Source organism: Mesorhizobium humile, from assembly GCF_033977215.1.
Taxonomy (GTDB): Bacteria; Pseudomonadota; Alphaproteobacteria; order Rhizobiales; family Rhizobiaceae; genus Mesorhizobium; species Mesorhizobium humile.
Map to the genome: position 1 here is coordinate 1 of NZ_JAVIIV010000012.1, position 196866 is coordinate 196866.

Genomic DNA, 196866 nt, shown 5'->3' on the forward strand with positions numbered 1-196866 from the left:
GCTTTAAGTGTTTGATTTTAAGCATGTCTTTGTCCCGAAACCGGGCCCACTTTCGGGAGACATGCTTTAGGAACTGAAAAACAAAATGGCCGGAAACCCGGCCATTTTGACGTTCTTTGCTTTCCAGCCCGCGTGTCAGTCGTCGCGATAAACCTTCTCGCGACGCTCGTGACGCTCCTGCGCCTCGATCGACAGCGTCGCGATCGGACGCGCGTCGAGCCGCTTCAGCGCGATCGGCTCCCCGGTCTCCTCGCAATAGCCGTAGGTACCTTCGTCGATGCGCTGGAGCGCGGAGTCGATTTTCGAGATGAGCTTGCGTTGGCGATCGCGGGCGCGCAATTCGATGGCGCGGTCGGTTTCGGAGGAGGCGCGATCGGCTAGGTCGGGGTGGTTGGCGTTTTCCTGCTGCAGGATTTCGAGGGTTTCGCGTGCTTCGCGGAGAATGTCGTTCTTCCAGGTGATAAGCTTTTGACGGAAGTACGATTTTTGCCGTTCGTTCATGAACGGCTCGTCTTCGGAGGGTACGTAATTGGCGGTTACGATATCGTTCATTCGACTCACCCAACAACCCCAAATTTGGCGCCTATATATTCGGGGATAAGAGCCTGCACAAGCGCTATCGGCTACAGTTTCACGCAATTGTTAGTCTCGCATCGGCCGTCCGAACGACGACTTTGTTTCAACCGCATAAAAACGAATTCGCACATGATTCGTTGCAGTTGCTGGCGCCGCCCATTGTGCATGACTTGGTTCTGGTGACTAATCGCGCTTTGCCAGGAAGGTGGCGCCATGGGGGTTCGGTTGAGTAGGCTTTATCTGTTGCGGCATGCCAAAGCCGGCTGGGCGATGCCCGGCGTGCGCGATTTCGACCGCCCGCTCGACGAAACGGGAATGGCCGATGCCGAAGCGATCGGAGAGGCCATGCGGGCCCGCAACTATGTGCCGGACGTCACCCTCTGCTCCAACGCCAAGCGGGCAAGGCAGACGCTGGAAGGCCTGGCGGGACGCGCCGACACCGGCCGGGTCCTGTTCTTCGACACGCTCTACAGCGAGGACGCGGCTGGCTATCTCGACATCATCCGTAAAAACGGCGGCGCCGGTCAGCTTCTGGTGATCGGCCACAACCCCATGACCGAGGATCTTGCCATGGCGGTGTCGGGCGACGGCGACGAGGCGGCGCGCGGGATGATGAACCACGGTTTTCCGACCTCCGGCCTCGCCGTGGTGCGCTTTCCCGGCAACCTTGCCGAGGCGGCGCAGGGCAACGGCTATCTCGAAGCCTTTCTCACGCCCGCCGATCTCTGAGCCCATTTCAAACGCGCAATCCAGCGCCTATATCGGGCGCTGACGCGCAACCAGAGGCCCGATTTGGCATCATCGCTGACCAGTTTCACCGACGAGGCAAGGATTGCGCTCGACACGCTGTCGGGCCGCGCCGCCGGGCTCTTCTCTCCGTCGTTGCGTCTTGGCGTCACCGGCCTTTCCCGCGCCGGCAAGACGGTGTTCATCTCCGCCCTCGTCCACAACCTCATCCATGGCGGGCGCCTCCCGCTGTTCGAGGCGCAGAAATCCGGCCGCATCGCCCGCGCCTTCCTTGAGGAGCAGCCGGACGACGCTGTTCCGCGTTTCCAATACGAGGACCATGTCGCGGCTTTGGTCAACGACCGCATCTGGCCGGACTCCACGCGCGCCATCTCCGAACTCCGGCTCACCATCGAATATGAGTCGGCTTCCGGCTGGAATCGGCTGTTTTCAGCCGGAAAACTATCCGTGGACATCGTCGATTATCCCGGCGAATGGCTGCTCGACCTGCCGCTGCTCGGCAAGTCCTTCGCCGACTTTTCGCGCGAGGCGGTCGAGCTGGCCGCCCTGCCCGTCCGTTCCGATCTCTCGCAAGCATGGCGCGAGCTGGCCTCGGCCATCGATCCCGATGCCGATGCCGATGAGATGACCACGCGGCGATTGGCCGAAAGCTTCGCCGCCTATCTCAAGGCCTGCAAGCTCGACGAGCGCGCGCTGTCGACGCTGCCGCCCGGCCGTTTCCTGATGCCGGGCGATCTGGAAGGCTCGCCGGCGCTCACCTTCGCGCCGCTGATGACGCTGGCGCAAGGCCGGCCGCGCTCCGGATCGCTGCAGGCGATGATGGAGCGCCGCTACGAGGCCTATAAGACGCATGTCGTCAAACCGTTCTTTCGCGAGCACATCACCCGCCTCGACCGGCAGATCGTGCTGATCGACGCCATGCAGGCGCTCAACGCCGGTCCGGCCGCCATGGCCGATCTGGAGCGCGCCGTGACCGAGATCCTGTCCTGCTTCAGGCCCGGACGGGGCAATTTCCTGACCGATTTCTTCTCGCGCCGCATCGACCGCATCCTGGTGGCCGCGACCAAGGCGGACCATCTGCATCACGAAAGCCATGACCGGCTGCAGGCGATCGTGCGCCGGCTGACCGACCGCGCCGTCGCGCGGGCGAATTTCAGCGGCGCCGCCGTCGACGTCGTCGCCATGGCCGCGGTTCGCTCGACCCGTGAAGGCACGGTGAAGCAAGGCCGCGAGACGCTGCCGGTCATCATCGGCACCCCGCTGAAGGGCGAGAAGATCAACGGCGAGACATTCGACGGGAAGACCGAAACCGCCATATTCCCGGGCGATTTGCCGGAAAAAGTCGATGCGGTGTTCGCCGGATCGCCGCCCGACAGCACCGAGCCGGCGATCCGCTTCGTGCGCTTCCGCCCGCCGAAGCTCGAACGCACCGCCGAAGGCGTCACGCTGTCCTTGCCGCATATAAGGCTCGACCGCGCGCTGCAGTTCCTGATCGGAGATCATCTGGCATGACCGTGCCCCGCAAACCGGCGGCCTTCCGCATCGAGCCCGAGGCGGAGCCGAGGCCGCAAGCGCCGCAGAACCGCATCGCCGAGGAACAACCGGCGCGCAGGCCGCGCGCCGCGCGGGCCGACGTAGCAGTCGTGATCCCCTCGGCAGTCGACGTCTTCGACGAGCCGGACATCGAAGCCGCGGCCCCGCCGCCGGCGACGGCGCCAAGAAAGCGTTCGCTGCTGGCCCGGCTGTTCTTCGGCGCTCTCGGCGTGCTCGTCTCGCTGGCGGTCGGCCTGTGGGCGGACCAGCTGATCCGAGACCTGTTCGCGCGCGCCGAATGGCTTGGCTGGCTGGCGGCCGGCATGGCGGCGATCGCGCTGCTTTCGCTGATCGTCATCCTCATCCGCGAATTCCTCGCCATCGCCCGCCTGGCCGAAGTCGAAAAGATGCAGAAACGGGCGCTGGATGCCGTGGCGCGCGACGATCCCAAGGCCGCACGCGCCCTGGTCGACGAGCTCTCGGCCTTCGTCGCCGCGAAACCCGAGACCGCGGCCGGGCGCCGTTCGCTTGCCGAACTGCGCGGCGAGATCATCGACGGCGCCAATCTGGTGCGGCTGGCCGAGACCGAAATCCTGTCGCCCCTCGATGCCCGCGCCAAGATCATGGTTCTCGAGGCGGCCAAGCGCGTGTCGCTGATCACGGCGGTCAGCCCCCGCGCGCTGGTCGACATCGCCTATGTCGTGTTCGAGGCTGGGCGGCTGATCCGGCGGCTCTCGGAACTTTATGGCGGCCGTCCCGGCACGCTCGGCTTCTTCCGGCTGGCGCGCGGCGTGCTCGCGCATCTGGCGGTGACCGGCTCGATCGCGGTGGGCGACAGTTTCGTGCAGCAGATCGTCGGCCACGGGCTTGCCGCGAAGCTCTCGGCAAAGCTCGGCGAAGGCGTGGTCAACGGCATGATGACGGCGCGTATCGGCATCGCCGCAATGGAAACCGCCCGCCCCTTGCCGTTCATCGCCGTGAAGCGCCCCGGCCTCGGCGATTTCCTCTCGGCACTGACCTCCTTCGCGACAAAGAAAGACGGTCGGACGGACCAATAGGGTAAACGCGAATGCCACCGCGAGTGACGAAGCATTAACCAATCTTCTCCATGGTCAGCCAGGTCCCAAGAATAGACTCTTTCGTGCCGGGTGTCGTCGATGAGAAGCGTAATCCTGTCCTGCGTCCTGCCTGCCACCATTGCGATTGCCGCGCCACTCGGCCTCGTCGAAAAGGCCTTTGGCGCAGAGCCGGACAAGCAGTTTTTCCGCTCCGTCGAAGGCAGATGGGTCGGCCCTGGCGAGATCATCGCGGGCAAGTACAAGGGCACCAAATTCACCTGCGATTTCAATGGCTCGACGCCCGCCAGCAAGCTCGGCATGACGCTTGACGGCGGCTGCAGGGTCGGCGTGTTCACGCAAAAGATGTCGGCCAGCGTCGAACGCAAGGGACGCGATGGTTATAGGGGCACCTTCATGGGCGGCTCGACCGAAAGCGGCATGGACATTGTCGGCGGCAATGTCGTCGACGCCCAGAAGGTCGTCTTCACCATCAACCGCAAGCAGTTGAACGGCGTCATGCAGGCGCGTGTCCCCGACGGCAATTCGATGACCGTGACGGTGGCCGTGCGCGTCAACGATCAGCTGGTCCCGGTGATCGGCATGAGCCTGAAGCGGATCGATTCGGTCGAAGTCGGCGCCATCGCCAAGAACTGATCGGGCGCTCGGTCGCGCAAACAAAAAGGCGGCGGCCACTTGGCCACCGCCTTCGCATTCATCGATGGTTGAGCTCAACCCTTGATGGTGGCGGTCAGCTCGTCATAGGCCTTGCAGGCTTCGTCGAGCGTCGTCGCGCCCTGATACTTCGTCGTCACGGCCTGCACCTTTGCGGTCAGGTCGGCCGCCTTGGTCGGATCCTTGGTGATGGCTTCCTGGAGCGCGGTGGCCATGTCCTGCGCCTTCTTGGCGGCCATCTCCTGCGTGCATTCCGGCGCCTTGGAGCAAGCGGAACCGGCCAGCGCCGCAACACCGACGGCAACGAGCAAAAACTTCTTCATGTCAATCATCTCCTCAAAAAAGGCAGCCGCCCATCGCGGCCGCCTCCAATGGCCGAAGCCGAACGTGCCATAACCGCTGATTGTGGCGGCACGCAACGAGCGAACCGCATAAACTTGTGTAACCAGGCTGCAATATCGCGGCGGACCGGAATTCAGTCCGCCGCGTCAGCTGGAGCAAAGTTCAGTCGCGAGGCTGCAGCAGCGCCAGCACCACCGTCGACACGGCAAGGATGGCGGTCAGGGTCAAGGGCCCCGTTGCGCCATAGGTGTCCACGACATAGCCGCCGACAACCGCGCCGGTGGTGATGGCAACTTGGAAAGAGACGACCATCAGGCTGCCCGCTGCTTCCAGCGCATCAGGCGCCGCGCGCGACAGATTGGTCGGCAGCACCACCGGCCCCATGCCGAAGGCCAAGCCCCAAAGTGTGACGAACCCGAATGCAACGCCGATGTGCACACCCCAAAGCACCAATGCCAGCGCCGCGAATGCCATCAACGCCGCAGTAACCACCAGAGCCACGCGGATATTGGCGTCGGCCATGCGACCGCCGGCAACGTTGCCGACCACGGCGGCGATGCCAAATCCGAGCAGGGCCAGCGCAATTGGCCCGGTTGCCAGGAGCGTCACCTGTTCGAGGAAGGGACGCACATAGACTGAGCCGGCAAAATGCCCCGTCATCAGCAGAAGAATGGCAAGCATGCCGAGTTGAATGCCGCGCCGCCGTGTCAACCGGAACACGTCCCCAAGACTGTTGCTGGCTGTTGCAGGCAAGGTCGGCAAGCTCAGCAACTGCAGCAGCCCGGCAACCACGGCCAGTCCCGCTGTCATGGCCATGGCGCTACGCCATCCCAGCCAGTCGCTGATCAACGCGCCCATCGACGGCGCGGCGATGGTGGCAAGCGAGACGCCGAGGGTGACGATACCCATGCCTCGACCTGTCGCATTGGCGCCAACGAGCCTTGCTACGACCGCAACCGAAAGGGCCCAGAAGGCGCTGATCGCAATTCCGAGCCCAGCCCGGCCGAGCAACAACAGCCAGAAATTTGGCGCCAGCGCCGCAAGAATATTGGAACCGACCGCCAAGGCGCTGAGGCCAACCAACACCGTCTTGCGGTTCAATCGGCCGATGAGGACATTGCTCAGCATGGCCGTCACGGCGCCGACGGAAGCGGTGGCGGTGACGACCTGCCCGGCCGTTCCCTCGCTGATGCCGAGATCGCGCGCCATCGGCGTCAACAGACCTGCCGGGAGGAATTCGGCGGACACCAGGGCAAAGCTGGTGGCGGCCAGCGAAATGACCGCGAACCAAGTGGTTGCGTTCCACGCGACTGGCGCGGCGGCATCAAGCTCCAGCGCCCCGTCTTCAAGCTGTAATGTTGTGTCTGTCATCAGAATATCTCCAAAGATTGGAGATACTCATAGACGAGTCCTTTCGGATGATATGTATCCTAAAATCCGAAATTCATGTCAATTCGTCCGGAAATTGTGCGACGCACAACGCCCGGCGAGACGTTGGTGATGCGCTTGAACGCGCGCGCGAAGGATGCCTCGGAATCATAGCCCAAACGGGTGGCGACCTCGGCGACGGACAAGCCGTCTTGGCCCAGCAACTCCCGGGCAAGCTGCATGCGCAGACGTGCGAGATAGCGTGCGGCACCCTCCCCCAACATCGCGCTGAAGCGCTCGGCGAAAATCGAGCGCGATTGGCCTGCCAGGGCTGCGAGGCTTTCGAGCGTCCAGTTGTGGCCGGGGTCACGGTGCATTGCTGCCAGAGCGCGTCCGATATGAGGGTCGCGGATGGCGGCGAGCCAACCTGTGGTCGAGGCTCCGGTGCAATTGACCCAGCAGCGGATAAGCCGGGCTGCCAGCAAGTCCGCCATGCGCGACAGAATAGTGGCGCTGCCCATCTGCGGTTGCGCGGCCTCGGCCGTCATGGCCGCCAGCAAAGGACCAACGACCGGGTCATTGCCAGCCACGTCGCACCCCTTGATGATCGGCGGCATCAACGGGATCAGCGGGTTAAGCGCACAGGCGCCCAAGGTCATGGAGCCGCAGAAAAGGGTGCTTGTCGCGCCCGTTCCTTGCCGCACCACCTCGCAGACATTGCTCCCCAACTTGGTCACCTGGCAACCTTCGAGCGAATCGCCAGCGACGTCTGGCGCACTGGCCAGCCGGTGGGCGATGCCTTGCGGCAGCAGCACCAGATCGCCATCGCGCAACTCCTGCCAGCCTTCCGCATCGGTATGGATCCAGCACGGGCCCTGGCCGACAAAGTGAAAGCGAAGCAACGGCTGTTGCGGAAACGCGATGCTCCATGGATGGCGCAGCTCGCAGCGGCCATAGTTGACGCCACTCAAGCGAAAGTCTTGCAGGACTTCGCTGAGCGCATCCATCGGGATATAAGTCGCCGGCGACGGCCGGGACGAATAGTCAGGCATTGGCGTGATATAGATGCCGAACGTCCGGCAGGCAAGCGGAGGCCGCTTCAACGGCCGCCTACCCGTCCTGGCAGGCCCGCTGCCCTTGCCTCCCGCTCCCGGTGCATGCAAGGAGTGCTTCGAGTAGAACAGGAAGGCAGGCATGGCGGTTGAAGGCTCGGGCAGCGATCTGGTGCAGGTGGTGGCGCTGCTCGCCGCGGGCGTCGTCGCCGTGCCGATCTTCAAGCGCATGGGGCTGGGTTCGATCCTCGGCTACCTCGCCGCCGGCGTGCTCATCGGCCCGTTCGGCCTGCGCGTCTTTTCCGAATCGGGATCGATCCTCCATGTCGCCGAGCTCGGCGTCGTCATGTTCCTGTTCATCATCGGCCTGGAGATGCAGCCGTCGCGGCTCTGGGGGCTGCGTCGCGAGATCTTCGGCCTGGGTGCCTTGCAGGTCGGCGTCTGCGCCGTGCTTCTGACCCTGGTCGGACTGGCCGGAGGCTTTCCCATCGCGCAGTCCTTCGTCGCCGGCGCCGGCTTCGTGCTGACCTCGACGGCGATCGTCATGCAGTTGCTGGAGGAACGCGGCGAGATCGCCGCGCCGAAAGGCCAGCGCATCGTCTCGATCCTCCTGCTCGAAGACCTGACGATCGTGCCGCTGCTGGCGCTGGTGGCGTTCCTCGCGCCCGGCGGCGCCGAAACCAGCCTTTCGGAGCGGCTGACCGAAGTCGGCATCGGCATCGCCGCGATCGTCGGACTGGTCGTGGCGGGCCGTTACCTGCTCAACCCGCTCTTCCGCATCCTGGCCGACGCCCGCGCCCGGGAAGTCATGACCGCCGCGGCGCTTTTGGTGGTGCTGGGATCGGCCCTGGCCATGCAGCTTTCCGGCCTGTCGATGGCGATGGGCGCCTTCCTCGCCGGCGTGCTGTTGTCGGAATCGACCTTCCGCCACCAGCTCGAAGCCGATATCGAGCCGTTCCGCGGCATCCTGCTCGGCCTGTTCTTCCTCGCCGTCGGCATGTCGCTCGACCTGGGCGTCGTGGCCCACAACTGGCGGCTCGTCGCCGTCTATGTTGTCGCCTATATGGTCATGAAGGCGCTCGGCATCTACATCGTCGCTCGTATTCTGAAGAGCGGCCACCGCGAGGCGCTCGAACGTGCCGTCTTCATGGCGCAGGGCGGCGAGTTCGCCTTCGTGCTTTATTCCTCCGCCGCCGCGGTCGGCATCATCGACGGGCAGGCCAACGCCACGCTGACCGCCATCGTCATCATCTCCATGGTGCTGACGCCATTGGCGATCATTGCGCTGCGTTACCTCACCCCGCGCGACGAGCAGTCCCTCGACGGCGTCGACATCGCCGACGGCCTAACCGGCAGCGTGCTGATCATCGGCTTCGGCCGCTTCGGCCAGATCGCCAGCCAGCCGCTCTTGCTGCGCGGAATGGACGTCTCGATCATCGACAACGAGGTGGAGATGATCCAGGCGGCGGCCGATTTCGGCTTCAAGGTCTATTACGGCGACGGCACGCGGCTGGACATCTTGCATGCGGCCGGCGCCGGGCGCGCCCGGGCCGTCCTGATCTGCGTCGACAAGCCGGACGCGGCCGTGCGCATCGCCCAGCTGATCAAGGCCGAGTTCCCTCTAGTCACCATCCTGGCGCGCGCCTTCGACCGAGGCACCGCGCTGCAGCTGGTGCGCGCCGGCGTCGACTATCAGATGCGCGAGACTTTCGAATCGGCGCTGGTCTTCGGCGGCTCCGCCCTGGAGGCGCTTGGCGTCGATCCGGAAGAAGTCGCCGAGGTCATCGAGGACGTGCGACGCCGCGACGAAGCGCGCTTCGAAACGCAACTGGCCGAAGGCGTGCGCGCCGGCCAGCGCTTCCTCAAGGGCAACATCGGCACGCCGATCCCGACGCCGCTCACCCAGCCGCGCCGTGCCGGCCGGGCGCTGAACCAGGAAACCGCGGTCGTGCTGAACAACGCAGAGACCAAGAACTGAAGGGCAACGCATGGCAGAGCTCGATCCGCGAGCGCTTTCCGTTACAAAATTCTGGCGCGATGCCGGCGAGGACGCCTGGTTCGAGAAGAGCGACGCCTTCGACGCGGATTTCCATCAACGATTTCTCGACCTGCATTACGCTGCCGCGCGGCGCGAATGCGACGACTGGAACGCGCACGCCGAAGGATCGCTGGCGCTGATGATCCTGCTCGATCAGTTCCCGCGCAACTGCTTCCGCGGCACCGGCCACATGTGCGCGACCGATCCGCTGGCCAGATACTTCGCCGACAGGGCGATCGCAGCGGGCCAGGATATGGAACTGGAAGAACTGGTTCGCGTCTTTCTCTATCTGCCCTTCGAGCATTCCGAATTGCTGGCGGACCAGGAGCGGTCGGTGCAACTGACAGCCGCCAAGGCGCCCGACTACCTGAAATATGCCGAGGAGCATCTCGAGATCATCCGGCGCTTCGGACGCTTCCCGCATCGCAACCGGATGCTCGGCCGCGCGACGACCGCCGAGGAGCAGGCATTTTTGGACGGCGGCGGTTTTTCCGGCTGAGCAGCCGGCTTTACCCAAGCCACCATTCGCGGCCGGACGGCAGCCGCTCGATGCCGGAAATATCGACGGCGCCGAGCCGTTCCGACACGCTCCTGCCGGCGACCGAAAGCCCCGGCGCGATCTCGGCCAAGGGCGCCAGCACGAAGGCGCGCTCCAGCATGCGCGGATGCGGCACTTCGAGCCCGGTCTCGTGGATCACCCGGTCGCCGAACACCAATATGTCGATATCGATCAGGCGCGGGCCCCAGCGCTCCTCGCGCACGCGCTTCAATCGCTTCTCGACATCGAGGCAAAGGTCGAGCAGCGCGCGTGGCGAAAGCGTCGTCTCGATCGCGGCGGCGGCGTTGAGGAAATCGGGTTGGTCGAGCTTGCCCCAGGGCGGCGTACGGTAAAGCGAGGAGACGGCGGTGACACGCGTCGCGTCGTCGCCATCCAGCATACGCAATGCCGCGCCCATGGACTTCGCCGGGTCGCCGAGATTGCCGCCGAGACTGAGGTAGACAGCGCTATTCTGGCCAGACAACGGTCACCTCGACGTAATCGAGCACGCCAGGCACCGGCGCGTTGGGTTTGCGCACGGTGATCTCGGCCTTCCTGATCTGCGAAAACCTGGCCGTCAGCGCCTTCGCGACCTCCAGCGCCAGCGCCTCGATCAGGAAGCGGCGATGTCCTGTCACGATCTTCTCGATGACCGCGAAGGCGACGCCGTAATTGACGGTATCCTCGATGGAATCCTCCGTCAGCGGACGGCTGGGTTCGACCGTCAGCTCGGCATCGACATAGAAACGCTGGCCAAGCGTCTCCTCCTCGTCCAGCACGCCGTGGCGGGCGAAGAAGGCGCAGTTCTTCATGCGGATGACGTACATGATCAGTGTCCGGGAGGAAGCTCGGTTTCGCGGGCAAGCATAGCATCGGTGACCGCCAGCGCATCCACGTTGATTGCGACATCGTGGACGCGAAACAGGTCGGCTCCCTTCAAGCGAAGGATGACACTGGTGGCCGCCGTGCCGGCTGCCCGGTCGGCGGGCTCGCGCCCCGTCGCGTTGCCTATGAAGCGCTTGCGCGAGGTCCCGGCCATCAACGGATAGCCGAGCGCCTGGAGCTCGGAAAACCGCGCCATCAGGTCGAGGTTTTCCTCCGCCGTTTCCTTGGCGAAGCCGAAGCCGGCATCGAGCACGATCTGGCTGTCGGCGACCTTGGCGGCGCGCGCGATCTCCAGCGATTTGCGCAGGAAGAGGAACTGGTCCTCGATCACGTCGGGCAGCTTCTGCCGTTCGCGCCCGGTATGCATGATGACGAGCCCGGCTCCGGTCTCAGCGGCGACGCGCGCGATGCCCGGCTCGCGCTGCAGCCCCCACACGTCGTTGACGATATGGGCGCCTGCGGCGACGCCAAGCCGAGCGGTGTCCTCGCGATAGGTGTCGACCGAAATCAGCGCCTCGCCGGAAGCGGCGAGCGCCGCGATGACCGGCAGCACGCGCGCCTGCTCTTCCTCGGCCGAGATCGGGGCGAAACCCGGCCGCGTCGATTCCCCGCCGACATCGATGACGGCGGCGCCCTCTTTCACCATGCGGCGCGCCTGCTCCAGCGCCTTTTCAGGCGCGATGAACAGCCCGCCGTCCGAAAAACTGTCGGGCGTCACATTGAGGATGCCGACGACGACCGCCTTCGGACCGAGGTCGAGATAGCGTCCATGCGCCAGCTGCCATCGCCTTGTCGTCATTGTCCATCAACCATGCGTGATCCGCGCGAAATCAATTTCGTTGCGCTGGCGACGGCCCTAAAGCAAGGTGCGTGAAGAGGCAATATGATGAAGCGACCCCTGCTCTGCGCTCTGATGCTCGCCTTGACCGCCATGCCGGCGGGCGCGGCCAATCTGGTCAAGACCTACAGCTATTTCAGCGTCGGCGGCCGCACGCTCGACGATATCCAGAACCAGCTGTCGAGGAACGGGCCCGAGGTGAAAAGCACCGGCTCGCGCCATCCCGGCGCCACGCAGATGGCGTTCACGACCCGCATCAGCTATGCGCAGAGCGCGCAGTCCTGCCGCGTCGCCGACGCGGCCGTCACCGTGAAGGTCAAGGTGATCCTCCCGGAGTGGCGGCGCCCGCGCAAATCCGATCCCGACGTCAGGCTGTTTTGGGACACGCTGTCGGCCGACATCAAGCGGCATGAGGAGCGCCATGTCGAGATCGCCAAGAACCATGCGCGCGCGCTCGAGGATGCGCTGAAGGCCGCTCCTGTGCAGAAGACTTGCGAACAGGCGAAGGTGAAGGCCGCCGCGATCCAGGTAGCCGAGCTCGCCAGGCACGACCAGGACCAGTTGCGCTTCGACCGGGTCGAGAGCGTCAATTTCGAAAGCCGTATCCTGCGGCTGATGCGCTACCGCATGGAGCGCGTCGAAGCCGGCCAACTGCCGCCGCCTTGACCTGCGGGAGCCCAAGGCCAATTTCACCCAAACATGGTGCCAGATCGCAGAAATTTTCGAGCGGCGGTCGAAATCGGCCTATATCGAACGACATATAGCGGTTCGAAACACCCCGGACCCTCATCCGCGATGGGAATGAACGGCGCGACCGGCCAAAGCCGTCTTGGCGCGCCAGGCATCAGCCTTTGAAAGAATGACGCATGGACCAGACCGTCGAAACGATGGCGACGAAAGCCGCGCCGATGAGCGAGAGCGAGAAGAACGCCATCATCGGCGGCGTGCTGTTATCGATGCTGCTGGCGGCCCTTGATCAGACCATCGTAGCTCCTGCCCTGCCCACGATCGCTCGCTCGCTCGGTCATGCCGAGTATCTGCCGTGGATCGTCACCGGCTATCTTTTGACCGCGACCGCCATGGCGCCGCTCTACGGCAAGATTTCCGATGTCTACGGACGCCGTCCCGTCATCTACGCCGCCATCCTCGTCTTCCTGCTCGGGTCGCTGGTCAGCGCGCTTGCTCCCAACATGCTGGTGCTGGTCATTGGCCGCGCCATCCAGGGCGCCGGCGGCGGCGGTCTCTTCGCGCTGGCCCAGACGGTCATCGGCGATCTCGTGCCGCCGCGCGAACGAGCGCGCTATGCAGCCTGGATCTCCGGCACCTGGGCGGTCGCCAGCGTCGCCGGTCCGCTGCTCGGCGGAGTCTTCGCCGAGCACCTGCACTGGTCGCTGATCTTCTGGATCAACCTGCCGATCGGCTTCCTGGCCATGGCCATCATCAACAATCCGCTGAGGAAGCTGCCGATCGCGGCCAAGAACCACCGCATCGACGGCCTGGGCGCGGTGCTGCTGGTCATCGCCACGTCGCTGCTGCTCCTGGCGCTCAACTGGGGCGGCAGCGCCTATCCCTGGTTCTCCCGCGAAATCCTCGGGCTGGTCGCCTGCTCGGCCGTGTTCTGGGCCTTCTTCGCGCTAAGGCTGCTGAGGGCAGCCGAGCCTTTGATCTCGCTGGAAGTCCTGAGCAACCCGATCGTGCTTGCCGGCACACTATCGATGTTCCTGCTGCAGGCCGCCAACATCGGCGCGTCGGTCTACCTGCCGGTCTATCTGCAATCGATCGTCGGGCTTTCGGTCAGCGAATCCGGCACCGCGATGCTCGGCCTCCTGCTCGGCACGGTCGCCGGCGCGACCTTCAGCGGCCGCATGATCCCACGCTTCGTCCACTACAAGCGCATCGCCATGATCGGCGTCAGCCTGGCCATTGTCTGCATTGGTCTGCTCAGTGCCATTGCCGAACACGCCTCGCTGCTCGAGGTGGAAATCCTGACCACTCTGATCGGCCTGGGCAGCGGAACCACATTCCCGGTTGCCACCGTCTCGGTCCAGAATGCCGTCGATCGCGCGCATCTCGGCGTCGCGACGGGCGTGCTGACCTTCCTGCGCACGCTGGGCGGCGCGCTCGGTGTCGCCATGCTTGGCGCGGTTGCGCTCGGCTACGGCCTGCCGCTCTCCGCAGAAGGCTCGCAGACGCATATTCAGCTGGCATCGGCGTTGCCGTTCGTGATGATCTTCGTCGCCGCCGGCATCACGCTCGTTCTGACGCTTGTCGCGCTCTTCCTGATGCCGGAAAAGGAATTGCGCGGCCGCGAAGAGCATGCCGCGCCCGTGCTCGCGGAGTAGACTCATCTGCGGCGTGTTGAGGTATGTCGAGATTCAGGTCAGGCCGAGTCGAGAATGGTGGCTTCCGAGAACCGGCCTACGCCGGCCGTAGCCTTCATAGAACGGAGACACTTATGAGGGCTTCGGCCGGCGAAGGCCGGAGCGGAGCGTACTTTAAGTACGTGAGCACCGGAAGCGCAGGAAGCTGCCGTTCGCAGGCCGGCCTCACCTGAATATCGGCGTACCTCAGTCGTGGACGCCGAGCTTCTTCTGCAAGCTGGTCGACGAGGTCGTGTACTGGAAGACTATGCGCTCGCCCGGGCTGACGATGCGCTTGGCGGCCTGCGCCATCAGCGCCACCTCGTGGAAGCCTGACAGGATCAGCTTCAGTTTGCCGGGATACCAGTTGATGTCGCCGACGGCGAAGATTCCCGGGACCGACGTCTGAAACTTCTCGGTATCCACCGGGATCAGATTCTCGTGCAGGTTAAGGCCCCATTCGGCGATCGGCCCGAGCTTCATGGTGAGGCCGAAGAATGGCAGCATGCGGGTGCACGGCACCTCGACGTCGCCGCCCGGGCCGCCCTTGATGGTCGCTGAAGCAAGCTGACCGTCGGCGCCGGCAAGGCCGCTGACCTGGCCGACCAGGAATGCGAGCTGCTTCATTTCCTGCATGGCATACATCTTGTTGACGCTGTCGGGCGCGGCCCGGAATTCCGGGCGGCGATGAACCAGCGTCACGCTTTTGGCGATCGGCTGCAGGTTGAGCGTCCAGTCGAGCGCCGAATCGCCGCCGCCGACGATGACGAGGTCATGGCCGCGGAATTCCTCCATGCGCCGGACGGAATAGAAGACGCTCTTGCCTTCATACGCCTCGATGCCCGGAATGGGCGGGCGCTTGGGCTGGAACGAGCCGCCACCGGCGGCGATCACCACCACCTTGGCTTCGAACATCTCGCCTTCGTCGGTCGCGACGCGAAAGGTTCCGTCCTCGAGCTTTTCCAGGCTCGACACCATGCGATTGAACGTGAACTCCGGCTTGAACGGATGGATCTGCTCCATCAGCTTGTCGACAAGGCCTTGCGCGGAGATCGTCGGCCAGCCGGGAATGTCGTAGATCGGCTTCTCCGGATAGAGCTCGGCGCATTGCCCGCCGGGACGGTCGAGAATGTCGATGAGATGGCATTTCATGTCGAGCAGGCCGAGCTCGAACACGGCAAACAGCCCGATCGGCCCTGCCCCGACAATGAGAACGTCCGTCTTGATGGTCTCACTCATGCGCTGCGCCCCTTTTTGGGAATGAAGCGAGACTGCATGAGCTATCGCCTGCTGCCAAGCAGCCAGCGCGAAAGAAAATTTGGAAGGTGATTAAGGTGTGTCGAGATTCAGGTCAGGCCGAGTCGGAGTCGAAGACGGGCGCGAAGCGACCAAACAAGGTGGGTTCCGAGAACCGGCCTACGCCGGCCGTAGCCTTCATGGAGCGGAGACCCTTATGAGGGCTTCGGCCGGCGAAGGCCGGAGCGGAGCGTACTTAAAGTACGTGAGCACCGGAAGCGCAGGAACCGGCATTTGCAGGCCGGCCTCACCTGAATATCGACGCACCTTAACCCTGGCGTTCGGGGACCCGAACGATTAGCCCATCGAGCGCGTCGCGCACCTTGATCTGGCAGGAGAGACGCGAGTTCGGCTGGACGTCATAGGCGAAGTCCAGCATGTCCTCTTCCATCGCCTCCGGCTCGCCGACCTCGGCCGTCCATGCTTCATCGACATAGACATGGCAGGTCGCGCAGGCGCAGGCGCCGCCGCATTCGGCTTCGATGCCGGGCACCGCGTTGCGGATCGCGTTTTCCATGACGGTCGAGCCGTTTTCGGCCTCCACGTCAAACCGGGTCCCGTCATGGGCGATGTAAGTCAGCTTTGTCATTAAGTCACCTGAGGAGTCGCAGCCGAGATAATCACTCCACCGGACAAGTCAACTGCGGCGCGAAAGCGCCACGAAATGACGTTTTTCAAAAAGATGGTGCTAGCGGCTGATCCCGGCGATGAAGTCGCGCACTTCCTCGATCAGCGTGCTGAGCCTCTTGAGCGCCCGGACGTCTTCCGGCTGACTTTCGATGATCGCCGCGCAATCGGCCACCGCAAAGGCGCCGATGCCGCGCGCCGAGCCCTTCAGGCCATGCGCCAGCAGCACCCTTTGCCTGGCGTCGGCGTCGGCGATCTGGTCGCGGACGGTGAGCGACTGGTGGACGAACAGCGCCAGCACCTCGCGTTCGAGGTCGCGGTCGCCCATCGTCTGGCGCGCCAGATGGCCGAGATCAACCGGTCGGGCTCCAGCCGTTCCGGAGGCATCTCCCCCCGGCATGGAAAACGCAATACCACTTTCGCCACGCATACGCACTGCAACTCCATAAAGCGGGCAGACGGGCCCAAGAAAATAGGCGACTCCGGTCGCCAACGGGTTAACGACTGCAGGCGAAAAATGTTGTCACGGAGGCAGTCGGATCACGTCTCCGTTAACCTTATATTTAAAGTTTTACGTATCGCCCGGAATGCATGTTTTCTTTACCCCTGTGTGTCATTACGATACGAAGGTCCATTTTTCAGCCTCCTGCTCGGGATAGACAAGCCAGAATCGGGCCAGAATCAGGCCAAAATCATAAGTCCCGCGGCAGCTAGTACAGGGTAGCGAAGGCATGGCTAAGAAACCAACGACGACCAAGTCTCTCGAGAGTGACGTAGCCGCGGAACTGGAAAAGGCGCTTGACCTTGACCTTGACGGCGACGACGGCGGCCTCGACATGGCGGCGTCGATGGAGGACCTCGAAGCGCAGATTTCGGCGGCAGCCGACGAGTTGGCGCGCGAAGGCCGCAGCCAGAGGACGGAGCCGGCAAACAATCCCCAGCCTGCCACCTCCCAGGCTCCCAAGGCGCCAGCGGCCAAGCCTGCCGAGTTGCGTCCGGTCGAGCCGCGCAATGGGCAGTCGACCGGCTTTACCCCTCCCGCAGGTTTCACGCCCGCCAATGACGACCGCCAGAAGGACTACAAGACGCTGCTGCACAGCCTCAACCGGCGTGCGTCGAGCACCGTCTACTGGGTGATCGCCTTTATCTCGCTGGCCTGGATCGCCGGCGCCGGCGGCCTGGCCAACCTGTTGTTCGGCCCCGGCATCTGGAAGATCCGTACCTTCGACCAGTTCTTCGCCCGTCCAGAGCTGATCGGCCTTGCGGTTGCCGCGATCGTTCCGGTCATCCTGTTCTGGGCGTTTGCCGCCATGATCCGGCGCGCGCAGGAAATGCGCATCGCCGCGCAATCCATGACCGAGGTCGCCTTCCGCCTTGCGGAGCCTGAAAACCTCGCCCAGGACCGTGTCATGATGATCGGCCAGGCCGTTCGCCGCGAGGTGGCGGCCATGGGCGAAGGCATCGAGCGCACCCTGGCCCGAGCGGTCGAGCTCGAAACGCTTGTCCACGGCGAAGTCAGCCAGATCGAACGCTCCTATTCCGAGAACGAAGCCCGCATCCGTTCGCTGGTCGATGGTCTCGGCAGCGAGCGCGAGGCGGTCGTCACCCATGCCGAGCGCGTGCGCGCCTCCATTGCCGGCGCTCACGAGACGCTGCGCGACGAGATCGGCGCGGCCAGCGACATCATCCGCGACTCGATCCTCAACGCATCGACCAAGCTGTCGATGACGATCAACAATTCCGGCGACACGCTGATCGATCGCATCAATGAAAGCTCGACGTCGATCTTCGATTCCGTGGAATCGCGCCTGGACAACATCACCGACCGTCTTTCGACCTCCGGCGAGGCTTTCGCGAGCCTCCTCGACACCCGTATCGCCAAGCTGACCGACACCACGGACGGCCTGACCCGTTCGCTGACCGACCTGCTCGACGACCGCACCCATGGCATGGTCTCGCTGCTCGGCGGCGCGGCGCGCACCTTGAACTCGGAGTTCGAGGCGAGCCTCAGCGGCATCGAACGGACGCTGGCCGAACGCGGCCAGGCGCTGATCAGCGAATTCCAGACCCGCGCCGAGGCGCTCGACACCGGCACGCAGAAGCTCAACGCCGCCCTCGAAGCGCGCGCCCGTCAGATCAACGAGACGATGGTGGAGCGCGCCAAGGAAATCGCCCACGCCTTCGCGGAGAGCAAGGACACGCTGTCGGCGATGATCGATCAGGGCAAGACCCAGATCGGCGCCGATATGGCCGACATCATCTCCTCGACCTCCTCCATGCTCGAAGCCCGCGCCACCGACTTCGCCGGGCGTATGGAAGCAGCCCGACATGTGGTGTCGCGCTCCTTCGATTCCGACATCCAGCGGCTGGCCGATGCCCGTGTCGGCATCGAGGAAGCCGTCGACAACCACAGCCGCGCGCTCTCGGAAAGCCGCGAACGCATGGCTGCCGCAATGCAGGAGGACCTGGCGAAATTCGCAGAGGGCCGCGCGGCGATCGATGCCGCCGTCACCAACCAGGTGCAGAAGCTGGCGGAAGGCCGCGGCCTGATCTCGCGTGCGCTGGAAGAGGATCTGCGCAAGGTCAACGAGTCGCGCGCCGCCATCGATGCGTCGCTGGGCAGCCATCTGGAGCAGCTCGAGGAAGGCCGCAACCGCCTGTCTCAGGCCATGAACGAAGACTCGGGCAGACTTGTCCAAGCCCGTACAATGATTGATGAAATGGTCGCCGGCCATGTCGGGAAGCTGGCCGAGGGCCGCAACATCCTGGCGCGCGCGCTGGAGGCCGATCTCGGCAAGCTGCAGGACAGCCGCGCCTCGATCGACGGCCTTGTCGCCGGTCAGGTCGAGAAGATCGCCGAGGGCCGCGCCGTGCTCGCCAAGGCGCTCGAAACCGACATCATCGGCATCCGCGGCTTGATCGAGACCCACTCGACCAAGGTCGCCGAGGACCGCGGCGAACTTAGCCGCGCGCTTGAAAGCGATCTGAGCGGCATCCGCGGCCTGATCGACAGCCACGCCGGCAAGCTCGCCGACGACCGCAGCCTGCTGTCGCAGACATTGGAAGCCGACCTCGCCAAGCTGGCGGAGAGCCGTTCCAGCATCGACGGGCTGGTCGCCGGCCAGGTCGAGAAGCTCGCCGAAGGCCGCGATATCCTCAAGCGCGCCCTGGAGGCCGACCTCAACACCATCAAGGGTGCCATTGCGGGACACTCGGACAAGATGCTGGAGGATCGCTCGCAGCTCTCGAAAGCGCTCGAAGCCGACCTGCAGGCCGTCAGCGGCGCCGTCGCCGATCACCAGAACAGGCTCGCGCAGGATCGCGCGACCTTGTCTAGCGCCTTGCAGGATGATCTGCAGAATGTAAGCGGCGCCATCGCCGACCATCAGAACAGGCTCGTCCAGGACCGTTCGGTGCTGTCGAAGTCGCTGGAAGACGATCTCGCCAAGCTGGCGGAGAGCCGTTCCAGCATCGACGGGCTGGTAGCCGGCCAGGTCGAGAAGCTCGCCGAGGGCCGCAATATCCTCAAGCGCGCGCTGGAGGCCGACCTCAACACCATCCAGGGCGCCATCGTCGATCATTCGCATAAGATCACCGGCCACCGCGCCGAGCTTTCGCGCGCCCTCGATGCCGATATGGCCAATGCCAGCGGCCTCATGCAGACCCATGCCGACCAGCTGTTGCAGAACCGCGCGACGCTGTCCAAGGCGCTCGAGGACGATCTTGCCAAGCTCGCCGAGAGCCGTTCCAGCATCGACGGCCTTGTGTCCGGCCAGGTCGAGAAGCTCGCCGAGGGCCGCGACATCCTCAAGCGCGCCCTGGAGGCCGACCTCGCCAAGCTTGCCGAAAGCCGTGCCTCGATCGACGGCCTTGTCGCCGGCCAGGTCGAGAAGCTTTCGGAAGGCCGCGACATCCTTACCCGCGCTCTTGAAGCCGACCTCGCCAAGCTCGCCGAGAGCCGCGCCGGCATTGACGGCCTTGTCGCGGGCCAGGTCGAGAAGCTGGCGGAAGGCCGCGATGTGCTTACACGCGCCCTTGAGGCCGATCTCGCCAAGCTGGCCGAAAGCCGTTCCGGCATCGACGGCCTCGTCGCCGGCCAGGTCGAAAAGCTCGCAGAGGGACGCGATATCCTCAAGCGCGCCCTCGAAGCGGACCTTCAAAAGCTGAGGGAAAGCCGCTCGGAGATCGACGACGTCATCGCCGGCCATGTCGGCAAGCTGTCCGAAGGCCGCGACATGCTGGCCAAGGCCCTGGAAGACGATCTCGTCAAGCTCGCCGACGCGCGCAAGGACGTCGATCGTTCGGTGTCCGGCCATATCGACCAGATCGCCGCCAGGAGCAGCGACATCTCGGCCGCCATTGCCGCCGACGTCGAGAAGATCGAGCAGGCCTTCAACCGGCAGACCGGTGTCATCGAGGAGCGCGCCGGCACCATGGAGCGTGCGCTGTCGACCGGCGTCGACAATGTCCGCGGCGTGCTGGAAAAGACCGCCGTGTTCGTGGCGGGCGCGTTGCGCGACAAGGTCATGGAAGTCACCAGCACCCTGCACGAGCAGGCCGGTGAGGCTTTCAGCGACGCCGACCGCAAGATCGCAGAACGCGCCGAGCAGACTTCCGCCGCACTGCTTTCCAGGGCCGAGGACATCGCCCAGGCCTTCGAGGCGGCGGACCGCCGCCTGCACGAGCGCGCCCAGGATACGTCCAATATGCTGATGGCGCGCGCCGACGACGCCTCGAACGCGCTGATGGCCCGCGCCGAGGAAACCGCCGACAAGCTGGCTGCACGCGCCGGTGACATCGCCAATACCTTCGATGCCGCCGACCAGAAGCTGGTTGCCCGCGCCGTCGAAACGGCGCAGTCGCTGGCTGCCCGCGCCGGCGACATCCTGCGCAACTTCGAGGGAGCCGACGAGCGGCTCTCGATGCGCATCACGGAATCGGCCGAAGCGCTGGCCGCCCGTGCCACCGATCTCGGCCGCATCTTCGACGGTGCCGACCAGCAGCTGATGGCGCGCATCGCCGAGGGTTCGGAAGCGCTTTCCGCCCGCGCCGGCGAAATCGGCCGAATCTTCGACGACGCCGACAACCGCCTGGTGTCGCGCATTGCTTCGACCAGCTCGACCATCGGCGAGCATGCCGACACGATCGTCGGTGCCTTCGCCGCCACCGAGCAGCGTGTCGCCGACCGTGCCCGCCAGACCGGGCAGGAGCTTGCCGTGCATGCCCGCGAGATCGAGCAGGCGCTGGCCGGCGCCGACGAGCGGCTGGCCGCAAGCGCCTCTGCCGCTGCCGCCCGCGTCGAGGACCAGGTCGCGAGCGTGGAAAACCGCCTCGCCTACACCGCCGAGACCATGGGCCAGAAGCTCAACGAGCAGGTCTCCAGCGCCGAGGCCCAGCTGATCGCGCGCGCCAACGTCATCGCAGAGACCTTCACTGCGGTCGGCCAGCATATTGGCCAGAGCACCAACGAAGCCGCCAAGACCATCGGCGCCAACACCCGCGAGCTCAACACCATGCTGGCGGCGCGTTCGGCCGAGATGGCCAAGATCCTCGACGAGACGGCCAAGCCGTTGGTCGAGCGCTTCGCCCAGGGCGGCTCCGAACTGCAGCGCAGTATGGAAGAAGTCACCGAACGGGCGGCCGAGAAGTTGCGCAGCGAAAACACGAACCTCGTCAACGCGCTGGCCAGCCGCACGGCAGAGACGCTTTCGGCCGTCGAAGGCGCCCGCTCCTCACTTTCCGACAGCGTGGCCGATCTCATCGGCCGCATGACGACCTCCAGCGCGCAGCTCGGCCAGTTGATCGAGCAGGCTGCCGTCAACCTTGGCCAGGTCGAGGAGCGGCTCTCGGGCAGCACGCAGAGCTTCGCCACGACCACGGAGAAGGCCGCACAGACCTTCGCCAGCTCGGCGCGTCTGGTCGATTCCAACACGACGCGGCTCACCGACCTGTCCTCGGCGACGCTGCGCGAGGTGGCCTCGATCGCCACCAAGTTCGACGAGCACAGCCGCCTGCTCTCCAGCGCCTCGAATTTGCTCAGCTCCGCGCAGAGCAATCTCGAGCACACGCTGGAGCGTCAGTCCTCGCTGGAAGACCTCGCCGTCGGCCTGGTCAAGAAGTCGGAAGACCTCGAGAAGGTGATGCGTTCCTTCGAAAGCCTCGTCGGCCAGACGATGCAGACGGCGGAGGGCCGCACGATGGAATCGGCGGAAAAGATCCGCACCGCCATCGCCGAGGTCGTCGATTCGGCGACGCGTCGCTTTGCCGACGCGACCGAGGAGATGCGTCGCACCGCTGGCTCGATCAAGAGCGAGCTCGACCTGACCCGCGCCGAGCTGAAGAAGGGCGTCATCGAGATGCCGGAAGAGGCCAAGGAATCGACCTCGGCCATCCGTCGCGCTGTCGCCGAGCAGATCAATGCGCTCAAGGAACTGTCGGATATCGTTGCGAAATCCGGCCGCAGCGGCTCAAGCGAACAGAGCGAACCGCGCGGTCTGCGCCCTGCTCCGCAGGCGCCGGCCCGCGCCACCGAGCCGCCGCTGCGCCGTCCGCCCGCGCCGCAGCCACAGCCGCAACCACAGCCAACGGCTCGCGCTCCGCAGGCGCCGCTTGCAGAGACCACGCTGCGCGGCACGCTCGACCTGGAACGTCCCGCCGAGGCGCCGCGCCGCGATCCGAACGGCAAGCCCCCGCAGGGTGGCTGGGTGCGCGATCTCCTCACCAACGCCTCGCGCGAGGAAGAGCTGCGGCCGGCAGCGCCGGTGGAGGCGCCGCGCGCGACGCCTGCCCAGCGCTCGCCGCTACATGTCATGGAGTCGCTCAACTCGCTCTCCGTCGACATCGCGCGGGCCATCGACCATGACGCCTCGATCGAGCTCTGGAACCGCTACCGGCGCGGCGAGCGCGACGTGTTCACGCGTCGCCTCTACACGCTGAAGGGCCAGCAGACTTTCGACGAGATCCGTCGCAAGTACCAGGCGGAGGCAGAATTCCGCGCCGCGGTCGATCGCTACTGCGAGGATTTCGAGAAGTTGCTCAAGGATGTCGCGCGCAACGACCGCGACAACATCATGGCACAGACCTATCTGACGTCGGACACCGGCAAGGTCTACACCATGCTGGCCCACGCCAGCGGCCGGTTGCACTGACGCAGCCAAGCAGAATCGGAACTAAAAAGGCGGGTCTCGACCCGCCTTTTTCATGTCCATAAGTTGGATTGTCGGCCTGGCCGAGAGGCTCAGATCGCCGAATCCGTCCAGCGGACGATGTCCTTCGCCGCTTGGCCGAAGGCGTTGTCCAGCGCGCCGACGTAAGCCGCGTTGCCGCTGCCGGAGACCGGTGCGCTCGCGGTGAAATTCTTCGAAGCGCGCACCTCGCCGTTGCGGTCGTTCAGGATGCGCACGAACAGCTCGACTTCGGCATGCTCGCCGCCATTGACGCGCACCTCGAAGGCGCGCACCTCGACGATGATCTGGTAGTCGATCGCCAGCCCCTCGCCCGGCTTGCCTACGCCGGCAAAGCTGCCGGAGCGCTGGAAGGTTTCGGCCAGCCTCGCCTGCACGATCAGCGGCAGCCGGTCCGCCCATTGCGCGCCCTTGAGGAACTGGATCGACTGATCGGACGGCCTGATGACGATGTTCTGGCTGTCCAGAGCCTTCAGCGCCGATGGCTGGGCTATCAGGATCTGGCGGCGGCTGTGGGCATGCACGTCGACCGACGGCGCCGACAACTCGAACGTGTCGAGCGGCGTCGGCTTGCCGCCGAGGGCCGCGCAGCCGGCAAGCGAAAGCACCAGCAACGCTGCTGCGGACAATCTCAAACGACCCGCTACCACCCTGACCGACTTCACGCGTGATCCCCGTTGTCCCCGGATCTTACGATCAACCCGCATTCACGGTTTATTTTCTTGGCGGTCGCGGCGGCCGAAGTCAACGCCGTGCCCTTCCATCGAACTGCCGGACCTCGCCGTCGCCGCCGGACAGAATGCGCTGGGGGTTGCGGCTGAGGTCGGTCACCGCTTCCTCGATGCGGTTGATCGAGCGCCGGCTGTCCTGCACCAGCGCTTCGACATTCTGCAGACCCTGGCCGGAGAAACGCGCCAGATTGTCGGTGATGGTGCCTAGCCGCGCATTCAGCGTGTCGGCCACCTGCTTGAAGGATTTCAACGTCGCCCTGGCATCGGCCATCACGCCGTTGGCCTCGCCGGAGCCGAGGAGCTTGTCGACCTTGGCCAGGATGCCGTCTACGCGCACCGAGGCGTCGTTGAGCCGTTGCGCAAGCTGGCGGGCATTCTTGATGGTGTCATTGATGTCGTCGGAGCGGTTGGCGATCTTGTCGGTCACCTTGGCGATGTCCGAGGCCGCCTTGTCGGCGCTGGCGCTGGCCTTCTGGATGTTGGCCAAGGCGGCCTTGACGTCGGCCGGATCGATGCCGTCGAGCACGCCGTTGACCTTGGCCAAGGTCCCTTGCGTCTGCTTGGCGAAATCGTTGATCGAGCCTACCGCCGTGTTGACGTTGCCGATGACCGTGTCGAACTGCTTCGAGGTCTCCTTCAGGTTCGCCGTCACCGTGTCGACATTGGCCACGATACTCTTGATCTGGTCCTTGTCGACGGAATTGAGCAGGCCTTCGGCGGCCTTCAGCGTGCTGTCGAGGCGACCCGAGACATTCTTCAGCTGATCGGAAAGCGAGCTGACGGCCGTCAGGAACTTGTCGATGCCGTCGGAATTCTTGGCCAGCGCGTCCGAGAAGGTCTCGACATTCTTGACCGTCTGCGTCAGCGGGCCGCGAACGTCCTTGGTGAAGCCTTCGAGCTCGCTCAGCACCTTGTCGGCGCGGGTGAAGATGTTCTGAGCCGTCTGGAGAAGGTTGGTGACCGCCGACGGATTGGCCGTTATCTCGGGGATCCTACCCTCTTTTTCCGCCTCGTCGAGCAGCTTCACTTCCTTGGGGTCGGCGCCCCGCAGCTCGATATTGGCCTGGCCGGTCAGGCCGGCGAGGCCGATATCGGCCTGTGTCGACTTGGTGATCGGCGTCAAGCGGTCGATCTCGGTATCGGCGATGGCCACCGTCGGATTGTCGACGTCGATGTAAACCCGTTTGACGTCGCCGACCTTGACGCCGTTGAACAGCACGAAACTGCCGCGGCCGAGGCCCGAGGCCGAACCTGGAATGCGCACGCGCAGCATTATCGTTTCGCCTTTGTCGCCGATCGCCGCGGTCCAATAGACGAAGGCGAAGGCCGCCAGGATCGCGCCGAGCGTGAAGATGCCGACAATTACGTAGTTGGCTCTTGTTTCCATCGCCTCACTTATGGCTATGCGCGCGCCGCAAGATCAAGTTGCCGGGCACGTTTTCCGCGGAAATAGGATTTCACCCACGGCTCATCGCTCTTCAGCATGTCGTCGATCGTGCCTTCGACCAGCACCTTCTTCTTGCCGAGCACCGCGACGTGGTCGCAAGCGGTGAACAGCGTGTCGAGGTCGTGCGTGACCATGTAGACCGTCAGGTCCATCGTGTCGCGCAGCTTGACGACCAGCTCGTCGAACTCGGCCGCGCTGATCGGATCGAGCCCCGATGTCGGCTCGTCGAGAAAGACGATGTCGGGATCGAGCGCCAAGGCGCGCGCCAGCGCGGCGCGCTTGATCATGCCGCCGGAAAGCTCGGAGGGAAATTTCCGCGCCGCGTCGGCCGGCAACCCGACCAGCTCGATCTTGAGCAAGGCGAGTTCGTCCATCAGCGCCTTGGGCAGGTCGAGATACTCACGCATCGGCACCTGCACGTTTTCCAGCACCGTCAGCGCCGAAAACAGCGCACCATGCTGGAAAAGGACGCCAAGCCGCATATCGATGCGCAGGCGGTCGGCGTCGCTTGCCTTGTCGACGTCGACGCCGAACAGGCTGATCGTCCCCGATTGCTTCGGCATCAGTCCCAATATGGTGCGCAACAGCACTGATTTGCCGGCGCCGGAAGCGCCGACGAAGCCGAGGATTTCCCCGCGCTTGATGTTGAGTGAAAGCTTGTCGAGGATCAGCTTGCCGTCGATGGCGACGGTGACGTCGCGCACCGAAAGCACGATTTCGTCGTCGTTCGTGTGCTCTGCTGCCGTGGCGCCGTTGCCGTTCGCCATTTCAGAACCCGATCGCTGCGTAGAACATGGCGAAAAGCCCGTCGAGGATAATGACGACGAAGATCGACTTCACCACCGACGCAGTCACATGCAGGCCGAGCGATTCGGCGCTGCCGCCGACCTTCATGCCCTCGACCGACGCAATGATGCCGATGATCAAGGCCATGAACGGCGCCTTGATCAGGCCGGCAAAGATGGTGCTGAGATCGATGGCGACGCGCAGCCTGTCGATGAACGCGGCCGGCGGAATGTCGGAATAGAGCCAGGCAGCGACGATGCCGCCGCCAAGGGCTGCGAAATTGGCGATGATGGTGAGGCACGGTAGCCCGATCACCAGCGCGACGAGGCGCGGAAAGACCAGCACGCCGATCGGATTGAGGCCGATCACCTTCAGCGCGTCGACCTCCTCGCGCATCTTCATGGAGCCGATCTCGGCGGTGATGGCGCTGCCTGAACGTCCCGCGAGCATGATCGCCGTCATCAGCACACCGAGCTCGCGCAGGATCAGCACGCCGACCAGGTCGACGACGAAGATGTTGGCGCCGAAATAGCTGAGCTGGTAGGCGCCCTGCTGGGCGACGATGGCGCCGACGATGGCCGACATCAGCACCACCACCGGTATCGCGCCGACGCCCATGCGGTCGATCTGGTTGAAGATCGCGGCCGGGTTGACCGCGTGGCCGCGGCCTAGCTTCATTTGCGCGCCGCGGATCGTAGCGCCGAGGATGTTCATCGAGGCGAAGAAATCGTCGCGCATCTCATAGACCCGCCGGCCGACCAGCTCCAACGCGCGCAGGATGATGTTGGGCGGCCCGGACGGGCCCGATTCGGGCTCCCGACGAACGGCGTCGCCGACCGCGCCGAGCAGGATCGAGGCGATTTCGCTCTGCCCCTGCAAATGGACCTCGACGCCCTTCTTCTCGAAGGCGCTGGCCAGCCGGTCGATCAGCCAGGCGCCGGCCGTGTCCATCTTTTCGATATGGGAAAGGTCGAGCATCAGCTGTTTTGCGCCGCTTTTTTGCTCGATCTTGCGCATGTCGGCATCGACCAACGCCACGGTTCGCGTCGTCCACACGCCGGAAAAGGCGCAACCCAGCACGCCTCCTTCCTCGCCCACGGCAACGCGCGGCCGGTGCTCGGCGTCCTTGGCCTCGCCGCTTGCTTCGCGTTTGCGGATGGTCAACATGGCGTCCTGTTTAGCGTGGCGGGACTTGCGTGTCGATTTGCCGGCAGACCGGTGTCGCACAGCCGGAGAAGAAAATTATGGCGCGTGTCATTTCGGTCGAAATGGAGCGATTCCCGATCGCCGGCACCTTCACCATCTCACGCGGATCCAAAACCGAGGCCGAAGTCATCACCGCAACGATCACCGACGGGGGACGTTCCGGACGCGGCGAATGCGTGCCCTACAAGCGCTACGGCGAGACCATGGAAGGCGTATACGCCGCTATCGAGGAGATGCGCGACCAGATCGCCGGCGGCATAAGCAGGATCGCGCTGCTTGATGCCATGCCGGCAGGCGCGGCACGCAATGCCATAGACTGCGCCCTGTGGGACCTGGAAGCCAAGCTGACCGGCACGTCGGTGGCGGCGACGATCGGGGCCCTTCCGGCCAAGCCGCTGGAAACCGCCTACACCCTGTCGCTCGCCACGCCGGAGGCCATGGCGGCGCAGGCGCGCGCCAATGCCGCGCGGCCCTTGCTCAAGGTCAAGATCGGCGGCGACAATGACATGGCCAGGATCCGCGCAGTAACCGAAGCCGCTCCCCAAAGCCGCATCATCCTCGATGCCAATGAAGGCTGGACGGACAAAAATGTCGAAGCGAACCTCGCCTTCGCCGCGCAGCATGGCGTCACGCTCGTCGAGCAGCCGCTGCCGGCGGGCAAGGACGACATCCTGCGCCGGATCGCGCATCCGGTGCCGGTCTGCGCCGACGAAAGCGTGCATGCCGCAAACGACCTCGATGCGCTGGTCGGCCTCTACGACGCCGTCAACATCAAGCTCGACAAATCAGGCGGCTTGACGGAGGCGTTGAAGTTGCGCGACCGCGCGCGCGACCTGGGTTTCGGTATCATGGTGGGCTGCATGGTCGGCACCTCGCTCGCCATGGCCCCGGCGGTGCTCCTGGCGCAGGATGCGGACTTCGTCGACCTCGACGGTCCACTGCTGCTGGCGCGCGATCGCGAACCTGGCCTTGTCTACCAGGGATCGGTCGTTTCACCCCCTGACAGGGTGCTTTGGGGCTGAGCGGGAAGCGAGGCCTATCAACACCATGCCGATGATCGCGATCGGGATCATCGCCCAGAAACCGTCGACGCCCAGGCGATCATAGAGCGGGCCCGAGGCGAGTGTCACCGCCGCCATGAAGAAGCCGTTGAAGAAATAGGCGATACCTTGCGCAGCACCGGTGCGCTCCTCGGAAACCGTCTCGCCGATCATCTTCTGCAGGCCGATCAACACCATCGCCACCGACACCGAATGCAGCGTCTGCACACCGAAGAAGCCGGCAACGCCCAGGCCGAGCGGCCAGACCAGCGGAAAGGCGATCCAGCGCACGATCGAACCGATACCGGCGATCACCATCACCCTGGCGACCGAGACGGACGCGAAGATACGGTTGAAAAACAGGAACATGCAGACTTCCGACACCACACCCCAGGCCCATAGCAGGCCGACGACGGAATCGCCGATGCCGATCGATTTCCAGTAGATCGAGACGAAGCCGTAGAGGAAGGCGTGGCTGGCGGTGATGATGCCAACGCCGAGCGTGAAATAGAGGAAATAGGCGTTGAACAGGCTCGGCGCCTTATGCTGCATCTCGGTGGCCGACAGCGGCGAGGCCTTGCGCGGCCGCCCCATGCGCGGCGCCGCCAGCGCCGCGACCAGGGCCACGCCGAGCGCGACGAAGATGATGACCGGAACCGCCTGGGGGCCTGTAGCCGCAAGGATGAAGCCGCCCACGACATTGGCGCCGAGATACGAGACCGAGCCCCATTTGCGCATCGCCGTGTAGTTCGAGCCGAAGCGGCGCACGCCCGAGAGCGCCAGCGAGTCGGCCATCGGCGAATGCGGCGTCCACGCGATCGTCAGCAAAAGCGACACGGCAAGCACGATGGCGTAGGTGGCCGGCAGGAAATAGCCGGCGGAGACGACCATGGACCCGGCGACCAGCGCGATATAGACGTCGGCGCGGTCCTTCGCGCGGTCGGCAAGCGCGGTCAGCATCGGCGTCGTCACGACGCGCAGAAACATCGGCGCCGCCAGGATGACCGCAATCTGCTCGGCATGAAAACCTTTCGCCTGCAGCCAGAGCGGAAAGTAAGGCAGGTGGGTGCCTTGCGACACGAACAAGGTCGCGAAGATCAGGCTCATGCGCAGTTCGAAATGGCTTGGCTTGACAAGCTGTTCGGGCGATAGCGGCGGCAGCGACATGAATCGATCCAATTTCGCTGCATTCTAGTCCATGCAACGTGTCCGATCCCTAACATGCGGCAAAGCGCGGCGGAACTGGCTGGACCAATCGATCAAGAGCAAAGTTGTTACGAACGAGGCCTGGGAGCGAGCGCGGCTCGCCTTTACATCAGCGCGACGAAGCCGGCAGGCTGAACCGGGAACAAGGCGGCTGCGTTCAAGCCGCCTGAGCCGCCCTGCCCTTGAGGTCGATGATATCGACCGGCACCAGCGCTTCATTGCCGGCCGAAGCCTCCGGCAGCACATGCGCCCAAGTCAGGATCTCCATGCGGCCGTCGAAATGTTCGACCACCGCCGTGCAGCTTTCCACCCAGTCGCCGGTGTTGATGTACTGCACGTCGCCATAGCTTTCGATCGCGGCGTGATGGATGTGGCCGCAGATCACGCCGTCGACATGCGAGCGCCGCGCTTCTTCCGAAAGCACGGTCTGGAACGAGCCGATGAAGTTGACCGCCTTCTTGACCTTGACCTTGGCCCATGACGAGAACGACCAGTAAGGCAGCCCGAGCAGGTGGCGCAGCCTGGTCACGACACGGTTGACCAGCATCGCCGCGTCGTAGGCATGGTCGCCGAGATAGGCGAGCCAGCGCTGGTTGTGCACCACCGTGTCGAACTGGTCGCCATGGATGACCAGCAGGCGCCGGCCGTCGGCGGTCTCGTGGATGGCGCGGTCGGCGACGACGATGCCGCCGAAATGCACGCCCTGGAACTGGCGGGCGAATTCGTCGTGATTGCCGGCGATATAGGTGATCGAGGCGCCCTTGCGCGCCTTGCGCAGCAGCTTCTGCACCACGTCGTTGTGGCTCTGCGGCCAGTGCCAGCTGCGCCGCAGCCGCCAGCCGTCGACGATATCGCCGACCAGATAGATGATTTCGGCGTCGTGATAGCGCAGGAAGTCGATCAGGAAATCGGCCTTGGCCGCTTTCGAGCCGAGATGCACGTCGGAAATGAACAGGGCGCGGAAAGTGCGGGGCTCTGGGTCTGACATCACGATTTTACCCTTGGCTTTCGCGTGCCTATGCCCCGATTCATGCAACAACCGTATGACGGTTGCGGTTGGTCCAGCCCAGGCGCTAGCTTGCGTGCAAGTCAATCAGGAGAAAACCGTCATGGATCTCGGCATTCGCGGCAAGAAGGCCATCGTCTGCGCTTCGAGCAAGGGACTTGGAAAAGGTTGCGCCGTGGCGTTGGCCGAAGCCGGTGTCGATCTCGTCGTCAACGGCCGCAACGCAGAGCTGCTGGCGAAAACCGCCGCCGAGATTCGCGAAAAGTTCGGCGTCAACGTGATCGAGGTCGTCGGCGACGTGTCGAAGCCCGAGGTGCAGAAGGCGATACTCGCCGCCTGCCCGGACCCCGACATCCTGGTCAACAACAATGGCGGCCCGCCGCTGCGCGATTTCCGCGAGCTCGACCGCGCCAAGATCCTCGAAGGCGTAACGCAGAACATGGTGACGCCGATCGAGCTGATCCAGGCAGTCATAGACGGCATGGCCAAGCGCGGCTTCGGCCGCATCGTCAACATCACCTCGCTGTCGGTCTATGTGCCGATCCCCGGCCTCGACCTGTCTTCCGGTGCACGCGCCGGCCTGACCTCGTTCCTCGCCGGCGTGGCACGTACCGTGATGGACCGCAATGTCACCATCAACAGCCTGCTGCCCGGCAAGCTCGACACCGACCGGCTGCGCGGCCCGCACGAGGCCGGCACGGTCGAGGATCCGGCGGCAGCCGCCGCGCGCAAGGCCCGCATCAGCGCCGACGTGCCGGCAAAACGTCTCGGCACGCCAGAGGAATTCGGCCAGATCTGCGCCTTCCTGTGCTCGGTCCATGCCGGCTACCTCACCGGCCAGAACATCCCGGTCGATGGCGGCCTCTACGTCAGCGCGTTCTGAGCGTCGCCAATCCAAAAGGCCTGAGGCTCACAGCCCAACCGGCTGGAATCGATTGATTATTTTCGCTCCGGCATTGTGAAGGCCGGAGCCCGCTATTTGCCGTCGCGAAAACGCTCCGACGCATGCTAAAAGGCTCCAAACCAGTATCGCAGGGAGGGGCCGCAATGGACGGCGAGAGCAAGAAAACGGCCCGGTCGGACCTCGACGAGGCCGCCCTCTTCTTCCACAAGCACCCGACGCCGGGAAAGCTTGAGATCCAGGCAACGAAGCCGCTCGGCAATCAGCGCGACCTTGCGCTCGCCTATTCGCCGGGCGTGGCCGCGCCCTGCCTCGAGATCCGCGACGATCCCGCCACCGCCGCCGACTACACCGCGCGCGCCAACCTCGTCGGCGTCGTCTCCAACGGCTCCGCCGTGCTCGGGCTCGGCAATATCGGTCCGCTCGCCTCCAAGCCGGTCATGGAAGGCAAGGCGGTGCTGTTCAAGAAATTCGCCGGCATCGACGTCTTCGACATCGAGATCGACGCGCCGGAAATCGAGCGCATGGTCGAGACGGTGGCAGCGCTGGAACCGACTTTCGGCGGCATCAATCTCGAGGACATCAAGGCGCCCGAATGCTTCGAGGTCGAGGAGCGGCTGAAGGCCCGCATGGGCATCCCGGTCTTCCACGACGACCAGCACGGCACGGCGATCATCGTTGCAGCCGCGGTGCTCAATGGGCTGGAACTGGCCGGCAAGGCGATCTCCGACATCAAGATCGTCACCTCGGGCGCCGGCGCCGCGGCGCTTGCCTGCCTCAACCTTTTGGTCTCGCTCGGCGCCAGGGTCGAAAACATCTGGGTCACCGACCGTTTCGGCGTCGCCCATAAGGGCCGCGTCGAGGAGATGGATCGCTGGAAAGACCCTTATGTGAAGGATACCGAGGCGCGCACGCTGGCCGACGTCATTCCCGGCGCCGACGTCTTCCTCGGCCTTTCCGCCGCCGGCGTGCTGAAACCGGAGCTGCTGCAGCACATGGCGCCGAAACCGCTGATCCTGGCCTTGGCCAACCCCAATCCCGAGATCATGCCGGAAGCGGCAAGAGCCGCGCGGCCGGACGCCATGATCTGCACCGGGCGCTCGGATTTTCCCAATCAAGTCAACAACGTGCTCTGCTTTCCTTACATCTTCCGCGGCGCGCTCGATTGCGGCGCCAGCGCCATCAACGAGGAGATGAAGATGGCGGCCGTGCGGGCGATCGCAGCCCTTGCGCGCGAGGAGCCATCGGATGTCGCGGCGCGCGCCTATTCCGGCGAGACGCCGATGTTCGGCCCCGATTTCCTGATCCCCTCGCCCTTCGACCCGCGCCTTATCCTGCGCATCGCGCCGGCGGTGGCGAAAGCCGCCTGCGACACCGGCGTCGCGACGCGGCCGATCGCCGACTTCCTCGCCTATATCGACAAGCTGAACCGGTTCGTCTTCCGCTCCGGCCTGGTGATGAAGCCGGTGTTCTCCTCCGCCAAGGCTTCAAGCGCCAAGCGCGTCATCTATGCCGACGGCGAGGACGAGCGCGTGCTGCGCGCGGCACAGGTGGTGCTGGAGGAAGGCATCGCCGAACCGACTTTGATCGGCCGCCCGCATGTGGTCGAGGTCAGGCTGAAGCGTTACGGTCTACGCATCAAGCCCGGCGTCGATTTTGCTCTGATCAATCCGGAAGACGATCCGCGCTATCGCCATTATGTCGACCTCTTGATCGAACTGGCCGGCCGGCGCGGCGTGACGACGGAAGCCGCCCGCACCATGGTGCGCACCGACAATACCGTGATCGCCGCGCTTGCGTTGAAGCGGGGCGACGCCGACGCCATGGTCTGCGGCCTCGAAGGCCGCTTCGAGAGGCATCTGCGCAATGTCAGCCTCATCATTGGTCCCCGCGCGGGCATCAAAGACAGGGACCTGTCGACGCTGTCGATGCTGATCTCGCAGCGCGGCATCATCTTCCTCACCGACACGCATGTGTCGGTCGACCCGACGGCGGAGGAGATCGCCGAAATGACGGTGCTGGCGGCGGAGGAAATCCAGCGTTTCGGCATCGAGCCGAAGGCAGCGCTGCTGTCGCATTCGGATTTCGGCTCGCGCGATTCGCCCAGCGCGCTGAAGATGCGCCGCGCGGCGGAAATCCTCGGCCGCATCGCGCCCGGCTTGCAGTGCGACGGCGAGATGCATGCCGATACAGCACTTTCGGAGCATCTGCGCCAGCGCGTCTATCCGCATTCGCGGCTGAAGGGCGAAGCCAACCTGCTGGTCTTCCCGAACCTCGATTCGGCCAACATCACGCTGACGGCGCTGCGCGCCATGATGGACGCGCTGCATGTCGGGCCGATCCTGCTCGGCACGGACAAGCCCGCGCACATATTGACGCCGTCGGTGACCTCGCGCGGCGTCGTCAACATGACCGCGCTTGCCGTGGTCGAGGCGGCGCACAAGGCGCAGGCGGTGGTCGAGTTGGGCTAGGTGGGACGCTAAGCTCTTCAGATAGGCGCGAAGCGAAAATGCCCCGTCCGCCTGAAGACAAATAGCGTATCCTCCTCGCGGGCGCCCTGGCCGATGTTGTGAATGACCAGCGGCCGTTCCGGCGCCTCGACCGAGCGATTGGTCGAGACGATGGCGATATGCGTCAGGTTGCCGGGCAGCATCTGGGTGACGAGATCGCCCGGCTGGTAGTCGGCGGAATCGTCGCTGACGGCGAGCGAAGCGCCTCGCCGTTCGAAGAACACGGCGAGATTGGGCACCCTGCGGTGGTCGATGTTCGGATCGGTCGACTTCAGGCCCCAGGCCTTCGGATAGGCGGCGAAATTGGCCAGCATGTCCTCATGCACCAGCTTTTGCAGGTCGAGCCGGAAGGCGTGGCGATAGGCGCGGATCACGACGTCCGTGCACACGCCCCGGTCCTGCGCGACATCCCCACCAGGATAAGGAATGCGGGTATATGTCGGATCGTAGAGCGTGGTGACGCCGATCTGCCCGCGCGCCGCATCGACCAACCTGAAGGTCCAATCGGGCGTGGCGCTCTTCGCCATCGCGGGCGTGGCTTTCCTGGCCACCGCGTCCGGCACCGCCAGGAACAGAAGTCCGAGTTGCAGCGCGCTCCGTCGTGTCATCGGGATCATGCATCGCCCCTCTCTTGCAAGCCGAATTCGTGGAATTAGTCCCGCGCGAAAGCGTCTTTTTTAGGCTCTCGGCGTTTTTGGGCCGGCGACGAAAAATTGTGTTCCGGTTGAAAATGCCTGGTGCCGAATTGTTCTGGGTCCGGTGGCGCCGACTCTGGCATAGTCGATTAACCACGGCGGCGTAGCTTCGGGTCGATCAAGCGATTTGGGCGGGCAATTGGGGTTTCGGATGAAGGGTGCTGCGTTGAAGCTGACCCATCTGTTGGCGCTGCTTGCAGCGCTTGCAGGCTCGGCCGTCGCCGTGACCCAATCCCAGGCCGCGTCTCGCGCGTGCAGGCAACTCGAAGCCGAACTCGCCGCAACGCGCGGCGGCGGAGGGCCGGGCATCGTGCGCAAATATGACGATGCCATCCAGCGCCAGCGCGAGCAGCTTGCCAAGGCCCGCGGCCGGGCGAGCGACGCCAATTGCGGCTTCACGCTGTTTTCGCGCAATGTCAGCCAGTGCGCGGCGATCAATGCCTCGATCCAGCGCATGAACGCCAATCTCGACACGTTGCAGGCCAAGCGCGAGCGCCTGGCCGCCGGCGGCACGCAGCGAGACCGTGGCCGCATTCTCGCGGCGCTCGATGCCAATGGCTGCCGCGACGACGAGATCGCGCCGCGCCGCGCGCCGCTTCGGGAGGCGGCGCGCGACAATGGCGGCGGCAATCTGTTCGAGCAGCTTTTCGGCCGCCAGGACCAGCAATTCGAAACGCCCGACGCCGCCAACGTCCCGGACGCGGCGGCTGTACCTGAAGATGATCCCAGCGTGCGCAACATCCGCCGTATCATCAACCAGCCGGACGGCATGGACCTGCCGCGATTGGGCGGCGAGTTCCACACCATGTGCGTGCGCACCTGCGACGGCTATTTCTTCCCGATGTCGAACGCCGCTTCCGTCGGCGATTTCGAGCGCGACCAGAAGAACTGCGAATCGAGCTGCCCGGGTACCGAGATGCAGGTCTTCTATTCGCGCGGCATGGACGACGACTCGGGCTCGATGACCTCGTCGGCGACCGGTCAACCCTACAGCGAGCTGCCGACCGCCTATCTCTACAAGCAGGCCAATTACTCTCGCCCGCCCACTTGCGGCTGCAACGCGCAGGCCAGCAATGGCAATTTCACGATCATCGGCGGCAACCCGTCCAATCCCGAACAGTCGCAGCCGGAGAACGAGGCAGCGCCCTTCATCCCGATGCCGGCGGTAAAGCCCGATCCCGGCGCAGATCCGGAAACACTCGCCAATGCCGAGGGCGGGCTGGACCAGGACGCGATCAAGCGGCTGACCACCAAGGCGCCGGTGTCGCCGGTCTCGGCATTGCCGCCGGACCAGCGCAAGGTCAGGGTCGTCGGGCCAGCGTTCCTTCCCGACCCATCAGCGGCAATAGATCTGAAAGCTCCGGCCCCGAAGTCCGCCCGGTAAGGGCGAGCCTCAGCGGCATGAACAACGGCTTGCCCTTGCGCCCCGTGGCTTCCCTGATCTTGCCGGTCCAGTCCTTCCACACCGTGCCGTTCCACGGTTCCTCGGGCAACAGTTCGAACGCCTGGTTGAGGAAATCGCGGTCCTCGCCGGAAAACTCGGCCGGCTCCTGCGGGCCCTCGCTCAGGATGCGCCACCAGGCGACCGCGTCCGACAGGCGGTCGAGATTGCCGCGCACCGCCATCCAGAAAGGCTCGGCCTTGTCGCCGGAAATGCCGAGCACCATCAGCCGGTCGCGCGCTTCCTCGAAGGACATATGGTGCATCAGCGTGCGGTTGAGCACGAAGAGCTCGTCCGGGTCGAATTTGGAGGCGGACTTGGACGTCGCCGCCGGGTCGAAATGGCCGGCAAGCTCGTTGAGGTCGTGCGCTGCCGTGACATTCTCCGACGTGCCGACGAGCACCGCCAGCGAAGCGACCGCCATCGGCTCGATGCCGTCCTCGCGCAGGCTTTCGATCGACAGCGCGCCGGTGCGCTTCGACAGCCCCTCGCCCGACACGGTGGTGAGCAGATTGTGGTGGCCGAAGACCGGCGGCTCGGCGCCGAGCGCCTTGAAGATGGCGATCTGCACGCCGGTGTTGGTGACATGGTCGTCGCCGCGAATGACATGGCTGACGCCCATCTCGATATCGTCGACCACCGAAGGCAGCGTGTAGAGATAGGTGCCGTCCTCGCGCACCAGCACAGGATCCGACAGCGAGGCGAGGTCGACGGTCTCCTCGCCGCGCACCAGGTCGTTCCAATGCACTTCGGTCCGTTCAGGCTGCAGCGGATCGCTGGTGAAATTGGGCAGCAGGAAGCGCCAGTGCGGGCGCCGCCCGTCTGACTGATACTCGGCCACCTGCTCGGGCGTCAGCGTCAGCGCCTCGCGGCCATAGACCGGCGGCAGGCCGCGCGTGCGGCGCACCTTGCGGCGCAGATCGAGTTCTTCCGGCGTTTCGTAGCAGGCATAGAGCACCCGCGCCGCCTTCAGTCGCTCGACCGCCGCGTCGTAAATCTCGAAGCGGTGCGACTGGTATTCGGTGACATCCGGGAAGATGCCAAGCCAGTGCAGGTCGTAAAGGATGGAATCGGCGTATTCCTGCTTCGAGCGGGCAATGTCGGTGTCGTCGAAGCGCTGGATGAAACGGCCCTTGTTGTTCATGGCGAAAAGCCAGTTGAACAGCGCGGTGCGCGCATTGCCGATATGAATGCGACCGGTCGGCGATGGGGCAAAACGTACAGTAACTGTCATGAGCGGGGCGTAACGGATGCTTTTGGTGTTGACAAGGCGCGCCCCCGCGCGAACGCAACAGATAGTGCAAGCCAGCTAAAATGAAAAGCCGACGCCCGACACGCTTCGCGGCAGATTGACAAACCGCGTCAAGTGCCTGCGAAGCCGAGCTTCCTGTGTCCCCGTTATCCACATATGTGACACACAAGATGTTGGGGTCACAAAAGCTACAAAAACGAATCCTTGACGGGTCGGACCGAGTCGCTTTTTATGGGCCATGCGCTCCTGTTGCGGGCGCGACCGGAGAGTTCTGAGGCCGGTCTTTTTTCCCGGATTTTGTGCGTTTTGCCCGAATTTCCGCCTGTTCACGAGGCTGGCGGAAGCGTTGGGATCGTTAGGGCTTGGGTGGGCGAAAGGGAGAATTGTCGGCCTGGAAAAAATGATCTGTTAACACTATATTTAGTGTTTGCAGGCAGGCTAGACGCCAGATAGTGTGAACCTCCCTCTACGGAGGGAATCGACAAAAGTTTCAGTTTAGGGACCCGTGAGGGTCGGCCTGCAGCCTCGGCAACGCTTGGGAAAGCGTTTTGCTGTCTGCGTGCCGGCACTTGCGACGAGGAGAGTGCCGGCGCTGCTCGCAATGCCGGCAAACGGCGGACTGCGCTTTTCGGCTGGTGGGGCAGAAATCCCCGCGGAGAAGCGCTATATATAGACACAAAGGGACCGGACCAATGCGCATCGAGCGTCGCTTCACCAAGGAAGGCCAATCTGCCTATGCGGAGATCGAATTCCGCAAGGCTTTGTCGGAGATCAAGAATCCCGACGGCTCGGTGGTGTTCCGCCTCGACAACATCGACGTGCCGGCGCAGTTCAGCCAGGTCGCGGCCGACATCCTGGCCCAAAAGTATTTCCGCAAGGCCGGCGTGCCGGCGCGCCTGAAGAAGGTCGAGGAGAACGACGTCCCCTCCTTCCTGTGGCGCTCGGTCGCCGACGAGGCCGAGCTCGCCAAGCTGCCCGAAGCCGAGCGCTATGGTTCGGAAACCGACGCCCGTCAGGTCTTCGACCGGCTGGCCGGCACCTGGACCTATTGGGGCTACAAGGGCGGCTACTTCAAGTCCGAGGATGACGCGCGCGCCTTCCGCGACGAGCTTGCCTATATGCTCGCCACCCAGCGCGTGGCGCCGAACTCGCCGCAATGGTTCAACACCGGCCTGCACTGGGCCTACGGCATCGACGGCCCGAGCCAGGGCCATTTCTATGTCGACCCCTTCACCGGCAAGCTGACCAAGTCGAAGTCCTCCTACGAGCACCCGCAGCCGCATGCCTGCTTCATCCAGGGCGTGCAGGACGACCTCGTCAACGAGGGCGGCATCATGGATCTGTGGGTGCGTGAGGCGCGCCTGTTCAAATACGGTTCCGGCACCGGCTCGAATTTCTCGATGCTGCGAGGCGAAGGCGAAAAGCTTTCCGGCGGCGGCCGTTCGTCCGGCCTGATGAGCTTCCTCAAGATCGGCGACCGCGCGGCGGGCGCCATCAAGTCGGGCGGCACGACGCGCCGCGCGGCAAAAATGGTCATCGTCGACGCCGACCATCCCGATATCGAGGACTTCATCGACTGGAAGGTCAATGAAGAGCAGAAGGTCGCCTCGCTGGTGACCGGCTCGAAGATCGTCAAGAAGCATCTCGAAGCCATCATGAAGGCCTGCGTCAATTGCGAAGGCCATGACGACGACTGCTTCGACCCGGCTCTGAACACCGCGCTGAAGCGCGAGATCAAGGCGGCCAAGAAGGACGGCGTGCCGGAGAACTATATCTACCGCGTCATCCAGTTTGCCCGCCAGGGCTACACCTCGATGTCGTTCAAGACCTACGACACCGACTGGGATTCGGATGCCTATCTCACCGTCTCCGGCCAGAACTCCAACAATTCGGTGTCGCTGAAGGACAACTTCCTGCGCGCCGTCGAGGCCGATGGCGACTGGCAGCTCACCGCCCGCAAGGACGGCAAGGTGCTGAAGACGCTGAAGGCGCGCGACCTGTGGGAAAAGATCGGCTATGCCGCCTGGGCTTCCGCCGATCCGGGCCTGCACTTCAACACGACGATGAACGACTGGCACACCTGCGCTTCCGCCGGTGCGATCCGGGCCTCCAACCCGTGCTCGGAATACATGTTCCTCGACGACACGGCCTGCAACCTCGCCTCGATCAACCTCCTGCCCTACCGCAATGCCGACGGCACGATGGACATCGCCGCCTACGAGCACACCGTTCGCCTGTGGACCGTCGTGCTCGAAATCTCGGTGATGATGGCGCAGTTCCCGTCCAAGGAGATCGCCAAGCTCTCCTACGACTACCGCACGCTCGGCCTCGGCTACGCCAACATCGGCGGCCTGCTGATGACCTCGGGCATCCCTTACGACTCCGACGAGGGCCGCGCCATCTGCGCCGCGCTCACCGCCATCATGACCGGCGTCGCCTACTCGACCTCGGCCGAGATGGCCTCCGAGCTCGGCGCCTTCCCGGACTATGACCGCAACGCCCAGAACATGCTGCGCGTCATGCGCAACCACCGCCGCGCCGCCTATGGCGACAAGGACGGCTACGAGAAGCTCGCCGTCAATCCGGTGCCGCTGGTCGCTTCCGACCTGAAGCAGCAGGCTTTGGCCGAGCATGCCCGCGCCGCCTGGGACCGCGCCATCGAGCTCGGCGAAGAGCACGGCTACCGCAACGCGCAGGCAACCGTGATCGCGCCGACCGGCACGATCGGCCTCGTCATGGATTGCGACACCACCGGCATCGAGCCCGACTTCGCCCTGGTGAAGTTCAAGAAGCTCGCCGGCGGCGGCTACTTCAAGATCATCAACCGCGCCGTGCCGGAAGCGCTGCGCACGCTGGGCTACTCCGAAAGCCAGATCGCCGAGATCGAGGCTTACGCGGTCGGCCACGGCAACCTCAACCAGGCGCCCGGCATCAACCCGTCCTCGCTCAAGACCAAGGGTTTCACCGATGAGAAGATCGCGGCGCTCAATGCGGCGCTGAAGTCGGCCTTTGACATCAAGTTCGTGTTCAACCAATGGACGCTCGGCGCCGACTGGGTCAAGGAGACGCTCGGCTTCACCGACGAACAGCTCGGCGACATCTCCTTCGAGATGCTGCCGGCTCTCGGCTTCTCGAAGAAAGACATCGACGCCGCCAACATCCATGTCTGCGGCGCCATGACGCTCGAAGGCGCGCCCTTCCTGAAGGCCGAGCACCTGCCGGTGTTCGACTGCGCCAGCCCCTGCGGCAAGATCGGCAAGCGTTCGCTGTCGATCAACAGCCACATCCTGATGATGGCGGCAGCCCAGCCCTTCATCTCGGGCGCCATCTCCAAGACCATCAACATGCCGAACGAGGCGACGGTCGAGGACGCCAAGAACGCCTACATGCTCTCCTGGAAGCTGGCGCTGAAGGCCAACGCGCTCTATCGCGACGGCTCGAAGCTGTCGCAGCCGCTCAACGCCTCGCTGCTCGCCGATGGCGAGGACGACGAGGACGAGGCGGTCGAGCAGCTGATCGCCGCGCCCGCCGCGCAGCGCGCCGTGCAGGTGACGGAAAAGATCGTCGAGCGCGTCATCGAGCGCCTCTACCGCGACCGCGAGAAACTGCCGAACCGCCGCAAGGGCTACACCCAGAAGGCCGTCGTGGGCGGCCACAAGGTGTATCTGCGCACCGGCGAATTCGACGACGGCCGCCTCGGCGAGATCTTCATCGACATGCACAAGGAAGGCGCAGCCTTCCGCGCGATGATGAACAACTTCGCCATCGCGATCTCGCTCGGCCTGCAATATGGCGTGCCGCTCGACGAATATGTCGAGGCCTTCACCTTCACCAAGTTCGAGCCGGCCGGCATGGTGCAGGGCAACGACGCGATCAAGAACGCGACGTCGATCCTCGACTACGTGTTCCGCGAGCTTGCCGTCTCCTATCTCGGCCGCCACGACCTCGCCCATGTCGACCAGTCGGACTTCGACAAGACCGCGCTCGGCCGCGGCATCACCGAAGGCAAGGCGACGCCCTTCTCCAAGGGCCTCTATCGCGGCGCCTCGCCGGTGAAGCTGGTGTCGGGCATCGGCTCAGAGCCGAAGGGCTTCGGCGGATCGGCTCCGACCACCGCCCCTGCCCGCGCCGCGCCGACCGCCTTCGTCGGTTCCAACGTGCTGGCGCTGAAGCCGGCCAGCGACGAGGCGCTCGCCTACAAGCGCGACTATGAGGAGCGCGCCCGGGAACTGGCCGAGGATATGGTGGAAGAGGAAGCCGAAGCCGCCGGCGGCACCGAGGCCCTCTTCACCGACGCCGCCGCCAACGAGGCTGCCGAGGCGAAGAAGCTCGCCGCGACCAGGCGCCAGCAGTCACTGCTGCAAGGCTACACCGGCAACGAATGCTCCGAGTGCCACAACTTCACCATGGTGCGGAACGGCACCTGCGAGAAGTGCGACACCTGTGGCTCGACGAGCGGGTGCAGCTGAGACTCAGGTGCCACCACCACCTCGGAAGCATGAAATGAGCGAGCCCGGCCTGACGCCTCTCAGAATCTCGCTCAACGTCAAGCTAGATCGCTCATTCGACACACGAAGTCTGCTCACCCCCGGGCGATAAGCCAAAAACCCAATCTCCCGGGCGCTTTTCGCGCCCGGGAATGCCAACAAGAACCCAAGTGCGCCTTGCGGCCAAGTCAAACGTGAGCGAAGGGACGATGCGCGACTTCGAGAGCGGGAAACGGCGGCTGCGTCCTGGAAGAGTTACCGCGATACGCCGAGCCCTTGAATTGGCCGACGTCCTGTTTACAGAACCTCATCTGTCACTTCACGATAGAAAAGCCGGCGCCCATCAGCGGAGGCGCGGGCTCGGTGTTGCACACCAGTCTGCGGTTTTTGAGGGGACGCCGCAGACACCTTTCCAACAATGGACCGCAGGCTCCAGTTCCCATCTTTCTGACGAAAAGGCCCGCCGACCGAGGCCGACGGGCAGATGCTGGTAGCCTGGGTGCGCAAAGTGGCAACGTGCGCAACAGGTTGTCCCGGAACAGCGCGACACCTTGCATTGTTCCCATAATCAATGTGCCTTGCCCGTCAGTCGCACATACGTGAGACGAAGGTCCCTGCCTTGCAACTCATAGGTCCCGACCGTGAAACATCTTCCCGAGATGAATCTTAGCATGCGCAGGCGAGCATAGTCCCTTCATCGCCAGTTCGTGGATGCCCACCATTTACCTGCGATGATGGTGGGCATCCGCTCCAGTTCGGTGCGGGAGGCCCTATTGCCAATTCCTGACAGCCTCAATGACCAAAATCTGAGGTTTGATTGTCCAAGATGCCGGCATCCGGTCATCCGCAAAGGCTCATGGTTCAAGGTCATAGCCACCTTTAGATGTCCGGGCTGCAAGGCGGCGCTGCGGCTTGGATATCCCGAAAAGTTGCGCATCTTCGAAGCCCACAAGCAACTGACCGAACGCGCAAACCAATGATGCAAAAAACCCTGGCGCCCCGACACCGCCGCTGAATAATCCGGACTGGCGCGATCGAGTGACACAGATCTTGTAGGCCGGACTACTCAGCGAAATAGCCTCGCCACCACATATTGAGCCCAAGCCAGAATATGAAAAGCCCGCCGCTTGAAGGGAGAAAGGGCGACGGGCAGGAGTGTGGATATGGTAGCTGCATCCTCGCAACAGGAACCGACCACTGTCCATAAATTCCTATCGCAATCGGTTTGTTCCGTAATGAGAAACGATTCGCCGCAAAATATCGCTCACCTGCGGTATGGATAGTGCCTTCGCCCTTAGCAGAGAGGACCGCCTTGGGCACTCTCCCGTCCAAGACGTTGCGATGGAAGAGATATTGGCTGCGGCGTGCATCGTCCACAGCATTCCCATCGCTTTCGATGCAATGACTGCCGATCGCACTGAAACACGGCTCCATTCATAGGGCGTGAAATGGTAGCGCTCGCCCCGACGCTTACATCACCGGACGTTCGCCAATCGATTGTCCGTTACCTGCTTGATCATGTCGAAAGCCCGAGCGTTTCGATGGCCGAGGCCATCCACGCCGTCAGAGAGCGGTTCCCGCGTTGCGAGCTGACGGATTGGGAACTTGGCGATTACATAGCGCGAAGCGCGATCGACGCGGGTTTCGCTGTGGAGTTCGATGCGGAGGTCCCCTGAGCTCCATCTTTTTTACCAGCTGCTTCGTTTCTAGACTAAGCGCCGCGCCGGCGAGGGAGATGGAGGGCTTTCACGCTATAGTAGCGCGCAGGTGACACACTTTCGCCGCCTCATCGCCGCCGACAACCGATAAGGCGGACACGTGGTCCGCCTTATTTCCTTCTGTTAGGCCGTGAGAACGAGTTAGCCACCCATCTTCTTAGCCATCGCGCAGAAATCGGCGTGCGCCTTGTTGAGCGTGGTATCGCCGCAGTCTTTCAGCACCGCAGTTCGTTCGTCAGGTTTCATCGCCATCCACGCCGTTTTGAAATCGGTTTCCGACCTCAGGGTTTTCATACCGGCATCGGTGAAAAACGGAGACATCTTGGCCGGATCATCGAGCGCAGACGTGCCTGTGGTGGACCCAGCCATCGCTGCACCACCCATCAGAGCGAGCGCAAGTGCGCCCATGCTGAGCGTCTTGATATTCATCGGACTACCTCCTTGCCTTCCAAATAATGACCCTGGAAACAGAACGTCCTCCTAATGAGAGAGTTCCAAACGCCGCTAACGACGGTGGTCGTTTGCTAGCGACCGTTCGGCGATGCCTGTTTCTCCCGGAAATTCTGGAGCGAAGATGCCTCAACTTAGCTCGCTGCGGGGGAATTTCACTTGGCCGGTAATGCCCAGCTTTACCCATTCGCCCTAAGAAACGGGTCGATCCTCGGATCTGCGCGCGTCGCTTCGTTCCTTGCTCCGCCCGTGGATGACGAAGGCGCGCCGCGGCCCGATACTTCAAAGGAGCGGCCTTCCCTGGAACACCCCTCATCCGGCCGCTTCGCGGCCACCACCCGGCCCTTCGCAGGCTCAGGGCATTCGACGCTCGAAAAGCCAAGCAATTGGCTTTTCGTCCGCTAACGCGGACCGCCTCTCACCCCACAAAGGGAGAAGGCAGAAGCACCTAATCCGCGTCGGCAACCATCTGCCCGCCGCCGCCCAGCCATGCGCGCCATTGCCGCTCGTCGCCATGAAACACGTTGAGGTCGATGCGGCCGCTCACGCCATGCGATAGGCCGGAGCCGGAATACTGCCAGAACACCCACTTGCGGCCCGGATAGACCTTTGACGGGTGCGCCGCCACAGCGCGCAGCCAGAACGGATAATCCAGGAAGGCGCCGCGCAAATTGTCGCGATAGAAATCGGGGCTGGTGTAGATGATGGGCCGCTGGCCGTAGTGGCGTTCCAGCTTGTCCATGAACACCTGCATCTTCTCCAGCACCTTTTCGCGCGAAGGCCGCCGCTTGCAGGAGGAATCGCCGTTCCACTCGACATCGATGACCGGCGGCAGCGCGCCGTCCATCTTGGGCACGTTGCGGATGAACCAGTCGGCCTGCTCGCCGGCCGTGCGGCACCAGTAGAAGAAGTGATAGGCGCCGCGCTTCAGCCCGGCGGCATCGGCATTGCGCCAGTTCTTCATGAACATCGGGTCGAGATGGTCGCCGCCGTCGGTCGCCTTGATATAGGCGAAGTTGGCGCCCTGGGCGCGCAGCTTCTCCCAGTTGATGTTGCCCTGCCAGCGCGAGACGTCGACACCGTGCACGGCGAGATGGCGAGGCGAAGAGCGGCCGAAATTGATCGGCTTGGCGTCGCGGAACGCAGAGCGGGTAACTGGGCCAGCGAGCATGGCGGGCGCCGCGCGCGACAGCCGCTTCGGCGGCGACACGAGCGCGGCCTCCTGCACCGGCGGCTCGACGCTGTCCGGCAGATCGGCCGCCGGGAAGTTCACTGTCTCCTCCTCGGCAAGGCCGAAGGGGCGCTGGTTCTCATCGTCGGAACGAGCGTTCTCTTCATCGAGCAAGGGCGCCGGCGGCTTGAAGCGCGAAGCGCTCGACATCGACGCGGTCGAGACGGTTCTTTCGGTTACGGCGGTTCGCACGCCCTTCGACACCGGCGCGCTCGGCCGCACGACCGAGCTCGTCGTCTCGTTGGACGGCATCTGCAAAGCATCGACGCCCGACGTGGACGAGCAGCCGGCAAGGTATAGCGAGGCGAGCACGAAACTGACGACGCCAAAAATCCGCATCTTTGACCTGTACGCAAAACAAAACAGACCGAGGCAGGAACAGCGCCGCCGGAACCCCCATTCCTAATGAGAAATTACCAACAAAGTTTGAATCAAAATTTACTTTTGGCGCGACCGGATGATTCGGAGCGGCGTCGAAGCAAGCTTGGCTAGCGCCTGAACACGCCGATCATCGGCCCGAGATTCCAGAAATCGTCGTTGCGGCCGATGCCGGGCGCATAGAGGCTCGAGATCGAGCCGTCGAGGAAGAGCGCGTTCGGGCAGCCGAGCTGGTCGCGGAACAGCCGCGCGAATTCGTGAAAGGTCACGACATCGTCCGAGATCGCGAAGACCGCGACGCCGTCGGCGCGCACGCCCACACCATCGCGGATCTTGCGCGAGGTGCCGTCTGCCTGGAATTTCGGATGCAGCTTGCCATCGATGACCAGCATCGGCCCGGACTGCGTGGCGTAATCGACGCGCGGCGGACGCTTGAGATAATCCTTGGTCGCGCGAACCCCGGCCTTGCCGCCGCTGAGATAGAAGATGCCGTTGGGCTGCATCGAGAAATTGCCGGTTCCCGACCCGATCTTCGCCGGCGTGACCTGCTCGCCGCGTTCGACATAAAGGCCGACCGGCGCGAGGTTCGGGTGGTACATGCCGGCATTGATGCCGAAGAGCATGGTGCGCCCCGTCGCCTGCTGCGCGCTGCGCAGATTATGCAGCGACCGATAGAGGTCGCCGTCCTTGTTCTTCCAGAACAGCTCGATGGAAAAATGCTTCGGGTCGGCTTCGCAGACGAGGTAGGCCGCGTTCTCGAAAGTCTGGTTGCGGCAAGGCGGCAACGCCGCCAGCCATTGGCCAAGGCCCATGCCGGCGCCAAGTGCCGCCGGCGCCGCCGATTTCACCAGCGTCGCCAGCAAAGGCAAAGATTGCAGCAAGCTAACAAGATCCATCGGCGCATCCGAGGGTCAGGGCGATATGGCGGATTAGGCCGCGCCCGCTAGGTGAGCCAGCCGGTGGCGACGCAGATTAGCAGCACCACGCCGAGCAGGCCGCGATAGATGACGAACGGCCAGGCGGAGAAGCGCTCGAGCACCCGCATCAGCCCCCAAATGGCGAAGAAAGCCGAGATCGAGGCGACGATAAGGCCGACGGCCAGGATCGACCAGCCATGCGCGTCGAGATGCACCTTGTGCAATTCCCAAAGTTCCTTGAGGCCGGCCAGCGCGATGGCCGGCAAGCCGAGCAGGAAGGACAGGCGCGCGGCCTCCGGCCGGGCGAAGCCAAGCCCCATCGCCGCCGTCAGCGTCGAGCCCGAGCGCGATACGCCGGGAATAAGCGCGCCGACCTGGGCGACGCCCACCAGCAGCGCATCCAGGATCGACGCCTGGCGCAGCATCAGCTTGTGGCTGGCGAAGATTTCGGCGAGCGCCAGAAGGATCGCCATGGCGATGCATGCCCAGCCGATGACGGCAAGCCCGCGCAAGGGCGAATTGCAGGCGTTGAGCACGCCGGAAAGCGCCAGGCCGGCAATGACGATCGGGATTGTGGCAAGCACGATGCTCATCGCGAGGCGGAAATGGCGGTCGCCGAAATCGCGGCGCGAGATCGCCGAAATCGATCCGAACAGCACGTCCCTGACATCGGTCCAGAAATAGCTGATCACCGCAGCCAGCGCCGCCAGCTGCATGGCGGCGGAGAAGGCCGAGCCGGGGTCCTGCCAGCCGAGCACGGCCGGCACGATGCGCATATGCGCCGTGGACGAGATCGGCAGCAATTCGGTGATGCCTTGCACGATGCCCAGAAATGCCACCTTGGCATAACCCAGGCCGACAAAGCCGGTGTCCAGTCCTTGAGTGCAGACGTCGGTCATACCGGTCCTTTCCCCGTGTCCCGGTCGTCATCCGGGCAAAAAGTGAATCGTCATCGAAAGCCCATCGAGGACAGGCTTAGCCTCACGATAGCGTGATTCCAACTCACGGATTTGTAAGGTGCCGCTAATCCTGCTTGACAACAGGTGTCATCATATTATTCTCTGCTAATCTTACACTGTAAGGCACATCGGAGGAGCATGCCATGTCGACCGCCGCCCTCTCGGAACTGCAGCCAGTCGTGCCGCCGCAAACGCACGTCCCGGACATCGCGATCGAGGAGGTGTCGCGCGATCTCAGCCGCGCCATCGAGCGCACCGAAGTCGCGGCCTGGCTTGATGCCTACGCAGCGGCGCCCGCGGATTTCGCGGCACGGCAAGGGCTGTCGATCGCGCGCGACGGCGACCTTGTCTGGACCACCTGCATGACGATCCCGTTCATCCATTTCAACTGCGTGAAGAATATCGGCGTCGATGGTCCGGCGACCGAGGAACAACTCGATGCGCTGCTCGCGCACTACCGCGCGGCCGGCATCATGCGGCCGTGGTTCTACAGCAATCCGCATACCGAGCCGTCGCGGCTGAGATGCTGGCTGGAAGCGCGCGGAATGCAGCAGCACGGCGGCTGGGAGCGCATCTATCGCGACGCGACGCCGCTGCCGGACAAGCCGCTCTTCCCGGCCGATCCGCTTATCCCGGTAGACGATCTGGTGGTCGAGGAGGTCACGCCCAGGACAGCTTCGGATTGGGCCTCTTTCATCGATGCCAGATACAGGCTGCCTACCTCTCCCTGGCTCACCGCGCTCGTCGGCCGCAGGGGCTGGCATCACTACATGCTAAGACGCAGAGGCGCCGTGGAGGCGGTGCGCTCGCTCTTCATCGGCCCAGACGGCGCCGCCTGGAGCGGCATCGACGCGCCGGTGCCGGGGATCATGGCCCCAAGCTTCGATCTTGATGCCATGCTTGGCGAAAGGCTGGTTCGCGACGGCATCGCCGCCGGCGCGAAACTGTTTGTCGCCGACATCGAGGCGCCGCGCCCCGACCGCGATGGACCGGCCTATCGCAACTACGACCGGCTCGGCTTCAGGCTCGCCTATTTGCGCAGCCACTACAGTTACTTACCCGCGAATTCTAGCTGACGGTCCCAAGGCTGCCTCAGCGATAGAGCCACTGCTTCAGGCAGCTTCTTGCCACCACATGGGCGGGCGGCACCGAAGCCTGGTCGATGCGGGAATCCTCGCCCGCCCTGTCGCGAGCCTTTTCCAGAAGCAGGCGAAGCTCGGCCGGGCGCACGCGGTCGCGCGCCATTACGAGCTGGACCATCGGGTCGTTCAAAAGCTCGTCCAGGGTGTTGATGCTCTCGCTCATCCGTCGCCTCCTCGATGCCTTCCCGCATGGCGCTTAGATAGGCAGCCAATGATGGCCCGCCAATGACGCTTTGCCGGCTATCTCGTGAATCGAAGATGAAATTTTTGTGCAGGCCTGCGTCGCAATGACTCAGGCCGGCGGCGCGCCTTCATATTGCGGCAGGCCATCGTCAAGCATCACCCAGGACTGCTTCGAGGCGGTCCAGAAATGCATGTCGGGCTTGAACAGCGACGGATCGTCGAGCGAGCCGGAGGTGACGCCGAGAATGCCCCTTGCGTCGCGGCGTGAGAACATCGTCGTGCCGCACACCGGACAGAAGCCGCGCTGGAGGTCGGGCGTGGAATTGATCGTCGCCACCGGCCCTTCGATCGTCACGTCGTCGATGCGGAACAGAAGTCGCGCGTTGAAAGCGGCGCCGATCGCCTTCTGGCAGATCCGGCAGTGGCAGACGCGCTCATTGATCGGCTCCGCCTCCGTACGATAGCGCACCGCGCCGCACAGGCACCCGCCCTGGTATTTCGTCATGACAATCACTCGGTTACTGGAGAACGCCGGCACGGTAGCGCCGGGCATCACAGCGTCAATCAAAAACCATTGATGGGTTATGATCGGCCGCCCTGATGTGGTGGCCCAATAACGGGGACTCGCCTGCGATTGACAATTGCCAGCCGCCACGCCCTGCTTGCGGTGTCCGACGGAAGGAAGAATGATGGCCGACATCGACACAATTGCGATTGCAGCCTTGTTCGGTCCGCCCTCGCCCGCCCGCGACCAGGCCGACGCCAGAATCATGGCGGCGGCCTCCGGCATCGGCTTCATGGCGATCCGCGATTTCCCGGGCGACGACTGGCTGACGCCGCAGAACCGGGCGCGGTTGCTGGCGATCTTTTCGCTGCCCGAGGCGGAAAAGCAGAGGCTCCTGCGCTGGAATTTCGACCCCACGCGAAAGAACGTCTATCGCGGCTGGTTTCCGCTGCAGCCGACTGCCGTCTCCTACAAGGAAGGTATCGACATGGGGCCGGACATTGCCGATGCGCGGGCCGCCCCCACAGGCCTCGATGCCAACGACCCGCTTTGCGAGGCGACACCGCTGCCCGCGGAGAACATCCTGCCCGGCTGGCGCGCCGCCGCCGCCGGTTACTACAAGGCCATGGGATCGGTGGGTAACGCCCTGCTGCGCTCGGTGGCGCGCGGGCTGGGTCTTACCGAGACAGTCTTCGACGCCGATTTCGAAAGCGGCATCTCGACATTGCGCCTGATCCGCTATCCGCTGCGCGATCCAAACAGCAGCGTCGACCTCTCCGGCCCCGACTTTTCAGTGATGCACAAAGGCGAGACGCGCACGATCATCGGCCGCGAGCATGCCGATTCCGGCTTCGTCACCTTGCTGGCGCAGGACGGCGTCGAAGGCCTGCAAGCCAAGAACCTCGCCGGCGAGTGGATCGACGTGCCGCCGGCCGATGGCACGCTCGCCGTCAATTTCGGCCAACTGCTGGAGCGCTGGACCGCTGGCCGGGTGCGCGCGACAATGCATCGGGTGATCGCGCCGAGAAAAGCGCGCTTCTCGATCCCCTTCTTCTATGAGCCGCGCGTAGACGCCGAGATCACGCCGTTGCCTTTGGCCGGCGCCGAACCTTTCGAGCCCTTCCTTTATGGCGACTATCTCTGGGATACGGCGACGAAATTCGTCGAGATGAGCGGCGTCAGGCACCTGCGCCAGCCACGGCGGGCGAAGGCTTCTTGAGCGAAACGAAGGATTAGTGGCGCTTGGCCTGGACGAGATAGGCGTCGATCTCGGTCTCGCCCAGCCATTTGGCCGCTTCCAGCCGGTGCAGGCCTTCGACCAGGATGTGACGCTTGCCGTCGTGGCGCACCTGGATCGGCGTCTTCATGCCGTTCTCCAGGATATCTTCGGCGAGATGGCGCACGGTTTCGGGATGCAGCGTCTTGCGCCGCGCCGTCGGCACGTAGATGTCGTCGACCTTGACCTTTTGCACACGCAGCATGTTGGCTCCCGCGATTGGAACATCGCCTGAAGCTGAATAGTCCGTTTGCCGGATATCGCCAAGCGCAAGCGCCTGCTGGCCCGATGCTTTCCATTTGACGCTTGGCCGGCCAATGGTCTCAATGACGGCCTCGTGATCTCAGGTGCTCCTTGACGCAACTGCCCACCGAATTCCCCGATTTCGGGCTGACGCCCGAGCAGCGCCGCGAAGCGGTGCGCGGCCACTATTACGAATGGCCGGGAATGGATGGCCCAAGCGGCGAGATCTGGTGCTACAGCGACCGTTTTTCCTATCGTCCGGGCGAGACGGTGACGCTCTTCGTCAGTTCAACCGGGCCGCAATTCAGCATCGCCATCGTCCGCGACGGCGCCCCCGAAACCAGGGTCTTCGAGAAGACAGGCCTGTCGGCGCGCTGGCAGGACACGCCCGACCAATGCTCGGTCGAAGGCTGCGGCTGGGAGGCTTCGTTCGCATTCCGCATCGGCGACGACTGGCCGTCAGGCGCCTATCGCGTGACGCTTTCGGCCGATGGGCGGGACGGCAAGCCCTTCCACAGCCATCACCTCTTCATCGTCGCGCCCCCGCCCGGCCGAAAAGCTGGCCGCCTGCTGCAGGTGGCGGCGACCGGCACATGGCTCGCCTACAACACCTGGGGCGGTTCCAACCACTATCAGGGCATCACCGGCCCGAACCGCGACCAGTACGCGACCACGGTGTCGACGCAGCGCCCCTGGTGCCGCGGCTTCGTGGTGCTGCCCAAGGATGCGCCGCGCGTGCCACTGGAAGTCGCGGTGCCGCCGAAGACCGTACCGCGCTATCCGCATATGGAATGGGCTTTCGCCACCGGACATTCGAAGAAATATGCCTCTTCCGGCTGGGCGAGCTATGACAGCCACTTCTTCCGCTTCGCCGAGCGCGCCGGCTACCAGGTCGATCTCGTCAGCCAGCACGAGCTGCATTTCTCGCCCGAAATCCTCGACGGCTATGACTGTGTCGTCTTCGTAGGGCACGATGAATACTGGACCTGGGAGATGCGCGACGCGGTCGACAATTATGTGACCCGCGGCGGGCACGCGGCGCGCTTCGCCGGCAATTTCATGTGGCAGACCAGGCTGGAGGACGAGGGCCGTCGCCAGGTCTGCTACAAATACAAGGCGCGCGCCGAAGACCCAGCATATCGCGGCGGCGACATCACCCGCGCCACCAATTCCTGGGAGGCGCCCGAGATCGGACGCCCGGGCAGCGCCACCTTCGGCCTCAATGCGACGCGGGGCGTCTATGCCGGCTGGGGCGGCTGCGCGCCGCGCGGCGTGCGCGGCTTCCCGGTGTACCGGCCCGACCACTGGGCCTTCGCCGGCACCGGCATCTACTATGGCGACCTGCTCGGCGCCGACAGCCATGTCTATGGCTATGAGGTCGACGGCCTCGATTTCGAGATCCGCGGCGGCCTGCCCTACCCGACCGCGACCAGCGGCGCGCCGGACGGCTTGCAAGTGCTGGCCGTCGGCATGGCGAGCCAGGTCGAGGAAAGCGCCGACATCCCGATCGAGGACCAGTTCCTCACCGACGAGGACGGCCGCTTCACCGCCGAGACCTTGTTCGGCGAGGCCAGCGACGCCAATCTCGACAAGGTCAAGCGCGGCAACGGCATGATCGTCAATTTCCCGCGCGGCAAGGGCGAAGTGTTCCACGCCGGAAGCTGCGAATGGGTCGCCGGCCTGCTAAGGCAGGACGCGATGGTCGAACGCGTGACCAGAAATGTTCTCGATCGCTATCTCGGAAAGTCCTGACATGTCGAAGTCCCAAGCCAAGCCCTCGCCCGAAATCGAAGTACGGCCGCCGTCGCATCTGTTCTATCTGTCCAGCCTGCGCCGGCCGCTCGTCGATCGCGCCGAGGGCATCTATTTCTGGACCAAGGACGGCCGACGCTTCATCGACGGTTCGAGCGGGCCGATGGTCGCCAATATCGGCCATTCCAACCGCAACGTGCTCGACGCCATGAAGCGGCAGATGGACAAGACCACCTTCGCCTACCGGCTGCATTTCGAGAACGAACCCGCCGAAGAGCTGGCGCGGGAACTGGCCGGAAAACTCCCCGAGGGCATGGACCGCATCTTCTTCGTCTCCGGCGGCTCGGAAGCGACTGAGTCCTGCATCAAGCTCGCCCGCCAATGGGCGGTCGCCACCGGCCAGCCCAAGCGCTGGAAGGTGATCACCCGCTTCCCTTCCTATCACGGCGGCACGCTGGGCTCGCTTTCCATCACCGGCGACGATGCGCTGGCCGAAACCTTCACGCCGATGATGCGGGTGATGCCGACGGTGCCGGCGCCGACCGCCTGGCGCGACCGCGACAACCTGTCGATGGAGCAGCGCGGTATCCGTTACGCCGATATGCTGGAGGAAAAGATCCAGTCCGAAGGACCGGAAAGCGTGCTGGCTTTCATCATGGAGCCGATCGGCGGCGCGGCAACGGCTGCCCTCGTCGCGCCCGACAGCTACTATGCGCGCATCCGCGAAATCTGCGACCGCTACGGCATCCTCCTCATTCATGACGAGGTGATGAGCGGCGCCGGCAGAACCGGTAAATTCCTTGGCGGCGATCACTGGAATTGCAGGCCAGACATCGTCGCGCTCTCGAAAGGGCTGGGCTCGGGCTATGCGCCGCTCGGCGCTCTTGCCGCGCCGATGCGGCTGGTCGAGCCGCTGCTTGCCTCGGGCGGCTTCCAGCACGGCCACACCTATGCCGGCAATCCGTTGGCCTGCGCCGCCGGCCTTGCCGTGCTTGGCGAAATGGACCGGCTCGATCTCATCGCCAACGCAGCCGCGATGGGCGACGTGCTGATGGCGGAGTTGAAAGGCTTGCAAAAGCGCTTCCCCTTCATCGCCGACGTGCGCGGCAAGGGCCTGCTCACCGGCGCCGAAATGGTCGCCGACCCGGAAACGTTGAAGCCGATCGACCCGGCCCGCAAGGCGACGCAGCGCCTGCTCGACCACGCCTATGCGCGCGGCCTGATCATCTATGGCCGCAAGGTCAAGGGCGGCGTCGACGGCGACAATTTCATGGTGGCGCCGCCGATGATCATCACTAAAGAGCAGATCGGTGAGATGATCGCCATCATCGGAGATTCGCTGCAGGCGTTGGCGGAGGAGCTCGACCTGCCGGTGGAAGGCTGACCATCGCGCAATGTGGTGCACCGTGGTGGACAGTCGCGGAGGAAACGCCGAAATGGAGAGGGTGCTCGTCTCGGCCTGCCTGCTTGGCAGCAAGGTACGCTACAACGGCTCCTACAGGCTCGACGGTCATCCCGTGCTCGCGCGGTGGCAGTCGGAAGGACGGCTCGTGCAAATCTGCCCCGAAGTTGCGGCCGGTTTCTCCACGCCGCGCCCTCCAGCGGAGATTTGCGGCACGGGCGACGGCCATGCAGTGCTGCACGGACAGGGCCAGGTTATCGAGAAAACCGGGAAGGACGTGACTGAGCTTTACCTTGAAGCCGGGCAGCTTGCGCTTGATCTGGCGCGTGAAACGGGTTGCCGCTTTGCGGTCCTGACCGACGGCAGCCCATCCTGTGGCAGCAGCTTTGTTTACGATGGGAGTTTTTCAGGAAAACGCGTGGCGGGCCGTGGCACGACCACCGCGCTGCTCGAAGAGAACGGCGTTCGTGTCTTCTCGGAAGACCGGATCGACGAGCTTGATGATCTTCTGACCGGCCTTGGTCCGCCAGGATCCGTGGCCTGACAATGCGACAGGAAGACACCAGAACAGTCATCCGCCCGGGCCGCATCGACGACGTCGAAACCATCCACGCCGCCCTGCTGCGCCTCGGCACCCATATCGGCGCGCATCAGGAAATCACCTCGACGCCGGACGACCTCCGCCGCTATGGCTTCGGCGCAAGCCCCGCCTTCTCGACTTTGATCGCCGAGATCGGCGGTGAGTTCGCCGGGCTTTGCCTGCATTTCCCGATCTTCTCGACCTGGATGGGTCGGCCGGGCGTCTATGTGCAGGACCTTTACGTCGAGGACCGCTTTCGCGGCCGCCGGATCGGCGAGAAACTGCTTCGGCGCGTGGCCAGGGAGTGTCGCGCGACGGGCGGCGTCTATCTGAGGCTCTCCGTCGATACCGACAATGAAACGGCCAAGGCCTTCTACGAAAGACTGGGCATCGGCTGGTCGAGTTACGAACAGGTGCAGAAGATCGTCGGCGATGCCTTTTTCGCCTTTGCCGACACGCCGGAGGAATGACGATGAAAGCCTTCTATGCCGAGGAGCAGAAACGCCACGATCCCAAGGCCTTCCTCTCCAGCGGCGCGCCGCAGCCCAATCCGGAAAAGCCGGAGCGGATCGAGAGATTGTTAGCCGGCGCAATATCGGCCGGTTTGACGGTCGAACGCCCAGGGAATCATGGACTTGGGCCGATCGCGGCGGTGCATACGCCTGAATATCTAGACTTCCTCAAGCACATTTTCACGCGCTGGCAGCGCATCGAAGGCGCCTCGGCGGAGGTGATCCCGAACATCCATCCGATCGCCCGAAACGGCTCCTATCCGGCCTCGGCGGTCGGGCAGGCCGGCTACCACATGGCCGACACCGCTTGCCCCATCTCGGCTGAGACCTGGAACAGCGCCCTGTGGAGCGCCTGGAGCGCGGTGGAGGCAGCCGAAGCGATTATGGCCGGCGCACCGTCGGCCTACGCCCTTTGCCGCCCGCCCGGCCATCATGCCTTCGCCGATGTCGCCGGCGGCTTCTGCTTCATCAACAATTCGGCCGTCGCCGCGCAGGTTCTGCGGAAGAGTTCCGCCCGCGTCGCCATCCTCGATGTCGACCTGCATCACGGCAACGGCACGCAAGGCATCTTCTATGCCCGTCCCGATGTGCTGACCGTCTCGCTGCACGCCGATCCGGTGCGCTTCTATCCGTTCTTCTGGGGACATGCCGACGAGCGCGGCGAAGGCCCCGGCCTCGGCTACAATCTCAACCTGCCGCTGCCGCGCAAGTCCGGCGACGCGGCCTTTCTCGAAGCGCTGGCGACGGCCTTCCAGCGCATCCGCGCCTGCGCGCCGGAAGCGCTGGTCGTTGCGCTCGGCCTCGACGCTTTCGAGGGCGATCCGTTCGGCGGCCTGTCGGTGACGACGCCGGGCTTCTCGCGCATCGGCGAAGCGATTGCCGGGCTCGACCTGCCGACGGTGATCGTCCAGGAAGGCGGTTATCTCTGCGATGCGCTGGGCGACAACCTCACCGCTTTCCTCACCGGTTTCGGCGGCAAGAAGGACTAACTCAGCAACGTTCCTGCCTCAGCATCGCGATCACGCGATGCACGCTTTCCAACGTCTCCTCGATCTCGGCCGCCGTGTTGTAATGCGCAATGCCGATGCGCACGACGCCCTGCTCGGCGGGTATGCCGAGCTGGTGGACGACCTCCCACGCATAATTGTGGCCTGACCACAGGAAGATGTTTTCGGCATTCATCTGCCGCACGATCGTTTCAGGCCCGATGCCTTCGACGGTGAAGGAAATGGTCGGCACCCGCTCGGCAAGCCGTTCCGGATCGGTGATGCCGTGGATGATCAGTCCTTCGATGTCGGACAGGCCTTCGATCAATTGCCGGGCAAGCGTGTTCTCGTAAGCGATCGAGACCTCGAACGCCTTGGCGATCCGCTCCCGGCGCGAGCCGCCCTCGCCGGCGGCTGCGCCAAGATCGGCGAAATAGTCGATTGTCGCCGTCAGCCCGGCCATCAGCTCGATCTGCGGCGTGCCAAGCTCGAACCGCTCCGGCAGGATGTTTGAAGAGCAGCGGCATTTGTAGGGTTTCAGCGCATCGATGACGTCGCGGCGGCCCCACAATATGCCCATATGCGGCCCGAAGAATTTATAGGCCGAGCAGATCAGGAAATCACAGCCGAGCTCCCGCACGTCGACCAGTCCATGCGGCGCGAATTGCACGGCATCGACATAGACCAGCGCGCCGGCTTGTTTGGCTGCCGCCGTGAGCGCCTTCACCCGGTTGATCGAGCCGGTGAGGTTCGAGGCATAGTTCAGCGCGACGAGGCGTGTCTTGTCCGAAAGCAGCGCCTTGAGCGCCGCTTCCTCCACCTGCCAGCTCCGCTCGTCGAACGGCAGGACGCGCACGACAAGGCCGAGATCCTCGGCAAGCTGCAGCCAGGGCGAGACATTGCCTTCATGGTCCATGCGCGTGACGATGATCTCGTCGCCTGGCTTCATCGTGCGGCCGAGCGTGCGCGACATGTGATAGGTCAGCGTCGTCATGTTGGCGCCTATGACGATCTCCTTGACGCTTGCAGCATGGAGGAAATCGGCCATCGCCGCATGAGCCCCATCGACCACTTTTTGGGCCGCAACCGTGGTCTCAAAGAACCCGCCCAAATTGGCGTTGGTCGAGAGCAGGCAGCGCGACACCGCGTCCGCCACCGTCAGCGGCACCTGCGTGCCGGCGGGATTGTCGAGATAGATGCGGCGGCGCCCGTCATCAGCCAGCGAAAGCGCCGGAAATCTGCCGCGCACGGCCTCGATCGGAAAATCTGCCATCGTCTCCATCCCCCTGTTTTTTCTCAACGATTCGTCTTTTATCGGCGATAACCGGTCACGGACATGGATTGCCGACACGCTGGTGGATGGCGTCGACCGCCTTCTGCATTTCTTCCGTCCAGCTGACATCGACCGAGGAAAGCGCCATCTCGAGCTGCGCGATGGTGGTCGCGCCGACGATGCTCGCGGTCACGAAGGGCCGGCTCGCCACATAGGCGTTGGCGAAGAGCGCTGGCTCCAGGCCGAAGGAGCGCGCCAGCTCGGTGTATTCGAGCAGCACTTCCGCCGCATTCGGCGTTTCGTAGCGCTGGCCGCGGTTGAAGAGCTGCGAGCGGGAACCCTGCGGTCGCGCGCCATGATTGTATTTGCCCGTAAGATAGCCCTGCGCCAGCGGCGAATAGGGGAGAAACGCGATCTCCTCGCGCTCGCAGACCTCGGCAAGGTTCACCTCGAAAGTGCGGTTGACGAGACTATAGGCGTTCTGCAGCGAGGCGACGCGCGGGCCGGAACCCTTCTCGGCTTCGAAGACGAAACGCATCACGCCCCAGGAGCTTTCATTCGAGAGGCCGAGATGGCGAATCTTGCCCGCCTTCACCAGTTCCTCGAAGACAGCCAGCGTCTCGGCAATCGGCGTCTCGTCTCCCGGAGCGCCTGCCGCATCCGCGCGCCGTGCCACCGCTCCGACGCGCGTCGGATTCGAGCCCCACGGAATATCCCGGTCCGGCCAGTGGATCTGGTAGAGATCGATATAGTCGGTGCCGAGCTTGGCCAGCGATTTTTCGACCGCGTCGAAAATGTCGGCGCGCACCAGCTTCGACGGACGATCGCCGCGGAACCATGTATTGGCCGTGCGGCCGACCACTTTCGAGGCAAGGATGACCTTATCGCGGTTGCCGTTGGCCTTCATCCAGCTGCCGATGGTTTTCTCGGTGCGCCCTTGCGTCTCAGCCTTGGGCGGGATCGGGTAAAGCTCGGCCGTATCGATGAAATTCACACCGCGCGAGAACGCCAGGTCCATCTGCGCATGGCCCTCGGCCTCGGTGTTCTGCTGACCCCAGGTCATCGAGCCGAGGCAGATTTGCGAAACAAGGAGATCGGTCCGACCGAGGCGGCGTTTATGCATGGGGTTTCTCCGGCGGGAAGTCTTGCGCGGCTGCGCGGGGAGGAGATTGAACATAGAGCAAAACGCTTGTGTTTTGCAAAGTCGCCCAGTTTCGAGATTGGCCGAAGCGTCAGTCAGTTCGTCATTCTAGGGCGGAGCAAGGAGCGAAGCGAAGCGCGCAGACCCTGGAATCCATTCCGTTACGCTAAGGCGTTGCAGCGATTACAGAATTCTGCACCGTTGCACTCTACATTGAAGGTCACGGCATGGATCCTCGGGTCTGCGCTCCGCTTCGCGTCGCTACGCCCAAGGATGACGAACATTGGCGAGGCTCCAGCCAATCTCGATGGCTTGCGATGGGTTGCCGAAGCGAACCTGATGGAGGGAACTACCGCCTCACCCCGGCCAAAGCCCGCCGCTTGGCCTCGTCGATCAGCATATTGGCCACCTGCATGCGGATCATGGCGCGCTGGCGCAGATGCGGCGCGACGCGGTCCGGATGGTTGGCGAAGGCGAAGTTGCGGCGGATGCGACCGAAATCGGCGTTCTTGGCCGGGCGGTCGAGGCCGAGCTCGCCGGCGATCGCTTCGGGATCGATCGGCGGCAGCTTTTCCTCCGGCCGGTGCTCTTCGCCGGCCAGCGCCAGTTTCGCCTGGTCGAGCAGTGCCGCGAACTCGGCCGCAAGGTCGGCGCCTTGCTCGCGGTATTCGGCGGCGACGCTCTCGCCCGCAACCTTTATGCGGCCGGAATGCAGCTCATCGGCCACGGACAGATAGTCGAATGGGATAGACGGCCGGGCGCCCTCGTCCTCGCCTTTCTCCGAGGCGACGATCAGGTCGTCGAGCAACGAAGCGAAATCGAGCTTGTTCCCGGTGCCGATCTCAGCCTCCCCCTATGGTGACGGCATGCATTGATGCCGCCGAACATAGGGCGCTCTCGTTAAAAATGAATGCTGGCGATGTTGACAATTGCCGGCTTTTCCAGCCCGGCGGGACGACTTTCAGATAACAAAAAGCCGGACTGCATTTTCGTGCAGTCCGGCAAGGTCGCCAGGAGTGGCGAGGAAAAAGCCAGCCATGAGCCGGCACGGTGCCTACGTTCGAGCCCGCCGGAAAGTTTCACGGAAAATCGATTGTGGCGGAAAAAATTTCGTGTGGACATGGCAGCCATGCAATTGCTGCACTGCACAATTTTAACAAATCGCCTATATCTTGGTGCCGGGAGGACCAACAGGGGCAACTGAGTCATGGGGTTCTTCACTGAAATGTTCGCTAGGCCGAGGCCGCAGGAACACCAGCGCTACCGCTCGGCGCTCGCGCTTCTGAACGCGATGAGCAATGCGGACCGCGCCGACATCGGCATCAAGCCGGCCGATTTTCCGCGCATCGCGCGCGAAATGTCGATCCGCTGAGCTGAACCAGAGAGGTTTCCCGGGATGTCGGGAAACCTCCAAGCCATTCAAAAATCAGCGATTTCCGAGGAATGTCTGCTTGCCGAGCGGCACGCCGTTGTGGCGCAGGATGTCGTAGGCGGTTGTGACGTGGAAGTAGAAATTCGGCGTCGCCACATGCAGCAGGTACTGCAGGCCGGGCAACGTAGTTTCGCGCCCGCCGAGCCTCAGTTCGACCGTCCTGTCCTCCGAGCCTTCCAGATCGGCCGCAGTAAACGTCGCCAGATGATCGAGCGTCTTGGCGATCCGGGCCTGCAGCTCGGCAAAGCTCGCTTCATTGTCCTCGTATTTCGGCACCTCGCGGCCGGCCAGCCGCGACGGCGCGCCCTTGGCATGGTCGGTGGCGATCTGGACCTGCCTGGTCAGCGCGAACATGTCGGGCGCCAGCCGCGCGGTCAGGAACACCTGCGGATCGATCTTGCGTTCGCCGGCATTCTGCTCCGCCGCCGTCAGGACGCTGGCCAGCGCCTTCAGCCTGGCGGAAAACACGCCCACCGATATGTCGTACATGGAAATGGTCATGGGCAATCTCCCACGCGGCCCCAGCGCCGCGGGCCGTGACCTAGCGCCTCCCGCCACGATTCTTCAAGCGGCCCTGCCCATGGCGTCACCGCGCCGCCGCAATCGCCATGGTAGTATTTTCGTTACCGAGCGGAGGATTCGATGAAAAGAGCCACTTTCGCAGCGACTGTCTTTTTCTCACTGGCCGGCTTCACGCATTCCGCGCTCGCGGCCGATGCCCCCTATATCGATGACCGATCAACAGCCGATGCGGTCGTCCGTTCGCTCTACAGCGCCATCAACCGCCACGAATTTGCCCGTGCCTGGGGTTATTTCGGCGATACAAAGCCGGCTAAGGACTTCAACGCCTTTGTCAAGGGTTACGACGGAACCGACAGCGTCGACGTCAAGACCGGCGCCGTTTCGGACGAAGGGGCGGCCGGCAGCATCTATTACAGCGTGCCTGTTGCCATCCAGGCGACCGACAAGAAGGGCGAGGCCAAGGTCTTCGCCGGCTGCTACACGCTTCGCCAGGTCAACGCGCAGATCCAGGAGCCGCCCTTCCAGCCGATCTTCATCGACAAGGGCGCGCTGAAGCCGTCGACCGAGGATTTCGACAGCGCCGTGCCGGCAAGCTGCGGCGACGGTCCGCCGCCGCCGAAGAAGGACGAGGCGCTGGAACAGGCCAAGAAGGCGTTCCTAGCCACCTATGGCGGCCAGTGCGACAAGCAAAGCCCGGACGGCAAGCCGATCGGCGAGCCCGAGGCTCATTCCATCCACTACAAGGACAAGGACGCCCAGCCCAGCGACCCGGAGCGCGAGACGCGGCTGTTCCGCTTCTTCTGCTCGATGGCCGCCTACAACGAGACGGCAGTCTACTACATCGCCGATGACGTCAACGGCGTGACCCAGCTGCAGTTCACCGAGCCGGATCTCGACATCCGCTACGAGAACAACAACAGCGAAGGCAAGGTCGAGTCGATCCACATCATCGGGTTCAAGACCAGCGGCTGGGCGACCAACTCGGACTATGACGACAACACCAAAACCATCACCACATCCGACAAATGGCGCGGCGTGGGAGATGCCTCGTCATCGGGAACCTATCTGTTCCGCAACGGCGATTTCTCGCTCGTCCAGTATGACGTCGATGCATCCTATGACGGCGAAATGAATCCGCAGACGATCATCGACTACAACACTGCCCCTTGAACACGGATTCGCTGATCAGGGCGCCTTCGTCAGCATCCAGTTCAGCGTGCCGCGCCAGTCGACCATGCGGATCGGCGTGCCGTGCGTGCCGGTCTCGAAGCGTACGAAGCGGGTCGGGTAGGACTTCCTGGCCAGGATCGAACGAAAGAAGGCTTCCTGCTTCTCTACCGGGAAGACCACGTCATGGCTGCCTTGGCCGAAGAACACCGGGACGCGGCGCTTGAAGGCCGGGCTGGTGAGGAAGCTGTCGTCCCATAATGAACCCAGCAGCAGCAGGCCGTTGATGCGGCCGCCCGTGTCCTTTCGATCCGCCAGCTTCCAGCAGATCATGCCGCCCATAGAGCCGCAGGCGACGAAAATTTTCGCGCCCGGCGATTGTTGGGCATAGTGATCGATGAGCGCCGCGACCTGCGCCGCGCCCTTGTCGCCGAAATCGGGGAAATCGGGCGAAAGATAGAGCCCATTATTGCCGGCCATCAGGTTCTTGATGCGGTTGAAATTGCCGCCGAAGGTGAAGTCGTCGACGCCTTGCTTACGGCTGCCGCCCTGGCCGTGCAGGTAGAGCACGATGATGGAAGCGCCTTCCGTCCTGCCGACCGCGACATGCCTGATATCGCCGGCATCGGTCTTCAGCATGAGGTCCTGCTGCACCTTGCGCACACCCGGGTCGGTGTATTGCGCACGCACGCGCCTTTCCGGCACCTCGTCGCGCTGGTTGATGTCGCGCATCTCGTGATAGTCCAGCACGGTATAGGCGCCATTGTCGCCGGTCGAGAGCGCTGGCGGATAGGCGAAGAGCTCGTCCTTGAACGGCTTCAGCGAAAGCGTCTGCCCCTCGGCAGCGGAGAGGGAAAGCGCCGTCGCGCAGATCAGGGCGAAGAAAAGCCGGAAACGGAAAGACATGCCGAGAGCCATGCGAAATTCGGCTCGGCTTTGTCAATCCTGCAGAACGCCGCCCGCCCCTTCCAGCGCCTCGCGCGTGTCCACATCGATTGAGGCGCCCTGCCCGATCTCGACATCGATGACGTCGAGCCCCTCGGCCTCGACCAGGTGGCGCGCGCCTGTATCGCCCTCGAGTTGCGCGACGGCCGCGAAGAGCGATCGCGGCAAAAGCACCGGATTGCCGCGCTTGCCCTGGTGCGAGGCGCGCACCACGGCGTGACCACCGGAGCGGCGAAACGCATCGATCAGACTGTCGAGATCTTTCGACGAAACGCCTGGCATGTCGCCAAGCACGATCATGGCGCCTGCCGCGTCGGGCGCGACCTTCGCGATACCCGCCTTCAACGACGAGGCAAGACCGTCGGCGAAATCGGGATTGTCGGCGAGTTTCACCTCGAGTCCGCCAAGCGCCGAACGCACGCGCTCACGCTGATGGCCGGTGACGACAATGGTGCCGGCGGCCTTCGAGCCCAGCGCCCGCCCGGCGGTGCGCCGCACCAGCGGCTCGCCGTCGAACAGCGCCAGCAGCTTGTTCGGGCCGCCCATGCGGCTCGAACGGCCGGCAGCCAGAAGCACGATATCGACTTTCAGCGCCGATCTTGCCGGCTGCGGCGCCGGCTCGCGCGGCTGCGGCCTGGTCGGGATTTCCATCAACAGCCCGCCGACGCCCATGCCGGCAATATCGCCCGCGGTGACCTCGAGCCCGGCAACCAGGCGATCGAGCACCCAGTCGAAGCCGTTCTCCTTCGGGCTGCGCGCGCAGCCCGGCGCGCCGACGACGCGCTTGCCGTCGAGCGTTCCGAGCACCAGCAGGTTGCCGGGATCGACCGGCATGCCCGCGCGAACGACGGTACCGCCTGCGCGCTCGATCGCGGCCGGCACGACATCGGCGAAGTCGCTCATCGCCGATGCCCCGAAGATCACCACCATGTCGTTGTCGCGCGCCAGCGCCGTCGCGGCCGCCGCCACGGGCGCAACCTCATGCGGCGTGCGCCGCTCGGCCGTCAGCCGGCCGCCGGAGCGCGCCAGCCGCGCCTCGGTGACGCGCAGCGTCTTGTCGAGCACGCTCGGCTTGATGCCGGGAAGCACCGTCTGGATGACGCCGACAGTGACGGGGCGATAGGCATTGACGGCAAAGATCTCGCGGCCGGCGCAGATCCTCGCCACGCTATCCACCAGGCTTGCGGCGACGGCAAAGGGGATGATCTTCACCGTCGCAACCATCTGGCCCTTCTCGACCGGCGCGTGCTGCGGCAGCGTCGCGATGGTGATGGCCGGATCGACGGCATTGATGGCGTCGATCATCCCGGCGTCGACGGTAAAGACGCCGGAGGCCCCTGCATGCAGGTTCACCCGTCCGGTCGCGGCCGGCTTCACCTCGATGTTGCGGTGGCTCATGGCGGCGGCGATCCTCGCGGCGGCGGCATCCTCGCCGAGATCGTCCTCCGCAAGCACCGCGGCGACGACTTCGGCCACGCCCGCGGCTTTGAGCGCCGCGATGTCCTCACGGCTCAGGCGGTGTGCCTTGCGGAACCGTTTTTCACCGGCGGCGGTCGCGTGCGCCAGCACTGCCCCTTCCGCCTCATCGATCGGAACCGGTCCGAATTTCACGCCACGGCGCCTTTTGCTTCGAGACCGCGCGAGCGGAAGGCGTGGATCGTCTGCGCAAGCACGGCGACCGCGATCTCAGCCGGACTGGCGGCGCCGATATCGAGACCGATCGGCGCGTGGATGCGGGCGATCTGGTCAGCGCCGGCACCGAGCGCCAGCAGGCGTTCGACGCGCTTGGCGTGGGTCTTGCGGCTGCCGAGGGCTCCGACATAGAAGCACCGCGCATCGAGCGCCGCCTTCAGCGCGAAATCGTCGATCTTCGGGTCATGGGTCACGGCGGCAAGCGCGGTGTAGCTGTCGAGCGGCGCGCGCTTCAGCACATCTTCCGGCCATTCGGCATGCAACGCGACGTCGGGAAAGCGTTCCGGGGTGGCGAAGGCGGTACGCGGGTCGATGATCTCGACGGGATAGCCGGCGATCCTGGCCATCGGCGCCAGCGCCTGGCTGATGTGCACCGCGCCGATCACCACGAGGCGCGGGCGCGGCAGATGGGCATTGAGAAAGAAGCTCCGCCCCTCCGCCTCCACCGACCGCGAATTGCCGGTGCGGAACGCATTGGCGATTGCCGCCCCGAGATCGCCCGCAACATGGTCGCCCTCGCGCACGATGCGGTCGCGGCCGTCGCCAAGGTCGGTGACGAGCACCGCGGCCCGCCGGGCGCGGCGCTCTTCGTTGAGTGTCTTCAGGACATACGGATCCACGATGGTCAGCCCAGCCTTTCGACATAGACCTTGATGCGGCCGCCGCAGGAAAGGCCGACCTGCCAGGCGGTCTCGTCGGCGACGCCGAACTCCAGCATCCTGGCCTTGCCCGAGCCGATGACGTCGATCGCCTCGGTCACCACGGCGCCCTCGACGCAGCCGCCGGAGACCGAGCCATGGAAATTCCCCTCGGCGTCGATGACCAGGTGGCTGCCGACCGGACGTGGCGCCGAACCCCAGGTCTCGACCACGGTCGCGATGGCGACATCCTTGCCGTCCTTCATCCAGCCTTCCGCGATGATCAGGGGATCGCGGGCTTCATCGAGATAAATGCTCTCATCCATCGTCGCTTCTCACAAAGTCTGTTTTTCGAGGGAAATTTTGGTTTTCCCTACGGAAACTTTAGTTTCCCTCACGAGGAACATCCTCAGAAATATATGGCTGCGGGACATATGGCTACGCGGCCTGCCTCGCGCCAGTTTGCAGCCAGTGGCGCGGATCGACCGAAGCCGCCGGCCGCTGGTCGAGCGAGGCGCAAAGATCGGCCAGCGCATCGAGATTGTGCACCGCCCGGAACTCGTCGACATGCGGCAGCATCGCCTTGACGCCCCGGGCGCGCGCCTCGAAGCCGTCGAAGCGCAACAGCGGATTGAGCCAGACCAGCCGCCGGCAGGATTTGTGCAGCCGCTCCATCTCCTCCGAGAGGCCGGTGACGTCATCGCGCTCGAGCCCATCGGTGATGAGAAGCACCACGGCGCCTTGCCCGAGCACGCGCCGCGACCACAGCCGGTTGAACTCGGCTAGCGTGTCGCCGATGCGGGTGCCGCCCGACCAGTCCTTCACCGCCGCCGAGCATTCGGCCAGCGCCTCGTCGGGATCGCGATGGCGCATCTGGCGGGTCAAATTGGTCAGCCGCGTGCCGAAGACGAAAGCATGCACGCGGCGGCGCTTTTCCGTCAACGCGTGCAGGAAATGCAGGAAGATGCGCGTGTACTGGCTCATCGAGCCGGAAATGTCGGCCAGCACGACCAGCGGCGGATGCACTTCGCGCGGCGACCGGAATTTTGGCAGGATAAGCTCACCGCCGGTGCGGGCGGCCGAGCGCATCATGGCGCGCGGATCGATGCGGCGCCCCTGAGCGTCGGGATTGAAGCGCCGCGTGCGGATCAGATCGAATGGCAGGCGCAAGGCCGCGATCGCCTTTTTGGCTTTGGCCATCTCGGCCGCATCCATCTGCGCGAAATCCTTGCCGCGCAGCACCTCGTTGCCGGAAAAAGTGAGGCGCGCGTCGACCTCGATTTCCGGCACTTCCCGGACCGGCTGGTTTTTCTGGTGGCCTTCGAACATCGCCTGGCTGACGCGGTTCTCGGCCGCCCGTGGCTTCTGCTTTTCAGCGTTGTCCGGCGCGACCGGCGAAAACATCGCCAGCAATTTCTCGATCAGTTCGCGCGATTTCCAGAACAGGCGGAAGGCCTCGTCGAAGACGGGATGATCCTCGTGCCGCGAGACGAGCACCGCATGCAGCGTCCAGTAGAAATCGTCGCGCGAGCCTATGCCTGCGGCGAGCACCGCTTCGATAGCGTCCTTCACCGAGGCCGGGCCGACGCGCATGCCGGCCTTGCGCAGCGCTCGGGCGAAATAGACGATGTTGTCGGCGATGCGCCCGTCCGGCGTCGCTTCTCTGGGTTCCGGACGCGGCGACGGCACCGCGGCTACTCCGCCGCCGAAAGCTCGGCCTTCACCTCATTGAGGATGCGCCGGCCCTCGCCTTCGCCGATACGGGCGATATCGTCCTGGTATTTCAAAAGCACGCCAATCGTATCGGATACGGTTTCCGGATCGAGCGCCACCTTGTCGAGTTCGGTCAGCGCGCCGGCCCAATCGATGGTTTCGGCGACACCCGGCGCCTTGAACAGCTCGACCTGGCGCAGCTTCTGGATGAAGGACACGACCTCCGCCGACAGCCGGCGGTTCGCCTGCGGCACCTTGCGGCGCACAATCTCCAGCTCACGCTCGGCATTCGGGTAGTCGACCCAATGATAGAGGCAGCGACGCTTCAGCGCGTCATGGATCTCACGCGTGCGGTTGGTGGTGATGATGACGATCGGTGGCTCTTCCGCCTTGATCGTGCCGAGCTCCGGGACAGTCACCTGGAAGTCCGACAGGATCTCGAGCAAGAACGCCTCGAACGCTTCGTCCGTACGGTCCAGCTCGTCGATCAGGAACACCGGCGCCGCACCCGCCTTGCCGGTCAGCGCATCGAGCACCGGACGGCGGATCAGGTATTTCTCGGAAAAGACGTTGCGCTCCATGTCGGAGCGCACGACCTTGCCTGCCGCCTCCTCCATGCGGATCTCGATCATCTGCGCGGCATAATTCCACTCATAGACGGCCGAGGAGACGTCGAGCCCCTCATAGCATTGCAGGCGGATCAGCCGGCGGCCGAGCGCGTCGGCCAGCACCTTGGCGATCTCGGTCTTGCCGACGCCCGCCTCGCCTTCGAGGAACAGCGGCCGCTTCATGCGCAGCGATAAAAACAGCACCGTCGCCAGCGAGCGGTCGGCGACATAGTCCGCGCCGGTCAAAAGATCGAGCGTTTCGTCGATCGATTTCGGCGCGGGGCGCGGCGCGGTCATCTTGTCTCCGTGGATCCCGCCAATCCGTTTCAGGAAAATGGCCGTTTCAAAGAAAATGGTAGCCGCGGTTGTGGTAGATCAGCGGTCGCAAATTATCGCCGATGCGCAGACCTGTCACCTTGCCAAAAAGCACACGGTGGGTGGCAAGGTCCTTGGCATCGATGATCTCGCAGTCGAACACGGCAAGGGCGCCCTTCAGCGTTGGCGCGCCGGTCGAGATCACATCCCATTCGGCAAGCGCGAAGCGCTCCTCCGCCGGCAGGCCGGTGACGCCGGAAAAGCCGACCGAGACCGCTTCCTGGTCCGAGGCCAGCGTGTTCAACGCGAACTTGCCGTTCTTGACGAACGCCTCGTTCTTGGCGTTCTCGCGGTTGAGACAGATCAGCACTGTCGGCGGCGTGTCCGAGACCGAACAGGCGGCGATCACCGTCGCGCCTCTTTTGCCGCCGGGCCCGTCCGTCGTCACCACATGCACATGGCCGGCAAAATGCGCCATCGCATCGCGATAGTGCTGCGGCCCGATATCATTGATCTTCAGCACCCGATAATCCACCTGTCGGAACCAGTTCGTTATATATGGCGGCATATTGCACGCCACAAGTTGCATAGCACGAGCGAAGTGCTTGACTGCAATCCGCAAATTCGCGTGTTGCGCGGCGCTTAGCCAGCCTTTAGGCATTTCTTGAAATAGTGCCGGGACTGTATTCCCGGCATGGAGGATCTCTTAGCCCGAATGCGTCTTCTCACGACGACATCAGCCGCGCTGCTCTTGCTGTCGCTGGCCGCGAGCGCCGACGCCGAGACGCTGGTCGGCGTCGCCGCGCCGCTTTCCGGCCCGTCGGCGATCCTCGGCAAGCAAATCGAGGTCGGCGCCGGTCTGGCGGCCGAGGCGAACGGCATCTCGATCAAGGCCATCGACGATGCCTGCACCGCAGATGGCGGCGCCGCGGCGGCAAGGGAATTCGTCGACGCCAAGGTCAACGTCGTGGTGGGCTTCCTCTGCACGGAGGCGATCGAGGCCGCGCTGCCGATCCTCAAGGATGCCAACATACCGGTGATCACGGTCGGCGTGCGCACCGAAAGCCTGACCGACCGGCGCGCCAAGACCGGCTGGCAAGTCTACCGGCTCGGGCCGCGCGGCGATGACGAACGCAACGCGGTCGCTGCCGACCTCACGCAGCTCTGGCGCGACGACCTGTTCGCCATCATCGATGACGGCACCATCTATGGCCGCGAGATGGCCGAGACGTTTCGCGCCGCGGCCGAGCAGGCGGCGCTGAAACCCGTCTTCGTCGACACGTTCCGGCCGCAGCTCGACAACCAGATCGGGCTGGTCGGCCGGCTGAAGAAGGCCGGCGCGACAAAGGTGTTCGCCGGCGGCGACGGCGACGACATCGCGATCATGGGCCGCGACGCCGCGCAGCTCGATGCCGGCATCACCTTTGCCGGCGGCGAGAACCTGCGCACGCCGCCGGGCGATGTGCCCTACGCCGTCGGCACGCTGATGGTCGCCCCACCGGAATGGTCGGAGGTCGCCGATCCCAAGGTGATGCAGGCTTTCGCCGCGAAGAACGTCGTGCCGGACGGCTACACGCTGCCGGCCTATGCGGCGGTCGAGGTTGCCAAGGTCGCGCTGACCGGCGCGGAAAGCTCCGGCCAGCCGCTTGGCCAGGCGCTCAGCGGCCATGATTTCACCACCGCGATCGGCACCATTCGCTTCGACGACAAGGGCGATCTCGGCCAGAACCCGTTCCGCGTCTTCCGCTTCGACGGCGCGCATTTCGTACCGCTGGAGGACAAGTGATGTTCCGCACCGGGCCGCGCAACCTGATCACCGACGTTGCCGGCCTCAGCGTCGGCAATGCCGCCGACGCCAGGCTGAAATCCGGGGTCACGGTTGTGCTGTGCGATGAGCCTGCCGTGGCCGGTTTCCAGGTGCTTGGCGGCGCGCCGGGCACGCGCGAGACAGACCTGCTCGAGCCCCAGAATTCGATCGCGACGATCCACGCCGTCGTCGTGTCCGGCGGCTCCGCCTTCGGCCTCGACGCAGCCTCCGGCGTGCAGGCGGCACTGCGCGAGAAGAACATCGGCGTCGAGGTGGGCGGCTTCCGCGTGCCGATCGTGCCGGCCGCGATCCTGTTCGACCTGCGCAATGGCGGTGACAAGGATTGGGGCCGTTATCCGCCCTATCGCGAGCTCGGCTATGAGGCCGTGCAGGCGGCGACAGTGGATTTCGAAATCGGCACGGCTGGCGCCGGCACCGGCGCGCTGACCTCCGGGCTGAAAGGCGGTCTGGGTTCGGCCTCGACCGTGCTCGACAGCGGCGTCACCATCGGCGCGCTTGCCGCCGTCAACCCCACCGGCTCGGTGACGGTCGGCCGCGGCCGCCATTTCTGGGCGGCACCCTTCGAAATCGGCGACGAGTTCGGCGGGCTGGGTTATCCCGATCCACTGCCCGAAGACGCCAGGAAGATCCTGCTGAAATACCGCGACAGGCGCGTCGGCGGACATGAGGAAGCCGGCAGCACCACCATCGCCGTCATCGCCACGGACGCCGTGCTGACCAAGGCCGCGGCCAAGCGGCTGGCTATTTCGGCGCATGACGGCTTCGCCCGCGCCATCTGGCCGACGCATACGCCGGCGGACGGCGATCTGGTGTTTGCGCTGGCGACAGGCAGGAGCGGCATCGAGCTCGGCGCCGATGCCGCGATCGATCTGTTCGCGGCGGCCGGCGCGACCATGGCACGCGCGATCAGCCGCGGCGTCCACGCCGCGACACCCGCCGACGGCGACTTGTTTCCCGTGTGGTCTTCTCGTTGACTGACGCAATTCCAGAAAAGATTTCATCCGGAATTGCGCAAAAAACAAAGATCAGGTCGGATCGGATTTCTCTTCCTCGAAGGTGACGGCGACATCCGAATTCGCGGAGAGCCATACCTTCTGCCCGTCGATCTCCGCGACAAGCGCAAGCGAAATGTAGTGGTGATGGCCCTTGTGCGAGCCCATGCCGCTGTCGGCCTTGGTCAGCTTGATCCGGTCGCCCTCGACCTTGTCGACGGTACCGATATGGACGCCGTCGGCGCCGATCACTTCCATTTGTTCGCGTATCTTGCTGATGTTGGTGCTCATGCTGGTTCTCCGCTGGATGGCGATTTGCCCTTTCGGATGCGAGGCGGCCGACAATAACAAATGAACGCCGGATTGGATGCATCGCGCGGCACGTCTCGTTCACCCTGGCGTGATAGGCATGACGTCCATGAGACAGATGTCATGCCGATGACGCCCAGCCTGCCCGGTCACCAGACGCGCGACAGAGCTCGCCGCTCATGACGCCGCTGCAGCAGGTTCCCTTGCGCCGCGGTGTCACGGACCGGTTGCATGCCGCCGTTCCGTCGGCAAGCGAGGCTGTTGTCGGAACTTTGCTCTGGGGCGCCGCCATGGGTGCGAGCGCGCTGGCAAGCCTTCTGCTGGCCGGCTGGGAGACACCTGACAGAATCCGTTTCGTCGCGCTGCTTTATGTTCTTGGCGGAATGCTTGCGTTTCCGGTTGGGTTGACGCTGGCCAGGCTGGCTTCTCGCGGCCGTCAATGGGAAACAGCCTTCGCCGCGGCATTCGTGTGGCTTCTGGCGGCAACGCTCGCCTTCACCGGCGGCCTGTTCGCGCTGCAATATCGCTCCTATTATGCCGAGTGGCATGCGCCGGCATTCACGCTGACTTGGGCATTCGAATTCGCCTTCACCATGCTGACCGCGCTCTACCAGTTCGTGGTGCTTGGCGTTCGGCTCTATTTTCCGCTGGGTTTTGCGGCGCTTGTCGGGGTCAGCATCTGGTTTACGCGGCAGCGACGTTGAGCATCGGGCCCGCCTCTGTTAGGACGCGGCCAGCGCTTATCTAGGCAGGACTTAAAAAACGAATGATCCCTCGCTATTCCCGGCCGGAAATGGTCGCCATCTGGTCGCCCGAAATCCGCTTCCGCATCTGGTTCGAGATCGAGGCGCACGCCTGCGATGCGCTGGCGGAGTTGGGCGTCATCCCGAAGGAAGCGGCAAGGACCATCTGGGAAAAAGGCGGCGCCGCCAAATTCGACGTCGCCAAGATCGACGAGATCGAACGCGTCACCAAGCATGACGTCATCGCATTCCTGACCCATCTCGCCGAATTCGTCGGACCGGATGCCCGCTTCATCCACCAGGGCATGACGTCGTCGGACGTGCTCGACACTTGCCTTGCCGTGCAGTTGACGCGGGCCAGCGACATCCTGCTTGCCGACATCGACGGCCTGCTGGCGGCGCTGAAGCGCCGCGCCTTCGAGCACAAGGACACCGTCACCATTGGCCGCAGCCACGGCATCCATGCCGAGCCGACCACCTTCGGCGTCAAGCTAGCGCAGGCCTATGCCGAGTTCTCGCGCTGCCGCGAGCGACTGGTGCACGCGCGCGAGGATATCGCCACCTGCGCCATTTCCGGCGCCGTCGGCACCTTCGCCAACATCGAGCCCTATGTCGAAGAGCATGTGGCGGCAAAGCTCGGGCTGAAGCCGGAGCCGGTGTCGACCCAGGTCATCCCGCGAGACCGCCACGCCATGTTCTTTGCGACGCTCGGTGTTATCGCCTCGTCGGTCGAACGCCTCGCCATCGAGATCCGCCACCTGCAGCGCACCGAGGTGCTGGAAGCGGAAGAGTATTTCTCGCCGGGGCAGAAGGGCTCGTCGGCGATGCCGCACAAGCGCAACCCGGTGCTGACCGAGAACCTCACCGGCCTCGCCCGCATGGTGCGCGCCTACGCCATGCCGGCGATGGAAGACGTGGCGCTCTGGCACGAGCGCGACATTTCGCATTCCTCGGTCGAGCGCATGATCGGGCCGGATGCGACGGTGACGCTGGACTTCGCGCTGGCGCGCCTGACCGGCGTCGTCGACAAGCTGCTCGTCTACCCCGAGAACATGGAGAAGAACCTCAACAAGTTCCGCGGGCTGGTGCATTCGCAGCGCGTGCTCCTGGCGCTGACCCAGGCCGGCCTGTCACGCGAGGACGCTTATCGGCTGGTGCAGCGCAACGCCATGAAGGTCTGGGAGCACGGCGCCGATTTCCTCGAGGAACTGCTTGCCGACAAGGACGTGACGGCGGCCCTGCCCGAAGCCGAAATCCGCGAAAAGTTCGACCTCGGCTACCACACCAAGCATGTCAACACGATCTTCAGGCGGGTGTTCGGAGAGGCTTAAGGTCGGGTAAGAGTTGCCCGCCAGCGCCAAGCTGGAACACCCCTCATCCGTCTTGTCGTTTCACGACAAGCCACCTTCTCCCACAGGGGGAGAAGGGGGAGTTTGGCACTACGTCTCCGCAAATCACCGACGCTTGCAATTAGCGGTAGCGCTGGCGCGGCCTTCCCTTCTCCCCTTGTGGGAGAAGGTGGATCGGCGCGACAGCGCCGAGACGGATGAGGGGTGCTCCAGCTAGGCGCAGCCCTCTGTTACGCCTTCCCAGGCACCGTCCTGATCACCGTGCCCCACGGATCCTCACGGCTCGTCTCGGCCTTCGCATTGTCCGAACGCATCTCGACCCAGGCGAGGCCCGAGCGGGACGGATCGCGGCGGCCGGCGCCGGCGCTCTGCCAGGCATTGGCGCCGATGTGATGATGGTAATGGCCGGACGACAGGAACACCGCCTGGCCGCCATATTTGGCGACGGTGTCGAAGCCGAACTGGTCATGCCACCAGGCCTCCGCATCTTCCGGCCGGCCGACGCGCAGATGCACATGGCCGACAATGGTGTTTTCCGGCGCGCCCTGCCAGCCGGCATCACCCGCCGGCACACTGCCGACAACCGCCGGCAGGTTCAGCCGCTCGGTCGCCATGGCGATCTTGTCGCCGTTCCACTTCCAGTCCTGCGGGCGGCGGTCGGCATAGATCTCGATGCCGTTGCCCTCCGGATCGGTCAGATAGAGCGCTTCGCTGACCAGATGGTCTGATGCGCCCTCGATACCGATGCGGTTGGCGGCGGCGTGGCTGATCCAGCGGCCGAGATCCGCCCGCGACGGCAAAAGGAAAGCCGTGTGGAAAAGCCCGGCGCTGCGTGGATCGTCAGGCTTGGCCGAAGCATCCGGCTCCAACACCAGCAGCGGCCGGTTGGCGGCACCAAGCGCGATCGCACCGTCGGCACGGCTCAGTTCCTGCAGGCCGACAACGGCGCGGTAATAGGCGGCCAGGCTCTCGGCGTCGCGCGCCTTCAGCCCGACACGCGAAACGCTGACCGGGGTGGTCGCGGCAAAAGGCAGTTCGCTCATCAAACTCTCCGTTCGGGCGGCGCCTGATCCCAACATGGGGATTTTCCTGGCCACCAGCAATTGTTCCTTCTTCTCCTTCCAAATCGTCGATTGCGATCGTTCACACAAGACAGCAAGAATCGAACAGGTTGTTCACAATTGTGATCACTCCGAATTTTCCGACAGGGTTGCAGCCAAGAAGGACGCTCGCTACATCGGCGCCATGAAAGTCAAAGACGCAGATATTCTGATCGTGCCGGGCTATACCAATTCCGGTCCCGAGCACTGGCAGACCCGCTGGCAGTCGAAGCTGTCGACGGCCCGCCGGGTCGAGCAGGCGGAATGGACCAAGCCCGTGCGCGAGGACTGGACGGCGAGCGTTGCGAGCGCCGTCAACGAGGCCGAGCGGCCGGTGGTTCTCGTCGCGCACTCGCTAGGCGTCGCGGCTGCGGTGCAGGCCATCCCGCAATTCAAGAAGCCGATTGCCGGCGCCTTCTTCGTCGCGCCGCCGGATGTCTCCAATCCGGAAATCAGGCCGAAACATCTGATGACCTTCGGCCCTTATTCGCGCGATCCCCTGCCCTTTCCGTCCATCGTGATCGCCAGCCGCAACGATCCGTTCTGCGCCTTCGAGGTCGCCGAGGACATTGCCGCCGCCTGGGGATCGCTCTTCATCGACGCCGGCGAGGCCGGCCATCTCAACCACGACGCCGGCTTCGGCCCATGGCCTGAGGGTTCGATGACTTTCGCCAAGTTCCTGACGGAATTGAAGCAGCCGTAGGCCGCGTTCAGCTTCCTATGGAATCCCGCATGCTCTTCAGCAGCGTCTTGGCGCCAAGCGAGATCAGCGTGTGATCCGAGCCCATGGCTAAAAGCCGGTAGCCCATCGACACGACGCGGCCGGCGATTGTCGGTTCGATGACGTAGATCGCGGCATGCTTTCCGGCCTTGCGCGTCCGCTCGGCGATCGACGCGACCGTCTCCATCATGCTTTCCAGCGTCGAATTGATGGTGGTGCCGTTCGACCAGGCGATCGAGAAATCCGACGGACCGACGAAGATGCCGTCGATGCCGGGCGTGTCCAGAATGCCGTCCAGCGCCTCGAATGCCGCCCGTGTCTCGACCATCGCGAAAGCCATGGTGCGCTGGTTGGAATCGCGCAACCATTCGGCATGGTCGCCCTTGCCGTGGCGCGGGAAGGCATAGGTCGGGCCCCAGGAGCGCTCGCCCAGCGGCGGGTATTTCATCGCCGCGGCGAACTGCCTGGCATCGGCCACGGAGTTCACCATCGGCGCGATCACCGCCTCGGCGCCGAAATCAAGCGCGCGGCTCGCCATGTCGAAGCGTCCGACCGGAATGCGCACCAGCGCCGGCTTGTTGGCGGCCAGCACCGGCACCAGCCCGCGCAGCACGCTGTCCTCGTGGTGGCCGCCATGCTGCATGTCGAGGGTGACGGCGTCAAAACCCTGCTTGGCGATGATTTCGACCGTCAGCGCGTCCGGCACGCCCGACCAAGCGGTGAACAGCGTTTCGTCGGCGGCCAGGCGGGACTTGAGCGACATCGGAACTTTCCTTGTTAACAATCCGCAGTTTCGGTCGGAAACCACGCCAACGCAAAGAAAAACCGCCCGGCTTGGCCGGGCGGTCGATTGGTCCAGTCAGAGCAATTCCAGGAAAAGCGTGAAGCGGTTTTCCGGCGACATCATGCCCGTGCAGCCTCAGGTGTTCTTGATCTGCTCGATCGCCTGCGCCATCAGCTCATCCATGGTGCGACGGATCTGATGATCGGACTGGTTGACGCCGGCGGCGTCGAAATCCTGGCGGATCTTGCGGAAGACATCGTGGTCGCCCGCTTCCTCGATATCGGAGACCACCACTTCCTTGGCATAGGCCTCGGCATCGGCGCCGGATTTGCCCAGTTTCTCGGCGGCCCACAGGCCAAGCGCCTTGTTGCGCCGCGCCGCAGCCTTGAAGCGAAGTTCCTCGTCGAAGGCGAATTTGCGCTCAAAACCCTCTTCGCGGTCTTTCATGCTGCTCATGGCGTCCCTCCGATCAATCCGATTCGCTTGGCGGTGTATATGTGTGTTGGGCAAGCACAAACCAAAAGGCCGCGGGCCGGTCAATATGCTTCGTCGCATGCTGCGCTGCGGCATTTCAGTCCCGAAAGCGGTTGATTCGCGGGATTTGCCGATTGAGCAAACAAGACGATTGCGATAACACCGGCATTGAACGCCGCCTTCGCCATACTAATTTAGGCAGACGGACAGGAACTGGTCACTCGCCGCCTGCCCGCAGATCCAGAGAAAAATCAGATGAAAAATCGCCGCCGCATTTACGAAGGCAAGGCCAAGATCCTCTATGAAGGACCTGAGCCGGGGACGCTGATCCAGTTTTTCAAGGACGATGCCACCGCCTTCAACAAGAAGAAGCACGAAGTTGTCGATGGCAAGGGCGTGCTCAACAACCGCATTTCCGAGCACATCTTCAACCACTTGAACCGGATGGGCATCCCGACCCACTTCATCCGCCGGCTCAACATGCGCGAGCAGCTGATCAAGGAAGTCGAGATCATCCCGCTCGAGGTCGTCGTGCGCAACGTCGCCGCCGGCTCGCTGTCCAAGCGCCTCGGCATCGAGGAAGGCACGGTGCTGCCGCGCTCGATCATCGAATTCTACTACAAGGCCGACGCGCTCGACGACCCGATGGTGTCGGAAGAGCACATCACCGCCTTCGGCTGGGCCAGCCCGCAAGAAATCGACGACATCATGGCCCTGGCCATCCGCGTCAACGACTTCCTGTCCGGCCTGTTCCTCGGCGTCGGCATCCAGCTCGTCGACTTCAAGATCGAATGCGGCCGCCTGTTCGAGGGCGACATGATGCGCATCGTCGTCGCCGACGAGATCTCGCCCGATTCCTGCCGGCTGTGGGATGTCGCCACCCAGGACAAGCTCGACAAGGACCGCTTCCGCCGCGATATGGGCGGCCTGGTCGAGGCGTATCAGGAAGTTGCCCGCCGTCTCGGCATCATCAACGAGAACGAGCCGCCGCGCCCGACGGGTCCGGTGCTCGTTGCCTCTTCCGAGGCGCCCAAAGGTCTGAAGCACTAATATTGACGGGCCTGCCGGACACGGCAGGCCTTTTTCCCAAACGACTGTCTGCCCAGGAGTATCGATGAAAGCCCGTATCACCGTGACCCTCAAGAACGGCGTTCTCGACCCGCAGGGCAAGGCGATCGAGCATGCGCTCTCCGGACTGGGCTTCGACGGCGTCGGCCAGGTGCGCCAGGGCAAGGTGTTCGACATCGAGCTCGCCGGGGCCGACAAAGCCAAGGCCGAGGCCGACCTGAAAGCCATGTGCGACAAGCTTCTGGCGAACACGGTGATTGAGAATTATAGTGTTGCTATAACCTGAGGTTGTAGCGGAGGCACAATGCCGGAAGCCACGAACGAATTGATGTTCGAGCTGTTGAAACGGGTCCATCACGAAATCGGCGAACTTCGCCAGGATGTGTCCGAAGCCAAGCGTGAGTTGAACGTGATGCGAGGTCACATGGTGGCCACGCAGAGTGATATCCATAACATCTATGGTATTCTTGGCCGTCAGGACGAGCGACTCGAACGCATAGACCGCCGTCTCGACTTGCGGGAACTTGCCGAAAATCAGAGGCCTTTCGAACCAAAATGAAATCAGCCGTCGTCCTCCTGCCTGGCCTCAACCGCGACCGCGACATGATCGCGGCGCTGACCAAGATTTCCGGCCAGGCGCCGGCGACCGTCTGGCAGACCGACACGGAAATCCCCGATGTCGACCTGATCGCCATCCCCGGCGGCTTCTCCTTCGGCGATTATCTGCGCTGCGGCGCGATCGCGGCGCGCATGCCGGTGATGCGGGCGGTCGCCGAAAAGGCCGCCAAGGGCGTCACCGTCATCGGCGTCTGCAACGGCTTCCAGATCCTGGTCGAGGCCGGGCTGCTGCCCGGCGCCCTGATGCGCAATGCGTCGCTGAAGTTCGTCTGCCGTCAGGTGAAGCTCGAGATCGCCAACGCCAACACCATGTTCACCCGCCGCTACCAGCCGGGACAGATCATCCGCTCGCCGGTGGCGCATCACGACGGCAACTACTTCGCCGATGCCGAGACGCTCGCCCGCCTCGAAGGCGAAGGCCAGGTGGTGTTCCGCTATGCGGACGGCACCAATCCCAACGGCTCGATCAACGACATTGCCGGCATCGTCAACGACAAGGGCAACGTGCTCGGCCTGATGCCGCATCCCGAAAACCTGATCGAGGCCGCGCATGGCGGCAATGACGGACGGGCGCTGTTCGAGAGCGCGCTCGGCATCGCGGCTTGATCCTTTGACATCCTATCGGAACGCGGGGGCGGACTGACCATGAGACTGACGATTGCGCGCCTTGCTCTCCTGGCGGCGGCCGGGCTCGCCTTGGCTTCCTGCCAGTCCAGCCCCAAGACAACGCCGGTTCCGTCAGGCAAGAGCGCCTCGCTGCTTGCCATGGAACAGGTCGCCATCGCGGCGCATAAATGCTGGATCGCCAGCAAGGATCCGGCCTTCAAGACCTATCAGATGGCCAACGAGCTCAATTCCTACAGCGGCACGCCGCGCTTCCTGCTGGTGCCCGCCAAGCATTATGGCGGCAAGCCGCTGCTGGTCGTTCAGGCGCAGGGCAACTCCAGCCGCGTCGACGTGTTCGGGCCGCTGATGAATGAACCGCTCGGCGCCCGCATCGGCTCAGACGTCGCCCGCTGGCAGGCCGGTAATCCGTCCTGCACGGCTGCCGCGTAAGATTGCCATGGGCCGGTTCCTGCAGATCGCGGGACTGGTTGTCGGGCTGGTCGGGCTCGTCCTGCAGGCTGCAATCACCATTCCTGCGTCGATGGCGGCGGGGCGCAGCCTGCTCGGCTCGATCGTCTTTCTCTTCAGCTTCTTCACCATCCTGACGAACATCGCGGCGGTGATGGTGCATGCTTCGCTGCTGTCACCCGCCGGCTATGCCTGGTTCCCGGCCTTCGCCGGGCCACGGATGCGAACCGGCGTGGCGGTGGCCATCACGCTGGTTTTCATCGTCTACGCCACGGTCCTGGCGAAGCTCTGGCAGCCGCAGGGTTTGTTCCTGCTCTGCGACGTCCTCTTGCACTACGTGGCGCCGGCGCTGTTCGTGCTGTGGTGGCTCATTGCCGGAGCCGACGGCGCGACGCGCTGGCGCGATATCTCCTGGTGGATGATCTACCCGCTCGCCTATCTCGCCTACGCGCTGATACGCGCGCCCTTCGCCGGCGAAGTGCCCTACCCGTTCCTCGACACTGCCAAGAACGGCGCGGCCAGCGTCGCCGTTTCGGCGCTGGCCATCACTGGGTTGTTCATCGCATTGAGTGTACTCGCCGTGTTTGTCGATCACGGCATCGGCAGGCTGCGGGGAAAGCCTGCAACCCGGACGGAATCTGGCCGAAGATAGGCCGTCATTCCCAGAACGCCCGGATGCCCTCGCGATAGGCGTCGCAGCGCGAGATGCCGATATCCTTCAACTGATCGTCCGTCATCTCCATCAGCGCGAGGCGGCCGCGCCGGCGCTGCAGCATGCGATCGATTTGTTTGGCGACGGAACGGACCACAAATACCAGGCGGCCGATGAAGCCGCGGCGGCTCTGAGGATCGGCCTGCGCGCCAAATGCCGGACCGGCGGAGCGAATTGTGTCGATTGTATCCATTTCCGTTCTACCTTGTCTCGATTGTACCTTTCCAATCGCCGGTTCGATATGGATTGACTCATTACGCGGTGCAATATAGAAAATTGTCACCATGACAAATTGGCTCCCTGACCTCTCCTCTGGCTCCGGTCCGCTCTATCAGCGTCTTGCTGACAGCATTGAGTCAGATATCGACAAGGGCGTCATCGATGCCGGTGCAAAACTGCCGCCGCAGCGCGACCTCGCCTATGACATCGGCACGACGGTCGGCACCATCGGCCGGGCCTATCAGCTGCTGCGCGAACGCGGTCTGGTGAGCGGCGAGGTCGGGCGCGGCACCTATGTGCTTGGACAGCGTACGGAGACCCCGAAATCCGATGTCGAGCCAGGCTTGCAGGGCACGCGCCCCATCGACGCGCCGAGCGGCAAGCTGCGTTTCGACAGCACCGCCGCGCCCGATGTCGGCCAGGGCGCCGTGATTGCCGACGTGCTGGCGCGTACGGCGCAGGAGCATCCGCACGACATTTCGAGCTACACGCGGGATTTTCCCGAACGCTGGTACGAGGCAGGCAGCCGCTGGCTGGCGCGCAATGCCTTCCGCCCCTCGCCCGATTCGATCGTGCCGACGCTGGGCACCCACGCCGCGGTCATGGCTGCGATCGCAGCACTTACCATGCCCGGCGACTATGTGGTCTTCGAGCATCTCACCTATTCGCAGATCGCACGCAGCGCCGGGCTGATCGGCCGCCGCACGGCGCTGGTTTCGACTGACGACGACGGCATCGACCCGGACGATTTCGAGCGCGTCTGCGCGCAGAAACATCCAAAAGTGATGTTCCTGATGCCGACCGCGAAAAACCCGACCCTGGTGACGCTCTCGGCGGAACGGCGGCAGGCGATCGCGCGGATCGCACGCGAGTACAATGTCGCGCTGATCGAGGACGATCTTTACGGCGAACTCACCGACGACCCGACGCCGCTGCTGGCCGAATATGCGCCGGAGCGCACCATCGTCGCCGGCGGCTTGTCCAAATCCGTCGCCGCCGGCGTGCGCGGCGGCTGGCTTTCCTGCCCGCCGGCCTATCGCCATCGCATCCGTGTCGCGCATAAGATGATGACCGGCGGCCTGCCTTTCCTGCTGGCCGAGGTCGGTTCAAGGCTGGTGATGTCGGGCCAGGCGGGCGAGATACGCAAGCGCTGCATTGCCGAAATCCAGGCGCGCCTCGCCATTGTGCGAAGTGTGCTGGCGGGGTTCGACATCAAGGCAAGGGACAACGTGCCCTTCCTCTGGCTGACCTTGCCGGACCCGTGGCTGTCCGGCACCTTCAAGAATGCCTGCCTGGCGCAAGGCGTGCTCATCGACGACGAGGACGAGTTCAAGGCCGGCCGCTCCGAGCAGGTCTTCCACGGCGTGCGCTTCGGCGTGTCGCAGCCCCGGCAAAGCAAGGATGTCGCCGGCGGCGTCGCCGTCATCCGCCGCCTGCTCGACGAAGGCCGTGCCGGCTACGACAGTTTTTCCTGATCGAGCCGGCAAGCCCCAGACCCTTGTGCATCGCCGCGGAGGCAGTTTTCCGGCGTTTTTCATCATCCAATGGGGGTGTATCGCGCGAAAGCTTGCGATAAGAGGAGACTCAAAGAACCTCCCCTTTCCCACGGACAAAAATCGCCGCTCATGACCATTTCCAATTCCGTGCCGATCACCCCCGAGCTCGTCGCCGCGCATGGGCTGAAGCCCGACGAATACCAGCGCATCCTCGATCTGGTCGGCCGCGAGCCAAGTTTCACCGAGCTCGGCATCTTCTCGGCGATGTGGAACGAGCACTGCTCCTACAAGTCCTCCAAGAAATGGCTGCGCACGCTGCCGACCAGCGGCCCGCAGGTGATCCAGGGTCCGGGCGAGAATGCCGGCGTGGTGGATATCGGCGACGGCGACTGCGTCGTCTTCAAGATGGAGAGCCACAACCACCCCTCCTACATCGAACCTTATCAGGGTGCCGCGACCGGCGTCGGCGGCATCCTGCGCGACGTCTTCACCATGGGTGCCAGGCCGGTTGCGGCGATGAACGCGCTGCGCTTCGGTGCGCCGGACCATCCGAAAACCCGGCATCTCGTTGCCGGCGTCGTTTCCGGCGTCGGCGGCTACGGCAATTCCTTCGGCGTGCCGACGGTCGGCGGCGAGGTCAATTTCGACGCCCGCTACAACGGCAACATCCTGGTCAATGCCTTCGCGGCGGGCCTCGCCAAGACCAACGCCATCTTCCTGTCGCAGGCCAAGGGCGTCGGCCTGCCGGTCGTCTATCTCGGCGCCAAGACCGGACGCGACGGCGTCGGCGGCGCCACCATGGCTTCGGCCGAATTCGACGACAAGATCGAGGAGAAGCGCCCGACCGTGCAGGTCGGCGATCCCTTCACCGAGAAATGCCTGCTGGAAGCCTGCCTCGAGCTGATGGCGTCGGGCGCCGTCATCGCCATCCAGGACATGGGTGCGGCCGGCCTCACCTGCTCGGCGGTCGAGATGGGCGCCAAGGGCGATCTCGGCATCGAGCTCGACCTCGACAAGGTGCCGGTGCGCGAGGAGCGCATGAGCGCCTATGAGATGATGCTGTCGGAAAGCCAGGAGCGCATGCTGATGGTGCTGCGCCCCGAGAAGGAAGAGGAGGCCGAGGCGATCTTCCGCAAATGGGGCCTCGACTTCGCCATTGTCGGCAAGACCACCGACGATCTGCGCTTCCGTGTCCTTCATCAGGGCGACGAGGTCGCCAATTTGCCGATCAAGGACCTCGGCGACCAGGCGCCGGAATATGACCGCCCATGGGTCGAGGCGCAGAAGCCCGCGCCGCTTGCCGCCAACGATGCGCCGAAGGCCGATGTCGCCGATGCGCTGCTGAAAATGCTGGGCGGGCCGGACCTCTCCTCGCGCCGCTGGGTGTGGGAGCAGTACGACACGCTGATCCAGGGCAATTCGCTGCAGCTTCCCGGCGGCGACGCCGGCGTCGTCCGCGTCGAAGGCCATCCGACCAAGGCGCTGGCCTTCTCCTCCGACGTCACGCCGCGCTACTGCGAGGCCGACCCTTACGAAGGCGGCAAGCAGGCCGTGGCCGAGTGCTGGCGCAACCTCACCGCCACTGGCGCCTTGCCGCTCGCCGCCACCGACAACCTCAATTTCGGCAATCCGGAGCGGCCCGAGATCATGGGCCAGTTCGTCGGCGCCGTAAAAGGCATCGGCGATGCCTGCCGCGCCCTCGGCTTCCCGATCGTCTCCGGCAATGTCTCGCTCTACAACGAAACCAATGGCCGCGGCATCCTGCCGACGCCGACCATCGGCGGCGTCGGGCTGATCGCCGACTGGTCGAAGATGGCCCGTATCGGCTTTGCCGCCGAGGGCCAGATGATCGTGCTGGTCGGCGCGCCGCCGAGCTGGGGCAGCCATCTCGGCCAGTCCGCCTATATGCGCGACATCCATGGCCGCGCCGACGGTCCGCCGCCGCCTGTCGATCTTGACCATGAGAAGCGCGTCGGCGACCATGTGCGCGCGCTGATCGCCTCCGGCATCGTCACCGCCGCCCACGACGTCTCCGACGGCGGCCTGGCGATAGCGCTGGCCGAAATGGCGATGGCCTCCGGCATTGGCGCCACGATTCCCGGCCTTACAGGCACCGATCCAATCCCGGTCTGGTTCGGCGAGGACCAGGGCCGCTATCTGCTGACGCTGTCGATCGACCCGCAAAGCGGCGAATGGGACAGGATCCGCGAGGAGCAGGGCAAGCTCGGCATCTTCGCTCCCTGGATCGGCACCACCGGCGGACGTGAGTTGAAGCTTGGCGAGGCACGGTCGATCCCGGTCAGCGAGCTGACCGCCGCCCATGAGGGCTGGTTCCCGCGCTTCATGGACCAGGCCAGTTGACGAGGTTAACCGCCAGGGCGCTGATCGCAGTCGTCTTCTGGCCGTGCCTGTTCTTCTTCTGGTTCCTCGGACCGTTCGTGCTGTTCCTGCTGTCGACAACCTCGAGCGAGGTGTGTCCACTGCTGGAAACCCGCGCGCAATTCCTCGCCGCGGCCAACGGCACGCTGCCGATGCTCGTCGTGCAGAACCTGATCTACGCGGTTCCGGTCGTCTGCCTGGTGCTGTGGAACAGGCTTTCTCCGGAGCCTGCGCGGGCAAGGCACGTCGCGACCTGCATCAAGCTCTTCGCCGTCGCCGTGGTGATTGGGGCGGTTTGGGAATATGGCTCGTCCTTGACCTGCGACGGCTACGGCCAGCCATTCTTCTCACCCGCATGGCAGATGACAAGCTACCTTCCGATCTTCAGCCTGTTGATCAACATCCCGCTCTACGTTCTGGTCTTCAGTCTCGGCCGCGCCTATTCGACGCGCGATGACATCACCGAAGACGGCGTGGTTCATTCCAGCCGGGACAACGCCTAAGTCCCTTCCGCCGATGGAACGGCTTCAATCCGGGCCGGAAAGGCTTTAGGCTCACCCGAGTCACACTACGTGCCCGCTTGAAACAGGATTTTGCCATGGCAATGAATGCCCACGACATCGAAAAACTGATCAAGGAAGGCATTCCGGACGCCCAGGTGACGATCCGCGATCTGGCCGGCGATGGCGACCATTACGCGGCCGAGGTCGTTGCCGAGAGTTTCCGGGGCAAGAGCCGCGTGCAGCAGCACCAGATGGTCTACAACGCGCTGAAGGGCAATATGGGCGGCGTGCTGCACGCGCTGGCGCTGCAGACCAGCATTCCCGACTGAGCGCCGTCGCCGCTCAGGCTTAGCCCAAAATCGCGTTATCCCTTGCGCCATCGGGCCGGCGTCGCGGCTAACGTCTTGTTTCAGCCAACCTATGGGTTTATTTGAAGGACATGCTTCGAGCCTGACTCCCACAGGCGTGAAAGGATTGTCCATGACCGCCATCAACGACTACATCGACAATGAAGTGAAGAGCAACGACGTCGTGCTCTTCATGAAGGGCACACCCGGCTTCCCGCAATGCGGCTTCTCCGGCCAGGTGGTGCAGATCCTCGACTACATCGGGGCCGACTACAAAGGCGTGAACGTGCTCGACTCGGCAGAATTGCGCCAGGGCATCAAGGATTATTCCAACTGGCCGACCATCCCGCAGCTCTATGTGAAGGGCGAATTCGTCGGCGGTTGCGACATCGTGCGCGAAATGTTCCAGGCCGGCGAATTGCAGGACTTCCTGGTCGAAAAGGGCGTCAGCGTCAAAGGCGCGGCCTGATTTTCAAATTTTTGCTCGCCGGCGCGGAGGCCAACCCTCCGGCCGGCAAGCATCGCCCGGGGCCGCCCCCACCTCGGCAATTGTGACCCGAATATCGGGGATGAAACGAACCAGCGCGCCGGCCAGCCGGTGCTTGTTCGTTTGAAAGATCGGACTTTGCCGTGGACAAGCAGGTAGAAGCGTCGCAACGGGCAAGCTTGCCCATTCCGCGCTGGGAATTCATTGCGCTTTGCGCGGCGCTGATGGCGCTCAACTCCTTGGCCATCGACATCATGCTGCCGGCGCTGCAGCAGATCGGCGCCTCGCTTGGCGTCGAGAGCGAGAACCACCGCCAATATGTCATCACCGCCTACATGCTCGGCTTCGGCGGCGGACAGCTTTTGTTCGGGCCCATTTCGGATCGCTTCGGACGCCGCGCACCGCTGGTCTTCGGCCTGGTGGTCTATGTCGTGGCCGCGGCGGCCGCCGCCATAGCGCCCAGTTTCGCGTTGTTGCTGACCTGGCGTCTCATCCAGGGCATCGGCGCGGCCGCGACCCGCGTCATCGCCGTCTCGATCGTGCGCGACACGTTCGAGGGCCGGCGCATGGCGGAGGTGATGTCGCTGATCTTCATGGTGTTCATGGCGATCCCCGTCATCGCGCCCGGCATCGGCCAGTTCGTCATGCTGTTTGCCAGCTGGCACTGGATTTTCGTGACCATGGCCATCGGCGCGCTGATCGTGTCGACGTGGTCGCTGCTACGCTTGCCGGAAACACTGCATCCGGAATATCGTCGGCCGCTGACGGTAAGCTCCGTCATCGGCGGTTTCCGTATCGTTCTGACCAATCGACTGACGCTTTGCTACGCGTTTGCCAGCACCTTCATCTTCGCGGCCATGTTCGGCTTCATCAGCTCGGCCCAGCAGATCTACATCAATATCTACCACGTCGGCGAGCTGTTCCCGTTGATCTTTGCCGGCGTCGCCGGCGTGCTCGCCTTTTCCAATTTCCTGAACTCGCGGCTGGTCGGGCAGATCGGCATGCGCCGCCTGTCGCAAGGCGCACTATTGATCTTCCTGTGCATCAGCCTTGCCTGGCTGGTCGTCTCGCTCGAAATGCGGATGCCGCTCTGGCTGTTCGTCACCTTCTTTGCCGGCGCTATGCTGCCTTTCGGTGGGCTCGGAGCGAACTTCAATGCGCTTGCGATGGAGCCGCTCGGCGAGCTCGCCGGCACGGCGGCATCCATCCTGGGCTTCATGCAGACGTTCCTCGGCGCCCTCATCGGCGCGGCGATCGGGCAAGCTTATAATGGTACTGTCACGCCCTTGGCCGCCGGCTTCTGCAGCGTCTCGGTCGCGGCGTTGCTGATGATCCTGATTGCCGAGCGCGGCAAGATGTTCCAGCCGCAGAATGCCCCCGTTTCAGGGCACATTACCGATCTACACTAACAGCATAGAGCTGCTCTTGAACAAGCGCGGTCAGGATTTGCGTTCCTGCGTCGCCCTGAAGAGCGGGCAAAGGGGGCGCCCTGCAATCGCACCACCCATGCCTTCGGTGAAAGGCACTGGCAGTTCCTTGTTAAGGGCCTCGATCACCGAAGCAACGAAAGCCCCGTTCAAACTGCCGTCCGGCCCCAGTTTGGAGAAAGTGGCGCGCGGCTTGCCAATAAGCGTTCCGTCGCGACGAAGCGAGAAGCATAATGTCAAAGTCAGGTCTGCCGTGCCCGGCGGTGGCTGCCAGCAGGCGTAGATGGCCTCCGCCATCTCGGCGATGGAGTTGACCGGATCGCGGCTGCCGCAAGTGCGCTCCTGCGCCTGGGCCTTGCCGCAACCCGCGCCGGCGATCAAGGCGAAAGCCAGCGCGTACCGGAAATTCATTGGCATCCCCCGATTCCGCTGCAGGGTCATAGCGGCCTGGCCGGTACTGCCCGGCAACCGAACCGAACCGATCCTACTCAGCCCAGAGCTCGCGGCGCAACTCGTCCCAGCTTTGCTTGTCCGGCGCGACCAGCAGGCCGCCATTGACATGCGACGGCAGGTAGGCGCTGCCGTCGACGCGCGCGACGTGGCCGCCGGCTTCCTGATGGATCAGCGCCCCGGCGAGATGATCCCAGGGCATCAGCTTGTTGTAGAGCACGAAATGGGCGTGGCCGCTGGCCAGCAGCCGGTACTCATGCGCCGCGCAGCGATAGGCAAAATGCGACAGCGTCTTGGTTTGGTTGCGGGCAAGCCGCGAGCGCTCGGGCTCCTCGAGAAACTGCCAGGAAACGGCGCCGGTCATCTGCGACATCGGCACCGGTGCGGCGACTCCCACCTTCTCCAGCGCGCCATGCGCGTGGCGGATATGGCTGCCGGCACCTTTGGCGCCAATCAGCCAGTCCTTGCCAATCGGGTCATGAATGATGCCGGCGACAGTCTCGCCGTTGACGACGACGCCGGCCATGACGCCGAACAGCGGCACGCCGGAAGCGAAGTTGAACGTGCCGTCGACCGGATCGATGACGAAGGCCAGCGCGGCATCGCCAAGGCCGGACAGCAGCGCCGGGTTGTCCGAACAGGCTTCCTCGCCCACCACCATGGCCTCAGGATAGCGCTCGCGCAGCCTGGCGGTGATCAGCCTCTCGGCATTGACGTCCGCCTCGGTGACGAGGTCGGCGGCGGACGTCTTCTGGCGCACGTCCCCCTCGCCCAGCCGGCGGAAGCGCGGCATGATTTCGGCTTTTGCCGCGTCGGCGAGAAGCTCGGCCAACCAGTCGATCGCGTTATCGTCAAATCTCATCGGAAATGTCTTGTCCTGGGTTCGTGTCGAGCCCCGCGAAGTCGAACAGCTTCCTGTCCAGGAGATGCGAGGGCCTTACATTGGTCATGGCGCGAATCATCGTGTCCTTGCGGCCCGGCATGCGCTTCTCGATGTCGTCGAGCATCGCCTTCATGGCGTTGCGCTGCAGCCCTTCCTGGCTGCCGCAGAGATCGCAGGGGATGATCGGGAATTTCATGGCGTTGGCGAATTTTTCGAGATCGGCCTCGGCATTATAGGCGAGCGGCCGCAACACCATGACGTCGCCCTCGTCATTGAGAAGCTTGGGCGGCATGGCGGCGAGACGACCGCCATGGAACAGGTTCATGAAGAAGGTCTCGAGAATGTCCTCGCGGTGGTGGCCAAGCACCAGCGCCGAGCACCCCTCCTCGCGCGCGATGCGGTAGAGATGGCCGCGCCGAAGCCGCGAGCAGAGCGAGCAATAGGTGCTGCCTTCCGGCAGCTTGTCGGTCACCACCGAATAGGTGTCCTGGTATTCGATGCGGTGCGCAATGCCATAGGCATTGAGATAGTCTGGCAGGATGTGCTTCGGGAAATTCGGCTGGCCCTGGTCGAGATTGCAGGCGAGCAGCTCGACCGGCAGCAGGCCGCGCCATTTGAGGTCGAGCAGAAGCGCGAGCAGGCCATAGGAATCCTTGCCGCCCGAGAGCGCCACCAGCCAGCGCTCGCCCGGCTTGACCATGGCGAAATCCTCGATCGCCTGACGCGTCAGCCTCAAGAGCCGCTTGCGCAGCTTGTTGAACTCGACCGAGGACGGCACGTCGCGGAACAGCGGATGGAAGCCGCCTTCTTCCTCATCGGCAATCGGCTCAAGCGATTTGACGCCAAGTGATTTGGTATCTGGCAGCATGTTCATGGCGCCGGCGCCCCACAGTCTTTGATGCCGCCCGGATTAGCGGACGTGGGCAACAAAGAAAAGGCCGCCTCGATGGGCGGCCTTCGATAGAACTGCCAATCGGTGTCGATCAGCGCGAGTAGAATTCGACGACGAGGTTCGGTTCCATCTGGACGGCGAACGGAACGTCCGACAGGCCCGGAACGCGCCCGAAGGTCGCGGTCATCTTGTTGTGGTCGGCTTCGATGTAGTCCGGCACGTCGCGCTCGGCGAGAGCGACCGATTCCAGCACGATCACGAGCTGCTTCGACTTCTCGCGCACCTCGATGACGTCGCCCGGCTTGCAGCGGTACGAACCGATGTTGGTGCGCTTGCCGTTGACGTTGACATGGCCGTGGTTGACGAACTGACGGGCGGCGAAGATGGTCGGGACGAACTTGGCGCGATAGACGATCGCGTCGAGACGCGACTCCAGCAGGCCGATCAGGTTCTCCGAGGTGTCGCCCTTGCGGCGGTTGGCCTCCTCATAGACCTTGCGGAACTGCTTTTCCGAAACGTCGCCATAGTGACCCTTCAGCTTCTGCTTGGCGCGCAGCTGCAGGCCGAAGTCGGAAAGCTTGCCCTTGCGGCGCTGGCCGTGCTGGCCGGGGCCGTATTCACGCTTGTTGACCGGGGACTTCGGGCGGCCCCAGATGTTTTCGCCGAGACGGCGGTCGATCTTGTATTTCGCGGATTCGCGCTTGCTCATCGCATTCCCTTTCAAAACAATATACCCGGAACCCCATGGCTCCGGGCGAAGGAAACGCGCCCTCCTCTGGCCCCCGTTTTCGAGGCCTGACAGGGTTTTCCACGCAAAGCGACGGAAAACCCACGGGACACGTCAAAAGAAACCACCGGGCGTCGCCACCCGGTGTTGGTGGGCCTGTTAAACACAGATTTAACCGCTGTCAAGCTTACGGCTGGCAGCGCGGTCTGCAACCCGCTAACATTTCCCGCGTTGCGTGCGGTGCCGGTTGTGGCGAAGGCCGTCGGCAGCGGGGCAGCGTGTGCTTCAAGGAGCCGCTCTGCTCTGCCATCTTAATGAAGGGACTGGAGCAGAGGAGTCCGAATTCCCATGAAGAAGTTCTTCCTTACCTTGACCGGGGCCGCTGTGCTGGCAGGGTCGATGGCGGTCATGACGCCGGAGCCCGCCATGGCCAGGCATTGGCACGGCCATAAGCAGATTTGCCGCGTCGTGGTGAAGAAAAGAGTCGTCTGGCGCCACGGCCACCGCCATGTCGTACGCTACAAGACAAAGCACTGCTGGTGGCGCCGCTAGGTTATTTTGCAGCACGGGATTGACGGAGGCCCGCGGCCGACGCCGCGGGCATTTTCATTCGACCTCGCGCTCTATGACTTCTTGCTGGGCAGGCCTTTGCGCTTGGTCTCCGCGAATTCCTCGAGCTGCTTCTCGCTCATGGACTCATACATTTCGCGCGAAGCACCCTTGAGTTCGCTCTTCTTGGTCTCGCCGCGCTTTGCGGAAAGCGCTGCGCCGGCGGCCTTTTGCTGGGCTTGTGATGTGGCGGGCATGGCTATGTCTCCTTTGCTGTTAGAAACGCCGCGCTTGAGCGGCAGTTCCAGCGCCGGCGGTTCGGATCCCGATAAGGGGTGGCGTCGGCGGCCGTCAGCCGACCGGTCGGCGATTTTCGCTGGCAGCCTTCCCGCGTCCGGAGCGCCAGTGTAGGACGGCTGCATGAAATCGCTGACCGATCCCTCACAGGCGCTCTCCACCGGCCTTGCGAAAATCCGCGCCGAGTTCCACGTGCCGGATGGATTTCCGCCGGAGGTGGCGACCGCGGCGCAAGCCGCGGCAAAGCGTGTGCCCGCGCAACATGCAGACCGGACCGCGATGCCCTTCGTCACGCTCGATCCGGCGAGTTCCACCGATCTCGACCAGGCCTTCTCGATCGAGGCCAGTGGCGGCGATCTTCTCTTGCATTATGCCATTGCCGACGTTGCCTGGTTCGTCGAGGACGGCGACGCGATTGATCTCGAAGCCTGGAACCGGGGCGAGACGCTTTATTTGCCCGACGGCAAGGCCGGGCTCTACCCGCCGATGCTCGCCGAGGCTGCGGCGAGCCTGCTGCCCGATGGGCCGCGTCCGGCGATCATCTTCACGGTCCGGGTCGCCGAGGACGGCGCGGTGAAGCTGGACGGCGCGGAGCGGGCAATCATCAAAAGCCGCGCGAAGCTCGCCTACGACAGCGTGCAGGCCTCCGACGTTCCGGCCGACTTCGCGGAACTGGCGCGGCGCATGGAGGCTAACGAAGAGCGTCGCGGCGCTTCGCGCGTCGACCCGCCCGAGCAGGAGGTGGAAAAGCAGGCCGACGGCACATTCCGGCTTTCGTTCCGGCCGCTGCTGCAATCCGAACAGGACAATGCGGCACTTTCGCTGGCCGCCAATATGGCGATTGCCGACGCCATGCTGGCGCACAAGACCGGACTGTTCCGGGTGATGTCGGGGCCGGACGCCTCCAAGGTGCAAAGACTGCGCAACGCCGCACAGGCGCTTGGCCTGTCCTGGCCCGCCTCCACCAGCCTGGGCGACTATCAGCGCACGCTCGATCCAGCCGATCCGAATCAGGCCGCGCTGATGCTGGAAATCCGCCGCGCGGGCAACGGCGCGTCCTACCAACCCTACCAGGAGGGCGTCGTCCCCTGGCATGAGGCGATGGCCGCGACCTATGCCCATGCCACCGCGCCGCTCAGGCGGCTGGCCGACCGCTATGTCGTGCGCTGCGCGCTGGCGATCGCCAACGGCCAGCCCGTGCCGCAGGCCGTCACCGACGCGTTCGCCAGATTGCCGAAGGTGATGGGGCGCGCGGACGCCCGTGCTTCGCAGATCAACCACGCCGCCATCGACCTTGCCGAAGCGGTCATGCTCAAGGGACGCGAGGGCGAGACGTTCAAGGCCGTCGTCACCGATATCGTCGACCATGGCGTGCGCGTGCAGCTAGCCGACATGCCCATCGTCGCCAACGTGAAGGCTTCCGGGTTCAGGCAAGGTGACGGTCTGAGCCTAAAGCTTGTCTCGGCCGATCCGGATCAGCGCAGCATCGTCTTCGAACCTGCCACGCCCTAACGAGCGGTCAGTCCGAACCCCTGGATCAGTCGCCTTGTGGCGAAATCCACCTTGCCCGAGGTGAAAACGGCAAGATCGGGCTCGCTGTCGCCGGATGTTTCCGCGACCGGTTCGAGCAGCGACATGGCACGCCGCGCGATCGCCTCGGCGGGATCGACCCAGTCGACCGGCCAGGGCGCGGTCTTGCGCATGCGATTGACCAGAAACGGATAATGCGTGCAGGCGAGCACGACGATGTCGGTGCGGTTGCCGTCGCGCTCGATGAAGCACGGCGCGATTTCGCCGCGCACAGCTTCCTCGTCGACGAAACCCTGGCGCATATAGATCTCGGCGAGCCCGGCCAGCTGGTCGCTGCCGACCAGGCGCACATGGCATTTCTGCGCCCATTTGCTGATCAGGTCGCGCGTGTATTGCCGTTTTACCGTGCCGGGCGTCGCCAGCACCGACACCAGGCCGGAGCGGGTGCGTTCGGCGGCAGGCTTGATCGCCGGCACGGTGCCCACGAACGGATGGCCAGGGAATTTGTCGCGCAGCGCATCGATCACCAGGGTCGAGGCGGTGTTGCAGGCAATGACGGAAATCGTCGGCTGAAGCCGATCGAGCAATTTGCCGAACAGCGTAAGGATGTGATCCTTGAGCGCCGGTTCCTCCCAGGCGCCATAAGGAAAAGCCGCATCGTCGGCGACATAGACGAAGCGGCGATCGGGCATCAGTACGCGCGCCTCGCGCAGCACGGTCAGCCCGCCAACGCCGGAATCGAACATCAGGATCGGGCGTTGGCTTGATCGATCGCTCATTGTCATCCGGCCACCAGAACAATTCCAGGGAAAGTGTGAAACGGTTTTCCGTCCGGAATTGCGTCAAACAAAGAGAAGCAGCAGGCCCGTGATTGGACCGACGGCGCTTCTATCGCGAATGATCGTGGTCTTGAAGTGGCGAATGCGAGCAGCTTTTGCGCAGCCGCCAGAGCATGATGCCGAAAAGTGTAAAGCGGTTTTCGGACGACATCATGCTCTCTCCAAGACTCAATTATATCCCACGTTTGCCGAAGCCGGCAGGCCGCGGCCTGCCGAAAGGCTGCGGCGCGGGCGGCACGCGCGCGGCGGAAGCGGCGGGACGCGGGGTTGCCGGCACGCTTGCTGTCACGGTGCGTCCGGCACGCGCCGGTGCCGGCAGCGGGCCGTCGAAATCGAAAACATCAGTCAGTTCGTCGATGTTGCTGCCGGCGACGGGTTTCGCCCAAAGGATCGTGCACCAAAGGCCGAATATCGAAAACGCGAGCAGGTTCAGCCCGCCTGGAATGCTCTGGGGATCGCCGAACTTGACGACCAGCAGCACGCCCGCCTGCAGGAGGGCGTAGACGGCCGAAAGGGCGATGTAGGCCCACAGGATCCAGCGGCGCCCATTGGCATCGCGGGTGCGGCGCGAGGCGATGTTGCCGCGCAGCGCGACAAAGATGAGCGACGTGACAAGGACGGCGCCCGCCATACCCTGCCGCGACGGACCGGGCGCTGAATTAAGCAGCCCCTCGAAGCCGATCGTGCCGACAATGCAGATAAGGATTACCACGGTCTCGGCCACTGCGAGACCGAGAGAATAAAGGAAAAAGCGCAGACGACCAATATTGGACGCAAACATGTGCCACCCCCAGTATCGCGGCAAGGATGACGTACGACCGAATAAAATTCGGTTACTTCAAATGTTCACAGCTTATCGATTTTAACTTTCTTCTTTTTTGGCGCGACTTCGCGCGGCTGACGGCAACCGTCTGGGATCGTCCCCGGGCGAGCCGTCGCCCCGCGGCATGGCCGGCGAGAACCGGTCGAGCGACGAGATGATGCCGCGCAGCACCTTCAGTTCCGGCTCGGCAAAGCCCGCGCGTGTCAGCACGGCGCGCAGATTGTCGACCATCTTCGGCTTCTTTTCTTCCGGGCGAAAATAGCCGCGCGCTTCCAGCGCGCTTTCCAGATAGGCGAACAGGCTGTGCAACTGCTCCTTGGTCGCCGGCACCAGCTCCGGCCCGGAGAAATTGGTCTGGGTCTCTTCGGCGAGGCCGGACTTCATCCACTCATAGGACATCAAAAGCACTGCCTGGGCGATGTTGAGCGAGGAAAAGCCGGGGTCGACCGGAAAGGTGACGATCTCGTCGGCGAGCCCGACCTCGTCATTATAGAGGCCGAAGCGCTCGCGGCCGAACAGGATGCCGGTGCGCTCGCCCGCCTCGACATGCGCTCTCAGCGCCCTGCCCGCTTCCACGGGACCGCGCACCGGCTTGAAGCCGTCGCGCTCGCGCGCCGTCGTGGCGAAGACGAAGTTGAGGTCGGCGACCGCCGATGCCAGGTCGTCGAAAACCCTGGTGGCGTCGATGACATGGTCGGCCCGGCTGGCGGCGGCGCGCGCCTTCTCGCTCGGCCAGCCGTCGCGCGGGTTGACCAGCCTGAGCTCGGACAAGCCGAAATTCGCCATGGCGCGGGCGACCATGCCGATATTCTCGCCGAGCTGCGGCTCGACCAGGATGATCGCTGGTCCGGCAGAAGCGGTCTTGGTTGTGTCTTCGATGGCTGGCATGGTTTTCGGTAACCGGGGTTTGCGGCGTTTCGGCGTCCCCTGCCACATCCGGACCGGAAAATGAAGCATTCACAACGGCGGCACCCGTCCGCCCGGCGCGGATCGCGGTTTGCGCGCTGAAAAAGCCTTTGATATACGCTCCGCATCCCCGGCCGAAACCATGCGGGCAAGGCCGTTCAGATCCCCCAGCAACGAGGCATTCTTTCCATGGCGAAGATCAAGGTGGCGAACCCGGTCGTCGAGCTCGACGGCGACGAGATGACCCGCATCATCTGGCAGTTCATCAAGGACAAGCTGATCCACCCCTATCTCGACCTGAAGCTCGAATATTACGACCTCGGCATCGAGCATCGCGACGCCACCAACGACCAGGTGACGATCGACTCGGCCAACGCCATCAAGAAATGGGGCGTCGGCGTGAAATGCGCGACGATCACCCCCGACGAGGCGCGCGTCGAGGAGTTCAAGCTGAAGAAGATGTGGAAGTCGCCCAACGGCACCATCCGCAACATCCTCGGCGGCACCATCTTCCGCGAGCCGATCATCATGAAGAATGTGCCGCGTCTGGTGCCGGGCTGGACCAAGCCGATCGTCGTCGGCCGTCATGCCTTCGGCGACCAGTACCGCGCCACCGACTTCCGTTTCCCCGGCAAGGGCAAGCTGACGATCAAGTTCGTCGGCGAGGACGGCCAGGTGATCGAGCACGACGTCTATGACGCGCCGGGCGCCGGCGTGGCCATGGCCATGTACAATCTCGACGAGTCGATCCGCGAGTTTGCCCGCGCCTCGCTGAACTACGGCCTGCTGCGCAATTTCCCGGTCTATCTGTCGACCAAGAACACCATCCTCAAGGCCTATGACGGCCGCTTCAAGGACATCTTCCAGGAAGTCTACGAGAAGGAGTTCGAGGCCGAGTTCAAGGCAAGGAAGCTCTGGTACGAGCACCGCCTGATCGACGACATGGTCGCCTCCAGCCTGAAATGGTCGGGCGGTTATGTCTGGGCCTGCAAGAACTATGATGGCGACGTGCAGTCCGACACGGTGGCGCAAGGTTTTGGCTCGCTCGGCCTGATGACCTCGGTGCTGATGACGCCGGACGGCAAGACGGTGGAAGCGGAAGCCGCGCACGGCACGGTGACGCGCCACTACCGCCAGCATCAGAAGGGCGAGGAAACCTCGACCAACTCGATCGCCTCGATCTTCGCCTGGACGCGCGGCCTCGCGCACCGCGCCAAGCTCGACGACAATGCCGAGTTGAAGCGCTTCGCCGAGACGCTGGAGAAGGTCTGCATCCAGACCGTCGAAAGCGGCTTCATGACCAAGGACCTGTCGCTGCTGATCGGCCCCGACCAGCCCTGGCTCTCGACCACCGGCTTCCTCGACAAGATCGACGAGAATTTGCAGAAGGCGATGGGGTAAAATCCAGATATCCGGCATAGCGAAGGCTCCGATGGCCAAGCCAACTCTCTACGGCGCCGACTACAGCGTCTATGTGCGCATCGCGCGCATGGCGTTGGAGGAAAAGGGCGTCGGCTACGAGCTCGTCCCGCTCGACATCTTCGCCGCCGAGGGCGTTCCGGCCTGGTATCTGGAGCTGCACCCGTTCGGCCGCATCCCGGCCTTCGAGCATGACGGCTTTCGGCTGTTCGAGACCGGCGCAATCGCGCGCTATGTCGACGAAGCCTTCGATGGTCCCGCCCTGCAGCCGGCCGACGCCCGCGGTCGCGCCAGGATGGGCCAGATCATCGGCATGCTCGACGCCTATGGCTATCGTGCGATGGTCTGGGACGTCGCCGTCGAGCGGCTGGAAAAGCCGCCGCCGGACGAGGACCTGATTGCCGGCGGGCTGCGCCAGGCGGAAAGGGTGCTCACGGTGCTGACATCGCTGAAGGCCAAGCGACCTTGGCTGCTCGGCGACCAGCTGACGCTGGCCGACCTGCATGCGGCGCCGATCATCGCTTACTTCGTCAAGGTCGCCGAAGGGCGCGATCTGCTGGCGCGGTTTGCGGAAATGCGGGATTGGTTTGCGCGGATGTCCGGACGGCCGAGCTTTGTGCGCACGGAAAAGGTCGCATAACGCGCTGAGCGTCGACGCCGCCCCTTATTGCCCTGCCGGGCATTTCTCCCCGTAAACGGGTAGAAAGAGGCTGCCGCAACGCCGGCGATTAGCCCCTTCTCCCCGTTCAACGGGGAGAAGATGCCGGCAGGCAGATGAGGGGCAGCGGTACCCTCGAAGAATGTGAAGCCAGCTCAACTAAAGCATGTCTCCCGAAAGTGGGCCCGGTTTCGGGACAAGACATGGTTAAAATCAAAAACTTAAAGCAGGTCGCGTGAATCCTTTTTCACGCGACATGCTTTAAGCCCACCCCAGCCTACGCCGCTTCCAGCGCCGCCTTCACCGCCGCGATGGCATCATTGGCTTTGGAGGCGTCGGGGCCGCCGGCCTGCGCCATGTCGGGCCGGCCGCCGCCGCCCTGCCCGCCAAGCGCGGCGGACGCGACGCGCACGAGGTCGACGGCGCTGAAGCGTCCGGTCAGGTCGTCGGTGACGCCGACGACGACGCTTGCCTTGTTGTCCTCGCCGGCGCCGACGAAGACGACCACACCGGAGCCGAGCGTCTTCTTGCCGGCATCGGCCAGTGGCTTCAGGTCCTTCGGCGCGACACCGCTGACTGCCTTGCCGAGGAAGCCGACGCCGGCGATGGTCTCGTTGGCGGCCGGGGCATCGGCAGCGGCCGAGCCGCCACCCAGCGCCAGCTTCTTGCGCGCTTCGCTCAATTCCTTCTCAAGTTTCTTGCGTTCCTCAAGCAATGTTTCGACGCGAGCCGGCACATCAGCCGGCGCAATTTTCAGGGTCGCCGCCGCGGCTTTCAGCCGCCTGTCCTGCTCGTCGAGATGCTTGCGCGCCGCCTCGCCGGTCAGCGCCTCGATGCGACGCACGCCGGCCGCCACCGCGCCGTCCGACAGGATGCGCACCAGGCCGATATCGCCGGTCGACTTCACATGCGTGCCGCCGCAAAGCTCGACGGAATAAGGACGATTGGCCTTGGCGCCATGCAAGCCGGTGCCCATCGACACGACGCGCACCTCATCGCCGTATTTCTCGCCGAACAGCGCCATGGCGCCCTCGGCGATCGCGTCGTCGACCGACATCAGCCGCGTCGTCACCGGGCTGTTCTGCACGACGATCTCGTTGGCCATGCGCTCGACCTCCTCGAGCTCATCGGCCGAGATCGGCTTGTTGTGCGAGATGTCGAAGCGCAGCCGCTCCGGCGCGACCAGCGAGCCTTTCTGCGCCACATGGGTGCCCAGCACCTCGCGCAGCGCCTCGTGGATGAGATGCGTCGCGGAATGGTTGGCGCGCAGCCTCGAGCGGCGGGCATGATCGACCTTGAGCTCGACGGCAGCACCCGTCTTGACCGTGCCTTTAGCCACCTTGCCCAGATGCACGAACAGACCGTCGGCCTTCTTCTGCGTATCCGAGACCTCAATCGAAAAACCCTCGCCGGAGATCACCCCGGTGTCGCCCATCTGGCCGCCGGATTCGCCATAGAACGGCGTCTGGTTGACGACTACGGCGACCGCATCGCCCTGGGTGGCGCTGTCGATGGTCTTGCCGTCCTTGACCAGGGCCTGGACGATGCCTTCCGCCTGCTCCGTCTCATAGCCGAGGAATTCGGTGGCACCGGTCTTCTCGCGCACCGAGAACCACACCGTCTCGGTCGCGGCCTCGCCCGAGCCCGCCCAATGCGCGCGCGCCTCGGCCTTCTGCCGCTCCATCGCGTCGGTGAAGCCGGCGAGATCGACCGAGATGCTACGCTGGCGCAGCGCATCCTGCGTCAGGTCGAGCGGGAAGCCATAGGTGTCGTAGAGCTTGAAGGCCGTCTCGCCGTCGAGCATGTCGCCGGCATGCAGCGTTTCCGTCGCGTCCGAAAGCAAGCCGAGGCCACGCACCAGCGTCTTGCGGAAGCGCGTTTCCTCGAGCTTCAGCGTCTCGGTGATCAGCGCCTCGCCGCGCACCAGCTCGGGATAGGCCTGGCCCATCTCGCGCACCAGCGCCGGCACCAGCTGCCACATCAGCGGCTCCTTCGCGCCAAGCAGCTGCGCATGGCGCATGGCGCGGCGCATGATGCGGCGCAGCACATAGCCGCGGCCTTCGTTGGACGGCAGCACGCCGTCGGCCACCAGAAAGGAGGACGAGCGCAGGTGATCCGCCATGACGCGATAAGACGCGACGTTCTCCTGGTTCGGACCCTGGCCGAGCGCCGAGGACGCCGCGTCGATCAGATGCCTGAACAGGTCGGTCTCGAACACGCTTTCGACGCCCTGCAGGATGGAGGCCATGCGCTCCAGGCCCATGCCGGTGTCGATCGAAGGACGCGGCAGGTCGATGCGTCCTTCCTTGGTAACCTGCTCATACTGCATGAACACAAGGTTCCAGAATTCCAGGAACCGGTCGCCATCTTCTTCCGGGCTGCCGGGCGGGCCGCCCCAGATATGCTCGCCGCGGTCGATGAAGATTTCCGAGCACGGGCCGCACGGGCCAGTGTCGCCCATCGCCCAGAAATTGTCCGAGGTCGGGATCCGGATGATGCGGTCGTCGGAAAAGCCGGCGATCTTCTTCCAAAAGCCCGCCGCCTCGTCGTCGGTGTGATAGACGGTGACGAGCAGCTTGTCCTTCTTGAGGCCGAAACCCTTGGTGATCAGGTTCCAGGCAAGCTCGATCGCGCGCTCCTTGAAATAGTCGCCGAACGAGAAATTGCCGAGCATCTCGAAGAAGGTGAGATGGCGCGCGGTATAGCCGACATTGTCGAGGTCGTTGTGCTTGCCGCCGGCGCGCACGCTCTTTTGGGCGGTGGACGCCCGCGAATAGGGACGCTTCTCCAGGCCGGTGAAGACGTTCTTGAACTGCACCATGCCGGCGTTGGTGAACATCAACGTCGGATCGTTGCGCGGCACCAGCGGGCTGGAGGCGACGATCTCATGGCCCTCCTTGCGGAAGTAGTCGAGGAATGTCGACCGGATGTCGTTCACGCCACTCATTGCATACTGCCTTTTTCGCAAGAACCGCCGGCGCTGCCGGCGGCTGATGGGCTTTCATGTTTCAGAAGATAGATTGGCCTTTTAGCGATAGCTCCGCACCCTGTCCAGAAACACGGACACAGGCGTGTCGCCCAAAAGTGCGCAGCGGCTTTGGGAAAACGACATGCATAAACAAAGACCAAAGCGCATCGCCTGAATTCATTGCAGCGCGAGGCGCTTTGGGCCAATAAACCAGCGAGCGGCAGCACCGCCCGCAAACGCAAACCGCCGGCGCGAGGGCCGGCGGTTCGGGACGCAATACCAGAACTCAATTACATAAGCATATACGGATATAACAGGATTATGGCCAAACTCCGACCGTCGCCTTACATGGCGCCGGCTTCGTCCTCGAAACCGTCGTCCCCGCCTTCGGAGCCGCCATTCTCAAGGAATTTCTCAGCGATCAGCCCGGCATTCTGCCTGAGCGCCATCTCGATCTCGCGCGCCGTGTCGGGATTGTCGCGCAGGAACAGCTTGGCGTTCTCGCGCCCCTGGCCGAGACGCTGCGAATTGTAGGAGAACCAGGCGCCCGACTTCTCGACCACGCCGGCCTTGACCCCGAGATCGACGAGCTCGCCGGTCTTGGACACGCCCTCGCCATACATGATGTCGAACTCGACCACCTTGAAGGGCGGGGCCAGCTTGTTCTTGACCACCTTGACGCGGGTCTGGTTGCCGACGACCTCGTCGCGGTCCTTGACCGAGCCGATGCGGCGGATGTCGAGGCGCACCGAAGCGTAGAATTTCAGCGCGTTGCCGCCCGTGGTCGTCTCGGGCGAGCCGAACATGACGCCGATCTTCATGCGGATCTGGTTGATGAAGATGACCATGGTGTTGGAGCGCGAGATCGAGGCGGTCAGCTTGCGCAGCGCCTGGCTCATCAGGCGGGCCTGCAGGCCAGGTAGCGCATCGCCCATCTCGCCTTCGATTTCGGCGCGCGGCGTCAGTGCCGCGACCGAGTCGATGACCAGAACGTCGATGGCGCCCGAACGCACCAGCGTGTCGCAGATCTCCAGCGCCTGTTCGCCGGTATCGGGCTGCGAGATCAGGAGGTTCTCCAGGTCAACGCCGAGCTTGCGGGCATAGACCGGATCGAGCGCATGCTCGGCATCGACGAAGGCGCAGATGCCGCCCTTCTTCTGCGCTTCGGCGACCGTGTGCAGCGCCAGCGTGGTCTTGCCCGAGCTTTCCGGCCCGTAGATTTCGACGATGCGGCCGCGCGGCAGGCCGCCGACGCCGAGCGCGATATCGAGGCCGAGCGAGCCGGTCGGCACGGTTTCGATCTCGACCGCCTGCTCGTTGGCGCCGAGCCGCATGATCGAGCCCTTGCCGAAAGCGCGCTCGATCTGCGACAGCGCCGCGTCCAGAGCTTTTGATTTGTCCACTGCCTTATCCTCTACAAGCCGCAAAGTATTCTGAGCCATGATACATCACCCCTTGGTCGTCAATGAAGGCCGGACAATCCGTGATCCTTGTCGATTTGTACCTTTTTTGTTCTCATTTGGCAAGGGGATACAACCAACTGAAAAACAATCAATATCTGGATTTGTTCTATTTTTGTCTCACCAGGGCTGGTACAAACCGGAACCGCCGGTCCAGAAGAGATATCGTCTCCGGCCGTCCGAATCGCGAACGATTGCAGGGCGATCCAGGGAAACTTAGAGCAATTCCAGGAAAAGTGCGTAGCGGTTTTCCGTCCGGAATTGCGCAAAAACAAGATTTAGAGCGGTTCGGCGATTCCGTGAAACGCTGAACCGCTCTAGTGTGCGCAGCCGCACGATCAACGGAAGTCACCGATCCAATATGCCGACATCCCCAAATATCCTGGCGCTGGGCGGCGCCCATATCGACCGGCGCGGCCAGGTCTCGGGCACTTATGTGCCGGCCGCCTCCAACCCCGGCATGATGCGCGAGGACGTCGGCGGCGTGGTTTTCAACGCGTTGCGCAGCGTGGTGAAGCGCGGCGTGTCGGCCTCGCTGATTTCGGTGCGCGGCGGCGACGCGGCGGCGGACACTGTCGCCTCGGCGATCGACAACGCCGGAATAATGGACCTCTCGGTGGTGTTCCTCGACCGCACGACGCCGAGCTACACGGCGCTGATCGACGCCGAGGGCGAATTGATCGTCGGGCTGGCCGACATGGCGCTCTACGACCTCGCCTTCCCCAAGCAGATAAGGCGCTCCAAGGTCCGCGAGGCGATCGCCGCGGCAGACGCCATCCTGTGCGACGCCAACCTGCCGACGGCCGCTCTCGAACGCCTGATGGCACTGGCCGACGGCCGGCCGGTCTTCGCCATCGCCGTCTCGCCGGCCAAGGTCGTGCGCCTGACGCCGCTGCTCGACCAGCTGTCGCTGCTTTTCATGAACAGCCGAGAAGCCGCCGCGCTTGTCGATGCCGAGCCATCCGGCGAACCCCTTGTCCGCCGGCTCAGGCAGGCCGGGCTGAACGCCGGCGTTGTGACCTCCGGTAGCGCTCCGGTGCTGGGCTTCGACGACAGCGGCATCTTCGAGATCGATCCGCCCGCGCCACGCAAGGTTGCCGACGTGACCGGCGCCGGCGATGCCCTGACCGGCGCGACGGTCGCCGCCCTGTTGCGCGGCCTGCCGCTGCGCGCGGCACTGCGTGAAGGCCTTGCGGCGGCGATGCTGGCCATCGAGAGCCCTCAGGCCGTGCCGTCCTTCACGAACGCCAACTTCGGCCAAGCGCTTGCCCTTGTGCCGGAGGCGCGGGAGGTGGCATAGGGCCACCAGACATCCACTTCCTCCTGACCGGAGACAGCCGTGACGCCCGAAACCGCCCGCCCCTTCGTCGACATCCACCCGCCCGTGGCCGAGGCGCTTGGCGCCGGCCGGCCCGTGGTGGCGCTGGAAAGCACCATCATCACCCACGGCATGCCCTACCCCGATAATGGTGCGATGGCAGCCAGGGTCGAGCAGATCATCATCGACGGCGCCGCGGTGCCGGCGACGATCGCCGTGGTCGATGGCCGCATCAAGATCGGCCTGTCCGACGGCGAGCGCGAATCGCTCGCCATGACCGGCGACGCCATGAAGCTGTCGCGCGCCGATATCGGCTTCGCCGTCGCTCAAAAGCGCACCGGCGGCACCACGGTTGCCGCGACCATGATCGCCGCGCACATGGCTGGCATAAAAGTCTTCGCCACCGGCGGTATCGGCGGCGTCCACAAGGGCGCGGAAAAAAGCTTCGACATCTCGGCCGATCTCGACGAGCTGGCGCGCACGCCGGTCATCGTCGTCTCGGCCGGCGCCAAGGCGATCCTCGACATCGAAAAGACGCTGGAAGTGCTGGAGACGCGCGGCGTGCCGGTGATCGGCCATGGCTGCGAGACCATGCCCGCCTTCTGGTCGCGCCAGTCGCCCTTCCGCGCGCCGCTGACGCTCAATGCGCCTGAGGACATCGCGCATTTCTACCGCACGCGTCAGGCGCTCGGCCTAAGCGGCGGCATTCTGGTCGCCAGTCCGGTGCCGCAAAATGACGAGATCCCGGCCGCCGAGATGGACGGCTACATCCAGGCCGCGCAAAAGGCCGCCGAGGCGCTCAACGTCTCCGGCAAGGCGGTAACGCCCTTCCTTTTGTCGAAGATCCTGGAACTCACCGGCGGCCGCAGCCTGAAGACCAACATCGCCCTTGTCGAGAACAATGCGCGGCTGGCGGCGGAGATCGCGAAGGCGCTGTAGGGCCTTCAGGCCACGGTACTCCGGCCAACCACAATGGCCGAGTTCCTTCGCACCCCCCTCTGGCCTGCCGGCCATCTCCCCCGCAAGGGGGGAGATCAGCAGCTCAGTCGCTGCCTTCTTCTTTTCAACGTGGGCGATTAGCGAAAGCGGGGCGACATCCAATCTCCCCCCTTGCGGGGGAGATGTCCGGCAGGACAGAGGGGGTGCTGTCCCTCGGCGTTTCCAACAATCAAGCACGCTACGCTCGAAAGTTACTTCCCAGCCCGCCTTCCCGCTTCATAAGCGCGCCGCGCCCACAACGTCATCTCGTCGGGATCGTCGAAAGCCTCGTCGGGAATGCTCCAATAGGGCATTGCGATCAGCTTGCCCTGCCGCGAGCCTGTATAAGTCCATTGCTTGCACCCGGCGGCCTCGAAATCAGGCGCGCTCTCCTCGTCCGCCTTGAGCAGCAATTCGCCGCGCACGACGACCGCGACGATGACGCCGTCGCAATAGATGCCCTTGCCGCCGAACAGCTTGCGGATGCTGATCGGCCCCAGGCTTTCGAACAGTTCTTCAAGGCGCGCGTTGTCCATGCAGCAATCATTTCATCCGGCATGGGCCTTGTCATCGCCGCAACCAAGAGCATGCTGACAGGTTGAGATCAAAAAACGGAGATCCGCCATGCCCGTCATGCTCAAAGGCTCCTGCCGCTGCGGCGCCGTCCGCTTCGAGGTGGAAAGCCACACGCCGGTGCCGTTCATGCTCTGCTACTGCTCGATCTGCCGCAAGCAGCAGGGCGGCGGCGGCTTCGCCATCAATCTCGGCGCCGACTACGAGACGATGAACGTCCGGGGCAAACGCAGCCTCGGTGTCTACCGAGCCGAGATCGAGGACGACGAGCATCCGCATTGCGATGTCTCGACCGGTGAGCGCAATTTCTGCAAGAAATGCGGCGCGGCGCTCTGGCTCTACGATCCGACCTGGCCGGATCTCGTCCATCCTTTCGCGTCAGCCATCGACAGCGACCTGCCGAAACCGACGGAAAAGGTGCATCTGATGCTGAAATACAAGGCGAACTGGGTCGAGCCGGTGATCGGCAGACAAGACAAGGTGTTCGACGTCTACCCGGAAGAGTCGATCGCCGACTGGCACAAGCGCACAGGGATGTGGGTGGAATAGCGTTCTTCGCCCCGTTCACGGGGAGAAGATGCCGGCAGGCAGATGAGGGGCGGCGCGAACTTCGGATAGAGCAGCTCTGCCCCTCATTCGGCCCTTCGGGCCACCTTCTCCCCGTAAACGGGGCGAAGGAAGGGGTCAGGCGGAAGCGCGCGCCTCGGCAAGCGCCTTCAGGTCTGCAGGCTTCAATTCGACGGATTCGCCACAGCCGCAGGCGGAGCTCTGGTTCGGGTTCTTGAAGGTGAAGCCGGTGCGCAGCGTGGTCTGCTCGAAATCCATCTCGGTGCCGAACAGGAACAACGCCGCCTCCGGCGCGACATAGACATGCGCGCCGTCTCGCTCGATATGGTCGTCCTTGGGATTTGGCTCGGTCACGAGGTCGACCGTGTATTCCATGCCGGCGCAGCCACCCTTCTTGATGCCGAGGCGGATGCCGTGCGCGTTGTCGCGTGTGGCGACGATCTCGCGCACGCGATCGGCGGCCTTGTCGGTCATCGTGATGACGGCGAAGCGTCCCATGTCATTCTCCACGTTCGCGCGGGTTCAAGGCCCGCGGAATGAGTCTGCCCTTAAGATGGTGAAGTTTCACCTAGCGTGCAAGTCAAGCTCAATACCACCCGACCGCCACCTGCGCCTCTTCCGACATGCGGTCGGGCGTCCACGGCGGATCGAAGGTCATCTTGACCTCGACGCCGGAAACGCCTTCGACGGCGCCGACGGCGTTCTCGACCCAGCCCGGCATTTCACCAGCCACCGGACAGCCCGGCGCGGTCAAGGTCATGTCGATCTTGACCGACCGGTCGTCCTCGATGTCGATCCTGTAGACGAGGCCGAGCTCATAAATGTCAGCCGGGATTTCCGGGTCGTAGACGGTCTTCAGCGCCGAAACGATATCGTCGGTCAGCCGCGCCAGCTCGTCGGCGGGGATCGCCGAGGCCGAAACGATGCCGTTGCCGGCCGTTTCCGGAACAGTCTCAGCGGTCGCGCTCACATCGTCCATCATCATCACCCGAAGAACTTTCGCGCCTTTTCCAGCGCCTCGGCCAAAGCGTCGACTTCGGCCTTCGTATTATACATGCCGAACGATGCCCTGCATGTGGAGGTGACGCCGAAGCGTTTCAACAGCGGCTGGGCGCAATGCGTGCCCGCCCGCACCGCAACACCCTGCCGGTCGATCACCATCGACACGTCATGCGCATGGATACCTTGCAATTCGAACGAGATGATGGCGCCCTTGCCCGGCGCGTCGCCGAAGATGCGCAGCGAATTGATCGCCCGCAGCCGCTCATGCGCATAGGTCTTGAGGTCCGCCTCGTGTGCTGCGATCCGCTCGCGGCCGATTGTTTCCATGTAGTCGAGCGCAGCACCCAGGCCGATCGCCTGCACGATCGGCGGCGTGCCTGCCTCGAAACGGTGCGGCGGTTCGTTGTAGGTGACGATGTCCTCCGTCACCTCCTCGATCATCTCGCCGCCGCCCATGAAGGGCCGCATCTCTTCCAGCCTGTCCTTCTTGCCGTAGAGCACGCCGATGCCGGACGGGCCGTAGACCTTGTGTCCAGTGAAGACGAAGAAATCGCAGTCGAGGTCCTGCACGTCGATCGGCATGTGCACGGCGCTCTGGCTGCCGTCGACCAAGACAGGAATTCCGCGCGCATGCGCGATGCGCACGATCTCCTTGATCGGCGTCACCGTGCCCAAGGCATTGGACATCTGCGTGATGGCAACCAGTTTCGTGCGCGAGGTCAATCGCTTTTCGAATTCCTCGATGTGGAACGCGCCGAGATCATCGACCGGCACCCAGACAAGCTTGGCGCCCTGCCGCTCGCGGATGAAATGCCACGGCACGATGTTGGAATGGTGCTCCATGATCGAGAGCACGATCTCGTCGCCTTCGCCGATCCGCGGCATGCCGTAACCGTAAGCAACTGTATTGATCGCCGAGGTGGTGTTGGAGGTGAAGACGATGTTGTCGGTGCTCGGCGCATTGAGGAACCGCTGCACGGATTTGCGCGCATTCTCATAGGCGTCGGTCGCGGCGTTGGACAGGAAATGCAGCCCGCGATGGACGTTGGCGTATTCCTGGGAATAGGCATGCTGGATCGTGTCGAGCACCACCTGCGGCTTCTGCGCCGAGGCGCCGTTGTCGAGATAGACCAGCGGCCTGCCGTAGACCTGGCGCGACAGGATCGGGAAGTCGCGGCGGATCGCCTCGACGTCGTAGGGGGTGGTTTCGATCTTCTGGTCCATTTCCAAGTCCTTGCCGGCCAAGGCCGCGATCCTTCCAACACCCCTCATCCGTCTCGGCGCTGCGCGCCGATCCACCTTCTCCCACAAGGGGAGAAGGAAGAGCGCTACCCGTGCGTCGAAAACCAGCCGTCGAGCCGCTCTTCCAGCGCCTCGACCAGCGCCTCGTCGTCCAGTTCCTCGATCACTTCGGCCACGAACGCCTTCACCAGAAGGCCCCGCGCCGATTTCTCGTCGATGCCGCGCGCCATCAGGTAGAACAGATGGTTGTGGTCGATCTCGGTGACCGTGGCGCCATGGCCGCAGACGACGTCGTCGGCGAAGATCTCCAGCTCCGGCTTGGTCGAGAACTCGCCGTCGTCTGACAACAACAGCGTGTTGCAGGCCATCTTGGCGTTGGTCTTCTGCGCGTATTGATGCACGTTGATGCGGCCCTGGAAGACGCCGCGCGCCTTGCCGGTCACGACATTGCGCATCACCTCGGTCGAGGTCGTGTGCGGCACCGCGTGGTCGAGCACCATGGTGGTGTCGGTATGCGTGTCGCCGGCCAGAAGATTGATGCCGCGCAATTTGAAATCGGCGCCTTCGCCGGTCGTCCTGACGACGACCTCCTGGCGCACGAGCTTGCCGCCGGCGTTCATCACGAACAGCGTCAGCTTGGCATCCTTGCCGATATGCGCCTTGAACTGGGCGAGATGCGTGGCCGTGTCCGGCTGCTCCTGCACGATCAGCCAGGTCACTTCCGCCCCGTCGCCGATTACGAGCTGGCTGACCGAAGAGACGAGCGCCTCGTCGCCCTCGCCCGCCTGGCGCTCGACGACAATCGCCTTTGCGCCGGCGCCGACGCGCGCCAGGAGCCGCACATGCGACTGGCCGCCGGACTGAAGGTTCTGCAATTCGACCGGCTTTTCCAGCGCCACGCCGTCGGCGATATCGACAAAATAGCCGTCGGCGACGAAGGCGGTGTTGAGCGCGCCGATCGCGTCGTCGCTGCCATAGGGATCGAGCCCGGGCGCGACGCTGCCGTCAGTGAGCTTCTCCGACAGGCGCTGCACGGTGACGCCTTCGATCTCCGGCAGCTTGGCGTTGGAGACGCCGTTCAGCAGCGGAAGCACCGCCGAGCCTTCAAGGATAGGCGCAAGCGCCTTGACGACGGCGCCGGCCTCGAAAGCCGGCACCGAGGTGAGCAGCCGGCGCAGGTCCGTATAATGCCAGGATTCGACGCGTCGGGTCGGCAGGCCGTGCTTGATCGCCTCGATCGCGTCGTCGCGCTTGACCATCACCGCGCCGTCGCCGGGCAGCAGCGACAACCGCTCGCCGAAGGCGTCGATCAGCGCCGTCTCGACCAATGTCCGCTGGGGCTGTGCGTGCATGTTCATGGCTCTTGCCTCGACCGCCATCTCACGCCGCTTCGCCGATCACGCCGGCATAGCCGTTGGCCTCGAGATCGAGCGCCAGCGACTTGTCGCCCGACTTGATGACCTGGCCCTTGTAGAGCACGTGCACCGAGTCCGGCACGATGTGCTCGAGCAGACGCTGGTAGTGGGTGATGACGACGATGGCGCGTTCCGGCGAACGCAACGCGTTGACGCCGTCCGAGACGATCTTCAGCGCGTCGATGTCAAGGCCGGAATCGGTCTCGTCGAGCACGCAGAGTTTTGGCTCGAGCAGCTTCATCTGCAGGATCTCGGCGCGCTTCTTCTCGCCGCCGGAAAAGCCGACATTGAGCGGCCGCTTCAGCATGTTCATGTCCATGCTGAGCGAGGCCGCCGCTTCCTTCACGCGCTTCAGGAACTCCGGCACCTTCAGCGGTTCCTCGCCGCGCGCCTTGCGCTGCTCGTTCATCGCCACTTTCAGGAATTCCATGGTCGCCACGCCGGGTATCTCCATCGGATACTGGAAAGCGAGGAAGATGCCCGCCGTGGCGCGCTCGGCCGGATCCATCTCGAGGATCGACTGGCCGTTGTAGAGGATGTCGCCCTCGGTTACCTCATAGTCCTCGCGGCCAGCGAGGATATAGGACAGCGTCGACTTGCCCGAACCGTTCGGGCCCATGATGGCGGCAACCTCGCCGGCTTTCACCGTCAGGTTCAGGCCACGGATGATCTCGGTGCCGTCATCGACGATGCGGGCATGCAAATTCTTGATCTCAAGCATAATCTCTTCCTGAATATCGTATTGCGGTCAGCCGACCGAACCCTCGAGGCTGATGCCGATCAGCTTCTGCGCCTCGACGGCGAACTCCATCGGCAGCTGCTGGATGACGTCCTTGACGAAGCCGTTCACGATCAGCGCGATCGCCTCCTCTTCCGGAATGCCGCGCTGCATGACGTAGAATTTCTGGTCCTCGGAGATCTTCGACGTCGTCGCTTCGTGCTCGAACTGCGCCGTTGAATTCTTGGCCTCCATGTAAGGCACGGTGTGCGCGCCGCACTGGTCGCCGATCAAAAGCGAGTCGCAATTGGTGAAGTTGCGCGCGTTGGCCGCTTTGCGATGCGCCGAGACCTGGCCGCGATAGGTGTTCTGCGAGAAGCCGGCGGCGATGCCCTTGGAGATGATGCGGCTCGACGTGTTCTTGCCGAGATGGATCATCTTGGTGCCGCTATCGACCTGCTGGTAACCGTTCGACACGGCGATCGAATAGAACTCGCCGCTGGAATCGTCGCCGCGCAGGATGCAGCTCGGATATTTCCAGGTGATGGCCGAACCGGTCTCGACCTGCGTCCACGAAATCTTCGAGCGGTCGCCGCGGCAGTCGCCGCGCTTGGTGACGAAATTGTAGATACCGCCCTTGCCCTCGGCGTCGCCCGGATACCAGTTCTGCACCGTCGAGTATTTGATCTCGGCATCGTCAAGCGCGACCAGCTCGACCACCGCGGCGTGCAGCTGGTTCTCGTCACGCTGCGGCGCCGTGCAACCTTCGAGATAGGAGACGTAAGCCCCTTCCTCGGCGATGATCAGCGTGCGCTCGAACTGGCCGGTGTTCTTCTCGTTGATGCGGAAATAGGTCGACAATTCCATCGGGCAGCGAACGCCCTTCGGCACGAAGACGAACGAACCGTCGGTGAACACGGCCGAGTTCAGCGTGGCGTAGAAATTGTCCGTAGTCGGCACGACCGAGCCGAGATATTTCTTCACCAGATCGGGATGCTCGCGAATGGCTTCCGAGATCGAGCAGAAGATGACGCCGGCCTGCGCCAGCTCCTTCTTGAAGGTGGTGACCACGGAAACGGAATCGAACACGGCGTCGACCGCGACGCGGCCCGACTTGTAGACGTTGTCGCCAACCTCTTCTTCTTCGGCGTCGACCGTCCCGGTCTTCTGCACGCCGGCCAGGATCTCCTGCTCCTTGAGCGGGATGCCGAGCTTCTCGTAGACCTTGAGCAATTCAGGGTCGACTTCGCTCAGCGACTTCGGCCCTGGCGTGCTCTTCGGTGCGGCGTAGTAGTAAATGTCCTGGAAGTCGATCTTCGGATAGTGGACGCGCGCCCAGGTCGGCTCTTCCAAGGTCAGCCAGCGGCGATAGGCTCCCAGACGCCATTCCAGCATCCAGTCCGGCTCATCCTTCTTGGCCGAGATGAAGCGAATGATGTCTTCGCTCAGGCCCTTGGGGGCCTTGTCCATCTCGATCTCTGTCTGGAATCCGTATTTATACTGGTCGACGTCGATCTTTCGGACTCGATCGATCGTCTCCTGCACAGCAGGCATAAGCGTTCTCCATCCACGCCGGGGTCAAGGCCCGACAGTTTTCAAACTATGGCACCGCCGAAATCGCGCCCCAGGGGGCTCGCGGCGGAGTAAGTTCCATATAGTGCGTGTCCGCCGGAAATTCACCCGGCCAGGACAAAACGCACGGCTCTACCAGGCCATAAGGCCTGAATTCGTTTCCGAGCAGCGGAAATCCGAGAGCCGTACGGCGTCTCTCGCTCCGATGCTCCGCCGCCGTCAGGCGGCCTCTTCCTTGCCCGCGCGGCGGGCGACGATGCCGGCCAGCGCGGCCCGGAAGGCCTCGATATCCTCGGCGCCGGTCGCGCGGCCGATCGAGACCCGCAAGGCGCCCAGGCTCTCGCCATGGCCCATCGCCTTCAGCACATGGCTTGGCCCGACTTTTCCCGACGAGCAGGCCGATCCCGCCGACAGCGCGACGCCGGCAAGATCGAAGGCGATCTGCGCCGTCTCGGCCTTGACGCCGGGAATAGCGAAGAATGTCGTGTTGGCAAGCCTTAGAGCGCCATTTCCGAAGATTTCCGCGTCCGGCGCCAGTTCGGTCACGATGGCTTCGATCCCGTCGCGGCGCCGCGAAACGGCATCGACATCGTCCAGGCCTGCCAGGGCAGCCCGCGCGGCGGCGCCGAAACCGGCGATCCCGGCGACGTTTTCCGTGCCGGCGCGATGGCCTTTCTCTTGGCCGCCGCCATTGACCAAAGGCCGCGGCATCATCAGGTCGGATGCGGCGACGATCGCGCCGACGCCCTTCGGGCCGCCGATCTTGTGCGAGGACAGGATCAGATAATCGGCATAAGGAACTGACATATCGAGCGGAATCCGACCGGCGGCCTGAACGGCGTCGACCACCAGCACCCCGCCGGCGGCCTTGACGATTTCGCCGATGCGTCCGACCGGCTGGACGACGCCCGTCTCGTTGTTGGCGGCGTGGATCGCCACCAGCGGCAGGCCGGCGGTCTTGTCATGCGCGGCAAGCGCGGCAGAAAGCGCGTCGAGATCGGCAATGCCGTTCCGGTCGACGCCGATCTTCGTCACCTGCGCAGGCGCAAACCGCCCGCCATTCAGGATGCAGGGATGATCCGTCGCCGAGACATAAAGATGGCTCATGCGGATCGAGCCGCGCCCCATCTGCCAGTCCGGCCCAAGCAGCGTCGAGGCGGCCTCGGTGGCGCCGGAGGTGAAGACGACATGCTCGGGCTTGGCATTCACTAGCCGCGCCACGTCGCGGCGCGCGTCCTCGACCAGCCGGCGCGAGGCGCGCCCTTCCGTATGGACCGATGACGGGTTGGCGGCATCAAGCGCGGCGACCATCGCCGCCCGCGCTTCCGCAATGAGCGGCGCGCTGGCGTTGTAGTCGAGATAGGCGCGGGTTGCGGCCATTTTCGCTCAGTTCGTCCTTCCGCCAACTATCCCGCGAGGATAGCGCGTTATTTCCTTGAAATTGCAAGGCAAGCCGTCCTATTTACCCGGCTTGCGGCGCGGGCGGCCGGACCATCGGGTTTCGGCCTCCCAGTTTTGAACAATTCTAAACTAGCTTCTAGGAACACGCTCGCCCGGCGTCAAGGCCACAGAAGGTGTGGGGCCTCATGAGAGTGGGGCCAGAAGAGTTCCGGGCTAGCGCATTCATATGCCACGTGGAGTATTTTATGCCTGAGGTCATTTTCGCCGGTCCGGCTGGTCGCCTGGAGGGACGCTATCAGCCCTCGAAGGAAAAGAGCGCGCCGATCGCCATCGTGCTTCACCCGCACCCGCAATTCGGCGGCACGATGAACAACAAGATCGTCTACGACCTCTTCTACATGTTCCAGAAGCGCGATTTCACCACGCTGCGCTTCAATTTCCGCGGCATCGGCCGCAGCCAGGGCGAATTCGACCACGGCACCGGCGAATTGTCGGATGCGGCCGCGGCGCTCGACTGGGTGCAGTCGCTGCATCCGGATTCCAAGAGCTGCTGGGTGGCCGGCTATTCCTTCGGCTCGTGGATCGGCATGCAGCTTTTGATGCGCCGGCCGGAGATCGAAGGCTTCATCTCGGTCGCGCCGCAGCCCAACACCTATGATTTCTCGTTCCTGGCGCCCTGCCCGTCGTCCGGCCTGATCATCCATGGCGATGCCGACAAGGTGGCGCCGCCGAAGGACGTGCAGGGGCTGGTCGACAAGCTGCATACGCAGAAGGGCATCACCATTACGCAGAAGACGATTCCCGGCGCCAACCACTTCTTCGCCAACGATTCCGAACTGCTCATCCAGGAATGTGCCGACTATCTCGACCGGCGCCTCGCCGGCGAGCTCGCCGATCCGAGGCCGAAGCGGCTGCGCTGACCTGCGGAAGGGTCCGCAGACCCTTCGAAGAGACCTACTGTCTGTCCTCTGTCTTCTCTTCGGCGGCGTGGGACTGCCCGGCCATCGATATCCTGACATTGGGCGGATCGGACCACCACAGCCGAAATGTCCGCTTGGGCATCGGCAATTTCGACCCCGAGCGGCCGAAGATGAAACCGAGCCGGGCGAAGACCAACCCCGAGACCACCGCAAACGCCAGCCCGAGGCCGAAGCCCGCAACCGTGTCGCTTGGATAATGCGCCCCGACGAAGACGCGCGTCGAGGCGATACAGGCCGTGACCGCCAGCGCAAGGTACCAGCGCCGCGGGAACAGCAGCAGCAGGATGCCGAACACCGCGCCCATCGTCGTGGCATGGCCGGACGGAAAGCCGGCAAAACGCGCGTCCATGGCGAAGGGATGCAGCGACAGCACGCCGAAACTGTCGAAATAGAGCGGCCGGGCCCGGCCGATACCGTATTTCAGGACGTTGACCGCGAGACCGGACAGGCCGACGGCGCAAAGCACCAGGAAGGCGAAACACGTCCAGTTGTAGACAAGCATCCGCCCATCCCTGGACAGGCCACGCCAGTCCGTCAGATTGGCGGCGACCAGGCAGAGTGCCGCCGGAATGAGATACCAGCCGCCGAGGCCAAACTGCGTGAAGAAATCGGTGAAGCGCACGAAGCCCGCTGACCATTCGCCGCGCATCTCGCCGGCGCCGGCGTCGAGCCGCAGGAAAACCGCCACGATGAGTAGCGCCCAGGCCAGCAGCCAGACACTCCACAAAATTCGCGGATAGCGCGCCGGGCGTACGGCAAAGCGCCGCTGCACGATCGACATCGTGTCGCTGAAATTGCCGAGCGAGCGGCGGTAAAGGGCAAGGGGCGCGACGGACATGGCTTTGGCGCGTGCTTATAGGGACATTCGACGCCCGACGCTATTCATCACGGCGCCACCCGGTAAAGCCCGAGCGACAGCTTGTCTCCTGACGAATAGTTGATCCCGTCGATCTCGGTCAGGCGCTTCGCCGACTTGCCCTGGGCGGTCAGCACGTCTGTAAGCTTCTGCTCGTCTTTGATCGGCGCCAGCCCGAGCGCGCAGGAGGGATCGGCCAGCAGATGCTTCCCCACGCCCTCGACGTCCGTGAGCACGGTCTTGGTGCCGACCAGGAAGACCAGGCTCGGCTCCTGGAACTTCGCCGAGGCAAGCACGGTTGTGTCGCAAAGCCGGTTGGCGTCGACGGCGGCCCTGACGGCGGGGCTGAGCCAGATCGGTTTCAGCGACGGCGCGATAACGCCGAACAGCAGGCTGAAGGTGATGCCCGCGCCGACCGCGATCGCGGCGATGCGTGCAAGCGGCACCTGCAATTGCCGCGGGAAGGCAAGATAGCCGGTGACCAGGGCGGCGATCGCCGCCGGTACGCTCCACCAGGAAAAGGCCTTGGTGAGATAAAGCGGCGCGCCGACGCAGACCACGGCGAGGCCGATCGCCACCACGGCAAGGCCGAAAGCCGTCGCCCACCAAAGCCATGTCTGCCAGCGCTTCAGCGGCGCGTTGGCCTGGTCCGCCGGCAAGGTCAGCAGCCAGCCAATCAACAGCGCCATGCCCGGATAGGCCGGCATGACATAATGCGGCAGCTTGGTCGGGATCGCCTCGAACACCAGCCAGAACGGGATATACCAGGCGAGGCAGAAGCGCAGGCGCGGATCGTCCCGGAAGCGGTTGAGGGCCTGGAGCCCGGCGCCGACCGCGATCAGCCCGAAAGGCCACATGAACAGCGAATAGGTCAGCATGTAGAAGCCGGGAGGCAGGCCGTGCGATTCCTCGCCCTGCGCCACCTTGTTCAGCATGTCCTTGCCGACCGCCTCCTGGAAGAAGGCGCCGCCGCTCTTCCAGGAGATGAGGATTAGCCACGGCAGCACGATCGCCAGCACGATGACGACGCCGCGCGCCAGTTTCATCTTGGCGAGCCAACGCCAGTCGCGGTCGAAGGCAAAGAGCGCGGCGGCCGTCAGCAGCGACAAGAGCGGCGAAACCGGTCCCTTGATGAGGATGCCCAGCCCCTGCGCGATCCAGAAGATCCAGGGCAGATGCCCGGGAACAGGTTCGTTGCGCTTCGAAGCCCAGTAGACCTGCGCCAGCGCGCCTTGCGCTAGCACGCAGCAGGCCAGCAGCATCGCGTCGGTCTTGGCGTCGCGGCCTTCGAATGCGGTGGCGAAGATCGCCGCCATCATCAGGCCGGCGGCCAGCCCGGCATTGGCGCCGAAGAGTTTTGTGCCTGTCCAGCCGACGCCGACGACGGCCAGCGCAATGCCCAGCATCGAGACCAGGCGATAGACCCAGATCGGCGCCGCGGCCCCCTCGCCGCTGAGCGCAACGGCCGCCGACTGCAGCCAGTAGATGCCGATCGGCTTCTTGTAGCGCGTGACGTCCTGCAGGCGGATGTCGACATAGTCGCCCGTCTCGACCATCTGCTTGGTCGCCTGGACGAAACGGGATTCATCGCGGTCCACCGGCGGCAGGCTTGCCAGCCCGCTGACGGTCATGACGATGCTGAACAGAAAGAGGAAGAGGTAGTTCCTGTTCATCGCGGGAGCTTTTCCGATCTAAATTGCGGGATGGCCCCGGCGGCGCGTTGCGCGGCGCCTCATTACGCCAGCAAAAAGGGCGAAGCAAGGACACGTGGGCGCCTCCCGATCGGACGCAAAACCGGAAACCACTTTTGCTGATCGCCGGTCTTTTGTTTGGCGGGCGATCGGACGCAAAACCGGAAACCACTTTTGCTGATCGCCGGTCTTTTGTTTGGCGGGCGATCGGACGCAAAACCGGAAACCACTTTTGCTGATCGCCCGCGGATGCTAAACGCGCGCCTTCATATCAAGCACGGCCAAGTGCCCGGCGACCTCCAGGAAGAAAAAATGTCCGCCTTCAAATCCGATTTCCTGCGCATCATGAGCGAGCGCGGCTTCATCCATCAGATTTCGGATGAAACCGGCCTCGACCAGCTTTTCGCCAAGGAAACGGTAAGCGCTTATATCGGCTTCGACGCCACGGCCAAGAGCCTGCATGCCGGATCGCTGATCCAGATCATGATGTTGCACTGGCTACAGCAGACTGGCCACCGGCCGATCGCGCTGATGGGCGGCGGCACCTCGATGATCGGCGACCCGTCCTTCAAGGACGAGGCGCGCAAGCTTCTGACCCCGCAGGATATCGACGACAATCTCGTCGGCATCCGCCGCAATTTCGCGCCTTACCTGAAATTCGGCAGCGGCCCGGGCGATGCGGTCATGGTCAACAACGCCGACTGGCTGATGCAGATCAACTACGTCAACTTCCTGCGCGATGTCGGCCGGCATTTCTCCGTCAACCGCATGCTGGCCTTCGATTCCGTGAAGCTCAGGCTCGACCGCGAGCAGTCGCTGTCCTTCCTCGAATTCAACTACATGATCCTGCAGGCCTACGACTTCGTCGAGCTCTACAAGCGCGTCGGCTGCCGGCTGCAGATGGGCGGCTCGGACCAGTGGGGCAACATCGTCAACGGCATCGACCTCGGCCACCGCATGGAGGGCGTGCAGCTCTTCGCCATGACCACGCCGCTGCTCACCACCTCCTCCGGCGCCAAGATGGGCAAGTCGGCCTCTGGCGCCGTCTGGCTCGATGGCGACATGCTGTCGCCCTACGAGTTCTGGCAGTACTGGCGCAACACCGAGGACGCCGATGTCGGGCGCTTCCTGAAGCTTTACACGACGCTGCCCCTGGATGAGGTCGCGCGGCTGGCGAAGCTCGGCGGCTCGGAGATCAACGAGGCGAAGAAGATCCTCGCCACCGAGATCACCGCCATGCTGCACGGCCGCGACGCGGCCGAGACCGCAAGCGAAACGGCGCGCAAGACCTTCGAGGAAGGCGCGCTCGCCGACACGCTGCCCAGCGTCGAGGTGGCCAGATCGGACCTCGAGGCCGGCCTCGGCATCCTGGCACTGTTCGTCACCGCCGGGCTCGCCGGCTCGAACGGCGAGGCGCGCCGGCACATCCAGGGTGGCGCCGTGCGCATCAACGACCAGCCGCTGACCGACGACCGGCGCGTCGTCACGCTTCAGGATCTCGGTCCGGAAGGCGTCGTGAAGCTTTCGCTCGGCAAGAAGAAGCACGTCCTGGTGCGGCCGAGCTGATCGGCCGCGGCTTACTGCGCATTTTGGGATGGTTGCTGCCTGTACTCGAAGATCGAGCGGAATATCCCGGGCGCCACGACCGATAGCGGGTTGATGTTGAGCGTCGGCTTGTTGGCGTTGCCGCGCAGCCGGTAGGTGACCCCGATCAGGCCGCGGTCGCGTCCGTTGCCGAGCAGCGGTCCGAACAGAGGCAATTCGCCGAAGATGCGGTTGAGACCATAGACCGGCATGAAGGTGCCGGTCATGTCCATGTTGTTGTTCGGATCGTAGAGCGTTCCCTGGAAGGTCGTGCCGATGCGCGGACCGCGCAGCAGGCCGTTCGCCAGTTTCAGATAGCCGGAACCCTTGTCGATCTCGGCGAAGCCGCGCTCGAACTGCACCCTGGACGTGTCGATATTGCCTTTGACGGCCTCATTCAGGCTGCGCGTGTCGCCGGCCGGCGTCGTCGACACGATCGAGGCGAGCTTTGGCTCGTTGACGACATAGAAATTGCGGGCATCCACCTGTCCCTTCATCGGTCCGTCGGCGGCGCCCGAGAGCGACAGCGTGATCGCACCGCCTTCCATATGCTCGTAGACGTTGAGGAAACGGAGGATCGCGCCGGCATCGGCCGACTTGACGCTGAGCGAGCGACCGCCTTCACCGGTGGTGTTGTTGATGGTGATCGCGGCGCCGGAGCTTGCCGCGGCGGTGACGTTTAGCCCATTCACCCGCGATCCGGCGGCGCTGTATTCGAGCTTGAGGTTGGAGAGCACCTCGTCATGGAAACCGGTCAGCGATGCCACATCGGCACTGACCGAGATCGCACCATTGCCGGCGCCCTTTGTGGCGGTGTCGACATCCGAGGTGAACTGCTTGATCAGCGAGCGTGCGTCGAGCGAGGCGCCGCTGACATCGACGGCATAGCTCTTGCCGGAGCGCTTGACCGAGACCGCGACGTCGTCGCCGCGGTTGAGCGCCACCTTGGTGAAGCGGGCCGACGACAGCGAGCCGTTGACCAATGTCACATCGCCGTCGATTGAAAAGCTCTTTCCGCCGAGTTCGAAGTCCGAAAGCGTGGTGGTGCTGCCGGACTTCGCCATGTTGAAAGCGACCTTGGCGGGAATGCCGACGCCCTTGCTCCAGCCGGCCCAGGGAATATCGAGCCTGGCATTGGTCAGGTCCGCCGAGACTTGCTGGGCACCCTCGCCGCTCTTGTCGATCGCCACTTTGATGGTTCCCGAAAGCAGGTCCGACAGGCCCGGCATGCTGGCGTTGCGCGTCTTGTCGTCGAGAACCAGCGCGATCTTGCGGCTGCGCGCCGGCCCATCATCCTCGAGCGGTTCGACCAGGTCGAGCTCGGCCGGAATGCCGTTGAGCTTGGCCTCGGCCGAAATCACCGCCTGCTTCGGCCCTACGGTTATCGAGCCATCGGCGCCAGTCACCGTCTGGTCTTCGAACGGCTTGGCTAAAGACAGGTTCTGATAGTCGAGCGAAACCAGCCAATCGAGCGTCGAGGTGTCCATGCCCTTCGTCAGTGGAATGTCCGCCTTGACGTGGCCGGTAACGGTCCCCGAAAGGTCTTCCGGCGCCAGTCCGACATGGCGCATGGCATTGATCGGCTCGTAGGACGCAAGCTCGGCGATCGCCGGCGCCTCACCCGCGACGTCGATGTCGAGCCCGCCGACGACAATCGGTCGGTTCGCGTTCTTGATCGTCAACGTGCCGCCGCTTGCCGCCACGGTGCGGCCGCTCGGCATATAGACGCTGCCCGAGGAGAGCGCGATGTCGACATCGTTGCCGTGGAACGCAACCACGCCGACGGCGTCGCGGACCGGCGGGATGCGCCCGGCGGTATCGAAGCGCGACCCCTCGATCTGGAAACGGCCGAACACTTCGTCGCCGGTGAGCGGCACGCCGTTGCCCAGGCGCCCCGGCGCCACCTGGAACTGCAGATTGGCGTCGGTCACTATGCCCCCGAACAGATTCCCCAGCACCCAGAGCCGCGCATTGCGGGCCGAGAACCATGGCCACAATTGCTTGACATGCGAAACCGGCATGTCGTGCACGTTGAGCGACAGCGATACCCCTGGCGGGCCGTTGTCGATGAAGGCGACCGTGGCGGCGCCCAGCACCTCGCCCGGCCCGCCGGAGCGCACGCCGATCTGCTCGGCGACGAGCTTGCGGCTGTTCGGCTGGTAGACGCCGGCGATGCGGGCCACGAATTGAAGCGCCGGTTCTGGCGATTCCGAAGGCGCCAGCGTCGAGCCGTCGCTGGTGAGGTCATAGCGGTAGGCTGGCTCCTCCCCCGCCACCGCCGGCTTCGGCCCGATCGATCCGGCAAGGTCGAAGCTGGAGCGGCCGCTCCCGATCCGCAGCCGGTCGACAGAGATCTTGTTCGAGCCGGCCACCAGCGTGGCATCGGCATCGACATCGGTCGGCAGCAACCCGCGTTCGTCCAGGTCGAGCACCGAACCCTTGAGCGAGAGCGAAGCCGCCAGGCGCGACGGGCTGTCGCCTGACGCTTCCGAGCCGGAAAGCTTCAATGCGATCGAACCCAGCTTGGCGCCGTCGGCCGTCGGGGCGGTTCCGGTCGAACTGTCTTCGCCGGGGGCGCCTTCTATCTCGAGGTTGGCGTCCAGCGACGAAATGCGCCTAGCCGTCGCATCGCGCGTCGCCGAGGCGATCAAAGTCGCATGTCGGCCATCGACATCGGCATCGTAGGAGGCCTGCATGCTTCCCGTGCCGGTCTGCGCGACGGTTGCCGAGGCGACGGTCACGCGCTTGACCAGCCCGGTGTCCGGCAGCTCGAACTCGACATTGCGCAGATCGATCTGGCGCATCGAGTCCTCGCGCACGGCATCCAGCGCGTCGTTGACGCTTGAAAACACCGCCGCCGACACTTTCTCCGGGTCGACAAGCCCTTCCTCGTTGCGCAGCGCTGCCGTCCAGTCGCCGCCGCCGGAGGGCATGGCGGCCACCACGATATGAGCATCGGAAAATCTGGCGCTGGTTAGCCGGACGTCGCCGGAAAGCAGCGGCAGCAAGCGCATGCCGAAACGCACGCGCCCGATATCGGCCATCGGTTTGCCGTCGGCTGTCTTCAGGCTGACATCGTTCACCTGCAGGGCGATAAAGCTCGACCCGTCGAGCGTCAGTCGCGCCGCGCCGACGGTGACGTTGACATCGACGCCGGCGAGCTTTTCGATGGCCGTCTCCGCCTCCGCCCGGAGGCGCTCCGTGCCTATACCGGAAGCGCCGAGGACATAGACGCCCGCCGCCGCCAAAAGCAGGAGCGCGCAAAACCCGGCAAACACGCGGCCGAGAATGCGGAAGCGCCGCCGCACTGCCGCCCGGCCGAGCGGCGGCACGCTGCACGCGGACGGGAGCATCGCCAGGTCGGTGATCTCGTCACGCCTGAACCTGATCTTCTCGTGCTGCGGTTCTTCCTGATCCAAGCAATATTCCGTTGTGACGAACTCGTCGTGGACGAATCCCCGCCTCACGTTATATCGATGATTTCCCGCGCGTAACCGCAAACAAGGGCATCGATATGGCTGATCTCGACGTGGGCGACGCAGCGCCGCAATTCGATCTTCCGCGTGACGGCGGCGGCTCTCTCAGCCTCGCCGCGTTCCGGGGCAAGCCCGTTGTACTCTACTTCTATCCGCAGGACGACACCACAGGTTGCACCACCGAAGCGATCGGCTTCTCGCAGTTGAAGCCGGAGTTCGAGAAGGCTGGCGCCGTGGTGATCGGGCTATCGCCTGATAGCGTGAAGAAACACGACAAATTCAAGGCGAAGCACGACCTCACCGTCGACCTCGTCGCGGACGAGGAGCGCAAGGTGATCGAGGCCTATCATTTGTGGGTCGAGAAGACGATGTACGGGCGCAAATATATGGGCGTCGAGCGCGCCACCTTCCTGATCGGCAAGGACGGGCGCATCGCCCGCATCTGGCGCCAGGTTCGCGTCAAGGGCCACGCCGAAGCGGTGCTCGAGGCCGTGCGCGCGCTTTGAGCGTCGCCAAAGCCCACAAAGCAATCAACAATTATGATCGTTACTCGTCAGGTGCCTCGGCCTTCAGCTGCCGCCGCGTCCTCCAGGATTTCGAAACATGGCTCACTTGATCGGCCAGCGCGGCAAGATGGCCACGCAAGCCGCGCGCGCCTATCATGGACGACAGCGTGACTGATTGCGTGGCGAAGCGCCGCTTGAAATCCTCGCCGCCGCAGAGAAAATCAATCGTGGCAAAGCCACGGTCGAACGACCATTGGATATAGTCCATCATCAGTACCATACCCGGCGAGGCGCGCTCGTATTCGGGGTCATAGGTGGTGACGAAAGCCATCATCGTGCCGTGCTGCTCGAAGTTGATCGAGACGGCGACGATCGTGTCGTCAAGCTCCAGCACGAAGATGCGCAACAGCCCGAGGTCGGCCAGCACTGAAATAAGCGCGGCGAGAACCGGCGAGCCCTTGTCGAATAGATCCGAGGCACGACCATGGCGCGCGAGCCAGAGACGCTTCAACGTCGCGACGCGCTCGAGCACCGGCTCGCGTGGATCCTTCGCATCCAGCAGCCGGAAGCGCAATGCACCGCTTTCTTCCATGAACTTGCGGCCACGGCGATAGTTCTGCCGACCCTTCTTGGACAACGTCTCGAACCATTCCGCCCCGCGCTGCCAGGAGCCAGCGACACGATAGCTGATTTCAGTGCGGTGGTTGGGCCGAAGCGCCTTGCCATGAGCCGGTTCCCGCAGGGCATGAACACCGGCATCCGGTAGTAGACGGTTGAGATAGATCAGGTCGAAGCCACCCTGGTCAAAAACATACTGCCAGAGGCGGGAGATCGCCCGCGGATCGCTGTCAGGTGCAACCAGCGCGTCGCCATAGTCGCTGTGATCCTTCGCCGCCCATTCGAGTATGCGGATGCCGGAACGCCTGAAGGTCGCGAGCGCTATCACGCCATCGAGCCGGTCGCCGTTCCAGGCAAGCCCAATCCTGAGCGCGCGCCGCTCCTGCTGCGGGGTGGTGCGCCACCAGGCCGCGATCCAGTCCGGGTGCTGGAAGACAAGCCCGCCAGCCCGCTTCCAGAGCGCGCTCCAGGCCGGTGCGATCTCGGCCAGGCGCACCGCCGATGTCACGACTTCGAAGGTGCGTGTCCGCGGGACTGCGAGCATAACGGGAGCGTTCATGGCCGTGTCCCCTCCGAGGATCGCGAGGTGAGCGACCGTGGCTTTCCGGGCCGGATGCGCCTGGCAATATGCCCCCACATCCGCTTCAGCGGCATGAGGTAAAGGCCTGCGAGAGACTGATAGTCGCGCACATCGCGGTCGACCAGCCCGAACTTGAAGTCCTCGTCGGGCCTCGGCACACACAATGTTCCGAAGAGCCGATCCCAGAACGAGAAGAGCAACCCGAAGTTCTTGTCGTAGTGGCGCGGATCGACGCTGTGATGCAACTGATGCCAGTGAGGACACAGGATCAAATTGTTGAGCGGGCCGAACGAGATCTTGAAATGCGTGTGCCTGACGAAATCCATCATCAGGATGTTACGCATGACATAGACGTTGACGCCAAAAACGGTCAATTCGACCAGGTTCAGCGAAATCAGCGACCAGATGCCGAAGCAGAGCCCCACGATGATGCCGTCCCAAGCTCGGTTCATCAACTCGTCGAGCGGATGGACCCGGTCCTTGGTGATTCCGACCATCACCTCGGCCGAGTGATGCACCTTGTGCAGTTCCCACAGCAGCGGATAGCGATGCTGGGCAACGTGATAGAGATAATAGGAAATGTCGTAGGCGAGGAGCATGCTGAGGGTGAAGATCAGAACCGTCACCGGCCCCGCCGGCCCCTCGATCAGAGGCGGCTGAAAGTGGAACAGTGTCGAAAACAGCCAGTTGGTCGCGTACCCCACTGCCGTGACGAAAACGATTCCGGCAGGCAACATCAGGAACGGCATCAAGGCCTTTTTCGTGACCCAGAACAGCAGGTCGGCCTTCGCGGAGGGATGGGTGATAACCTCATGCGGGATGGCAAACTCGAAAAACTCCTTCCAGCTCCTCTCCTCGACCGTGCGCCAGTAGGCCACGAGCGCGCTGACAAAGGCAGTCAGCAGCAAAAGCCCGGTCGCCAGCAGACTGGTGCCCGAAATCTTGTCGAAGATCTTGCCAACCAGATCGTCCAGCATTCCTACCGTCACGGTGAACCTCAAATACCAACACGCCTTTACTCGAAAAACGTCAACTAAATGCAATCGAAGACAGTTAAGAAACCCGAGCCTTGCTTTGCGGGCTGCAGGCTGCTCGTGGCACAATATTGGTGTTCATCGCCAACGATTTCGCGGCATGGTGTCCGCGTCCCGGAGATTTTCGTGCAACCTCCTGCCCGTGCTGCGTGCATTCAGGCCTGCGCTGTCGACGCGGCAAAACTTTGTTAACCCTAATAATGTGTAATCGAGCTTGTCGTTGGCCCCGTAACGAAAGCTCGGTCCCGTGAAACAAACCGGTCAGTCAGCTGTCTTCGGCAGACGCAAGGAACCGCACACGGTCATCATCGCCCGGGGCAATGAGATAAGGCATTTCACCATCCGCCCCTGGCTCGCCGCCTTTATCGGCTCCGCTCTGGCGGCCATCGCCATCGGTTATTTACTCGCCACGTCCTATCTGGTGCTGCGCGACGACCTGATCGGCGCCACGACGGCAAGGCAGGCGCGCATGCAGCAGGCCTATGAGGACCGCATCTCGGCCCTTCGCGCCCAGGTCGACCGCATCACCAGCCGCCAGCTTCTCGACCAGCAACAGATGGAGACCAAGGTCAGCGAGCTGCTGGCCAGGCAGACCCAGCTCAGCGAGCGGCACGGACGGCTCGGGCCGATCCTAGAGCGCGCCGAGAACGAGGTCGGCGACACACCCGCAACCGGCGCGGCGGCGCCCAAGCCCGATGACCACGCCGAGGTGACCGGCAGCCTTTCGCAGGCGCCGACCTATTCCGTCGCATCCTTGAGCGCCGGCGACACCAGGCCCTTCTCGCTCTGGTCGACAAGGTCCGAGCCGCTTGACGGCGAAACGGCCGCCGATCGCGCCGACAAGCTGTTCGTCTCAATCAATGCCTCGCTGAAGGCCATCGAAACCCAGCAGCTTTCGCGCATCACCACGCTTGCCGACAACGCTTACAAGAATGCCGATGCCATCGCCCAGGCACTGGAAGCGGCGGGCCTGCCGGTCGACAGCGAACTTAACAAGAGCGATGTCGGCGGCCCGCTGGTTCCGATTGATCCCTCGATGGTTTTCGACAGCCGAGTCAAGGAGTTGGACGAGGCGCTCGATGCACTAGACGAGGTGAAGAAGGAGGCGCGCAAGCTGCCGCTCACCAATCCTGCCCCTGGCCGTACGGTGACCAGCCCGTTCGGCGTGCGCACCGATCCGATCCTCGGCACCGCCGCCCTGCATACCGGAATGGATTTCAGGGCCCCGATCGGCATGCCGGCCAAGGTCACGGCCGCCGGCACCGTCACCCGCGCCGGCTGGGCCGGCGGCTACGGCCGCATGGTCGAGGTCGACCATGGCAACGGCTTTGCCACGCGCTACGGGCATTTGAGCGAGATCGATGTTGCCGTCGGCCAGAAGCTAGCTGCCGGCGACGTCATCGGCAAGACTGGCAGCAGCGGCCGCTCGACCGGCCCGCACCTTCACTACGAAGTGCGCCACGGCGGCGAGGCGGTCGACCCGCTGCGCTTCCTGACCGTCGGCAAGAAGGTAGCGCAGTATCTTTGACCGGCTGATCCAACACCGGCGCCGGCGAGCTCGCTAGAGCAATTCCAGGAAAAGTGTGGGCGGTTTTCCGCCCGGAATTGCGTAAAAACAAAGAGATAGGGCATTTCGCCGTTTCCGTGAAACGGTGAAATGCACTAAGCGTCGGGATTCTCCTGCCCGGCCAGGTACATCGTTGCTGCCGAGACCAGCGTAAGAACGCCGCTCTTCAACGCGGCCTCGTCGACGCGAAACCTGGCATGGTGAAGCGGATAGACCGACCCGACCTCCTCGTTGCGGATGCCGAGCCGGAAATAGACCGACGGACGCTTCTCGCTGTAATAGCCGAAGTCGTCGGCAATGCTCCATCCGGGCATGCTGAGCGCATTCTCCGCGCCGATGCTGGCCTTGGCGCCGGCCATGATCAGGGCTGCCATCTCGACATCGTTGACGACGCCAGGTTCGCCTCGATGCAGGTCGACCCGCACGCTGGCGCCGTGGCTGGAAGCCACTCCCTCCAGCACCTCGCGAAGCCGGCGCCAGGCACGCTCGCGGGTGGCGTCGCTGCCGCTGCGGATGGTGCCCTTGAACGCGACCTTGCCGGCGGTCACGTTGTAGGCATTGCCGCCATTGATGGCGGTCACCGAAATGACCAGCGGATCGTAAGGATCGGTCTCGCGCGAAACGATCTTCTGCAGCTCGCTCACCATGGAGCAGGCCACGGTCAGCGCGTCGATGCCTTCATAGGGTTTTGCCGCATGCGCCGCCGAGCCGGTGACCAGCACATCGAACGTGTCACATGCCAAAGTGTAGGGGCCGGAGCCGACAGCGACCTTACCCGACGGCGTGTACGGATCGACATGGACGCAGATCGCGGCGTCGACATCGTCGAGAAGCCCCTCCTCCACCACCCGTTTGCCGCCTGACGGCTCATCTTCCTCGGCTGGTTGGAAGACAAGGCGGACGGTTCCGCCGAAATTTTCGCGCGACCGATGCAGGTGCGCGGCCACCGCAAAGCCCATCGCGGCATGGGCGTCATGGCCGCAGGCATGCATCACGCCCGGATTTTCCGACGCATAATCGACGCCGGATTCCTCTTCGATCGGCAAAGCGTCGATGTCGGCGCGAATGGCGAGCTTGCGATTGGAGGGCCGGCCGGTGCCGACGATATCGACGGCGAGCCCGTAACCGGCAATGTCCCGAATCTCGGCGATGCCTTCGCTCGCGAGCATCTCGCGCAAATAGCGCTGCGTGCCCACCTCGCGGTTCGAAAGCTCCGGGTGGCGGTGCAGATGGCGGCGGATCTCGATCATCCGATCGAGAATCCCGGCGTCGATCTCGGGCACGGTATCGCCCGCAGGCCGGTCAGGATTTGACATGGATATCCCGCGGGAACTTCGTCAGCGTCTCGTTGCCGGTGTCGGTCACCAGAATGGTCTCGCTGATCTCGATGCCCCAGCCGTCCATCCACATGCCCAGGATCGAATGAACGACATTGCCGGGTTGAAGCACCGTCTTGTCGCCGGGTCTGAGGCTGATCGTATGCTCGCCCCAATCGGGCGGATAGGCGACGCCGATGGAGTAGCCGATGCGCGATTCCTTCTTCAGCCCGTAACGCGCGATGACCTTGCGCCAGGCAGCTTCGACCGCTTCCGCGGTCGTGCCCGGCCGTACGGTATCGAGCACCGCATCCATGCCCTCGATCACAGCCTTTGCCGTGTCCGCGACGCGGGTCGGCGTCTTGCCGAGCTGCATCGTCCTGGCCAGCCCGGCGGCATAGCGGCGGCAAACGCCGGCAAGCTCCAAGGCGATCGTTTCGTCCTTTCCGAACCGCCTGTCGCTCCACATGATGTGCGGCGCGGAAGCATTTTCGCCACCCAGGATCGTCGGCGGCAGCGCGGTGATGTCGCCGGCGAAATTAGGGCTGCCGGCGATCTGCGCCGCCTGGATGGCGGCGATCGCGTCGCACTCGCGCACACCCGGCGCAATGACTTCGAACGCCCGCGCGACCGCTGCTTCGGCCAGCCTCGATGCGTTGCGCAGATAGGCGATTTCCGGCGCCGATTTCACCGCGCGGATCCAGTTCACAAGCAGGTCGGCGTCATGCCATTTCGCATTGGGCAATCCGGCGACGAGCCGCGCATGCGCCTTCGGTGAGAAATAATAGGCTTCGAGCTCGATGCCGGTGTGGCGGCTGCCCCAGCCCTTGGCGACGATCCAGGCCGCGATCCAGTCCATGGGATGACGGTCGGCGCGCTGAACATGGTCCTCCGGGAAGCCGACCACGTTTGCCGGCTTCATCCAGGCCGTCAGCAAGCCGCCGGCCGCGTCCATGGCGCGGCCTATCCAGACTGGCTCGGCATCCTCGATCGGAACCAGCACCACCTGCGGCGTGTAGAAAGACCAGCCGTCATAACCGGTGATGTAATGCTGGTTGGCGACGTCGTTGACGATCAGGAGTTCGATGCCGCGCCTGGCCATCTCGGCACGGATTTTTCCGAGCCGCTGCCGGTACTCTTCGCGGGCAAAGGGCAGTTCAATCATCTTTTCTCCTCACCGGATCGATCTGGCCGGGGACGAGCCGCGGCTCCCCGTAGCGCCCACCATCGCGGTGGTTTCGGCGGCCGGCAATCAGCCAGGACGATGCATAGGCAGGGCCTAGTCCGATGACAGAGTCCGCCTGTTGACTCGAATTAAGTTGTAGGATGATATGTATCACCCGATATCCAGACATGAATTTTCATGACCGTTCACCATCTCTCGCCGGAAATCCTTAGCGCCATCGAAGGCGCAGTCGGCCCAGGCGGATTCACCGCCGATGCCGCCGGTATGGCGAAATATCTGGGCGATTGGGCAGGCGATTACAGAGGCGAGGCTCTTGCCGTGCTGCGGCCAGGCTCGGTCGGCGAAGTCCAGGCCGTGATGCGTCTGTGCAGCGAGCTTGGGCTCGGCGTGATCCCGCAGGGTGGCAACACCGGGCTGGTGTCGGGCGCGATCGACAGCAAAGGCCGTGGTCTGGTTGTCGTCAGCCTTGAGCGGCTGAACGCGATCCGGCAGATCGATACGGAAAATTTCACCCTGCGTGCCGATGCCGGCTGCGTGCTGCAGACGATCAAGGACGCGTGCGAGGCGCAGGATTGCTTGTTCCCGTTGGCGCTCGGCGCGCAGGGCAGCTGCCAGATCGGCGGCAATGCGGCGAGCAATGCCGGCGGCGTCAACGTGCTGCGCTATGGCATGGCGCGCGACCTCATCCTCGGGTTGGAGGTCGTACTTGCGAATGGCGAGCTGTGGAACGGTTTTGCCGGGCTGCGCAAGAACAACAGCGGCTACGACCTGAAGCAGCTTTTCATCGGCTCGGAAGGCACACTGGGCATCATCACGGGTGTCGAGGTGAAGCTCTTTCCGAAGCCGGTTCAAACAGAGACAGCCTATCTCGGTCTCGCTTCTTTCGAAGCTGCCATCCAGTTATTCAATCGGGCGCGCCGCGACTGTTCGGACCTGATCTCCGCTTTCGAGATCATCGGTTCGGAATGTATCGAGCTCGCCCGGCTGATCGACCCAGGCATAGCTGCGCCGGTCTCGGCGCCCGTGCAGGTGCTGATGGAATTGTCCTCCGGGCCGGGTATCGATCTCAATACTCTCTTGGCCAGTTTCCTGGCCGATGCCATGGAAAAAGGCCTGGTGACCGACGCGGTTCTCGCCACGAGCAGCGTGCAGGCCAGGAGCTTCTGGGCGATCCGCGAAGGGCTGGTCGAAGGCCAGGCCAGGCGCGGCTATCATGTTCGGACCGATCTGTCGGTGCGCATCTCCGACATCCCTGCCCTGATCAGCCAAGCCCGGCACTTCATCGCGAATAGCCATCCCAGCTGGATTCCGCTGGTCTATGGCCACGCCGGCGACGGCAACATCCATTTCAACGTGCTGCCGCCGCTTGAACTTGCCGAGCACCATGCCCGCGCGCGGGGCGCTGAAGTCATCGCCGGTCTCTATGAAATCGCCGTCGGCCTCGGCGGTTCGATCAGCGCGGAACACGGTATCGGCCGCAGCCGGCGCGAGGAATTCTGGACCGGGCTCTCGCCGACGCATCGCCACATGGTCGCGGCGCTGAAGACTGCGCTCGACCCCAAGGGACTGATGAATCCCGGTTGTCTGTTGCCCGCGACGGAGATTCTTTCATGAAGCAGAGACTGGCCGCCATCGGCACCGTCGAGACCTTGCCACACCGTGTCGCGGCCTTCCTTAGCCGCGAGATTGAATCCGGCGAATTGAACCCCGGCGCGCGGCTGCCGACCGAGCAGGAGCTGTCGGAAAAGTTCGGCGTCAGCCGCAATGTGGTGCGTGAGGCGATCGCTCAGCTCAGGGCTGACGGCATGATCGAGGCGCGGCAAGGCATCGGCGCCTTCGTGCTGGCGCCCGAGCAGCGGGCCGCGATCCGCATCGACCGCGAGGCGCTCAAGGACACGCACAACATGGAGCGGCTGTTCGAGTTGCGCTGCATCCTTGAGGCCGAGTCGGCGGCACTCGCCGCGGCGCGGCGCACTAAGGAGCATCTCGATTCGATCAAGGCAGCGCTCGACCGCATGGGCGGCGAAGAGCGCTGGGAAGAAGGCAGCATCGACGCCGACCTGCTCTTCCACCGCGAGATCGCGCGCGCCACCGGCAACAGCTACATCCACACTTTCATCTCGTTCGTCTGCGAGCAGATCCGTCACTCCATCCACTACGCCCGTATGACCAACCCGCTGCACGACCTCGTCGAGATCAATGTCGGCGAGCACGTGCGCATCTACGAGGCGCTGGTGGCGGGCGATCCGGCCGCGGCGGAAGCGGCAATGCGGGCTCACATCGTCGGCGCCGCCAATCGCGTCGGCGTCAGGCTGCCGCTGCCGAAAACCGACGGAGCGAAATAGCCATGCCGGCGAGCATCACCCGCATTTCCGACGTCTGCCTGCTGGTGGAAAACATCGAGCGCACCGTCGAATTCTATGTCGACAAGCTCGGCTTCCGCCTGCGCCGCCGCGCCGAAGGCTTTGCTGATTTCCATGGCGAGGGCGTCACGCTCGCCGCCTGGGAACTCGACCACATCAACCGCCATACCGGCGTGTCGAAGCTGAAATCGCAGCGTCAGGCGCACAAGGTCTGCGTCGCCGTGCAGCTCGATACGCCGGCAGACATCGACCGCATGCATGCCGAACTCAGCGGCAAGGGCGTGCCTTTCTACGGCCCGCCCGAAAACTACGCCTGGAATGCGCGCTGCGCCTATTTCACCGACCCGGACGACACACTCTGGGAGCTTTACGCCTGGCTCGACGGCGGCCCCGGCGACTACCACGACGAACAGCCGTAGATGACGCCGCGCTGAAGGGAGCGGCGCCTGAAGAAGAGACGAGAAAGTCTGCAACAGGAGCGAAAAATGAATGGGAACAGGGACTTCGAATTGAACCGTCGCGCTTTCGTGAAAGGCGGCGTCGCGGCTGTGGCGGCCGTGTCGGCCGGTATGCAGCTGGTGCTGACGCCGGGCGCAAAGGCCGCCGGCAAGGTCGTCATCCAGTATGACTGGCTGATGTCCAACGGCCAGATCGGCGACATCGCGGCCGTCGCCAACGGCTATTTCAAGGATGCCGGGCTGGAGGTCGAATTCAGCCCCGGCGGCCCCAACGCTTCGACCGTCCCGCCGGTCATTTCGGGCGCCGCGCAGCTTGGCCAGTTCTCGGAGACGCCACAGCTCTATTCGGCGCGCGCTAGCGGCGTGCCGATCAAGATCATCGCCTGCGGCTTCCGCACCGGTCCCTACGCGCTGACCTCGAAGTCGGCCAAGCCGATCCGCGGCGTCGCAGATCTCAAGGGCAAGAAGATCGGCATCCAGCCGACGGCGCGCTTCGTCATCGACGAGATCCTGGCCAAGAACGGCATCGATCCTTCCGAGGTGACCATCGTCAATGTCGGCTTCGACAAGGCGCCGCTGGTGCGCGGCGACGTCGATGCGATCGGCGGCTGGATCACCAACACGCAGGCACTGAGCGTCGTCGGCGATGACCGCATCGACCTTCTGACTCGCGACCTTGGATTGAGCTCCTACGCCGACGTCTATTTCGCCACCGACACTGCGATCGAAAAGGATCCGGAGACCCTGGCCAAGTTCATCGGCGCCGTCGGCAAGGGATGGGGCTGGGTGCATGCCAACCCGCAGGAAGCGGTGAAGAAGATGGTCGCCGCCTATCCGGAAATGGATCTCGGCTGGGAGGAAAAGACCGTCAATCTGGTGCTGAAACTCTCCTTCGACGGCGCGACCGCCAAGGATGGCTGGGGCACGTTCGACCCCGCCTCGATCGAGGAGCAATTGGCGCTGCTCGACAAGGTCGGCCAATATCCGAACGGCCGTCCGGCAGCCAAGGATGTCTACACAACCAAGATCCTGGAACTGTCGGCCGCCGACCGGCCCAAGCTCGACGCGCCCGCGGCGTGATGGTGGAGGCTATCGAAGCGCGGCAGCTAGATGTCGGCTATGGCGGCCGGCAGACGGCCGTCAAAGTGCTCTCCGGCCTCGACCTGACCGTCGCGGCCGGTTCCTTCCTGTAGATCCTGGGGCCGTCCGGCTGCGGCAAGTCGACCTTGCTCAGGGTGGTGGCCGACCTGCTCGATCCGCTCGGCGGCTCAATCAGCGTGCTCGGCGAAACGCCGCATGCGGTGCGCTCGCGCCGCGACGTCGGCTTCGTCTTCCAGGATTCCACCCTGCTCCCCTGGCGCACGGTGTGCGACAATGTGCGCCTGCCGCTCGGCGTCGGCCAGGGCAGCCTGACCCGCAGGATCGAGGACCGCAGCACGGAGCTGCTGGAGCTCATGGGCCTCGGCGGCTTCAGCGAGCGCCTGCCGCACCAGCTCTCCGGCGGCCAGCGCCAGCGCGTCGCGATCGCGCGCGCCCTACTCGGCGAACCGAAACTGCTGCTGATGGACGAACCCTTCGGCGCGCTGGACGAGATCACGCGCGACCGGTTGAACGACGAGCTTCTCGCGCTCTGGCGGCGCACCGGCACGACGATCCTTTTCGTCACCCATTCGATCGCCGAGGCCGCCTATCTCGGCGAACGCGTGATCGTGCTGGCCGCCAATCCGGGGCGTGTCGTCAGGGACCTCGACATGCGGCCCTTCAAGCAGGAAAGCAATCGCTGCAAGCGCGAGGATCCGGCGATCGTCGCCGCCATGGCCGATTTGCGGACGGCGCTGGAGCGCGCATCGTGAGACAGGCGCCGCTCTCTCCGCAAATGACCCTTGCGCTTCCCGTCCTGGGCGCGGCTTCAATCCTGCTCGCCTGGCAATACTTGCTGCCCCTGCTTGGCGTACCGGCCTATATCGTGCCGACGCCGACGGCGATCTTCGGTGTCTTCCAGAAGAACTTTTCGCTCCTCATCGACAATCTGCGGCCGACGCTGATCGAGGCGCTGGCCGGCTTCGTCATCGGCAACCTGGCTGCCGTGCTGCTGGCCGTGCTCTTTGTCCACAGCCGCGTCCTTCAGGCCGCCTATTTCCCGATCGTGCTCTTCTTCAACACCATTCCGATCCTGGCGCTATCGCCGATCATCATCCTGATCTTCGGTCTCGGCATGACGCCGAAGATCGTTATCGCCGCGGTGATCTGCTTCTTCCCGACGCTGGTGAACATGATCCGTGGGCTCGATTCGGCCAGCGACAACGAGCACGAACTGTTCAGGGTGCTGTCGGCGACACGCTCGGAGATTTTCTGGAGTCTGCGCTTGCCGCGCGCGCTGCCGATGCTGTTCTCCTCGCTCAGGATCGCCTCGGCCACCGCCGTCATCGGCGCCATCGTCGGCGAATGGATCGGTTCGGACAAAGGGCTCGGCGCGCTGATCATCCAGGCGACCTTCAACTACCAGTCCGACCGCCTCTACGCCGCGATCGTGCTGTCGTCGTCGCTGTCGATCGCGCTGTTCTGCATCGTGGTCCTCGTTGAGCGGCGGATCATAAAATACTGAAATCACAGCCGGCCGAACCGTTGGTCGGCATCGCTTCCTTGACTCCTCGACAACCGGACGCAGCGAGCGATAATCTGGCATACGACCGGCGACCAAAGCGTTCATCGCACGTTCAACAGCTTCGCTGTAGGGTGTCCGATGCAATCAAAACGGGAGACGAATCGTGTCGAAAACCCCTACTTTCCTGATCCGGATGGCACTGGCGGTCATTTGCCTGGTCGGCCTGGCCGCGACCGCCACGGCCCTTTTCCCAAGCACCGCCTCGGCGCAGCAGCTGCGGCGATGCGCCAATGAAGGCGGCATATGCCGCCTGCCCTATCCCACGCAAGTGATCTACGGCGCCCGGGGTCGAACGACGTCCCGGTTTTTCGACCGCCGGGCCGTGCCTTGCTCAAATCGCCTTTTCGGTGATCCTGCACCCGGCCGCGAGAAAGCTTGCTATTACGTGGCGCGCGGCCGCGGCGGCTATGGCGGTGACAACAACTACGGCGATGACAACAATTACGGGGGCGATTACGGCTCACGGCCGGACCGCGGCGATTGGGTTGCCTGCGCCGGTGAGGGCGATTTCTGCGATTTCGAAGGTCGTGCGGTGGTCAGATACGGCGCACGCGGCCGGTACACGCAGGATGTCTTCAGGAACGGCGTCGACTGCAGCAACGACTCCTTTGGCGGTGATCCTGCTCCGGGCGCGGAAAAAAGGTGCTACGTCAGGCAGTAGCAGCCCGCCGCTCGATAAGGTGGTGGCCCTGGCAAGGGCCGCCGCCACATTCCGTTTCAGCTTGTTCGACAGGCTGGTGGGCGATGACGGGCTCGAACCGCCGACATCTTCGGTGTAAACGAAGCGCTCTACCAACTGAGCTAATCGCCCGCTTGAGCGCGGACCTTTAAGCAGTTAGGGCCGCATCCGCAAGGCCAAATGAACGGACGGCGCACCCGTCGCGGTGCGGTTTTCCCCAGCCAGGACGCCGCTGTCAAAAAACCTTCTGCTGATTGCTGTTATGCTTCGATGCTGCGCTTGACACCCGCAAACGAACCCCTTATCCACCGCCCCAACGACGAACACGGCTGACACGTGCTCGTCAGTGCGCGGGTGTAGCTCAGTCGGTTAGAGTGCCGGCCTGTCACGCCGGAGGTCGCGGGTTCGAGCCCCGTCACTCGCGCCATTTCCCTTTCCGGGGTCAATCAGAAAATCCGGCTTGTGCGGCGCGCTTTGACGGGTGTTCCGGCCGTATCGCCTTGACCACCGCGGATCGCGGTCTGCTTCTACACCGCCTGCCGGCCTGCGCCTGCCGCATGGAAGAGGACAAGCCGATTGCCCACATCGCCGAGTTGGCCAGCTAACGACCTCTGGCCAATTGCGAAGTCAATTCAAGGCGTTGAAGCGACCGACGCCGCGCGAATGTCGCAGCGGGTTTGACAACCGAGGGCCTTTACCCGGGAACCATTCCAATCTTGCCTCGTTCAGCCCACGGGCGAAAATGACGGGAGATCAAGATGGCTGTGAGATGCCGCATTTCGATCGATGACGCCAGGGACGTCGACGAGCTCGCCTTCCAGGAATTGCCACGGGTCGGTGAAAGCGTTTCAATGCCGGTCGAAGGATCGAGCAGGGACCTTCGGGTTCTGCGCGTGGTGCATATGCCCGGCAGCGAGCAGGGCGCAACGACGATGCTGGAGCTGACCAGCAGGATTCTGTAGCGCTATCCGAGCCCGATTCAGGAAATCATTCGCCCAGGACGACGCCGGAAGCGATGATCTGGGCCGTCCGTTCGGTGAGCTTCTGCCGCTTCGTAAGCGTGGGCTTTTCGTAAGGCTTTTTCATCCAGCCGTTCCAATCGGCGTTGCCGACCAGGACGATGAACGCGCTCGCCTCCGTTGCGTTCCGGATTAAGGAGCCGCTAACAAAGCCGAGAAAGACAGGTGGACGGGAGGCGTCAGGCCTTGGCGAGCAGCGCCTCGACCTCCCGCAATGTCGGCATCGATGGCGCGGTGCCTGGGCGGGTCACAGAAATGCCGGCGACCGCGCAGGCAAAGCGGATGGCCTCCAGAGGCTCGGCGCCTTTTGCCAGAGCTGCGGCCAGGCCGCCGTTGAACGCGTCACCCGCCCCCGTGGTCTCGACCACTGGGCCCGCATTGACCGCGCCGACATGTTCGGATCGCTCCTTGGTGTGGAGCAAGGCGCCCTTTTCTCCCAGCGTCACGATGACGGCACCGACGCCTTTGACCAGCAGCGCATCGGCGGCGCGGCGGGCGTCGTCGATCGACGAAACCTTGATGCCGGTCAGTCCTTCGGCTTCAGTCTCGTTGGGCGTGACATAGTCGCAGAGGGTGTAGATGCGGTCGGGCAGGCTGGCGGCCGGCGCGGGATTGAGGATGGTCGTCACCCCTGCCCCGCGCGCGATCTCGAGCGCCTTCAATGCCGCGTCGATCGGCTGCTCAAGCTGGGTGACGAAAACGCCGGCGGAACGAATGAGCTCGGCATGCGCTTCGATGTCGGCCGGGGAAATCAGCATTGCCGCGCCCGGGCTGACGATGATGGCATTGTTGCCGCTGCCTTCCTCGACGAAGATGTAGGCGGCACCCGTATAGCTGTCCGGCGTGTCGATGACGGCGCTTTTCACGCCTGCGTCTTTCCAGGTCTGCTTGGCCATGTCGGCGAAGGCATCGACGCCGAGCCTGGTCAGGAAAGTGATGTCGGCGCCAAGCTTGCCGGCGGCCACGGCCTGGTTCGAGCCCTTGCCGCCCGGGCCGAGCTTGAAGGAATTGCCGAGGATCGTCTCGCCCAGGCGCGGCTGGCGGTCGGCGCGATAGGCGGTGTCGGCAACGAACACACCCAAAATTACAACAGGCTTCGTGACGACGGGCTTGCCGATAGCCATGTCCTTACTCCGCATCCGGCGGCACGACGCCCTTGCGGAAGGCAAAGCAGCCATAGAAGCGCCGCTCGCCGGTCTGGATCACGCAATAAGCTTTCCTGGAGCGCTCGTAGAAGGCGTAGCGCTCGATCGAGATCATCGGCCAAGGCTTGCCCTCGGCCGCGTCGATCTCCTTCTGGACCTCCTTCTGCACCGGCGGAATCTCGTTCGGCTTGCCGACGATCTCCATGCGCGCCGCCGCATCGTTGACGAAAGTATCCAGCGGCAAGACCGACAGCACCGCCTTCACCACTTCGGCCGCCGTCGCGTCGATGCGCAACAGCTTGCCGAGCACGGTTTGCCGCGCCACCGAATCGGACGGGAAATTGGTGTCGGCGATGATCAGGTCGTCGCCATGGCCCATCGCCCGCAGCGCCTGGAGCACATCGGCATTGAGCAGCGGATTGATCCCTTTGAGCATGGTTTCCTCTTGAAGGGTTGATGCGGTCAGAGACGCTTGCCGGTGCCGGCGTCGAAGAGGTGGACCTGGTCGAGGCGCGGCTTGAGCTTCAGCGTGTCGCCCGGTTTGAAGTCGTGGCGCTCGCGAAACAGCGCCACCATCTCGCCCTCGCCGAAGCGCACGAAGGCCAGGGTCTCGGAGCCTGTCGGCTCGACCACCGAGATCTTGGACTCGACGCCGTCCGGATGGATCTCCAGATGCTCCGGCCGCACGCCGTAGACGACGGCCTGGCCATCCTCGGCAGCAACTCCCGGCGGCATCGGGAACGCCGTGCCGGCGATCTCGACGACCGCCTTCTCAGCCTTCTTCACGGTGCCCTTAAGCAGGTTCATCGAAGGCGAGCCGATGAAGCCGGCGACGAAAAGGTTCGCCGGCCGGTCGAACAGTTCCAGCGGCGCGCCGACCTGCTCGATGCGGCCGTCGCGCATCACGACGATCTTATCGGCCATGGTCATGGCCTCGATCTGATCGTGGGTGACGTAGATGGTGGTCGTCTTCAGCCGCTGGTGCAGTTCCTTGATCTCGGTGCGCATCTGCACGCGCAGCTTGGCGTCGAGATTGGAAAGCGGCTCGTCGAACAGGAACACCTGCGGATTGCGCACGATGGCGCGGCCCATGGCGACGCGCTGGCGCTGGCCGCCGGAAAGCTGGCGCGGATAGCGCCTGAGATAGGGCGCCAGGTCGAGGATGTCGGCGGCGCGCTTGACCCGCTCGGCGACGACGGCCGGATCGGTGCCGCGCAGCTTCAGCGCGAAGGCCATGTTCTGCTCCACCGTCTTGTGCGGATAGAGCGCGTAATTCTGGAACACCATGGCGATGTCGCGCTTGGCCGGCGGCAGGTTGTTGACGACGCGATCGCCGATCGAGATCGTGCCGCCGGAAACCGTCTCCAGCCCGGCCACCATCCTCAAGAGCGTGGACTTGCCGCAGCCCGACGGGCCAACCAGCACGACGAACTGGCCGTCGGCGATGTCGACACTGACCTCATGCAGGACCTTGACGGTTCCGAACGCCTTGGCCACACTGCTGATCGCTACTTGAGCCATCGTCTCCCCTTTATCGTTTGCGGTGAAGCTAGCCATTGCCAACGGCGACGGCAAGTCGGTATCTTATAGATAAAAACCCAATCTTGTTGACAAGGTAATCGATTACGCGAATAGTGGCGAGTGCCAATCCGAGAGCAGATCTGTTACCCTGAGATCGGATCTCCGGCGACGCAGGGTGGGGTCCCACGTCCCCGTATGATCGAGGAGAACCGTCAGACGTTTCGACGTCCGAGAGATTGGCACTTCAATTCAATGGCTGTTGTTCTGGGAGGAACCTGTAGATGAGAGTCGACCTGTATGAAAAACTGATGCGCGCCGGCGCCAGCCGCCGCGATCTGCTGAAAGGTGCCGCCTCGATGGCCGCGATCGCCGCCGCGTCCGGCGCCGGGCTCGGCGCGCTGACGAGGCCGGCCGCCGCCGATGACAGCCTGCGTGCGAAGATCCTGCAGATCCCGGGCGTCGGCAAGGGCCAGCCGACCGATGCGGATTTCCAGAAGGTCGGCGAGCTCTGCCTCGAAGCGACCAAGGCCAATGTCAAGGAAGGCGAGTTCGCCGGTGTCGAGCTCACCTTCATGGGCCTCAACAACCAGAACCTGCACAACGTGCTGTTCCGCGGCTTCCTGAAGCCATGGGAAGCCTATACCGGCGCCAAGATCAGCTGGATCGACCTCGCCCAGGCCGACTACAACGCCCGCCTGCAGCAGTCGATCGCCACCGGCACCGTCGACTTCGACATCATCGAAATGGGCGCGCCCTTCGAAGGTGACGTCTGCGGCAAGGGCCTCACCTCGGAGATGCCCGACTGGGTCAAGAAACAGATTGATTTCGACGATCTCGTCAACTACCTGAAGCCGCCGGTCGGCACCTGGGACGGCAAGCAGTATCGCGTGACCATCGACGGTGACACGCACAACTTCAACTACCGCACCGACGTGTTCGCCGATGCCGACCTCGCCAAGGCCTGGAAGGAAAGCGGCGCCACGACCGAATGGGGCGTGCCGAAGACCTGGCAGGAAGTGCAGGCCGTTACCAAGTTCCTGAAGGGCAAGAAATTCAAGGGCCAAGACGTCTATGGCTATCTCGATGCGCCCAAGCCCTGGGGCGGTTTCGGCTTCTACTTCCTCGGCAGCCGCGCCACCGCCTATGCCAAGCATCCCGATGACAAGGCCTGGCTGTTCGACGCCGACACGATGAAGCCGCGCGTCAACAATCCAGCCTGGGTGCGCGCCATCCAGGACGTGATCGACGCCCTGCCCTCAGAGCCTGCCGACCAGATCAACGCCGATCCGAACACGACTGCCTTCCAGCAGTTCCTGGCCGGCACCGGTTCGATGATCCCGTGGTGGGGCGACGTCGGCTCGAACGTGAAGACCAACGACTCATCGGTCATCGGCGACGTCACCGGCTTCTCGATCCTGCCGGGCTCCGACGACGTCTACAATTCCAAGACCGGCAAGTGGGAAAAGCTCGCCAGCGGCCCGAACTATTCGCCGAATTGCGCCTATCTTGGCTGGGGCGTCTATGTCATGGCCCGCGTCGACAAGGACGAAAAGAAGAAGAAGGCCGCATGGTCCGCCGCGGCCCATCTCGGCGGCAAGGACCTGTCGATCTGGACAGCAATGTATCCGTCGGGCTTCCAGCCCTACCGCAACTCCCATTTCAACATTCCCGAATGGGTGGCGGCCGGCTATGACGAGGCCTTCATCACCTCCTATCTCAAGTCGGAAGGTGATTCCTACAATCATCCGAACGCTGCGATCGAGCCGCGCATCCCCGGCATCTTCCAGTACTACTCCGCCGCCGAGGACATCCTCGCCAACACTTTTGCCGGCAAGATGAAGGCGCAGGAAGGCGCCGACGCCATCGCTGCCGCATGGGAGAAGCTGACCGACCAGATCGGACGTGACAAGCAGGTGAAGCTCTACAAAGCTTCGCTCGGCATGTAAGCTGTCTCACGGAAGTCGCGGCCCGGCGGCACCAGTCGCCGGGCCGCATCTTTGACCGGCTGCGGCCGGTCGTCAGTCAAAGAGGCGAGAGGCGTGGCTGAGCAGACTTCGACCGCGAATGCGTGGGCGGCAAATCCGGCCGACCTGATCCCGGCAGGCCGCAAGCGCCTCGGCTGGGGTCTGCTGGCCCTCGCGACCCTTGGCCTGCTGGCGATCATCGTCGTGCAGGTTCTCTACAAGACCGAAATGTCCACGGTCGGTTTCGACACCTGGCGCCCGGTGATCTACGCCTACATCTTGTGGGGAGCAGCGCTCGGCGCCTGGCAGGTGCTGACGCGTGGCGAGGACGGCCAGCGCGCGCTGTTCCTTCTGCCGGCGCTGCTCTTCACCATCGCCATGGTGATCTTCCCGACGCTGTTCGGCTTCTACATCGCGCTGACCGACTGGAACCTCAGCTCGTTTACCGGGCGCAGGTTCAACGGCCTCGACAATTTCTGGCAGATGCTGGCCGATCCCTATTACCGCAACGCGCTGTTCAACATGGTGCTCTACGTGCTTGCGGTGCTGGTCGAATATGTCATCGCCTTCGGCCTGGCGCTGCTGCTCAACGCGCAGATCCGGGCCCGCAAATTCTTCCGTGTCGTCTTCCTGTTGCCGCTGATGCTGTCGCCGGTCGCCGTGTCCTGGATGGTCGGCAAGTCGTTGATGGAGTACCGGTTCGGACCGGCGGCGACGCTGGCGCGTCATCTCGGCTGGGACAATCCGGCCTTCTTCTCCGATCCGATCACCGCCCGCATCTCGATCATGATGCTCGACGCCTGGACCTTCATCCCCTTCATGATGATTATGCTGCTTGCCGGCCTGCAGGCGATGTCGCGCGAGGTGCTGGAAGCCGCCCGCGTCGACGGCGCGACCGCGTGGCAGACATTCTGGCAAGTCACCTTTCCGCTGATGCTGCCGGTGTCGGTGACGGCCGTTATCCTGCGCATCATCTTCAAGCTGAAGCTTGCCGACATCATCATCACCCTGACCTCCGGCGGCCCCGGCGGCGCCACCGATTCCGTGTCGAGCTTCATCTATCGCGAATATCGCGACCGCTCGAATGTCGGCTACGGCACCATGCTCGCCATGGCCTATCTGATCATCATCGTCGTTTTCGTGACCTGGCTGTTGAAATTCGCCAGTCGCTTCGTGCGCAACGTCAACTGAGCGGCCATCATGAGCGTCCAGACCACCGACTACACCGTTTCCGAAATCCGCTCGCCGGCGGCCTTTGTCGCCAGCCGCGTCTTCATCTATGGCGCGCTTGTCTTCTGGGCTTTCGTCTGCCTGTTCCCGATCTACTGGACGATCACTACCTCGTTCAAATCGGCGGTCGACGTCACGCAGGGCCATCTCGTTCCCTTCGTCGATTTCCAGCCGGACTGGAAGGGCTGGCGCTCGCTCGGCCTGTCGCCGGACTCGATCTTCCAGACCTCGACCGTACGCGACGAATTCTTCAAGCGCTTCATGAACTCCGTCATCACCTCTGTCGGGGCATCGGGCCTCGCCATCATCATCGGCAGCCTCGCCGCCTATGGCCTTGTCCGCTACCGCTACAAGTTCGCCTGGTTCAAGAACGAGGACATCTCCTTCTTCTTCCTGTCGCAGCTGATCCTGCCTCCGGTCGTGCTGGCGCTGCCTTTCCTGGTGCTCTACCGCGAAGTGGCCCTCCTCGACATGCGCATCGGGCTCGTGCTCCTCTACACGCTGATGGTGCTGCCGATCGTGATTTGGATCATGCGCGACCAGTTCAACTCTATTCCGGTCGAATTGGAGGAAGCAGCTTTGGTCGACGGGCTGTCGATCTGGGGCGCCTTCTTCCGCATCGTCATGCCGATCGCGCTGCCCGGCATGGTCGCCGCTTTCATCCTGGCGATGGTGCTGTGCTGGAACGAGTATTTCTTCGCCGCCCTTCTGACGTCGACCGATGCCAAGACCATCCCTGTCATGGTGGCGAGCCAGACCGGCTCGCAAGGCATCAACTGGTGGTCGATGGCAGCGCTTGCCACGGCCGCGATCGCGCCGCTGGCCATCATCGGCATCGCGCTCGAGCGCTATCTGATCATGGGCATGACGGCCGGCTCGGTGAAGTAGCGACGGCATTTCTTCCTTCTCCCCTTGTGGGAGAAGGTGGATCGGCGCGTTAGCGCCGAGACGGATGAGGGGTGTTCCAGCGGAGTGAGACGCCGGCTTTCCCTGGAGCACCCCTCATCCGTCGCCTTCGGCGACACCTTGCTCCCACAAGGGGAGAAGGGGAGCAGCTAGCTCACCAATATCGCCCTAAGATGGTCGAGGATCATGGCAACGCCGATCTTGCCGAGACCCGCCGAGGCCTCCGACGCGCTTTTCGTATACCAGCCGGTGTTGTCGGCGAAACGCTTCTCGTCCACCGCCTCTGGGCATAGCGCCAGCATCAGCGAGGTTTCGCCGATGCCGGCATGGTCGAACGGATATTTGCCGTTCATCGCGGCCGGCATCAGAGGATGCACCTGCACCCAGTTGAAGACATTCTCGCCCTGCGCATGGCCGGCATAGTAATCGGCCATTGTGTTGGAGCCCCACCAACCCTCGCCACGTTCCTTCTCCAGGAAGCGGAAGATCGCCTGGCGGCCAGCGGTCTTGAAGGCGAGATCGGTCGGCATGCCGGCCACGAAATTCTCGGTCTGGTGGTGGATGATGGCGTGGATGTTGCGGAAGCCGATGCGCAGCATGCCGTAGAACAATTCATCGGCGAATGGCGAAAGCACCGGACCGCCGACCTGCACCGAGCCGCTGCCTTCGGGCGCCGCCACCGCATAGCTTGCCGCGCCGTAGTAGAAGGGCGGCAGGATGACGATGTCCCTCTCCTTTTCGATCAGCTCCACCGTCTTGATGACGGCCAGCGTGTCCATGCCAACCGCCATGTGCTCGCCATGGTATTCGAGCACACCGAGCGGCAGCACGACCGGCCAGTTCTCCTCGATCGCCTTGCGGATCTGGTGCGGCAGCATCAGCTCGTAGCGCATCCCCTACTCCATATTGGTGTGCCTGGCGCGCATCGCTTCCGGCGTGGCTTTTGTCAGCGCCTTGAGCTTCAGCACCATGATCTCGAACAAGACGAACAGCGCGCCCTCGAACAACGAGCCCATCGGCAGAACCGAAGTCCGGGCGGCGCCCTGGTCGCTGGCCATCGTCTGCGCCGGGATGAGCAGCGTGAAGTCGGCGAGTTTCTCCGCGCTGCTTTCCGGTTCCGCCGTCAAGAGCAGCACCTTCGCGCCGGCCGCGCGGGCAACCCGCATCAATGTCAGCACCGTGGTGGTCTCGCCTGGCCCTGAACTCACGAGGAACACATCGCCTTTCCCCATCGGCGGCGTGGTCATGTCACCGACGACCGAGACCGGCAGGCCGAGATGGTAGAGCCGCATGGCGAAGCCTTTCACCTGCAGCGCCTCGCGACCGCAGCCATAGACGGCGATCCGGGCGGCGTCGGCAAGCATTTCGCAGGCGGCGTCGATCCGGGCTTCATCCGTACGCGCCAGCACCGCGCCAAGCTCGTCCAGCGCGGTCGCGAACATGCCTGATCCGGCTTTGGTCATGATGGCTCTCACCCTGCCTGAGAGGTGTCGCGACGCTTTGTGGATTTGCGGTATGCTGCCACGAAAAGCTTGTTTCTGTTCATGCTACCACCGCGAAAATCGCTGTCCAACGAGCCTCGGCACTTTTGCTGGGCCACGAGCGTGATAGTGTCATGTCAGACAAATCACTCCGGGACATCGTCAGACATGAAGACACGGCATTTCGACCGCATCGGCAATGGCGGCATCACCTTCACCGAGCTCGGCTTCGGCGCCGCGCCGCTCGGCAATCTCTACCGCGCCATTTCCGACGAGGACGCCAATGCTACCTTGCAGGCGGCCTGGGCGACCGGATGCCGCTATTATGATACGGCCCCGCTCTACGGCCTCGGCCTGTCGGAAACGCGCCTCAATCCCTTCCTGCGCGGCAAGAAGCGCGACGACTATGTGTTGTCGAGCAAGGTCGGCCGCATCATGCGCGTCGCCCCGCCGGACAAGCGCACCGGCATCGGCAAGTTCTTCGAGACGCCGTCGCGCCGGGAAGTCTACGACTACAGCTATGACGGCGTCATGCGCTCTTTCGAGGCCTCGCTGGAGCGCCTGGGCGTCGACCGCATCGACATCCTTTTCGTCCATGACGTCGACATCTTCACCCATGGTAGCAAGGAGGCCTCGGATGCCCGCATCGAGGAATTCATGTCGTCCGGCTATTACGGCCTGCTGGCGCTGCGCGACCAGGGCGTGATCAAGGCCTTCGGCGGCGGCATCAACGAGTGGCAGGTCGCCCACACGCTTGCCGAGCGCGGCGACTTCGACCTGTTCCTGCTTGCCGGCCGCTACACGCTGCTCGAGCAGGAGGCGCTGCAATCCTTCCTGCCGCTTTGCCAGAAGCGCGGCATCGGCATCGTGCTGGGCGGCCCCTACAATTCCGGCGTGCTTGCGACCGGACCGAAGCCCGGCGCCTTCTACAATTACAGCGAAGCGCCCAAGGAGATCCTGGATCGCGTGGCGCGTATCGAAGCCGTCTGCAAACGCCACAATGTGCGGCTGATCGAGGCGGCGCTGCAATTCCCGCTACAGCATCCCTCGGTGATGTCGGTGATACCCGGCGGCCAGCGGCCGGCCGAGGTCGAAAGCAACCGGGCGCTGCTCGACACCAGGATACCGGCGGCGCTGTGGGCGGATCTGAAACAGGAAGGCCTGATGCGCGCCGACGCGCCGACGGCCTGAGCAACTCCAGGAAGAATGCGGGTCCAATCGCCGCAAAAAAAAGAAAAGCCGGGCAAGCCCGGCTTTTCTGCTCTTAAAGAAAAAGGTCTTAGTTGACCGCGTCCTTGAGGCCCTTGCCGGCCGAGAACTTCGGCACGGTGCGCGCCGGGATCTTCACTTCCGCGCCGGTCTGCGGATTGCGGCCGGTCGAAGCAGCGCGTTTTGACACGGTGAAATTTCCGAAGCCGACAAGCCGGACATCGCCGCCCTTCTTCAGTTCGCCAGTGATCACGGAGAACACCGCATCGACGGCGGACTGCGCATCAGCCTTCGAAATGCTTGCGGAGTCGGCGACGGCGGACACCAGTTCGTTCTTGTTCATAAAAATTCCCTTCCATGAGAAAACCGGAACTACGACTCATCCGGCAGGAAACGGACTTTAGAAAGAAGCGTTCAGGAACCCAAGCCGAAAACCGCGGAATTCCGGGCTTTTTTGCTTTTTTTGGTGGCTTTTCACATGAAAAAGCCGGGCTCAAGGCCCGGCTCTCTCTTTGTGCGCTGCAATGTTAGCAAACGCTAATGAGCAAGCGACTTTCCGGCATCGTCGCCGCTGTCGACCGGAGCCGGCGCATTGACCGGCTCGACCCACTCGATCGGCTCCGGCATCCTGACCAACGCGTGCCTCAGCACCTCGCCAACCCGCGAGACCGGAATGATCTCCATGCCGTTCTTCACATTGTCCGGAATCTCCGCCAGATCCTTGACGTTCTCTTCCGGGATCAGGACCTTCTTGATGCCGCCGCGCAATGCCGCGAGCAGCTTCTCCTTCAGGCCGCCGATCGGCAGGATGCGGCCACGCAGCGTGATCTCGCCGGTCATCGCCACATCGGCCCGCACCGGGATACCCGTCAGCACCGACACGATGGCAGTGGCCATCGCGGCACCTGCGGACGGGCCGTCCTTCGGCGTGGCGCCTTCCGGCAAGTGGACGTGGATGTCGCGCTTGTCGAACAGCGGCGGCTCGATGCCGAAATCGATAGCCCGAGAGCGGACGTAAGAAGCCGCCGCCGAGATCGATTCCTTCATCACGTCACGTAGATTGCCGGTCACCGTCATGCGGCCCTTGCCGGGCATCATGACGCCTTCGATCGTCAGCAGCTCGCCGCCGACTTCCGTCCAGGCAAGACCCGTGACCACGCCGACCTGATCGTCGGCTTCGACCTGGCCGAAGCGGAAGCGCGGCACGCCGAGATAATCGGCGAGGTTGTCCGCCGTGATCTTCACCGTCTTCTTCTTCGTCCGCAGGATCTCGGTCACCGCCTTGCGCCCGAGCTTCATCAGCTCGCGCTCCAGGCTGCGCACGCCGGCTTCCCGCGTGTAGGTCTGGATGATGCCGCGGATCGCGTCCTCGCCGACCGAGAATTCGTTCGGCTGCAGGGCATGGTCACGGATCACCTTGGGCATCAGGTGACGCTTGGCGATCTCGATCTTCTCGTCCTCGGTGTAACCGGCGATACGGATGATCTCCATGCGGTCCATCAGGGGCGCCGGGATGTTCAGCGTGTTCGCCGTCGTCACGAACATCACGCTCGACAGGTCGTATTCGACCTCGAGGTAATGGTCCATGAACGTCGAGTTCTGCTCGGGATCGAGCACCTCGAGCAGCGCCGATGACGGATCGCCGCGGAAGTCCTGGCCCATCTTGTCGATCTCGTCGAGCAGGAAGAGCGGGTTCGACTTCTTGGCCTTCTTCATCGACTGGATGACCTTGCCGGGCATCGAGCCGATATAGGTCCGCCGGTGACCGCGGATCTCGGCCTCGTCACGCACGCCGCCGAGCGCCATGCGGATGAACTCGCGGCCGGTCGCCTTGGCGATCGACTTGCCGAGCGAGGTCTTGCCGACGCCGGGCGGTCCGACGAGGCACAGGATCGGCCCCTTGATCTTCTTCTGGCGGCTCTGCACGGCGAGATACTCGACGATGCGCTCCTTGACCTTGTCGAGGCCGAAATGGTCGGCGTCGAGCACGTCCTGCGCATAGTTCAGGTCCTGCTTGACCTTGGAGTTCTTGCCCCACGGGATCGACAGCAGCCAGTCGAGATAGTTGCGCACCACTGTCGATTCAGCCGACATCGGCGACATCGAGCGCAGCTTCTTCAACTCGGCCTCCGCCTTCTCGCGGGCCTCCTTGGAGAGCTTGGTCTTCTTGATGCGGGCCTCGATCTCGGCGGCCTCGTCGCGGCCGTCCTCGCCCTCGCCGAGCTCCTTCTGGATCGCCTTCATCTGCTCGTTGAGGTAGTACTCGCGCTGCGTCTTCTCCATCTGGCGCTTGACGCGCGAGCGGATGCGCTTTTCCACCTGGAGCACGGAGATTTCGGCTTCCATGAAGCCCATCGCCTTCTCCAGACGCTCCTTGACGGAAAGCGTGGCGAGCATCTCCTGCTTCTCGGGGATCTTGATGGCGAGGTGCGAGGCGACCGTATCGGCGAGCTTGGAATAGTCGTCGATCTGGCTGGCCGCACCCACCACTTCGGGCGAGATCTTCTTGTTCAGCTTGACGTAATTCTCAAAGTCGGTGACGACCGAGCGGGCAAGCGCCTCGATCTCGACCTCTTCCTCTTCCGGTTCGGCGAGCGCGGTGGCGCGGGCTTCATGGAAATCGGCGCGGTCGGTGAACGAGACGATCTTGGCGCGCGAGGCGCCCTCGACCAGAACCTTCACGGTGCCGTCGGGCAGCTTCAAAAGCTGCAGCACATTGGCGAGCGTGCCGATGTCGAAGATCGCATCGGGCTCAGGATCGTCGTCGGCTGCATTCATCTGGGTGGCGAGCAGGATCTGCTTTTCCTGACCCATCACCTCTTCCAGCGCCTTGATCGACTTTTCACGGCCCACGAAGAGCGGAACGATCATATGCGGGAACACGACGATATCGCGCAGTGGGAGGACTGCGAAAACGCCGTCGCCGGAAGCCTTGGATATCTTGGCCATTGTCCAACCTTTCATGTCGCGGACGCTTATTTTAGCCAACCGCGAATCTCATATTAACGACCGAGGGTCGTTCCGCCTACCACCGTTTGTGACGGGAGTTTTACAGCACAGAATTCGGCGCCTCGGCCTTCTGCTGTTAGGTGGATGCAGCCGGGGCAAAGATCAAGGGTTAACACGGTCGCTCGACCCGTTCCATCGTATGCCTTCCCGCCTTTCACAGCAAAACGGCGCCACGCGGGCGCCGTTCCATGAAAAATGTGGGGTCAAACGCCATTTCAGGCGCTGACATTGCCCTTCTTTTCCTTCTGCTCGGAATAGATGTAGAGCGGCCGGGCGTTGCCGGACACCACCTCTTCCGAGATCACCACTTCGCGCACGCCTTCCAGCGCCGGAAGCTCGAACATGGTGTCGAGCAGGATCGCTTCCATGATGGAGCGCAGGCCGCGCGCGCCGGTCTTGCGCTCGATGGCGCGCTTGGCGATCGCCGACAGCGCGTTTTCGTGGAAGGTCAGGTCGACATTCTCCATCTCGAACAGCCGCTGATACTGCTTGACCAGCGCGTTCTTCGGCTCGGTCAGGATCTGGATCAGCGCCGGCTCGTCGAGGTCTTCCAGCGTGGCCAGAACCGGCAGACGGCCGACGAATTCCGGGATCAGGCCGAACTTCAGCAGATCTTCCGGCTCGACCTGCCGGAACAGGTCGCCGGTGCGCCGATCCTCGGGCGAGGCAACGGTCGCGCCGAACCCGATCGAGGTCTTGCGGCCGCGGTCCGAGATGATCTTGTCCAGCCCGGCGAAGGCGCCGCCGCAGATGAACAGGATGTTGGCGGTGTCGACCTGCAGGAACTCCTGCTGCGGATGCTTGCGCCCGCCCTGCGGCGGCACGGAAGCGACGGTGCCTTCCATGATCTTGAGCAGCGCCTGCTGCACGCCCTCACCCGACACGTCGCGGGTGATCGAGGGATTGTCCGACTTGCGCGAGATCTTGTCGATTTCGTCGATATAGACGATGCCGCGCTGGGCGCGCTCGACATTGTAGTCGGCCGACTGCAGCAGCTTCAGAATGATGTTCTCGACATCCTCGCCGACGTAACCGGCCTCGGTAAGCGTCGTGGCGTCGGCCATGGTGAACGGCACGTCGATGATGCGAGCCAGCGTCTGCGCGAGCAACGTCTTGCCGCAGCCCGTGGGGCCGATCAGCAGGATGTTCGACTTGGCCAGTTCGACGTCGTTGCTCTTGCCGGCATGCGCGAGGCGCTTGTAGTGGTTGTGGACCGCCACCGACAGCACGCGCTTGGCGTAAGGCTGGCCGATGACGTAGTCGTCGAGAACCTTGAGGATCTCCTGCGGTGTCGGCACGCCTTCGCGCGACTTCACCATCGAGGTCTTGTTCTCCTCGCGGATGATGTCCATGCACAGTTCGACGCACTCGTCGCAGATGAAGACCGTCGGCCCGGCGATCAGCTTGCGGACTTCGTGCTGGCTTTTGCCGCAAAACGAGCAATAGAGCGTGTTCTTTGAATCACCGCTATTGTTGCCTACCTTGCTCATTTTCCTGTCCTTTCACCGACGCCCACCGATGGCCTGGCTTTGAGTGACGTCTCACCAATCTATCGCGGGAATCCGCCACCGCCAGTGTCCCGGCTCACACAGCGCATTCCGTACGAAACACAAATCAGAAAACGCGGCAATGATTCGCAGCAACCCCACACAAAGCTAAGCCGTCGAAAATCAACATAGCCTTAACGTAGGCAATCCCAACGCCTGAGGGAACAGCCAAATGTGGCCGAAATGCCGCAAGACGCGCCAAAACAGCGTTATGCTGCCATTTGCCGTCGATGGTCAGGCTGAAGCCGTGGCGGTCTCGACGGTTTCGCGGCTCGAGATGACCTTGTCGATCAGACCGAAGTCCTTGGCCTCGTCCGCGGTCATGAAGTGGTCGCGGTCGAGCGTCCTCTCGATCTCGTCATAGTTCTTGCCGGTGTGCTTGACATAGACCTCGTTCAAGCGGCGCTTCAGCTTGATGATGTCCTGCGCATGACGTTCGATGTCCGAAGCCTGGCCCTGGAAGCCGCCTGACGGCTGATGGACCATGATCCGGGCATTCGGCGTGGCAAAACGCATGTCCTTGTGACCGGCGGTCAGAAGCAGCGAACCCATCGACGCGGCCTGGCCGATGCAGAGCGTCGACACCGCCGGCTTGATGAACTGCATCGTGTCGTAGATCGCCATGCCTGAGGTGACGACGCCACCCGGCGAATTGATATAGAGGTTGATTTCCTTCTTGGGGTTTTCCGCCTCGAGGAACAAAAGCTGTGCACAAACCAGTGTCGCCATCCCGTCCTCGACCGGACCGGTGATGAAGATGATGCGTTCCTTCAGGAGGCGCGAGAAAATGTCATAGGCACGCTCGCCGCGGTTGGTCTGCTCGACCACCATCGGAACGAGGTTCATGTAGGTTTCAACGGGGTTCTTCATGGACTACCCTTGTTGGAGATGGATTCCGGCGCCTCGGTATACCAGCAATCGCGCGGAATCGTTCTGGATCGGTTACGACCTAAATAGGATGCCGGCTCACCCTAGCGCAAGGCCGCCTCTCCTAGCCATCTGGTTAAGTCGAGTAAAGCGCTGCAGGCCCGGGAAACCCGGGCGGCTAGCCCCGTGAGGCAGGCCCCGGTCTCGGTTGGCGGCCAAAGCCGTTCGCAAGGTAGCAATTCCTTAACCGCGACGCTTAACGAAAAGCCCTGAAATCGCTGTCCGCCCCCGGAGCTTCCGCTACAGTCCTGCGTTGTGAAGGCGTCCTTTTTCAACGGGGGAATGTCATGATCCGCAAAAGCTCCGCATCGCTGGCGGCAGTAGCGATGCTTGCCAGCGTCTGTGAAACCGCCGCCGGCGGTCGCGCGCTCGAATGTTATGAACCGACCCACAGGCCCGCACTTTACGACACCGTCTATGAGGACGTGATGGTGAGCCCCGGCGGACAGGTGGTCGATTACGACGCGCCGATCTACGGCACCTACCAAAGCGTGGACCAGATCGCGCCGCCGCGCGTCGCCTACGAGGCCGTCCCGGCGGTGACGCGCACGGTCTATCACACGGTCAAGGTCGACGATGGCGGCTACGCCTGGGAATGGCGCGTCATCCATGGCCGCAAGGTGCTGTGCAAGGTATGGCGCAAGGCCCGCTATACGCGCGTCGCCGAGACGGTCGTGGTTCAACCGGAGCGCGTCCGGCGCGTCGTTCAGCCGGCGGAATACGAAGCAGTGGCCCACGAAGTGCTGGTGCGGCCGCACCAAGTCCGCATCCGGGAAATCCCGCCTTCATACGGGACAGTGGCGCGCCGGGTGGTGGTGCGGGAAGGCTCGACAAGCTGGCGTCGGGTGCATATTCCGCGACATTGCCAGGATTAGGCGACACTCGCCTGTGGGTTGCGGCCGGCCGGGCAGCGTTGCCGCGCACCGGCCGCAGCTGTTGCTGGCCTAGGCCAGATCGATGTCGAGAATGGCCATCGAGAAATTATAGTCGCCGTCGTCCTCGTCCTTGAAGACGATGCCGAGGAATTCGTCGCCGACATAGACCTCGGCCGAGTCTTCCTTGCGCGGACGCGCCTTGACCTGCAGCTTGGGGTTCTGGAAAACGCGCTTGAAATAGGCGTCCAGCTTTCTGATCTCGTCAGGCTTCAAAAGTCTTCTCCGAAATGTCGGCCTTGTTCGTTGGAACGCGCTTCTGACACGCCAACAATGGCCATGTAAAGGCAAGCCGGTACAATTGCATGGGACAGGTCGGCCGAAAACCGGCGGCCCGATTTCGGCAGTTCCCGACGACGACGGAAGTCAGATGTCGAAGCTGACCACGTGGTCCATGCTCTGCGACGGCAGGAGCTGGTCCATCTGCCGCGAAGGCTGGTCGCAGCCGGTTTCTCCGACGACCCGGGCGGGCACGCCGGCCACCGTCTTGTTGTGCGGCACAGGCGACAGCACGACCGATCCGGCCGCGATCTTCGAGCAATGGCCGACCTCGATATTGCCGAGGATCTTGGCGCCGGCGCCGATCAGCACGCCGCGGCGGATCTTCGGATGGCGATCGCCATTGGCCTTGCCGGTGCCGCCCAGCGTCACCCCGTGCAGGATCGATACGTCGTCCTCGATGACGGCCGTCTGGCCGACGACCAGGCCCGTGGCATGGTCGAGGAAGATGCCCTTGCCGATGCGGGCGGCCGGATTGATGTCGGTCTGGAACACCGAGGACGAACGGCTCTGCAGGTAGAGCGCGAAATCCCTGCGGCCCTGGTTCCACAGCCAATGCGCCAGCCGGTGCGTCTGGATGGCGTGAAAACCCTTGAAATAGAGCACCGGCATGATGAAGCGGTCGCAGGCCGGATCACGGTCGTAATAGGCCTGGATGTCGACGCGAACCGTCGTGCTCCACTCCGCATCGTCGTCCAGCATCGCCTTGAAGGTCTGGCGGATGAGATCGGAACCGATGTCCTGATGCGCCAGGCGTTCGGCCAGCCGGTGGATCACCGCTTCTTCCAGGCTCTCCTGGTTGAGGATGGTCGAATACAGGAAGGCCGCGAGCAGCGGATCGCGGTTCACCGCCTCCATCGCCTCGTCGCGGATCGACCGCCAGATCGGGTCGACCGGCTGCACCGTGCTGGGGCGGGCAATCGTAATGCTGTTCATCGACGCTCTCCGGCCTTGCTCATTCTCCGGCGGCACATATAGGCCAGATCATAGCACGGTTGAACTCAATTTTCCTTAGTGCTTTGTCAAATGGACATGGTTCACGCGGATTCAAGCGACGATGGAAAACGAACCCTTGATCGACGAAGCGCTGAAAAGCGAGCTTGCGGCGCTCTACCAGGCCCCGGATCGCCACTATCACGGCTTGGCCCACATAGAAGCTATGCTTGCGCTGGCAACCGAATACCGGCACCTTCTCGACGATCCGGAGGTCGTCGAAGCGGCGATCTGGTTGCACGACGCCATCTATGACAGCCGCGCCAAGGACAATGAGGCAAAAAGCGCCGAACTGGCCGAAAAAAGGCTCGCCGGGCGCGTAAATCCTCACCGCCTTGCCCGCATAGCGGCGATGATCAACGCCACCGCCACCCACCAGTTGCCCCCGTTCCGCGACGAAAACGCGCTCAACGATGCGGCGCTTTTGCTCGACATGGATCTGGCGATCCTCGGCGCCGGACCCGCCATCTTCGATGCTTATGAAAAGGCGGTCCGGCTGGAATATGGCTGGGTCGAGGAGCCGATGTGGCGCGCCGGTCGAGCCGCCGTCCTGAAGAGTTTCCTCGCCCGGCCGAGGATTTTCAACACGCAAATATTCCGCGATCGGTTCGAGGCGCGGGCCAGAAAAAACCTGAGCCGATCGCTGGAAGCGCTGCAAGGCCAGCCTTGATAGGCCCACAAGCCCGCTGGGCTTTGCCTCTATGCCTGAATCCCGGGCCCTGCGATCACTATAGGAACGTGAACCGCTTCGGAGTGGCCCACACCATGCAAAACAGCTTCTTTCAACCTGTCGACGCCGCGCAGGTGCCGCGATTTGCCGGGCTTTCCACCTTCATGCGCCTGCCGGCCGTGCCGAGCGCGAAGGGGCTCGACATCGCCCTTGTCGGGATTCCATGGGACGGAGGCACGACCAACCGGGCCGGCGCCCGCCATGGTCCGCGCGAAATCAGGAACCAGTCGAGCCTGATGCGCCGCGTCCACCACGTCTCGGGAACCGAGCCGTTCAGCATCGCCAACGTCGCCGATGTCGGCGACCTGTCGGTCAATCCCATCAACCTGCTCGACGGGCTGAAGCGCATCGAGGACGGCATTGCCGCGATCGTGGCCGACGGTGCCTTGCCGCTGGCAGCCGGAGGCGATCATCTGACGACGCTGCCGGTGCTGCGCGCCGTGGCCGGCAAGGCGCCTATCGGCATGGTTCACTTCGACGCGCATTCCGACACCAACGATCGCTATTTCGGCGACAATCCCTATACGCACGGGACGCCTTTCCGTCGCGCGATCGAGGAAGGGCTGCTCGACCCCAAGCGTGTGGTCCAGATCGGCATCAGAGGCTCGATCTACGAACCGGGCGAGCACGACTGGGCAACGTCGCAGGGCGTACGCATCATCTATATGGAAGAGTTCGTCAGACGCGGCGCCGCTTCCGTCATGCAGGAAGCGCGCGATCTTGTCGGCGACGGCCCGACCTACGTGACGTTCGACATCGATTGCATCGATCCGTCCATGGCCCCCGGTACCGGCACGCCGGAGCTCGGCGGCTTCACGACGCGCGAGGCGCAGGAGATGGTTCGATTGCTCGACGGATTGAATTTCGCCGGCGCCGATGTCGTCGAGGTCGCGCCTCCGTTCGATCTTGCCGGCATGACGGCGCTGGCCGGCGCGACGATGATGTTCGAGCTGCTGTGCGTCATGGCGAGATCCCTCGCCGGCAGGCGGGCTCGCGCCTAGGGCAATTCGGAGAAAAGCGCGCAGCGCCCCTTTCCGGCTAATCCGGAAATGTCTCGATCCTTTCGGCATAACCTCTGAAACCAGCACGCCCGTAAACCGCCTGGGCCGCCGGATGATCATAGGTATCGGTGTGAAGCCAAAGCCTTTGCGGGCCATGCGACCATGCCGCGCGCAACGCTTGGTCGAGCAGGAACGGCCCCAATCGCTTCCCTTGAAAGGCCGGAACCAATCCGAAATGAGCGAGCTCGATGGCCGCTTCGCCGACGTTGTTGAACTCGCAGATGCCCGCGGGCTCGCCGGCGACGCGCAGCACATGGATATGCGTCGAGGCGCTGGCAAGCAGCGTTCCGAGTTCTGGTTCCAGCATGCGCAGGCGCTGGTCCCATTGCACCGGTCCGCCGACCGCGCGGTAGAGATCGAGATAGCTGGAAAGATCGAGCCTCTCGCGCGCCACGATGGCGTCGGGCGACGGCGACGCAAGCGGCGCGTCCTGCGGCGGCGCCAGCATCTCCATATAGGTGACGAGAAGATCGACCACCGGAGCGCCCCGCGCTCAGAGCGGGTTTTCGGCGTAGAACTCGAGCACGCGCTGCTTGAAGCTCTTGTCGCCAACGGCGAGCATGTGGTCGCGGCCCTCGATGTGAAACGCCCTGGCGTTGGGCATCAGGGCCGCAAGCTCGTCCGGCGAGCCACCAATGTCATCCTTGGTACCGACGGCGATCAGCGTCGGCTGGGCGATACGAGCCATGTCGTCCTCGCTGAGCAACTCGCGCGACTTGGCAATGCAGGCGGCGAGCGCGCGCCGGTCGCTGCGCGTCTGGTCGGCGAAGGCGCGGAACGAGCGGCCGCGGGGATGCGTGGTCTGCGAGGGGTCCTCCGCCAGCAGCGCCGCCGCGATCGGGTCCCAGTCGCCGACGCCGTCGACCATACCGATGCCGAGGCCGCCGAACACCAGCGTCGCGACCTTCTGAGGATCGGAGAGCGCCAGGAAAGCCGAGACGCGCGCCCCCATCGAATAGCCCATGACATGCGCGCGCTCGATGCCGAGATGATCGAGCAGCGCGGCCGCGTCGGAAGCCATCTTCTGCGGCGTGTAGTCGGCCTCGTCATAGCTCTTCGATGACGCGCCGTGGCCGCGATGGTCGAAGGCAATCGCCCGGTAGCCGGCGTCGTTAAGCGTCTTGAACCAGCCCGGGGAGACCCAATTGACATAGTGGCTGGAGGCAAAGCCGTGGATCATCAGCACCGGGTCGCCATGCCCAGGGGCCGGCTGGCGATCGAGATAGGCAAGCTCGAAACCGTCATGCGAAAAGAATTGCATCGAAATGGCTTTTCAGTTGGAACCCGCGCCCGCGGCGATAGCCGGATGGCGCAAGAGGTCCCCTTCCTTGATGCCGTCCCTGGCGGCCGTGCCTGCCTTGAGCTCAAGCACGAAGCGCACCGGCTGTCCCGGCGAGATGATCGCTTCGGATTCGGGCTCGCCGCGCTTGATAGCCTTGATCCTGCCGTCCTGGCCGACAAAGATGAGGTCGAGCGCCATCGGCGTGTTCTTCATCCAGAAATCCACCTCGTCCGTTCTTTCGAAGACGAACAACATGCCGTGATCCTCGGCCATGGTCTGCCGAAACATCAGTCCCGCCTCGCGTTCGGCGGAGGTATCGGCAATCTCGATGGAGAAGGAACGCTCGCCCGAACCGGTCGACACCACAAGCGGTGTCCGGTCGATGGGCAGCAGCATCGCATCGGCCGAGCTCGGCTTCGCGGCGATGAAACAGGCGGCGAAAACGATCGCGGCGCAGAGCGCGCCCGCAGTCAGCCAATTGCGATGAGCCATGGGGTACCTCGTCCAGACGCTCGTCCTAAACCATGATCCGCGGAAGTGGAACCGGTTTTCGGACAAAACGGTCGTGCCGCGGCAGAGGGCCTTTCGACTGCGTCGAGAGGCCGCTTAGTGCGAGACCGACAAAGTACCCATATCGGGGTGGATTTCGGCGGCCATAAGGCCTTTGTCGCCGCGTCCGAAGCGGACGAGAACGACCTGGCCGGGCCGAAGCTCGGTTATGCCGTAGCGCCGCAGCGTCTCCATGTGGACGAAGATATCTTCCGTCCCCTCGCCCCGCGTCAGGAAGCCGAAACCCTTGGTGCGGTTGAACCACTTGACCAAGGCCCGCTCGAGGCCGCTCTCCGGGTTGACGATAACGTGGGTGCGCTGTTCCTGCTCCGCCGGGTGGACCGCCGTCGAGGCATCCATGGAAAGGACACGGAAAGCCTGTAAGCCGCGCTCGCCCTGTTTCACCAGGCAGACGACCCGCGCGCCTTCGAGCGCCGTCTGGAAACCGTCCCTTCGAAGACATGTCACATGGAGGAGGATGTCACCCGAGACGCCGTCATCCGGAAGAATGAAGCCGTAGCCCTTGGCCACGTCGAACCATTTGATAGCGCCGGCGATTTCGACAAGCTCGGCGGCGTCGCCGCCATTGTCCCGCTGCAAGGCGTCGTCAAGGCTTCCGTCCCGCCTCGTGAAAGAGGCCTTTTCCCCCATAAGAATGCCCCCTTTTTCTAACTGAACTGCAACTGATTCTTGCCAAGAGATTAACACTGCGGCTTCCGGGGTGTGCAAGGGCTGACGTGCCTTTTTTCACCGTTCAGCACTGGAAAGGCTGAAATGTTGTTTGCCGGCACTTCCGGAAGCCGAAATCGCGAGGCTTGAAATCGATCGTGCCGCCTCTTTTGTCGGACGATTGCCCTTTCACCGGGTGGCCCCTATGGTGCCCGCAACCCCAACACTTTGAGGAAGCCGCCATGCGCTATCTGCACACAATGGTCCGCGTCGCCGATATCGACGAGTCGCTCGATTTCTACTGCAACAAGCTCGGCCTGAAGGAGGTGCGCCGCTACGAGAACGAGCAGGGCCGCTACACGCTGATCTTCCTCGCCGCATCGGAAGACGAGCAGAGCGGCATCGATGAAAAGGCGCCACTGGTCGAGCTAACCTACAATTGGGATCCGGAAGATTATAAGGGCGGCCGCAATTTCGGCCATCTCGCCTATGAGGTCGACGACATCTACGCCACCTGCCAGAAGCTGATGGACAATGGCGTGACCATCAATCGTCCGCCGCGCGACGGCAACATGGCCTTCATCCGCTCGCCGGACGGCATCTCGATCGAACTTCTGCAGAAGGGCCCCGCCAAGGCAAAGGCCGAACCATGGGCCTCGATGCCGAATACGGGCGCTTGGTAATCGCTGATCCCGTACCGATTTGGCGGGTGGCATTCCGCCAAGCGCTGCCTATCTATCTGCCAATGGCGCCGGTCTCCCCAGGCCGGCGTTTTTCTTCAACCCGCCGGGAGTATTCCATGCCGATCAGCCGCGCCGATGTCGCCACCGAACATGCCAGCCGCTATCTGCAGCAGCTCTGCAAGCACTGGTCGCATAAATTCCCGGTCGAATTCGACCCGCAGCACGGCGCCATCCAGCTCTCGATCGGCCGCACCGTGATGGACGCCGACGACAAGGCGCTCCATATCGCGCTCAATGCCGACGATGCAGCCTCGCTGGAACGGCTGGAGAGCGTGGTCGCCGATCACATCAAGCGCTTCGCCTTCCGCGAGGAACTCACCTTCGACTGGCAGAAGGCCGCCTGAGCGGCTGACGATCAGCCGCCCGCCTTGCCCGCCATCTCTAGCAACGCCAGCACGCTGCGCCAGTTGCGCGCCGTGCCAGGCACCTTCAGCGTTCGACCAATGAGATTGGCGAACACGGATTTGCCGAGACCATCTGGCGCATTGAGGTAAAGCACGTCGCCCTTGATCTCGAAGCGCTCGGGGCCGGTGCATTTCTCCGCCAGCCGCTTGGCCTCCTCGGCGGTCGGCTCGCGCTCCAGCACGTAGGCGTGCAGTTTGGTCGGCTCGTCGGTGATCTCTGGATAGGGGTTGTCCTTCACCAGCCGCTCGAACCAGCCGGCGTCGCGCACCATGATGCGCGAATTGAAGCCCCATTTCTCCTCGAAGGCCGCTTCCAGCGCGCTGGTCAGCGACGCCGCATCGCCTTTCTTCGCGCGAAACACGACATTGCCGCTCTGCACATAGGTTGCGACACCGGTGAAGCCGAGGTCTTCGAAGAACGACTTCAGCTCCGCCATCTTGACGATGCGGTTGCCTCCGACATTGATGCCGGAAAACAGCGCCACGAACACGGTGCCTTCATTCGCGCTCATATGATGAATCCCGCCAGCGTCTCGTTATCGGTGATGTCCTGATACTGCACGCCCTCGGCGTCGAAATTAGCTTTCAGCAGGTCGAAATTGCGCCGGTCCTTGGTCTCGATGCCGATCAGTACCGAACCGAAATTGCGCGCCGACTTCTTCAGATACTCGAAGCGCGCGATGTCGTCGTCGGGCCCGAGCATTTCGAGGAAGTCGCGCAGCGCGCCCGGCCGCTGCGGGAAGCGGATAATGAAATACTTCTTCAAGCCCTCGAAGCGCAGCGCCCTCTCCTTGACGTCCGGCAGCCGTTCGAAGTCGAAATTGCCGCCGGAGACGACGGCGACAATCGTCTTGCCCCTGATCTCCTTGCGCGAAAAATCCTTGAGCGCGTCGATCGCCAATGCGCCGGCCGGCTCCAGCACCACGCCCTCGACATTGAGCATCTCGATCATCGTCGCGCAAAGCCGGTTCTCAGGGACGAGCCTGACGGCATCGGCGGTAAACTCCTTGAGATGGCGCAGCGGTTCGCGGCCGATTTCGGCCACCGCGGCGCCGTCGACGAAATTGTCGACCTTTGCGAGCTTGACCCGCTTGCCGCCGGCAAGGCTCTCCCGCAGGCTCGGCGCGCCCGCCGGCTCGCAGAACACGAAGCGCGGGTCGCGATGCTGGTCGGCGAAATAATGCGTCACTCCGGCAGCCAGGCCGCCGCCGCCCACGGGCAGCATGACGATGTCGGGCGCGCGGGCGCCCGGCATCTGGAACGCGATCTCGTAGGCGACCGTCGCCTGGCCCTCGATGATGTCCTTATGATCGAAAGGCGGCACCATATGCGCGCCGGCGGCCTCGGTGAATTCGAAGGCGGCGCGGTAGCAATCGTCGAAGAAGTCGCCGACTAGCCTGATCTCGACGAAGTCGCCGCCGAACAGCCGCGTCTTGTCGATCTTCTGCTGCGGCGTCGTCACCGGCATGAAGACAACGCCCTTTTTGCCGAAATGCCGGCAGACGAAAGCGAAGCCTTGCGCGTGATTGCCGGCCGAGGCGCACACGAACAATTCCGCATTGTTGCCGGCGGCGAGCGCCTTGCGGAAGAAGTTGAAGGCGCCCCTGATCTTGTAGGAGCGCACGGGCGTCAGGTCCTCACGCTTCAAAAGGATGCGGGCGCCAGTCTTCTTCGACAGATAGTCGTTCTCCTGCAGTGGCGTTTCCGGGAAGATTCCGCGGATCGCTTCGGCAGCCACGGCAACACGGGCGGAAAAACTGTTCACCGAAAATCCCTCGTTTCGATCGCCGGCACGCGGCGGAATGGCCATTGCCGGTGCCGGAAAACCTTCCTGCCGCCCTTTTGGCTTTCGCGCAACAGTGCGATGGCCGTCGCCCGACGCCGAGCCAATTTCCGCTGGACACGACTTACTTTGGCCGCACTTGGGCTGTCCGGGAGGTTTTCGCGGAGGTGGGCGGCCAATCGTGGCCGGAGTGGAAATGCCAGTGGAAGTGTCGACGTGCGGTTGAAGACAATTCTGATCATCGCCTTTGCCCTGCTGATGGCGGGCTGCGCGGGCCAACAGACGCAGGAAATCCTCGGCAGCGTCGTCGTGCCGACGCAGGCGACCGAGATCGCCGGCAACCACTCGATCTTCATCGCCACCACCCGCAAGCGATCCGACGACCCGAACAAGGTCTTCGACGGCGAGCGCTCGGCGACGCTCAACTATGCGCGCGTCAACGTCACCGTTCCACCGGTTCACCAGACCGGCCAGATCGAGCGCCGGTCGCGCGGCACATCGAACGACCCGACGAAGTATTTCATGGCCTCCGAAGTCGTCGGCTACGACACGCAGCCGAAATTCGCCAGCGCCCTCAACGCCGATATCGACGCCCGCGGCGGCCGCGTCATGGTTTTCGTCCACGGCTACAACACCGGCTTCGACGATGCCGTCTACCGGTTGACCCAGATCGTCCATGATTCCGGTTATCCGGGCACACCGGTGCTGTTCTCCTGGGCTTCCGGCGCCAAGACCACCGACTATGTCTATGACAAGGAAAGTGCGGCCGCCGCCCGCGACCAGTTGGAAGTGACGCTCAGGATGCTGGCGCAGACCGGCGCCCGGCGCATCGACATCGTCGCCCATTCGATGGGAACCTGGGTGACGATGGAGACTCTGCGCCAGCTCGCCATCACCGGCGACCGCGATCTCAGCGGCAAGCTCGGCGACGTCGTGCTTGCCTCGCCCGACATCGACGTCGACGTCTTCAAGAGCCAGATGCGCCGCTATGGCAAGCCGGACAAGCCCTTCATCCTGCTCCTGTCGGACGACGACCGGGCGCTGAGGCTCTCCGGCCTGATCGCCGGCTCGCGGCCGCGCGTCGGCGATTATCGGGATGCCGACGACCTCGCCTCCTACGGCGTCACGGTCGTCGACCTCTCCAAGATCAAGGGCAATGACAGCTTCAACCACACCAAATTCGCCGACAATCCGATGATGGTGCAGATGATCGGGCAGCGGCTGCGCGAGGACGACGGCTTCGCCAGCGATCGCGATGTGACGGACCGCATCCGCCAGTTGGCCGCGCAGTAACCCTATCGGTGCGGGTTTTCCGCATCGCACGGACTTTGAACTGGACCCGGCAGCCCTCTGGCTTTATCGAAGTAATAGAGAGGTTTGCCACCCTTGGGGGACCCCGGGTGACTGTGCATGTGAAGATCGTTGTCGTCCTTGCATTCGCGCTCGCCCTCGCCGCCTGCGCCGGTCCCACGCACGATCTGCTCAACCGCAAACCTGTCTCCACGCCTGCCTCCGACATCATCGCCGCCAGGCATGAGATCTTCGTCGCCACGACCCGCCAGCAGGCGACCAAGGATCCGCGCCAGGTGTTCGACGGCGACCGTTCGCTGACCACCAGCTACGCCCGTGTCGACGTCACCGTGCCGAAGATCCACCAGGTCGGCGCGATCGAGCGCGCCAAGGGCTCGGCCGACGCCAACCCGGCCAAGCAATTCACCGCCACCGACGTCGTCCACTATGGCGACGCGCAGCAATTCGCCAAGGCCGTCGGCGCCGACATTTCCTTGCGCGGCGACCGCGCCCTGGTGTTCGTGCACGGCTTCAACAACGGTTTTGACGACGGCATCTACCGGCTGACGCAGATCGCGCACGACACCAACTATCCGGGCACCCCGGTGCTGTTCTCATGGGCATCGAGCGCCAAGGCGACCGGCTACATCTACGACAAGGACAGTTCGACCGCCGCGCGCGACGACCTCGAGGCGACGCTCAGGATGCTTGCCAAGACGAAGGTCAAGAGCATCGATATCATCGCCCATTCGATGGGCACCTGGCTGACGATGGAGGCGCTGCGCCAGCTCGCCATCACCGGCGACCGCGATCTCGGCGGCAAGCTCGGCTACGTCATCCTCGCCTCGCCCGACATCGACGTCGATGTCTTCAAGAAGCAGATGATCCGCTACGGCAAGCCCGACAAGCCTTTCGCCATCCTGCTTTCGGGCGACGACCGGGCGCTTAAGCTGTCGAGCTTCATTTCCGGCGACAAGCCGCGCGTCGGCGACTATGGCGACGCGGCCGACCTCGCCAATTACGGCGTGACGGTCGTCGACCTGACCAAGATCAAGGGTGGCGACGGCGGCCTGAACCATGCCAAGTTCGCCGACAATCCGATCCTGGTGCAATTGCTGGGCAACCGGCTGCGCACGCCGGCCGGGCTTGCCTCGGACGAGCCCGACCCGGCGCAGCTCAACAATATCGGCCAAGGCCTCGGCAAGGCGGTCGGCTCGGTCGCCGAGGTCGTCATCACGACGCCGTTCAAGGTCCTGACCATCGCCACCGGCGGATAGCCGGCGAACGCCTCAGATAAAAAGATCCACTTTCTGGAACGTCGTCACGTCGACAAGGCCGACGTCCGATATCCTGAGCTCCGGAATGACCACCAACGCCAGCAGCGAGTGCTGCATGTAGGCGTTGTTGAGCGAGCAGCCGACCTTGCGCATGGCCTCGGTCAGTTGCTCGGCCTTCGCCGCGACGATCTCGGCGCGTTCGTCGGACATCAGGCCGGCGATCGGCATCTCGACCAGCGCCAGTTCCTTGCCCTTGGAATAGAGCACCACGCCGCCGCCGACCTCGCTCAGCCGGTTGACGGCCAGGGCCATGTCTTCCTTGTTGGTGCCGACGACGATGATGTGGTGCGCGTCATGCGCCACGCTGGACGCCATCGCGCAGTCCTCCACATAGCCGAAGCCGGAGACGAAGGCGTTGGTGACGCCGCCCGTGCCGCGATGGCGCTCGACCAGGGCGATCTGGCAGATGTCGTTGCGCCGATCCATGGCGACCAGCCCGTCCTCGACGGCGAGATCGGCCTCCAGCGCCCGCGTCGGCGCCTGGTTCTCGATCACGCCGATCACCCGCGCGCGCACCTCGTTGGCGCCTTGCGGCGCGGAAATGTCAAAATCCTTCGCCGCGAGCGTCTTGCCGAGCTTGACCGTGTTCTTCGCCGATTGCGGATAGTCATAGGCGGGAATGTCGATCTCGAGCCTGCCGGCCTTCGCCAGCCGGACGCCGCGGGCATAGACCTCGTCTATGGTCATCTGGGCAAGGTCCGAAACGATCAGCAGATCCGCCAGCCGTCCAGGCGCGATGGAGCCGATCTCGCGTTCCAACCTGAAATGCTGCGCGGTGTTGAGCGTCGCCATCTGGATCGCCGTCACCGGCTTCAGGCCCTGGCCGATCGCATGCCGCACCACCCGGTCCATATGGCCTTCATGCACAAGCGTGCCGGAATGACTGTCATCGGTGCACAGGATGAAGTTGCGCGGGTCGATGCCGCCTTCGGTCACCGCCTTGATCTGCGCCGCGACATCGTACCAGGCCGAACCCAGCCTCAGCATCGCCTTCATCCCCTGGCGCACGCGCGCGATCGCGTCCTCGGCGCGCGTGCCTTCATGGTCGTCCTCCGCCCCGCCCGCGACATAGCCATGGAACGGCAGGCCGAGATCGGGCGATGCATAATGCCCGCCGACCGTCTTGCCGGCCTTGACCGTCTCGGCGATCTCGCCCGACATCACCGGATTGTTGGCGGCGACCCCCGGGAAATTCATCACTTCGCCGAGCCCGATGATGTTTTCCCAGGTCATGGCCTCGGCCACGTCGGCGACCGTCAATTCGGCGCCGGCATGCTCCAGCCCCGGCGCCGAGGGCACGCAGGACGGCATCTGCACATGCACGTTGATCGGCATCGCGACCGCCTCGTCATGCATCAGCCGCACGCCCGGCAGCCCGAGCACATTGGCGATTTCGTGCGGATCGATGAACATCGAGGTGGTGCCATGCGGGATGACCGCGCGGCAGAACTCCGTGACCGTCACCATGCCGCTCTCGACATGCATGTGCGCGTCGCAGAGGCCGGGCACCAGATAGCGCCCGCCGGCATCGACGACCTTCGTCCCCTGCCCGATGGCATGGCCGGCATTCGGCCCGCAATAGGCGAAGCGGCCGGCGGCAACAGCGATATCGGTGCCGGGGATGATCTCGCCCGAATGGACATTCACCCAGCGACCGTTGCGGATGACCAGGTCCGCGGGTTTTCGGCCCATCGCGACATCGACCAGATGTGTCGCCACCTCCGTCCACGGCTTTGGCTTTGCGGCGTTTGTCGGCTTGGCGTTGGTCATTGGCTGAGTCCTCTATGTCGGCCAGTTTGGCAAATGTCGGCGCCCGGAGCCAGAGCCGTCCGCCGGGCATCCGGCGCTTGTTGACTATTCCAGGCAAAAGGCGATGCTGACCGCGGAGCCGTCCATCGGAGGGGAAGATGATCCGTTTCTGGAAAGCGTTCGCCACCATCGTCCTGTTGGTCGCGTCGACCGCCCTCGCCACCGCCGAAGAGCGCTGGCTGACCTTGCCGGAGCCGGCTGTGATGCCCAAGCCGGACGACAGCGGCTATGCGCCGGTCAACGGCATCCAGATGTACTACGCCGTGTTCGGCAAGGGCGACCCGGTGCTGCTCATCCACGGCGGCCTCGGCCACGCCGACATCTGGGCAAGCCAGGTGGCGACGCTCTCCAAGACCCACCAGGTCATCGTTGCCGACAGCCGCGGCCACGGCCGCTCAACCCGCACCGAGGAACCCTTTGGCTACGATCTCATGGCGTCGGACTACCTGGCGCTGCTCGACCATCTCAAAATCGAAAAGACGGCGCTCGTCGGCTGGAGCGACGGCGGCATCATCGGCATCGACATCGCGCTTCATCATCCGGAGCGTCTGACGAGACTGTTCGCGCAGGCCGCCAACGTCACCACCGACGGCGTCGACCCAGGCGTGCTGACCAACAAGACTTTTGCCGCCTATATCGACCGCTGCGGCCGCGACTACAAGAAACTGTCGAAGACTCCCGATCAATATGAAGCCTTCGTCGCGCAGATCAGCCACATGTGGGAATCCCAGCCCTCCTGGACAAAGGAGGAGCTGGCCAAGATCACCACGCCGACAGCCGTCGTTGCCGGCGATCATGACGAGGCGATCAAGCGGGCGCATACCGAATACATGGCCTCGGTCATCCCTGGCGCGAAGCTGATCATCCTGCCCAATGCAAGCCACTTCGCCATGCTGCAGGCGCCGGACGAGTACAGCCAGGCGGCGCTGGATTTCATCGACGCCAAATAGATAGCGTCTTGAGCAGTCATCGACATGCCCGCTCTCTGGCCACTCGGATCGGCGTGAGATGGCTCAGACCGTCAGGTTCATGATCTTCGTGCTGTCGGCGGCTCTTGCCGGCCTGGCGTTCTTTGCCCTGCATTCATTTTGGACGTGGGCCGCGCCGATCCTGGTCTTTGTCGCCGGCTCCATTATCGCCGAATTCGCCTTCAACAGGCTGGCCTCGCCGGAGCAGAAGCAGCGCGACCTGGAAGACCGCGCGCGCGACCAATGACGTAAACCACTGTTGCAGATATACAATTCCGTTTCGCGGCGATTGCGGCTAGTCTGCGCCGAGGAGTCTTTCGAAACCGCCATTTCGGAGTGCTCGATGCGTCGATTGACGCTTGCCAGTGCCGGCTTTCTTGCTCTGCTGTCCGGGTCAGCCGGAGCGGCGGATTTGGGTAGCGATCTGCCGATGACCGCGCCCGGCTTCGACTGGACCGGCTATTATGCCGGCATGCAGGCCGGCTATGGCTGGGGCCGGTCCGAAATCACCGGCGACGATGGCGGCCCGTTTTCGGTGAAGCCCGACATCAACGGTGGTTTCGTCGGCGGCCATGTCGCGGGACTATGGCAGTTTGACCAGGCCGTGCTCGGCGCCGAGGCCGACCTCAACCACGCTTCGATCGACGGCACCGCCAACGCCGGTCCGGCAAACACGTTCGGCACGGACATCAAGTGGTTCGGATCGATCAATGCCAAAGCCGGCTACGCCATGGATCGCGTGCTGGTCTACGGCATAGGCGGCGTCGCTTTCGCCGGCATCGAGACCTCGCAGGCGGCAGGCTCGGCCTTTGCCCAAACGCGCACGAGCACCGGTTGGACGCTCGGCGCCGGCGTCGACTATGCCTTGACCAACAATGTCGTCGTCGGCGCGCAATACCGCTACTACGATTTCGGCAAGGAGCATTTCGACGCTTCGGACACTTTCACCGAGCGCGACCAGGACGTGAAGCTGCAAACGCTGGGCGTGAATTTCAGCTATAAATTCTGAGGCTTGCGGCGCCCTGTCGATGCGCAAGGCCTACCGCCTCATGTCTTGAAAATTCAGGTGGCCGGCGCCCGCAGGGGGCGGGGGAATGGGTAGGGGCCTGATAGACGCCGGCCACGGCGGATCGATCCGCCGCGTGCAAACATGAGCGTTCCCGCGGCAGACCGTAATTCCGCGATCGCGCCACTTTGCCACCCTATGGACGAACTTGGCCGATATGCTTCGCCGAAAGGTTGCGGCCGGTCGGTCAGGAGCCGAGCGAAACCTTCTTTCCCTCGGGCATCGCCTCGAGGCATTCCTCCAGCCGTCGAAGCCGCGCCTTTTGCCAGCGCAGCGCGTGCGCGACTTCATGCAGGTTCCATTTGGCCTTCGAATTGGCGGCCTCGATCAGGCCGCGTTCGAGCCGACCGATCTCGTTGCGCAGTTGCTGCGCCTCGGCCTCCCGCAGCCCCTTGATCCAACCTGCCCCGCGCATGGTTCCACCATCAAAGCCAACCAGATGCTCGCACACAAACGCTAATGAGATCGGTTTGGAGTGCCTAGTATTTTAAATATCGCTAATATTACATTGCTCGGCGAAGGATCAGGACAGCGGCCATACAAAGTCCAACCGATCCGAAACATGGCTTGACGGCTCATATCAGGCGTCTGAAAAGGGCACGCCTGCGGACGTGGCGGAATTGGTAGACGCAAGGGACTTAAAATCCCTCGATCTCTGATCGTACGGGTTCGATTCCCGTCGTCCGCACCACCCCTTCGCTCTGCGAGCTTCGGCTGGCGGGCTGCAGCGTCTCGCCATTTCCGTAAATCGGTGAACCGCTCGCTCGCATCCGCGCAATGCCGTCAGGACTTGAGATAGCCCGCCGCAACCCGCGCCCTCGTCGTCTCAAACCTTCATCGGATTGAGCTTCAGGTGCTGAATCAGGATGATCGTCTTGGCATCGACGATGCGGCCGTCGGCGATACCGGCCAGCGCCTCGTCCAACGGCATTTCCAGAACCTCGATGTCCTCGCCCTCCTCCGGCGCGCCGCCGCCGTCGGAAATGCGGTCGGCCGGCGAATAGCGCGCGGTGAAGAACCAGAGCCGTTCGGTCACGCTGCCCGGACTCATGAACGGCGCGAACAGCCGCTCGACGCCTTGGAGGCGGTAGCCCAGTTCCTCTTCCGCTTCCTTGCGAATGGCGGTTTCGGGATCGTTTTCGTCGAGCAGCCCGGCGCAGGCCTCGATCAGCGGCTCGCGGTGGCCCACGGCGTAAGCCGGGAAGCGGAATTGACGCACCAGGAGCACGGTCCGGCGCTCAGGATCGAAGGGCAGGATCACCGCGCCGTCGCCGCGATCGTAGGTCTGGCGGGTCTGCGTCTCCCATCGTCCGTCGCGGCGGCGATAGTCGAGCACTGTCTTCTTCAGCACCGCCCAGTCGTCCGAAAGGACCTCCTCCGAACGGATGCGAATGCGATCTTCCATGACGACCTCCGTGTTGGCGGCAAAGGGGTAACGACGAAAGCCGACCGGCGCAATCCTCGAAAACGACTGCCTGGGAAACCGACTGGTCCAGCAGGAGTTTCACCGGCTCGTGTCTGGCGCGACGCGCCACGACTGCCTAGATAGCGGTATCTTCCCAGGAGCCCGTTTCATGACGTCATCGCTTTTCCAGCCGATCACCCTCGGCGGCCTCACCTTCCCCAACCGCATCGCGGTCGCCCCCATGTGCCAGTATTCGGCCGAGGACGGCTCGGCCAGCGACTGGCATCTGTATCATTGGATGAACCTGGCAATGTCGGGCGCCGGCATGGTTACCGTCGAGATGACCGATGTCGAGCGGCGCGGACGCATCTCGCATGGCTGTCTCGGGCTCTATTCCGACGACAACGAGGCGGCCGCCAGGCGTACGCTCGACGCCGCCCGGCGCGTCGCCGCGCCCGGCACGAAATTCGGCGTCCAGCTTGCCCATGCCGGCCGCAAGGCCTCCAACCGCAAACCTTGGGAGGGCGGCGGTCCGCTGCAGCCTGGCGAAGATCCCTGGCAGACGGTTTCGGCCTCGGCCGTCGCCTATGACACGGGCTGGAATGTGCCGCATGCGCTGGAAGATGACGAGATCCTTGAGCTTATTGCGCGTTTTGCGCAGTCGGCCGTGCGCGCCGAACGCGCCGGCTTCGACTTTGCCGAGCTGCACGCCGCGCATGGCTATCTGATCTTCCAGTTCCTTTCGCCGCTCTCCAACCAGCGCACCGACCGCTGGGGCGGGTCGCTGGAAAACCGCATGCGCTTCGCCCTCGAAATCGCAAGGGCGGTGAGGAAGGCCGCCCCGTCCATAATGCTGGGGGCGCGCCTTTCGGTGAAGGAATGGGTCGACGGCGGTTTCGACGTCGAGGACGCGATCGAGGTGGCCAAGGCGCTGAAGGCCGAAGGCGTCGCCTATCTGTGCTGCTCCAGCGGCGGCAATTCGCCCCTGCAGCAGGTGCCGCCCGGCCCCGGCTACCAGGTGCATCTGGCGGAAGCCGTGCGCAAGGGTGCCGGCATCCCGACGCGCGCCGTGGGATTGATCGACGACCCGAGCCAGGCCGAGGCGATCGTCGCCGACGGTCGTGCCGACATGGTGGCGCTGGCGCGCGCCTTCCTCGCCGACCCGCGCTGGGGCTGGCGCGCGGCGGCGGCCTTCGGCGAGGAAATCCATCCGGCGCCGCAGCTGGCGCGTTCAGTGACGACGATGCGGCATTGGATGAAGGCCGCCGGCTAGAGCATGATCCCGAAAGGTGGGCACCGGTTTTCGGAGAAAGATCATGCTCCGACAAAGGGTTAGATCGTGATGGCGATTCAACGAAACGCCATCACGGTCTAGAGCAATTCCAGGAAAGGTGTGACATGGTTAGGCTCGGCGACTTCGCCGTAGCCTGCCGTCCGGAATTGCGTCAAAACAGACCGGAAATCAGCGGGGTCCTGAGACGTTTGGGCGCAGGATCCTCGCCACAACTGCAACCAATTTGGCCGCTCTACGTTGCGGCCATGATGGACAACAAACCCTTTGAAAAGCCGGTGGTGGTCGAGCTCGGCCATGTCGGCAAATACCGCCAGATAAGCAGCACCCGCGAGGCCGCCGAGTGCCTGATGACAGTTTGGCCGCTCAATCGCGGCGATCGGCATCGTGATGCTCTCGACACTTGCCTCAAAGCGCTGGAAGGTTATCGTTCGACAGCGGACGCGCGTCGCGCCCTCGTCGAGGCGGCCAGGGAATCGGAAGTTCTGGTTCCCGAAGACAGGCTGCCCGACGGCAAGCTGCATTGAGCATGCGTCTTAACCGGAGGATTCCATGGCGAAGCTGACTTACAAGATCGTCGAGCATGATGGCGGCTGGGCCTACAAGGTCGGCTCGACGTTTTCCGAGACTTTCCGCACCCACCAGGAGGCGCTGCGCGCCGCCGAGATCGCCTCGTCCGAGCAACAGGTCGCCGGCGCCACCGATGGCATCCAGTACGAGGATGCCGAAGGCAAGTGGCATGACGAACTCGCCGACGGCCGCGACCGCCCGCAGACCGAGGTCTCCGACTAGTGCATTTCACCGTTTCACGGAACCGGTGAAACGCCCTATCTCTTTGTTTTTACGCAATTCCGGACGGAAAGCCGCTTACACTTTTCCTGGAATTGCTCTAGGAATTGGAACCGCCCCGCGACCGACCAAGCCCAAGGCTTCATACCGGCCGCCGTCGAATTATGCGGTGCTACTTGCCGCAGTAATTGTCGTTGACGTTCTGCTGCGAATTGGCATCGGGGCCAGGCGTCGTGTCGGCACACGGCCCGATGCCACCGGTATTGCCGTAGGTGGTCAGCCCGGAGCCGCCGTTGATGCTGCCCGTGGTGTAGGGATCTACCTGCTCGCTGACGTCGGGACGATGGTCGCGGTGCCACCACCACCAGTCATCTGATGACTGCGCCATGGCCGCGCCACCCATGGCCAGCACCAGCGCCGAAGCTGCGATAAGTCTTGTAAGCATTGGATTTCTCCATCTCTTGGATCGCAAAATACGTGGGGCCGAAGCCCCACAGCGATACAAACGAAACCCTAGGTCGGGTGCGAAGGTTCCCCTCGAATTTCTCGGTGGGACACAATGTCCGACACTTTTGCGTGACACCGCGTAAAGAGCCGCGAGGTCGTGTCGTGACTGCGGCCGAGATCAGTTCACGCCGGCGAAGGCGCGCGCAGCGATCCGTTGGACAAAGGCGACGACCCGTTCGGGCTCCGCAAATTGCGGCATGTGGCCGAGACCTTCGATCCGTTCAAAGTCGAGGCCCTCGATCTTGTCCAGCATCGGTTCGCCATGCACGGCCTCGCCGATCACCTGGTCGCCGGTGCCGAACAGAATGCCTGCCGGCATCGTTATTTCGCGGTAACGCTTTTCGATTTGGCCAAGGTCCCGTTCGACGGCCACGACATCGGTGGACGTGGCGAAATAGTGGGACGGACGCAACCCGAGCCAGCCGCCGCCGCTGATCATGTAATCCGCCGGAACCGCTTGCGGCGCGAAAATGAAACGCAGCGTCGGCTGCGCGTAACGAAGGCTGAGCGGTATCGCCACCGTATGGGCCAGGACACGGCACAGCAGCCGTGACGGAACATAGAGCAGGTCAAATCCCTGACGCCCCGTCGCTTCCAGATGCGTCAGCGGCGAAACCAGCGCAATACCGGAAATCGCTGTCGGATGCCCGGTCGCCAGCGCGAGCGCGATGGCCCCGCCGAGCGAATGGCCGACAACCAAGGGCCGCTCCAGGCGCAATTCCTCGATGAAGCGCCGCACGACATCCGCCTGTTCGGGCAGCCGTCCGGTGGCGCCGCTTGCCCGAACCGAATAGCCCGAGCCCGGCCGGTCGAGCGCGATCAGCCGGTAGCCGGCGCCAAAGCGCCCGAACAGCGTGTGGCGGAAATGGTGGATCTGGGCGCCGAGCCCGTGCACGAAGACGATCGGCCTGCCGTCGCCCTCTTCCACATAGTGGATGCGGTTGCCGTCTATCTCGACGAATTTCCCGCAAGCCGGCACCAGTCTTTCGGCCTTTGCCGCGATGCGCCAGGTCGCAATCATCAGGGCAAGCACGACAATGGCCACCGCACCGAGCAAGCCGGCAAGCAGCCACGAGACAACCGATATCAGCATGCTTTCACCTCAGGCCGACCGCCGCACCATATCCGCAACGGCCGCCGCCACAAGCGGCTATCCGGCTTTCGCATTGCGGCCGGCCGCCGGCCGCGTTATCTCAGGCGACCTTTTGCGCCGGAGCCCCTCATGCCTGAAATCGTCACCGCCGCCATGCTCGTCATCGGCGACGAGATCCTCTCCGGCCGCACCAAGGACAAGAATATCGGCCACCTCGCCGACATCATGACGGCGATCGGCATAGACCTGAAGGAAGTGCGCATCGTCCCCGACGAGGAGGACGAGATCGTCGTGGCGGTGAATGCCGTGCGCGCCCGCTATACCTACGTCTTCACCACCGGCGGCATCGGCCCCACGCATGACGATATCACCGCCGACTCCATCGCCAAGGCCTTCGGCGTGCCTTGCGAATACGACGCCAAGGCCTACGCGCTGCTCGAAGCAAGCTATGCCGGGCGCGGCATCGAATTCACCGAAGCGCGCAAGCGCATGGCGCGCATGCCGCGCGGCGCCGACCTCATCGACAATCCCGTCTCCGTCGCGCCGGGCTTCCGCATCGGCAACGTCCATGTGATGGCCGGCGTGCCGTCGATCTTTCAGGCTATGCTCGACAATGTCGTGCCGACGCTCAAGGCCGGCACCAAAATGCTGTCGGCCACCGTGCATTGCCCGTTCGGCGAAGGCCTGATCGGCGGGCCGCTGGCCGATATCCAGAAAGCGCATCCCGACACCATCATCGGCTCGTACCCCAAATATGGCGACGGCAAGTTCTGGACCGAGCTCGTCGTGCGAGCCCGCAGCGAGGAAGCCCTCGAGGCCGCCCGCAAGGACGTCGAGGCGATGGTGGCGGGGTTCGTCAAGGCGGGCTGACCGGCGTTCGGCCGGAACCAGTCAACGCGCTGAGACGTTCCTTTTGCCGCGCGGCTGCGCGGGGCAACAATTGAGGGACCGGTCATGCGCTTCAAGACAATCGTCGCCATCTTGCAGAACGAACAGGACGCCGAGCGCGTGCTCGATTGCGCCCTTCCGCTTGCCGACAGGTTCGAGAGCCATCTCGTCGGCATCCATGCCGAGGCGCTTCCCGTGCCCTACACGTCGGCAACCGGCTTCCCGGATACCGAATTCCTGCAGGTCTCGGCCGAGATGAACAAGGAACGCGCCGACAAATTGCAGGCCTATTTCCTGCAGCGGATCGAGGAATCCGGCCTGTCCTTCGAATGGCGAAGCCTGGAGAGCTTCTCCGGCGACAGCGCGCTGACCGGCATATCGAGCGTGCGCGCCGCCGATCTGATCATCGCCGCGCAGCGTGACACCGGCGGCGACCCGAGCGCCGATGTCGACACGCTGGTCTACGATGCCGGGCGGCCGGTGCTGGTCGTGCCGCATGGCGGACCGCTGGTCACCACCTTCAGACGTGTGCTGCTTGCCTGGAACGGCAGCAAGGAAGCGGCGCGCGCCGCCTTCGATGCCCTGCCCTTCATCGCCGAGGCCGACAAGACGGACATTCTCGTCATCGATCCGCCCGAGGCGCTGGATGAATCTCCGGAAGCCGCCGGCGCCGAGATCGCCGCGGCGCTGTCCCGCCACGGCGCCAATGTCAGCGTCTGCGTGCAGAAATCCGGCGGCGCTTCGGTCGACGACATGATTCAGGCCAGGATCGTCGAATCCGGCGCCGATCTTCTGGTGCTCGGCGCCTACAGCCACTCCTGGCTGCGCCAGCTTCTGTTTGGCGGCGTCACCCGTACGGTGCTGCGCAGCACGAACGTGGCGGCTTTCCTGTCGCGCTGATTCATTTTGAGTCCACAGCCATCGCCGGTCCCTGCCCTTGCCAAGCCTGGCGCTTTCCGGCTAATTCCGCCTGCATTCCAGTGTTTTCTGCGCGCCGACGGCGCGCTTTGCGGAGTGCCCGAACCATGTCCCTTCCCGAAAAAGCCTTTCCCGTCTCCTGGGACCAGTTCCACCGCGACGCCCGCGCGCTTTCCTGGCGGCTGTCCGGGGCCAACAAGGGACAATGGAAAGCGATCGTCTGCATCACGCGCGGCGGCCTGGTGCCTGCCGCCATCATCGCGCGCGAGCTTGGCATCCGCGTCATCGAGACGGTTTGCGTCGCCTCCTACCATGACTACACCAGCCAGGGTCAGTTGCAGGTCCTGAAGGAGATTTCGCCTCCACTGCTTGCCGATGATGGAGCCGGCGTGCTGATCATCGACGATCTGACCGACACCGGCAAGACGGCGGGCATTGTGCGCGCCATGATGCCGAAGGCGCACTTCGCGACGGTCTATGCCAAGCCAAAGGGCCGCCCGCTGGTCGATACGTTCGTCACCGAGGTCAGCCAGGACACCTGGATATACTTTCCCTGGGACATGGGCTTCACTTACCAGAAGCCGATCGCGGACGATCACGCCGGCTGAACGGCCGTCATATCTTCCAGAGAATCTGGCTTAAACCTGCGTCGCGCGACCCACCTGACGGGCACGACTACTTGCGAGATTGACTTTTTCTGGTGGAGTTTTCCGGCAGAGTGAAGTTTTTTACTTTTAAAGCCCATAATTCGCCGTAAGATTCGTAAGGTGGCAAACGATTCTGGAGCTGGGGCAGCTTCTTACCATGTTGACGAGGCCGACGACGCACAACCAGATGGCCGAAAGAGTCCGGCGGCTCTTCGGCGTTGCGCCTTGTCGCCTCCAGGTTGCCGCCTTGCCTTGGCGCGAGGTCGAGAACGGCGTCGAGATCATGCTGATCACCAGCCGCGACACCGGGCGCTGGGTGCTGCCCAAAGGGTGGCCGGAAGCCAGGGAACCGCTTTCCGAAGCGGCCGCCCGCGAAGCAGGCGAGGAAGCCGGGTTGCGCGGCTCCGTCTCGCATCTTGAAGCCGGCCGTTACTTCTATGCCAAGGTCCTCGCCTCCGGCGAGGAAGTGCCTTGCGAAGTCTTGGTCTTTCCGCTGCATGTCGACCGCGTCGCCGATCGCTGGAAGGAAAAGCGCGCACGAACGCGCAAATGGGTTGGCCCGAACGAAGCCGTCCGGATGGTCAACGAACCCGATCTTTGCCAGATCATTGCCGACTTCTGCGCCGCGCCGCACAAATTCGCCTGATTCAAAGGAATTTCGGGAAAAGTGCTGAGCGGCTAGGTTCCCTACACAGGGATTTTGAAAGGTCGCCGTTTGTCCTGGTGCAAGATTTTTCGTTCATTTCCGTGAAAACAGCGCAAACGCCAGGGATTGGTTGAAGCCGCCCCAACCTCGTCATTCTATGGCGGCGCAGACCATAGAATCCATGCCGTGACTTGGAAGCGCCGCCACGGTCCAGAATTTTGCTCCGTTGCACGCCTTGGCGAAGGTAACGGCATGGATTCTAGGGTCTTCGCGACGGAGCTTCGCTCCTGCTCCGCCCTAGAATGACGATCGCGATGGGCGTTCCGGCCAATCTCCAAAGGCATGCCGCCTGCCGACGCAAACAGAGCCGGCCGGTCAAAATCCCTGTGCTTGGACTAGGGCTCGGCGGCCCTCTCGCCCGCAATCGCGTCATTGCAAGTGGTCAGACGCGGCCGAAATCGTCGGAACTGAGCCGGGTCCAGCGATCGCCCATCAACCCGCCGATGAAGATGTCGCCCGCGCGGACCGCTTCCCTGACCTCGGCGATGCGTGAACGCACCATCGTGCCCCCGGTATAGCGGAAGAAGAGACCGTTGTAGTTGAAGAGTTGCGGCATGACCCTGCTCTGGGTCTGCCCGGTAATGCCTGCACAACCCATATCCCGCGCCGCCGCGATGAGGGCGTCCAGCGTCGCGCCCCAGAGGGATCCAGACGCCTGGATCTGCAGCAGGTTCGCTATGCCGCCGGCTTGGCCATAAAAGGCATAGCAGCCCAGCATCTTGCCCGTTTCGTCGTAAGTTCCGCCGAATCGAAGTGGACCGTCGGCCCGCTTCTCGGCCGCCAGCGCGAGCAGCCGCGGCAACTCGCCGTCCCGCCAACTCGGCCGCAGCGAGTAATCGGCCATGAGGACAGGCAGTTGCTGCGCAAATCGGGCCGCGTCGATCGGCTCGCGGTGGATCCGTTGGAATGAATGCTGGGACGATGGCTCGAACCTTTTTCTTGCAAGAGCGTCAAAGGCTTTCGCGCCAGGGTCGAGAGCCAGGCGAGGCAGCCCCGGCCATTTGCGGCGCAGCATGGCGGCGGCCATGGCGCCGGGTCGGAAAACACAGGTCCATTCCAGGCAGTGCACCGGCAGGAGCTGATACTTCATCGGACGCGCGAAGGCCAAGGATGTCCGGTTGGCGGAATCGGTCAGGTAGAGATCAAATTCGCCTTGATGCAGGGTGCGCAGCAATTGCGGCCCGGCCCAACCGTGATCGGTGCTGGAATCGGTCATGAAGGGACCGATGATGGCCGCGTTCAATGCCGTTCCGTTGAGTTCGTAGCGGGCTTTCAGAACGCCCATGAAGCCACCCAGGCGGCCCTGCGGGTTGATCTGGACAAGAGCCTTGCTCTCATCCCCGTCAAGGTAGAGCTTCCTCATATAGTCCGCCGTCTGCGCGATCGCGCGATCGCGCTGGTGGCGACGATGGCGAAACTTCCTCAGGAAGAGCGCGGCGACGTGCTCGAGGTCCTCGATGGCTAGAGGCCGAACCGAGCCATGCTGGGTTTCCAGCGACGACGGCGCAGCCATCTTTCCCGGGCCGGTCATGCGTCCCAACGAAAATCTCCGTTCAACCGGCATTCCTACAGAAACGAGAAATCCTGGAGGCCATCGCCTACCATATCCGATTTGCTTTTCTGTAAATATACAACGAACGTTGCTTCAAAAAGTGGGCGACGATCAAATTTACTAGAACAAATACTAAAATATTCAATGTATAGAAAGAAAATTGAATAGCAGATTACGCAGACCTATCCGCATAACGCGAAGGCGGTTGCAAACGTCGAAATGGCAGGCCTGGGTCGCTCCGAAGACCATGCCCTGACTGCGCCCGGCCGGAGCCGGGCGCCATCCTTTCCTCAGGCAACGAGGCCCTTGGTCAACTCGAGCGCCTGACGCTCGAACAGCCGCCGGTAGATGCCGCCGTTCAGCCGGATCAGCTCGTCATGCGAACCCTCCTCGGCGATACGCCCGCGATCGAAGACCAGCAGCCGGTCGAGCGCCCGCACCGTCGAGAGCCGGTGCGCAATGACAAGGGTCGTGCGCCCGACCATCAGCCGCTCCATCGCCTTCTGGATCAGCACTTCCGATTCCGAATCGAGGCTCGAGGTTGCCTCATCCAGGATCAGAATGCGCGCGTCGGCCAGGAAGGCGCGGGCGATCGCCACGCGCTGGCGCTCGCCGCCCGACAGTTTCACGCCACGCTCGCCGACCAGGGTTCCATAGCCCTTGGGCAGGCTGGTGATGAAGTCATGCGCGCTGGCAAGCTTGGCCGCGTGCTCGATCTCGGCCTGGCTGGCGCCGGGCCTGGCATAGGCGATGTTCTCGGCAAGCGAGCGGTGGAACAGGATCGGCTCCTGCTGGACGATGGCGATCTGGCCACGCAGCGAGGCCTGCTCGACCTGCGCGATGTCCTGCCCGTCGATCAGGATCCGCCCGGCGTTCACGTCATAGAGCCGCTGGATCAGCTTGACGAAAGTCGTTTTGCCCGAGCCCGAATGCCCGACCAGTCCAATGCGCTCGCCGGCCTCGATATCGACGGAGAAATCGCGGTAGAGCGGCAGAAGGTGATTGCCGTAGTGGAACGTCACCTTGTCGAAGGCGATGTGTCCATCGGTGATCCGGATCGGCTGGGCGCCGGGCCGGTCCTCGATGCCGAGCGGCTCGGACTGGAAGTCGACCAGTTCCTCCATGTCGTTGATCGAGCGCTGCAGGTTGCGGATATGCGTGCCGATGTCGCGCAGATAGCCCTGCAGCACGAAGAACGAGGTCAGCACGAAGGCGACGTCGCCGGCGCTCGCCTGGCCCCAGGCCCACAACATGAGGGCAAGACCGATCACCGCCGCGCGCATCAGGAGCAGCAGCGCCCCTTGCGTGGTGCCGTTGGCGGTGCCGCGCATCCAGGTGCGGCCAGTGCGCAGGCGCCATTTAGCGACGACGCGCGCCAGCCGCGCTTCCTCGCGAGCCTCCGCGCCGAAGCCTTTGACGACGGCGTTGCAGCTCACCGCGTCGGCCAGCGAGCCTCCGAGGCGCGTGTCCCAGCTGTTGGCGAGCCGCGCGGCGGGCGCGACATAGCCGAGCGACAGCATCGCCGTGACAGCGATGAACAGCACCGAGCCGGCGGCCACGACGGCCCCCATCAGCGGCCAGAACCAGCCGAGCAGCAGCGTCGATCCGACAAGCATGACGACCGACGGCAAAAGCGCGATCAGGATCGTGTCGTTGAGCAGGTCCAGCGCCCACATGCCGCGCGTTATCTTGCGCACCGTCGATCCGGCGAAGCTGTTGGCGTGCCAGGCCGTCGAGAAACGCTGCACCCGATGGAAGGCATCGGCGGCGATGTCCGACATCATCTTGAGCGTCAGCTCGACGATCCACAGGAAGGCGACATTGCGCAGCACGATCCCGGCTAGCGCCAACGCCATCAGCATCGAGAACGCCGTCATTGCCGCGTTCCAGGCAACCTCATGGGTTCCGGCGCCGCTGGCGACCGCATCGACGAGGCGGCCAGAGTAAAAAGGTGTCAGCACGTCGGCTAGCGTCGACAGCAGGAAGGCGCCCATGATGAGCGAAAGCCGCCACGGCTGGTGGCGCCAGTGGCCGAATGTAAAGCCAAGCACGCTGCGAAAGGCGCTCGCGCGCAGGTCGATCTTGAAACGAGCCATGATGTCATCCGGGCGCAAACGAGCCCGGTCCCGGTAAAATCAAATTGGAAACCCGCGTCCGCGCCTGCGGCGCTCCAGAGAACGGGAGGTTCAGTATGGTAGGCCGCCTGCCCTGAGGCGACCGGCAGCGGCAAATGCCTGTCCTGCGTCTGGCTCTCCGAGAAACTCAGAGCGCCGGCGCCGACCTAGGCTTCGCGGCCTCGCATAACGATGTCAAATCCTGCCATACGGTCCTCCCGGAAGGGAATCGCGGAGAAGCCCTTATAGGGAGGCATCAGCCGATCGCCAAGCCGGCCTATCGCCAAAACGACATCTGGTCCAAGCACTGAGACGAATTTGCAACAACGGCGTTGCCCTCGCGTCCCAGGTCAGACTGCCGGCTTGCGCTCCAAGCGCATGTAGTGCCCATCGGTCGACGCCTTGAAGCCGAACTTCTCGTAGAGGCTATGGGCGTCGTCGGTCGACAGGCTCCAATGCGCCACCGACGCGACCTCCGGGTGATCGATCAACGCCTGGACGAGCCGCTTGCCGATTCCCCGCCCGCGATGTTCGGGCCAGATGATGACATCGGCGACATAGGCAAATACCGTATAGTCGGTGATCGCGCGGGCGAAGCCGACCTGCCTGCCGTCGAGATAGGCGCCGACGCAAAGCGAATTGTCGAAGGCGCGATGGTTGGCATCGTCGTTTCGTGACGCTCCCCAATAGCTTTGCATGAGTTGGTCGGAGGTCGCCCGGAAATCCATCCGCGACAGGTCGAAACTGATTTCAATATCCTGCATGCTCGGCACTGCAGCAATCTCAAGGTCGAGGACTAGCCACGATCCCGGAACCGGTTGGTGATCGGATAGCGGCGGTCGCGGCCGAAATTTTTCCGCGTGATCTTCACGCCGGGCGCCGCCTGGCGGCGCTTGTATTCGGCGATGTAGAGCAAGTGCTCGACGCGTGTCACCGTCGCCCGGTCGTGGCCGCGCGCGACGATGTCGTCGACGCTCATCTCGTTCTCCACCAGGCATTCGAGAATGTCGTCCAGCGCCGGATAGGGCGGCAGCGAATCCTGATCGGTCTGGTTCTCGCGCAGCTCCGCCGACGGAGCCTTGTCGATGATGTTCTTCGGGATGACCTCGCCGGACGGTCCGAGCGCGCCCGGCGGCACATGCGAATTGCGCCAGCGCGACAGCGCATAGACCTGCATCTTGTAGAGGTCCTTGATCGGATTGAAGCCGCCATTCATGTCGCCGTAAAGCGTGGCATAGCCGACCGACATCTCGCTCTTGTTGCCGGTGGTGACCACCATCGAGCCGAACTTGTTCGAGATCGCCATCAGGATCGTGCCGCGTGCGCGGCTCTGCAGGTTCTCCTCGGTGATGCCTTCCTGGGTGCCTTCGAAGAGCTGGGTCAGCGCATGCTTGAAGCCTTCGACCGGCTCGGAGATCGGCACGATGTCGTAACGGCAGCCGAGCGCCCTGGCGCAGTCCTCGGCGTCCTTCAGCGAATCCTTCGACGTATAGCGGTAGGGCATCATGACGGTCCGCAACCGCTCTTCGCCCAGCGCGTCGACGGCCAAGGCCGCGCAGATCGCCGAGTCGATGCCGCCGGAAAGGCCGAGCACGACGTTCTTGAAACCGTTCTTGTTGACGTAGTCGCGCAGGCCGAGCATGCAGGCCCGGTAGTCCGCCTCTTCGCGCTCCGGGATCTTCGACATCGGGCCTTCCGAGCAGACCCAGGTCTCCCCCTTTCTTTTCCAGGTGGTGACGTCGACCGCGTCCTCGAACTGGCTCATCTGGAAAGCCAGCGTCTTGTCGGCCCCGATGGCGAACGAGGCGCCGTCGAAGATCAGCTCGTCCTGGCCGCCGAGCTGGTTGGCGTAGATCATCGGCAGCCCGGTTTCGATGACTTGGCGGATCACGACCTGGTGGCGGACGTCGATCTTGGCGCGATAGTAGGGCGAGCCGTTCGGCACCAGCAGGATCTCGGCGCCGCTTTCGGCCAGCGTCTCGCAGACGGCGATGTCGCCCCAGATGTCCTCGCAGATCGGAACGCCGATGCGCACGCCGCGGAAATTGACCGGGCCCTGCAGTTCCGGTCCGGCCTGGAACACGCGCTTCTCGTCGAACTCGCCATAATTCGGCAGATCGAGCTTGTAGCGCTCGGCGATGATCTTGCCGCCGTCGGCGAAGACGATGGAGTTATGCGTACCGGTCTTGCGCTTCAGCGGCGTGCCGATGATCACGCCTGGGCCACCGTCGGCCGTATCCTTGGCGAAATCCTGCGCCGCCTTCTCGCAAGCCATCAGGAAGGAAGGCTTCAGCACCAGGTCTTCCGGCGGATAACCGGCGAGAAAGAGCTCGGTGTAGAGCACCAGATCGGCGCCCTGCCGCGCCGCGTCCGCCCTCGCCTCGCGGGCTTTCGCCAGATTGCCGGCGACGTCGCCGACGGTCGGGTTGAGCTGGGCAACGGCGATGCGCAGGATGTCGGGAGCGGTCTTGGTCATGCAACGGATTTAGCGTGGCTGAAATCGCCCCGCAATGGCGATTGCTTGTACCAAATAGGACTAATCGGCAAAGCCGATTATGTCCCTGATCGATCGATTGTGGCAGGCCTAGTCGCCCATATACTCGCGCAACGCCTCTGCCGAACGGTTCTCGCCGATCGACATCGCCAGGATGCGCGAGATGTGGCGGCGCGGCAGTCCGGTCTCGGCCGACCATCGGTTGATCTGCGCCTGGATCCTGTCGAGGTCGCGTTTCGAGGTCGGGTTTTCGGCGATATCGAGGCCGGCGTCTCGCAACGCCGCCGCCATGTCGGTGGAGATCACGAACGTGTCCCATTCCAGCCAGCGCAGGAAATACTGGCCGGTGTTGCCGCCGAGCCGGCTGCCATGCTTGGCGAGATAGGCGGTCAGGCCGACCTGATCGTCCGCCGGCCACCCGGCAATGAATTTGCCGAAGCTGCCATGCTCCTTCGAGACGCGATCGACGAAGGCGGCATTGTCGCGCACCGATTTGATCTTCTGCGGGTTGCGCACGATCCGGCTATCGGATGCCAGTTCGTGCCAGAAGTCGTCCGGCTGGAACAGGAGCCGCTTCGGCTCGAAGCCGAGGAACGCTTCCTCGAAACCCGGCCATTTCTGTTCGATGACCCGCCACACGAAGCCGGCGGCGAAAATCCGCTCGGCCATGGTGGAGAGAATGCGGTCGTCGGGAATCTTCGCCACTGCCTTATTGTCGGGCGCCGGGCCAAGCAACGGTGACAGCACGGCCTCCCCGCCCTTGCGCTTTGCCGCCCGTGCGTGGATTTTCTGGAAATCGAGCATCGTTGTCCTCGCCTGTTCGCCGCAATCTATCACTTCACGTCAGGCCCGGCAGCCTCTACCTCTATCGATGCCCGGCCGAAGGAGAAGACAGATGAACAAGATCGTCGAGGACATGGCGAACCGTTTGCTCAAGCGAAAGCCGGAAGGTTTCGGTCCGCTCGAGAGCCGCGTGCTCCAGTCGACGCTCGAGCGCACCACCATCACGCGAGATACCAACAAGGCCGTGGCCTTCCACGAGACCTATGGCGACCGCATCGCCGACAGCATTGCCAGGGTCGGCGGTTCCTGGTCTTTCATCCTCGCCTTCCTGGCCTTTTTGGTTGTTTGGACCGCCGGCAATGCCTGGCTGCTCACGCGCGACGCCTTCGACCCCTACCCTTTCATCTTCCTCAACCTGGTGCTTTCGATGGTCGCCGCGCTGCAGGCGCCCGTGATCATGATGTCGCAGAACCGCCAGACCGAACGCGACCGCATCGACGCTGCCCATGACTACGAGGTCAATTTGAAGGCCGAGATCGAGATCATGGCCCTGCATGAGAAGCTCGACGAGTTGCGCCACAGCGAGATCATCGGCATGCGGGATGAAATCCTGCGCATGGCCGAGCAGATCAGGCGCATCGACGAGAAGCTGTCGGCGCGGCCCGTAACAGAATGAACGAGACCATCCACCATCTCATCGAGCAATATGGGCTGATCGCGGTCTTTCTGGGCTGCGGGGCCGAAGGCGAAAGCGCCGCGATCCTGGGCGGCTTCTTCGCTCATCAGCATGTCTTCGTGCTGTGGCAGACTTTCCTCGCCGCCTTTGTCGGCGCCTTCGCCGGCGACACGTTCTTCTTCACCCTGGGGCGCAGCTTCGCCGAGCATCGCTATGTGAGAAGGCTGCGCAGGCGTCCGGGCTTCAGCCGCGCCTATCGCCTGCTCAACACGCATCCCAACATTTTCGTGCTGACCAACCGCTATATCTACGGCATGCGCCTGGTCGGCGGTGTCGCCGCCGGCCTGTCGACGGTGCCAGTGCCCCGTTTCGTCGTCCTGAATGCCATCTCTTCCGCGGTCTGGGCGGCCCTGTTCAGCGGCATCGGCTATGTCTTCGGCCTGGGCGCGGAGCAGATGGTGGGCCAGGCGTTCGCCCGGCATGAGCGCCTGCTCATCGCCCTTGGCGTCGGCGCGGTCGTGGCGATTGTTGCCTGGCTGGTCGGCCATCACTTTGCCAGCCGCGAACGCGCCAAGGAAGACCGGGCGCGACCCTGACCCGCTAGAGCGTTTCACCGTTTCACGGAAACGGCGAACCACTCTAACCCTTTGTTTTTACGCAATTACCGACGGAAGGTTACGGCGAAGGCGCCGGACCCAACCGCTCACATTTTTCCTGGAATTGCTCCAGGATCAGATCGGCGCGCCGATAAGGCGTTCGATGAGGGCGATGCCCCAGACGCCGCCGGCGATCACGATCGAGATAAGCACCGCCAGCGAGCCGCAATCCTTGGCGAGTTGGATCTCGATGTGGAATTCGCGCGAGATCGCGTCGCAGGCGGCCTCGATGCCGGTGTTGAGCACTTCGACCATGATCAGGAGCAGCACCGCGCCGATCAGCAGGGCATAGCCGCGCCAGGAGACCGAGATGAACCAGCCAGCCGGCAAGGCAAGAGCAAGCAACAGCAATTCCTGCTGGAACGCCTTTTCGTGGGCGGCCAACTTGCGGAAGGCCCGCACTGAATTGATGAACGCATCGATCAGCCGCTGCATGCCTCTGCCCCTTTGCGAGTCACCGGCTGGGGATATCGCAATGGCGGGATCAAGGGAATAAGGCCGCCGCCGCAAAATTCATCCGTCCGCGACCTTTATCGACGGTGTCGATTTCTCGAACTGCGGCAACCCGTCCTCGATCGAATAGTAATCGCCCTTGTCGCCGACGAAGATGTGGCTTTCCGCGGACAGACCGCTCGGCCTCTCGAAGGAGCCGGCCATGATCGAGATCGTGTCCAGTTCATTGTGCTTCCAGAACAGCAGCGAACCGCAGGTGCGGCAAAAGCCGCGTTTCGCTATGTCGGACGCGCCGTACCAGTTGAGCGCGTCGGTGCCTTCTATGACGATATCGACGTCCTTGGAGGCGGTTGCCGCGACGAAATGGCCGGTTTGCCGGCGGCACTGCGAGCAGTGGCAGTAGACGACGCCGCGTAGCGGCCCGCTCGTCCTGAACCGCACCGCCCCGCACAGGCACGATCCGCTGTGGTTGTCGTCCATTCCGGCCTCCGTCGACATCTTCCGCCCCGTTCATTGCGGAATAGAATTTCAGTTTTGAGATGGCCGGGCACCGGCAAATGCGACACCGAGGCGACGCGTTTCAGAAGCCGCGCCCTGCACCGCCTTGCACCCTGTGGTAGCAAGGACAATGAGGAAATGCGGGCTATTAAGGAAACTTTAGCGGGACTGCATTTATGATTCCCACAAGCGATGGTCGTGTTGGGGACGCGCCGTTGCATCCGCATTTCTGATTCCAATCCCCGCGCGAGCGACTCCCGGCGGTGGCAGGTCTCCGGTCGCACTGAAGGGGTAGTGAACACAACATGCAGCCGGCAGCCATTCCGACCGACAGGAATACCGACATCGCCAGCACGGTAGTGGCGACGATGCGACAGCTCGGCGTGCTCGGCCTGCCGCGCAACTATGAAATCTTCTACGAGGCGCTCAGCGGCAGCAATCACGAACTCAGCCTTGCCGTCGTCTCGTTGAGCAACCGCCCGACCCAGGAGGACCTCGACCGCATCGGGCAGGCCTTCTTTCCGCAACACCACGGCCCCGCCATTGTCGAGCACGCCCGCGAGATGATCGCCAAGGAGCTTGAGGATATCGCCACGCTGCTACGCAGCGAGCACTCGCATATCGAGAAATACGGCCGCATCCTCGACGAGACCTCGATCGGCCTCAGCAATCGCAGCCTGCTCTCGCAGGAGCTCCTGCAGAAGATCGCCGGCGCCATGTCGGCCGCCACCAGCTCGACGATCGACCACGGCCGCCAGATCGCCAGCACGCTCAGCGAAAAGACGGCCGAGCTTGAAAGCGTCAAGTCGAAGCTCGAGGAGTACAAGCGGCTCGCCGACACCGACCCGCTCACGCAGTTGTGGAACCGCCGCGCCTTCGACAAGGAGATCACCCGGATCTACAACAGCAATCGCGGTATCCTGTTCAACGCCTTGATCCTTGCCGATATCGACCATTTCAAGGACATAAACGATCGCTACGGCCACCCGGTCGGCGACAGGATCCTGCAGATCATCGCAGAGATCTTCCAGTCCAGCGTGCGTTCCGACATGTTTGTCGCGCGCACCGGCGGCGAGGAGTTTGCGCTTATCGTCGAGGGCGCCAGCGAGGATGCCACTTACGAGATCGCCGAGCGCATCCGCGCGCTGATCGAGCAGACCCCGTTCGCCAGCAGCCAGAGTGGCATCAACTACGGCACCGTTACCGTATCGCTGGGTATCTGCATGGCTTCGGAGGCGGAAAACCCCGAAGACCTCTACACCAAGGCGGACCGCGCGCTTTATCGCTCCAAGGTCGGCGGCCGCAACCGGGTCACCAGGCATTCGACGACGGCGGGGCGCCCCGCCAAGGGCTGGCTGCTTTACAAGAAAGACTGACACGCCCCTTTCCAGAAGAATTTTTGTGGACTATATTTTCCACAGAAATGAAAGGGTGCGCTTATGCAACGTCCAGTCGCGGCCGCGACGGCGGCCGAAAACGCCGTCATCACCAAGGCCACGCTGCGCGCGGCCGACCTGCTCGACATCACCGCCAGGACCCTCGCTTTGGTCATCGGCGTGTCGGAGGCGACGGTCTCGCGCATGCGCAAGCAGGAATTCCTGCTTGAACGCGGCACCAAGCCGTTCGAACTGGCGGTGCTGTTCGTTCGCCTGTTCCGCTCGCTCGACGCCATCGTCGGCGGCGACGAGACCGTTGCCCGGGCGTGGCTGAAGAACCCCAACACCACGCTCGACGGCACGCCGATCGAGAAAATCCTGACGATTGCCGGACTTGTCGATGTCATTGCCTACCTGGACTCCCGACGCGCTCTCGTCTGAGGCCGTCAGGCTCGAAGGCAAGTACTGGCGCATGGTCGAGGCGCAGCACCGTGTCTCCACCCTCAAGCTCATCGACACGCTCGATGAGCAGGCGTTGCTGGAGGACCTTATCGAGGACACCAAGCCGCAGATCCCGCTGGAATGCCGCCATCTCCATTACCTGCTGGCTACGCCCTTTCGTTACGGCTCGGTCTATCCGTACGGCTCGCGCTTCCGCCGCGCCGGCAAGACGAAAGGCGTCTATTATGCCGCCGAGACGGTGCTGACGGCGGTTGCGGAAATGGCTTTCTACCGCTTGCTGTTCTTCGCGGAATCACCGGCGACGCCATGGCCGAACGACGCTGCGGAATACACCGCCTTCGCGGCGGCGATCAGATGCGAAAGCGCGATCGACCTGACGCGGCCGCCGCTCGATCGCGACGAGAAGGCCTGGACGCAGGCCACCGACTACACCGCCTGCCAGGCGATCGCCGACGTCGCGCGTGAGGCAGAGCTGCAGGCGATCCGCTATCGCTCGGTGCGCGATCCCAAAGGCGCCAACATCGCGCTGTTGACGTGCAAGGGCTTTGCCAAGGCAAAACCGCTGGAGCCGCAGACCTGGCGCATCCGGATAGGCTCCTTCGGCCTCCAGGCGATCGGCGAATTCCCGGATAGGAGGCTGGAATTCTCACGCACCGCCTTTGCCGATCCAAGGCTGGCGGGAATGCGCTGGGAACGCGGCCACTGAGTTCGGAAAACTGTATCGCGATTCAGGTCAGGCCGAGTCGAAAATGGTGGGTTTCGAGAACCGGCCTACGCCGGCCGTAGCCTTCATAGGGCGGAGAGCTTATGAGGGCTTCGGCCGGCGAAGGCCGGAGCGGAGCGTACTTGAAGTACGTGAGCACCGGAAGCGCAGGAAGCCGCCATTTGCAGGCCGGCCTCACCTGAATATCGATGCAGTTTTAGGCCAGGATGTTGACCGCCCGCGCAGCCACCAGCGCGATCGTCAACAGCGAGATCATCGCTTCGGCCATCATCAGGAGCTTGGCGCGCTGCGTGAGCGGCAAGGTGTCGGTCGGCGAGAACGCCGTGGCATTGGTGAAAGCCAGGAAGAAATAGTCGACGAAGCCCGGCAGCCAGCCCTGGATCTCCCGATCGGGCAGCGTCATTTGCGGGAATAGAAAGTCTGCCTGCGCGCGCTTGACCAGGCCGCAGGTCGGCGGGCCGCCGCGGTCGGTGCTCCAGAACCACAGCGCGAAGACGATCACGTTGGTGACCCAGATGTTGAGCGCGTCGACGAGCAGCGTCGTGCCGGCGCCGGCATGGCCTTCCAGCAGCGCCCGCACCAGGAGAACCAGCGATCCGCAATTCATGATGCTGATGACCCCGGTCATCACCAGTGCCGTGCGGCGGATGTAGAGGCGCAATTGGCCGATCGCGTACCAATGCTCGTGATCGACTGCCTTGCGCGTCGCCATTTGCGTCCAGGCCGTCGCGATCGACAAGGGCACGAGCAGCGCTGCCTCCACCGTCGGGGCAAGCCAGCGCGGACCGAAGGACAGGTTGTTGATGACCAGAAGCTGCAGGCAGATGATGACGAGAACCGCTGCGCGCGCCGACCAGAAATCGAGCCCACGGTGATGAATGACGGCATGCTGATGGCGCATGGAGGCACCTGTATTGCTGGAACCGCGGCGCCGTGGGCCGTCTCCGGCAACGATCGGCCGGCCGGTCCTGCCCAAAGCGCCAGCGACGGGTTCCATCGCAATCTTGGTTTTACAATGTTGCGGCAGCATACATTTTCGTAAGCTTTTGCTATCGGACTGTTCAGCAATCCACCGGTGTGATTTTAGGCCCGCATGTCGAGAACCAGCGAATCCGTGCATGTCTGGCCCGCCGCGGCCGCGGCTGAAGGCGATCTGTCTTCGATCTGGAACGGCCTGGTCCGGCACCCATGGCGATTGCTGGCGCTTTTGTGCCTGATCCAGATCGCTTGCTGGACCGTCATGCCGGCGCTCGTCAACGTTGGGCCGCCCCGCGACGTCGTCGAAGGCTTCATGTGGGGTCGCGAATGGATGCTGTTGACCTACAAGCACCCCCAGCTGCCGTGCTGGCTGCTCGAGATCAGCCATCTCCTGACCGGCTCATTCCGCTGGCCGCAATATATGCTGTCGCAGCTTATGGTTTCGACGACCTTCGTCCTGGTCTATCTGCTTGCGCGCGACATAATGGGCTCGACCCGCGCGCTCGCCGCCGTGCTGCTGATGCCCGCGATCTATTTCTTCGGCTGGCCGACCCCGCAATTCAATCATGACTACGCGCAGATGCCGTTCTGGGCCGGCATTTCATGGTTGCTGTGGCGCGCGGCGCGCGACGGACGACCGGGCTGGTGGCTCGCCCTCGGCCTCGTTTCCGGCCTGGGGCTCTATGCCAAGTTCTCGACGGCTCTGCTGCTGGCCTTCGGCGGCCTCTGGATCTTATACGACGCGCGTGCCCGAAGCCGGCTCGCCACCCCATGGCCGTGGCTCGGCCTCGCGGTTTTTCTTGGCGTCGTGGCGCCGTTGGCGGTGGAGCTTGTCCGCCTCGATTTCCTGCCGTTCACCTATGCCGCGCATCGCAACGCCTGGGTGATCGCCCACCGCGCCCGGCTTTACTATATCGGCGTTCAGCTTGCCGGGCTTGCCGCCGTTCCCGTCGTGCTCGCTATTTCCGGCCTGTTGCGCCGGCAGCCCGGGCCTGGACGCGAACCCCCGCCGGCCTACCCTGCTCCCGAGCGGCGCGCTGTTGTCTACCTGGCATGGATGGGCCTGGGGCCGGCACTCTTGATCATGGTCGCCTCGCTGTTTACCGGCACTGGCGAGTCCTGGGGCGCGACGATGTACAATCTCGTCGGCGCCCTGGCGATTGCGCTTCTGGGCCAGCGACTGGGACAAAAGGAATTGCGCCGACTGACGGTGCTGGCGCTGCTTTGCGTGGTCGGCGTGTCGAGCGCCTATGCGGCGACCCGCTGGACAGGTTGCAACGTCCTCGGCCACCTGCAGCCGAGTTGCTGGCCGGCGCGATCAATCTCGCAGACGGCCGAGGCGATCTGGCATGAGACGGTGCCGGGACCATTGGGTATTGTCGGCGGCGAGGACGGCGTGGCTCAGCTTGCCGGGCTGGAAGCTGCGGACCAGCCCTCCATCTTCACGAACCTCGACAGGCGCCTCGCCCCCTGGATCACGGACCAGCGCCTGCGGGATCAGGGCATGCTGTTTGTATGGCCGCACGGCTGGAAACTCTCCCCGCAACAGCAGGCCTGGATTGCTGGCCTGCCGGTCAAGACGATGCCATTCGACTGGTCGCTCAAAGCACCGCCCTTGGAGATCAGCTTTGCCGTCATTCCGCCCGGGCGAACCAGTTTCCCGGGCGACCCGCCCGGGCCGCCCGATCCGGAATGACCCGCGATCCGAATGATTGCCAGCCCACGTCAAAAGGCGCCGGCGTCGCCGCCAGCGCCTCTAATGATGGATATCAAGCCCCCATTCAGGCGTTGGCGGCCTGCTTGTGCTGCACCGGATGGCTCTTCTTGAGCAGGTCCGAAACCAGGAAGGCGAGCTCGATCGCCTGATCGGCGTTGAGGCGCGGGTCGCAATGAGTGTGGTAGCGGTCCTGCAGGTCTTCTGCCGTGATGGCCCGGGCGCCGCCCGTGCACTCTGTGACGTTCTTGCCGGTCATCTCCACATGGATGCCGCCCGGATGCGTGCCTTCGGCGCGGTGCACCTCGAAGAAGGTCTGTACTTCCTTGAGGATGCGGTCGAATGGCCGCGTCTTGTAGCCCGCCGCCTCGATCGTGTTGCCATGCATCGGATCCGACGACCAGACGACGCTGCGGCCTTCCTTCTTCACCGCACGCACCAGCTTCGGAAGATGCTCGGCGACCTTGTCCGAGCCGAAGCGGGCGATCAGCGTCAGGCGGCCGGGCTCGTTCTCGGGATTGAGCAGGTCGATCAACTCGATCAGCCCGTCCGGCGTCAGCGACGGCCCGCATTTCAGGCCGAGCGGATTCTTGATGCCGCGGCAATATTCGATATGCGCGTGATCCGGCTGGCGTGTGCGGTCGCCGACCCAGATCATGTGGCCCGAGGTCGCGTACCAGTCGCCGGAGGTCGAATCGACGCGCGTCAGCGCCTCCTCATAGCCAAGCAGCAGCGCCTCGTGGCTGGTGTAGAAATCCGTCTCGCGCAGCGCGAAATTGGTTTCCGAGGTGATGCCCACCGCACGCATGAATTCCATCGTCTCGGTGATGCGGTTGGCGAGCGATTCGTATTTCTCGCCTTGCGGGCTGTCGGCGACAAAGCCCAGCATCCAGCGATGCACATTCTCCAGGCTGGCATAGCCGCCCTGCGCGAAGGCGCGCAGAAGATTGAGCGTCGCGGCCGACTGGCGGTAGGCCATTTCCTGCCGGGCGGGGTCTGGGATGCGCGACTTGGCGTCGAACTCGATGCCGTTGATGATATCGCCGCGATAGCTCGGCAGCGTCACGCCGTTCTTGGTCTCGTTGTCGGACGAGCGCGGCTTGGCGAACTGGCCGGCGACGCGGCCGACCTTCACCACCGGCTGCGCGCCGGCGAAGGTGAGCACCACCGACATCTGCAGGAAGACGCGGAAGAAGTCGCGGATGTTGTCGGCGCCATGCTCGGCGAAGCTTTCGGCGCAATCGCCGCCCTGGAGCAGGAAGGCCTCACCGGCGGCCACCGCCGCCAGTTGCTTCTTCAGCTTGCGCGCCTCGCCGGCAAAAACCAGCGGCGGGAAGGTGGCAAGCTGTGCTTCCGTGGCCTTCAGAGCGGCAAGGTCCGGATAGGCCGGGACCTGCTTGATCGGCTTTGCTCTCCACGAATTCGGCGACCATTTCGTCATCGCTGCACCCAAACGCCCTTTCGGAGCAACTCCAGGGAAAACTATGAAATTTCCGTCGGAATTGCGTCAAAACAACCGGCGAACGCGCTTGCCCGCCCTTCCAGCCTCGATACGAGGTCGCGGCTCCTTACACGAAGCCGATTACCTATTCTAGCCGGGTTTTTCAGCAGTGGCGAATACCCTGAGCTCCTCGACATCCAGATGTGGACGTCGTTAGGCGGCTTTATCGACCAACCGTGCCAGTTGGGTCATGACAACAGCCGAGCCTGCCAGCCGCTTCTCCGCGTTCGGCCAGTCGCGGATGAAGACGACGCTGTGGTCGGCCCTGATCTTGGCCAGCGAGCCCTGCTCGCCGATGAATTTCACCAGCCCGACCGGGTTGGGGAATTCGCGCTTGCGGAAATGAACGACGACGCCCTTGGGCCCGGCATCGAGCTTCTCGACATTGGCCTTGCGGCACAGCGCCTTGATGAAGACGATCTTCAACAGATGCGTCACCTCCTCCGGCAGCGGCCCGAACCGGTCGATCAGCTCGGCGCCGAAACCGTCGATCTCCTCGGTGCTTTCGAGGTCGCCGAGGCGCCGGTAGAGCGCCATACGGAGCTGCAGGTCAGGCACGTAGCTTTCCGGGATCATCACGGCGGTGCCGACCGCGATCTGCGGCGACCAGCCGCCGTCCTGCGCCTCGCCGGTATCCTTTACTTCTGCCACCGCCTCTTCCAGCATCTGCTGGTAGAGCTCGAAGCCGACCTCCTTGATGTGGCCGGACTGCTCTTCCCCGAGCAGATTGCCGGCACCACGGATGTCGAGGTCGTGGCTGGCGAGCTGGAACCCGGCGCCCAGCGTGTCGAGCGACTGCAGCACCTTCAGCCGGCGCTCGGCCGTATCGGTCAGCTTGCGGTTGGCCGGCAGCGTGAACAGCGCATAGGCGCGCACCTTCGAGCGGCCGACGCGGCCGCGCAGCTGGTAGAGCTGCGCCAGGCCGAACATGTCGGCGCGATGGATGATCAGCGTGTTGGCCGTCGGGATGTCGAGCCCGGATTCGACGATGGTCGTCGACAGGAGCACGTCGTATTGGCCATCGTAGAAAGCGTTCATGATGTCGTCGAGCTCGCCCGGCGGCATCTGGCCATGCGCCACCGCCACCTTCAGCTCCGGCACGGATTCCCGAAGGAAATCATGGATTTCCGAAAGGTCACTGATGCGCGGCACGACGTAGAAGGATTGGCCGCCGCGATAGCGCTCGCGCAGCAGCGTCTCACGGATGACCAGCGGATCGAAGGGCGAGATGAAGGTGCGCACCGCCATGCGGTCGACCGGCGGCGTCGCGATCAGCGATAGCTCGCGAACGCCGGTCAACGCCAGTTGCAGCGTGCGCGGGATCGGCGTCGCCGACAGCGTCAGCACGTGCACGTCGGACTTCAGATCCTTCAGCCGCTCCTTGTGCTTGACGCCGAAATGCTGCTCCTCGTCGATGATCAAAAGGCCGAGTTGCTTGAACGAGATCGAGCTGCCGAGCAGCGCGTGCGTGCCGACGACGATATCGACGGTGCCCTCGGCAATGCCCTTCTTGGTCTCCGCCAGTTCCTTGGAACCGACCAGGCGCGAGGCCTGCGCGATGCGGATCGGCAGGCCCGAGAAGCGCTGCGAGAAGGTCTTGAAATGCTGGCGTGATAGCAAGGTCGTCGGCACCACCACCGCGACCTGGAACCCTTCCATCGCCGCGATGAAAGCGGCGCGCAGCGCCACCTCCGTCTTGCCGAAGCCGACATCGCCGCAGACCAGCCTGTCCATCGGCTTGCCGGCGCCGAGATCGTCCATGACGGAATCGATCGCCGTCTGCTGGTCGTCGGTTTCCTCGTAAGGGAAACGCGCCGCGAACTCTCCGTAGAGCCCTTCCGCGGGAATCATCGTTGGCGCCGAACGCATCTGCCGCTCGGCGGCGATGCGGATCAGTTGGCCCGCCATGTCGAGCAGGCGTCGCTTCAGCCGCGCCTTGCGCGCCTGCCAGGCGCCGCCGCCCAGTTTGTCGAGCGTCGCTTCGGCAGAATCCGAGCCGTAGCGCGACAGGAGCTCGATATTCTCCACCGGCAAGAACAGCCGGTCGTCGCCGGCATAGTGGATTTCGAGGCAGTCATGCGGCGCGCCGACCGCCTCGATGGTGCGCAGCCCGATGAAACGGCCAATGCCGTGATCGGCGTGGACGACGATGTCGCCGGACGACAGCGACGAGGCTTCGGCGATGAAATCGGAAGCCTTCTTCTTTCGCTTCGAACGCCGGATCAGCCGGTCGCCCAGGATGTCCTGCTCGGCGACGACCACCATCTGGTCGGTCTCGAAACCGGATTCGAGCGGTAGCACGGCAAGACCCGCCTGCCCCGGCTCGAGCTTTTCGACCTCGGCAAGGGTTGCGACGGGCTTCAGGTTGCCGAGGTGATGTTCGGCGAGGATCTGGCCGAGGCGGTCGAGCGAGCCTTCCGTCCAGCCGGCGACGATGACGCGCCGGCGCGCGGCGCGCTCGTCCGCAATGTGTTTTACGACGACGTCGAAGACATTGATATTTGGATCGGCGCGTTCCTCGGCAAAACTGCGACCATGGCGCGAACCGGCATGGAAAACCTTCTTGGCTCCCACATCGGGGGCGTCGAAGACGGTGAAGTCGATGTCTTCGCGCGGACCGAGCGAGGCCTTGAGATTGTCCGGCGAGAGATAAAGCAGATCTGGCGCGACGGGCTTGTAGGGCACGGCGTCCTTCAACGCGCTGTCGGCCTGCTTGCGGCGCGCTTCGTAGTGGTCGAGGATCAGCGTGTGCCGCTCGGCCAGCGCTTCATGCGCCAGATGGTCGAAGACGACAGGCGCGTCCGGCAGATAGTCGAACACCGTCTCCAGCCGCTCATAGAAGAACGGCAGCCAATGCTCCATGCCGGCGAAGCGCCGGCCTTCGCTGACCGCCGCATAGAGCGCATCGTCGCGCGACGGCGCGCCGAAAGCCTCGATATACGAACGGCGGAAGCGGCTGATCGTCTCAGGCGTCAGCGCCACCTCGCTCATCGCCTGCAGCGACATCGACTTGCGCTGCCCGGTGGTGCGCTGGGTGGCCACGTCGAAGACGCGGATCGATTCCAGCGTGTCGCCGAAGAAGTCGAGGCGCAGCGCCTCGCTCCAGCCCGGCGCGAAAAGGTCGAGGATGCCGCCGCGCACCGCGAATTCGCCGAGGCCGCGCACCGTGGGCACGCGCTCGAAGCCGGAGGTCTCCAGCCGCGCGATCAGCGCGTTCATGTCGATCTGGTTGCCGGGCCTGGCGTGGAAAGTCTGCGCTTCGATCAACTCGGCCGGCGGGATGCGCTGCAACAACGCATTGGCGGTGGTGAGGATCACGGCGCGGTGCGGTTTCTTCGCCAGCGCGATCATGGCGGAAAGCGCGTCGAGCCGCCGCGCGGCGGCATCGGCGCCGGGCGAGACGCGGTCGTAAGGCAGGCAGTCCCAGGCCGGCAGCTCCAGCACCGGCAGGCCGGGCGCTGCAAAGGCGAGCGCCTCGATGATCGCCGGCAGGCGCTGGCCGTCGCGCGCGACGAACAGCACCGGCTTGTCGGGCGCGATCTCCTGCGCCGTCTGTATCAGCGCGAAGGCTTCGTAGCCGTCGGCGACGCCGTCGACGATAAACTGGCCGGCGCGGCCCTTGGGCAGGCCTATTGTGGGGATAAGGCTCATGGATATGCTTTTTTTAAAATGTCATGGCCCGGCGCGACGCCAGGATCTTGCGCAGCACCGCGCAGTCGATATCGGGCGGGATCGGGCTCTCGCCGGTGACCATCGGCAGGAATTCGGTGTCGGGGATTTCGAGAAGCCTCTCATATTGGTCGATTTCATCGTCGGTCAAGGCGCCGATCTCGGCGTCGGCGAAGGAACCGAGGACGAGGTCCATCTCGCGCATGCCGCGATGCCAGGAGCGGAACAGGACCTTGCGGCGGCGGGCATCCAGCCCCTCGCTTGATCGCTGTGTTCCGGTCATGGCGCCGCATCCCTCCAAAGCGGCGCATATAGCGTGGATAGAGGGCGGTGTCAGCCTTTGCGCTGCCGCCGTCGCGACATAAGCTGACAAGATGCGTCCCACCATCCTCGATCCCCTGTTCGTTCCGATCACCTCGCTTGCCGGCGTCGGCCCGAAAGTCGGCTTGCTGATCGAGCGCGTCGTGCCGGCCGATCTCGGCGATCGCGCCGCGCGCGCGGCCGACCTTCTGTTCGTGCTGCCCAACAGTGTGATCGACCGCCGCAACCGGCCCGGCATCGCGCTGTCGGCCGAGGGCCAGGTCGTCACCCTCGAAGTGCGGGTCGACCGGCACCAGCCGCCGCCGCGCGGCAACAGGTCGGTGCCTTACCGGGTCTATGCCCATGACGACACCGGGGAGATCGCGCTGACCTTCTTCCATGCCCATGCCGCCTATCTGGAAAAGGCGATGCCCGAAGGCGAGCGCGTCGTCGTCTCCGGCCGGATGGAATGGTTCAATGGCCGCCCGAGCATGGTCCATCCCGACCATATCGCGCTGGCCAGCGAGGCGGAAAACCTGCCCCTCGTCGAGCCGGTATACCCGCTGACCGCCGGCCTGTCGTCCAAGGTGCTGCGCCGCGCCATAGGCCAGGCGCTGGGGCGCCTGCCGGAATTGCCGGAATGGCAGGACGAGGCCTTCATGCGCCGTCAAACTTTCGCGCCCTTCGGCGACGCGCTTGCCCGTGTCCACCATCCGGCCGATCCGATCGATGTCGCCGTCGAAGGCCCGGCCTGGCGACGCCTTGCCTATGACGAGCTGCTGGCTGGGCAGGTTTCGCTGGCGCTGGTGCGGGCCAGAATTCGGCGCCTGTCGGGCCGGCCACTCACCGGCGACGGCAGCATCGTCGAGAAGCTGCGCGCCGCCCTACCTTACAAGCTCACCCCCAGCCAGGAATTCGCGCTAGGCGAAATCAACGCCGACCTCGCCGATCCCGAACGCATGCTGCGTCTGCTGCAAGGCGATGTCGGCTCCGGCAAGACGGTGGTGGCGCTGCTCGCCATGGCGCGCGCGGTCGAGGCCGGCGGCCAGGCGGCGCTGATGGCGCCGACCGAGATTCTCGCGCGCCAGCATCTGGCGACCATCGCGCCGCTGGCGGAGAAAGTCGGCCTGCGCATTGCCATCCTGACCGGGCGCGAGAAGGGGCGTGAGCGCACAGAGACGCTCGAGGGCCTTGCCAGCGGTGAGATCGACATCGTCGTCGGCACGCATGCGCTGTTCCAGGAAACCGTGACGTTTCACGACCTTGTGCTGGCCGTCGTCGACGAGCAGCACCGCTTCGGCGTCCATCAGCGCCTCGCCATCACCGCCAAGGGCGATGCGCCCGACATGCTGGTGATGACGGCGACGCCCATCCCGCGCACGCTGGTGCTGACCGCCTTCGGCGACATGGATGTCTCGAAACTGACCGAGAAGCCGGCCGGCCGGCAGCCGATCCGCACCGTGACCTTGCCCATGGAACGGCTGGACGAACTGGTCGGCCGCATGCGCGATGCGGTCGCCGACGGCCAGAAGATCTACTGGATCTGCCCGCTCGTCGAGGAATCCGAGGAAATAAAACTGATGTCGGCGGAGGACCGTTTCGCTTCGCTGAAACCGTTGTTCGGCGACCGGATCGGCCTCGTGCACGGCCGCATGAAAGGCGCGGAGAAAGACGAGGCGATGCGCGCCTTCAAGCAGGGCGAAACGCGCATCCTGATCGCCACCACCGTCATCGAGGTCGGCGTCGACGTGCCGGATGCGACCATCATGGTCATCGAGCATGCCGAGCGCTTCGGTCTTGCCCAGTTGCACCAGTTGCGCGGTCGCGTCGGGCGCGGCGACAAGCCGTCCTCCTGCGTGCTGCTTTACAAGGACCCGCTCGGCGAAACGGCCAAACGCCGGCTTTCGGTGATGCGCGAGACCGAGGACGGCTTCAAGATCGCCGAGGAGGACCTGAAGCTGCGCGGCGAAGGCGAGCTGCTGGGCACACGCCAATCAGGTACGCCCGGCTTTCAGGTCGCGCGCCTCGAGTTTCATGCCGACCTGTTGGAAGCGGCGCGCGACGACGCGCGGCTGATCCTGTCGCGCGACCCGGAACTGCAATCGGAACGCGGCGAAGCGCTGCGCTTGTTGCTTTACCTGTTCGGGCGCGACGAGGCGGTGCGGCTGCTTCGCGCAGGCTGAGCGCCAAGCGCCGGGTTGGCTAAAGCCCCTTCGATCGGTTCGCCGTTCAGCGTCACCAGCTTGGCCTTGACCTCCGGCGCCACCATGCCGGCCGAGACGATCAGCTTGGCGCCGTCCTCGATCGACATGTCGAGCAGCACGATCTCGGATTTGTGCACATACATCAGGAAGCCGGTGGTCGGATTGGGCGTGCAAGGCATGAACACGGCGATCAGCGGATCGCCTTCCTGGTCGAGCTTCTGGTTGATCTCGGTTTCCTTCTCGCTGGCGACGAAGACCAGCGACCAGACGCCTTTGCGCGGATATTCGACCAGCCCGACCTGGCGGAACATGTCGCCCTTGTTGGACAGCACCGTCTCGAAAATCTGCTTCAGCGAGCCGTAGATGCCACGCACCAGCGGCATGCGGCCAAGCAGCCGCTCGCCGAAATTGACGATGGCGCGGCCGACGATGTTGGCCGTCAGGAAACCGATCAGCGTGATCAGCACCAGCGCCACGATCAGCCCGAAACCCGGAACCGGGAACGGCAGATAGGTGTCGGGATTGTAGCGCACCGGGATGTAGGGCTTCACCCAGGAATCGACCCAGCCGATCAGCGACCAGGCGATATAGGCCGTGATCGCCAGAGGCGCGCAGACGACGAAGCCGGTCAGGAAATAATTCCTCAGCCGGGTCATGCCAGAGGTCTTCAGGGCGTCGGACATCGGTTCACCGCGGCGCAGGTTGCATCGCCAAGATTAGTGAACCGCAAGCCGGTTTGGAACTGCGAAGTTTTTAAAGAGCGATCGTCATGCCGCTGTATCCAACGGCACGATCTTCTCGAGCTCCGGCGCTATTTTCCTCGCTTCGGTTTCCAACTCGTAGGCCTTCTGGAAGTTCATCCAGAACCCGGGCGTGGTGTTGAAGAACCTGGCGAGGCGAAGGGCTGTATCCGGCGTAAGACCAACCTCCTCCTTGACGATGCGCTCAATCCGGGTGCGCGGAAGATTAAGCTTCTTCGCAAGCGCACCAGCACTCATGCCGAGCGGCACAAGATACTCCTCGCGCAGGAATTCTCCGGGGTGGATCGGGCGTGCGAACTTGAGCATAGCTCAATATCCTCAAAGGGTTAGGGCGAGTTCTGTTTAATGATAATCGACAATTTCCACATCTTCGGCTCCGGCGGCTGTCCATCTGAAACAGATGCGCCATTGGTCGTTGATGCGTATGGAATGTTGCCCGGCACGATCCCGCTTCAGAGCCTCCAAGTGGTTTCCGGGTGGCTACCGAAGGTCATTCAGCTGAACGGCATTATCAATCGCCCGCAGCCGCCTTTCCGCCCTGGCTACCAAATCCGGCGGAAATCCCTTGGGGGCCCTGCCGGCCGCGACCTCTTCGACCGTCTTGCCTTTGAATGAAACGATCAACAGCCTTCCCCACGCGATGTATCATACTCTGATACGCAGTCGGCCGCAAGATCATGTATCATCAATTGATACAGACCGATCGTGGGAAGGCAGCTTACTCCACCGTGACCGATTTCGCCAGGTTGCGCGGCTGGTCGACATCGGTGCCCATGAAGACGGCGGTGAAATAGGCCAGCATCTGGATCGGCAAGGCGTAGATGATGGGCGAGATGATCTCCGGCACTTCGGGCAGGATGATCGTCTCCATCGTCTTGATGCCGGCTTGCGCCGCGCCCTTGGCATCGGTGATCAGGATGATCTTGCCGCCGCGCGCCGCCACTTCCTGCATGTTCGAGACCGTCTTTTCGAAGAT

General features: G+C 63.8%; 189 protein-coding genes, 3 tRNA genes and 3 pseudogenes. 90 read left to right on the top strand and 105 right to left on the bottom strand.

The window, feature by feature from the left end; genetic code table 11:
* Positions 1-135: 135 nt before the first annotated feature.
* Positions 136-552: an RNA polymerase-binding protein DksA gene (gene dksA / locus RFM52_RS18490; protein WP_095765270.1), complete on the bottom strand. Its 417-nt coding sequence runs from the start codon at positions 550-552 to the stop codon at positions 136-138.
* A gap of 249 nt (positions 553-801) precedes the next feature.
* On the opposite strand from dksA, the gene RFM52_RS18495 reads away from it, so the two are divergent.
* The 4 genes from RFM52_RS18495 to RFM52_RS18510 all read left to right on the top strand — a co-directional run bounded on the left by RFM52_RS18495 (position 802) and on the right by RFM52_RS18510 (position 4568).
* The gene (locus RFM52_RS18495) at positions 802-1305 is read left to right on the top strand and encodes a SixA phosphatase family protein (protein WP_320295792.1); all 504 of its coding nucleotides are present in this window, start codon (positions 802-804) and stop codon (positions 1303-1305) included.
* Between the two features lie 63 nt (positions 1306-1368).
* Complete coding sequence (locus RFM52_RS18500) at positions 1369-2835, top strand: YcjX family GTP-binding protein (protein WP_320295793.1); 1467 nt, start codon at positions 1369-1371, stop codon at positions 2833-2835.
* Positions 2832-3914, top strand: a complete 1083-nt coding sequence (locus tag RFM52_RS18505; protein WP_320295794.1) for a YcjF family protein — start codon at positions 2832-2834, stop codon at positions 3912-3914. Before RFM52_RS18500 ends, RFM52_RS18505 begins: the two co-directional genes overlap by 4 nt.
* Before the next feature lie 99 nt (positions 3915-4013).
* Positions 4014-4568 (top strand): hypothetical protein, encoded by a 555-nt coding sequence (locus RFM52_RS18510; protein ID WP_320295795.1) that lies wholly within the window; start codon positions 4014-4016, stop codon positions 4566-4568.
* Between the two features lie 74 nt (positions 4569-4642).
* Here RFM52_RS18510 and RFM52_RS18515 read toward each other — a convergent pair whose 3' ends face one another.
* From RFM52_RS18515 to RFM52_RS18525, 3 genes are all read right to left on the bottom strand, one after another.
* Positions 4643-4909, bottom strand: a complete 267-nt coding sequence (locus RFM52_RS18515; RefSeq protein WP_320295796.1) for a hypothetical protein — start codon at positions 4907-4909, stop codon at positions 4643-4645.
* 181 nt (positions 4910-5090) lie between these two features.
* Entirely contained in the window at positions 5091-6299 is a 1209-nt protein-coding gene (locus tag RFM52_RS18520; protein ID WP_320295797.1) for an MFS transporter, read from the bottom strand.
* A gap of 59 nt (positions 6300-6358) precedes the next feature.
* Complete coding sequence (locus RFM52_RS18525) at positions 6359-7348, bottom strand: AraC family transcriptional regulator (protein ID WP_320295961.1); 990 nt, start codon at positions 7346-7348, stop codon at positions 6359-6361.
* 142 nt (positions 7349-7490) lie between these two features.
* Here RFM52_RS18525 and RFM52_RS18530 point away from each other — a divergent pair, with 142 nt between their 5' ends.
* Together RFM52_RS18530 and RFM52_RS18535 are read left to right on the top strand one after the other, a co-directional pair.
* Positions 7491-9326 carry a monovalent cation:proton antiporter-2 (CPA2) family protein gene (locus RFM52_RS18530; RefSeq protein ID WP_320295798.1) on the top strand — a complete coding sequence of 612 codons (1836 nt, stop codon included), beginning with the start codon at positions 7491-7493 and terminating at the stop codon, positions 9324-9326.
* 10 nt (positions 9327-9336) lie between these two features.
* The gene (locus RFM52_RS18535) at positions 9337-9885 is read left to right on the top strand and encodes a DUF924 family protein (RefSeq protein WP_320295799.1); all 549 of its coding nucleotides are present in this window, start codon (positions 9337-9339) and stop codon (positions 9883-9885) included.
* A 10-nt stretch (positions 9886-9895) separates the two neighbouring features.
* Here RFM52_RS18535 and folK read toward each other — a convergent pair whose 3' ends face one another.
* The 3 genes from folK to folP are packed head-to-tail and all read right to left on the bottom strand — an operon-like array spanning position 9896 to position 11608.
* Positions 9896-10408, bottom strand: a complete 513-nt coding sequence (folK, locus tag RFM52_RS18540) for a 2-amino-4-hydroxy-6-hydroxymethyldihydropteridine diphosphokinase (protein ID WP_320295800.1) — start codon at positions 10406-10408, stop codon at positions 9896-9898.
* Positions 10392-10751, bottom strand: coding sequence for a dihydroneopterin aldolase (gene folB, locus RFM52_RS18545; RefSeq protein WP_140642958.1), 360 nt, complete (start codon positions 10749-10751; stop codon positions 10392-10394). The genes folK and folB overlap by 17 nt, the downstream gene beginning before the upstream one ends.
* Before the next feature lie 2 nt (positions 10752-10753).
* The gene (gene folP / locus RFM52_RS18550; RefSeq protein ID WP_320295801.1) at positions 10754-11608 is read right to left on the bottom strand and encodes a dihydropteroate synthase; all 855 of its coding nucleotides are present in this window, start codon (positions 11606-11608) and stop codon (positions 10754-10756) included.
* An 84-nt stretch (positions 11609-11692) separates the two neighbouring features.
* Here folP and RFM52_RS18555 point away from each other — a divergent pair, with 84 nt between their 5' ends.
* Both RFM52_RS18555 and RFM52_RS18560 read left to right on the top strand, forming a co-directional pair.
* Entirely contained in the window at positions 11693-12313 is a 621-nt protein-coding gene (locus RFM52_RS18555) for a DUF922 domain-containing Zn-dependent protease (RefSeq protein ID WP_320295802.1), read from the top strand.
* A 200-nt stretch (positions 12314-12513) separates the two neighbouring features.
* Positions 12514-13989 carry an MDR family MFS transporter gene (locus tag RFM52_RS18560; protein ID WP_320295803.1) on the top strand — a complete coding sequence of 492 codons (1476 nt, stop codon included), beginning with the start codon at positions 12514-12516 and terminating at the stop codon, positions 13987-13989.
* Positions 13990-14214: 225 nt separating this feature from the next.
* Here RFM52_RS18560 and RFM52_RS18565 read toward each other — a convergent pair whose 3' ends face one another.
* The 3 genes from RFM52_RS18565 to RFM52_RS18575 all read right to left on the bottom strand — a co-directional run bounded on the left by RFM52_RS18565 (position 14215) and on the right by RFM52_RS18575 (position 16360).
* Positions 14215-15246 (bottom strand): NAD(P)/FAD-dependent oxidoreductase, encoded by a 1032-nt coding sequence (locus tag RFM52_RS18565; protein ID WP_320295804.1) that lies wholly within the window; start codon positions 15244-15246, stop codon positions 14215-14217.
* 325 nt (positions 15247-15571) lie between these two features.
* Positions 15572-15892, bottom strand: a complete 321-nt coding sequence (locus RFM52_RS18570) for a 2Fe-2S iron-sulfur cluster-binding protein (protein ID WP_127253704.1) — start codon at positions 15890-15892, stop codon at positions 15572-15574.
* A gap of 99 nt (positions 15893-15991) precedes the next feature.
* On the bottom strand, positions 15992-16360 hold the full coding sequence (locus RFM52_RS18575) for an Hpt domain-containing protein (protein WP_320295805.1): 369 nt from the start codon (positions 16358-16360) through the stop codon (positions 15992-15994).
* A 301-nt stretch (positions 16361-16661) separates the two neighbouring features.
* Between RFM52_RS18575 and RFM52_RS18580 the strand changes: the two genes are divergently transcribed.
* Positions 16662-23078, top strand: a complete 6417-nt coding sequence (locus RFM52_RS18580) for a kinesin (protein ID WP_320295806.1) — start codon at positions 16662-16664, stop codon at positions 23076-23078.
* A gap of 89 nt (positions 23079-23167) precedes the next feature.
* On the opposite strand, the gene RFM52_RS18585 is transcribed toward RFM52_RS18580, so the two are convergent.
* Genes RFM52_RS18585 through RFM52_RS18600 form a run of 4 tightly spaced genes read right to left on the bottom strand, consistent with a single transcriptional unit; the run spans position 23168 to position 27245 of the window.
* Entirely contained in the window at positions 23168-23821 is a 654-nt protein-coding gene (locus RFM52_RS18585; protein ID WP_320295807.1) for an ABC-type transport auxiliary lipoprotein family protein, read from the bottom strand.
* Between the two features lie 37 nt (positions 23822-23858).
* Positions 23859-25232: an MlaD family protein gene (locus RFM52_RS18590; protein ID WP_320295808.1), complete on the bottom strand. Its 1374-nt coding sequence runs from the start codon at positions 25230-25232 to the stop codon at positions 23859-23861.
* 14 nt (positions 25233-25246) lie between these two features.
* Positions 25247-26059: an ABC transporter ATP-binding protein gene (locus RFM52_RS18595; protein ID WP_320295809.1), complete on the bottom strand. Its 813-nt coding sequence runs from the start codon at positions 26057-26059 to the stop codon at positions 25247-25249.
* A gap of 1 nt (position 26060) precedes the next feature.
* The gene (locus RFM52_RS18600) at positions 26061-27245 is read right to left on the bottom strand and encodes an ABC transporter permease (protein WP_320295810.1); all 1185 of its coding nucleotides are present in this window, start codon (positions 27243-27245) and stop codon (positions 26061-26063) included.
* 77 nt (positions 27246-27322) lie between these two features.
* Between RFM52_RS18600 and dgcA the strand changes: the two genes are divergently transcribed.
* A complete protein-coding gene (gene dgcA, locus RFM52_RS18605) occupies positions 27323-28306 on the top strand; it encodes an N-acetyl-D-Glu racemase DgcA (RefSeq protein WP_320295811.1) in 984 nt (327 codons plus the stop codon).
* Here dgcA and RFM52_RS18610 read toward each other — a convergent pair.
* Both RFM52_RS18610 and RFM52_RS18615 read right to left on the bottom strand, forming a co-directional pair.
* Positions 28277-29491, bottom strand: a complete 1215-nt coding sequence (locus tag RFM52_RS18610) for an MFS transporter (RefSeq protein ID WP_320295812.1) — start codon at positions 29489-29491, stop codon at positions 28277-28279. The genes dgcA and RFM52_RS18610 overlap by 30 nt on opposite strands.
* A 196-nt stretch (positions 29492-29687) precedes the next feature.
* A complete protein-coding gene (locus tag RFM52_RS18615; protein ID WP_320295813.1) occupies positions 29688-30518 on the bottom strand; it encodes a UDP-2,3-diacylglucosamine diphosphatase in 831 nt (276 codons plus the stop codon).
* 121 nt (positions 30519-30639) lie between these two features.
* Between RFM52_RS18615 and RFM52_RS18620 the strand changes: the two genes are divergently transcribed.
* Both RFM52_RS18620 and RFM52_RS18625 read left to right on the top strand, forming a co-directional pair.
* On the top strand, positions 30640-31419 hold the full coding sequence (locus RFM52_RS18620; protein WP_320295814.1) for an SDR family oxidoreductase: 780 nt from the start codon (positions 30640-30642) through the stop codon (positions 31417-31419).
* A gap of 164 nt (positions 31420-31583) precedes the next feature.
* Complete coding sequence (locus RFM52_RS18625) at positions 31584-33908, top strand: NADP-dependent malic enzyme (RefSeq protein WP_320295815.1); 2325 nt, start codon at positions 31584-31586, stop codon at positions 33906-33908.
* A gap of 17 nt (positions 33909-33925) precedes the next feature.
* On the opposite strand, the gene RFM52_RS18630 is transcribed toward RFM52_RS18625, so the two are convergent.
* A complete protein-coding gene (locus RFM52_RS18630) occupies positions 33926-34564 on the bottom strand; it encodes a DUF1287 domain-containing protein (protein ID WP_320295816.1) in 639 nt (212 codons plus the stop codon).
* Positions 34565-34793: 229 nt separating this feature from the next.
* On the opposite strand from RFM52_RS18630, the gene RFM52_RS18635 reads away from it, so the two are divergent.
* Positions 34794-36026, top strand: coding sequence for a DUF2865 domain-containing protein (locus RFM52_RS18635; protein ID WP_320295817.1), 1233 nt, complete (start codon positions 34794-34796; stop codon positions 36024-36026).
* Here RFM52_RS18635 and gltX read toward each other — a convergent pair.
* A complete protein-coding gene (gene gltX / locus RFM52_RS18640) occupies positions 35944-37317 on the bottom strand; it encodes a glutamate--tRNA ligase (protein WP_320295818.1) in 1374 nt (457 codons plus the stop codon). The genes RFM52_RS18635 and gltX overlap by 83 nt on opposite strands.
* 710 nt (positions 37318-38027) lie before the next feature.
* Here gltX and RFM52_RS18645 point away from each other — a divergent pair.
* On the top strand, positions 38028-41804 hold the full coding sequence (locus RFM52_RS18645) for a vitamin B12-dependent ribonucleotide reductase (protein ID WP_320295819.1): 3777 nt from the start codon (positions 38028-38030) through the stop codon (positions 41802-41804).
* Between the two features lie 1877 nt (positions 41805-43681).
* Here RFM52_RS18645 and RFM52_RS18650 read toward each other — a convergent pair.
* From RFM52_RS18650 to RFM52_RS18665, 4 genes are all read right to left on the bottom strand, one after another.
* Complete coding sequence (locus tag RFM52_RS18650) at positions 43682-43969, bottom strand: hypothetical protein (RefSeq protein ID WP_320295820.1); 288 nt, start codon at positions 43967-43969, stop codon at positions 43682-43684.
* 469 nt (positions 43970-44438) lie between these two features.
* Entirely contained in the window at positions 44439-45560 is a 1122-nt protein-coding gene (locus tag RFM52_RS18655; RefSeq protein WP_320295821.1) for a glycoside hydrolase family 25 protein, read from the bottom strand.
* 149 nt (positions 45561-45709) lie between these two features.
* Positions 45710-46495 carry a phosphodiester glycosidase family protein gene (locus RFM52_RS18660; RefSeq protein WP_320295822.1) on the bottom strand — a complete coding sequence of 262 codons (786 nt, stop codon included), beginning with the start codon at positions 46493-46495 and terminating at the stop codon, positions 45710-45712.
* A gap of 47 nt (positions 46496-46542) precedes the next feature.
* The gene (locus RFM52_RS18665; protein WP_320295823.1) at positions 46543-47415 is read right to left on the bottom strand and encodes an undecaprenyl-diphosphate phosphatase; all 873 of its coding nucleotides are present in this window, start codon (positions 47413-47415) and stop codon (positions 46543-46545) included.
* Between the two features lie 203 nt (positions 47416-47618).
* Between RFM52_RS18665 and RFM52_RS18670 the strand changes: the two genes are divergently transcribed.
* Positions 47619-48551, top strand: coding sequence for a hypothetical protein (locus tag RFM52_RS18670; RefSeq protein ID WP_320295824.1), 933 nt, complete (start codon positions 47619-47621; stop codon positions 48549-48551).
* Between the two features lie 16 nt (positions 48552-48567).
* Here the strand turns inward: RFM52_RS18670 and RFM52_RS18675 are convergent, their stop codons facing one another.
* Both RFM52_RS18675 and RFM52_RS18680 read right to left on the bottom strand, forming a co-directional pair.
* Complete coding sequence (locus RFM52_RS18675) at positions 48568-48780, bottom strand: hypothetical protein (RefSeq protein WP_140647475.1); 213 nt, start codon at positions 48778-48780, stop codon at positions 48568-48570.
* Positions 48781-48909: 129 nt separating this feature from the next.
* Positions 48910-49305 (bottom strand): GFA family protein, encoded by a 396-nt coding sequence (locus RFM52_RS18680; protein ID WP_320295825.1) that lies wholly within the window; start codon positions 49303-49305, stop codon positions 48910-48912.
* A gap of 181 nt (positions 49306-49486) precedes the next feature.
* On the opposite strand from RFM52_RS18680, the gene RFM52_RS18685 reads away from it, so the two are divergent.
* Complete coding sequence (locus RFM52_RS18685; RefSeq protein WP_320295826.1) at positions 49487-50524, top strand: isopenicillin N synthase family dioxygenase; 1038 nt, start codon at positions 49487-49489, stop codon at positions 50522-50524.
* Positions 50525-50537: 13 nt separating this feature from the next.
* Here the strand turns inward: RFM52_RS18685 and RFM52_RS18690 are convergent, their stop codons facing one another.
* The gene (locus RFM52_RS18690; protein ID WP_095490758.1) at positions 50538-50786 is read right to left on the bottom strand and encodes a ParB N-terminal domain-containing protein; all 249 of its coding nucleotides are present in this window, start codon (positions 50784-50786) and stop codon (positions 50538-50540) included.
* Positions 50787-50935: 149 nt separating this feature from the next.
* Between RFM52_RS18690 and RFM52_RS18695 the strand changes: the two genes are divergently transcribed.
* From RFM52_RS18695 to RFM52_RS18715, 5 genes are read left to right on the top strand one after another with little or no spacing between them, the layout of a single operon-like run.
* Positions 50936-52576, top strand: coding sequence for a N,N-dimethylformamidase beta subunit family domain-containing protein (locus RFM52_RS18695; RefSeq protein ID WP_320295827.1), 1641 nt, complete (start codon positions 50936-50938; stop codon positions 52574-52576).
* Between the two features lies 1 nt (position 52577).
* The gene (locus RFM52_RS18700; protein ID WP_320295828.1) at positions 52578-53960 is read left to right on the top strand and encodes an aminotransferase family protein; all 1383 of its coding nucleotides are present in this window, start codon (positions 52578-52580) and stop codon (positions 53958-53960) included.
* A 52-nt stretch (positions 53961-54012) separates the two neighbouring features.
* Positions 54013-54522, top strand: a complete 510-nt coding sequence (locus RFM52_RS18705; protein WP_320295829.1) for a 2-thiouracil desulfurase family protein — start codon at positions 54013-54015, stop codon at positions 54520-54522.
* Between the two features lie 2 nt (positions 54523-54524).
* A complete protein-coding gene (locus RFM52_RS18710) occupies positions 54525-55028 on the top strand; it encodes a GNAT family N-acetyltransferase (RefSeq protein WP_320295830.1) in 504 nt (167 codons plus the stop codon).
* Positions 55029-55030: 2 nt separating this feature from the next.
* Complete coding sequence (locus RFM52_RS18715; protein ID WP_320295831.1) at positions 55031-56059, top strand: histone deacetylase family protein; 1029 nt, start codon at positions 55031-55033, stop codon at positions 56057-56059.
* 1 nt (position 56060) lies between these two features.
* On the opposite strand, the gene RFM52_RS18720 is transcribed toward RFM52_RS18715, so the two are convergent.
* The 4 genes from RFM52_RS18720 to RFM52_RS18735 all read right to left on the bottom strand — a co-directional run bounded on the left by RFM52_RS18720 (position 56061) and on the right by RFM52_RS18735 (position 59601).
* Complete coding sequence (locus RFM52_RS18720; protein WP_320295832.1) at positions 56061-57329, bottom strand: cysteine desulfurase-like protein; 1269 nt, start codon at positions 57327-57329, stop codon at positions 56061-56063.
* Between the two features lie 55 nt (positions 57330-57384).
* Positions 57385-58452, bottom strand: a complete 1068-nt coding sequence (locus RFM52_RS18725; RefSeq protein WP_320295833.1) for an aldo/keto reductase — start codon at positions 58450-58452, stop codon at positions 57385-57387.
* 367 nt (positions 58453-58819) lie between these two features.
* A complete protein-coding gene (locus tag RFM52_RS18730; RefSeq protein ID WP_320295834.1) occupies positions 58820-59278 on the bottom strand; it encodes a hypothetical protein in 459 nt (152 codons plus the stop codon).
* A gap of 92 nt (positions 59279-59370) precedes the next feature.
* Positions 59371-59601: a hypothetical protein gene (locus RFM52_RS18735; RefSeq protein ID WP_320295835.1), complete on the bottom strand. Its 231-nt coding sequence runs from the start codon at positions 59599-59601 to the stop codon at positions 59371-59373.
* Positions 59602-59677: 76 nt separating this feature from the next.
* Here RFM52_RS18735 and RFM52_RS18740 point away from each other — a divergent pair, with 76 nt between their 5' ends.
* The gene (locus RFM52_RS18740; protein WP_095765222.1) at positions 59678-59842 is read left to right on the top strand and encodes a YjiS-like domain-containing protein; all 165 of its coding nucleotides are present in this window, start codon (positions 59678-59680) and stop codon (positions 59840-59842) included.
* Between the two features lie 54 nt (positions 59843-59896).
* Here the strand turns inward: RFM52_RS18740 and RFM52_RS18745 are convergent, their stop codons facing one another.
* Positions 59897-60403, bottom strand: coding sequence for a DUF1993 domain-containing protein (locus tag RFM52_RS18745; RefSeq protein WP_320295836.1), 507 nt, complete (start codon positions 60401-60403; stop codon positions 59897-59899).
* A gap of 141 nt (positions 60404-60544) precedes the next feature.
* On the opposite strand from RFM52_RS18745, the gene RFM52_RS18750 reads away from it, so the two are divergent.
* Positions 60545-61594: a DUF1176 domain-containing protein gene (locus RFM52_RS18750; protein ID WP_320295837.1), complete on the top strand. Its 1050-nt coding sequence runs from the start codon at positions 60545-60547 to the stop codon at positions 61592-61594.
* Positions 61595-61609: 15 nt separating this feature from the next.
* Here RFM52_RS18750 and RFM52_RS18755 read toward each other — a convergent pair whose 3' ends face one another.
* The 7 genes from RFM52_RS18755 to RFM52_RS18785 all read right to left on the bottom strand — a co-directional run bounded on the left by RFM52_RS18755 (position 61610) and on the right by RFM52_RS18785 (position 68025).
* A complete protein-coding gene (locus RFM52_RS18755; RefSeq protein WP_320295838.1) occupies positions 61610-62497 on the bottom strand; it encodes an alpha/beta hydrolase in 888 nt (295 codons plus the stop codon).
* Between the two features lie 33 nt (positions 62498-62530).
* Positions 62531-64147, bottom strand: a complete 1617-nt coding sequence (locus RFM52_RS18760) for a molybdopterin-binding/glycosyltransferase family 2 protein (RefSeq protein WP_320295839.1) — start codon at positions 64145-64147, stop codon at positions 62531-62533.
* Positions 64144-64848 carry an XdhC family protein gene (locus RFM52_RS18765; protein WP_320295840.1) on the bottom strand — a complete coding sequence of 235 codons (705 nt, stop codon included), beginning with the start codon at positions 64846-64848 and terminating at the stop codon, positions 64144-64146. The genes RFM52_RS18760 and RFM52_RS18765 overlap by 4 nt, the downstream gene beginning before the upstream one ends.
* 5 nt (positions 64849-64853) lie before the next feature.
* Positions 64854-65192: an XdhC family protein gene (locus tag RFM52_RS18770; RefSeq protein WP_042644561.1), complete on the bottom strand. Its 339-nt coding sequence runs from the start codon at positions 65190-65192 to the stop codon at positions 64854-64856.
* A gap of 112 nt (positions 65193-65304) precedes the next feature.
* A complete protein-coding gene (locus tag RFM52_RS18775) occupies positions 65305-66555 on the bottom strand; it encodes a vWA domain-containing protein (RefSeq protein ID WP_320295841.1) in 1251 nt (416 codons plus the stop codon).
* A 5-nt stretch (positions 66556-66560) separates the two neighbouring features.
* Positions 66561-67484, bottom strand: a complete 924-nt coding sequence (locus RFM52_RS18780; protein WP_041008673.1) for an AAA family ATPase — start codon at positions 67482-67484, stop codon at positions 66561-66563.
* Positions 67485-67530: 46 nt separating this feature from the next.
* Positions 67531-68025 carry a flavin reductase gene (locus tag RFM52_RS18785; RefSeq protein ID WP_320295842.1) on the bottom strand — a complete coding sequence of 165 codons (495 nt, stop codon included), beginning with the start codon at positions 68023-68025 and terminating at the stop codon, positions 67531-67533.
* 192 nt (positions 68026-68217) lie between these two features.
* Here RFM52_RS18785 and RFM52_RS18790 point away from each other — a divergent pair, with 192 nt between their 5' ends.
* Both RFM52_RS18790 and RFM52_RS18795 read left to right on the top strand, forming a co-directional pair.
* Positions 68218-69288 carry a branched-chain amino acid ABC transporter substrate-binding protein gene (locus tag RFM52_RS18790; RefSeq protein ID WP_320295843.1) on the top strand — a complete coding sequence of 357 codons (1071 nt, stop codon included), beginning with the start codon at positions 68218-68220 and terminating at the stop codon, positions 69286-69288.
* The gene (locus RFM52_RS18795) at positions 69288-70304 is read left to right on the top strand and encodes a P1 family peptidase (protein WP_320295844.1); all 1017 of its coding nucleotides are present in this window, start codon (positions 69288-69290) and stop codon (positions 70302-70304) included. Before RFM52_RS18790 ends, RFM52_RS18795 begins: the two co-directional genes overlap by 1 nt.
* A 51-nt stretch (positions 70305-70355) precedes the next feature.
* On the opposite strand, the gene RFM52_RS18800 is transcribed toward RFM52_RS18795, so the two are convergent.
* Positions 70356-70613: a DUF2171 domain-containing protein gene (locus tag RFM52_RS18800; protein ID WP_320295845.1), complete on the bottom strand. Its 258-nt coding sequence runs from the start codon at positions 70611-70613 to the stop codon at positions 70356-70358.
* Between the two features lie 197 nt (positions 70614-70810).
* Here RFM52_RS18800 and RFM52_RS18805 point away from each other — a divergent pair, with 197 nt between their 5' ends.
* Together RFM52_RS18805 and purB are read left to right on the top strand one after the other, a co-directional pair.
* Positions 70811-71335: a hypothetical protein gene (locus RFM52_RS18805; RefSeq protein WP_320295846.1), complete on the top strand. Its 525-nt coding sequence runs from the start codon at positions 70811-70813 to the stop codon at positions 71333-71335.
* A gap of 62 nt (positions 71336-71397) precedes the next feature.
* On the top strand, positions 71398-72705 hold the full coding sequence (purB, locus tag RFM52_RS18810) for an adenylosuccinate lyase (RefSeq protein WP_320295847.1): 1308 nt from the start codon (positions 71398-71400) through the stop codon (positions 72703-72705).
* A gap of 248 nt (positions 72706-72953) precedes the next feature.
* On the opposite strand, the gene RFM52_RS18815 is transcribed toward purB, so the two are convergent.
* A complete protein-coding gene (locus RFM52_RS18815) occupies positions 72954-73766 on the bottom strand; it encodes a VOC family protein (protein ID WP_320295848.1) in 813 nt (270 codons plus the stop codon).
* 202 nt (positions 73767-73968) lie between these two features.
* On the opposite strand from RFM52_RS18815, the gene RFM52_RS18820 reads away from it, so the two are divergent.
* Positions 73969-74526, top strand: coding sequence for an RBBP9/YdeN family alpha/beta hydrolase (locus tag RFM52_RS18820; protein WP_320295849.1), 558 nt, complete (start codon positions 73969-73971; stop codon positions 74524-74526).
* A gap of 7 nt (positions 74527-74533) precedes the next feature.
* On the opposite strand, the gene RFM52_RS18825 is transcribed toward RFM52_RS18820, so the two are convergent.
* The gene (locus RFM52_RS18825) at positions 74534-75307 is read right to left on the bottom strand and encodes an HpcH/HpaI aldolase family protein (RefSeq protein ID WP_320295850.1); all 774 of its coding nucleotides are present in this window, start codon (positions 75305-75307) and stop codon (positions 74534-74536) included.
* Between the two features lie 156 nt (positions 75308-75463).
* Positions 75464-75784, bottom strand: a complete 321-nt coding sequence (locus RFM52_RS18830; protein ID WP_320295851.1) for a DUF1476 domain-containing protein — start codon at positions 75782-75784, stop codon at positions 75464-75466.
* A 273-nt stretch (positions 75785-76057) separates the two neighbouring features.
* On the opposite strand from RFM52_RS18830, the gene purC reads away from it, so the two are divergent.
* The 6 genes from purC to RFM52_RS18860 all read left to right on the top strand — a co-directional run bounded on the left by purC (position 76058) and on the right by RFM52_RS18860 (position 79214).
* Positions 76058-76852, top strand: coding sequence for a phosphoribosylaminoimidazolesuccinocarboxamide synthase (gene purC, locus RFM52_RS18835; RefSeq protein WP_040995384.1), 795 nt, complete (start codon positions 76058-76060; stop codon positions 76850-76852).
* A gap of 64 nt (positions 76853-76916) precedes the next feature.
* Positions 76917-77156, top strand: coding sequence for a phosphoribosylformylglycinamidine synthase subunit PurS (purS, locus tag RFM52_RS18840; protein WP_320295852.1), 240 nt, complete (start codon positions 76917-76919; stop codon positions 77154-77156).
* Positions 77157-77174: 18 nt separating this feature from the next.
* Positions 77175-77429 (top strand): hypothetical protein, encoded by a 255-nt coding sequence (locus RFM52_RS18845; protein WP_320295853.1) that lies wholly within the window; start codon positions 77175-77177, stop codon positions 77427-77429.
* Complete coding sequence (gene purQ / locus RFM52_RS18850; protein ID WP_320295854.1) at positions 77426-78094, top strand: phosphoribosylformylglycinamidine synthase subunit PurQ; 669 nt, start codon at positions 77426-77428, stop codon at positions 78092-78094. The genes RFM52_RS18845 and purQ overlap by 4 nt, the downstream gene beginning before the upstream one ends.
* A 39-nt stretch (positions 78095-78133) precedes the next feature.
* Entirely contained in the window at positions 78134-78544 is a 411-nt protein-coding gene (locus RFM52_RS18855) for a hypothetical protein (RefSeq protein WP_320295855.1), read from the top strand.
* A gap of 7 nt (positions 78545-78551) precedes the next feature.
* Positions 78552-79214, top strand: coding sequence for a Pr6Pr family membrane protein (locus tag RFM52_RS18860; RefSeq protein WP_320295856.1), 663 nt, complete (start codon positions 78552-78554; stop codon positions 79212-79214).
* A gap of 4 nt (positions 79215-79218) precedes the next feature.
* Here RFM52_RS18860 and RFM52_RS18865 read toward each other — a convergent pair whose 3' ends face one another.
* Entirely contained in the window at positions 79219-79560 is a 342-nt protein-coding gene (locus tag RFM52_RS18865; protein ID WP_430699251.1) for a DUF1127 domain-containing protein, read from the bottom strand.
* Between RFM52_RS18865 and RFM52_RS18870 the strand changes: the two genes are divergently transcribed.
* From RFM52_RS18870 to RFM52_RS18895, 6 genes are all read left to right on the top strand, one after another.
* Entirely contained in the window at positions 79559-80968 is a 1410-nt protein-coding gene (locus RFM52_RS18870; RefSeq protein WP_320295857.1) for an aminotransferase-like domain-containing protein, read from the top strand. The genes RFM52_RS18865 and RFM52_RS18870 overlap by 2 nt on opposite strands.
* A gap of 150 nt (positions 80969-81118) precedes the next feature.
* On the top strand, positions 81119-83350 hold the full coding sequence (gene purL / locus RFM52_RS18875; protein ID WP_320295858.1) for a phosphoribosylformylglycinamidine synthase subunit PurL: 2232 nt from the start codon (positions 81119-81121) through the stop codon (positions 83348-83350).
* On the top strand, positions 83347-83871 hold the full coding sequence (locus RFM52_RS18880; protein WP_320295859.1) for a hypothetical protein: 525 nt from the start codon (positions 83347-83349) through the stop codon (positions 83869-83871). The genes purL and RFM52_RS18880 overlap by 4 nt, the downstream gene beginning before the upstream one ends.
* Before the next feature lie 95 nt (positions 83872-83966).
* A complete protein-coding gene (locus tag RFM52_RS18885) occupies positions 83967-84200 on the top strand; it encodes a BolA family transcriptional regulator (protein ID WP_320295860.1) in 234 nt (77 codons plus the stop codon).
* A gap of 151 nt (positions 84201-84351) precedes the next feature.
* The gene (gene grxD, locus RFM52_RS18890) at positions 84352-84687 is read left to right on the top strand and encodes a Grx4 family monothiol glutaredoxin (RefSeq protein ID WP_320295861.1); all 336 of its coding nucleotides are present in this window, start codon (positions 84352-84354) and stop codon (positions 84685-84687) included.
* Positions 84688-84848: 161 nt separating this feature from the next.
* Complete coding sequence (locus RFM52_RS18895) at positions 84849-86114, top strand: multidrug effflux MFS transporter (RefSeq protein ID WP_320295862.1); 1266 nt, start codon at positions 84849-84851, stop codon at positions 86112-86114.
* A gap of 30 nt (positions 86115-86144) precedes the next feature.
* Here RFM52_RS18895 and RFM52_RS18900 read toward each other — a convergent pair whose 3' ends face one another.
* The 4 genes from RFM52_RS18900 to rpsD all read right to left on the bottom strand — a co-directional run bounded on the left by RFM52_RS18900 (position 86145) and on the right by rpsD (position 89066).
* Positions 86145-86549, bottom strand: coding sequence for a hypothetical protein (locus tag RFM52_RS18900; RefSeq protein WP_320295863.1), 405 nt, complete (start codon positions 86547-86549; stop codon positions 86145-86147).
* Positions 86550-86616: 67 nt separating this feature from the next.
* Entirely contained in the window at positions 86617-87444 is an 828-nt protein-coding gene (locus RFM52_RS18905; protein WP_320295864.1) for an inositol monophosphatase family protein, read from the bottom strand.
* A complete protein-coding gene (gene ttcA / locus RFM52_RS18910) occupies positions 87434-88333 on the bottom strand; it encodes a tRNA 2-thiocytidine(32) synthetase TtcA (protein ID WP_430699255.1) in 900 nt (299 codons plus the stop codon). Before ttcA ends, RFM52_RS18905 begins: the two co-directional genes overlap by 11 nt.
* A 115-nt stretch (positions 88334-88448) precedes the next feature.
* Positions 88449-89066, bottom strand: coding sequence for a 30S ribosomal protein S4 (rpsD, locus tag RFM52_RS18915; RefSeq protein WP_320295866.1), 618 nt, complete (start codon positions 89064-89066; stop codon positions 88449-88451).
* A gap of 366 nt (positions 89067-89432) precedes the next feature.
* On the opposite strand from rpsD, the gene RFM52_RS18920 reads away from it, so the two are divergent.
* Positions 89433-89636 (top strand): hypothetical protein, encoded by a 204-nt coding sequence (locus RFM52_RS18920; RefSeq protein WP_112098551.1) that lies wholly within the window; start codon positions 89433-89435, stop codon positions 89634-89636.
* A 71-nt stretch (positions 89637-89707) separates the two neighbouring features.
* On the opposite strand, the gene RFM52_RS18925 is transcribed toward RFM52_RS18920, so the two are convergent.
* Positions 89708-89890, bottom strand: coding sequence for a DUF3008 family protein (locus RFM52_RS18925; RefSeq protein WP_126060592.1), 183 nt, complete (start codon positions 89888-89890; stop codon positions 89708-89710).
* Positions 89891-90053: 163 nt separating this feature from the next.
* Here RFM52_RS18925 and RFM52_RS18930 point away from each other — a divergent pair, with 163 nt between their 5' ends.
* A complete protein-coding gene (locus RFM52_RS18930) occupies positions 90054-91442 on the top strand; it encodes a ribonuclease R family protein (protein ID WP_320295867.1) in 1389 nt (462 codons plus the stop codon).
* On the opposite strand, the gene murI is transcribed toward RFM52_RS18930, so the two are convergent.
* The 3 genes from murI to RFM52_RS18945 form a co-directional block, all read right to left on the bottom strand.
* Positions 91439-92239, bottom strand: a complete 801-nt coding sequence (gene murI / locus RFM52_RS18935) for a glutamate racemase (protein ID WP_320295868.1) — start codon at positions 92237-92239, stop codon at positions 91439-91441. The two genes, RFM52_RS18930 and murI, sit on opposite strands and share 4 nt — an antisense overlap.
* Before the next feature lie 232 nt (positions 92240-92471).
* Positions 92472-93080 (bottom strand): hypothetical protein, encoded by a 609-nt coding sequence (locus RFM52_RS18940; RefSeq protein WP_320295869.1) that lies wholly within the window; start codon positions 93078-93080, stop codon positions 92472-92474.
* Between the two features lie 81 nt (positions 93081-93161).
* Positions 93162-94010 (bottom strand): RNA methyltransferase, encoded by an 849-nt coding sequence (locus RFM52_RS18945; protein WP_320295870.1) that lies wholly within the window; start codon positions 94008-94010, stop codon positions 93162-93164.
* 207 nt (positions 94011-94217) lie between these two features.
* Here RFM52_RS18945 and RFM52_RS18950 point away from each other — a divergent pair, with 207 nt between their 5' ends.
* Together RFM52_RS18950 and RFM52_RS18955 are read left to right on the top strand one after the other, a co-directional pair.
* Positions 94218-95429, top strand: a complete 1212-nt coding sequence (locus RFM52_RS18950) for an NADP-dependent isocitrate dehydrogenase (protein ID WP_040981283.1) — start codon at positions 94218-94220, stop codon at positions 95427-95429.
* A 31-nt stretch (positions 95430-95460) separates the two neighbouring features.
* Positions 95461-96087, top strand: a complete 627-nt coding sequence (locus tag RFM52_RS18955; RefSeq protein ID WP_320295871.1) for a glutathione S-transferase family protein — start codon at positions 95461-95463, stop codon at positions 96085-96087.
* Positions 96088-96382: 295 nt separating this feature from the next.
* On the opposite strand, the gene alaS is transcribed toward RFM52_RS18955, so the two are convergent.
* On the bottom strand, positions 96383-99052 hold the full coding sequence (alaS, locus tag RFM52_RS18960; protein ID WP_320295872.1) for an alanine--tRNA ligase: 2670 nt from the start codon (positions 99050-99052) through the stop codon (positions 96383-96385).
* A gap of 365 nt (positions 99053-99417) precedes the next feature.
* Positions 99418-100515 carry a recombinase RecA gene (recA, locus tag RFM52_RS18965; protein ID WP_320295873.1) on the bottom strand — a complete coding sequence of 366 codons (1098 nt, stop codon included), beginning with the start codon at positions 100513-100515 and terminating at the stop codon, positions 99418-99420.
* Between the two features lie 41 nt (positions 100516-100556).
* On the opposite strand from recA, the gene RFM52_RS18970 reads away from it, so the two are divergent.
* The 3 genes from RFM52_RS18970 to RFM52_RS18980 are packed head-to-tail and all read left to right on the top strand — an operon-like array spanning position 100557 to position 102790.
* Positions 100557-100844, top strand: a complete 288-nt coding sequence (locus RFM52_RS18970) for a hypothetical protein (RefSeq protein ID WP_320295874.1) — start codon at positions 100557-100559, stop codon at positions 100842-100844.
* A 50-nt stretch (positions 100845-100894) separates the two neighbouring features.
* Positions 100895-101833, top strand: a complete 939-nt coding sequence (locus RFM52_RS18975; protein WP_320295875.1) for a carbohydrate kinase family protein — start codon at positions 100895-100897, stop codon at positions 101831-101833.
* A 39-nt stretch (positions 101834-101872) separates the two neighbouring features.
* The gene (locus tag RFM52_RS18980; RefSeq protein ID WP_320295876.1) at positions 101873-102790 is read left to right on the top strand and encodes a pseudouridine-5'-phosphate glycosidase; all 918 of its coding nucleotides are present in this window, start codon (positions 101873-101875) and stop codon (positions 102788-102790) included.
* A 251-nt stretch (positions 102791-103041) separates the two neighbouring features.
* On the opposite strand, the gene RFM52_RS18985 is transcribed toward RFM52_RS18980, so the two are convergent.
* Positions 103042-103365: a TfoX/Sxy family protein gene (locus RFM52_RS18985; RefSeq protein ID WP_320295877.1), complete on the bottom strand. Its 324-nt coding sequence runs from the start codon at positions 103363-103365 to the stop codon at positions 103042-103044.
* Positions 103366-103453: 88 nt separating this feature from the next.
* On the opposite strand from RFM52_RS18985, the gene RFM52_RS18990 reads away from it, so the two are divergent.
* Positions 103454-103951 (top strand): GFA family protein, encoded by a 498-nt coding sequence (locus tag RFM52_RS18990; RefSeq protein WP_320295878.1) that lies wholly within the window; start codon positions 103454-103456, stop codon positions 103949-103951.
* 135 nt (positions 103952-104086) lie between these two features.
* Here RFM52_RS18990 and sufA read toward each other — a convergent pair whose 3' ends face one another.
* From sufA to RFM52_RS19025, 7 genes are all read right to left on the bottom strand, one after another.
* On the bottom strand, positions 104087-104467 hold the full coding sequence (sufA, locus tag RFM52_RS18995) for a Fe-S cluster assembly scaffold SufA (protein WP_320295879.1): 381 nt from the start codon (positions 104465-104467) through the stop codon (positions 104087-104089).
* Positions 104468-104555: 88 nt separating this feature from the next.
* Positions 104556-104948: an SUF system Fe-S cluster assembly protein gene (locus RFM52_RS19000; protein WP_320295880.1), complete on the bottom strand. Its 393-nt coding sequence runs from the start codon at positions 104946-104948 to the stop codon at positions 104556-104558.
* A 5-nt stretch (positions 104949-104953) separates the two neighbouring features.
* On the bottom strand, positions 104954-106195 hold the full coding sequence (locus RFM52_RS19005) for a cysteine desulfurase (protein WP_320295881.1): 1242 nt from the start codon (positions 106193-106195) through the stop codon (positions 104954-104956).
* Positions 106196-106299: 104 nt separating this feature from the next.
* Complete coding sequence (gene sufD / locus RFM52_RS19010) at positions 106300-107571, bottom strand: Fe-S cluster assembly protein SufD (RefSeq protein WP_320295882.1); 1272 nt, start codon at positions 107569-107571, stop codon at positions 106300-106302.
* A 22-nt stretch (positions 107572-107593) separates the two neighbouring features.
* A complete protein-coding gene (gene sufC, locus RFM52_RS19015) occupies positions 107594-108349 on the bottom strand; it encodes a Fe-S cluster assembly ATPase SufC (protein ID WP_042644485.1) in 756 nt (251 codons plus the stop codon).
* A gap of 27 nt (positions 108350-108376) precedes the next feature.
* Entirely contained in the window at positions 108377-109900 is a 1524-nt protein-coding gene (gene sufB, locus RFM52_RS19020; protein WP_320295883.1) for a Fe-S cluster assembly protein SufB, read from the bottom strand.
* 237 nt (positions 109901-110137) lie between these two features.
* Positions 110138-111298, bottom strand: coding sequence for a cysteine desulfurase family protein (locus tag RFM52_RS19025; protein ID WP_320295884.1), 1161 nt, complete (start codon positions 111296-111298; stop codon positions 110138-110140).
* 266 nt (positions 111299-111564) lie between these two features.
* Here RFM52_RS19025 and RFM52_RS19030 point away from each other — a divergent pair, with 266 nt between their 5' ends.
* Positions 111565-112239 (top strand): alpha/beta hydrolase, encoded by a 675-nt coding sequence (locus RFM52_RS19030; protein ID WP_140815574.1) that lies wholly within the window; start codon positions 111565-111567, stop codon positions 112237-112239.
* A 34-nt stretch (positions 112240-112273) separates the two neighbouring features.
* Here RFM52_RS19030 and RFM52_RS19035 read toward each other — a convergent pair whose 3' ends face one another.
* Positions 112274-113137, bottom strand: coding sequence for a phosphatase PAP2 family protein (locus tag RFM52_RS19035; protein WP_320295885.1), 864 nt, complete (start codon positions 113135-113137; stop codon positions 112274-112276).
* 47 nt (positions 113138-113184) lie between these two features.
* Positions 113185-114828, bottom strand: coding sequence for an ArnT family glycosyltransferase (locus RFM52_RS19040; RefSeq protein WP_320295886.1), 1644 nt, complete (start codon positions 114826-114828; stop codon positions 113185-113187).
* 330 nt (positions 114829-115158) lie between these two features.
* On the opposite strand from RFM52_RS19040, the gene tyrS reads away from it, so the two are divergent.
* Positions 115159-116412: a tyrosine--tRNA ligase gene (tyrS, locus tag RFM52_RS19045; protein WP_320295887.1), complete on the top strand. Its 1254-nt coding sequence runs from the start codon at positions 115159-115161 to the stop codon at positions 116410-116412.
* Between the two features lie 11 nt (positions 116413-116423).
* Here the strand turns inward: tyrS and RFM52_RS19050 are convergent, their stop codons facing one another.
* Positions 116424-119849, bottom strand: a complete 3426-nt coding sequence (locus tag RFM52_RS19050; RefSeq protein ID WP_320295888.1) for a YhdP family protein — start codon at positions 119847-119849, stop codon at positions 116424-116426.
* Between the two features lie 95 nt (positions 119850-119944).
* Between RFM52_RS19050 and RFM52_RS19055 the strand changes: the two genes are divergently transcribed.
* Positions 119945-120412, top strand: a complete 468-nt coding sequence (locus RFM52_RS19055; RefSeq protein ID WP_320295889.1) for a peroxiredoxin — start codon at positions 119945-119947, stop codon at positions 120410-120412.
* Between the two features lie 40 nt (positions 120413-120452).
* On the opposite strand, the gene RFM52_RS19060 is transcribed toward RFM52_RS19055, so the two are convergent.
* Positions 120453-121589, bottom strand: a complete 1137-nt coding sequence (locus RFM52_RS19060) for a GNAT family N-acetyltransferase (protein ID WP_320295890.1) — start codon at positions 121587-121589, stop codon at positions 120453-120455.
* Positions 121586-122587 (bottom strand): sterol desaturase family protein, encoded by a 1002-nt coding sequence (locus RFM52_RS19065; RefSeq protein ID WP_320295963.1) that lies wholly within the window; start codon positions 122585-122587, stop codon positions 121586-121588. Before RFM52_RS19065 ends, RFM52_RS19060 begins: the two co-directional genes overlap by 4 nt.
* 304 nt (positions 122588-122891) lie before the next feature.
* Here RFM52_RS19065 and RFM52_RS19070 point away from each other — a divergent pair, with 304 nt between their 5' ends.
* A complete protein-coding gene (locus RFM52_RS19070) occupies positions 122892-124172 on the top strand; it encodes a M23 family metallopeptidase (protein WP_320295891.1) in 1281 nt (426 codons plus the stop codon).
* 134 nt (positions 124173-124306) lie between these two features.
* Here RFM52_RS19070 and RFM52_RS19075 read toward each other — a convergent pair whose 3' ends face one another.
* Positions 124307-125527, bottom strand: coding sequence for a M20 metallopeptidase family protein (locus RFM52_RS19075; protein ID WP_320295892.1), 1221 nt, complete (start codon positions 125525-125527; stop codon positions 124307-124309).
* On the bottom strand, positions 125514-126692 hold the full coding sequence (locus RFM52_RS19080; RefSeq protein ID WP_320295893.1) for a M24 family metallopeptidase: 1179 nt from the start codon (positions 126690-126692) through the stop codon (positions 125514-125516). Before RFM52_RS19080 ends, RFM52_RS19075 begins: the two co-directional genes overlap by 14 nt.
* Before the next feature lie 198 nt (positions 126693-126890).
* Here RFM52_RS19080 and RFM52_RS19085 point away from each other — a divergent pair, with 198 nt between their 5' ends.
* The 7 genes and pseudogenes from RFM52_RS19085 to RFM52_RS19115 all read left to right on the top strand — a co-directional run bounded on the left by RFM52_RS19085 (position 126891) and on the right by RFM52_RS19115 (position 132860).
* Positions 126891-128327, top strand: a complete 1437-nt coding sequence (locus RFM52_RS19085; RefSeq protein WP_320295894.1) for an FAD-binding oxidoreductase — start codon at positions 126891-126893, stop codon at positions 128325-128327.
* A complete protein-coding gene (locus RFM52_RS19090; protein WP_320295895.1) occupies positions 128324-129058 on the top strand; it encodes a FadR/GntR family transcriptional regulator in 735 nt (244 codons plus the stop codon). Before RFM52_RS19085 ends, RFM52_RS19090 begins: the two co-directional genes overlap by 4 nt.
* 2 nt (positions 129059-129060) lie before the next feature.
* Complete coding sequence (locus RFM52_RS19095; protein ID WP_320295896.1) at positions 129061-129495, top strand: VOC family protein; 435 nt, start codon at positions 129061-129063, stop codon at positions 129493-129495.
* Between the two features lie 66 nt (positions 129496-129561).
* Positions 129562-130614, top strand: coding sequence for an ABC transporter substrate-binding protein (locus RFM52_RS19100; protein ID WP_320295897.1), 1053 nt, complete (start codon positions 129562-129564; stop codon positions 130612-130614).
* Positions 130614-131387: pseudogene (locus RFM52_RS19105) on the top strand (ABC transporter ATP-binding protein). Before RFM52_RS19100 ends, RFM52_RS19105 begins: the two are co-directional and overlap by 1 nt.
* Entirely contained in the window at positions 131384-132139 is a 756-nt protein-coding gene (locus RFM52_RS19110) for an ABC transporter permease (protein WP_320295898.1), read from the top strand. Before RFM52_RS19105 ends, RFM52_RS19110 begins: the two are co-directional and overlap by 4 nt.
* Before the next feature lie 163 nt (positions 132140-132302).
* Complete coding sequence (locus RFM52_RS19115; protein WP_430699252.1) at positions 132303-132860, top strand: hypothetical protein; 558 nt, start codon at positions 132303-132305, stop codon at positions 132858-132860.
* 74 nt (positions 132861-132934) lie between these two features.
* On the opposite strand, the gene RFM52_RS19120 is transcribed toward RFM52_RS19115, so the two are convergent.
* Positions 132935-133010, bottom strand: a tRNA-Val gene (locus tag RFM52_RS19120).
* A gap of 218 nt (positions 133011-133228) precedes the next feature.
* Between RFM52_RS19120 and RFM52_RS19125 the strand changes: the two genes are divergently transcribed.
* Together RFM52_RS19125 and RFM52_RS19130 are read left to right on the top strand one after the other, a co-directional pair.
* A tRNA-Asp gene (locus tag RFM52_RS19125) sits at positions 133229-133305 on the top strand.
* A gap of 331 nt (positions 133306-133636) precedes the next feature.
* A complete protein-coding gene (locus tag RFM52_RS19130; RefSeq protein ID WP_027166441.1) occupies positions 133637-133840 on the top strand; it encodes a hypothetical protein in 204 nt (67 codons plus the stop codon).
* Positions 133841-134076: 236 nt separating this feature from the next.
* Here RFM52_RS19130 and rbsK read toward each other — a convergent pair whose 3' ends face one another.
* From rbsK to RFM52_RS19145, 3 genes are read right to left on the bottom strand one after another with little or no spacing between them, the layout of a single operon-like run.
* Complete coding sequence (gene rbsK, locus RFM52_RS19135) at positions 134077-135021, bottom strand: ribokinase (protein WP_320295899.1); 945 nt, start codon at positions 135019-135021, stop codon at positions 134077-134079.
* A gap of 4 nt (positions 135022-135025) precedes the next feature.
* Positions 135026-135478 carry an RbsD/FucU family protein gene (locus RFM52_RS19140; RefSeq protein WP_320295900.1) on the bottom strand — a complete coding sequence of 151 codons (453 nt, stop codon included), beginning with the start codon at positions 135476-135478 and terminating at the stop codon, positions 135026-135028.
* A 26-nt stretch (positions 135479-135504) separates the two neighbouring features.
* Positions 135505-136563: an ABC transporter ATP-binding protein gene (locus RFM52_RS19145; protein WP_320295901.1), complete on the bottom strand. Its 1059-nt coding sequence runs from the start codon at positions 136561-136563 to the stop codon at positions 135505-135507.
* Positions 136564-136844: 281 nt separating this feature from the next.
* Here RFM52_RS19145 and RFM52_RS19150 point away from each other — a divergent pair, with 281 nt between their 5' ends.
* The 3 genes from RFM52_RS19150 (at position 136845) to RFM52_RS19160 (ending at position 140645) form a co-directional block, all read left to right on the top strand.
* Positions 136845-138509, top strand: coding sequence for an ABC transporter substrate-binding protein (locus RFM52_RS19150; protein ID WP_320295902.1), 1665 nt, complete (start codon positions 136845-136847; stop codon positions 138507-138509).
* Between the two features lie 93 nt (positions 138510-138602).
* Entirely contained in the window at positions 138603-139718 is a 1116-nt protein-coding gene (locus RFM52_RS19155; protein ID WP_320295903.1) for a carbohydrate ABC transporter permease, read from the top strand.
* Between the two features lie 9 nt (positions 139719-139727).
* Positions 139728-140645, top strand: coding sequence for a carbohydrate ABC transporter permease (locus tag RFM52_RS19160; protein ID WP_320295904.1), 918 nt, complete (start codon positions 139728-139730; stop codon positions 140643-140645).
* A gap of 167 nt (positions 140646-140812) precedes the next feature.
* Here RFM52_RS19160 and RFM52_RS19165 read toward each other — a convergent pair whose 3' ends face one another.
* Positions 140813-141556, bottom strand: a complete 744-nt coding sequence (locus RFM52_RS19165; protein WP_320295905.1) for a creatininase family protein — start codon at positions 141554-141556, stop codon at positions 140813-140815.
* 3 nt (positions 141557-141559) lie between these two features.
* Positions 141560-142126: a 6-phospho-3-hexuloisomerase gene (hxlB, locus tag RFM52_RS19170; RefSeq protein ID WP_320295906.1), complete on the bottom strand. Its 567-nt coding sequence runs from the start codon at positions 142124-142126 to the stop codon at positions 141560-141562.
* A gap of 186 nt (positions 142127-142312) precedes the next feature.
* Here hxlB and RFM52_RS19175 point away from each other — a divergent pair, with 186 nt between their 5' ends.
* Entirely contained in the window at positions 142313-143335 is a 1023-nt protein-coding gene (locus RFM52_RS19175) for an aldo/keto reductase (protein ID WP_320295907.1), read from the top strand.
* 88 nt (positions 143336-143423) lie between these two features.
* Here RFM52_RS19175 and hupB read toward each other — a convergent pair whose 3' ends face one another.
* From hupB to RFM52_RS19195, 4 genes are all read right to left on the bottom strand, one after another.
* Positions 143424-143696 carry a DNA-binding protein HupB gene (gene hupB / locus RFM52_RS19180; protein ID WP_027166452.1) on the bottom strand — a complete coding sequence of 91 codons (273 nt, stop codon included), beginning with the start codon at positions 143694-143696 and terminating at the stop codon, positions 143424-143426.
* A gap of 194 nt (positions 143697-143890) precedes the next feature.
* Complete coding sequence (gene lon / locus RFM52_RS19185; protein WP_320295908.1) at positions 143891-146302, bottom strand: endopeptidase La; 2412 nt, start codon at positions 146300-146302, stop codon at positions 143891-143893.
* Between the two features lie 275 nt (positions 146303-146577).
* Complete coding sequence (clpX, locus tag RFM52_RS19190; RefSeq protein ID WP_320295909.1) at positions 146578-147852, bottom strand: ATP-dependent Clp protease ATP-binding subunit ClpX; 1275 nt, start codon at positions 147850-147852, stop codon at positions 146578-146580.
* A gap of 291 nt (positions 147853-148143) precedes the next feature.
* The gene (locus tag RFM52_RS19195) at positions 148144-148779 is read right to left on the bottom strand and encodes an ATP-dependent Clp protease proteolytic subunit (protein WP_320295910.1); all 636 of its coding nucleotides are present in this window, start codon (positions 148777-148779) and stop codon (positions 148144-148146) included.
* Positions 148780-149123: 344 nt separating this feature from the next.
* On the opposite strand from RFM52_RS19195, the gene RFM52_RS19200 reads away from it, so the two are divergent.
* Positions 149124-149711: a hypothetical protein gene (locus RFM52_RS19200; protein ID WP_320295911.1), complete on the top strand. Its 588-nt coding sequence runs from the start codon at positions 149124-149126 to the stop codon at positions 149709-149711.
* Positions 149712-149780: 69 nt separating this feature from the next.
* Here the strand turns inward: RFM52_RS19200 and RFM52_RS19205 are convergent, their stop codons facing one another.
* Both RFM52_RS19205 and cysE read right to left on the bottom strand, forming a co-directional pair.
* Positions 149781-149984 (bottom strand): DUF3126 family protein, encoded by a 204-nt coding sequence (locus RFM52_RS19205; RefSeq protein ID WP_027166457.1) that lies wholly within the window; start codon positions 149982-149984, stop codon positions 149781-149783.
* Positions 149985-150134: 150 nt separating this feature from the next.
* Complete coding sequence (gene cysE, locus RFM52_RS19210; RefSeq protein WP_320295912.1) at positions 150135-150983, bottom strand: serine O-acetyltransferase; 849 nt, start codon at positions 150981-150983, stop codon at positions 150135-150137.
* A gap of 121 nt (positions 150984-151104) precedes the next feature.
* On the opposite strand from cysE, the gene RFM52_RS19215 reads away from it, so the two are divergent.
* Both RFM52_RS19215 and speB read left to right on the top strand, forming a co-directional pair.
* Positions 151105-151710: an HD domain-containing protein gene (locus RFM52_RS19215; protein WP_320295913.1), complete on the top strand. Its 606-nt coding sequence runs from the start codon at positions 151105-151107 to the stop codon at positions 151708-151710.
* Positions 151711-151805: 95 nt separating this feature from the next.
* Entirely contained in the window at positions 151806-152771 is a 966-nt protein-coding gene (speB, locus tag RFM52_RS19220) for an agmatinase (RefSeq protein ID WP_320295914.1), read from the top strand.
* A gap of 37 nt (positions 152772-152808) precedes the next feature.
* On the opposite strand, the gene RFM52_RS19225 is transcribed toward speB, so the two are convergent.
* From RFM52_RS19225 to RFM52_RS19240, 4 genes are all read right to left on the bottom strand, one after another.
* Entirely contained in the window at positions 152809-153309 is a 501-nt protein-coding gene (locus RFM52_RS19225; RefSeq protein ID WP_320295915.1) for a GNAT family N-acetyltransferase, read from the bottom strand.
* Between the two features lie 15 nt (positions 153310-153324).
* Complete coding sequence (locus RFM52_RS19230; protein ID WP_320295916.1) at positions 153325-154092, bottom strand: alpha/beta fold hydrolase; 768 nt, start codon at positions 154090-154092, stop codon at positions 153325-153327.
* A gap of 12 nt (positions 154093-154104) precedes the next feature.
* A complete protein-coding gene (locus RFM52_RS19235) occupies positions 154105-154605 on the bottom strand; it encodes a DUF192 domain-containing protein (RefSeq protein WP_320295917.1) in 501 nt (166 codons plus the stop codon).
* 114 nt (positions 154606-154719) lie between these two features.
* Positions 154720-155313 (bottom strand): cold-shock protein, encoded by a 594-nt coding sequence (locus RFM52_RS19240; RefSeq protein ID WP_320295965.1) that lies wholly within the window; start codon positions 155311-155313, stop codon positions 154720-154722.
* Positions 155314-155573: 260 nt separating this feature from the next.
* On the opposite strand from RFM52_RS19240, the gene gloA reads away from it, so the two are divergent.
* Together gloA and RFM52_RS19250 are read left to right on the top strand one after the other, a co-directional pair.
* Positions 155574-156014, top strand: a complete 441-nt coding sequence (gloA, locus tag RFM52_RS19245) for a lactoylglutathione lyase (RefSeq protein WP_320295918.1) — start codon at positions 155574-155576, stop codon at positions 156012-156014.
* Positions 156015-156130: 116 nt separating this feature from the next.
* Positions 156131-156418, top strand: coding sequence for a DUF2218 domain-containing protein (locus RFM52_RS19250; RefSeq protein ID WP_320295919.1), 288 nt, complete (start codon positions 156131-156133; stop codon positions 156416-156418).
* A gap of 11 nt (positions 156419-156429) precedes the next feature.
* Here RFM52_RS19250 and RFM52_RS19255 read toward each other — a convergent pair whose 3' ends face one another.
* Both RFM52_RS19255 and ilvA read right to left on the bottom strand, forming a co-directional pair.
* Positions 156430-156990, bottom strand: a complete 561-nt coding sequence (locus RFM52_RS19255) for a DUF1697 domain-containing protein (RefSeq protein WP_320295920.1) — start codon at positions 156988-156990, stop codon at positions 156430-156432.
* Positions 156987-158243: a threonine ammonia-lyase IlvA gene (gene ilvA, locus RFM52_RS19260; RefSeq protein ID WP_320295921.1), complete on the bottom strand. Its 1257-nt coding sequence runs from the start codon at positions 158241-158243 to the stop codon at positions 156987-156989. The genes RFM52_RS19255 and ilvA overlap by 4 nt, the downstream gene beginning before the upstream one ends.
* 276 nt (positions 158244-158519) lie before the next feature.
* Between ilvA and RFM52_RS19265 the strand changes: the two genes are divergently transcribed.
* Together RFM52_RS19265 and RFM52_RS19270 are read left to right on the top strand one after the other, a co-directional pair.
* A complete protein-coding gene (locus RFM52_RS19265) occupies positions 158520-159554 on the top strand; it encodes an alpha/beta hydrolase (protein ID WP_320295966.1) in 1035 nt (344 codons plus the stop codon).
* Positions 159555-159661: 107 nt separating this feature from the next.
* Entirely contained in the window at positions 159662-160828 is a 1167-nt protein-coding gene (locus RFM52_RS19270; RefSeq protein ID WP_320295922.1) for an alpha/beta hydrolase, read from the top strand.
* A gap of 12 nt (positions 160829-160840) precedes the next feature.
* Here the strand turns inward: RFM52_RS19270 and ade are convergent, their stop codons facing one another.
* Complete coding sequence (gene ade, locus RFM52_RS19275; protein WP_320295923.1) at positions 160841-162658, bottom strand: adenine deaminase; 1818 nt, start codon at positions 162656-162658, stop codon at positions 160841-160843.
* A 137-nt stretch (positions 162659-162795) separates the two neighbouring features.
* Between ade and RFM52_RS19280 the strand changes: the two genes are divergently transcribed.
* From RFM52_RS19280 to RFM52_RS19290, 3 genes are all read left to right on the top strand, one after another.
* Entirely contained in the window at positions 162796-163647 is an 852-nt protein-coding gene (locus RFM52_RS19280; RefSeq protein WP_320295924.1) for an alpha/beta fold hydrolase, read from the top strand.
* A gap of 79 nt (positions 163648-163726) precedes the next feature.
* Entirely contained in the window at positions 163727-163912 is a 186-nt protein-coding gene (locus RFM52_RS19285; RefSeq protein ID WP_320295925.1) for a hypothetical protein, read from the top strand.
* Positions 163913-164008: 96 nt separating this feature from the next.
* Positions 164009-164674, top strand: coding sequence for an outer membrane protein (locus RFM52_RS19290; protein ID WP_320295926.1), 666 nt, complete (start codon positions 164009-164011; stop codon positions 164672-164674).
* Positions 164675-164918: 244 nt separating this feature from the next.
* On the opposite strand, the gene RFM52_RS19295 is transcribed toward RFM52_RS19290, so the two are convergent.
* Positions 164919-165146, bottom strand: coding sequence for a hypothetical protein (locus RFM52_RS19295; RefSeq protein WP_320295927.1), 228 nt, complete (start codon positions 165144-165146; stop codon positions 164919-164921).
* 190 nt (positions 165147-165336) lie between these two features.
* On the opposite strand from RFM52_RS19295, the gene RFM52_RS19300 reads away from it, so the two are divergent.
* Positions 165337-165422 (top strand) — tRNA-Leu (locus RFM52_RS19300).
* Between the two features lie 135 nt (positions 165423-165557).
* On the opposite strand, the gene RFM52_RS19305 is transcribed toward RFM52_RS19300, so the two are convergent.
* Positions 165558-166136 carry an NUDIX domain-containing protein gene (locus RFM52_RS19305; RefSeq protein WP_320295928.1) on the bottom strand — a complete coding sequence of 193 codons (579 nt, stop codon included), beginning with the start codon at positions 166134-166136 and terminating at the stop codon, positions 165558-165560.
* 169 nt (positions 166137-166305) lie between these two features.
* Between RFM52_RS19305 and RFM52_RS19310 the strand changes: the two genes are divergently transcribed.
* The 3 genes from RFM52_RS19310 to RFM52_RS19320 all read left to right on the top strand — a co-directional run bounded on the left by RFM52_RS19310 (position 166306) and on the right by RFM52_RS19320 (position 168219).
* On the top strand, positions 166306-167409 hold the full coding sequence (locus RFM52_RS19310; protein WP_320295929.1) for an NADH:flavin oxidoreductase/NADH oxidase: 1104 nt from the start codon (positions 166306-166308) through the stop codon (positions 167407-167409).
* 125 nt (positions 167410-167534) lie between these two features.
* Positions 167535-167954 carry a DUF982 domain-containing protein gene (locus tag RFM52_RS19315; protein WP_430699253.1) on the top strand — a complete coding sequence of 140 codons (420 nt, stop codon included), beginning with the start codon at positions 167535-167537 and terminating at the stop codon, positions 167952-167954.
* Positions 167955-167979: 25 nt separating this feature from the next.
* Positions 167980-168219, top strand: coding sequence for a DUF2188 domain-containing protein (locus RFM52_RS19320; RefSeq protein ID WP_320295930.1), 240 nt, complete (start codon positions 167980-167982; stop codon positions 168217-168219).
* 169 nt (positions 168220-168388) lie between these two features.
* On the opposite strand, the gene RFM52_RS19325 is transcribed toward RFM52_RS19320, so the two are convergent.
* Both RFM52_RS19325 and RFM52_RS19330 read right to left on the bottom strand, forming a co-directional pair.
* Positions 168389-168661, bottom strand: coding sequence for a hypothetical protein (locus RFM52_RS19325; protein WP_320295931.1), 273 nt, complete (start codon positions 168659-168661; stop codon positions 168389-168391).
* A gap of 180 nt (positions 168662-168841) precedes the next feature.
* The gene (locus tag RFM52_RS19330) at positions 168842-169816 is read right to left on the bottom strand and encodes an alpha/beta fold hydrolase (protein ID WP_320295932.1); all 975 of its coding nucleotides are present in this window, start codon (positions 169814-169816) and stop codon (positions 168842-168844) included.
* Between the two features lie 129 nt (positions 169817-169945).
* Between RFM52_RS19330 and RFM52_RS19335 the strand changes: the two genes are divergently transcribed.
* From RFM52_RS19335 to RFM52_RS19350, 4 genes are all read left to right on the top strand, one after another.
* The gene (locus tag RFM52_RS19335) at positions 169946-170686 is read left to right on the top strand and encodes a competence/damage-inducible protein A (protein WP_320295933.1); all 741 of its coding nucleotides are present in this window, start codon (positions 169946-169948) and stop codon (positions 170684-170686) included.
* An 84-nt stretch (positions 170687-170770) separates the two neighbouring features.
* Entirely contained in the window at positions 170771-171604 is an 834-nt protein-coding gene (locus tag RFM52_RS19340; RefSeq protein WP_320295934.1) for a universal stress protein, read from the top strand.
* A 125-nt stretch (positions 171605-171729) separates the two neighbouring features.
* Complete coding sequence (gene gpt / locus RFM52_RS19345; protein WP_095765134.1) at positions 171730-172230, top strand: xanthine phosphoribosyltransferase; 501 nt, start codon at positions 171730-171732, stop codon at positions 172228-172230.
* Between the two features lie 196 nt (positions 172231-172426).
* Positions 172427-172915, top strand: coding sequence for an NUDIX hydrolase (locus RFM52_RS19350; protein ID WP_320295935.1), 489 nt, complete (start codon positions 172427-172429; stop codon positions 172913-172915).
* A 442-nt stretch (positions 172916-173357) separates the two neighbouring features.
* Here RFM52_RS19350 and RFM52_RS19355 read toward each other — a convergent pair whose 3' ends face one another.
* The 5 genes from RFM52_RS19355 to RFM52_RS19375 all read right to left on the bottom strand — a co-directional run bounded on the left by RFM52_RS19355 (position 173358) and on the right by RFM52_RS19375 (position 179939).
* Positions 173358-174506 carry a hypothetical protein gene (locus tag RFM52_RS19355; RefSeq protein WP_320295968.1) on the bottom strand — a complete coding sequence of 383 codons (1149 nt, stop codon included), beginning with the start codon at positions 174504-174506 and terminating at the stop codon, positions 173358-173360.
* 311 nt (positions 174507-174817) lie between these two features.
* Complete coding sequence (locus tag RFM52_RS19360; protein ID WP_320295936.1) at positions 174818-176623, bottom strand: ABC transporter ATP-binding protein; 1806 nt, start codon at positions 176621-176623, stop codon at positions 174818-174820.
* Between the two features lie 368 nt (positions 176624-176991).
* The gene (locus RFM52_RS19365) at positions 176992-177405 is read right to left on the bottom strand and encodes a GNAT family N-acetyltransferase (RefSeq protein WP_320295937.1); all 414 of its coding nucleotides are present in this window, start codon (positions 177403-177405) and stop codon (positions 176992-176994) included.
* Positions 177406-177437: 32 nt separating this feature from the next.
* Positions 177438-179117 carry an NAD+ synthase gene (locus RFM52_RS19370; protein WP_320295938.1) on the bottom strand — a complete coding sequence of 560 codons (1680 nt, stop codon included), beginning with the start codon at positions 179115-179117 and terminating at the stop codon, positions 177438-177440.
* A 108-nt stretch (positions 179118-179225) separates the two neighbouring features.
* The gene (locus tag RFM52_RS19375; protein ID WP_320295939.1) at positions 179226-179939 is read right to left on the bottom strand and encodes a DNA-3-methyladenine glycosylase I; all 714 of its coding nucleotides are present in this window, start codon (positions 179937-179939) and stop codon (positions 179226-179228) included.
* Positions 179940-180030: 91 nt separating this feature from the next.
* On the opposite strand from RFM52_RS19375, the gene RFM52_RS19380 reads away from it, so the two are divergent.
* Together RFM52_RS19380 and RFM52_RS19385 are read left to right on the top strand one after the other, a co-directional pair.
* Entirely contained in the window at positions 180031-180594 is a 564-nt protein-coding gene (locus tag RFM52_RS19380; protein ID WP_320295940.1) for a DUF1003 domain-containing protein, read from the top strand.
* The gene (locus tag RFM52_RS19385) at positions 180591-181190 is read left to right on the top strand and encodes a DedA family protein (protein ID WP_320295941.1); all 600 of its coding nucleotides are present in this window, start codon (positions 180591-180593) and stop codon (positions 181188-181190) included. The genes RFM52_RS19380 and RFM52_RS19385 overlap by 4 nt, the downstream gene beginning before the upstream one ends.
* A 135-nt stretch (positions 181191-181325) precedes the next feature.
* Here the strand turns inward: RFM52_RS19385 and RFM52_RS19390 are convergent, their stop codons facing one another.
* Together RFM52_RS19390 and RFM52_RS19395 are read right to left on the bottom strand one after the other, a co-directional pair.
* Positions 181326-181685 (bottom strand): diacylglycerol kinase, encoded by a 360-nt coding sequence (locus RFM52_RS19390; protein ID WP_042644382.1) that lies wholly within the window; start codon positions 181683-181685, stop codon positions 181326-181328.
* 78 nt (positions 181686-181763) lie between these two features.
* The gene (locus RFM52_RS19395) at positions 181764-182183 is read right to left on the bottom strand and encodes a GFA family protein (RefSeq protein ID WP_320295942.1); all 420 of its coding nucleotides are present in this window, start codon (positions 182181-182183) and stop codon (positions 181764-181766) included.
* A 323-nt stretch (positions 182184-182506) separates the two neighbouring features.
* Between RFM52_RS19395 and RFM52_RS19400 the strand changes: the two genes are divergently transcribed.
* The 3 genes from RFM52_RS19400 (at position 182507) to RFM52_RS19410 (ending at position 184745) form a co-directional block, all read left to right on the top strand.
* Positions 182507-183577 carry a GGDEF domain-containing protein gene (locus RFM52_RS19400; protein WP_320295943.1) on the top strand — a complete coding sequence of 357 codons (1071 nt, stop codon included), beginning with the start codon at positions 182507-182509 and terminating at the stop codon, positions 183575-183577.
* A 63-nt stretch (positions 183578-183640) separates the two neighbouring features.
* Positions 183641-184018 (top strand): antitoxin Xre/MbcA/ParS toxin-binding domain-containing protein, encoded by a 378-nt coding sequence (locus tag RFM52_RS19405; protein ID WP_320295944.1) that lies wholly within the window; start codon positions 183641-183643, stop codon positions 184016-184018.
* Positions 183978-184745 (top strand): RES family NAD+ phosphorylase, encoded by a 768-nt coding sequence (locus RFM52_RS19410; protein ID WP_320295945.1) that lies wholly within the window; start codon positions 183978-183980, stop codon positions 184743-184745. The genes RFM52_RS19405 and RFM52_RS19410 overlap by 41 nt, the downstream gene beginning before the upstream one ends.
* 214 nt (positions 184746-184959) lie before the next feature.
* Here RFM52_RS19410 and RFM52_RS19415 read toward each other — a convergent pair whose 3' ends face one another.
* Entirely contained in the window at positions 184960-185664 is a 705-nt protein-coding gene (locus RFM52_RS19415; RefSeq protein ID WP_320295946.1) for a hypothetical protein, read from the bottom strand.
* A 192-nt stretch (positions 185665-185856) separates the two neighbouring features.
* Here RFM52_RS19415 and RFM52_RS19420 point away from each other — a divergent pair, with 192 nt between their 5' ends.
* Entirely contained in the window at positions 185857-187437 is a 1581-nt protein-coding gene (locus RFM52_RS19420) for a glycosyltransferase family 39 protein (protein ID WP_320295947.1), read from the top strand.
* An 85-nt stretch (positions 187438-187522) separates the two neighbouring features.
* On the opposite strand, the gene RFM52_RS19425 is transcribed toward RFM52_RS19420, so the two are convergent.
* The 3 genes from RFM52_RS19425 to RFM52_RS19435 all read right to left on the bottom strand — a co-directional run bounded on the left by RFM52_RS19425 (position 187523) and on the right by RFM52_RS19435 (position 192908).
* Complete coding sequence (locus RFM52_RS19425) at positions 187523-188896, bottom strand: class II 3-deoxy-7-phosphoheptulonate synthase (protein ID WP_320295948.1); 1374 nt, start codon at positions 188894-188896, stop codon at positions 187523-187525.
* Between the two features lie 213 nt (positions 188897-189109).
* On the bottom strand, positions 189110-192607 hold the full coding sequence (gene mfd, locus RFM52_RS19430; RefSeq protein ID WP_320295949.1) for a transcription-repair coupling factor: 3498 nt from the start codon (positions 192605-192607) through the stop codon (positions 189110-189112).
* 13 nt (positions 192608-192620) lie between these two features.
* Positions 192621-192908 (bottom strand): FAD assembly factor SdhE, encoded by a 288-nt coding sequence (locus RFM52_RS19435; protein ID WP_320295950.1) that lies wholly within the window; start codon positions 192906-192908, stop codon positions 192621-192623.
* A gap of 91 nt (positions 192909-192999) precedes the next feature.
* Between RFM52_RS19435 and recG the strand changes: the two genes are divergently transcribed.
* Positions 193000-195108 (top strand): ATP-dependent DNA helicase RecG, encoded by a 2109-nt coding sequence (recG, locus tag RFM52_RS19440; RefSeq protein ID WP_320295951.1) that lies wholly within the window; start codon positions 193000-193002, stop codon positions 195106-195108.
* Here the strand turns inward: recG and RFM52_RS19445 are convergent.
* The 4 genes and pseudogenes from RFM52_RS19445 to RFM52_RS19460 all read right to left on the bottom strand — a co-directional run.
* Positions 195060-195812: a DUF502 domain-containing protein gene (locus RFM52_RS19445; protein WP_320295952.1), complete on the bottom strand. Its 753-nt coding sequence runs from the start codon at positions 195810-195812 to the stop codon at positions 195060-195062. The two genes, recG and RFM52_RS19445, sit on opposite strands and share 49 nt — an antisense overlap.
* Positions 195813-195896: 84 nt before the next feature.
* Complete coding sequence (locus RFM52_RS19450) at positions 195897-196196, bottom strand: HigA family addiction module antitoxin (protein ID WP_320295953.1); 300 nt, start codon at positions 196194-196196, stop codon at positions 195897-195899.
* A gap of 36 nt (positions 196197-196232) precedes the next feature.
* Positions 196233-196514 (bottom strand): annotated as a pseudogene (locus RFM52_RS19455) (type II toxin-antitoxin system RelE/ParE family toxin).
* A gap of 94 nt (positions 196515-196608) precedes the next feature.
* Positions 196609-196866, bottom strand: a pseudogene (locus tag RFM52_RS19460) (glutamine--fructose-6-phosphate transaminase (isomerizing)); the annotation flags it as partial.

Coding starts and splice junctions, on each gene's coding strand:
- dksA (WP_095765270.1), bottom strand. CDS start 552: ATGAACGATATCGTAACCGCCAATTACGTACCCTCCGAAGACGAGCCG.
- RFM52_RS18505 (WP_320295794.1), top strand. CDS start 2,832: ATGACCGTGCCCCGCAAACCGGCGGCCTTCCGCATCGAGCCCGAGGCG.
- RFM52_RS18510 (WP_320295795.1), top strand. CDS start 4,014: ATGAGAAGCGTAATCCTGTCCTGCGTCCTGCCTGCCACCATTGCGATT.
- RFM52_RS18515 (WP_320295796.1), bottom strand. CDS start 4,909: ATGAAGAAGTTTTTGCTCGTTGCCGTCGGTGTTGCGGCGCTGGCCGGT.
- RFM52_RS18520 (WP_320295797.1), bottom strand. CDS start 6,299: ATGACAGACACAACATTACAGCTTGAAGACGGGGCGCTGGAGCTTGAT.
- RFM52_RS18525 (WP_320295961.1), bottom strand. CDS start 7,348: ATGCCTGACTATTCGTCCCGGCCGTCGCCGGCGACTTATATCCCGATG.
- RFM52_RS18530 (WP_320295798.1), top strand. CDS start 7,491: ATGGCGGTTGAAGGCTCGGGCAGCGATCTGGTGCAGGTGGTGGCGCTG.
- RFM52_RS18535 (WP_320295799.1), top strand. CDS start 9,337: ATGGCAGAGCTCGATCCGCGAGCGCTTTCCGTTACAAAATTCTGGCGC.
- folB (WP_140642958.1), bottom strand. CDS start 10,751: ATGTACGTCATCCGCATGAAGAACTGCGCCTTCTTCGCCCGCCACGGC.
- folP (WP_320295801.1), bottom strand. CDS start 11,608: ATGACGACAAGGCGATGGCAGCTGGCGCATGGACGCTATCTCGACCTC.
- RFM52_RS18555 (WP_320295802.1), top strand. CDS start 11,693: ATGATGAAGCGACCCCTGCTCTGCGCTCTGATGCTCGCCTTGACCGCC.
- RFM52_RS18560 (WP_320295803.1), top strand. CDS start 12,514: ATGGACCAGACCGTCGAAACGATGGCGACGAAAGCCGCGCCGATGAGC.
- RFM52_RS18565 (WP_320295804.1), bottom strand. CDS start 15,246: ATGAGTGAGACCATCAAGACGGACGTTCTCATTGTCGGGGCAGGGCCG.
- RFM52_RS18570 (WP_127253704.1), bottom strand. CDS start 15,892: ATGACAAAGCTGACTTACATCGCCCATGACGGGACCCGGTTTGACGTG.
- RFM52_RS18575 (WP_320295805.1), bottom strand. CDS start 16,360: ATGCGTGGCGAAAGTGGTATTGCGTTTTCCATGCCGGGGGGAGATGCC.
- RFM52_RS18580 (WP_320295806.1), top strand. CDS start 16,662: ATGGCTAAGAAACCAACGACGACCAAGTCTCTCGAGAGTGACGTAGCC.
- RFM52_RS18585 (WP_320295807.1), bottom strand. CDS start 23,821: ATGCGGGTTGATCGTAAGATCCGGGGACAACGGGGATCACGCGTGAAG.
- RFM52_RS18590 (WP_320295808.1), bottom strand. CDS start 25,232: ATGGAAACAAGAGCCAACTACGTAATTGTCGGCATCTTCACGCTCGGC.
- RFM52_RS18595 (WP_320295809.1), bottom strand. CDS start 26,059: ATGGCGAACGGCAACGGCGCCACGGCAGCAGAGCACACGAACGACGAC.
- RFM52_RS18600 (WP_320295810.1), bottom strand. CDS start 27,245: ATGTTGACCATCCGCAAACGCGAAGCAAGCGGCGAGGCCAAGGACGCC.
- dgcA (WP_320295811.1), top strand. CDS start 27,323: ATGGCGCGTGTCATTTCGGTCGAAATGGAGCGATTCCCGATCGCCGGC.
- RFM52_RS18610 (WP_320295812.1), bottom strand. CDS start 29,491: ATGTCGCTGCCGCCGCTATCGCCCGAACAGCTTGTCAAGCCAAGCCAT.
- RFM52_RS18615 (WP_320295813.1), bottom strand. CDS start 30,518: ATGTCAGACCCAGAGCCCCGCACTTTCCGCGCCCTGTTCATTTCCGAC.
- RFM52_RS18620 (WP_320295814.1), top strand. CDS start 30,640: ATGGATCTCGGCATTCGCGGCAAGAAGGCCATCGTCTGCGCTTCGAGC.
- RFM52_RS18625 (WP_320295815.1), top strand. CDS start 31,584: ATGGACGGCGAGAGCAAGAAAACGGCCCGGTCGGACCTCGACGAGGCC.
- RFM52_RS18630 (WP_320295816.1), bottom strand. CDS start 34,564: ATGATCCCGATGACACGACGGAGCGCGCTGCAACTCGGACTTCTGTTC.
- RFM52_RS18635 (WP_320295817.1), top strand. CDS start 34,794: ATGAAGGGTGCTGCGTTGAAGCTGACCCATCTGTTGGCGCTGCTTGCA.
- gltX (WP_320295818.1), bottom strand. CDS start 37,317: ATGACAGTTACTGTACGTTTTGCCCCATCGCCGACCGGTCGCATTCAT.
- RFM52_RS18645 (WP_320295819.1), top strand. CDS start 38,028: ATGCGCATCGAGCGTCGCTTCACCAAGGAAGGCCAATCTGCCTATGCG.
- RFM52_RS18650 (WP_320295820.1), bottom strand. CDS start 43,969: ATGAATATCAAGACGCTCAGCATGGGCGCACTTGCGCTCGCTCTGATG.
- RFM52_RS18655 (WP_320295821.1), bottom strand. CDS start 45,560: ATGCGGATTTTTGGCGTCGTCAGTTTCGTGCTCGCCTCGCTATACCTT.
- RFM52_RS18660 (WP_320295822.1), bottom strand. CDS start 46,495: ATGGATCTTGTTAGCTTGCTGCAATCTTTGCCTTTGCTGGCGACGCTG.
- RFM52_RS18665 (WP_320295823.1), bottom strand. CDS start 47,415: ATGACCGACGTCTGCACTCAAGGACTGGACACCGGCTTTGTCGGCCTG.
- RFM52_RS18670 (WP_320295824.1), top strand. CDS start 47,619: ATGTCGACCGCCGCCCTCTCGGAACTGCAGCCAGTCGTGCCGCCGCAA.
- RFM52_RS18675 (WP_140647475.1), bottom strand. CDS start 48,780: ATGAGCGAGAGCATCAACACCCTGGACGAGCTTTTGAACGACCCGATG.
- RFM52_RS18680 (WP_320295825.1), bottom strand. CDS start 49,305: ATGACGAAATACCAGGGCGGGTGCCTGTGCGGCGCGGTGCGCTATCGT.
- RFM52_RS18685 (WP_320295826.1), top strand. CDS start 49,487: ATGATGGCCGACATCGACACAATTGCGATTGCAGCCTTGTTCGGTCCG.
- RFM52_RS18690 (WP_095490758.1), bottom strand. CDS start 50,786: ATGCTGCGTGTGCAAAAGGTCAAGGTCGACGACATCTACGTGCCGACG.
- RFM52_RS18700 (WP_320295828.1), top strand. CDS start 52,578: ATGTCGAAGTCCCAAGCCAAGCCCTCGCCCGAAATCGAAGTACGGCCG.
- RFM52_RS18705 (WP_320295829.1), top strand. CDS start 54,013: ATGGAGAGGGTGCTCGTCTCGGCCTGCCTGCTTGGCAGCAAGGTACGC.
- RFM52_RS18710 (WP_320295830.1), top strand. CDS start 54,525: ATGCGACAGGAAGACACCAGAACAGTCATCCGCCCGGGCCGCATCGAC.
- RFM52_RS18715 (WP_320295831.1), top strand. CDS start 55,031: ATGAAAGCCTTCTATGCCGAGGAGCAGAAACGCCACGATCCCAAGGCC.
- RFM52_RS18720 (WP_320295832.1), bottom strand. CDS start 57,329: ATGGCAGATTTTCCGATCGAGGCCGTGCGCGGCAGATTTCCGGCGCTT.
- RFM52_RS18725 (WP_320295833.1), bottom strand. CDS start 58,452: ATGCATAAACGCCGCCTCGGTCGGACCGATCTCCTTGTTTCGCAAATC.
- RFM52_RS18735 (WP_320295835.1), bottom strand. CDS start 59,601: ATGGCTGCCATGTCCACACGAAATTTTTTCCGCCACAATCGATTTTCC.
- RFM52_RS18740 (WP_095765222.1), top strand. CDS start 59,678: ATGGGGTTCTTCACTGAAATGTTCGCTAGGCCGAGGCCGCAGGAACAC.
- RFM52_RS18745 (WP_320295836.1), bottom strand. CDS start 60,403: ATGACCATTTCCATGTACGACATATCGGTGGGCGTGTTTTCCGCCAGG.
- RFM52_RS18750 (WP_320295837.1), top strand. CDS start 60,545: ATGAAAAGAGCCACTTTCGCAGCGACTGTCTTTTTCTCACTGGCCGGC.
- RFM52_RS18755 (WP_320295838.1), bottom strand. CDS start 62,497: ATGTCTTTCCGTTTCCGGCTTTTCTTCGCCCTGATCTGCGCGACGGCG.
- RFM52_RS18770 (WP_042644561.1), bottom strand. CDS start 65,192: ATGGATGAGAGCATTTATCTCGATGAAGCCCGCGATCCCCTGATCATC.
- RFM52_RS18780 (WP_041008673.1), bottom strand. CDS start 67,484: ATGACCGCGCCGCGCCCCGCGCCGAAATCGATCGACGAAACGCTCGAT.
- RFM52_RS18790 (WP_320295843.1), top strand. CDS start 68,218: ATGCGTCTTCTCACGACGACATCAGCCGCGCTGCTCTTGCTGTCGCTG.
- RFM52_RS18795 (WP_320295844.1), top strand. CDS start 69,288: ATGTTCCGCACCGGGCCGCGCAACCTGATCACCGACGTTGCCGGCCTC.
- RFM52_RS18800 (WP_320295845.1), bottom strand. CDS start 70,613: ATGAGCACCAACATCAGCAAGATACGCGAACAAATGGAAGTGATCGGC.
- RFM52_RS18805 (WP_320295846.1), top strand. CDS start 70,811: ATGACGCCGCTGCAGCAGGTTCCCTTGCGCCGCGGTGTCACGGACCGG.
- purB (WP_320295847.1), top strand. CDS start 71,398: ATGATCCCTCGCTATTCCCGGCCGGAAATGGTCGCCATCTGGTCGCCC.
- RFM52_RS18815 (WP_320295848.1), bottom strand. CDS start 73,766: ATGAGCGAACTGCCTTTTGCCGCGACCACCCCGGTCAGCGTTTCGCGT.
- RFM52_RS18820 (WP_320295849.1), top strand. CDS start 73,969: ATGAAAGTCAAAGACGCAGATATTCTGATCGTGCCGGGCTATACCAAT.
- RFM52_RS18825 (WP_320295850.1), bottom strand. CDS start 75,307: ATGTCGCTCAAGTCCCGCCTGGCCGCCGACGAAACGCTGTTCACCGCT.
- RFM52_RS18830 (WP_320295851.1), bottom strand. CDS start 75,784: ATGAGCAGCATGAAAGACCGCGAAGAGGGTTTTGAGCGCAAATTCGCC.
- purC (WP_040995384.1), top strand. CDS start 76,058: ATGAAAAATCGCCGCCGCATTTACGAAGGCAAGGCCAAGATCCTCTAT.
- purS (WP_320295852.1), top strand. CDS start 76,917: ATGAAAGCCCGTATCACCGTGACCCTCAAGAACGGCGTTCTCGACCCG.
- RFM52_RS18845 (WP_320295853.1), top strand. CDS start 77,175: ATGCCGGAAGCCACGAACGAATTGATGTTCGAGCTGTTGAAACGGGTC.
- purQ (WP_320295854.1), top strand. CDS start 77,426: ATGAAATCAGCCGTCGTCCTCCTGCCTGGCCTCAACCGCGACCGCGAC.
- RFM52_RS18855 (WP_320295855.1), top strand. CDS start 78,134: ATGAGACTGACGATTGCGCGCCTTGCTCTCCTGGCGGCGGCCGGGCTC.
- RFM52_RS18860 (WP_320295856.1), top strand. CDS start 78,552: ATGGGCCGGTTCCTGCAGATCGCGGGACTGGTTGTCGGGCTGGTCGGG.
- RFM52_RS18870 (WP_320295857.1), top strand. CDS start 79,559: ATGACAAATTGGCTCCCTGACCTCTCCTCTGGCTCCGGTCCGCTCTAT.
- RFM52_RS18865 (WP_430699251.1), bottom strand. CDS start 79,560: ATGGTGACAATTTTCTATATTGCACCGCGTAATGAGTCAATCCATATC.
- purL (WP_320295858.1), top strand. CDS start 81,119: ATGACCATTTCCAATTCCGTGCCGATCACCCCCGAGCTCGTCGCCGCG.
- RFM52_RS18885 (WP_320295860.1), top strand. CDS start 83,967: ATGGCAATGAATGCCCACGACATCGAAAAACTGATCAAGGAAGGCATT.
- grxD (WP_320295861.1), top strand. CDS start 84,352: ATGACCGCCATCAACGACTACATCGACAATGAAGTGAAGAGCAACGAC.
- RFM52_RS18900 (WP_320295863.1), bottom strand. CDS start 86,549: ATGCCAATGAATTTCCGGTACGCGCTGGCTTTCGCCTTGATCGCCGGC.
- RFM52_RS18905 (WP_320295864.1), bottom strand. CDS start 87,444: ATGAGATTTGACGATAACGCGATCGACTGGTTGGCCGAGCTTCTCGCC.
- ttcA (WP_430699255.1), bottom strand. CDS start 88,333: ATGCTGCCAGATACCAAATCACTTGGCGTCAAATCGCTTGAGCCGATT.
- rpsD (WP_320295866.1), bottom strand. CDS start 89,066: ATGAGCAAGCGCGAATCCGCGAAATACAAGATCGACCGCCGTCTCGGC.
- RFM52_RS18920 (WP_112098551.1), top strand. CDS start 89,433: ATGAAGAAGTTCTTCCTTACCTTGACCGGGGCCGCTGTGCTGGCAGGG.
- RFM52_RS18925 (WP_126060592.1), bottom strand. CDS start 89,890: ATGCCCGCCACATCACAAGCCCAGCAAAAGGCCGCCGGCGCAGCGCTT.
- RFM52_RS18930 (WP_320295867.1), top strand. CDS start 90,054: ATGAAATCGCTGACCGATCCCTCACAGGCGCTCTCCACCGGCCTTGCG.
- murI (WP_320295868.1), bottom strand. CDS start 92,239: ATGAGCGATCGATCAAGCCAACGCCCGATCCTGATGTTCGATTCCGGC.
- RFM52_RS18940 (WP_320295869.1), bottom strand. CDS start 93,080: ATGTTTGCGTCCAATATTGGTCGTCTGCGCTTTTTCCTTTATTCTCTC.
- RFM52_RS18945 (WP_320295870.1), bottom strand. CDS start 94,010: ATGCCAGCCATCGAAGACACAACCAAGACCGCTTCTGCCGGACCAGCG.
- RFM52_RS18950 (WP_040981283.1), top strand. CDS start 94,218: ATGGCGAAGATCAAGGTGGCGAACCCGGTCGTCGAGCTCGACGGCGAC.
- RFM52_RS18955 (WP_320295871.1), top strand. CDS start 95,461: ATGGCCAAGCCAACTCTCTACGGCGCCGACTACAGCGTCTATGTGCGC.
- alaS (WP_320295872.1), bottom strand. CDS start 99,052: ATGAGTGGCGTGAACGACATCCGGTCGACATTCCTCGACTACTTCCGC.
- recA (WP_320295873.1), bottom strand. CDS start 100,515: ATGGCTCAGAATACTTTGCGGCTTGTAGAGGATAAGGCAGTGGACAAA.
- RFM52_RS18975 (WP_320295875.1), top strand. CDS start 100,895: ATGCCGACATCCCCAAATATCCTGGCGCTGGGCGGCGCCCATATCGAC.
- RFM52_RS18985 (WP_320295877.1), bottom strand. CDS start 103,365: ATGGACAACGCGCGCCTTGAAGAACTGTTCGAAAGCCTGGGGCCGATC.
- RFM52_RS18990 (WP_320295878.1), top strand. CDS start 103,454: ATGCCCGTCATGCTCAAAGGCTCCTGCCGCTGCGGCGCCGTCCGCTTC.
- sufA (WP_320295879.1), bottom strand. CDS start 104,467: ATGGGACGCTTCGCCGTCATCACGATGACCGACAAGGCCGCCGATCGC.
- RFM52_RS19000 (WP_320295880.1), bottom strand. CDS start 104,948: ATGGACGATGTGAGCGCGACCGCTGAGACTGTTCCGGAAACGGCCGGC.
- RFM52_RS19005 (WP_320295881.1), bottom strand. CDS start 106,195: ATGGACCAGAAGATCGAAACCACCCCCTACGACGTCGAGGCGATCCGC.
- sufD (WP_320295882.1), bottom strand. CDS start 107,571: ATGAACATGCACGCACAGCCCCAGCGGACATTGGTCGAGACGGCGCTG.
- sufC (WP_042644485.1), bottom strand. CDS start 108,349: ATGCTTGAGATCAAGAATTTGCATGCCCGCATCGTCGATGACGGCACC.
- sufB (WP_320295883.1), bottom strand. CDS start 109,900: ATGCCTGCTGTGCAGGAGACGATCGATCGAGTCCGAAAGATCGACGTC.
- RFM52_RS19025 (WP_320295884.1), bottom strand. CDS start 111,298: ATGGCCGCAACCCGCGCCTATCTCGACTACAACGCCAGCGCGCCGCTC.
- RFM52_RS19030 (WP_140815574.1), top strand. CDS start 111,565: ATGCCTGAGGTCATTTTCGCCGGTCCGGCTGGTCGCCTGGAGGGACGC.
- RFM52_RS19035 (WP_320295885.1), bottom strand. CDS start 113,137: ATGTCCGTCGCGCCCCTTGCCCTTTACCGCCGCTCGCTCGGCAATTTC.
- RFM52_RS19040 (WP_320295886.1), bottom strand. CDS start 114,828: ATGAACAGGAACTACCTCTTCCTCTTTCTGTTCAGCATCGTCATGACC.
- tyrS (WP_320295887.1), top strand. CDS start 115,159: ATGTCCGCCTTCAAATCCGATTTCCTGCGCATCATGAGCGAGCGCGGC.
- RFM52_RS19055 (WP_320295889.1), top strand. CDS start 119,945: ATGGCTGATCTCGACGTGGGCGACGCAGCGCCGCAATTCGATCTTCCG.
- RFM52_RS19060 (WP_320295890.1), bottom strand. CDS start 121,589: ATGAACGCTCCCGTTATGCTCGCAGTCCCGCGGACACGCACCTTCGAA.
- RFM52_RS19065 (WP_320295963.1), bottom strand. CDS start 122,587: ATGCTGGACGATCTGGTTGGCAAGATCTTCGACAAGATTTCGGGCACC.
- RFM52_RS19075 (WP_320295892.1), bottom strand. CDS start 125,527: ATGTCAAATCCTGACCGGCCTGCGGGCGATACCGTGCCCGAGATCGAC.
- RFM52_RS19080 (WP_320295893.1), bottom strand. CDS start 126,692: ATGATTGAACTGCCCTTTGCCCGCGAAGAGTACCGGCAGCGGCTCGGA.
- RFM52_RS19085 (WP_320295894.1), top strand. CDS start 126,891: ATGACCGTTCACCATCTCTCGCCGGAAATCCTTAGCGCCATCGAAGGC.
- RFM52_RS19090 (WP_320295895.1), top strand. CDS start 128,324: ATGAAGCAGAGACTGGCCGCCATCGGCACCGTCGAGACCTTGCCACAC.
- RFM52_RS19095 (WP_320295896.1), top strand. CDS start 129,061: ATGCCGGCGAGCATCACCCGCATTTCCGACGTCTGCCTGCTGGTGGAA.
- RFM52_RS19100 (WP_320295897.1), top strand. CDS start 129,562: ATGAATGGGAACAGGGACTTCGAATTGAACCGTCGCGCTTTCGTGAAA.
- RFM52_RS19130 (WP_027166441.1), top strand. CDS start 133,637: ATGGCTGTGAGATGCCGCATTTCGATCGATGACGCCAGGGACGTCGAC.
- rbsK (WP_320295899.1), bottom strand. CDS start 135,021: ATGGCTATCGGCAAGCCCGTCGTCACGAAGCCTGTTGTAATTTTGGGT.
- RFM52_RS19140 (WP_320295900.1), bottom strand. CDS start 135,478: ATGCTCAAAGGGATCAATCCGCTGCTCAATGCCGATGTGCTCCAGGCG.
- RFM52_RS19145 (WP_320295901.1), bottom strand. CDS start 136,563: ATGGCTCAAGTAGCGATCAGCAGTGTGGCCAAGGCGTTCGGAACCGTC.
- RFM52_RS19150 (WP_320295902.1), top strand. CDS start 136,845: ATGAGAGTCGACCTGTATGAAAAACTGATGCGCGCCGGCGCCAGCCGC.
- RFM52_RS19160 (WP_320295904.1), top strand. CDS start 139,728: ATGAGCGTCCAGACCACCGACTACACCGTTTCCGAAATCCGCTCGCCG.
- RFM52_RS19165 (WP_320295905.1), bottom strand. CDS start 141,556: ATGCGCTACGAGCTGATGCTGCCGCACCAGATCCGCAAGGCGATCGAG.
- hxlB (WP_320295906.1), bottom strand. CDS start 142,126: ATGACCAAAGCCGGATCAGGCATGTTCGCGACCGCGCTGGACGAGCTT.
- RFM52_RS19175 (WP_320295907.1), top strand. CDS start 142,313: ATGAAGACACGGCATTTCGACCGCATCGGCAATGGCGGCATCACCTTC.
- hupB (WP_027166452.1), bottom strand. CDS start 143,696: ATGAACAAGAACGAACTGGTGTCCGCCGTCGCCGACTCCGCAAGCATT.
- lon (WP_320295908.1), bottom strand. CDS start 146,302: ATGGCCAAGATATCCAAGGCTTCCGGCGACGGCGTTTTCGCAGTCCTC.
- clpX (WP_320295909.1), bottom strand. CDS start 147,852: ATGAGCAAGGTAGGCAACAATAGCGGTGATTCAAAGAACACGCTCTAT.
- RFM52_RS19195 (WP_320295910.1), bottom strand. CDS start 148,779: ATGAAGAACCCCGTTGAAACCTACATGAACCTCGTTCCGATGGTGGTC.
- RFM52_RS19200 (WP_320295911.1), top strand. CDS start 149,124: ATGATCCGCAAAAGCTCCGCATCGCTGGCGGCAGTAGCGATGCTTGCC.
- cysE (WP_320295912.1), bottom strand. CDS start 150,983: ATGAACAGCATTACGATTGCCCGCCCCAGCACGGTGCAGCCGGTCGAC.
- RFM52_RS19215 (WP_320295913.1), top strand. CDS start 151,105: ATGGAAAACGAACCCTTGATCGACGAAGCGCTGAAAAGCGAGCTTGCG.
- speB (WP_320295914.1), top strand. CDS start 151,806: ATGCAAAACAGCTTCTTTCAACCTGTCGACGCCGCGCAGGTGCCGCGA.
- RFM52_RS19230 (WP_320295916.1), bottom strand. CDS start 154,092: ATGCAATTCTTTTCGCATGACGGTTTCGAGCTTGCCTATCTCGATCGC.
- RFM52_RS19235 (WP_320295917.1), bottom strand. CDS start 154,605: ATGGCTCATCGCAATTGGCTGACTGCGGGCGCGCTCTGCGCCGCGATC.
- RFM52_RS19240 (WP_320295965.1), bottom strand. CDS start 155,313: ATGGGGGAAAAGGCCTCTTTCACGAGGCGGGACGGAAGCCTTGACGAC.
- gloA (WP_320295918.1), top strand. CDS start 155,574: ATGCGCTATCTGCACACAATGGTCCGCGTCGCCGATATCGACGAGTCG.
- RFM52_RS19250 (WP_320295919.1), top strand. CDS start 156,131: ATGCCGATCAGCCGCGCCGATGTCGCCACCGAACATGCCAGCCGCTAT.
- RFM52_RS19255 (WP_320295920.1), bottom strand. CDS start 156,990: ATGAGCGCGAATGAAGGCACCGTGTTCGTGGCGCTGTTTTCCGGCATC.
- RFM52_RS19265 (WP_320295966.1), top strand. CDS start 158,520: ATGGCGGGCTGCGCGGGCCAACAGACGCAGGAAATCCTCGGCAGCGTC.
- ade (WP_320295923.1), bottom strand. CDS start 162,658: ATGACCAACGCCAAGCCGACAAACGCCGCAAAGCCAAAGCCGTGGACG.
- RFM52_RS19280 (WP_320295924.1), top strand. CDS start 162,796: ATGATCCGTTTCTGGAAAGCGTTCGCCACCATCGTCCTGTTGGTCGCG.
- RFM52_RS19285 (WP_320295925.1), top strand. CDS start 163,727: ATGATCTTCGTGCTGTCGGCGGCTCTTGCCGGCCTGGCGTTCTTTGCC.
- RFM52_RS19290 (WP_320295926.1), top strand. CDS start 164,009: ATGCGTCGATTGACGCTTGCCAGTGCCGGCTTTCTTGCTCTGCTGTCC.
- RFM52_RS19295 (WP_320295927.1), bottom strand. CDS start 165,146: ATGCGCGGGGCAGGTTGGATCAAGGGGCTGCGGGAGGCCGAGGCGCAG.
- RFM52_RS19305 (WP_320295928.1), bottom strand. CDS start 166,136: ATGGAAGATCGCATTCGCATCCGTTCGGAGGAGGTCCTTTCGGACGAC.
- RFM52_RS19310 (WP_320295929.1), top strand. CDS start 166,306: ATGACGTCATCGCTTTTCCAGCCGATCACCCTCGGCGGCCTCACCTTC.
- RFM52_RS19315 (WP_430699253.1), top strand. CDS start 167,535: ATGGTTAGGCTCGGCGACTTCGCCGTAGCCTGCCGTCCGGAATTGCGT.
- RFM52_RS19320 (WP_320295930.1), top strand. CDS start 167,980: ATGGCGAAGCTGACTTACAAGATCGTCGAGCATGATGGCGGCTGGGCC.
- RFM52_RS19325 (WP_320295931.1), bottom strand. CDS start 168,661: ATGCTTACAAGACTTATCGCAGCTTCGGCGCTGGTGCTGGCCATGGGT.
- RFM52_RS19330 (WP_320295932.1), bottom strand. CDS start 169,816: ATGCTGATATCGGTTGTCTCGTGGCTGCTTGCCGGCTTGCTCGGTGCG.
- RFM52_RS19335 (WP_320295933.1), top strand. CDS start 169,946: ATGCCTGAAATCGTCACCGCCGCCATGCTCGTCATCGGCGACGAGATC.
- RFM52_RS19340 (WP_320295934.1), top strand. CDS start 170,771: ATGCGCTTCAAGACAATCGTCGCCATCTTGCAGAACGAACAGGACGCC.
- gpt (WP_095765134.1), top strand. CDS start 171,730: ATGTCCCTTCCCGAAAAAGCCTTTCCCGTCTCCTGGGACCAGTTCCAC.
- RFM52_RS19350 (WP_320295935.1), top strand. CDS start 172,427: ATGTTGACGAGGCCGACGACGCACAACCAGATGGCCGAAAGAGTCCGG.
- RFM52_RS19355 (WP_320295968.1), bottom strand. CDS start 174,506: ATGACCGGCCCGGGAAAGATGGCTGCGCCGTCGTCGCTGGAAACCCAG.
- RFM52_RS19360 (WP_320295936.1), bottom strand. CDS start 176,623: ATGGCTCGTTTCAAGATCGACCTGCGCGCGAGCGCCTTTCGCAGCGTG.
- RFM52_RS19365 (WP_320295937.1), bottom strand. CDS start 177,405: ATGCAGGATATTGAAATCAGTTTCGACCTGTCGCGGATGGATTTCCGG.
- RFM52_RS19370 (WP_320295938.1), bottom strand. CDS start 179,117: ATGACCAAGACCGCTCCCGACATCCTGCGCATCGCCGTTGCCCAGCTC.
- RFM52_RS19375 (WP_320295939.1), bottom strand. CDS start 179,939: ATGCTCGATTTCCAGAAAATCCACGCACGGGCGGCAAAGCGCAAGGGC.
- RFM52_RS19380 (WP_320295940.1), top strand. CDS start 180,031: ATGAACAAGATCGTCGAGGACATGGCGAACCGTTTGCTCAAGCGAAAG.
- RFM52_RS19385 (WP_320295941.1), top strand. CDS start 180,591: ATGAACGAGACCATCCACCATCTCATCGAGCAATATGGGCTGATCGCG.
- RFM52_RS19390 (WP_042644382.1), bottom strand. CDS start 181,685: ATGCAGCGGCTGATCGATGCGTTCATCAATTCAGTGCGGGCCTTCCGC.
- RFM52_RS19395 (WP_320295942.1), bottom strand. CDS start 182,183: ATGGACGACAACCACAGCGGATCGTGCCTGTGCGGGGCGGTGCGGTTC.
- RFM52_RS19400 (WP_320295943.1), top strand. CDS start 182,507: ATGCAGCCGGCAGCCATTCCGACCGACAGGAATACCGACATCGCCAGC.
- RFM52_RS19405 (WP_320295944.1), top strand. CDS start 183,641: ATGCAACGTCCAGTCGCGGCCGCGACGGCGGCCGAAAACGCCGTCATC.
- RFM52_RS19410 (WP_320295945.1), top strand. CDS start 183,978: ATGTCATTGCCTACCTGGACTCCCGACGCGCTCTCGTCTGAGGCCGTC.
- RFM52_RS19415 (WP_320295946.1), bottom strand. CDS start 185,664: ATGCGCCATCAGCATGCCGTCATTCATCACCGTGGGCTCGATTTCTGG.
- RFM52_RS19420 (WP_320295947.1), top strand. CDS start 185,857: ATGTCGAGAACCAGCGAATCCGTGCATGTCTGGCCCGCCGCGGCCGCG.
- RFM52_RS19425 (WP_320295948.1), bottom strand. CDS start 188,896: ATGACGAAATGGTCGCCGAATTCGTGGAGAGCAAAGCCGATCAAGCAG.
- mfd (WP_320295949.1), bottom strand. CDS start 192,607: ATGAGCCTTATCCCCACAATAGGCCTGCCCAAGGGCCGCGCCGGCCAG.
- RFM52_RS19435 (WP_320295950.1), bottom strand. CDS start 192,908: ATGACCGGAACACAGCGATCAAGCGAGGGGCTGGATGCCCGCCGCCGC.
- recG (WP_320295951.1), top strand. CDS start 193,000: ATGCGTCCCACCATCCTCGATCCCCTGTTCGTTCCGATCACCTCGCTT.
- RFM52_RS19445 (WP_320295952.1), bottom strand. CDS start 195,812: ATGTCCGACGCCCTGAAGACCTCTGGCATGACCCGGCTGAGGAATTAT.
- RFM52_RS19450 (WP_320295953.1), bottom strand. CDS start 196,196: ATGCTCAAGTTCGCACGCCCGATCCACCCCGGAGAATTCCTGCGCGAG.